Annotated in this window: 224 protein-coding genes, 3 tRNA genes and 3 pseudogenes (1 of these 230 running past the window's edge); 78 read left to right on the forward strand and 152 right to left on the reverse strand. The window is 74.5% G+C overall.

Annotated elements, in window-relative coordinates; all coding sequences use genetic code 11:
- Nucleotides 1-479, reverse strand: partial view of a 5-(carboxyamino)imidazole ribonucleotide mutase gene (purE, locus tag WHI96_RS14745; protein WP_073576360.1) — the 5' portion only. The gene continues 34 nt to the left of window position 1, outside the view; 479 of the gene's 513 nt are visible here — the first part of the coding sequence; it begins with the start codon at nt 477-479; the stop codon falls past the left edge of the window.
- Entirely contained in the window at nt 476-1,720 is a 1,245-nt protein-coding gene (locus WHI96_RS14750) for a 5-(carboxyamino)imidazole ribonucleotide synthase (RefSeq protein WP_345646699.1), read from the reverse strand. Before WHI96_RS14750 ends, purE begins: the two co-directional genes overlap by 4 nt.
- A 34-nt stretch (nt 1,721-1,754) precedes the next feature.
- Here WHI96_RS14750 and WHI96_RS14755 point away from each other — a divergent pair, with 34 nt between their 5' ends.
- Nucleotides 1,755-2,282, forward strand: coding sequence for a GtrA family protein (locus WHI96_RS14755; RefSeq protein ID WP_345646702.1), 528 nt, complete (start codon nt 1,755-1,757; stop codon nt 2,280-2,282).
- A gap of 16 nt (nt 2,283-2,298) precedes the next feature.
- On the opposite strand, the gene WHI96_RS14760 is transcribed toward WHI96_RS14755, so the two are convergent.
- Together WHI96_RS14760 and WHI96_RS14765 are read right to left on the reverse strand one after the other, a co-directional pair.
- Nucleotides 2,299-3,573, reverse strand: a complete 1,275-nt coding sequence (locus WHI96_RS14760; RefSeq protein WP_226349941.1) for a sensor histidine kinase — start codon at nt 3,571-3,573, stop codon at nt 2,299-2,301.
- A gap of 7 nt (nt 3,574-3,580) precedes the next feature.
- Entirely contained in the window at nt 3,581-4,237 is a 657-nt protein-coding gene (locus tag WHI96_RS14765) for a response regulator transcription factor (RefSeq protein WP_345646707.1), read from the reverse strand.
- Between the two features lie 65 nt (nt 4,238-4,302).
- Between WHI96_RS14765 and WHI96_RS14770 the strand changes: the two genes are divergently transcribed.
- Nucleotides 4,303-5,121 carry an inositol monophosphatase family protein gene (locus tag WHI96_RS14770; RefSeq protein WP_345646710.1) on the forward strand — a complete coding sequence of 273 codons (819 nt, stop codon included), beginning with the start codon at nt 4,303-4,305 and terminating at the stop codon, nt 5,119-5,121.
- The gene (locus tag WHI96_RS14775) at nt 5,114-5,569 is read left to right on the forward strand and encodes a MaoC/PaaZ C-terminal domain-containing protein (protein WP_345646712.1); all 456 of its coding nucleotides are present in this window, start codon (nt 5,114-5,116) and stop codon (nt 5,567-5,569) included. The genes WHI96_RS14770 and WHI96_RS14775 overlap by 8 nt, the downstream gene beginning before the upstream one ends.
- Here the strand turns inward: WHI96_RS14775 and WHI96_RS14780 are convergent.
- From WHI96_RS14780 to WHI96_RS14790, 3 genes are all read right to left on the reverse strand, one after another.
- Nucleotides 5,550-6,482: a hydroxymethylglutaryl-CoA lyase gene (locus tag WHI96_RS14780; RefSeq protein WP_345646715.1), complete on the reverse strand. Its 933-nt coding sequence runs from the start codon at nt 6,480-6,482 to the stop codon at nt 5,550-5,552. The genes WHI96_RS14775 and WHI96_RS14780 overlap by 20 nt on opposite strands.
- On the reverse strand, nt 6,479-7,114 hold the full coding sequence (locus WHI96_RS14785) for a PH domain-containing protein (RefSeq protein WP_345646717.1): 636 nt from the start codon (nt 7,112-7,114) through the stop codon (nt 6,479-6,481). Before WHI96_RS14785 ends, WHI96_RS14780 begins: the two co-directional genes overlap by 4 nt.
- Before the next feature lie 79 nt (nt 7,115-7,193).
- A complete protein-coding gene (locus WHI96_RS14790) occupies nt 7,194-8,042 on the reverse strand; it encodes a biotin--[acetyl-CoA-carboxylase] ligase (protein ID WP_345646720.1) in 849 nt (282 codons plus the stop codon).
- A 146-nt stretch (nt 8,043-8,188) separates the two neighbouring features.
- Between WHI96_RS14790 and WHI96_RS14795 the strand changes: the two genes are divergently transcribed.
- The 17 genes and pseudogenes from WHI96_RS14795 to WHI96_RS14875 all read left to right on the forward strand — a co-directional run bounded on the left by WHI96_RS14795 (nt 8,189) and on the right by WHI96_RS14875 (nt 23,570).
- Complete coding sequence (locus tag WHI96_RS14795; RefSeq protein WP_345646723.1) at nt 8,189-9,838, forward strand: acyl-CoA carboxylase subunit beta; 1,650 nt, start codon at nt 8,189-8,191, stop codon at nt 9,836-9,838.
- On the forward strand, nt 9,835-10,074 hold the full coding sequence (locus WHI96_RS14800; RefSeq protein WP_179761867.1) for an acyl-CoA carboxylase epsilon subunit: 240 nt from the start codon (nt 9,835-9,837) through the stop codon (nt 10,072-10,074). The genes WHI96_RS14795 and WHI96_RS14800 overlap by 4 nt, the downstream gene beginning before the upstream one ends.
- Nucleotides 10,075-10,250: 176 nt before the next feature.
- Complete coding sequence (locus WHI96_RS14805; protein WP_345646730.1) at nt 10,251-10,748, forward strand: hypothetical protein; 498 nt, start codon at nt 10,251-10,253, stop codon at nt 10,746-10,748.
- Nucleotides 10,749-10,787: 39 nt separating this feature from the next.
- Nucleotides 10,788-11,969 carry a sensor histidine kinase gene (locus WHI96_RS14810; protein WP_345646733.1) on the forward strand — a complete coding sequence of 394 codons (1,182 nt, stop codon included), beginning with the start codon at nt 10,788-10,790 and terminating at the stop codon, nt 11,967-11,969.
- On the forward strand, nt 11,966-12,616 hold the full coding sequence (locus tag WHI96_RS14815; protein WP_226349932.1) for a response regulator: 651 nt from the start codon (nt 11,966-11,968) through the stop codon (nt 12,614-12,616). Before WHI96_RS14810 ends, WHI96_RS14815 begins: the two co-directional genes overlap by 4 nt.
- A 270-nt stretch (nt 12,617-12,886) precedes the next feature.
- Nucleotides 12,887-13,504 carry a Maf family protein gene (locus WHI96_RS14820; protein WP_345646739.1) on the forward strand — a complete coding sequence of 206 codons (618 nt, stop codon included), beginning with the start codon at nt 12,887-12,889 and terminating at the stop codon, nt 13,502-13,504.
- A 40-nt stretch (nt 13,505-13,544) separates the two neighbouring features.
- Nucleotides 13,545-14,436 (forward strand): annotated as a pseudogene (locus tag WHI96_RS14825) (sulfurtransferase).
- Nucleotides 14,437-14,486: 50 nt separating this feature from the next.
- Nucleotides 14,487-14,885, forward strand: a pseudogene (locus WHI96_RS14830) (SufE family protein); the annotation flags it as partial.
- Nucleotides 14,886-15,051: 166 nt separating this feature from the next.
- Nucleotides 15,052-15,999, forward strand: a complete 948-nt coding sequence (locus WHI96_RS14835; RefSeq protein WP_345646742.1) for a TIGR04222 domain-containing membrane protein — start codon at nt 15,052-15,054, stop codon at nt 15,997-15,999.
- Nucleotides 16,000-16,091: 92 nt separating this feature from the next.
- A complete protein-coding gene (locus WHI96_RS14840) occupies nt 16,092-16,979 on the forward strand; it encodes an MbnB/TglH/ChrH family RiPP precursor modification enzyme (protein WP_345646745.1) in 888 nt (295 codons plus the stop codon).
- Complete coding sequence (locus WHI96_RS14845) at nt 16,976-17,410, forward strand: SCO6045 C-terminal-like domain-containing protein (RefSeq protein WP_345646748.1); 435 nt, start codon at nt 16,976-16,978, stop codon at nt 17,408-17,410. Before WHI96_RS14840 ends, WHI96_RS14845 begins: the two co-directional genes overlap by 4 nt.
- A gap of 114 nt (nt 17,411-17,524) precedes the next feature.
- Nucleotides 17,525-19,303 carry an acetyl/propionyl/methylcrotonyl-CoA carboxylase subunit alpha gene (locus tag WHI96_RS14850; RefSeq protein WP_345646751.1) on the forward strand — a complete coding sequence of 593 codons (1,779 nt, stop codon included), beginning with the start codon at nt 17,525-17,527 and terminating at the stop codon, nt 19,301-19,303.
- A gap of 4 nt (nt 19,304-19,307) precedes the next feature.
- Nucleotides 19,308-19,880, forward strand: a complete 573-nt coding sequence (locus tag WHI96_RS14855) for a GNAT family N-acetyltransferase (RefSeq protein WP_345646754.1) — start codon at nt 19,308-19,310, stop codon at nt 19,878-19,880.
- A gap of 300 nt (nt 19,881-20,180) precedes the next feature.
- Nucleotides 20,181-20,687, forward strand: coding sequence for a hypothetical protein (locus WHI96_RS14860; RefSeq protein WP_345646757.1), 507 nt, complete (start codon nt 20,181-20,183; stop codon nt 20,685-20,687).
- A 138-nt stretch (nt 20,688-20,825) separates the two neighbouring features.
- The gene (locus WHI96_RS14865) at nt 20,826-21,191 is read left to right on the forward strand and encodes a hypothetical protein (protein WP_345646759.1); all 366 of its coding nucleotides are present in this window, start codon (nt 20,826-20,828) and stop codon (nt 21,189-21,191) included.
- Entirely contained in the window at nt 21,188-22,792 is a 1,605-nt protein-coding gene (locus WHI96_RS14870; RefSeq protein WP_345646762.1) for a PPE domain-containing protein, read from the forward strand. The genes WHI96_RS14865 and WHI96_RS14870 overlap by 4 nt, the downstream gene beginning before the upstream one ends.
- A complete protein-coding gene (locus WHI96_RS14875) occupies nt 22,785-23,570 on the forward strand; it encodes an ESX secretion-associated protein EspG (protein WP_345646765.1) in 786 nt (261 codons plus the stop codon). The genes WHI96_RS14870 and WHI96_RS14875 overlap by 8 nt, the downstream gene beginning before the upstream one ends.
- Here the strand turns inward: WHI96_RS14875 and WHI96_RS14880 are convergent.
- The gene (locus WHI96_RS14880; protein ID WP_345646768.1) at nt 23,545-24,948 is read right to left on the reverse strand and encodes an NAD(P)H-quinone dehydrogenase; all 1,404 of its coding nucleotides are present in this window, start codon (nt 24,946-24,948) and stop codon (nt 23,545-23,547) included. The genes WHI96_RS14875 and WHI96_RS14880 overlap by 26 nt on opposite strands.
- A gap of 143 nt (nt 24,949-25,091) precedes the next feature.
- Here WHI96_RS14880 and WHI96_RS14885 point away from each other — a divergent pair, with 143 nt between their 5' ends.
- Entirely contained in the window at nt 25,092-25,556 is a 465-nt protein-coding gene (locus WHI96_RS14885; protein ID WP_062397641.1) for a gamma-glutamylcyclotransferase family protein, read from the forward strand.
- A gap of 79 nt (nt 25,557-25,635) precedes the next feature.
- Here WHI96_RS14885 and WHI96_RS14890 read toward each other — a convergent pair whose 3' ends face one another.
- Entirely contained in the window at nt 25,636-26,925 is a 1,290-nt protein-coding gene (locus WHI96_RS14890) for an amidohydrolase (protein ID WP_345646792.1), read from the reverse strand.
- Between the two features lie 440 nt (nt 26,926-27,365).
- Here WHI96_RS14890 and WHI96_RS14895 point away from each other — a divergent pair, with 440 nt between their 5' ends.
- The 4 genes from WHI96_RS14895 to WHI96_RS14910 are packed head-to-tail and all read left to right on the forward strand — an operon-like array spanning nt 27,366 to nt 31,978.
- Nucleotides 27,366-29,060 (forward strand): serine/threonine-protein kinase, encoded by a 1,695-nt coding sequence (locus tag WHI96_RS14895; protein WP_349302392.1) that lies wholly within the window; start codon nt 27,366-27,368, stop codon nt 29,058-29,060.
- Nucleotides 29,061-29,097: 37 nt separating this feature from the next.
- Nucleotides 29,098-29,901, forward strand: a complete 804-nt coding sequence (locus tag WHI96_RS14900; protein ID WP_073576387.1) for a purine-nucleoside phosphorylase — start codon at nt 29,098-29,100, stop codon at nt 29,899-29,901.
- On the forward strand, nt 29,901-31,520 hold the full coding sequence (locus WHI96_RS14905; RefSeq protein WP_345643478.1) for a phospho-sugar mutase: 1,620 nt from the start codon (nt 29,901-29,903) through the stop codon (nt 31,518-31,520). The genes WHI96_RS14900 and WHI96_RS14905 overlap by 1 nt, the downstream gene beginning before the upstream one ends.
- Nucleotides 31,517-31,978: a flavodoxin family protein gene (locus WHI96_RS14910; protein WP_345643481.1), complete on the forward strand. Its 462-nt coding sequence runs from the start codon at nt 31,517-31,519 to the stop codon at nt 31,976-31,978. Before WHI96_RS14905 ends, WHI96_RS14910 begins: the two co-directional genes overlap by 4 nt.
- A 3-nt stretch (nt 31,979-31,981) precedes the next feature.
- Here the strand turns inward: WHI96_RS14910 and WHI96_RS14915 are convergent, their stop codons facing one another.
- The gene (locus WHI96_RS14915) at nt 31,982-32,731 is read right to left on the reverse strand and encodes a GDSL-type esterase/lipase family protein (RefSeq protein WP_345643483.1); all 750 of its coding nucleotides are present in this window, start codon (nt 32,729-32,731) and stop codon (nt 31,982-31,984) included.
- Nucleotides 32,732-32,738: 7 nt separating this feature from the next.
- A complete protein-coding gene (gene upp / locus WHI96_RS14920) occupies nt 32,739-33,362 on the reverse strand; it encodes a uracil phosphoribosyltransferase (RefSeq protein WP_345643485.1) in 624 nt (207 codons plus the stop codon).
- 524 nt (nt 33,363-33,886) lie between these two features.
- Here upp and WHI96_RS14925 point away from each other — a divergent pair.
- Nucleotides 33,887-34,123 (forward strand): hypothetical protein, encoded by a 237-nt coding sequence (locus tag WHI96_RS14925; RefSeq protein WP_010230125.1) that lies wholly within the window; start codon nt 33,887-33,889, stop codon nt 34,121-34,123.
- Between the two features lie 85 nt (nt 34,124-34,208).
- Entirely contained in the window at nt 34,209-35,480 is a 1,272-nt protein-coding gene (locus WHI96_RS14930) for a SatS C-terminal domain-containing protein (RefSeq protein WP_345643488.1), read from the forward strand.
- Here WHI96_RS14930 and WHI96_RS14935 read toward each other — a convergent pair.
- On the reverse strand, nt 35,477-36,577 hold the full coding sequence (locus tag WHI96_RS14935; protein WP_345643491.1) for an adenosine deaminase: 1,101 nt from the start codon (nt 36,575-36,577) through the stop codon (nt 35,477-35,479). The genes WHI96_RS14930 and WHI96_RS14935 overlap by 4 nt on opposite strands.
- 184 nt (nt 36,578-36,761) lie before the next feature.
- Between WHI96_RS14935 and WHI96_RS14940 the strand changes: the two genes are divergently transcribed.
- A complete protein-coding gene (locus tag WHI96_RS14940; protein WP_345643494.1) occupies nt 36,762-38,087 on the forward strand; it encodes a coiled-coil domain-containing protein in 1,326 nt (441 codons plus the stop codon).
- Between the two features lie 230 nt (nt 38,088-38,317).
- On the opposite strand, the gene murJ is transcribed toward WHI96_RS14940, so the two are convergent.
- The 7 genes from murJ to WHI96_RS14975 all read right to left on the reverse strand — a co-directional run bounded on the left by murJ (nt 38,318) and on the right by WHI96_RS14975 (nt 47,218).
- Nucleotides 38,318-40,162: a murein biosynthesis integral membrane protein MurJ gene (murJ, locus tag WHI96_RS14945; RefSeq protein WP_345643497.1), complete on the reverse strand. Its 1,845-nt coding sequence runs from the start codon at nt 40,160-40,162 to the stop codon at nt 38,318-38,320.
- Between the two features lie 313 nt (nt 40,163-40,475).
- The gene (locus tag WHI96_RS14950; protein ID WP_345643500.1) at nt 40,476-41,804 is read right to left on the reverse strand and encodes a thymidine phosphorylase; all 1,329 of its coding nucleotides are present in this window, start codon (nt 41,802-41,804) and stop codon (nt 40,476-40,478) included.
- Complete coding sequence (locus WHI96_RS14955) at nt 41,801-42,217, reverse strand: cytidine deaminase (protein WP_345643675.1); 417 nt, start codon at nt 42,215-42,217, stop codon at nt 41,801-41,803. The genes WHI96_RS14950 and WHI96_RS14955 overlap by 4 nt, the downstream gene beginning before the upstream one ends.
- Nucleotides 42,218-42,253: 36 nt before the next feature.
- Nucleotides 42,254-43,489 carry an ABC transporter permease gene (locus WHI96_RS14960; RefSeq protein ID WP_345643502.1) on the reverse strand — a complete coding sequence of 412 codons (1,236 nt, stop codon included), beginning with the start codon at nt 43,487-43,489 and terminating at the stop codon, nt 42,254-42,256.
- Entirely contained in the window at nt 43,486-44,565 is a 1,080-nt protein-coding gene (locus WHI96_RS14965; protein ID WP_062397669.1) for an ABC transporter permease, read from the reverse strand. The genes WHI96_RS14960 and WHI96_RS14965 overlap by 4 nt, the downstream gene beginning before the upstream one ends.
- Nucleotides 44,562-46,073, reverse strand: a complete 1,512-nt coding sequence (locus tag WHI96_RS14970; protein WP_345643506.1) for an ABC transporter ATP-binding protein — start codon at nt 46,071-46,073, stop codon at nt 44,562-44,564. Before WHI96_RS14970 ends, WHI96_RS14965 begins: the two co-directional genes overlap by 4 nt.
- Nucleotides 46,070-47,218: a BMP family lipoprotein gene (locus WHI96_RS14975; protein WP_345643508.1), complete on the reverse strand. Its 1,149-nt coding sequence runs from the start codon at nt 47,216-47,218 to the stop codon at nt 46,070-46,072. The genes WHI96_RS14970 and WHI96_RS14975 overlap by 4 nt, the downstream gene beginning before the upstream one ends.
- 194 nt (nt 47,219-47,412) lie before the next feature.
- On the opposite strand from WHI96_RS14975, the gene WHI96_RS14980 reads away from it, so the two are divergent.
- Together WHI96_RS14980 and WHI96_RS14985 are read left to right on the forward strand one after the other, a co-directional pair.
- Entirely contained in the window at nt 47,413-47,862 is a 450-nt protein-coding gene (locus WHI96_RS14980; RefSeq protein ID WP_345643510.1) for an SRPBCC family protein, read from the forward strand.
- 89 nt (nt 47,863-47,951) lie between these two features.
- On the forward strand, nt 47,952-49,298 hold the full coding sequence (locus tag WHI96_RS14985; RefSeq protein ID WP_345643512.1) for a D-alanyl-D-alanine carboxypeptidase family protein: 1,347 nt from the start codon (nt 47,952-47,954) through the stop codon (nt 49,296-49,298).
- A 617-nt stretch (nt 49,299-49,915) separates the two neighbouring features.
- On the opposite strand, the gene yhjD is transcribed toward WHI96_RS14985, so the two are convergent.
- The 9 genes from yhjD to WHI96_RS15030 all read right to left on the reverse strand — a co-directional run bounded on the left by yhjD (nt 49,916) and on the right by WHI96_RS15030 (nt 58,303).
- Nucleotides 49,916-50,980 carry an inner membrane protein YhjD gene (gene yhjD, locus WHI96_RS14990; protein ID WP_425571569.1) on the reverse strand — a complete coding sequence of 355 codons (1,065 nt, stop codon included), beginning with the start codon at nt 50,978-50,980 and terminating at the stop codon, nt 49,916-49,918.
- A gap of 43 nt (nt 50,981-51,023) precedes the next feature.
- On the reverse strand, nt 51,024-52,037 hold the full coding sequence (gene trpS, locus WHI96_RS14995) for a tryptophan--tRNA ligase (RefSeq protein ID WP_345643518.1): 1,014 nt from the start codon (nt 52,035-52,037) through the stop codon (nt 51,024-51,026).
- A gap of 15 nt (nt 52,038-52,052) precedes the next feature.
- Nucleotides 52,053-52,955, reverse strand: coding sequence for a winged helix-turn-helix transcriptional regulator (locus WHI96_RS15000; RefSeq protein ID WP_345643521.1), 903 nt, complete (start codon nt 52,953-52,955; stop codon nt 52,053-52,055).
- 197 nt (nt 52,956-53,152) lie between these two features.
- Nucleotides 53,153-53,329, reverse strand: a complete 177-nt coding sequence (locus tag WHI96_RS15005) for a hypothetical protein (protein ID WP_345643524.1) — start codon at nt 53,327-53,329, stop codon at nt 53,153-53,155.
- Nucleotides 53,330-53,400: 71 nt separating this feature from the next.
- Complete coding sequence (locus WHI96_RS15010) at nt 53,401-56,055, reverse strand: bifunctional FO biosynthesis protein CofGH (RefSeq protein ID WP_345643527.1); 2,655 nt, start codon at nt 56,053-56,055, stop codon at nt 53,401-53,403.
- Between the two features lie 82 nt (nt 56,056-56,137).
- Nucleotides 56,138-56,641 carry a YbaK/EbsC family protein gene (locus WHI96_RS15015; protein WP_425571566.1) on the reverse strand — a complete coding sequence of 168 codons (504 nt, stop codon included), beginning with the start codon at nt 56,639-56,641 and terminating at the stop codon, nt 56,138-56,140.
- 60 nt (nt 56,642-56,701) lie between these two features.
- Nucleotides 56,702-57,514 carry a protein kinase domain-containing protein gene (locus WHI96_RS15020; protein WP_345643537.1) on the reverse strand — a complete coding sequence of 271 codons (813 nt, stop codon included), beginning with the start codon at nt 57,512-57,514 and terminating at the stop codon, nt 56,702-56,704.
- A complete protein-coding gene (locus WHI96_RS27870) occupies nt 57,511-57,930 on the reverse strand; it encodes an exonuclease/endonuclease/phosphatase family protein (protein ID WP_425571567.1) in 420 nt (139 codons plus the stop codon). The genes WHI96_RS15020 and WHI96_RS27870 overlap by 4 nt, the downstream gene beginning before the upstream one ends.
- 43 nt (nt 57,931-57,973) lie before the next feature.
- Nucleotides 57,974-58,303 carry a hypothetical protein gene (locus WHI96_RS15030; RefSeq protein ID WP_345643539.1) on the reverse strand — a complete coding sequence of 110 codons (330 nt, stop codon included), beginning with the start codon at nt 58,301-58,303 and terminating at the stop codon, nt 57,974-57,976.
- Between the two features lie 257 nt (nt 58,304-58,560).
- Here WHI96_RS15030 and WHI96_RS15035 point away from each other — a divergent pair, with 257 nt between their 5' ends.
- Nucleotides 58,561-60,789, forward strand: coding sequence for an NADP-dependent isocitrate dehydrogenase (locus WHI96_RS15035; RefSeq protein WP_345643541.1), 2,229 nt, complete (start codon nt 58,561-58,563; stop codon nt 60,787-60,789).
- Between the two features lie 54 nt (nt 60,790-60,843).
- On the opposite strand, the gene WHI96_RS15040 is transcribed toward WHI96_RS15035, so the two are convergent.
- The 3 genes from WHI96_RS15040 to WHI96_RS15050 all read right to left on the reverse strand — a co-directional run bounded on the left by WHI96_RS15040 (nt 60,844) and on the right by WHI96_RS15050 (nt 65,281).
- Entirely contained in the window at nt 60,844-62,145 is a 1,302-nt protein-coding gene (locus WHI96_RS15040) for a DUF2252 domain-containing protein (RefSeq protein ID WP_345643544.1), read from the reverse strand.
- Nucleotides 62,146-62,534: 389 nt separating this feature from the next.
- Nucleotides 62,535-63,200: a response regulator gene (locus WHI96_RS15045; protein WP_345643547.1), complete on the reverse strand. Its 666-nt coding sequence runs from the start codon at nt 63,198-63,200 to the stop codon at nt 62,535-62,537.
- A gap of 8 nt (nt 63,201-63,208) precedes the next feature.
- Complete coding sequence (locus tag WHI96_RS15050) at nt 63,209-65,281, reverse strand: sensor histidine kinase (protein ID WP_345643550.1); 2,073 nt, start codon at nt 65,279-65,281, stop codon at nt 63,209-63,211.
- A gap of 246 nt (nt 65,282-65,527) precedes the next feature.
- On the opposite strand from WHI96_RS15050, the gene WHI96_RS15055 reads away from it, so the two are divergent.
- Both WHI96_RS15055 and WHI96_RS15060 read left to right on the forward strand, forming a co-directional pair.
- Nucleotides 65,528-66,151, forward strand: a complete 624-nt coding sequence (locus WHI96_RS15055; protein WP_345643553.1) for a hypothetical protein — start codon at nt 65,528-65,530, stop codon at nt 66,149-66,151.
- A gap of 45 nt (nt 66,152-66,196) precedes the next feature.
- Complete coding sequence (locus tag WHI96_RS15060; RefSeq protein WP_345643556.1) at nt 66,197-66,841, forward strand: hypothetical protein; 645 nt, start codon at nt 66,197-66,199, stop codon at nt 66,839-66,841.
- Between the two features lie 51 nt (nt 66,842-66,892).
- Here WHI96_RS15060 and WHI96_RS15065 read toward each other — a convergent pair whose 3' ends face one another.
- Both WHI96_RS15065 and WHI96_RS15070 read right to left on the reverse strand, forming a co-directional pair.
- Entirely contained in the window at nt 66,893-67,201 is a 309-nt protein-coding gene (locus WHI96_RS15065; RefSeq protein ID WP_345643559.1) for a DUF3017 domain-containing protein, read from the reverse strand.
- Nucleotides 67,202-67,281: 80 nt separating this feature from the next.
- Nucleotides 67,282-68,121: a bifunctional methylenetetrahydrofolate dehydrogenase/methenyltetrahydrofolate cyclohydrolase gene (locus WHI96_RS15070; RefSeq protein WP_425571570.1), complete on the reverse strand. Its 840-nt coding sequence runs from the start codon at nt 68,119-68,121 to the stop codon at nt 67,282-67,284.
- A 244-nt stretch (nt 68,122-68,365) separates the two neighbouring features.
- Between WHI96_RS15070 and WHI96_RS15075 the strand changes: the two genes are divergently transcribed.
- Nucleotides 68,366-69,034, forward strand: coding sequence for a GPR1/FUN34/YaaH family transporter (locus WHI96_RS15075; RefSeq protein WP_345643565.1), 669 nt, complete (start codon nt 68,366-68,368; stop codon nt 69,032-69,034).
- A 119-nt stretch (nt 69,035-69,153) separates the two neighbouring features.
- Here the strand turns inward: WHI96_RS15075 and WHI96_RS15080 are convergent, their stop codons facing one another.
- Nucleotides 69,154-72,495 carry an error-prone DNA polymerase gene (locus WHI96_RS15080; protein ID WP_345643568.1) on the reverse strand — a complete coding sequence of 1,114 codons (3,342 nt, stop codon included), beginning with the start codon at nt 72,493-72,495 and terminating at the stop codon, nt 69,154-69,156.
- Nucleotides 72,496-72,981: 486 nt separating this feature from the next.
- On the opposite strand from WHI96_RS15080, the gene WHI96_RS15085 reads away from it, so the two are divergent.
- Entirely contained in the window at nt 72,982-74,493 is a 1,512-nt protein-coding gene (locus WHI96_RS15085) for a M28 family metallopeptidase (protein ID WP_345643570.1), read from the forward strand.
- Nucleotides 74,494-75,232: 739 nt separating this feature from the next.
- Here WHI96_RS15085 and WHI96_RS15090 read toward each other — a convergent pair.
- The 8 genes and pseudogenes from WHI96_RS15090 to sucC all read right to left on the reverse strand — a co-directional run.
- Nucleotides 75,233-76,414: pseudogene (locus WHI96_RS15090) on the reverse strand (DNA polymerase Y family protein); the annotation flags it as partial.
- Nucleotides 76,415-76,580: 166 nt separating this feature from the next.
- On the reverse strand, nt 76,581-77,672 hold the full coding sequence (gene imuA', locus WHI96_RS15095) for a DnaE2-dependent mutagenesis accessory factor ImuA' (RefSeq protein ID WP_345643573.1): 1,092 nt from the start codon (nt 77,670-77,672) through the stop codon (nt 76,581-76,583).
- A 272-nt stretch (nt 77,673-77,944) separates the two neighbouring features.
- Entirely contained in the window at nt 77,945-79,504 is a 1,560-nt protein-coding gene (gene purH, locus WHI96_RS15100; protein ID WP_345643576.1) for a bifunctional phosphoribosylaminoimidazolecarboxamide formyltransferase/IMP cyclohydrolase, read from the reverse strand.
- On the reverse strand, nt 79,497-80,105 hold the full coding sequence (gene purN / locus WHI96_RS15105; protein ID WP_345643579.1) for a phosphoribosylglycinamide formyltransferase: 609 nt from the start codon (nt 80,103-80,105) through the stop codon (nt 79,497-79,499). The genes purH and purN overlap by 8 nt, the downstream gene beginning before the upstream one ends.
- A gap of 123 nt (nt 80,106-80,228) precedes the next feature.
- Nucleotides 80,229-81,974, reverse strand: a complete 1,746-nt coding sequence (locus WHI96_RS15110; protein ID WP_345643582.1) for a cell division protein PerM — start codon at nt 81,972-81,974, stop codon at nt 80,229-80,231.
- 77 nt (nt 81,975-82,051) lie between these two features.
- Nucleotides 82,052-83,347, reverse strand: coding sequence for a DUF5336 domain-containing protein (locus tag WHI96_RS15115; RefSeq protein ID WP_345643585.1), 1,296 nt, complete (start codon nt 83,345-83,347; stop codon nt 82,052-82,054).
- Nucleotides 83,348-83,506: 159 nt separating this feature from the next.
- Nucleotides 83,507-84,391 carry a succinate--CoA ligase subunit alpha gene (sucD, locus tag WHI96_RS15120; RefSeq protein ID WP_073576419.1) on the reverse strand — a complete coding sequence of 295 codons (885 nt, stop codon included), beginning with the start codon at nt 84,389-84,391 and terminating at the stop codon, nt 83,507-83,509.
- Between the two features lie 3 nt (nt 84,392-84,394).
- Entirely contained in the window at nt 84,395-85,585 is a 1,191-nt protein-coding gene (sucC, locus tag WHI96_RS15125; protein ID WP_345643589.1) for an ADP-forming succinate--CoA ligase subunit beta, read from the reverse strand.
- A 261-nt stretch (nt 85,586-85,846) separates the two neighbouring features.
- Between sucC and WHI96_RS15130 the strand changes: the two genes are divergently transcribed.
- The 3 genes from WHI96_RS15130 to WHI96_RS15140 all read left to right on the forward strand — a co-directional run bounded on the left by WHI96_RS15130 (nt 85,847) and on the right by WHI96_RS15140 (nt 88,808).
- Complete coding sequence (locus WHI96_RS15130; protein WP_345643591.1) at nt 85,847-86,821, forward strand: esterase/lipase family protein; 975 nt, start codon at nt 85,847-85,849, stop codon at nt 86,819-86,821.
- Between the two features lie 522 nt (nt 86,822-87,343).
- Nucleotides 87,344-88,132 (forward strand): M23 family metallopeptidase, encoded by a 789-nt coding sequence (locus WHI96_RS15135; RefSeq protein WP_345643593.1) that lies wholly within the window; start codon nt 87,344-87,346, stop codon nt 88,130-88,132.
- Nucleotides 88,133-88,181: 49 nt separating this feature from the next.
- Entirely contained in the window at nt 88,182-88,808 is a 627-nt protein-coding gene (locus WHI96_RS15140; protein ID WP_345643595.1) for a DUF1707 SHOCT-like domain-containing protein, read from the forward strand.
- A 3-nt stretch (nt 88,809-88,811) separates the two neighbouring features.
- Here WHI96_RS15140 and WHI96_RS15145 read toward each other — a convergent pair whose 3' ends face one another.
- Nucleotides 88,812-91,277 carry a UvrD-helicase domain-containing protein gene (locus WHI96_RS15145; protein WP_345643598.1) on the reverse strand — a complete coding sequence of 822 codons (2,466 nt, stop codon included), beginning with the start codon at nt 91,275-91,277 and terminating at the stop codon, nt 88,812-88,814.
- 315 nt (nt 91,278-91,592) lie between these two features.
- Here WHI96_RS15145 and WHI96_RS15150 point away from each other — a divergent pair, with 315 nt between their 5' ends.
- Both WHI96_RS15150 and WHI96_RS15155 read left to right on the forward strand, forming a co-directional pair.
- Entirely contained in the window at nt 91,593-91,853 is a 261-nt protein-coding gene (locus WHI96_RS15150; protein WP_149663792.1) for a chorismate mutase, read from the forward strand.
- A 302-nt stretch (nt 91,854-92,155) separates the two neighbouring features.
- Nucleotides 92,156-93,568, forward strand: a complete 1,413-nt coding sequence (locus WHI96_RS15155) for a hypothetical protein (RefSeq protein WP_345643601.1) — start codon at nt 92,156-92,158, stop codon at nt 93,566-93,568.
- A gap of 141 nt (nt 93,569-93,709) precedes the next feature.
- Here the strand turns inward: WHI96_RS15155 and WHI96_RS15160 are convergent, their stop codons facing one another.
- Together WHI96_RS15160 and WHI96_RS15165 are read right to left on the reverse strand one after the other, a co-directional pair.
- Nucleotides 93,710-94,414 carry a LuxR C-terminal-related transcriptional regulator gene (locus tag WHI96_RS15160; RefSeq protein ID WP_345643604.1) on the reverse strand — a complete coding sequence of 235 codons (705 nt, stop codon included), beginning with the start codon at nt 94,412-94,414 and terminating at the stop codon, nt 93,710-93,712.
- Nucleotides 94,411-95,730, reverse strand: coding sequence for an ATP-binding protein (locus WHI96_RS15165; protein WP_425571571.1), 1,320 nt, complete (start codon nt 95,728-95,730; stop codon nt 94,411-94,413). Before WHI96_RS15165 ends, WHI96_RS15160 begins: the two co-directional genes overlap by 4 nt.
- A gap of 289 nt (nt 95,731-96,019) precedes the next feature.
- On the opposite strand from WHI96_RS15165, the gene WHI96_RS15170 reads away from it, so the two are divergent.
- Nucleotides 96,020-97,261, forward strand: coding sequence for a PspC domain-containing protein (locus tag WHI96_RS15170; RefSeq protein ID WP_345643607.1), 1,242 nt, complete (start codon nt 96,020-96,022; stop codon nt 97,259-97,261).
- Nucleotides 97,254-97,460 (forward strand): hypothetical protein, encoded by a 207-nt coding sequence (locus WHI96_RS15175; protein WP_073576424.1) that lies wholly within the window; start codon nt 97,254-97,256, stop codon nt 97,458-97,460. The genes WHI96_RS15170 and WHI96_RS15175 overlap by 8 nt, the downstream gene beginning before the upstream one ends.
- 155 nt (nt 97,461-97,615) lie before the next feature.
- On the opposite strand, the gene guaA is transcribed toward WHI96_RS15175, so the two are convergent.
- Nucleotides 97,616-99,166: a glutamine-hydrolyzing GMP synthase gene (guaA, locus tag WHI96_RS15180; RefSeq protein WP_345643610.1), complete on the reverse strand. Its 1,551-nt coding sequence runs from the start codon at nt 99,164-99,166 to the stop codon at nt 97,616-97,618.
- A gap of 54 nt (nt 99,167-99,220) precedes the next feature.
- Between guaA and WHI96_RS15185 the strand changes: the two genes are divergently transcribed.
- Entirely contained in the window at nt 99,221-100,300 is a 1,080-nt protein-coding gene (locus WHI96_RS15185) for a hypothetical protein (RefSeq protein WP_345643613.1), read from the forward strand.
- A gap of 99 nt (nt 100,301-100,399) precedes the next feature.
- Entirely contained in the window at nt 100,400-101,365 is a 966-nt protein-coding gene (locus WHI96_RS15190) for a hypothetical protein (RefSeq protein WP_345643616.1), read from the forward strand.
- Nucleotides 101,366-101,368: 3 nt separating this feature from the next.
- Here WHI96_RS15190 and WHI96_RS15195 read toward each other — a convergent pair whose 3' ends face one another.
- Complete coding sequence (locus tag WHI96_RS15195) at nt 101,369-101,803, reverse strand: TroA family protein (RefSeq protein ID WP_345643619.1); 435 nt, start codon at nt 101,801-101,803, stop codon at nt 101,369-101,371.
- A gap of 98 nt (nt 101,804-101,901) precedes the next feature.
- On the opposite strand from WHI96_RS15195, the gene WHI96_RS15200 reads away from it, so the two are divergent.
- Entirely contained in the window at nt 101,902-102,396 is a 495-nt protein-coding gene (locus tag WHI96_RS15200) for an FBP domain-containing protein (RefSeq protein WP_345643622.1), read from the forward strand.
- A 1-nt stretch (nt 102,397) separates the two neighbouring features.
- Here the strand turns inward: WHI96_RS15200 and WHI96_RS15205 are convergent, their stop codons facing one another.
- Nucleotides 102,398-103,522 carry a GuaB3 family IMP dehydrogenase-related protein gene (locus WHI96_RS15205; protein WP_345643625.1) on the reverse strand — a complete coding sequence of 375 codons (1,125 nt, stop codon included), beginning with the start codon at nt 103,520-103,522 and terminating at the stop codon, nt 102,398-102,400.
- A gap of 177 nt (nt 103,523-103,699) precedes the next feature.
- Nucleotides 103,700-105,211, reverse strand: a complete 1,512-nt coding sequence (gene guaB, locus WHI96_RS15210; protein WP_345643628.1) for an IMP dehydrogenase — start codon at nt 105,209-105,211, stop codon at nt 103,700-103,702.
- A 164-nt stretch (nt 105,212-105,375) separates the two neighbouring features.
- Between guaB and WHI96_RS15215 the strand changes: the two genes are divergently transcribed.
- Nucleotides 105,376-105,783: a DUF5319 domain-containing protein gene (locus WHI96_RS15215; protein ID WP_345643631.1), complete on the forward strand. Its 408-nt coding sequence runs from the start codon at nt 105,376-105,378 to the stop codon at nt 105,781-105,783.
- Nucleotides 105,784-105,863: 80 nt separating this feature from the next.
- Here WHI96_RS15215 and WHI96_RS15220 read toward each other — a convergent pair whose 3' ends face one another.
- The 4 genes from WHI96_RS15220 to WHI96_RS15235 all read right to left on the reverse strand — a co-directional run bounded on the left by WHI96_RS15220 (nt 105,864) and on the right by WHI96_RS15235 (nt 110,212).
- Nucleotides 105,864-107,060 carry an anti-sigma-D factor RsdA gene (locus WHI96_RS15220; RefSeq protein WP_345643634.1) on the reverse strand — a complete coding sequence of 399 codons (1,197 nt, stop codon included), beginning with the start codon at nt 107,058-107,060 and terminating at the stop codon, nt 105,864-105,866.
- Complete coding sequence (locus WHI96_RS15225) at nt 107,053-107,628, reverse strand: sigma-70 family RNA polymerase sigma factor (RefSeq protein WP_345643637.1); 576 nt, start codon at nt 107,626-107,628, stop codon at nt 107,053-107,055. The genes WHI96_RS15220 and WHI96_RS15225 overlap by 8 nt, the downstream gene beginning before the upstream one ends.
- Before the next feature lie 801 nt (nt 107,629-108,429).
- Entirely contained in the window at nt 108,430-109,026 is a 597-nt protein-coding gene (locus WHI96_RS15230; protein WP_010225624.1) for a response regulator transcription factor, read from the reverse strand.
- 40 nt (nt 109,027-109,066) lie between these two features.
- Complete coding sequence (locus WHI96_RS15235; RefSeq protein ID WP_349302393.1) at nt 109,067-110,212, reverse strand: serine/threonine-protein kinase; 1,146 nt, start codon at nt 110,210-110,212, stop codon at nt 109,067-109,069.
- Nucleotides 110,213-110,368: 156 nt separating this feature from the next.
- On the opposite strand from WHI96_RS15235, the gene WHI96_RS15240 reads away from it, so the two are divergent.
- Nucleotides 110,369-110,710: a WhiB family transcriptional regulator gene (locus WHI96_RS15240; protein ID WP_073576856.1), complete on the forward strand. Its 342-nt coding sequence runs from the start codon at nt 110,369-110,371 to the stop codon at nt 110,708-110,710.
- Nucleotides 110,711-110,829: 119 nt separating this feature from the next.
- On the opposite strand, the gene groL is transcribed toward WHI96_RS15240, so the two are convergent.
- Nucleotides 110,830-112,446, reverse strand: coding sequence for a chaperonin GroEL (gene groL, locus WHI96_RS15245; protein ID WP_345643645.1), 1,617 nt, complete (start codon nt 112,444-112,446; stop codon nt 110,830-110,832).
- Nucleotides 112,447-112,565: 119 nt separating this feature from the next.
- Nucleotides 112,566-112,856, reverse strand: coding sequence for a co-chaperone GroES (gene groES / locus WHI96_RS15250; RefSeq protein ID WP_020623960.1), 291 nt, complete (start codon nt 112,854-112,856; stop codon nt 112,566-112,568).
- A 280-nt stretch (nt 112,857-113,136) separates the two neighbouring features.
- On the opposite strand from groES, the gene WHI96_RS15255 reads away from it, so the two are divergent.
- Entirely contained in the window at nt 113,137-114,729 is a 1,593-nt protein-coding gene (locus tag WHI96_RS15255) for an alkaline phosphatase D family protein (protein ID WP_345643647.1), read from the forward strand.
- Nucleotides 114,730-114,747: 18 nt separating this feature from the next.
- Nucleotides 114,748-115,659, forward strand: a complete 912-nt coding sequence (locus tag WHI96_RS15260) for an aldo/keto reductase (RefSeq protein ID WP_345643650.1) — start codon at nt 114,748-114,750, stop codon at nt 115,657-115,659.
- On the opposite strand, the gene rimI is transcribed toward WHI96_RS15260, so the two are convergent.
- The 8 genes from rimI to glmS form a co-directional block, all read right to left on the reverse strand.
- Nucleotides 115,638-116,129, reverse strand: coding sequence for a ribosomal protein S18-alanine N-acetyltransferase (gene rimI, locus WHI96_RS15265; protein ID WP_345643653.1), 492 nt, complete (start codon nt 116,127-116,129; stop codon nt 115,638-115,640). The two genes, WHI96_RS15260 and rimI, sit on opposite strands and share 22 nt — an antisense overlap.
- A complete protein-coding gene (gene tsaB / locus WHI96_RS15270; protein ID WP_345643656.1) occupies nt 116,126-116,815 on the reverse strand; it encodes a tRNA (adenosine(37)-N6)-threonylcarbamoyltransferase complex dimerization subunit type 1 TsaB in 690 nt (229 codons plus the stop codon). Before tsaB ends, rimI begins: the two co-directional genes overlap by 4 nt.
- A 10-nt stretch (nt 116,816-116,825) precedes the next feature.
- Nucleotides 116,826-117,302 (reverse strand): tRNA (adenosine(37)-N6)-threonylcarbamoyltransferase complex ATPase subunit type 1 TsaE, encoded by a 477-nt coding sequence (gene tsaE, locus WHI96_RS15275; RefSeq protein WP_226353797.1) that lies wholly within the window; start codon nt 117,300-117,302, stop codon nt 116,826-116,828.
- The gene (locus WHI96_RS15280; RefSeq protein WP_345643662.1) at nt 117,299-118,552 is read right to left on the reverse strand and encodes an alpha/beta fold hydrolase; all 1,254 of its coding nucleotides are present in this window, start codon (nt 118,550-118,552) and stop codon (nt 117,299-117,301) included. Before WHI96_RS15280 ends, tsaE begins: the two co-directional genes overlap by 4 nt.
- Nucleotides 118,549-119,745 (reverse strand): alanine racemase, encoded by a 1,197-nt coding sequence (alr, locus tag WHI96_RS15285; RefSeq protein WP_345643665.1) that lies wholly within the window; start codon nt 119,743-119,745, stop codon nt 118,549-118,551. Before alr ends, WHI96_RS15280 begins: the two co-directional genes overlap by 4 nt.
- Nucleotides 119,746-119,795: 50 nt before the next feature.
- Nucleotides 119,796-121,220, reverse strand: a complete 1,425-nt coding sequence (argG, locus tag WHI96_RS15290) for an argininosuccinate synthase (protein WP_345643669.1) — start codon at nt 121,218-121,220, stop codon at nt 119,796-119,798.
- A gap of 218 nt (nt 121,221-121,438) precedes the next feature.
- Nucleotides 121,439-123,022 carry an NAD(P)H-hydrate dehydratase gene (locus tag WHI96_RS15295; protein ID WP_349302394.1) on the reverse strand — a complete coding sequence of 528 codons (1,584 nt, stop codon included), beginning with the start codon at nt 123,020-123,022 and terminating at the stop codon, nt 121,439-121,441.
- Between the two features lie 87 nt (nt 123,023-123,109).
- Nucleotides 123,110-124,969 carry a glutamine--fructose-6-phosphate transaminase (isomerizing) gene (gene glmS / locus WHI96_RS15300; RefSeq protein ID WP_345643972.1) on the reverse strand — a complete coding sequence of 620 codons (1,860 nt, stop codon included), beginning with the start codon at nt 124,967-124,969 and terminating at the stop codon, nt 123,110-123,112.
- A gap of 117 nt (nt 124,970-125,086) precedes the next feature.
- On the opposite strand from glmS, the gene WHI96_RS15305 reads away from it, so the two are divergent.
- Nucleotides 125,087-125,980 carry a dienelactone hydrolase family protein gene (locus tag WHI96_RS15305; RefSeq protein ID WP_345643969.1) on the forward strand — a complete coding sequence of 298 codons (894 nt, stop codon included), beginning with the start codon at nt 125,087-125,089 and terminating at the stop codon, nt 125,978-125,980.
- A 248-nt stretch (nt 125,981-126,228) separates the two neighbouring features.
- Here WHI96_RS15305 and WHI96_RS15310 read toward each other — a convergent pair whose 3' ends face one another.
- From WHI96_RS15310 to eccCa, 9 genes are all read right to left on the reverse strand, one after another.
- The gene (locus WHI96_RS15310; protein WP_345643966.1) at nt 126,229-126,747 is read right to left on the reverse strand and encodes a hypothetical protein; all 519 of its coding nucleotides are present in this window, start codon (nt 126,745-126,747) and stop codon (nt 126,229-126,231) included.
- Nucleotides 126,741-127,025, reverse strand: a complete 285-nt coding sequence (locus WHI96_RS15315) for a hypothetical protein (protein WP_345643963.1) — start codon at nt 127,023-127,025, stop codon at nt 126,741-126,743. The genes WHI96_RS15310 and WHI96_RS15315 overlap by 7 nt, the downstream gene beginning before the upstream one ends.
- A 245-nt stretch (nt 127,026-127,270) precedes the next feature.
- The gene (gene glmM / locus WHI96_RS15320) at nt 127,271-128,608 is read right to left on the reverse strand and encodes a phosphoglucosamine mutase (protein ID WP_345643960.1); all 1,338 of its coding nucleotides are present in this window, start codon (nt 128,606-128,608) and stop codon (nt 127,271-127,273) included.
- A gap of 11 nt (nt 128,609-128,619) precedes the next feature.
- Nucleotides 128,620-129,228 carry a 30S ribosomal protein S9 gene (rpsI, locus tag WHI96_RS15325; RefSeq protein ID WP_425571576.1) on the reverse strand — a complete coding sequence of 203 codons (609 nt, stop codon included), beginning with the start codon at nt 129,226-129,228 and terminating at the stop codon, nt 128,620-128,622.
- Nucleotides 129,225-129,668, reverse strand: coding sequence for a 50S ribosomal protein L13 (rplM, locus tag WHI96_RS15330; RefSeq protein ID WP_345643954.1), 444 nt, complete (start codon nt 129,666-129,668; stop codon nt 129,225-129,227). The genes rpsI and rplM overlap by 4 nt, the downstream gene beginning before the upstream one ends.
- 234 nt (nt 129,669-129,902) lie before the next feature.
- Nucleotides 129,903-130,193 (reverse strand): WXG100 family type VII secretion target, encoded by a 291-nt coding sequence (locus WHI96_RS15335; protein WP_345643952.1) that lies wholly within the window; start codon nt 130,191-130,193, stop codon nt 129,903-129,905.
- Between the two features lie 14 nt (nt 130,194-130,207).
- Nucleotides 130,208-130,510 (reverse strand): WXG100 family type VII secretion target, encoded by a 303-nt coding sequence (locus WHI96_RS15340; protein ID WP_345643950.1) that lies wholly within the window; start codon nt 130,508-130,510, stop codon nt 130,208-130,210.
- Nucleotides 130,511-130,667: 157 nt separating this feature from the next.
- Nucleotides 130,668-131,900 carry a type VII secretion-associated protein gene (locus tag WHI96_RS15345; RefSeq protein ID WP_345643948.1) on the reverse strand — a complete coding sequence of 411 codons (1,233 nt, stop codon included), beginning with the start codon at nt 131,898-131,900 and terminating at the stop codon, nt 130,668-130,670.
- Entirely contained in the window at nt 131,897-135,763 is a 3,867-nt protein-coding gene (gene eccCa / locus WHI96_RS15350; protein ID WP_349302395.1) for a type VII secretion protein EccCa, read from the reverse strand. Before eccCa ends, WHI96_RS15345 begins: the two co-directional genes overlap by 4 nt.
- A gap of 123 nt (nt 135,764-135,886) precedes the next feature.
- Here eccCa and eccD point away from each other — a divergent pair, with 123 nt between their 5' ends.
- Both eccD and mycP read left to right on the forward strand, forming a co-directional pair.
- Nucleotides 135,887-137,281, forward strand: a complete 1,395-nt coding sequence (gene eccD, locus WHI96_RS15355; protein WP_349302396.1) for a type VII secretion integral membrane protein EccD — start codon at nt 135,887-135,889, stop codon at nt 137,279-137,281.
- Between the two features lie 215 nt (nt 137,282-137,496).
- Nucleotides 137,497-138,684 carry a type VII secretion-associated serine protease mycosin gene (gene mycP, locus WHI96_RS15360; RefSeq protein WP_349302397.1) on the forward strand — a complete coding sequence of 396 codons (1,188 nt, stop codon included), beginning with the start codon at nt 137,497-137,499 and terminating at the stop codon, nt 138,682-138,684.
- Between the two features lie 146 nt (nt 138,685-138,830).
- Here mycP and eccB read toward each other — a convergent pair whose 3' ends face one another.
- Nucleotides 138,831-140,252 (reverse strand): type VII secretion protein EccB, encoded by a 1,422-nt coding sequence (eccB, locus tag WHI96_RS15365; protein ID WP_345651865.1) that lies wholly within the window; start codon nt 140,250-140,252, stop codon nt 138,831-138,833.
- Nucleotides 140,253-140,404: 152 nt separating this feature from the next.
- Between eccB and WHI96_RS15370 the strand changes: the two genes are divergently transcribed.
- From WHI96_RS15370 to WHI96_RS15390, 5 genes are read left to right on the forward strand one after another with little or no spacing between them, the layout of a single operon-like run.
- Nucleotides 140,405-142,000: an ABC transporter substrate-binding protein gene (locus WHI96_RS15370; RefSeq protein ID WP_345651862.1), complete on the forward strand. Its 1,596-nt coding sequence runs from the start codon at nt 140,405-140,407 to the stop codon at nt 141,998-142,000.
- Nucleotides 141,997-142,998 carry an ABC transporter permease gene (locus WHI96_RS15375; RefSeq protein ID WP_062397797.1) on the forward strand — a complete coding sequence of 334 codons (1,002 nt, stop codon included), beginning with the start codon at nt 141,997-141,999 and terminating at the stop codon, nt 142,996-142,998. The genes WHI96_RS15370 and WHI96_RS15375 overlap by 4 nt, the downstream gene beginning before the upstream one ends.
- Nucleotides 142,991-143,893, forward strand: a complete 903-nt coding sequence (locus WHI96_RS15380) for an ABC transporter permease (RefSeq protein ID WP_345651858.1) — start codon at nt 142,991-142,993, stop codon at nt 143,891-143,893. Before WHI96_RS15375 ends, WHI96_RS15380 begins: the two co-directional genes overlap by 8 nt.
- Nucleotides 143,890-144,909, forward strand: a complete 1,020-nt coding sequence (locus WHI96_RS15385) for an oligopeptide/dipeptide ABC transporter ATP-binding protein (protein WP_345651856.1) — start codon at nt 143,890-143,892, stop codon at nt 144,907-144,909. Before WHI96_RS15380 ends, WHI96_RS15385 begins: the two co-directional genes overlap by 4 nt.
- Nucleotides 144,906-145,553: an ABC transporter ATP-binding protein gene (locus tag WHI96_RS15390; RefSeq protein WP_345651853.1), complete on the forward strand. Its 648-nt coding sequence runs from the start codon at nt 144,906-144,908 to the stop codon at nt 145,551-145,553. Before WHI96_RS15385 ends, WHI96_RS15390 begins: the two co-directional genes overlap by 4 nt.
- 1 nt (nt 145,554) lies before the next feature.
- Here the strand turns inward: WHI96_RS15390 and WHI96_RS15395 are convergent, their stop codons facing one another.
- Nucleotides 145,555-146,472 carry a metal-dependent hydrolase gene (locus tag WHI96_RS15395; RefSeq protein WP_345651850.1) on the reverse strand — a complete coding sequence of 306 codons (918 nt, stop codon included), beginning with the start codon at nt 146,470-146,472 and terminating at the stop codon, nt 145,555-145,557.
- A 134-nt stretch (nt 146,473-146,606) separates the two neighbouring features.
- Between WHI96_RS15395 and WHI96_RS15400 the strand changes: the two genes are divergently transcribed.
- Nucleotides 146,607-147,260, forward strand: a complete 654-nt coding sequence (locus WHI96_RS15400) for a TetR/AcrR family transcriptional regulator (RefSeq protein ID WP_345651847.1) — start codon at nt 146,607-146,609, stop codon at nt 147,258-147,260.
- Nucleotides 147,261-147,263: 3 nt separating this feature from the next.
- On the opposite strand, the gene WHI96_RS15405 is transcribed toward WHI96_RS15400, so the two are convergent.
- Nucleotides 147,264-147,707 carry a nucleoside deaminase gene (locus WHI96_RS15405; RefSeq protein WP_345651845.1) on the reverse strand — a complete coding sequence of 148 codons (444 nt, stop codon included), beginning with the start codon at nt 147,705-147,707 and terminating at the stop codon, nt 147,264-147,266.
- Between the two features lie 200 nt (nt 147,708-147,907).
- On the opposite strand from WHI96_RS15405, the gene WHI96_RS15410 reads away from it, so the two are divergent.
- Nucleotides 147,908-148,378, forward strand: coding sequence for a hypothetical protein (locus WHI96_RS15410; protein WP_345651842.1), 471 nt, complete (start codon nt 147,908-147,910; stop codon nt 148,376-148,378).
- Nucleotides 148,379-148,576: 198 nt separating this feature from the next.
- On the opposite strand, the gene truA is transcribed toward WHI96_RS15410, so the two are convergent.
- The 36 genes from truA to rpsL form a co-directional block, all read right to left on the reverse strand.
- Nucleotides 148,577-149,383: a tRNA pseudouridine(38-40) synthase TruA gene (truA, locus tag WHI96_RS15415; RefSeq protein WP_345651871.1), complete on the reverse strand. Its 807-nt coding sequence runs from the start codon at nt 149,381-149,383 to the stop codon at nt 148,577-148,579.
- A gap of 92 nt (nt 149,384-149,475) precedes the next feature.
- Entirely contained in the window at nt 149,476-150,144 is a 669-nt protein-coding gene (rplQ, locus tag WHI96_RS15420) for a 50S ribosomal protein L17 (RefSeq protein ID WP_345651839.1), read from the reverse strand.
- A 2-nt stretch (nt 150,145-150,146) separates the two neighbouring features.
- The gene (locus tag WHI96_RS15425; RefSeq protein WP_062397812.1) at nt 150,147-151,199 is read right to left on the reverse strand and encodes a DNA-directed RNA polymerase subunit alpha; all 1,053 of its coding nucleotides are present in this window, start codon (nt 151,197-151,199) and stop codon (nt 150,147-150,149) included.
- Between the two features lie 91 nt (nt 151,200-151,290).
- Nucleotides 151,291-151,896 carry a 30S ribosomal protein S4 gene (gene rpsD, locus WHI96_RS15430; protein ID WP_060710555.1) on the reverse strand — a complete coding sequence of 202 codons (606 nt, stop codon included), beginning with the start codon at nt 151,894-151,896 and terminating at the stop codon, nt 151,291-151,293.
- A gap of 17 nt (nt 151,897-151,913) precedes the next feature.
- A complete protein-coding gene (gene rpsK, locus WHI96_RS15435) occupies nt 151,914-152,321 on the reverse strand; it encodes a 30S ribosomal protein S11 (RefSeq protein WP_020622915.1) in 408 nt (135 codons plus the stop codon).
- The gene (gene rpsM, locus WHI96_RS15440) at nt 152,321-152,701 is read right to left on the reverse strand and encodes a 30S ribosomal protein S13 (RefSeq protein ID WP_345651834.1); all 381 of its coding nucleotides are present in this window, start codon (nt 152,699-152,701) and stop codon (nt 152,321-152,323) included. The genes rpsK and rpsM overlap by 1 nt, the downstream gene beginning before the upstream one ends.
- Before the next feature lie 174 nt (nt 152,702-152,875).
- Complete coding sequence (rpmJ, locus tag WHI96_RS15445; RefSeq protein WP_020622917.1) at nt 152,876-152,989, reverse strand: 50S ribosomal protein L36; 114 nt, start codon at nt 152,987-152,989, stop codon at nt 152,876-152,878.
- Between the two features lie 61 nt (nt 152,990-153,050).
- Nucleotides 153,051-153,272: a translation initiation factor IF-1 gene (gene infA / locus WHI96_RS15450; RefSeq protein ID WP_010228514.1), complete on the reverse strand. Its 222-nt coding sequence runs from the start codon at nt 153,270-153,272 to the stop codon at nt 153,051-153,053.
- A 321-nt stretch (nt 153,273-153,593) separates the two neighbouring features.
- Complete coding sequence (gene map / locus WHI96_RS15455) at nt 153,594-154,439, reverse strand: type I methionyl aminopeptidase (RefSeq protein ID WP_345651831.1); 846 nt, start codon at nt 154,437-154,439, stop codon at nt 153,594-153,596.
- 56 nt (nt 154,440-154,495) lie between these two features.
- Nucleotides 154,496-155,083 (reverse strand): adenylate kinase, encoded by a 588-nt coding sequence (locus WHI96_RS15460; protein WP_345651828.1) that lies wholly within the window; start codon nt 155,081-155,083, stop codon nt 154,496-154,498.
- A gap of 94 nt (nt 155,084-155,177) precedes the next feature.
- Entirely contained in the window at nt 155,178-156,488 is a 1,311-nt protein-coding gene (gene secY, locus WHI96_RS15465) for a preprotein translocase subunit SecY (protein WP_073576464.1), read from the reverse strand.
- A 281-nt stretch (nt 156,489-156,769) separates the two neighbouring features.
- Complete coding sequence (gene rplO / locus WHI96_RS15470; RefSeq protein WP_345651825.1) at nt 156,770-157,231, reverse strand: 50S ribosomal protein L15; 462 nt, start codon at nt 157,229-157,231, stop codon at nt 156,770-156,772.
- A complete protein-coding gene (rpmD, locus tag WHI96_RS15475; protein WP_062403786.1) occupies nt 157,228-157,413 on the reverse strand; it encodes a 50S ribosomal protein L30 in 186 nt (61 codons plus the stop codon). The genes rplO and rpmD overlap by 4 nt, the downstream gene beginning before the upstream one ends.
- 5 nt (nt 157,414-157,418) lie before the next feature.
- On the reverse strand, nt 157,419-158,054 hold the full coding sequence (rpsE, locus tag WHI96_RS15480) for a 30S ribosomal protein S5 (protein WP_062397823.1): 636 nt from the start codon (nt 158,052-158,054) through the stop codon (nt 157,419-157,421).
- 43 nt (nt 158,055-158,097) lie between these two features.
- The gene (gene rplR / locus WHI96_RS15485; RefSeq protein ID WP_280118285.1) at nt 158,098-158,511 is read right to left on the reverse strand and encodes a 50S ribosomal protein L18; all 414 of its coding nucleotides are present in this window, start codon (nt 158,509-158,511) and stop codon (nt 158,098-158,100) included.
- Nucleotides 158,511-159,050, reverse strand: a complete 540-nt coding sequence (rplF, locus tag WHI96_RS15490; protein ID WP_226353825.1) for a 50S ribosomal protein L6 — start codon at nt 159,048-159,050, stop codon at nt 158,511-158,513. The genes rplR and rplF overlap by 1 nt, the downstream gene beginning before the upstream one ends.
- A gap of 17 nt (nt 159,051-159,067) precedes the next feature.
- Nucleotides 159,068-159,466: a 30S ribosomal protein S8 gene (gene rpsH, locus WHI96_RS15495; RefSeq protein ID WP_062397829.1), complete on the reverse strand. Its 399-nt coding sequence runs from the start codon at nt 159,464-159,466 to the stop codon at nt 159,068-159,070.
- A gap of 121 nt (nt 159,467-159,587) precedes the next feature.
- A complete protein-coding gene (locus WHI96_RS15500; protein WP_020622927.1) occupies nt 159,588-159,773 on the reverse strand; it encodes a type Z 30S ribosomal protein S14 in 186 nt (61 codons plus the stop codon).
- 4 nt (nt 159,774-159,777) lie between these two features.
- On the reverse strand, nt 159,778-160,341 hold the full coding sequence (gene rplE, locus WHI96_RS15505) for a 50S ribosomal protein L5 (RefSeq protein ID WP_062397831.1): 564 nt from the start codon (nt 160,339-160,341) through the stop codon (nt 159,778-159,780).
- A gap of 1 nt (nt 160,342) precedes the next feature.
- Entirely contained in the window at nt 160,343-160,669 is a 327-nt protein-coding gene (rplX, locus tag WHI96_RS15510; RefSeq protein ID WP_345651868.1) for a 50S ribosomal protein L24, read from the reverse strand.
- 13 nt (nt 160,670-160,682) lie between these two features.
- A complete protein-coding gene (gene rplN / locus WHI96_RS15515; protein WP_010228481.1) occupies nt 160,683-161,051 on the reverse strand; it encodes a 50S ribosomal protein L14 in 369 nt (122 codons plus the stop codon).
- 8 nt (nt 161,052-161,059) lie between these two features.
- On the reverse strand, nt 161,060-161,356 hold the full coding sequence (rpsQ, locus tag WHI96_RS15520; protein WP_345651813.1) for a 30S ribosomal protein S17: 297 nt from the start codon (nt 161,354-161,356) through the stop codon (nt 161,060-161,062).
- Nucleotides 161,353-161,598, reverse strand: coding sequence for a 50S ribosomal protein L29 (gene rpmC, locus WHI96_RS15525; RefSeq protein ID WP_020622931.1), 246 nt, complete (start codon nt 161,596-161,598; stop codon nt 161,353-161,355). Before rpmC ends, rpsQ begins: the two co-directional genes overlap by 4 nt.
- Nucleotides 161,598-162,017, reverse strand: a complete 420-nt coding sequence (gene rplP / locus WHI96_RS15530) for a 50S ribosomal protein L16 (RefSeq protein ID WP_020622932.1) — start codon at nt 162,015-162,017, stop codon at nt 161,598-161,600. The genes rpmC and rplP overlap by 1 nt, the downstream gene beginning before the upstream one ends.
- A 3-nt stretch (nt 162,018-162,020) precedes the next feature.
- Nucleotides 162,021-162,866, reverse strand: a complete 846-nt coding sequence (gene rpsC, locus WHI96_RS15535; protein ID WP_020622933.1) for a 30S ribosomal protein S3 — start codon at nt 162,864-162,866, stop codon at nt 162,021-162,023.
- Entirely contained in the window at nt 162,866-163,294 is a 429-nt protein-coding gene (rplV, locus tag WHI96_RS15540) for a 50S ribosomal protein L22 (protein WP_345651809.1), read from the reverse strand. Before rplV ends, rpsC begins: the two co-directional genes overlap by 1 nt.
- A gap of 36 nt (nt 163,295-163,330) precedes the next feature.
- On the reverse strand, nt 163,331-163,612 hold the full coding sequence (gene rpsS / locus WHI96_RS15545) for a 30S ribosomal protein S19 (RefSeq protein ID WP_062397841.1): 282 nt from the start codon (nt 163,610-163,612) through the stop codon (nt 163,331-163,333).
- 15 nt (nt 163,613-163,627) lie between these two features.
- Nucleotides 163,628-164,461, reverse strand: coding sequence for a 50S ribosomal protein L2 (gene rplB, locus WHI96_RS15550; RefSeq protein WP_062397843.1), 834 nt, complete (start codon nt 164,459-164,461; stop codon nt 163,628-163,630).
- Nucleotides 164,462-164,477: 16 nt separating this feature from the next.
- Nucleotides 164,478-164,777 carry a 50S ribosomal protein L23 gene (gene rplW / locus WHI96_RS15555; RefSeq protein WP_062397845.1) on the reverse strand — a complete coding sequence of 100 codons (300 nt, stop codon included), beginning with the start codon at nt 164,775-164,777 and terminating at the stop codon, nt 164,478-164,480.
- Nucleotides 164,774-165,448 (reverse strand): 50S ribosomal protein L4, encoded by a 675-nt coding sequence (gene rplD, locus WHI96_RS15560; RefSeq protein ID WP_226353828.1) that lies wholly within the window; start codon nt 165,446-165,448, stop codon nt 164,774-164,776. The genes rplW and rplD overlap by 4 nt, the downstream gene beginning before the upstream one ends.
- A complete protein-coding gene (rplC, locus tag WHI96_RS15565; protein ID WP_051050086.1) occupies nt 165,445-166,131 on the reverse strand; it encodes a 50S ribosomal protein L3 in 687 nt (228 codons plus the stop codon). Before rplC ends, rplD begins: the two co-directional genes overlap by 4 nt.
- A 16-nt stretch (nt 166,132-166,147) precedes the next feature.
- Entirely contained in the window at nt 166,148-166,453 is a 306-nt protein-coding gene (gene rpsJ / locus WHI96_RS15570; RefSeq protein ID WP_003938093.1) for a 30S ribosomal protein S10, read from the reverse strand.
- 489 nt (nt 166,454-166,942) lie between these two features.
- Nucleotides 166,943-168,136: an elongation factor Tu gene (gene tuf, locus WHI96_RS15575; RefSeq protein ID WP_226367635.1), complete on the reverse strand. Its 1,194-nt coding sequence runs from the start codon at nt 168,134-168,136 to the stop codon at nt 166,943-166,945.
- Nucleotides 168,137-168,282: 146 nt separating this feature from the next.
- Nucleotides 168,283-170,385, reverse strand: a complete 2,103-nt coding sequence (gene fusA, locus WHI96_RS15580) for an elongation factor G (protein ID WP_345651797.1) — start codon at nt 170,383-170,385, stop codon at nt 168,283-168,285.
- Nucleotides 170,386-170,432: 47 nt separating this feature from the next.
- A complete protein-coding gene (gene rpsG / locus WHI96_RS15585; protein WP_020622942.1) occupies nt 170,433-170,903 on the reverse strand; it encodes a 30S ribosomal protein S7 in 471 nt (156 codons plus the stop codon).
- Entirely contained in the window at nt 170,903-171,277 is a 375-nt protein-coding gene (rpsL, locus tag WHI96_RS15590; RefSeq protein WP_020622943.1) for a 30S ribosomal protein S12, read from the reverse strand. Before rpsL ends, rpsG begins: the two co-directional genes overlap by 1 nt.
- Nucleotides 171,278-171,917: 640 nt before the next feature.
- Between rpsL and WHI96_RS15595 the strand changes: the two genes are divergently transcribed.
- Nucleotides 171,918-172,814: an alpha/beta hydrolase gene (locus tag WHI96_RS15595; RefSeq protein ID WP_345651792.1), complete on the forward strand. Its 897-nt coding sequence runs from the start codon at nt 171,918-171,920 to the stop codon at nt 172,812-172,814.
- 137 nt (nt 172,815-172,951) lie between these two features.
- On the opposite strand, the gene WHI96_RS15600 is transcribed toward WHI96_RS15595, so the two are convergent.
- Entirely contained in the window at nt 172,952-176,863 is a 3,912-nt protein-coding gene (locus WHI96_RS15600) for a DNA-directed RNA polymerase subunit beta' (protein ID WP_345651789.1), read from the reverse strand.
- Nucleotides 176,864-176,910: 47 nt separating this feature from the next.
- Nucleotides 176,911-180,420, reverse strand: coding sequence for a DNA-directed RNA polymerase subunit beta (gene rpoB, locus WHI96_RS15605; protein WP_345651786.1), 3,510 nt, complete (start codon nt 180,418-180,420; stop codon nt 176,911-176,913).
- Nucleotides 180,421-180,982: 562 nt separating this feature from the next.
- Between rpoB and WHI96_RS15610 the strand changes: the two genes are divergently transcribed.
- Nucleotides 180,983-181,294 (forward strand): hypothetical protein, encoded by a 312-nt coding sequence (locus WHI96_RS15610; RefSeq protein ID WP_345651783.1) that lies wholly within the window; start codon nt 180,983-180,985, stop codon nt 181,292-181,294.
- Between the two features lie 65 nt (nt 181,295-181,359).
- Here WHI96_RS15610 and rplL read toward each other — a convergent pair whose 3' ends face one another.
- From rplL to WHI96_RS15685, 15 genes are all read right to left on the reverse strand, one after another.
- Nucleotides 181,360-181,749: a 50S ribosomal protein L7/L12 gene (rplL, locus tag WHI96_RS15615; protein ID WP_345651781.1), complete on the reverse strand. Its 390-nt coding sequence runs from the start codon at nt 181,747-181,749 to the stop codon at nt 181,360-181,362.
- Between the two features lie 42 nt (nt 181,750-181,791).
- Complete coding sequence (gene rplJ, locus WHI96_RS15620) at nt 181,792-182,358, reverse strand: 50S ribosomal protein L10 (RefSeq protein ID WP_226353833.1); 567 nt, start codon at nt 182,356-182,358, stop codon at nt 181,792-181,794.
- Nucleotides 182,359-182,668: 310 nt separating this feature from the next.
- Entirely contained in the window at nt 182,669-183,451 is a 783-nt protein-coding gene (locus WHI96_RS15625; RefSeq protein ID WP_345651778.1) for a hypothetical protein, read from the reverse strand.
- 79 nt (nt 183,452-183,530) lie between these two features.
- On the reverse strand, nt 183,531-184,151 hold the full coding sequence (locus WHI96_RS15630) for an Rv1363c family protein (RefSeq protein WP_345651777.1): 621 nt from the start codon (nt 184,149-184,151) through the stop codon (nt 183,531-183,533).
- 190 nt (nt 184,152-184,341) lie between these two features.
- On the reverse strand, nt 184,342-185,634 hold the full coding sequence (locus tag WHI96_RS15635) for an MCE family protein (RefSeq protein WP_345651774.1): 1,293 nt from the start codon (nt 185,632-185,634) through the stop codon (nt 184,342-184,344).
- Entirely contained in the window at nt 185,631-186,944 is a 1,314-nt protein-coding gene (locus WHI96_RS15640; protein ID WP_345651772.1) for an MCE family protein, read from the reverse strand. Before WHI96_RS15640 ends, WHI96_RS15635 begins: the two co-directional genes overlap by 4 nt.
- A complete protein-coding gene (locus WHI96_RS15645) occupies nt 186,941-188,344 on the reverse strand; it encodes an MCE family protein (protein ID WP_345651769.1) in 1,404 nt (467 codons plus the stop codon). The genes WHI96_RS15640 and WHI96_RS15645 overlap by 4 nt, the downstream gene beginning before the upstream one ends.
- Nucleotides 188,344-189,309: an MCE family protein gene (locus WHI96_RS15650; RefSeq protein ID WP_345651766.1), complete on the reverse strand. Its 966-nt coding sequence runs from the start codon at nt 189,307-189,309 to the stop codon at nt 188,344-188,346. The genes WHI96_RS15645 and WHI96_RS15650 overlap by 1 nt, the downstream gene beginning before the upstream one ends.
- Nucleotides 189,309-190,559, reverse strand: coding sequence for an MCE family protein (locus WHI96_RS15655; protein ID WP_425571698.1), 1,251 nt, complete (start codon nt 190,557-190,559; stop codon nt 189,309-189,311). The genes WHI96_RS15650 and WHI96_RS15655 overlap by 1 nt, the downstream gene beginning before the upstream one ends.
- Nucleotides 190,556-192,007 (reverse strand): MCE family protein, encoded by a 1,452-nt coding sequence (locus tag WHI96_RS15660; protein ID WP_345651763.1) that lies wholly within the window; start codon nt 192,005-192,007, stop codon nt 190,556-190,558. Before WHI96_RS15660 ends, WHI96_RS15655 begins: the two co-directional genes overlap by 4 nt.
- The gene (locus WHI96_RS15665) at nt 192,004-192,846 is read right to left on the reverse strand and encodes an MlaE family ABC transporter permease (protein ID WP_226353840.1); all 843 of its coding nucleotides are present in this window, start codon (nt 192,844-192,846) and stop codon (nt 192,004-192,006) included. Before WHI96_RS15665 ends, WHI96_RS15660 begins: the two co-directional genes overlap by 4 nt.
- 3 nt (nt 192,847-192,849) lie before the next feature.
- Nucleotides 192,850-193,629 carry an MlaE family ABC transporter permease gene (locus tag WHI96_RS15670; protein ID WP_226353841.1) on the reverse strand — a complete coding sequence of 260 codons (780 nt, stop codon included), beginning with the start codon at nt 193,627-193,629 and terminating at the stop codon, nt 192,850-192,852.
- Complete coding sequence (locus WHI96_RS15675) at nt 193,626-194,750, reverse strand: ABC transporter ATP-binding protein (protein ID WP_345651758.1); 1,125 nt, start codon at nt 194,748-194,750, stop codon at nt 193,626-193,628. The genes WHI96_RS15670 and WHI96_RS15675 overlap by 4 nt, the downstream gene beginning before the upstream one ends.
- Before the next feature lie 324 nt (nt 194,751-195,074).
- Entirely contained in the window at nt 195,075-195,632 is a 558-nt protein-coding gene (locus WHI96_RS15680; protein WP_345651755.1) for a TetR/AcrR family transcriptional regulator, read from the reverse strand.
- A gap of 64 nt (nt 195,633-195,696) precedes the next feature.
- Nucleotides 195,697-196,227 carry a hypothetical protein gene (locus WHI96_RS15685; RefSeq protein ID WP_345651752.1) on the reverse strand — a complete coding sequence of 177 codons (531 nt, stop codon included), beginning with the start codon at nt 196,225-196,227 and terminating at the stop codon, nt 195,697-195,699.
- Nucleotides 196,228-196,318: 91 nt separating this feature from the next.
- Here WHI96_RS15685 and WHI96_RS15690 point away from each other — a divergent pair, with 91 nt between their 5' ends.
- From WHI96_RS15690 to WHI96_RS15700, 3 genes are all read left to right on the forward strand, one after another.
- Nucleotides 196,319-196,735 (forward strand): SCP2 sterol-binding domain-containing protein, encoded by a 417-nt coding sequence (locus WHI96_RS15690; RefSeq protein ID WP_345651747.1) that lies wholly within the window; start codon nt 196,319-196,321, stop codon nt 196,733-196,735.
- A gap of 232 nt (nt 196,736-196,967) precedes the next feature.
- Complete coding sequence (locus WHI96_RS15695) at nt 196,968-198,242, forward strand: cytochrome P450 (RefSeq protein WP_345651744.1); 1,275 nt, start codon at nt 196,968-196,970, stop codon at nt 198,240-198,242.
- A complete protein-coding gene (locus tag WHI96_RS15700; RefSeq protein ID WP_345651741.1) occupies nt 198,239-198,361 on the forward strand; it encodes a hypothetical protein in 123 nt (40 codons plus the stop codon). Before WHI96_RS15695 ends, WHI96_RS15700 begins: the two co-directional genes overlap by 4 nt.
- Here the strand turns inward: WHI96_RS15700 and WHI96_RS15705 are convergent.
- Nucleotides 198,355-199,461, reverse strand: coding sequence for an NDMA-dependent alcohol dehydrogenase (locus WHI96_RS15705; protein WP_345651739.1), 1,107 nt, complete (start codon nt 199,459-199,461; stop codon nt 198,355-198,357). The two genes, WHI96_RS15700 and WHI96_RS15705, sit on opposite strands and share 7 nt — an antisense overlap.
- A gap of 83 nt (nt 199,462-199,544) precedes the next feature.
- On the reverse strand, nt 199,545-200,828 hold the full coding sequence (locus WHI96_RS15710; protein ID WP_349302398.1) for a sensor histidine kinase: 1,284 nt from the start codon (nt 200,826-200,828) through the stop codon (nt 199,545-199,547).
- A gap of 64 nt (nt 200,829-200,892) precedes the next feature.
- On the opposite strand from WHI96_RS15710, the gene WHI96_RS15715 reads away from it, so the two are divergent.
- Complete coding sequence (locus WHI96_RS15715; RefSeq protein WP_345651733.1) at nt 200,893-201,558, forward strand: response regulator; 666 nt, start codon at nt 200,893-200,895, stop codon at nt 201,556-201,558.
- A gap of 7 nt (nt 201,559-201,565) precedes the next feature.
- Here the strand turns inward: WHI96_RS15715 and WHI96_RS15720 are convergent, their stop codons facing one another.
- Complete coding sequence (locus WHI96_RS15720) at nt 201,566-202,174, reverse strand: TetR/AcrR family transcriptional regulator (protein ID WP_345651731.1); 609 nt, start codon at nt 202,172-202,174, stop codon at nt 201,566-201,568.
- A 73-nt stretch (nt 202,175-202,247) separates the two neighbouring features.
- Here WHI96_RS15720 and WHI96_RS15725 point away from each other — a divergent pair, with 73 nt between their 5' ends.
- From WHI96_RS15725 to WHI96_RS15740, 4 genes are all read left to right on the forward strand, one after another.
- A complete protein-coding gene (locus tag WHI96_RS15725) occupies nt 202,248-203,195 on the forward strand; it encodes a zinc-binding dehydrogenase (RefSeq protein ID WP_345651728.1) in 948 nt (315 codons plus the stop codon).
- 89 nt (nt 203,196-203,284) lie between these two features.
- Entirely contained in the window at nt 203,285-203,695 is a 411-nt protein-coding gene (locus WHI96_RS15730) for a sterol carrier protein (RefSeq protein ID WP_345651726.1), read from the forward strand.
- A gap of 93 nt (nt 203,696-203,788) precedes the next feature.
- Complete coding sequence (locus WHI96_RS15735; protein ID WP_345651723.1) at nt 203,789-204,073, forward strand: hypothetical protein; 285 nt, start codon at nt 203,789-203,791, stop codon at nt 204,071-204,073.
- Between the two features lie 59 nt (nt 204,074-204,132).
- Nucleotides 204,133-205,233, forward strand: coding sequence for a CaiB/BaiF CoA transferase family protein (locus WHI96_RS15740; protein WP_345651720.1), 1,101 nt, complete (start codon nt 204,133-204,135; stop codon nt 205,231-205,233).
- 73 nt (nt 205,234-205,306) lie between these two features.
- Here WHI96_RS15740 and rplA read toward each other — a convergent pair whose 3' ends face one another.
- The 14 genes from rplA to rpmG (WHI96_RS15810) form a co-directional block, all read right to left on the reverse strand.
- Complete coding sequence (gene rplA / locus WHI96_RS15745; RefSeq protein WP_345651717.1) at nt 205,307-206,029, reverse strand: 50S ribosomal protein L1; 723 nt, start codon at nt 206,027-206,029, stop codon at nt 205,307-205,309.
- A gap of 84 nt (nt 206,030-206,113) precedes the next feature.
- Entirely contained in the window at nt 206,114-206,548 is a 435-nt protein-coding gene (rplK, locus tag WHI96_RS15750; protein WP_345651714.1) for a 50S ribosomal protein L11, read from the reverse strand.
- Nucleotides 206,549-206,619: 71 nt separating this feature from the next.
- Nucleotides 206,620-207,711 carry a transcription termination/antitermination protein NusG gene (nusG, locus tag WHI96_RS15755; protein ID WP_345651711.1) on the reverse strand — a complete coding sequence of 364 codons (1,092 nt, stop codon included), beginning with the start codon at nt 207,709-207,711 and terminating at the stop codon, nt 206,620-206,622.
- Nucleotides 207,712-207,769: 58 nt separating this feature from the next.
- On the reverse strand, nt 207,770-208,117 hold the full coding sequence (gene secE, locus WHI96_RS15760; protein ID WP_345651708.1) for a preprotein translocase subunit SecE: 348 nt from the start codon (nt 208,115-208,117) through the stop codon (nt 207,770-207,772).
- A gap of 132 nt (nt 208,118-208,249) precedes the next feature.
- Nucleotides 208,250-208,325: transfer RNA gene (locus WHI96_RS15765), tRNA-Trp, on the reverse strand.
- A gap of 109 nt (nt 208,326-208,434) precedes the next feature.
- Complete coding sequence (locus WHI96_RS15770) at nt 208,435-208,884, reverse strand: MaoC/PaaZ C-terminal domain-containing protein (RefSeq protein WP_345651705.1); 450 nt, start codon at nt 208,882-208,884, stop codon at nt 208,435-208,437.
- Nucleotides 208,881-209,348, reverse strand: coding sequence for an FAS1-like dehydratase domain-containing protein (locus WHI96_RS15775; protein WP_345651702.1), 468 nt, complete (start codon nt 209,346-209,348; stop codon nt 208,881-208,883). Before WHI96_RS15775 ends, WHI96_RS15770 begins: the two co-directional genes overlap by 4 nt.
- Before the next feature lie 26 nt (nt 209,349-209,374).
- Entirely contained in the window at nt 209,375-209,542 is a 168-nt protein-coding gene (gene rpmG / locus WHI96_RS15780) for a 50S ribosomal protein L33 (RefSeq protein WP_020623293.1), read from the reverse strand.
- Nucleotides 209,543-209,584: 42 nt separating this feature from the next.
- A tRNA-Met gene (locus tag WHI96_RS15785) sits at nt 209,585-209,660 on the reverse strand.
- Nucleotides 209,661-209,700: 40 nt separating this feature from the next.
- Nucleotides 209,701-209,773: transfer RNA gene (locus WHI96_RS15790), tRNA-Thr, on the reverse strand.
- Nucleotides 209,774-209,899: 126 nt separating this feature from the next.
- The gene (gene rpsN / locus WHI96_RS15795; protein WP_345651698.1) at nt 209,900-210,205 is read right to left on the reverse strand and encodes a 30S ribosomal protein S14; all 306 of its coding nucleotides are present in this window, start codon (nt 210,203-210,205) and stop codon (nt 209,900-209,902) included.
- Nucleotides 210,205-210,441, reverse strand: a complete 237-nt coding sequence (rpmB, locus tag WHI96_RS15800; protein ID WP_345651695.1) for a 50S ribosomal protein L28 — start codon at nt 210,439-210,441, stop codon at nt 210,205-210,207. The genes rpsN and rpmB overlap by 1 nt, the downstream gene beginning before the upstream one ends.
- Nucleotides 210,442-210,444: 3 nt before the next feature.
- Nucleotides 210,445-210,687: a 30S ribosomal protein S18 gene (gene rpsR, locus WHI96_RS15805; RefSeq protein ID WP_226353859.1), complete on the reverse strand. Its 243-nt coding sequence runs from the start codon at nt 210,685-210,687 to the stop codon at nt 210,445-210,447.
- Nucleotides 210,687-210,854 carry a 50S ribosomal protein L33 gene (gene rpmG / locus WHI96_RS15810; RefSeq protein WP_020623297.1) on the reverse strand — a complete coding sequence of 56 codons (168 nt, stop codon included), beginning with the start codon at nt 210,852-210,854 and terminating at the stop codon, nt 210,687-210,689. Before rpmG (WHI96_RS15810) ends, rpsR begins: the two co-directional genes overlap by 1 nt.
- An 81-nt stretch (nt 210,855-210,935) precedes the next feature.
- On the opposite strand from rpmG (WHI96_RS15810), the gene mrf reads away from it, so the two are divergent.
- From mrf to WHI96_RS15835, 5 genes are all read left to right on the forward strand, one after another.
- Complete coding sequence (mrf, locus tag WHI96_RS15815; RefSeq protein ID WP_345651691.1) at nt 210,936-212,189, forward strand: ribosome hibernation factor-recruiting GTPase MRF; 1,254 nt, start codon at nt 210,936-210,938, stop codon at nt 212,187-212,189.
- On the forward strand, nt 212,189-212,368 hold the full coding sequence (gene rpmF / locus WHI96_RS15820) for a 50S ribosomal protein L32 (protein ID WP_345651688.1): 180 nt from the start codon (nt 212,189-212,191) through the stop codon (nt 212,366-212,368). The genes mrf and rpmF overlap by 1 nt, the downstream gene beginning before the upstream one ends.
- Before the next feature lie 91 nt (nt 212,369-212,459).
- Nucleotides 212,460-212,678: a hypothetical protein gene (locus tag WHI96_RS15825; RefSeq protein ID WP_345651685.1), complete on the forward strand. Its 219-nt coding sequence runs from the start codon at nt 212,460-212,462 to the stop codon at nt 212,676-212,678.
- A gap of 70 nt (nt 212,679-212,748) precedes the next feature.
- Entirely contained in the window at nt 212,749-215,790 is a 3,042-nt protein-coding gene (locus WHI96_RS15830) for a helix-turn-helix transcriptional regulator (protein ID WP_349302399.1), read from the forward strand.
- A 181-nt stretch (nt 215,791-215,971) separates the two neighbouring features.
- Nucleotides 215,972-217,693, forward strand: a complete 1,722-nt coding sequence (locus WHI96_RS15835; RefSeq protein ID WP_345651904.1) for a class I adenylate-forming enzyme family protein — start codon at nt 215,972-215,974, stop codon at nt 217,691-217,693.
- A 765-nt stretch (nt 217,694-218,458) separates the two neighbouring features.
- Here the strand turns inward: WHI96_RS15835 and WHI96_RS15840 are convergent.
- On the reverse strand, nt 218,459-218,689 hold the full coding sequence (locus WHI96_RS15840) for a hypothetical protein (RefSeq protein WP_345651898.1): 231 nt from the start codon (nt 218,687-218,689) through the stop codon (nt 218,459-218,461).
- A gap of 212 nt (nt 218,690-218,901) precedes the next feature.
- Between WHI96_RS15840 and tenA the strand changes: the two genes are divergently transcribed.
- Nucleotides 218,902-219,570, forward strand: a complete 669-nt coding sequence (tenA, locus tag WHI96_RS15845) for a thiaminase II (RefSeq protein ID WP_345651895.1) — start codon at nt 218,902-218,904, stop codon at nt 219,568-219,570.
- Between the two features lie 16 nt (nt 219,571-219,586).
- Here tenA and WHI96_RS15850 read toward each other — a convergent pair whose 3' ends face one another.
- From WHI96_RS15850 to WHI96_RS15860, 3 genes are all read right to left on the reverse strand, one after another.
- A complete protein-coding gene (locus WHI96_RS15850; protein ID WP_226353867.1) occupies nt 219,587-219,991 on the reverse strand; it encodes a phage holin family protein in 405 nt (134 codons plus the stop codon).
- Complete coding sequence (locus WHI96_RS15855) at nt 219,988-221,238, reverse strand: serine hydrolase domain-containing protein (RefSeq protein WP_345651890.1); 1,251 nt, start codon at nt 221,236-221,238, stop codon at nt 219,988-219,990. Before WHI96_RS15855 ends, WHI96_RS15850 begins: the two co-directional genes overlap by 4 nt.
- A gap of 217 nt (nt 221,239-221,455) precedes the next feature.
- On the reverse strand, nt 221,456-222,256 hold the full coding sequence (locus WHI96_RS15860) for a class I SAM-dependent methyltransferase (RefSeq protein ID WP_345651887.1): 801 nt from the start codon (nt 222,254-222,256) through the stop codon (nt 221,456-221,458).
- Between the two features lie 191 nt (nt 222,257-222,447).
- Here WHI96_RS15860 and WHI96_RS15865 point away from each other — a divergent pair, with 191 nt between their 5' ends.
- Both WHI96_RS15865 and WHI96_RS15870 read left to right on the forward strand, forming a co-directional pair.
- Nucleotides 222,448-223,434, forward strand: coding sequence for a patatin-like phospholipase family protein (locus WHI96_RS15865; protein WP_345651885.1), 987 nt, complete (start codon nt 222,448-222,450; stop codon nt 223,432-223,434).
- A 97-nt stretch (nt 223,435-223,531) separates the two neighbouring features.
- Nucleotides 223,532-223,795: a hypothetical protein gene (locus WHI96_RS15870; protein WP_345651883.1), complete on the forward strand. Its 264-nt coding sequence runs from the start codon at nt 223,532-223,534 to the stop codon at nt 223,793-223,795.
- A gap of 65 nt (nt 223,796-223,860) precedes the next feature.
- On the opposite strand, the gene WHI96_RS15875 is transcribed toward WHI96_RS15870, so the two are convergent.
- Nucleotides 223,861-224,070 carry an FDXHR family putative zinc-binding protein gene (locus WHI96_RS15875; protein WP_202417011.1) on the reverse strand — a complete coding sequence of 70 codons (210 nt, stop codon included), beginning with the start codon at nt 224,068-224,070 and terminating at the stop codon, nt 223,861-223,863.
- 19 nt (nt 224,071-224,089) lie between these two features.
- Nucleotides 224,090-225,256 (reverse strand): GNAT family N-acetyltransferase, encoded by a 1,167-nt coding sequence (locus tag WHI96_RS15880; protein WP_345651880.1) that lies wholly within the window; start codon nt 225,254-225,256, stop codon nt 224,090-224,092.
- Between the two features lie 91 nt (nt 225,257-225,347).
- Here WHI96_RS15880 and WHI96_RS15885 point away from each other — a divergent pair, with 91 nt between their 5' ends.
- On the forward strand, nt 225,348-226,985 hold the full coding sequence (locus WHI96_RS15885) for a CocE/NonD family hydrolase (protein ID WP_345651877.1): 1,638 nt from the start codon (nt 225,348-225,350) through the stop codon (nt 226,983-226,985).
- A 57-nt stretch (nt 226,986-227,042) separates the two neighbouring features.
- On the opposite strand, the gene WHI96_RS15890 is transcribed toward WHI96_RS15885, so the two are convergent.
- A partial coding sequence (locus tag WHI96_RS15890; protein WP_349302400.1) for an ISL3 family transposase occupies nt 227,043-227,752 on the reverse strand: 710 nt, incomplete at its 5' end.

The raw sequence follows: 227,752 nt of genomic DNA on the forward strand, positions 1-227,752 counted from the left end.
TCCTTGTCCAGGACACTGCGCTCGAGGTCGGCCTGGAACTCCACCATGGCCTGCCGGAGCCGCTCGTCGCCGGCGCCGAGGATGCGCACCGCGAGCAGTCCGGCGTTGCGGGCGTTGCCGACCGCGACGGTCGCCACCGGCACGCCGGCGGGCATCTGCACGATCGACAGCAGCGAGTCCAGGCCGTCGAGGTACTTCAGCGGCACGGGCACGCCGATGACCGGCAGCGGCGTCGCGGCGGCGACCATGCCGGGCAGGTGCGCGGCGCCACCGGCCCCGGCGACGATCGCCTGCAGGCCGCGGTCGGCGGCCGAGGCGGCGTAGTCGAGCATCCGCTGCGGGGTGCGGTGGGCGGAGTAGACGCCCACCTCCCACGGCACGCCGAACTCGTCGAGCGCGGCGCCCGCGGCGCCCATCACCGGCCAGTCGGAGTCGCTGCCCATGATCACGCCCACGCGCGGGGAGCCGGTCTGCGTCATCGAGGTCCTTCCGGGGAGTGCGGGGAGCGGGGATCGCCGGTGTGGGCGGACCAGCCGTCCGCCCAGGCCGCGGTGGCCAGCCAGCCCGCGGCGAGCTCCGCGCGGGTGCGCACGTCGGCCTCGTCGCGGCCGAGGACGGTCACATGACCGATCTTGCGGGCCGGACGGCCGTCCTTGGCGTAGAGGTGCACCTTCGCCTCGGGGAAGCGCGCGAAACAGTGGTGCAGCCGCTCGTCCATGCCCATCGCGGGCTCCTGCGCCGCACCGAGCACGTTCGCCATCACCGCGACCGGGGCGACCGGGGCGGTGGAGCCGAGCGGGTAGTCCAGCACCGCGCGCAGGTGCTGCTCGAACTGCGAGGTGACCGAGCCCTCGATCGTCCAGTGCCCGGAGTTGTGCGGACGCATCGCCAGCTCGTTCACGACGACCTCGCCGGGCGCGGTCTCGAACAGCTCGACCGTCATCAGCCCGACGACGCCGAGCTCGGCCGCGATCCGCAGCGCCAGCTCCTGGATCCGGGCGGCGTGGTCCGGGTCGAGCCCGGGCGCGGGCGAGGTGACCCGGGCGCACTGGCCGTCGACCTGCAGGGTCTCGACGACCGGCCACGCGGCGACCTGGCCGAACGGTGAGCGGGCGACGCTCGCGGCCAGCTCGCGGGTCATCGGGACCGCGGACTCGACGAGCAGCGGGGTGCCGGCGTCGAGCAGGTCGGCGACCAGCCGGTCGGTGTCGTCGCCGCCGGCGCGCAGGAACCAGACGCCGCGGCCGTCGTAGCCGCCGCGGGTGGCCTTGAGCACGACCGGCCAGCCGTGCCCGGCCCCGAAGGCGGCGACGTCGCCGGGCGCGGACACCTCGGCGAACGCGGGCACCGGCAGGCCCATCTCCGACAGCCGTCGCCGCATCACCAGCTTGTCCTGCGCGTGCACGAGCGCCGAGGGCGGCGGCCGCAGCGGCAGCCCGGCCTCGGCGAGCGGGACCAGCACCTCCTGCGGGACGCCCTCGTGGTCGAACGTGACGGCCGAGCAGCCCGTCGCAAGCTCCCGCAGCGCGGCGGCGTCGTCGGGATCGCCGATGACGACGTCCGGCGTCACCCGGGCCGCCGGGTCGTCCGGCGACGCGGCCAGCACCCGCAGGGTCTGACCCAGCGCGACGGCGGCCTGGGCGGTCATCCGGGCCAGCTGGCCGCCGCCGACCATGCCGACGACGGGCAAGGCGGCCCTGTGCGCGTCAACCCTCTCCACGAGACCGGGAGCCTAATCTGGCACGATCGATCCCGTGACGGTGGTGGAGGCGACGCTCGCCAGGATCCCCCAGCCGTACCGCGACAAGGCGATCAAACACCGCGAGCTGATCAAGTTCCTGATGGTCGGTGGCAGCACCTGGGTCATCGACACGGTGGTGTTCCTGGTACTGAAGGCCACGGTACTGGCCGACAAGCCGGTGACCGCCAAGGTGATCGCGGTGCTGGTGGCGACGATGGTGTCCTACGTGCTGAACCGCGAGTGGTCCTTCCGGACCCGCGGCGGGCGCGAGCGGCACCACGAGGCCCTCCTGTTCTTCGTGATCAGCGGGGTCGGGGTCGCCGTGTACTCGGCGCCGCTGTGGGTCTCGCGCTACGTCTTCGAGCTGCAGGTGCCGTTCGTCTCGCTGGTCGCCCAGGAGTCCGCGGACTTCGTGGCCGGGCAGATCGTCGGCACCCTGGTCGGGATGGCCTTCCGCTGGTGGGCGTTCCGCCGGTTCGTGTGGCCGGACCAGTTCGTGCGACGCCAGCCGCCGCCGGTCACCCCCGCCCCGACGGACTGAGCGACAGGGCCACCGGCTATCGCGGGCCGGTGCGGTCGGGCACCGGGGCCGTCGCGGCGACGTCGTCGGTGCGGGCCGCGGGCAGGTACAGCCGGAACACCGGCGGCCGGGCCCGGGACAGCTCCAGCCTGCCGCCGTCGGCCTCGACCAGCGTCCGGGCCAGCGCCAGCCCCAGCCCGGTCGAGGACTGCGCCGAGATGCCCCGGTCGAACACGTGCGGCACCAGGTCCTCCGGCACGCCGGGCCCGGTGTCGGACACCTCCACCAGCAGCGCGTTCTCCCCGGTGCGGGCGGAGATCGTGACCGGGCCGTCGCCGTGCTGCAGCGCGTTGTCGACGAGCACCCCGATCGCCTCCCGCAGCCGCGCCGCGGTCACCCGGGCGAGCAGCCCCTCGGGCACCCGCACCTTGAGCGACCGGCCGGCCGCGGTGAGCGGGCCGCGCCACTCCCGCTCGGCGTCGGCGACGGCCTCGGCCAGGTCGACCGGTTCGGCCCCGACCGCCCGCGCGGCGCGCGCGGACTCCAGCAGGTCGTCGAGGACGGCGGTGAGCCGCTCGGTCTGCTCCAGCGCCGCGTTCGCCTCGCGGCGGGCGTCCGGATCGGGGTGGCAGGCCAGCTCGTCCAGACGCAGCTGCAACGCGGTGATCCGGCTGCGCAGCTGGTGGGACACGTCCCCGACCAGTGACCGCTCGCGGTGCAGCAGCTGGGACAGCGCCGTCGCCGAGGAGTCCAGGACCTCCGAGACGCGGTCGAGCTCGGCGATGTCGTAGCGGGCCGGGGACCGGCGGAAGTCGCCCGCGCCGAGGCGGGCGGCGCGGGCCGCGAGGTCGCGCAGCGGGTCCGACAGCCGGCGCGCGGTGTACACCGCGACCCCGGTGCCGACGGTGACGGAGAACCCCACCAGCAGCACGACGACGGCCACCACCTGGGTCTGCTGGGAGCGCATCACCGAGGTCGGCTGGGACAGCTCCATGATCCCGCCGGGCCCGAACGGCAGCGACTCGGTGACCGGGTCGTCGACCCGGTCCACGCCGTAGACGATCGGGTCCGAGTCCGGCGGCACGACGACCAGCCGGGAGTTCGGCGGGATCGCCGCCTCCACCAGCCGTTGCGACTGCGGCCCGGTGCCGTACTCCTCGACGGTCTCGGTGACCTGCTCGAGGCGCTGGGTCAGCTCGGCACGGGTGAAGTCCTCGACGAGCTGCCAGGTCGCGAGCGCGAGCGGGCCGCCCAGGAACAGCGCGGTCAGCGCCACCGTCAGCAGGGTGGAGATCAGGATCCGGCGGCGCACGGCGACCTCAGTCCGAGTTGTACCGGAAGCCGACGCCGCGGACGGTGGCGATCCGCTTCTCGCCGCCGATCTTGCGGCGCAGCCACGACATGTGCATGTCCAACGTCTTCGACGACTTCATGTCCGCGTCGCCCCAGACCGCGTGCAGGATCTCCTCGCGCGTCACGACCTGGCCGGCGTGGATCATCAGCACCCGCAGCAGCTCGAACTCCTTGTTGGCCAGGGAGACCTCGTCGCCGTCGAGCAGGACGCGGCGGCCGGACAGCTCCATCCGCAGGCCGTCCACCTCGACGACGTCCTGGGTGCGGCGGCGCAGCAGCGCCCGCACCCGGGCCAGCAGCTCGGCCAGCCGGAACGGCTTGGACACGTAGTCGTCGGCGCCGGCGTCGAGCCCCACGACGAAGTCGACCTCGTCGGTGCGGGCGGTGAGCATGAGGACGGGCAGGTCCGGCAGGGTCGCGCGGACCCGCCGGCAGACCTCCAGGCCGTCCATGCCGGGCAGCCCCAGGTCGAGCACGAGCAGGTCGACCTGCGCACGGGTGACCCGGTCGACGGCGCCGACGCCGTCGGCGACGACGTCGACGTCGTACCCCTCGCGCTGCAGGGCCCGCGACAGCGGCTCGGCGATGGCCGCGTCGTCCTCGGCCAGAACCACGGTGGTCATCTCACCGAGCATAGGGCTCCGGGCCCCGGGCACGGTGGCGGTGCGAGCTGGCATGCTCGCCCAACGTGAACCCCGAGCGATGCGTGCCCGCCGAACCCGGTGATCTGGATCTCGCCCTACGTCTGGCGGACCTCGCCGACGCGATCACGCTGCCCCGTTTCCGGGCCGCCGACCTGCGGGTGGAGCGCAAGCCGGACCGCACCCCGGTGACCGACGCCGACACCGCCGCCGAGGACGCCGTCCGCGCCGCGCTGGGCCACGAGCGCCCCGGCGACGCCATCCTCGGGGAGGAGCGCGGCGGGTCCACCGACACCGCGCACGGCCGCGGCTGGGTGATCGACCCGATCGACGGGACGAAGAACTTCTCCCGCGGGGTGCCCGCGTGGGCGACGCTGATCGCGCTCGTCGTCGACGGCGTGCCGACGGTGGGTGTAGTGAGCGCGCCGGCGCTGCACCGCCGCTGGTGGGGCTCGGCGGGGGCCGGGGCCTGGGCGCGTGACCTGCCGTCGGGGACGCCGAAGCGGATCGCGGTGTCGGGGGTGGCCGACGTCGCCGACGCCTACGTCTCGACCACCAACACCGAGACCTTCCGCACCGACCCGTCCCCGGCGTCGCGGGAGGGCTGGATCGCGCTGACCGAGGCCTGCTGGGAGTCCCGCGCGTTCGGCGACTTCTGGCAGCACGTGCTCGTCGCCGAGGGGGTCGTCGACGTCGCGGTGGAGCCCGCCGCGAACCCGTGGGACCTGGCCGCGCCGGCCGCCGTCGTCGCGGAGGCGGGCGGGCGGCTGACCGACCTGGCCGGGAACCCGACCTGGTCCGGTGGGCACGGCCTGACCAGCAACGGGCTGCTGCACGACGCCGTGCTGGGGGTGCTGCGTGGCTGAGCTGTACTTCGACGACCTGACCCCGGGCACCGTCGTCGACCTCGGTACGACCGTGGTCGACCGCGACGAGATGGTCGCGTTCTCGGCCCGGTTCGACCCGCAGCCGTTCCACCTGGACGAGGCCGAGGGCGAGCGGGTGTTCGGCGGCCTGGCCGCGTCCGGCTGGTTCACCGCGGGCCTGTGGATGCGCGCCTACGTCGACGCCGTGCTGTCCCGCGCGGCGTCGCTCGGCTCCCCCGGCGGCGACGAGATCGCCTGGCCGGCGCCGGTGTTCGCGGGCGACGAGCTGCACGCGGAGACGGAGGTCCTCGGGGCCCGCGTCTCGCGCAGCCGCCCGTCGATGGGCCTGATCACGCTGCGCGGGACGCTGACCCGCACCGGCGACGGCGCGCTCGTGTACCGGTCCCGGTTCACCGGCATGTTCGAGGTCAGGCCGACAGCGCCGTGACCACCCGCGACGGCGACGGCCGTCCCAGGTGCCCGGCCATCCACACGCTCGTGTCGACCAGCGTGCGCAGGTCGGCGCCGTGGTCGATGCCGAGCCCGTCGAGCATCCACACCAGGTCCTCGGTGGCGAGGTTGCCGGTCGCGGACCCGGCGTAGGGGCAGCCGCCCAGGCCGCCCGCGCTGGCGTCGACGGTGGTCACGCCGTACCGCAGCGCGGCCAGGGTGTTGGCCAGCGCCTGGCCGTAGGTGTCGTGGAAGTGCACCGCGAGCCGCTCGACGCCGACCCCGCGGGCGACGCAGGCGTCGAGCACCGCGCCGACGTGCGCCGGGGTGGCGACGCCGATCGTGTCGCCGAGGGAGAGCTGGTCGCAGCCCATCTCCATCAGCCGCGCCCCGACGGCGGCGGCCCGGTCCGGGTCGACGCCGCCCTCCCACGGGTCGCCGAAGACCATCGACACGTAGGCCCGCACCCGCAGGCCCTCGGACACCGCGCGGGTCACGGTGGGCTCGAACATCGCGAACTGCTCGTCGAGCGTGCGGTTGAGGTTGCGCTTCGCGAACGTCTCGGTGGCCGAGGCGAACACCGCGACGTGGTCGCAGCCGGCGTCGATCGCCCGCTGCAGGCCCCGCTCGTTCGGGGTGAGGACGGGGTAGTCGAGCCCGGCGCGACGGTCGAGCACGGCGAGCAGGTCGGCGGCGTCGGCGAGCTGGGGCACCCATGTCGGGTGCACGAAGCTGGTCGCCTCCAGCGTGCGCAGGCCCGCGTCGGCGAGCCGGTCGAGGAACTCGGCCTTCACCGCGACCGGGACGACGGTCTGCTCGTTCTGCAGCCCGTCACGGGGGCCGACCTCGTAGATCTCGACGCGCTCCGGGAGCGCGGGGTCGCGCACCGTCGTGGGAAGACCGTTGCTCACAGGGACGCCCTCTCTCGCTGCGGTGCGGGAGCCTCCATCCTGCCCCGCACGGCCGCGTCGGCGTGACCACGGCGGGCCGTGTGCTCGCTCTCCCTCTCGTTGCTGCGACGCCGCTCGGCGAGCAGGCCGATCTCCCGGTGCAGCCGGGCCTGGACCCGTTCCACGCCCGCGACGCCGGTGAACCGCAGCCGCTCCCCGGCGACGTCGAGCAGCAGGGTGCCGCAGCCGAACAGCCGTCCCCCGGCGCCGGTCCGGACGCGGACCGCGTCGATCCGGTCGATCGGCACGTCGAGGCCGTCGCGGACGAGCAGGCCCTCCCGGACGAGGAACCGCCGGTCGGTGACGACCAGCAGGGTGGCGCGCCAGCGCGCGATCGGCAGCAGCGTGAACCGCACCGCGACGAGCGCGGCGAGCACCCCGAGCACGAGCCAGGCCCACGGCGCCCACGGCTGCAGACGGACGACGGCCGCCCCGAACCCGGCGACGGCGCTCACCGCGACGAGCACCGCGGCCGGGCGCAGACCCAGCCGCCAGTGCGGGTGCCCGAGCAGCACGACGTGCTCGCCCTCGTCGAGAACCCGGTCCAGAGCCCGGTCCGGAGCCCGGTCCGGAGCGCTGTCGGGGAACGCCATGCCCCCACGGTAGGGCGCAGGGCGCCCACCGCCCGCGCGACGCGCGGGGGCTGCGTCGCAGGTCAGCGCAGCGGGTGACTCAGGACTGGTCGGCCGCGCGCAGATGGACGATGTCCCCGGCCGCCACCGCGACGCGGGCTCCGTCGTCCGGGTGGAGCAGCAGCCGGCCCTGCGGGTCGACGTCCTCGGCCGTCCCGACGAGGTGGTCCCCGGCCGGGCGCTCCACCCGCACCCGCGAGCCGAGGCTGGCGCAGGCCGAGCGGTAGTCGCGGCGCAGGCCACAGGCGTCGGCGTCGCCGTGGGCGTCGCGCCACTGCGCCTCGCGCCGGTACAGGTGCCCCAGCAGCACGGTCGCGGTCTCGGCGCGGGTCGCGGCGAACCCGTGCGCGGCCAGCGAGGTCGCGCCCCACGGCAGGTCGGTGGCCGGGGTGGAGATGTTGAGCCCGATGCCCAGGACGATCCCCGGTCCGCCGCCGGAGACCGCGGTCATCTCGGCGAGGATCCCCGCGGCCTTGCCCCGCGCCGGCCCGACGAGCAGGTCGTTGGGCCATTTCAGGGCGACCGGCACGTGCGGGGCGAGCTCGGTGATCGCGTCGGCCAGCGCGACGCCCGCGAGCATCGGCAGCCAGCCCAGCCGGTCGGCGGGCACGCCCTCGGGGCGCCACAGCACCGACATCGTCAGCGCCGCCCCGGGCCGCGAGATCCAGGTACGGTCGAGGCGGCCGCGGCCGCGCACCTGGTCCTCGGCGATCAGCACCGAGCGGTCCGGGGCACCGCGCCCGGCCTCGGCCAGCAGGTCGGCGTTCGTGGATCCGGTGGAGCCGACGACGTCGAGCGTCGTCCAGCCCCCCGCGGGACGGAGCACGGCCGTCCGCAGGGCGTACGGGTCCAGCGGAGTCCCGTCACCGTGATTCGTCCCGGTCGTCATCACCGCGCACCGTAACGGCACCGCGACGCGCCGGGGGCCGCGGAGGGTGAACGGATCGGTAACGGTGTCGCCGGGACGGCCACCCGGTCGGCTGCGTCGGACGTCACGCCCGGGCCGGGCCTACTTGCGGGTTAAGCTCCGACCTCATGAGCGCCGCAACGGAGCCGATGGCGACCCCGGACGATGGTGATTCTCCCCGCCCGGAGCCGGACATCCACACCACGGCGGGCAAGCTCGCCGATCTCTACCAGCGATTCGAGGACGCGGTCCACGCCGGTTCGGCGTCCGCGGTCGAGAAGCAGCACGCGAAGGGGCGCCAGACCGCCCGTGAGCGGATCGACCAGCTGCTCGACCCGGGCTCGTTCGTCGAGCTGGACGCGCTGACCCGGCACCGGTCGACGAACTTCGGGATGGAGGCCAAGCGCCCGTTCGGCGACGGCGTCGTGACCGGCACCGGCACGATCGACGGCCGCCCGGTCGCCGTGTTCTCCCAGGACGCGACCGTCTTCGGCGGCGCGCTCGGCGAGGTCTACGGCGAGAAGATCGTCAAGGTCATGGACGTGGCCGCGAAGATCGGCTGCCCGGTCGTCGGCATCAACGACGGCGGCGGCGCCCGCATCCAGGAGGGCGTGGTCGCCCTCGGCCTCTACGGCGAGATCTTCACCCGTAACGTGGCGAGCTCCGGCGTGATCCCGCAGATCTCGCTGATCATGGGCCCGTGCGCGGGCGGCGCCGTCTACTCCCCCGCGATCACCGACTTCACCGTGATGGTCGACGAGACCAGCCACATGTTCATCACCGGCCCGGACGTCATCAAGACCGTCACCGGCGAGGACGTCGACATGGAGGAGCTCGGCGGCGGCCGGGCCCACAACACCAAGTCCGGTGTGGCGCACTACCTGGCGGGCGACGAGGCCGACGCGCTCGACTACGTCAAGCAGCTGCTGAGCTTCCTGCCGTCGAACAACCTGTCCGAGGCGCCGTCGTTCCCGGCCACCGAGCCCGTCGAGGGGTCGATCGAGGACGGGATCATCGACTCCGACCGCGAGCTCGACACCCTGATCCCGGACTCGGCGAACACCCCCTACGACATCCGCGAGGTCATCAACCGGGTCGTCGACGACGAGGACTTCCTCGAGGTCCAGGAGCTCTGGGCGCCGAACATCGTGATCGGTTACGCCCGCGTCGAGGGCCGCAGCGTCGGCATCGTCGCGAACCAGCCGACCCAGTTCGCCGGCTGCCTGGACATCGACGCCTCGGAGAAGGCCGCCCGCTTCGTGCGGACCTGCGACGCGTTCAACATCCCGGTGCTGACCTTCGTCGACGTCCCGGGCTTCCTGCCCGGCACCGAGCAGGAGTGGAACGGCATCATCCGCCGCGGCGCGAAGCTGATCTACGCCTACGCCGAGGCGACCGTACCGAAGGTCACCGTCATCACCCGCAAGGCCTACGGCGGCGCCTACGACGTCATGGGCTCCAAGCACCTCGGCGCCGACGTCAACATCGCCTGGCCGACCGCGCAGATCGCGGTCACCGGCGCGCAGGGCGCGGTGTCGATCCTGTACCGCAAGGAGCTCAAGGGCCTGGAGGGCGACGAGCTCGCCGCCCGGCGGGCGGAGCTGCAGCAGGACTACGAGGACACCCTCTGCAACCCCTACATCGCCGCCGACCGGGGCTACATCGACGCGGTCGTGCCGCCGTCGCACACCCGCGGCTACGTCGGCCGGGCGCTGCGGATGCTGTCCACCAAGCGGGAGCAGGGCCCGACCCGCAAGCACGGGAACATCCCGCTGTGAGCGGCGACGCCGAGGCCACCCCGGAGGAGCGCCGCGCGCTGTTCCGGGTCGTGCGGGGCACCCCGGACGACCACGAGCTCGCCGCGCTGACCGCCGTGGTCGCCGCGGCGGCGAGCGCCGGTGGGCCGCCCGCCCCGCCGCGGACGCCGGACCTGTGGTCGCACCCCGCGGCCCAGCTCCGCGCCCCGCTGCACGCGGGCCCGGGCGCCTGGCGCGCCTCCGGCCTCCCCCGCTGACCTCGTAGGCACCACCGACCGACGCCCGGTCCCCCGCACACCACGTGCCCGGGGCCGGGCGTCGTCGCGTCCGGCCCCGGGGGTGGCGGTCCACCCGGGGGTGGAGGGGGTGGTCCACCCGGGATCGACCCCGGCGCCGACGCGACGGCCGGGGCCGCGGGGAGATCGTTCTCCCCATGGACGCCACCTCACTCGTCATCACGGTCGCGATCGTCGGCCTGGTCCTCTACAGGCAGTTCCGCGGGCAGTTCGTCGGCGGGCGACGCGACGTGACGCTCCCGTTCGTCGTGATCGGCATCGGGGTGCTCACCCTCGCCCAGGCCCGTCCGGAGGTCACCGCGGCCGGGGTGGCGCTGCTCGCCGCCGAGCTGGTGCTGGCGGCCGGGCTCGGGGTGGTGCGCGGCTACGCCTTCCGCCTCGGCACCCGCGAGGGGTGGGCGTACCGCAGCGGCTCGGCCGCGCTGCTGGTCGCCTGGGTGCTGACCATCGGTGTGCGGGTCGGCGCCGGGGCCCTCGGCGGGGCCGTCGGTGCCGGGCTGCTGCTGTCGACGTCGTCGGCGCTGGTCTTCGGCGGCAGCCTGCTGGTCCAGAGCCTGGTCCTGCGACGCCGGGTGGCCGCGGCCGGGCTGCCGGTCCGGCCGGACGAGGCGCGCCGTGCCCGCGCGGCGGCCTGAGCGTCCCGCCCGGCCCGGCCGCTGTGTCAGAGTGAAACGGTGAGCACGCCCGCCGCCCGCACGGCCCGCCGCGTCGAGCCGGACCGGTCGCCGCTGCTCGGGGTGCCCCGGCGGCTGGTGTCGCTGCTGTGGCTGCCGATCGTGCTGTTCCTGCTGTTCTGGTCGCCGGCCCAGCAGGTCTCCCCGACCTGGCTCTACGCCGGGCTCGTCCCGGCCGTCGCCGGGTGGGTGGTGTTCGCCCTCCACCGGACGATGCCGCCGGTCGCGACGGTGCTGACCAGCGTCGCGCTCGCCGGGGGCGGGATCGCCCTGCTGGCCGGGTCCGACGGCTGGACCACCTCGGCGGCCTTCCCGATGATGGCGGTGTTCGTGGCCGCGCTGCGGCTGCCCTACCGGACCGCGCTGTTCGTCGACGTGCCGGTCATCGCGGCCACCACGGTCGTCGTCGGGCCCTACACCTCGCTGTGGGACGCGCTGCTGGTGGTCGCCGCGCTGACCGCGATGGTGCTGTTCGGGATCGGCCGTCGCGACTCCGCCCGCCGCGTCGAGGAGCACGAGCGGACCCTCGTCGCCGACGCCAGGGCCCGCGAGGAGCACGCCCGCGCCGAGGCCATCGCCGACCGCGCCCGGGTCGCCCGCGACGTGCACGACGTGCTCGCCCACTCGCTGTCCGCGCTGGCCGTCCAGCTGCAGGGTGCCCGGCTGCTGGCGCTGCGCGACGGGGCCGCGCCGGACACCGTCGCCCAGATCGAGCGGGCCCAGCGGCTCGCCTCCGACGGGATCACCGAGGCCCGCCGCGCCGTGCGGGCGCTGCGCGAGGGACCGGTGCCGGTCGACGTCGCCGAGGAGCTGCGCGAGCTCGGCCGGGCGCACCCGGACGCGACCGTCGAGGTGGCCGACGGGCTGCGGCTCGGCGCGCGGGAGGGCGAGACCGTGCTGCGCACCGCGCAGGAGGCGCTGTCCAACGCCCGCAAGCACGCCCCCGGCGCCCCCGTGACGGTGCACCTGCGCCGCGACGGCGACGGCGCCGAGCTGGAGGTGGTCGACGTCGCCGGGGCACCGCCGCCGCCGGGCGACGGCGAGGGCTCCGGCCTGGCCGGGATGGCCGAGCGGGCGGCTCTCGTCGGCGCCGAGCTGCAGACCGGCCCCACCCCCGACGGCTGGCGGGTCCGGCTCCGGCTGCCCGCCCGCTCCACGGACCGCGAGAGGATCACGACGTGAGCGACCTGCGGGTGGTACTGGCCGACGACCAGCGGATCGTGCGCGACGGCCTCGCCACCGTCCTGGGCCTGCTCGACGGCATCGAGGTCGTCGGCACCGCGTCCGGCGGCGACGAGGCGGTCGCCCGGGTCGCCGAGCTGGCCCCGGACGTGCTGCTCACCGACCTGCGGATGCCCGCGGGCGACGGCGTCTCGGCGACCCGCCGGGTCCGCGACGGGCACCCCGGCACCGCCGTCGTCGTGCTCACCACCTACGTCGACGACGACGCCGTGGTCGACGCGATCGCCGCGGGCGCCTCGGGCTGGCTGTCCAAGGACGCCGACGCCGAGGCCATCGGCCGGGCCCTGCGCTCGGCCGCCGACGGCGTGTCCACCGTGGACGCCGGCGTGCTGTCCCGGCTGGTCGCCGCCCGCGCGTCGACCGCCCCGGCGGCACCGGTCGACCCGCCGGACGGGCTGACCCCGCGCGAGGTCGAGGTGCTCGGGCTGATCGCCGAGGGGCTGTCCAACACCGAGATCGCGCGACGGCTCGTGGTCGGCGAGGCGACGGTGAAGACCCACGTCAACCACCTGTTCGCCAAGACCGGGCTGCGCGACCGCGCCCAGGCCGTCGGCTACGCCTACCGCCACGGCCTGGCCGGCCGCTGACGGCGTCCCCCGCAGCAGCCGGCGCGGACGCGGCACGGCGTCCACACCCCCTGGCGTGCCCCCACACCTGTTGCGACGGGTGTGGGGACCGGCCAGGGGGTGTGGATCCGGCGGGTCAGTCGGTGGTGGTGCCGGTGGCGGGGGGTGTCGGTGCGGGTTCGCGCTCGGCGGCCCGGCGCTGCGCCTGCACCGCGTCGCCGGGCCGGACCGGGCCGCCGACCCGGCGGCGGACCACGGCTCCGCGGTGGCGGGCCGGTAGCGTCTGCCGTCGTGCGTCTGGTTCTGGCCTCCGCCTCCCCCGCCCGCCTGTCGGTCCTGCGCGCCGCCGGGGCCGACCCCGCCGTGGAGGTCTCCGACGTCGACGAGGACGCCCTGCTCGCCGCGCACCCCGACGCCGACCCCGCGCGCAAGGTGACGCTGCTGGCCGCGGCCAAGGCGGCCGCCGTCGCCGGCCGGCTGACCGGTGACTGCGTGGTCGTGGGCTGCGACTCCATGCTGCTCGTCGACGGCGAGCTGGTCGGCAAGCCGCACGACGCGGAGACCGCGCGGCGCCGCTGGAAGGCCATGGCCGGGCGCACCGGCGAGCTGCTGACCGGGCACGCCGTGCTGCGCCTGGCCGGCGGCGCGGTCGCGCAGGAGGCCGAGGGCCACGCCGGGACCGGGGTGCGCTTCGCCGAGCCGACCGACGCCGAGCTCGACGCCTACCTCGCCACCGGCGAGCCGCTGGAGGTCGCGGGCGCGTTCACCCTGGACGGGCTGGGCGGCTGGTTCGTCGAGGGCATCGACGGCGACCCGTCCAACGTGATCGGGATCAGCCTGCCGCTGCTGCGCCGTCTGCTGGGCGCGGTCGGGGTGTCGGTGGTCGATCTGTGGACGCCACGGTCCTGACCGCCGTGTGGGTGTCGGGGTACGCGGTTACCCTGCGGCCATGACTGTCGGACACGACCCCGACCCGAAGCTCGCCGAGTACGCGCACCCCGAGCGCCTGGTCACCACCGAGTGGCTGGCCGAGCACCTCACCGACCCCGGCCTCGTCGTCGTGGAGTCCGACGAGGACGTGCTGCTCTACGAGACCGGGCACATCCCCGGCGCGGTGAAGGTCGACTGGCACACCGAGCTGAACGACCCCGTCACCCGTGACTACGTCGACGGCACCCGCTTCGCCGAGATCATGTCCGAGCGCGGCGTCGGCCGGGACACCACGATCGTCGTCTACGGGGACCGGAACAACTGGTGGGCCGCCTACGCGCTGTGGGTGTTCTCCCTGTTCGGCCACGCCGACGTGCGGCTGCTCGACGGCGGCCGGTCCAAGTGGGTCGCCGAAGGCCGCGAGATGGTCACCGACGCCCCCACCCCGACCCAGGCCGACTACCCGGTCGTCGAGCGCGACGACTCCGGCATCCGCGCCTTCAAGGACGACGTGCTCGCCCACCTCGGCAGGCCGCTGGTCGACGTGCGGTCCCCGCAGGAGTACACCGGCGAGAAGCTGCACATGCCGGACTACCCGCAGGAGGGCGCGGTCCGCGGCGGGCACATCCCGGGCGCCGCGAGCGTCCCGTGGGCCCGCGCCGCCGCCGAGGACGGCTCGTTCCGGAGCCGTGCCGAGCTGTCCGCGATCTACGAGCAGGAGCAGGGGCTGTCGGCCTCGGACGACGTCGTCGCCTACTGCCGGATCGGCGAGCGCTCCAGCCAACACCTGGTTCGTGCTGACGTACCTGCTGGGCTTCGACCGGGTCCGCAACTACGACGGCAGCTGGACCGAGTGGGGCAACGCCGTGCGCGTGCCGATCGCGCAGGGCGAGGAGCGCGGTTCCGCGTGAGCTCCGCCGACCCGGGCACCCTGCCCCCCGATCTCGCCGAGCTGGTCGACGACTTCTCCGCGGTCGGCCCGAAGGACCGTCTCCAGCTGCTGCTGGAGCTGTCCCGGGAGCTGCCGGACCTGCCCGAGCGCTACGCCGACACCGCGGACACGATGGAGCAGGTCCACGAGTGCCAGTCGCCGCTGTTCCTCGCCGTCGAGGTGGAGGACGGCGGTGAGCGGCCGGTGCACCTGTTCTTCTCCGCGCCGAAGGAGGCGCCGACCACCCGCGGGTTCGCCTCGATCATGGTGACCGGGCTCGACGGGCAGCCCGCCGCGACGGTGCTGGCCGTGCCGGACGACTTCTACACCGACCTCGGCCTCGCCGAGGCCGTCAGCCCGCTGCGGCTGCGCGGCATCGCGGCGATGCTGGCGCGCATCAAGAACCAGGTGCGGGCCGCGACCGCCTGAGCCCGCACACTCACTCCCACGACAGCCGGGGTCACCGTCGGTGACCCCGGCTGTCGTCGTCCGCGCTCCTTCCTCAAGTCCACCTCAAATCGGTCACCCGGCCGGGGTGAGCGGGCGCACACTGCTTCCCACGACGAAGTGTCGCTCACCGCAGGGGGTGGTGGAGATGGGCACGAACCTCACCGGGGACACCTGGGGCATCCCGGGTCAGACCTTCCTGGTCCTCTACGTCGTCGCGCTGGTCCTGGTCTCCGGGATCGTGCTGCGCCGGCGGCGGACGATCGCGCAGGGGGATCCGCGCGGCGCCCGCACCCTCGACAGCAGGCCCGAGGACGTCGCGTACCTCAACGGCGGCCCCGAGCTGGCCGTGTACGCGGCCCTGTCGGCCATGCACGTCGACGGCAGCCTGGTCACCTCCGGCCGCACCACGGGCCAGGTGCGGGCGGGCCGGATACCCGGGTACGGCGCGTCGGCGCTGCAGCGGGCGATCCACCGCTCCGCGCAGCGTCTGACCCCGGGCCGGATGCTGGGCACCCACGAGCCGGTCCGCACCGAGCTGGCCCGGGCCGCGCAGCGGCTGGAGACCGCGGGATTGCTGCTGTCCCCGGCCGACCGGATCCGCTACCGGGCGACCGCCTGGCCGGTCGGGGTGCTCGCCCTCGCCGGTGCGGTACGGATCGCCGCCGGTCTGGGCGGTGGGCGCCCGGTCGGGTTCCTGTTCGCGCTCGTCGCCGCCACCGCGGTGTTCGCCACGGTGCTCGCGACGCGGGTGCCCGACCGGACCCGGGCCGGGGACGCCGCGCTCACCGTCGTCCGGTCCCGGAACGACGCGCTGTCGCCGTCGATGCGCCCGGACTGGACGGCCGTCGGGCCGGCCGCGGCCGCGCTGTCGGTCGGGGCGTTCGGGGTCGGCGCGATGCTGGCCGCCGAACCCGCCTTCGCCGAGGAGCTCGCCGCGCAGAAGCTCGCCACGCTCGGCGGGGCGCCCGCCGCGACCGGGGGCGGCTCCTCCGACGGCGGTGGCGTCGGCGGCTGGTCCGGCGGTGACGGCGGCGGGAGCAGCTGCGGCGGAGGCGGCGGGGGCTGTGGCGGCGGAGGGGGCTGCGGCGGCTGAGCCCGCGCCGGGGAACCGGATCTGCCGTCCCCGCAGCTGCACCGTGGGGGGTGTGAAGCTGCGGGGACGGCTCGTACGCCGGAGGTGGCGACATGACGGGTGTCCCGGGCGGGACCGGGGTCGGCTGGCGCAGCGGCATCGCCGCCGTCCTCGACGACGTCGACGGTCTCGCGTTCCACGAGGTCATCGCCGAGTCGCTGCGTCCGGACGCGGTGCCGGCGTCGCTGCTGCGCAGGCCGGTCGTCGTGCACGGCGTGCGGCTGTCGCCCGGCTCCCCCGAGGGGGTCGACCCGGGGCGGGTCGCCCACCTCGCGGCCTGCGCCGCGGCGACGGGTGCGGCGCTGGTCAGCGAGCACATCGCGTTCACCCGGGGCGGCGGGGTCGAGGCGGGGCACCTGCTCCCGCTCCCCCGCACCCGTGAGGCGCTCGACGTGCTCGTCGCCAACGTGACGGCGACCCGCGCGGAGCTGGACGTCCCGTTGGCGCTGGAGCCGATCGCGGCCCTGTTCGACTGGCCCGACGACGAGTTCGACGAGGCGGGCTTCCTGCACCGGCTGCACGACCGGACCGGGGCGCCGCTGCTGCTCGACGTCGCGAACACCTACGTCAACGCCCGCAACCGGGGTCGTGACCCGCGGGCGGACCTCGACGCGCTGCTCGCCGGGCTGCCGCCCGGGGCGGTGGCCTACTGCCATGTCGCCGGGCACGCGGCCGACGCGGCGGGGCTGCTGCACGACACCCACACCGACCCCGTCCCGGACGCGGTGCTGGCACTGCTGACCCACACGGTCGCGCAGCTGCCCGTGCCGCCGCCGGTGATGCTGGAACGCGACGGCCGCTACCCGCCCGCCGCGGTGCTGCGCGCGGAGCTGGACGCCGTCGCGGCCGCGGCCGGGCACGCGGCGCGGTGCCGGGTGGGTACGCGGCGGGGGGCCGGTCCGGCGACGGCGCCCGTCGCGGACGGGACGGACCCGACGTGAGCGACGGGCTCGCGCGGCGGCAGTCCGAGCTGGTGGCGGCACTCGTCGCGGGCGGGCCGGACCCGGCCGGGTTCGACGCGGTGCGCCTGGCCGCGACCCGGGCGGCGCTGCTGCGCAAGCGGGCCGGGCTCGTCGCCGCGGCGTGGCCGCTGCTCGCCGTCGACGCCGGGGCGGACTGGCAGGCCCGGTTCGACGCCCGCTTCGACGGCGTCGCCCCCTACGGCCCGGAGCGGGAGGGCTGGGACCTGGCCCGCGAGCTCGCGGCCGCCGGGCGGCTCGGCGTGGGCGCGCGGCGCGAGCTGGCCGCACGCGAGGCGGCGCTGTACTACGACGGCCGCACCGCCCCGCGCCCCCGGAACCGTCTGTCCCGATGGTGGCGCCGGTCACGACCGGAACGATCCGCGGCGAGGTCGGAGCCCTCGGACGGGTGACGACGTTGCCATCGCCACATTCCCCCCCGGTAACTTCCGGCGGCTCTGCTCTTACACTCCGCCTAACCCTGCGCCGGAGCATCGGGCCGGCGCCGTGACCGGAGGAGTTCGACCGTGCCCGCACTGCGCAAAGTGCTCGTCGCCAACCGGGGAGAGATCGCCGTCCGCGTGATCCGAGCAGCGAAGGACGCGGGGCTTCAGAGCGTCGCCGTCTACGCCGACCCGGACCGGGACGCGATGTTCGTGCGGCTCGCCGACGAGGCCTTCGCGCTGGGTGGCTCCACCGCCGCCGAGTCCTACCTCGACATCGAGAAGGTCATCGGTGCCGCGAAGCAGGCCGGTGCCGACGCGATCCACCCCGGCTACGGCTTCCTGTCGGAGAACGCCGACTTCGCCCAGGCCGTGATCGACGCCGACCTCACCTGGATCGGCCCGTCGCCGCAGTCGATCCGCGACCTCGGCGACAAGGTGACCGCGCGTCACATCGCCCTGAAGGCCGGCGCCCCGCTGGTTCCCGGCACCAAGGACCCGGTGAAGGACGCGGACGAGGTCATCGCCTTCGCCGACGAGCACGGCCTGCCGGTCGCGATCAAGGCCGCCTTCGGCGGTGGCGGACGCGGCATGAAGGTCGCCCGTGAGCGCTCCGAGATCGCCGAGCTGTACGAGTCCGCGGTCCGTGAGGCCACCGCGGCGTTCGGCCGCGGCGAGTGCTTCGTCGAGCGCTACCTGGACAAGCCGCGCCACGTCGAGACCCAGGTGCTGGCCGACCAGCACGGGAACGTCGTCGTCGTCGGGACGCGGGACTGCTCGCTGCAGCGCCGCTTCCAGAAGCTGGTCGAGGAGGCGCCCGCGCCGTTCCTGAGCGACGAGCAGAAGAAGACCCTGTACGACGCCTCGAAGGCGATCTGCAAGGAGGCCGGCTACTACGGTGCCGGCACCGTCGAGTTCCTGATCGGCCAGGACGGCATGATCACCTTCCTCGAGGTGAACACCCGCCTGCAGGTCGAGCACCCGGTCTCGGAGGAGACCACCGGGATCGACCTGGTCCGCCAGATGTTCCGGATCGCCGAGGGCCAGGAGCTGGACTTCGACGACGACCCGACCCCGCGCGGACACGCCATCGAGTTCCGCATCAACGGCGAGGACGCCGGGCGCAACTTCCTGCCGGCGCCGGGCACCGTCGAGCGGATCTGGTACCCGGCCGGGCCGGGCGTCCGGATGGACGCGGGCGTCGAGGACGGCTCGGTCATCGGCGGCCAGTTCGACTCGCTGCTGGCGAAGCTGATCGTGTGGGGCAGCGACCGGCAGCAGGCGCTGCAGCGGGCCCGTCGCGCGCTCGGCGAGTTCAGGGTCGAGGGCATGGCGACCGTGCTCGAGTTCCACCGACTCGTCGTCGAGGACCCGGCCTACGCCGCCGAGACCCTCGAGGACTTCACCGTGCACACCCGCTGGATCGAGACCGAGTGGGACAACACCGTCCCGCCGTTCGAGGGCGGCGCGGGTGCCGAGGACACCTCCGGCGAGCGGCAGACCGTCGTCGTCGAGGTCGGCGGGCGACGCCTGGAGGTCTCGCTGCCCGGTGACCTCGCCCTCGGCGGGGGCGGCAACGGCGGCGGCGCGGCCAAGGCGGCCCCGCGCAAGCGCGGCGGCAAGGGCGGCGGCGGGGCGAAGGCCTCCGGCGACGCCGTCACCGCGCCGATGCAGGGCACGATCATCAAGGTCGCGGTCTCCGAGGGCGACACCGTCGAGGTGGGTGACCTGATCGTCGTCCTCGAGGCGATGAAGATGGAGAACCCGGTCACCGCGACCAAGGCCGGCACCGTGACCGGCCTGGACGCCGAGCAGGGCGCCTCGGTCACCCAGGGCACCGTCATCTGCGAGATCAAGGACTGACCGGGTGCCCGCCCCGGTGCTCGACCCGGTCGAGATCAACGCCGGGGCGTGGTACCTGCGCGGACTGCGGCACGACGGCCGGGTGGACGACCGCCCGGCCGTCGTCGCGTCCTGCCGGGATCCGGAGATCCGGCGCTGGCGCAACCGTCCGGACCCGGCCGCCCCGGACTTCGACGAGCAGGTGACCGCGCACGTCGCGGACCGGATCGACGGCTGGGCCCGCGGCACCCGCTGTGCCTGGGCCGTCGCCGAGCCGACGACCGGGGAGATGCTCGGCGAGATCACCCTGGAGCACCTGGACCTCGCCCACGGCACCGCCGAGCTGCGCTGCTGGACACTGCCCGGCGCCCGCGGACGCGGCCTGGCCCGCACCGCGGCCGGGGCCGTCGTGCGCTTCGCCTTCGGCGGGCTCGGGCTGCACCGCGTCACCTGGATGCACGCCGAGCCGAACCGGGCCTCCGCCGCCGTCGCCGCGGTGCTGGGGTTCGTGCCGGAGGGGCGGCTGAGGGAGGCGTGGACCGTCGACGGCGAGCGGGTCGACGTCGTCGTGCTGGGGCGGTTGGTGGGCGAGGGCTGAGGCGGTCCGCCCGGTCCCGTCGCCCGCGCGCCGACAGCCGCGTTCCGCGGAACGCGCTGTGCCGACCGGGTCACCGCCCGTTGACCGGCCGGTCGCGCCGTTCTAGCGTTCCCGGCGTGTCACGCACGCCGTCCGGCGCCCGCGACACGCACGTCACAACTCCACAGCCGACCCGTGTGCCCGATCCACGGGGCCCGGAACTACCGCCACGCGGAGTACCGCGCCGCGGATCCGCTCACCACGCAGGCCCTGCCGCGCCGTGAGCCGTCCCAGTTCGACCGAGACGTCACAGGATCCGTCATGCCCCCAGAGTTCGACATCGCGCCGACGACGTTCCACGTCACGACGCACGTCCACACCGACGGCCCGATCCCGGGCCCGCACTCCCTGCTCACCCTGACCTCCTCCGCGTACGGCGCGGACGGGGTCCTGATCGGCACCTTCACCGCCAACCTCCGGGAGCTCCCGGGGGCCACCCTGCACCCGACCGCGCTGGCGACCTGGCGCACCCGGGCGGAGGACTGGCTCGTGACCCGGCGGGCATCGCGCCCACCGGGGCAGGTGGCGAACGACTACGCGGCCTGGGTCACCGACCTGGGCGGGCGTGCGTCGTTCGTCGCCGACCCGGAGGAACCGGACCACCTGTTCGTCTACTGGTACCTGCAGCGTTTCGCAGGCCGGTGGCCGTTCACGGGGACCGTTCCCGCCCACGGCGGGACGCCCCGGCCCTGGGCCCCACCACCGTGCCCGCTGCGCGGGTGCGCCCCGGTCGAGGTCCCGGAACCGACCGAGGTGACGGCGGCCTGACCGCGACGCACACCCCCGTCCGCGCCGGTGACCACCGGTGCGGACGGGGGTGTCGTCGTGTGCGGGCTTCGCGATCGCGACCGTTCCGTGGCGAACCCCCGCGGCGACGGCCGGTGCGGGCCTACCGTGCGCCCGTCCGTGATCCGCCCGTCCGCACCGGAGGCCGACGTGCCCGACATCCACCCGGACCTGCGTGTCGACCCGGCCGCCCCGGCCGGGGCGGCGGCGGCGCTCGACCGGGCCGCGTCCCGGCTGGCCGTCGCGCTGCGCACCCTCGACGCCGACGCCCGCCGGGTCGAGCCGTGGCTGGGGGACCCGGCCAGCGCCGAGGCCGCCGCCCGCTACGCCGTCCACGCCGCGGACGGCCCGGACGCCGCGATCGGCCGGCTGCGCACGCTGCACGCGGAGCTGCTGCGGGCCCGCGACGCCGCCGGTGCCACCGGGCGTGCCTACACCCGCACCGAGGAGTCGGCGACGGACGCGCTGAACGGGGGCACCCGGTGACCGCGCCCCGTTGGGCGGGACTGAGCCACGCCGAGATCGTCGCGATGGTGGCGGCCGGTCCGGGGCCCTCGGCGTCGGCCGGGGCGGAGCGGGCGTGGCGCGACGCCGCCGCCGCGCTCACCGACGTCCACCGCGAGCTGTCCGGCCAGGTCCGCGACCTGCCCGGGGGATGGTCCGGCGGCGCCGCGGAGGGCGTCACCGTGGCGTTCGGGTCGCTGGACGGCTGGGTCGTCTCCGCCGCCGTCGACGCGGGCCGCACCGCCGACGCGCTCGCCGCCCAGGCCGGGCTCGCCGCGGACCTCCGGGCCCGGATGCCGGCCGCCGCGGCCCCGACGCCGCCCGAGACCGCACCCACCGGCCCGGCCCTGCTCGACGACTGGGCGACCGCCGACCTCGCCGCGGGCAACTCGGCCGGCCGGGCGGCGGAGCTGATGGTCCGCTACGGCGACGACACCCGCGTCACCGGCGCCCCGTGGACCGGGTGGGGCGCGTCCCCGGTCGTCATCCACGACGGCACCGCACCCGCCTCCCCCGCCGTCCCGGCCCCGTCGCCCGGCGGGACCCCGCCCGTCCCCGGCGGCGACGCGGACCCGTCCCCGGCGGACGGCGCTGCGTCGGGGACGACGATGTTCGCGGGGATCGGCTTCGGCGGGATCACCGCGGCGGTGCTGACCGGGAACGGACGGGCCGGGGTGCCCGGGGCGCGGCCGATCGACGTCGGCGGGACCTCCGCCGGGCCGGATCCCACGGACGCCTCCGCGACCGACGCCCCCCGCACCGGCGCGCCCGGCACGCCCGGCACCGACACCGGCCCCGGCACCGGCACCGGCGACCTCGGGGCCGGTCCGGCGTCCCCCGCGGGCGACGCCGGCGGCGCGGAGGCCGGCGGAGGCGGCACCGCGGTGACGGCCGCGGTGCTCGCGGGCGGGGCGCTCGGCGGCGCCGGGATCCTGGTCGGCGCCACGATCCGCCGGGAGCGGCAGATCCGGGACGGGCGCAGACCCTCCGACGACGGCACGCCGACCGGACACCCGCGCCCCGGCGGCGACCCGACCCCGGGGCGCGACGCACACCCCGGCGGCGACCTGCCGTCGGAGCACAGGTCGCGGGCCGGCGACGCGACGACCAGCGGCACCCGCGCCCCCAGCGGCACCCCGGCCGCCGACGGTGGGGCGCCGTCGACACCCGGTGGCTCCGCTCCCGGCGACCCCACGAGCGACCGCCCGTCCCCGGACGGAACCGCCGGCGGTACCGCCCCGCACCGCCCCGCTCCCGGAGACCCCGGCGGCCCCCGGAGCCCGGCCCACCACTGCGTCACCACCGGCGACGTCGCCGCGCCACACGGCGCCGTCACGCACTCCCAGCACGCCCCGCCGCCGATGCCGACACCGGGCGACCCGGCCGTCACCCCCGCCGCAGTACCCGTGGGCGCGGTCCCGGCTGTTCCACACCCGGTCGGGGCGACCGCCGACCACCGCACCCCGGCCTGGCGCCTCGTCGCCGACGAGCACGCCGCCCCCGACGACCCCCCGGAGCAGCCCGATGCCCGACCCGACCCCGGCGTCCTGCGCCCCGACGCCCGCTGGAGGGGCCGTGGCTGAGCCCGCGCCCTGGACCCCGTCGGTGCCGTTCGTGCTCACCGGTGCCGAGTTCGACGTCGTCTGGGAGCTCCTGGGGCTCGGCGCCACCCCGGTGGCGCTGCGGCTGCCCTCCCCCGGGCGCACCCGCGAGGAGCGACACCGGGTCGTGGCGGCCGGCGTCGGCGGGCTGCGCGCCCGCGGCCTCGCCGGTCCGGCCGGACCCGACCCCGCGCTGGTACGGCTGCTGGCCCTGCTCGCCCGCCCCGACCGACACCTGGAGGTGCGCGGCCGGTTCGACGACGGCCCGCTGCGCGCGGTCGCCGCCGAGCGCGACGGCGACGGCGTCCTCGCCGTCCACACCGGCGGAGCCGTCACCGTCACCGCGGCGGGCTCACCGGCGTTCGCCGCGGTGGCGGCGCTGCCCCGGCGCGCGCCGGGGCCCGGGCCCGCCGTGACCCTGCCCACCACCGAGCTGGCCCGCCTGCTCGACGCGGACGCGCGCACCGACCCCGGCGCGGACGGGGACCCGGACGGGGAGCAGCGGGCCCGGCCCGCGGTGCTGCTCGCCGGACCCGCACACCGTGCGCAGATCTGTGCCGTCCGGTACGACCGCTGGGGCAGCCCGGCGCGGCTGCCGGGGCACGTCGCCGTCGTCGACACCCCGCGGGGGCGCTACCGGCTGAGCCGCGGGACCGGCGGGCACGGCGGACCGGAGTGGTCCACCCTCGCCCCCGCCGGCGACGGCGAGCTGCGCGCGGTGCTCGCGGAGCTGTTCAGTCCAGGTCGGAGTGCTGCATGAGCTGACGGCCCGCCTCGGTGATCGACCCGGACAGCGACGGGTACACCGAGAAGGTGTGGGCCAGGTCGTCCACGCCGAGCCCGTTCTGGACCGCCATCGCGATCGGCAGGATCAGCTCGCTCGCGACCGGGGCGACCACGACGCCCCCGATGACCACACCGGACGCCGGGCGGCAGAACAGCTTCACGAAGCCGCGGCGCAGCCCGCGCATCTTGGCGCGCGGGTTGGTCGACAGCGGCAGCATCACGGTGCGGGCCGGGACCTCGCCGGAGTCGATCGCGTTCTGGCTGATCCCGACGGTCGCGATCTCGGGGCGGGTGAACACGTTCGCCGCGACGGTCCGCAGCCGGATCGGGGAGACGCCCTCACCCAGCGCGTGCCACATCGCGATCCGGCCCTGCATGGCCGCGACCGAGGCGAGCATGAGCACGCCGGTGCAGTCGCCGGCCGCGTAGACGCCCGGCTCGGAGGTGCGCGAGACCTTGTCGACGGGGACGAACCCGCCGCGGTCGGTCTCGATGCCGATCTTCTCCAGGCCGAGGTCGGCGGTGTTCGGGATCGACCCGACCGTCATCAGGGCGTGCGAGCCGGAGACCACGCGGCCGTCGGACAGCGTGACGCGGACGCCGTCGCCGGTGTTCTCGACGGAGTCCGCGCGGGCGTGGGCGAGGATCTCGACGCCGCGCTCGGCGAAGACCTCCTCGAGCACGGCGGCGGCGTCGGCGTCCTCGTGCGGGAGGACCCGGTCGCGGCTGGAGACCAGGCTGACCCGGCAGCCGAGCTCGACGTAGGCGGAGCAGAACTCCGCGCCGGTCACGCCCGACCCGATCACGATCAGGTGCTCGGGCAGCTCGTCGAGGTCGTAGAGCTGGCGCCAGTCGAGGATCCGGTCGCCGTCGGGGCGGGCGGAGTCCAGCACCCGCGGGGTGGCCCCGGTCGCGACGAGGACGACGTCGGCGACGAGCTCCTCGACCGTCCCGTCGGCGTGGGTGGCGGTCACCTCGTGCGCGGCGCGGGCCGCGGCGGGCCCGGCGAACTGCGCGGTGCCGGCGATGATCCGGACGCCCTCGTTCTCCAGCCGGGCCCGCACGTCGGCGGACTGGGCGAGAGCGAGGGACTTGACCCGCTCGTTGACCGCGGGCAGGTCGACCGCGGAGGTGCCGCGGTCCACCAGCACGCCGAGGTCCTCGGCACGGTGCAGGTCGACCCGGACGGCCGCGGAGGAGATGAAGGTCTTCGAGGGGACGCAGTCGTAGACGACGCAGGCGCCGCCCATCCCGTCCCGCTCGACGACGGTCACCTCGCTGCCGTGCTGTGCCGCGACGAGTGCGGCCTCGTACCCGGCCGGTCCGCCGCCCATGATGACGATGCGGGTCACGGGAGATCCCCCTGGAGAAGTCGGTGGTGGTGGACCGGCAGGCGGTCCCGCCCGCCGGCGTCGACGGGGCTCACAGTACGCGCGTCCCATCGTTACGACCGGGCGGGTCGAGGCCCCGTCGGGCTCCCCATTACCCTGCACGCGTGCCGCTGTATGCCGCGTACGGGTCGAACATGGACCCCGAGCAGATGAAGGAGCGCGCCCCGCACTCGCCGATGGCCGGGACCGGGTGGCTCCAGGGCTGGCGGCTGACGTTCGGCGGCGAGGACTACACCTGGGAGGGCGCGCTCTCCACCGTGGTGGAGGAGCCGGGCTCGCAGGTGTTCGTCGTGCTCTACGACGTCCCCGAGCACGACGAACGCCAGCTCGACCGCTGGGAGGGCGGCGAGCTGGGCATGCACAAGAAGCTCCGGCTGCGCGTCGCCACCCTCGACGGCAGCGTCCTCGCGTTCATCTACGTGCTGAACGCCTACGAGGGCGGGGACCCGTCCGCCCGCTACCTGGGCGTGATCGCCGACGCCGCGGAGACCGCGGGCGCCCCGGACGACTACGTCAACGAGCTGCGCAGCAGGCCCAGCCGCAAGTCCTCCCCCGGCAACCAGTCCTGACCGGCCGCACCGGCTGACGACCACGGCCCGGCCCCGCGAGGGGACCGGGCCGTCGTCGTGCACCGCGGGAGACGGTGGTTCAGGAGGCCGCCTGCGCCAGCGCGGACAGCGCGGCCTGCACCAGCACGCGCGAGCCGAACGGCAGGGCCCGCTCGTCGAGGTCGAAGGTCGGCTGGTGGATGTCGCGCTTCTTGCCGGTGCCCGGCCACACCCCGAGCCGCGCCATGGCGCCCGCGGAGTGCTCCAGGTACCAGGCGAAGTCCTCGCCGCCGGAGGACTGCTCGGTGGCTGCGTCGGCGACCTCGCCACCGACGGTCACCGCGGCGTCGCGCAGCATCCCGGTGGACACCGCGTCGTTGACGACGGGCGGGACACCGCGGACGTGGTCGAGCACGTAGCCGACACCGGTCGGGGCCAGCACGGACGCGACGAGCGCCCGCAGCTTCTCCTCGAGCTCGGTCCAGGTGGCGTGGTCGGCGGTGCGCAGGGTGCCGCGCAGCAGCCCGGACTGCGGGATCGCGTTCGCCGCGTCCCCGGCGTGCACCGCGCCCCAGGTCAGGACGGTGCCCGAACGCGGGTCGACGTGGCGGGTCAGCAGCAGCGGAACCTGGGTGGCGAGCAGCCCGAGCGCCTGCACGAGGTCGGCGGTCAGGTGCGGGCGCGAGGTGTGCCCGCCCGGGGAGGTCAGCCGGACCTCGATGAGGTCGCAGGCCGAGGTGATCGGCCCGACCCGGGTGCCGAGCCGTCCGACCTCCAGGCGCGGGTCGCAGTGCAGCGCGAAGATCCGCTGCACGCCCTCCATCACGCCCTGCTCGACGGCGTCGAGCGCGCCGCCCGGCTGCACCTCCTCGGCCGGCTGGAACACCAGCCGGACCCGGCCGGGCAGCGACGGCGCGGACTGCAGCGCCAGCGCCGCGCCGAGCAGCATCGCGGTGTGCGCGTCGTGCCCGCAGGCGTGCATCACGCCGGGCACCTCGGAGGCGAACGGGAGACCGGTCTGCTCCTGCAGGGGCAGCGCGTCCATGTCCGCGCGCAGGGCGACGAGCGGCTCGCCGTGCCCCACCTCGCAGACGACGCCGGTGCCGCCGCGCAGCGTGCGCGGCTCCAGACCGGCCCGCAGCAGGGTCTCCGCGACCCGCGCGGTCGTGAGGTGCTCGCGACGGGCCAGCTCGGGCTGGGCGTGGATCGCGCGGCGCCAGCCGACGATCTCGCCCTTGTGCGCCCGCATCCACGATTCCAGCCAGGCCGGACCCGTGCCGGAGCCGAGATCGTCGACCGCGGGATCGGTGATCTCCGGGAGCTCGGTGCGGGTCTGCAGCGCAGTCACCTTGTCCTCCTCGTACTGGCACTCGGCGGGAACGGCCCGCATGTCGGCGGTCGACGCGGACGGCGTTCGGTCGTGTCCCACCACCCATGATGGTGCTCACCCGTCCGGCGGTGTTCCAGTCGAAATCGTCCGTTCACGCCTCGGGGCGGCAAGGGGTCGGCGAGCTGCTGCCAGCGGGTTCACCGCTCCAGGTGAACGGCCGCGTGCGACCGCTCCTCCCGTCGGCGAACGGCCGTCCTCGCCGTTCACCGGCGGTTCGGACGCCCGTCACGGGGAACCCCCCGGACGACGACACCGACCCGCGGCCGGAACGCCACCGGACCGTGACCGTCCACGCGCCCGGCCCGCCGCGGCGGCCGTCCGGCGTCCCGGACCGACCAGTGCCGTCACGCACCGTCACCATCGCGCACCGGCGGTGACGGTCTCGGCCGGGAACGGTGTGCGGGGACGGGCCGCGCGGGCACGATGGAACAATCGGCGGCGTGTCCGTTCCCGAGGGCGAGGTCCAGCGCCGACAGTTCGCCGGGCGGTACCGCGTCGACGGTCCGCTCGGGAGCGGCGCGATGGGCACCGTCTGGTCGGGTTTCGACGAGGTCCTGCACCGTCGCGTCGCGCTCAAGGAGCTGAAGATCCCCGACGGCATCCCGGCCGGGGAGAAGCTGGAGCTGCGGGAACGCATCATGCGGGAGGCCCGGGCCCTGGCCGGGCTGTCGCACCCCAACGTCGTGACCGTGTTCGACGTGCTCGACTCCGGCGGCGACGAGCCACTGGTGGTCATGGAGCTGGTGCCGTCGAAGAACCTGGCCGCGGCGATCACCGAGCTGGGCAGGCTCGACGCCGCGCAGGCCGGCGTCGTCGGGCACGGCACCGCGGCGGCGCTGCGGGCCGCGCACCGGGCCGGGATCACCCACCGCGACGTGAAGCCCGGCAACGTCCTGATCTCCGACGACGGCCGGATCAAGCTCACCGACTTCGGCATCGCCCGCAACGAGTCCGACGCGCCGATGACCTCCGCGGGCCTCGTGCTCGGCTCGCCCGCCTACATCGCCCCCGAGGTCGCCGCGGGCCAGCCGGTCACCCCGGCCGCGGACCTGTGGGGCCTCGGCGCGACGCTCTGGGCCGCCGTCGAGGGCCGCCCGCCCTACGACGTCGACGGCGACCCGGTCCGCACCATCACCGAGGTCGTCGACGGCCCCGTCCCCGCGCCGACGGTCACCGGCCCGGTCGCCGAGGTCATCGCCGGGCTGATGGTCAAGGAGCCGTCGGGCCGGATGCCGCTCGAGGAGGTCCGGGCCCGGCTGCGCCCGCTGCTCGCCGACCCGGACGACCCGATCTTCCCCGGCTCGCCGGACGTGCCGACCGTGATGGCGCGGGTCCCCGCACCGACCGGCTCGGCCCCGCCCCCGGCACCGGCACCGCCGCGGGTCGCCGCACCGCCCCCGCCCGGCAAGGTCGGCCCCACCGGCACCGGCACCTACGGCCGCGTCCCGGTCGCCGACCCCGTGCCCGCGCCGGCACCGCCGCCCGCCGAGCCGCCGCGCCCGCGCCGGGCCCGGCCGTCGTCGCGGGGGGCGGCGCCCGCCCGCACCGCGGCGGCCGGCCCGAGCACCGTGCTCGGCGCCGTCCCGCTGGTCCTCGGCGGCGCCCTGGTCGTGCTGCTCGGCGCGCTCGCCGGGTTCGCCGGGGTCCGCGCGCTGGCCGGCCAGGAGCCGCTGTCGACGGTCACCGTCGCCACCGACCGGTCGCTGCGCACCACCTACCCGGACCCGCTCGGCTTCACCGTGCCGGTACCCGACGGCTGGACGCAGTTCCGCTCGCCCGCCCCCGACGGCTCGGTCGTCGTCCGCTTCGTCAGCCCGGACGGCCGTCAGGAGCTGTCGGTCCGGGCGGCGACCTCGGTGCAGGCCGTCACCGACGCGCTGACCCCGCAGGCGCTGGGCGTCGACCCGGTCGACGCCGGGCCGGTCGAGCAGCTGCCCGACGGCTCCAGCCGGGTCGCGCTCACCACCGGCAGCGGCAGCGCGCAGCACAGCACGCTCATGCGCATCCTCCCCGGCCGCGACCAGCTCGGCGGGGTCTGGGTACTGCAGCTGACCTCCCCCGCCGGCCGCGCCGAGGACGCCGTCGCGGGCCTGTTCGACGCCGTCGCCTCGGGCTTCCGCGCCACCCCGGGCTGAGCAGGCCGGGGCGCCGACGCCCCCTAGGCTGGCGGCCATGGCCGACACCGCCGACCCCACCGCTCGCGCCCACGCCGCCGCCGCCGAGCTCGCCCGCCGCACCGGCACCGACACCCACGACGTGGCGGTGGTCCTGGGCTCCGGCTGGCGCCCGGCGGCCGACGTCCTCGGCACCCCGGACACCGAGGTCCCGATGGCCGAGCTGCCCGGGTTCGTCGCGCCGTCCGCGGTCGGCCACGGCGGCACCGCCCGCTCGCTGCGCATCGGCGACACCCGGGTGCTGGTCCTGCTCGGGCGCACCCACCTCTACGAGGGCCACGGGATGGACCCGGTCGTGCACGGCGTCCGCACCGCCGCGGCGGCCGGTGTCCGCACGGTCGTGCTGACCAACGCGGCGGGCGGCATCACCGAGGGCCTGTCGGTCGGGCAGCCGGTGCTGATCTCCGACCACCTCAACCTGCTGGCGCGCTCGCCGCTGCACGGCGCGCACTTCGTCGACCTCACCGACGCCTACTCCCCGCGGCTGCGCGCCGCCGCCCGCGAGCTGGACCCGTCGCTGGTCGACGGCGTCTACGCCGGGCTGCCCGGCCCGCACTTCGAGACCCCGGCCGAGATCCGGATGCTGCGCACGCTGGGCGCGGACCTGGTCGGGATGTCCACCGTCGCCGAGACGATCGCCGCCCGCGCCGCCGGGCTGGAGGTCGCCGGCATCTCGCTGGTCACCAACCTGGCCGCGGGCCTGTCCGGGCAGCCGCTGAACCACCAGGAGGTCCTCGACGCCGGCGCCGCCGCGGCGACCCGGATGGGCTCGCTGCTGCGCGACCTCGTCGGCCGCATCTGATGGTGCTCACGGGGCCGCTGCGCGACGCGGCGCTGCGCTGGATCGCCGACGACCCCGACCCGGGTACCCGAGCCGAGCTCCAGCGCGTGCTGGCCACCGCGATGGCCGGCGGCGACGGCGCCGCGGCGGCCGCCGACGAGCTGGCCGACCGCCTGTCCGGGCCGCTGCGCTTCGGCACCGCCGGGCTGCGCGGACCGGTGCGGGCCGGGCCGTCGGGGATGAACGTCGCCGTCGTGACCCGGGCGACCGCCGGGCTGGCCGCCCACCTGGCCCGGACCACGGGCACCGGCCGGGTCGTCGTCGGCCGGGACGCCCGGCACGGGTCGGCGGCGTTCGCCGGGGCGACCGCCCGGGTGCTGACCGGCGCCGGGTTCACCGTGACCCTGCTCGACGGCCCCGTCCCCACCCCGCTGGTGGCCTTCGCCGTGCGGCACCTCGGCGCGGTCGCCGGGATCGCCGTCACCGCCTCGCACAACCCGCCCGCCGACAACGGCTACAAGGTCTACCTCGCCGACGGCGCGCAGCTCGTGGGCCCCGACGACGCCGCCATCGAGGACGCGATCACCGCCGCCCCGCCCGCGGTGTCGGTGCCGCTCGGGCCGCTGCCGGAACCGGTGGAGGTGACCGGCGCCTACCTGGACCGGGTCGCGACGCTGTCGGGGAACACCGGGGTCCCCGCGCCGCGGATCGCGCTCACCCCGATGCACGGCGTCGGCGGCGCGACCGCGGTCGCCGCGCTCGCCCGGGCCGGGGTGCACGACGTCGCCGTCGTCGCGAGCCAGGCCGTGCCCGACCCCGACTTCCCGACGGTCGCCTTCCCGAACCCGGAGGAGCCCGGCGCGACCGACGCACTGCTCGCGCTGGCCGCGGAGAGCGGCGCGGACCTCGCCGTCGCGCTGGACCCGGACGCCGACCGGTGCGCGCTCGGCGTCGCCTTCCCCGACGGCTGGCGGATGCTCTCCGGCGACGAGACCGGCGTGCTGCTCGGCGACCACGTCCTGCGGACCGGGACCGCGGCGGACCCGCTGGTCGCGACGACCGTGGTGTCGTCGTCGATGCTCGCCCGGGTGGCCCGCGCCCGCGGGGCCCGCTCCGCCGAGACCCTCACCGGGTTCAAGTGGATCGTGCGGGCCGGCGACGGGCTCGTCTTCGGCTACGAGGAGGCGATCGGGCTCTGCGTCGACCCCGACGGCGTCCGGGACAAGGACGGCGTCTCGGCCGCCGTCGTCGCCGCGGACCTGGTGCGCGGGCTCGCCGCGGCCGGGTCGTCGGTGCCGCGGCGGCTCGACGAGCTCGCCGCGGAGTTCGGCGTGCACGCCACCCGGGGCGTGTCGATCCGGATGGCCCCCGCCGAGCGCGACGCCGCCGTCGCCCGGCTGCGCGACGCGCCCCCGGCCGGCTGGGAGGCCGACCGCCCGGCCCCCGACGTGCTGCGGCTGCGGCGGCCCGGGACCCGCGTGGTGGTCCGCCCGTCGGGGACCGAGCCGAAGCTCAAGGCCTACCTGGAGGTCGTGGAGGACCCCACCGGCGACGTGGCCGCGGTGCCGGCGTCGCGGGCCGTCGCCGCGGAGCGCCTGGACGCGCTGCGCACCGAGGTCGACGGGATGCTCGCCGGATGAGCGCGCGCCTGCTCCTGGTCCACCACACGCCGTCCCCCGCCACCGCGGAGCTGCTCGCCGAGGTCCGCGCGGGGGCGGCCGACCCGGACATCACCGGGGTGGAGGTCGTCGCCCGCGCCGCCCTGGCCGCGACGGCGAGCGACCTGCTCGCCGCGGACGCCGTCGTCCTCGGGACGCCGGCGAACATCGGCTACATGTCCGGCGCGCTCAAGCACTTCCTCGACCAGGTCTTCTACGTCTGCGCCGACGACACCCGCGGCCTGCCCTACGGGCTGTGGGTGCACGGCGGCTCCGACACCTCCGGCGCGACCCGCTCGGTGACGACGATCGCCGGGGCGATGGGCTGGACGGCGGCGGCGGCGCCGGTCGAGGTCGCGGGTGCCCCGGACGCCGCCGCCCGGGCCGCGTGCCGCGAGCTGGGCGCGATCGTGGCCGCGACCGTCATGCCGGAGGACTGAGCGCTACCGGCGCCCGGTGGCGGGCCGGACCCCGAGGTGCACCTCGATCCGGTCGGCCCACACCGACGCGATCGTGCGGTAGGCGCCCGGTCCGGCGTGCAGGCCGTCCGCGGTCCGCCCGGCGGGGAACAGGGTGGCGGTGTCCACGAACTCCACCGAGTGCCCGGCCGCCCGGTGCGCCGCGGCGACCCGGGGCAGGTACTCGGCCAGCCGAGACCGCTCGGCCCGCTGCTTCGGCAGCGGCGCCCACACCCCGGCCATGATCACGTGGGTGTGCGGTGCGGCCGCGAACACGCGGTCCAGCAGCCGGTCCAGGCTCGCCGCCGTCGCCCGCGCGCTCGCGCCCTGCAGCAGGTCGTTGGTGCCGGCGTGCAGCAGCACGACGTCCGGCTGCGCGGCCAGCACCCAGCCGCCCGTCATCGGCACCATCCGGGCCGCCGTCCAGCCGGAACGGCCCTCGTGGTCGGTGTCGGGCAGCGCGTCCGGCCCGGTGCTGCGGGAGCCGACGTAGTCGATGCGGACGCCGTCGGCGGCCAGGCGCTGCCACAGCGGGAGGCGGTAGCCGGCCGTCGCCGGGCTCCCCACCCCGACCGTCGACGACGCGCCCAGCGGCATCACCCGCACCACCCCGGGCTCGTCGACGGCGGCGGGCACCTCGGCGTCCTCCGGCCGGTCCGCCGCGGGCAGCGCCGACAGCGCGACCGCGACCACCGTCGCCACGACCCCGGTGAGGATGCGGCGGGAGGGCCTCACGGCGGGCTCAGACCGCGCCGAACTGGCGGTCCCCGGCGTCGCCGAGGCCGGGGACGATGAACGCGGAGTCGTTGAGCCGCTCGTCGATGCTGGCGGTCACCATCCGGACCGGCAGCCCGGACACGCGCAGCCGCTCCACGCCCTCCGGCGCGGACAGCGCGCAGAGGACCGTCACGTCGTCGGCGCCGCGGCGGGTCAGCAGCCCGACGGTGTGCACCATCGAGCCGCCGGTGGCCAGCATCGGGTCGAGCACGAACACCGGCCGCCCGACGAGGCTGTCGGGCAGCGACTCCATGTAGGGCACCGGCTCGTGGGTCGTCTCGTCGCGGGCCATGCCGACGAAGCCCATCTGCGAGTCGGGGATCAGGTTCAGCGCGGCCTCGGCCATCCCCAGCCCGGCCCGCAGCACGGGGACGAGCACCGGCGGGTTCGCGAGCCGGTGGCCGACCGTCCGCGAGACCGGGGTGTGGATCCGGTCCTCGGCCAGCGGCGCCGAGCGGGTGGCCTCGTAGACCAGCATCAGGGTGAGCTCGCGCAGCGCCGCCCGGAAGGTGGCGTTGTCGGTGCGGGCGTCCCGCATGGTGCTGAGCCGGGCCCGCGCGAGCGGGTGGTCGACGACGATCGTGTCCACGGGCGCACAGCCTACGGCGGCCGGGCCGCGAGGAGATCCCCCGTGAGAAGGCGCCCGGCCCACCGATCCGGTGCCGTCCCCCCGCCGGCCGGCGGGACCCGCCGGCCGGACGCGCGCCGTGTCCTGCGACGATGCCGTCCCGTGACCGGACGGACACCGGGACTTCACCCCCGGACGTTGACACGGATGCGTGTCACGGTTCACGAAGCGTGAGAAGCACGCGCTCACCGACGAGTGACGCCGGGACCGGCCGGACGTACCCCCTCGTCCTCCCGGGTGAGGCCGCGGGCACCCTCGCAGACCTTGCGTGACAGCCGATCCCCGACCGGAATCGTGATCACCAACGGTGTCCGGTCGGACGCGTCCGGTTCGCCGGATCGCGTGACCGACCGCGTGGAGTGCCACGATCGGCACGCGCGGTCGCCGATCTCGCGATTCACCTGACCCGAACGGGTGGTATGGCCGAAACGGTGTCACATCGAGGGCACCGCCGACGCTGTACTAGACGACAAGGAGGTGATCCGATGCCGGAGAACACGACTTCCGAGGAGCAGACGTTGATCGCTGCTGCGGAAAAGCTCACGCAGTGCGACGGATACGTTGTTCTGGCGGTGGACCCGCAGACCGGGGAGGTGGACGCGCACGGCCCGTTCGACGGGATGACGGCGACCATCAAGGCCGACCAGCTGCGACGCGACTTCGACCGGGGTGGGCTCGAGGACGTGTCCATCGGAGTGGTCCGACTGCACTCCCAGGCCTGACCCCGCACGACCGTGATCCGCCGGGCCGGCGACACCCGAGGTGGTGGGACCGGCCGGCGGGAGGACGCGACGATAGGCTCGCCCCGTGGCAAGCGACATCGTCCCGATCCGGCTCGCTCTCACCCGGGGCGACGTGGTCACCCTGTGGGCTCCCCCCTGGCGCGAGGACGGCGAGGAGTGGGAAGCCTTCCTCGGCGACGACGAGCACGTGTTCGTCTTCGACGAGGTGGCCGGTCTCGCCGCGTTCGTGCGGACCGCACCCGAGCACGACCTGACCGACCATCCCGCGTGGTCGGCGGTCCCCGGGCTCGCCGTCGCCGAGCTGACCCCCGACGCCGTCCACCGGTACGACCTGGTCGGTCTGCCGGAGCTGGCCGCCGCCGACCCGGACGCGCTGACCGTGCAGGAGCTGCACGAGACCGTCTCCATCGTCCGGTCGCTGGCCGACGTCTGCGACCTCACCGACGTGATCGCCGCGCTCGACGGCGAGCCCACGTTCGCGCTGCTGCGCGAGGGCGAGCAGGCCTTCGCCGGCCGTGACGGCGCCAAGCGCTGGACCGCGCTGTCCGAGGTGATCGCGACGCACTGGGACGGGATCGTCGACACCGTCGACGACCTCGTCGCCACCCCGGAGGTCGACGCCGGGGCGCTGGACAAGGCGCGCGCCGAGGAGCAGGAGCTGCGCGACCGTCTCGCCGAGCAGCCCCTCGACGACGACGAGGCCCTCGAGGCCGCCGCGCTCGCCGCGGGCACCGAGGACGCCGAGACCGCCGAGACCGCCGAGGAGGAGCCGACCGGCTTCTGGGCCGAGGTCGGCATCGACCCGATCCGCATCGAGGTCGGTGACCGCTCCGTGGTCAGCCTGCGCTGCTACCTCGACGACAAGCCGGTCTTCCTCGGCTCCGACGGCCGGATCGACGTGTTCGGCTCCGAGCGCGCCCTGTTCCGGGCGCTGGCCGACCGGGAGCACCCCGCCGTCGCCGGGACCGACCTGACCGCCGCCGTCACCTTCGCCGAGGTGCTCGACGCGGCCGCCGTCGGCGGGCTCGACGGCGGCGTCGAGGACATGAACACCTACGTCCTGACCGGGATCGGCCCTGACCTCGCCGAGGGGGTGCTCGACCTGGACCCGGTCCAGCTCGACCTGGCCTCGGAGCTGCTGACCGACGTCGGCGAGTGGGCCGGGGACCCCGAGCCCGCCGAGGCCCTCGCCGAGTCCGACAGCCTGGGCTGGCTCGTGTCGTTCGTCGTGCGGCCGGACCCGACGCGGATGGCGCCCAGCCCGCCGTTCACCCGGGAGGCGCAGTCCTGGGGCGAGCTCGTCGCCGGGCTCGAGGCCCGGCTGCGCGAGCACTAGCGCGACAGGGCCTCGTACTCGGGCTTGATGACGTCCTCGATCAGGGCCAGGCGCTCGTCGAACCCGATGAACGCCGACTTCATCGCGTTGACGGTGAACCAGCGCAGGGTGTCCCAGCCGTAGCCGAAGGTCTCGGCCAGGTCGTACATCTCGCTGGTCATGGTGCAGCCGGACATCAGCCGGTTGTCGGTGTTGACCGTGACGCGGAACCGCAGCTCGGTGAGCAGCCCGATGGGGTGCTCGGCCAGCGACGACGCGGCGCCGGTGTGCACGTTCGAGGTCGGGCACATCTCCAGCGGGATACGGCTGTCGCGGACCCAGGCGGCGAGCCGGCCCAGGTGCGGGCCGTCGTCGGTGGCGGTGATGTCGTCGACGATCCGGACGCCGTGTCCGAGCCGGTCGGCGCCGCACCACTGCACCGCCTCCCAGATCGACGGCAGCCCGAACGCCTCGCCGGCGTGGATGGTGACGTGGGCGTTCTGTTGGCGGACGTACTCGAACGCGTCGAGGTGACGGGTGGGCGGGAACCCCTTCTCCGCACCGGCGATGTCGAACCCGACCACCCCGGCGTCACGGTGGCGCACGGCCAGCTCGGCGATCTCCCGCGACCGCGCGGCGTGCCGCATCGCGGTGAGCAGGGTGCCGATCCGGATCGTGCTGCCGCCCGCCGCCGCGCGGGCGGTGCCGATCCGGAACCCGTCGAGGACGGCGGCGATGACGGCGTCGAGGTCGAGCCCGCCCTCCACGTGCAGCTCGGGGGCGAAGCGCACCTCGGCGTAGACGACGCCGTCGGCGGCCAGGTCCTCGGCGGCCTCGGCGGCGACCCGGGTCAGCGCCTCGCGGGTCTGCAGCACGGCGACGGTGTGGCCGAAGGTCTCGAGGTAGCGGACCAGCGAGCCGGAGTGCGCCGCGCCGAGGAACCAGGCGGCGAGCTCGCCGGGGTCGGTGGTGGGGAGCTTGTCGTAGCCGTGCTCACGGGCCAGCTCGACGACGGTCCCGACGCGCAGGCCGCCGTCGAGGTGGTCGTGCAGCAGCACCTTGGGCGCGCGGCGGACGGTGTCGGGGGTGACCGGGACGGGAGCGGTGGGATCTGCCACGCGGGCACGGTACCGAGCGGCGTGGCGCGCGACTCCCGGCGCCCGGACCTGCCATGATCGACCCGATCCGGGTGCGGAGACATGCCCCGGACGGCTCAACACAACACCGTCCGTCGACCCTCGTCCGGCGGTCGCTACCCTCTGGGCACTCCCCACTTGGCTCAGAGGAAGCGCAGCAGGTGCCATGAGCGACACTTCGAACCTCTCGTTCGACCGGATGCGCGGCATGCTCATGCGAGCGGCCGAGATCCGTGACAGCGAACAGCAGCAGATCTTCGACTCCCTCGACGAGATCCACGCCCGGCTGGCGGCCCTGGACGCCATCGGCACCGTGCGCAAGAAGCTCACCGAACTCCCCGACCGGACCGAGCTGAACGTCCTCGCCGAGCGCCTCGACGAGACCGTGTCCAAGCTGGACAACACCGAGATCGTGCTCGGCGCGATCACCCGGGCCATCGAGTCGCTGCCGGACAAGCTGGCCAAGCCGATCGCCCAGCTCGACGGCCGCCTCGACGGCATGGGCGGGCGTCTGGAGGGCGTCTCGGGCCGGATGGACGGCCTCGACGACCGCCTGGGCGGCCTGCACAAGCGCCTCGACGACCTCGACAACCGGCTCGACCGGCACGAGATGCGGCTCGACGCGATGCCGAACGCCGTCGCCTCCCCGATCAAGGAGCGCGTCGACGGCGTCGAGCGTCAGGTGCGCGAGCAGCTCGACGCGGCCGTGCACTCCTTCGAGGAGACCGGCGAGGGCCTGCGCAACCTGCTGGGCGACACCTCGGTGGGCCTGCACCGCCGCCTGGAGGACCTGGCCCAGCGCCCGGCCGTCGACCCGACCCCGGCGTTCGACGCCCTCACCGAGCGGCTGGAGGCCCTCTCCGCCCGCCTGGAGGAGGTCGGCACCCGGCTCGACTCGGTCGAGTCCGGGCTCGACGGCAGGCTCACCGATCTCGACGGGTCGGTGAAGGAGCGGGTCGGCAAGCTCGGCGGCTCCCTCAAGGACCGACTGGGTGAGCTCGACGGCTCGGTCACCGAGCGGCTGTCGTCGCTGTCGGAGACCGTGGACGGCCGGTTCGACACCCTGTCCGAGAGCGTCGACGGCAGGCTCGACAAGCTCACCGGCGACGTCGACGGCCGCCTCGACAGGCTGACCGGGGAGGTCGACACCCGCCTGGAGAAGCTGGCCGGCGACGTCTCCACGCTGTCCACCGGCGTCGACGACCGGCTCTCCGGTCTCGACACCGTGCTGCGCGACCGTCCGGACACCGGTTCGGTCACCGACCTGGTCACCAAGGCCAACGCCGAGTCCGAGCGCCGCAACGCCAGCCAGCTCGACGAGGCCATGGCGACCTTCGCGGAGCTGATCATGGGCCGGGGCGGGCAGTACGCCCAGCAGGCCCCGCCGCCCCCGCCCCGCCCGGCCCAGCGCCGCGGGCGGGCCAAGGTCGCGGTGAAGAGCCAGAACGGTGCCTCCGCGGCCGACCTGGTCGGCGACGACCCGGACGACTGAGTCCCCGGTTCTCCTGACGGACGCCGCGCCCCGCACGCCGGGGGCGCGGCGTCCGTGCGTTCCGGGCCGTGTACCGGCCGGTCGGCGGCGCCGCTCCGGTGCAGATCGAGGGCGCGGCCACGGGACTGCTGCCCGTCGGCGGGCCGAGCCGTCTCGGGTTCGCGTTCTCCCGGCGTGCCGCCCGGACACCGGGTGCCGGGCCCGGGGCGCCGCCGTCGTGCGCGCCGGGGTCAGCGGCGGGCGAAGCGCCGGAACACGGCGTCGAGCTCGCGGACCCTCAGCACGCGCATCGCGACCACGGCCAGCGGCAGCGCGATCAGCGAGCCCCCGACCAGCAGCGTCCAGGCGCGGGCGACGTCCGGCCAGTCCGCGAGCGCCGGGTCCACGAGCCGGGTGATCCCCCAGGCGACGGCGGCCGAGGCGGCCGAGGCGAGTGCCACCCTGGCCAGGCAGGCGAGCACCTCACCGGAACGGGCCCGGCCGAGGCGGCGACGCAGCAGCCACTGCCCGAGCACCGCGCCCCCGACGAACGAGACCCCGTTCGCCGCGGCGAGGCCGAGCACGACCTGCTCCGGCGGGAGCAGCAGCGGGCACGCCAGCAGCAGCGGGATCTTGACCCCGACCATGCCGACCTGGATCAGCGTCGGGGTGCGGGAGTCGGTCATCGCGTAGAACACGCGCATCTGCAGCATCGTGACCGCGTAGGGCAGGAGCCCGAACGCCGACCACGCGACGGCCTGGCCGAGGCGCTCGGCCCCGGTCCCGCTGCCCGCGCCGACGGAGAACAGCGCGGTGCCCAGGGACGGGCCGAACGCCGTCATCACGGCCGCGATCGGCACGAGCCCGACGGTGGACAGGCGCGCGCCGAGCGAGAGGTCGGTGACGACCTGGTCGACGTCGCCCTTCGCCGCGGCCCGGCTCATCCGCGGCATCAGCGCGGTCAGCAGCGACACCCCGAGCACCCCGTACGGGACCTGGAGCAGCAGCCACGCGTTCATGTAGGTCGCGACCGACCCCTCGGACGCCGACGCGGCGACCCGGGTGGTGACGATGTAGCCGGCCTGCCCGACGAGGACGTAGGCCACGATCCACAGCGCCATCCCCCCGGCCAGCGACAGCCGCGGGTCCCAGCCCCACACCGGGCGGTAGCGGAACCCGATGCTGCGCATGAACGGGATCAGCACCAGTGCCTGGACGACGATGCCGAGCGTCGTCCCGACCCCCAGCACCAGCAGCTTCGGGTCGCCCATCCGGACCGGGTCGACCGAGATCTCCCCCGGCACGAGCACGTAGCCGACGAGCACTCCCAGCAGGACCAGGTTGTTGAGCACCGGCGCCCAGGCGAACGGCCCGAACACCTGTTTCGAGTTCAGGACCGCGCCGAGCAGCGCACCGATGCCGTAGAAGAAGATCTGCGGGAGCAGCAGCCAGGCGAACGCCGTGGCCAGGGCCGGGTTGGCCTGTCCGGTGTCCCCCGAGCCGAGGTAGAGCCTGGTCAGCAGCGGGGCGGCGGCCATCGCGATCAGGGTCGCGACCAGCAACGCGGCCCCGACGACGGTGAGCAGACGCCGGGTGAAGCGTTCGCCGCCGTCGGCGTCCTCGGCCTGGGCGCGGACCAGCACCGGGATCATCACGCTGGTCAGGACCCCGCCGAGCAGCAGCTCGTAGACGATGTTCGGCAGCGTGTTCGAGACGGTGTAGGAGTCGTTGACGACCGCGAAGCCCAGCACCGCGACCAGCGCGAGGTTCCGGACGAAGCCGGTGAGCCTGCTGACCAGGCTGGCGATCGCGATCATGCCGGAGGAGCGGACGAGCGACCCGGTGCGCTCCGCGCCGCCGGACGGCGTCGTCCCGGTGGGGCCGTCCCCGGACGTCCCCGGGGCCGGTGCTCCGCCGTCCCCGGGCGTGTCCCCGGCCGGCGCGGTGCCGTTCGACGGGGTCCCCGGACCCCCGGCGGGACCGTCCGGGCGCGTCGGGGGTGCCGGACGGCCGGACGACGGGTCGGCCACCGGGCCCAGTGGGGTCGTCGGCTCGCCCGGGTCGGGGACCCGGCCGGACCCGAGCGGACGGGTCACCTCGGCGGCTCCCTCCGGGGGCGTCCGCGGGGTCCGACGGGGGTCGGTGCCCATCACCGGTCGGGGCAGCGGCGGGTGCCGCACCACCGCGGGGTGGGGCGCCCGCTCCGCCGCTCGTCGGTCCTCACGCATCGTGGTCCATCGTGCCGGATCGGAATCGTCGTGCCGACGCCCGCCCGGCACCGCGCCGTCACCCACCGGTGGGCGCACCGGCCCGGCGTCACGGCGCAGCGGCGGGCGTGTCGCGGACCCGACCGTCCCGGCGGTGCCCGCGCACGGCCCGACGCCGGCCGGCGGCACCGGCCGGGCCGGGTCAGCCGCCCCGGCGGACGTCCAGGACGAGGTCCCGTTCGGGCGGCGGGTCCGCGGTGATCAGCAGCGCCGCCCCGGCGAGCAGCCGCCGGGCCGCGGGGAGCCGGTCGGCGTCGTCGGTGTGCAGCTCGGCCAGCGGCGTACCGGCGCGGACCTCGTCACCCGGGCCGGCCAGCAGCCGGACCCCGGCTCCGGCCTGCACCGGGTCCTCCTTGCGGGCGCGCCCGGCGCCGAGCTTCCAGGCCGCGGTGCCGACGGCGAGCGCGTCGGCCCCGGAGAAGATCCCGGACCGCTCGGCGACGACCGTCTCGACGTGCGCGGCCACCGGCAGCGGCGCGGACGGGTCCCCGCCCTGCGCGGCGATCATCCGCTCCCACACGTCGTACGCGGCGCCGGAGGCGAGCACCGCGGCCGGGTCGGCGTCGGGCAGATCGGCGAGGGCGAGCATCTCCGTGGCCAGCGCGACGGTGAGCGCCACCAGGTCGGCCGGTCCCCCACCACGCAGCACCTCGACCGACTCGGCGACCTCCAGGGCGTTGCCGACGCAGCGGCCCAGCGGACGGGACATGTCGGTGAGCAGCGCGGTGGTCGGGAGGCCGTGCGCGGCGCCGATCGCGGTCATCGCGTCGGCGAGCTCCCCGGCGCGCGGCAGGGTCTTCATGAACGCGCCGGACCCGACCTTCACGTCGAGGACCAGCCCGCCGGTGCCCTCGGCGAGCTTCTTGCTCATGATCGAGCTGGCGATCAGCGGGACGGACTCGACGGTGCCGGTGACGTCGCGCAGCGCGTAGAGCCGCTTGTCGGCGGGGGCGAGCGTGGGCGTCGTCGCGCAGACGACCGCGCCGACCTCGCGCAGCTGCGCGGTGATCTCGTCGGTGGTCAGCGAGGCGCGCCAGCCCGGGATCGCCTCCAGCTTGTCGAGGGTGCCGCCGGTGTGGCCGAGCCCGCGCCCGGACAGCTGCGGCACCGCCGCCCCGCACGCCGCGACGAGCGGCGCCAGCGGCAGCGTGATCTTGTCCCCGACGCCGCCGGTGGAGTGCTTGTCGACCAGCGGGCGTCCGACGTCGCCGAAGTCCAGAACCTCACCGGAGTCGATCATCGCCTGGGTCCAGTGCGCGATCTCGCCGGGCTCCATGCCGTTGAGCAGGATCGCCATGGCCAGCGCGGCCATCTGCTCGTCGGCGACCTCCCCGCGGGTGTAGGCGTCGACCACCCAGTCGATCTGGGTCTTCGACAGCGTGCGGCAGTCGCGCTTGGCCGCGATGACCTCGACGGCGCTGAACGGGGACGGCGGCGGCGCGCCGTCGGCCCACCCGACGCCCCGGATCACGGCGCGCCCCCGGGCAGGTGCTCGGGACCGAACGCGTCGGGCAGCACCTCGGTGAACGGCAGCACCCCGCGCGGGGTGTCGCAGAGCAGGGCGGCGCCGCCGAACTCGTGGAGCACCTGGCGGCAGCGTCCGCACGGCATGAGCAGGTCGCCGTCGCCGGATCGGCAGGCGACCGCGAGCAGCCGTCCGCCGCCGGAGAGGCGCAGCTGCCCGGCGAGGGTCACCTCGGCGCAGACGCCGAGGCCGTAGGAGGCGTTCTCGACGTTGCAGCCGGTGACCACCCGCCCGTCGCCGACGAGTGCGGCCGCGCCGACGTGCAGCCGGGAGTACGGCGCGTACGCCCAGGCCGCGGCCTGCACCGCGGCGGCCCGCAGGGCGTCCCAGTCCGGGACGGGTGCGTCGGGCCGCACCATGTCCGCGCCCGCTCCGGACGGTCCCCCGCCTGCCATCTAGCGTCCCTCCCCGCGCCGGTACGGCTCGCCGAGCCGGGCCGGTGGTCGTAGTCGTTGCGAGGCCGCCGCGAGCACGATCAGCGTGACCAGCTGCGGGGCGTAGGAGGCGAACTCGCTGGGCACGGTGTCGACCGACCAGTAGACCGCGTACACCAGCAGCCCCGCGACGAGCGCGACGGCGGCGGCGGTCCACATCCGGCGGATCGCCCACAGCACCGCGACGACGACCGCGACCAGCGTCGCGCCGTAGAGCAGCGCGTGCACCGCCTCACCGCCGGCGCGCAGCTGCAGGCCGTCGACGTAGCCGAACAGCGCCGAGCCGACGAGCAGCCCGGCGGGCCGCCAGTTGCCGAAGATCATCGCGGCGAGGCCGATGTACCCGCGGCCGCCGACCTGGTTCTCCAGGTAGCCGAGCTGGCCGGGGTTGAGGACCAGCGCCGCACCGCCGAGCCCGGCGAGCGCGCCGGAGATCGTGACCGCGACGTACTTGTGCAGCACCACGTTCACGCCGAGCGACTCCGCCGCGACCGGGGACTCCCCCGCGCTGCGCAGCCGCAGCCCGAACGCCGTCCGCCACAGCACGAGGTAGCTCACGGGGACCAGCGCGATCCCGATGACCAGGATCGGCGTCAGGCCGGTGACCAGCCCGGACAGCAGCCCGGCGAGGTCGGAGACGAACACCCGTTGCTGGGCCTCCAGCGCCGCGAGGCCCTCGGCGACCCCGGGGATCGAGAACTCGGTGAAGCCCTCCAGCCGCGGGGACTGGCGCGGGTTCTGCGAGACCGGGGTGAACACCAGCGTCGCCAGGTACTTCGTCAGCCCCGTCCCGAGCAGGGTGATCGCGACGCCGGAGACGATGTGGTTGACGTTGAACGTCACCGTCGCGACGGCGTGCAGCAGCCCGCCGAGCGCGCCGAACACGAGCCCGCCGAGCATCGCCGCCCACGGGCCCCACTGGTAGCCGGCCCACGCCGCGCCCCAGGTGCCGAGCACCATCATGCCCTCGAGGCCGATGTTGATGATCCCGGCGCGTTCGGCCCAGAGGCCGCCCAGACCGGCGAGCAGGATCGGCAGCCCGAGCCGCACCGCGGCGGACGCGGTGCCGCCGGAGGTCAGCTGGGTCTGGCCGGTCAGCGTCACCGTGACCGACAGGACGGCGACGAGCGCGGCCGCGATCAGCGCCGACCGGGCCCAGCCGGGCAGGGTCCGCGCACGGTCCAGCACCGCGGTCACGACGACACCTCCGCGGGTTGCGGTGCGGGGGCCGCGGCGGCGACCCGCCGTTGCTCGGCCCGGCGCTCGACCCGGCGGACGACCTCGTAGGCGACGACCACCGACAGCACGATCAGGCCCTGCATGATCAGTACGATCTCCCGCGGGATGCCGACGACGTCGAGCGCCACCGCGGACTTGTCCAGGAACGCCCACAGCAGCGCGCCCAGCGCGATGCCGACGGGGTGGTTGCGGCCCAGCAGCGCGATCGCGATGCCGGTGAAGCCGTAGCCCTGCGGCGAGGACAGCGTGTAGGCGTGGTCGCGCCCGAGCAGCTCGGGCAGCCCGACCAGCCCGGCGACCGCACCGGAGAGCAGCAGCGCGACGACGATCGTGCGGCGCGCGTTCACCCCGCCGGTCGCGGCGGCCGTCGCCGACTCGCCGGAGGCGCGCAGCTCGAAGCCGAACCGGGTGCGTCCGAGCAGGAACCAGTAGCCGATGCCCAGCGCGGCCGCGACGAACACCATCCCGAAGATCGCGCCGTTGCCGACCGGGATCCCGGGGAACCAGCCCGACTCGGGGATCGGCGGGGTGGTGATGTTGTTGCCGCGCAGCTCGCCGAAGGTCTCGGCGCGGATCAGGTAGGCGATCAGCCCGGTGGCGATCGCGTTCAGCATGATCGTCGAGATGACCTCCGAGACACCGCGGTAGGCCTTGAGCAGCGCCGGGATCGCGACCCAGGCGGCGCCGGTCAGCAGCGCCACCACCATGATCAGCACGGTGTGCAGGACCGGCGGGAGCGCCACCGTCCCGCCGACGATCGCGGCGACGCAGGCGGCGACCCGGAACTGGCCCTCGACGCCGATGTTGAACAGCCGCATCTGGAAGCCGATCGCGACGGCCAGCGCGGCGAGGTAGTAGACGGCGGCGGAGTTCACGGTGTCCACGACGACCGTGCCCGACCCGACCTGCGCGAGGATGGTGGTGACCGCCGTCCACGGCGACGCCCCGCTGATCACCAGCGCGACCCCGCAGAGCAGGGCGGCGACCGCGATCGCCAGGACGGGCGCGACGACGGCGCCCCGCAGCCGGCTCACGTGGCGGCTCCGGTCATCTTGGTACCCAGCTCCTCGGGGGTCACGGTCGCGGGATCGGCGGTGCCGACCAGCCGCCCGCCGGAGATGACGGCGAGGGTGTCGGACAGGCCGATCAGCTCGTCGAGGTCGGCCGAGACCAGCAGCACCGCGAGCCCGGCGGCGCGGGCGCGGCGCAGCTCGGCCCAGATACCGGCCTGCGCGCCGACGTCGACGCCGCGGGTCGGGTGGGCCGCGATGAGCAGCACCGGGTCGCCGGACAGCTCCCGCCCGACGACGAGCTTCTGCTGGTTGCCGCCGGACAGCGCGGCGGCCATGACGTCGATGCCGGGGGTGCGGACGTCGAAGTCGCGCACGATCCGCTCGGTGTCGGTGCGCGCGGCGGCGGTGTCCAGCAGCCCGCGCCGGGCGATCGGCGGCCGGGACTGGAACCCGAGGATCCGGTTCGCCCACAGCGGCTGCTCGCCGAGCAGGGCGTGGCGGGACCGGTCCTCGGGGACGTAGCCGATGCCGGCCTCGCGGCGGGCCATCGTCGACGCGGCCGAGATGTCGGTGCCGTTCAGGAGCACCCGCCCACGGGCGTGCCTGCGCATCCCCATGACCGTCTCGACGAGCTCGGTCTGGCCGTTGCCCTCGACGCCGGCGATGCCCAGCACCTCACCGGCGTGCACGACGAGGTCGACGCCGTCGAGCAGGTCACGGCCGCCGTCCGGGCTCGCCAGCCCGAGGCCCTCGACGCGCAGCACCTGGCGGTCGGTCACGGTCGACTCGCGGGTCTCCGGCGAGGGCAGCTCCGAGCCGACCATCATCTCCGCCAGCTCGCGGTTGGTGACGGTCCGCGGGTCCGCGGTGCCGACCGTGCGGCCGCGGCGGATCACCGTGATCCGGTCCGCGACGGCGCGGACCTCGTCGAGCTTGTGCGAGATGAACAGGAACGTGTAGCCGTCGCCCTGCATCGTGCGCACGGTCGCGAACAGCTCGTCGACCTCCTGCGGGACCAGCACCGCGGTCGGCTCGTCGAGGATCACCGTGCGGGCGCCGCGGTAGAGCACCTTGAGGATCTCGATGCGCTGCCGGTCGGCGACGCCGAGGTGCTCGACGAGCACGTCCTGCCGCGCGGCGAGCCCGACGGTCGCGGACAGCTCGGTGATCCGCGCGCGGGCGGCCCTCCCGATGCCGTGCAGGCGCTCGGCGCCGAGCAGCACGTTCTCCGCGACCGTCAGGTTGTCGGCCAGCATGAAGTGCTGGTGGACCATCCCGATCCCCGCGGCGATGGCGTCGGCGGGGCTGCGGAAGTGCGTGTCCGCCCCGTCGACGACGATCGTGCCCTCGTCGGGCGTCTGCATCCCGTAGAGGATCTTCATCAGGGTCGACTTGCCGGCCCCGTTCTCGCCGCAGAGGGCGTGGACCTCACCGTGGGTGACGGTGAGGTCCACGCCGTCGTTCGCGACGACGCCGGGGAACCGCTTGGTGATCCCGCGCAGTTCGACCGCGTGGCGCTCGTCGGTCACTTCGTGGACTTGACGTCGATCTGTCCGGCGATGATCGCGGCCTTGTACGCCTCGAGCTGCGGGACGATGTCGTCGACCTGGCCACCGGAGGTGGAGTAGCCGACACCGTTGTTGGCGAGGTCGAACCGCGCCGGGAGCTGCGCGACGGTGTCGCCCGCGACCGCGTTGATGTACTCGTAGACCGCCACGTCGACCCGCTTGATCATCGACGTCATGATCGTGTCGCGGACCTGGGTCAGCTGCGGCGAGTTGTACTGGTCGGAGTCGACGCCGACGGCCTTCTTCTGCGCGGTCTGCGCGGCCGCGAAGACACCCTGGTTCGACTGGCCCGCCGCGGCGAAGGCGATGTCGGCGCCGCCGTCGTACTGGCCGGACGCGATCTCGGTGGCGCGGGTGGCGTCGTTGAAGCCGGTGAAGTCGCCGGCCGGGGAGATGTAGGCCGACTCGACGTCGATCTGCGGCGCGACGGTCGTGGCGCCCTGCTCGTAGCCGGCGTCGAATTTCTGGATCAGCGGGTTGTCGACGCCGCCGATGAACCCGACCTTGCAGGTCGAGGTCTTCAGCGCGGCCGCGGCGCCGACCAGGAACGAGCCCTGCTCCTCGGCGAAGACCAGCGGCTTGACGTTGGGCAGGTCGACCGTGTCGTCGTCGACGATCGCGAACTGGATGTTCGGGAACTCGGTCGCGACGGTCTTCACGCCGGTGGCGTAGTTGAAGCCGACCGCGACGATCGGGTTGAACCCGCCCTGGGCGAGCTGGCGCAGGCGGTTGGTGCCCGCGTCCTCGCTCTCCCCCGCCTGGGCGGTCGCCTCGCGCGTGTTGGCCTTCTGCAGCCCCAGCTCGGCGACGGCGCGGTCGAGGCCGGCGGCCGCCGCGTCGTTGAACGAGGCGTCGCCACGGCCGCCGATGTCGTAGGCCAGCCCGACCTTGAGCCCGCTCGCGTCCGCCTTCGGGGCCTCCGGCGCCGGTCGGGCCGACGCGGCAGGGACCGACGGCGGCGCGACGCGCTCGCACTCCCCGGCCTGGGCGCCGCCGCCTCCGCCGGTGTCGCGGGCACAGCCCGCGAGCGTGAGTGCCGCCGCGGCCACGAGCGCGATCGCGGTCGCGTGCCGGCGCCTGCCTCCGATGCGCTGGTTGATCCGCACGAGGTGACCTCCCCCTCCGGCGCCACCGCTCGGCGGCGCGTGTCCGGACGGGACGGTAACCGCTGGACAACGGTTTTGGCAGAAGTCGAAACAGGGCCGTGACGCGGAATCGTCGAGCGGTTGACGGACGGTACCGTCCGCGCACCCGGACGATCTTGTACCGGGAGGTGACGGCAGTCGTCGGAGGAGGATCGATGGATCGCGCGGAACGTACGGTGCAGGCCCCACCGGAGCGGGTGTGGGAGCTGGTCTCGGACATCACCCGGGCCGGTGAGTGGAGCCCGGAGGCCACCGGGGGACGGTGGCGCGGCGACGCGACCGGGCCCGCCGTCGGCGCGAGGTTCACCGGCGGCAACCGGCACGGCCGGATCCGCTGGTCGACGCACTGCCGGGTCACCGAGTGCGAGCCGGCCCGCCGGTTCACCTTCGTCGTGACCGAGTCGCGCACCGCCTGGGGCTGGGTCCTGGAGCCGGCCGGCGACGGGGCGACGACCGTCGTCGCCTGGCGGGAGAAGACCGGCGAGGCGGCGCTGCCGGTACGGCTGCTGCAGCGCAGCGGGATCCTGGGCCGGGACCGCGAGACCCTGATGCGCGACGGGCTGGAGCGCAGCCTGGACCGGGTCAAGGAGATCGTCGAGCGCTGACCGTGATCGCCGGAAGTGGGGCGCGGTCCGTGGTGCCGGGTCCGGAGCGGGCGGCCCGGATCCGCCGGGCGGTGGGTCATGCTGCAACGGTGACGACCCCCGCCGGCCCGGGCTCCCCGCGCCGACCCGCCGCCCGGCTGCTCGTTCCCGTCGTCGTGGCGCTCGCGCTGGTCGGGCCGGCGGGTACCGCACCGGTCGCCTCCGCCGCTCCGGCCGCGGCCGCCGCTCCGGCCGCGGCCGCCGCTCCGGTCCCGGCCGCCGCGGGGTGCCCGGGGCAGGAGGTCCCGCCCGGCCCGCCCGCGCGGGAGGAGACGGTGCCGGTCGCCCCGCTGCCGGTGCCGTCGCCGCCGGTCGGTGGGCTCGACGGCTGCGGTGACACCCACGCCGGGCCGGTGCCGCCCCCGCCGGTCGGGGTCGCGTCGTACGTCGTCGCCGACCTCGACTCCGGTGCGGTGCTCGCCGCCCGGGCCCCGCACGCGCGGCAGCGTCCGGCGTCGACGATCAAGCTGCTGCTCGCGCTGGTCGTGGACGAGCGGCTGCCGATGGACCGGGTGGCCGTGGGCACCGCCGAGGACGCGAACGTCGACGGCAGCCGGGCCGGGATCGGTCCCGGCGGGCGCTACACGGTCGACCAGCTGCTGCACGGGCTGCTGCTGTCCTCGGGCAACGACGCCGCGAACGCGCTGGCCCGCGAGCTCGGCGGGGTCCCCGCGACGCTGGCCGCGATGCGCGACGAGGCCCGCCGCCTCGGGGCCCTGGACACCCGCCCCGCGACGCCCGCCGGTCTCGACGGCCCGGGGATGTCCGCCTCGGCCTACGACCTGGGCCTGCTGCTGCGCGCCGCACTGGAGCGCCCGCGGATCGCGGCCGCGCTGACCACCCGGAGCATGCCGTTCCCCGGGTTCGCCGACAAGCCCGGCTTCCTGCTCGGCAACGACGACCGGCTCCTCGGCGCCCCCGGCTTCCTCGGCGGGAAGAACGGGTTCACCGACGCCGCCCGGCACACCTTCGTCGGCGCGATGGAGCGCGACGGGCGACGGCTGGTCGTCGCCGTCGTGCGCGGCGAGCCGCGGCCGGTGCCGATGGTCGACCAGGCCCGCGCCCTGCTGGACTGGGGCTTCGGCGCCCCGGCCACCGGGATCGGGACGCTGGTCGAGCCCGGCACCACCGGGTCCCCCGACGGCTCGGACACGCCCCCGGGCGCCGCGGCCCCCGCAGGCGGCACGGACGGCGCAGGCGGCGCAGGCGGCGCGGACGGCGCGACGGCGACCGGAGGCGGGGACGGGGCGACGGGGAGCACCGACGGGGCGACGGCGACCGGCGCCCCGGATCCCGCGGGTGCTGCGTCGGTTCCCGCCGCGGTGCTGGTCGGCGGGGTCGCCGCGCTCGCCGGTGTCGGGGCGCTGGTCGCCGCGCGGCTGCGCCGGCGTCGTTGACCTGCGGCAGACGCCCGGGACCGTCCCGGCGCCCCGCATCCCGGAACTCTCCTCCCGCGCAATCGTCCACCGGGTGAACGAGTCGTCGGGGCCCTTCCGGGAAACCCTGCCGAGTCGGCGCCGGCTCGCCCCGGTGCTCGAGGGCCGGGGTGCACCCTTCTATGAGTTCGCTTACCGGGTAAGCGAATTCGTCGCGGCCGCTCCCTGGAGACCCTGCCGGGACGGCACCGGCTCACCCCCGCGCCCGCAGGCCGGGCCACACCCTCCTGCGAACTCGCTTACCGGGTAAGCGAACTCGTCGGGGTCACGTCCCTGGAGCTCGGGCCCGCGGAAGCGTTCACCGGGCGAACGAGTTCTTCGGGGCCGCTCCCTGGAGACCCTGCCGGGACGGCACCGGCTCACCCCCGCGCCCGAGGGCCGGGCGGCCACACCCTCCTGCGAATTCGCTTACCGGGTAAGCGAACTTGTCGGGATCAGGTCCTTCGGGATCGGGGCGGGACGGCGTCGCGGGTACCCCGGTGACCACGAGCCGCCGGCACCTCGCCGCAGCGCGGCAGCCCCGGACCGCGCGCACACCTGTCCGAACGCGTACGCCGGGGACCGGACGGCGATCCGGGTCAGCGCCGCCGGCGCCCCAGGGCCCGCAGGCCGAGCGCTCCACCGATCAGCCCCGCGGTGACCAGCCCCGCCGACGCGAGCGCGCCCGGCCCGTCGCGGACGACGTACTGCGGCCGGATGATCGCCGGGGCGGGCAGGTCGCGGTAGCCCAGGTCGTTCTCCTCGGCGCTCGCGGCCCAGGCCGTCACGAACAGCAGGAACCGCGAGGTGAAGAAGATGAAGATCAGCAGACCGAGGATCGAGCCGAACGCGGCACCGGCCGGGGACGCACCGATGGTCGCGAGGTAGACGACCATCACGCGTTGCAGGATCGCGAACCCGATCGCACCGAGCAGGGCGGCCTTCGCCGCGCTGCGCAACGTCACGGGCTCCCGCGGCAGGCGCGCGATCACCCAGAGGAAGACCAGCCAGTTCCCGCCGATGCCGACCAGGAACGACACGACGCTGAGCAGGAACATCGCCCAGCCGACGCCGCCGAGTCCGACCAGGCCGAGCAGGAACCCGCCGAGCGCACCGGTGACCGAGGCGATCGCGAACGACGCCACCAGCGCCAGGCCGAGCCCGAGCAGCGCCAGCAGGTCGAACGCCAGCCGCTTGATCATCGGCGGGGCGTCGTCACGCTGGCCCCACTGTTCGGTCAGCGCCTCGCGCAGGTTGCTCATCCAGCCGATGCCGGAGTACAGGGCGCCGATCAGACCGACCGCACCGATCGCGCCCGCCCGGTTGATCGCCGTGTCGACGACCTGGCCGAGCGTCTGGCCGAGGTCGCCCGGAGCGGCGGAGGTGATGCCGTCCCGCAGCTGCATCACCAGGTCCGGGTTCCCGCGCAGCACGAACCCGGCGATCGCGAACCCGACCATCAGCAGCGGCACCAGCGCCAGGATGGAGAAGTAGGTGATCGCCGCGGCGTAGTGGTCGCCGTGGTTCTCGGTGTAGCGCTCCCCCGCCCGGACCAGGTGGTCCAGCCACGGATGCTTCTCCCGCTGGCGGTCGAGGAAGGTCTCCGTCTCCTCCTCGTCGGTCTCCAGCCGGTGCGCGATCGTGGCGGCGCGGTTCTCGGCCATCATTCCCCCGGTTCGGTGGTACTCCCCGCCCCGGGCGCGTGGCTCAGGCGGGCGGGAGGAACCCGATCCTCTCGTGAACCGCGGCCAGTGTCGCGCCGGAGACCTCACGCGCACGGGTGGCACCGCGCGCGAGCACCCGGTCGAGTTCGGCCGGATCGGCCAGGTAGCCGTTCACCTTCTCCGCGAACGGCTCCGCGAACGCGGCGACGATCTCGCCCAGGTCCTTCTTCAGGTCGCCGTAGCCGCGGCCGACGTACTCGGCCTCGACCTCGGCGACCTTCCGGTCGGTCATCGCCGCGTTGACGGTGAGCAGGTTCGCGATGCCCGGCTTGTTCTCCGGGTCGAAGCGGATCTCACGCTCGTTGTCGGTCACCGCGGAGCGGATCTTCTTGGCCGAGGTGCGCGGCGGGTCGAGGAGCTCCACGATCCCGCTGGGCGACGACGCCGACTTGCTCATCTTCGCCGTCGGGTCCTGCAGGTCGTAGATCTTCGCCGTGGCCTGCGGGATGTGCGGCTCGGGCACCCGGAACGTCTCGCCGAAGCGGTGGTTGAACCGCTGCGCGAGGTTGCGGGTCAGCTCCAGGTGCTGGCGCTGGTCCTCGCCGACCGGGACGCGGTCGGCCTGGTAGAGCAGGATGTCCGCGGCCTGCAGGATCGGGTACGTGAACAGCCCGACCGTCGCCCGGTCGGTGCCCTGCCTGGCGGACTTGTCCTTGAACTGGGTCATCCGGCCGGCCTCGCCGAAGCCGGTGATGCACTCCAGGATCCAGGACAGCCGCGCGTGCTCCGGGACGTGCGACTGCACGAACAGCGTGCAGCGGTCCGGGTCGAGCCCCAGCCCGAGCAGCTGCGCGGCCGCGACCCGGGTACGCCGAGCCAGCTCGGCCGGGTCGTGCTCCACCGTGATCGCGTGCAGGTCCACGACGCAGTAGAACGCCTCGTGGTCGTCCTGCAGGGCCACCCACTGCCGCAGCGCACCCAGGTAGTTGCCGAGGTGGAACGAGTCGGCCGTGGGCTGGATCCCGGACAGCACGCGGGGACGGTGGGCGTCGTTCATGGCCGTCATCGTTCCTCACCCCGACGGTGGCGGGGTCACCGAGTCCCGTGCGAACGCCCGCCCGCACTGCTCGCAGTCCAGCCGCACGCAGAGCGGCTGCCCGCAGGCCCGGTGGCGGATCGTGAGGTCGATGGGGGCGCCGTCCCCGCCGCACCAGCGGTGCGACCACTCGACCAGGCAGGCGTGGATCGGGAAGCTGGCCCGCCCCTTGTCGGTGAGGCGGTACTCGCCGTCGCCGCTGCGGCTGAGCACCCCGAGCGCGACGAAGCGACGCAGCCGGTCCGACAGCACCTCCGGGGAGATCCCCAGCTCGTGGGCGAAGCAGGTGAACGCCCGGATCCCGGCGAGCGCGGCGCCGAGGACGGCGGCGCCCCACCGGTCGCCGATGATCTCCATCGCGCCGGGCAGGAACGAGAGCGGGTCGACGGGCAGCGTGCCGCGGGTACGCCGCGGGTGCCTGCGGGCCAGCAGGTCCAGCCCCGGCGCCCCGGGCTCGCGCTCGACCTCGGTGTCCCGTGGGCCGACCGCGCGGCCACAGGCCGCGCAGCACACCCGTACCCGGGTGGGGCGGCCGCAGTCGCGGTGCACGATCTCGGGGAGCGGGACCTCCCGCGGCACCCAGGTCTTCTCCCAGTCCCAGGTGCAGATCAGCAGCTTCCAGATGTCGCCGCCGCGCTCGGTGAGGGCGTAGCCGCGGCGCTCGCGGCCACCGTCGGCGTAGCTGCGGGGCTCGAGCAGACCCGCGTCGACGAGCCCGCGCAGCCGCGCCGACAACGTCGCGTCGGAGATGTTGAGGGTCTCCCGCCACCCCGCGTACCGGCTGACGCCGAGGAACGCGCGCTGCAGGATCAGCAGCGTCCAGGTGTCGGCGAGCAGGCCGAGACCGCGCCCGACGGCGCCCAGCTCCTGCGGCCGCACCCGCTCGCCTCCCTTGACCCCGGACTACTCAAGATCGTACCGTGGGCCTCACTCTGCCGATCGAAGCCGCGCCCGGGCGCGTGGCCGGCGGCGGGGTGGGCCGGATCGGGGGGTCGGTCCACCGGCCGGGGCGGACGTCCTGCGGCAGCGCGGTGAGGGGGCTGCGGCAGCCGCGGGGCGTCGTCCCGGTCAGTACCTCACCCGTTCTCCCGGTCCCTCTCGTGCTCCGCGTCCTCGGGCTGCGGGGCGGCCTCGACCGTCACCACGCCCTTGTCGAGGTCGATCGGGCCCAGCCGCCACTGCTGCCCGCCCTGCGCGGCGTCCGAGTCCTCGTGCATCCGCTTCCGCGGGAACATCTCTCCGAGCACACCCATACCGCCACCGTACGGCGATCGGCGGCCGGTCCGGTCCCGCGCGGCCCGGGGCGGCGCGGGACCGGCCGGGATCAGGCCGGGGTCAGCGGCAGCGCCCGCGGCCCGGTGCCCGACGCCGGGGTGAGCACGCGGGGCTCGCCGCGGTAGGTCGTCGTCCGCTGCCGGACCGGGCGACCGGCGGCCGCGGCGATCGCGGTGAGCTCGGCGACCGAGCGCTCGGAGCCGTTCTCCGAGCCGGCCATCCGGGAGATCGTCTCCTCCATCAGCGTGCCGCCCATGTCGTCGGCGCCCCCGGCCAGGATGTCCGCGGCGAGGTCGTCGCCGAGCTTCACCCAGGAGCACTGGACGTGGTCGATCCGCCCGTGCAGCGCGAGCCGGGCGAACGCGTGCACCGCCCGGTTGTCGCGCTCGGTCGGCCCCGGCCGGGCGATCCCGGCCAGGTAGATCGGGGCGTTGTGGTGCACGAACGGCAGGGGAACGAATTCGGTGAACCCCACTGCACCGATCCCTCGGGCGCGGTCCTGGATCCGCGCCAGCGTGCGCAGGTGCCCGAGCCAGTGCCGGGGCTCGTCGACGTGGCCGTACATCATCGTCGAGCTGCTGGGGATCCCCAGCTCGTGCGCGGTCGAGACGACCTCGATCCACTGCGACGCCGGCAGCTTGCCCTTGGTCAGCACCCAGCGGACCTCGTCGTCGAGGATCTCGGCGGCGGTGCCCGGGATCGAGCCGAGCCCGGCGGCCTTCAGCTCGGTCAGCCACTCCCGGATCGACACCCCGGCCTTGGCCGCCGCGGAGACGATCTCCATCGGGGAGAACGCGTGCACGTGCATCCCGGGCACCGCCGCGGTGACCGCGCGGACCAGGTCGGCGTAGAACGACACCGGCAGCTGCGGGTCGATCCCACCCTGCACGCAGACCTCGGTGGCGCCGTCGCGGGCGGCCTCCGCGGCACGCTGGGCGACCTCGTCGAGCGAGAGCCGGAAGGCGTCGGCGTCGCGCTCGCGCTGGGCGAAGGCGCAGAACCGGCAGCCGACGTAGCAGACGTTCGAGAAGTTGATGTTCCGGTTGACCACGTAGGTGACGTCGTCCCCGTCGACCTGCCTGCGCACGTCGTCGGCGAGGTCGAGCAGGGTGCCCAGGGCGGGCCCGTCGGCGGTCAGCACGGCCATCGCCGCGTCGGCGTGCGCCGGGTCGAGCAGCGCCGCCGGGTCGGACGCGGCCAGGTCCAGCCCGGCCCGGACGTCGGAGTCGAGCCGCTCGGGGGCCGCCCCGTGCCCGGCGCGCTGCTGCTCCAGCTCGGCGGCCACCTCGTCCCAGTCGCCGTAGACGTCGCCGAAGTCGCTGCGCCGGTCCTCGGTGCGCCCGGTCGTGTCGATCGTGGAGTTCAGGTCGGTGCGCCCGGTCGAGGCGAACCCGCCGTCGGGCTCCTGCCACGCCCGCCCCTCCACGACGGCGTCGGGCCGGGCGAGCCCGTCCGGCCCGGACAGCGCGGCGACGTGGCCGTGCAGCCGCGCGTCGATCCACGGCGACCCGGCCCGCACGTACTTCGGGTAGGCGGTGAGCCGCTCCCGCAGCGTGAAGCCCTCGGCCTCGGTGATCGCGGCCAGCTCGTCGACGGCGGGCCACGGCATCTCCGGGGACACGTGGTCCACCGTCACCGGGGAGACGCCGCCCCAGTCGTCGATCCCGGCGCGCAGCATCAGCGCCTGCTCGTCGCCGACCAGGTTCGGCGGCGCCTGCAGCCGCACCTTCGGACCCAGCACCAGCCGGGCGACGGCGATCGTCGCGGCCAGGTCGTGCAGGTCGGCGTCGGGGTCGTTCGCCATCGCGGTGTCCGGCTTCGCCCGGAAGTTCTGGACGATCACCTCCTGCACGTGCCCGTGCGCGCGGGCGGCGGAGCGGATCGCGAACAGCGACTCGGCCCGCTCGGTGCGGTTCTCACCGATGCCGATGAGGATGCCGGTGGTGAACGGGACGCCGACGCGGCCCGCGTCGGTGAGCACGCGCAGCCGGACCGCGGGCTCCTTGTCGGGGCTGCCGAAGTGCGGGCCGCCCTTCTCGAACAGCCGCTGCGACGTCGTCTCCAGCATCATCCCCATGCTGGCCGCGACCGGCTTGAGCCGCGTCAGCTCCTCCCAGTCCATGACGCCCGGGTTGAGGTGCGGCAGCAGCCCGGTCTCCTCCAGGACGGCGATCGCGCAGGCCCGGACGTAGTCGAGGGTGGAGTCGTAGCCGCGCGCCTCGAGCCACTCGCGGGCCTGCGGCCAGCGGTCCTCGGGGCGGTCGCCGAGGGTGAACAGGGCCTCCTTGCAGCCCTGCGCGGCGCCCCGGCGGGCGATCTCGACGACCTCGTCGCGCTCCAGGAACATGTCGTCGAGCTTGTGCGGGACGGTCGCGAACGTGCAGTAGTGGCAGCGGTCGCGGCAGAGCCGGGTCAGCGGGATGAAGACGTTGCGGGAGTAGGTGACGACGCCCGGGCGGCCCTCCTCGACGAGTCCGGCGTCGCGGACCCGGCCGGCGTGGCCGAGCAGCTCGTCGAGGTGCTCACCGCGGGCGGCGAGCAGGACGGCGGCCTCGGTGACGTCGAGGGTGGACCCGTCCCGGACCCGGCGCAGGGCCCGGCGGAACGCCGAGGTCGACGGGGCCGGTTCGGCGGGTGCGGGGGTCGGAAGGGGGACCGGCGGTACGGCCTCGGCCGGGACGGGTGCGGCAGGAGTATCGGCCATGCCACCCACACTAGGTTTCGCGGATCACCGCAGCGACCGTCCGCTTCCCGGCGATGGATCACGGCCGGTGCGGGAATACGGCTCAGGCGACCTCGGCCGGCGTCCCACCGGTGACGGCGACGAGCTCGTCGAAGGTCGTCGGGAACACCGAGCGGGCCACCCCGCCGGCCGCCCAGACCCGGTCGTACCCGCCCAGGGCGACGTCGACCAGGGTGCGGACCGGCGCCGGGTGCCCGACCGGGGCGACCCCGCCGATGACCTGCCCGGTCGCCGTCAGCACGAGCTCCTTGGACGCCCGGCCGACCTGCTGCGCGCCGACCAGGGCGGCGACCCTGTCGGTGTCGACCCGGTGCGCACCGGAGGTGAGCACGAGCAGCGGGGCGCCGTCGGCGTCGAAGACCAGCGAGTTCGCGATCTGGCCGACCTCCACCTCCAGCGCGGCGGCCGCCGCGGTCGCGGTGGTCACCGCGTCGGGCAGCAGCACCAGGCCCGCGATCGACGCGGGATCGGCGCCGGCCCGGCGCAACGCCTCCTTCACGGCGGCGACGCGGGGGTGGTCGGCGGGGTGTTCGACGCTCCGGCTCACCCGGCCCATCCTGCCTCCGTCGCGTCGCGGGCGCCGCCGGGTTTCCGCCGCCGGGTGCGCTCAGAGGACGGCGAGGACCAGCAGCACGACGACGACCACGGCCAGCACCCCGGCCACGCCCAGCAGGATCCAGCGGTTACGGCCGAGGTCCACGCCCGGGGACCGGGGCCGGGCGCCGCGTTCGAGCAGCTCGGCGGCCCGGTCGTGGGTCGGGCGCTCGGCCGGGTCGTCGGCGGTGAGGCCGTCCAGGACCGTCGCGAGCGCGCTGCCCGCCGACAGGCGCGGGTCCGCCGCCTCGCGCAGGACGGCACCCAGGCACCACAGGTCCGCGGCCGGGGTGTCGGCGCCTTCGGGGGCGGCGGGCGCACCGTTCCCGCCGGGGCGCGGGCCGACCGCGCGGGCGAGGCCGACGTCGGTGAGCAGGGCGCGGCCGTCGGCGGTGACCAGCACCGCGTCGGCGTCGAGGCCGCCGTGGGTGCCGCCGTCGGCGTGCACCGCGCGCAGTGCGGCCAGCACGTCCCGGCCGACGAGCGCGACCTGCCGGGGGGAGGGCGGCGCCTTCTCGACGACCGCACCCAGCGGGCGCGCCTCCGGGTGCTCGGTGACCAGGTACTCGCGCATGTCCCCGGCCGAGGACCGGTCGGTGACCAGGTCCAGCACCCCGACGACCGACGGGTGGCGCAGCCGCCCGGCCGCCCGGACCTCGGTCAGCAGCCGCTCCCGGACCCCCGCGACCGCGGGCAGCGCGATCTCGGTGACGGCGACGGAGCGGCCGGTGATGCGGTCCTCGGCACGGTGGGTGGGCCCGAAACCGCGCCGGCCCAGCTCGTCGAGCAGCAGGTAGCGGCCGCCGACCATCCGGCCGGCGATCACACGGCCCCCAGCCGGACGACGACGGGGGCGTGGTCGGAGAAGCGCCGGTCGTGCGCAGGCGCCCGGTCCACCACGGCCTCGTCCGCGGCGTCCGCGAGCCCGGGCGTGGTGAGCAGGCGCTCGTGCGGCAGGAACCCGGAGCGGCGCCGGTTCCCGCGCCGGTTGCGCAGGTCCAGCTCGGTGAGCCCGCCGGGCAGGTCCACCTCGAGGTAGCGGCCGTCGAGGCCGGTGGTGGGGTCGGCGCCGTCGCTCGCTCCGCGGGCTCCGCTCGGGACGGCGGCCGGCAGCTCGTCGGGCCGGGCCCGGACCTCCTGCAGGCAGACCGCCCGCGCGTCGGTCGCGGCCAGCCACTCCAGCAGTCCCTTGGTGGCGGCGGCACGGACCCCGTTGACGTTGACCGTGGCGAGCGCGTTCACACCGCCTACTGTGCCGCACCCCTGATCACGCTGCGCGACGGGTTCAGCACCGGCTGCCCGAGGTCGCCGCGACGGAGTCCACCGGGACCCACTGGTTCTGCTCGGTGAGCTTGCGGAAGCCGCCGTCGACGATCGTCTCGGCCGCGACCTCGGTCCCGACCGGGAGCGTGCGGACCGGCGCCGCCGCGTTGCCGGGCGCCGAGCGCACCGTCACCTGCTCGCCCTGCACGACGACACGGCACCCGGTGGTCTCCAGGTCCCCGGTGACACCGCCGTAGGCGAGTGCGACGACCGTCAGGCCGACACCGATGAGCCCGACCAGCGGCCAGCCCCTCAGGAGCGACTTCCGGGTGAGCCCGAAGACCTTCGCCACCGTGGTTCCCCTCCCGCCGAGCGCTGCCACGACCACGGTAGCCGGTCCGCGGCCGTGGGCTCGACCACCACGGGGGTGTCGGGCCGGTTACTCCTGCGGGCGTGCGGGGGCGGTGAACAGATAGCGTGTGGCCCAGTCAGCGGGTCGCCGCGCCGGGGACCCGCCCGGTCGTCCCGGGCCCGTCCGCCGGCGCCGTCGCGGCCCGCTCGCTGGACACGGCAGCACACACGACGAGCCGAGGCAGGCCTGAGGACGCGATGAAGCTCATCTACACGTACACCGACGAGGCGCCGGCACTGGCGACCCACTCCTTCCTGCCGGTCATCGAGGCCTTCGCCGGCCAGGCCGGGGTCGACGTGGAGACCCGCGACATCTCCCTGGCCGCCCGCATCCTGGCGAAGTTCCCGGACCGGCTGACCGACGCCCAGCGCGTCCCGGACTCGCTGTCCGAGCTGGGCGAGCTGGCGAAGACCCCGGACGCCAACATCATCAAGCTGCCGAACATCTCGGCGTCGATCCCGCAGCTCAAGGCGGCGATCACCGAGCTCCAGGGCGCCGGCTACGACGTACCGGACTACCCGGAGAACCCGCAGACCGAGCAGGAGAAGGCCGCCCGCGCCGCCTACGACTCGGTCAAGGGCTCCGCGGTCAACCCGGTGCTGCGCGAGGGCAACTCCGACCGCCGCGCCCCGCAGTCGGTGAAGAACTTCGCCCGCAAGCACCCGCACTCGATGGGCGCGTGGAGCTCCGACTCCACCAGCCACGTCGCCACCATGGACGACGGCGACTTCCGCCACTCCGAGACCTCGTTCACCGCCGCCGGCGACGGCGCGGTCCGCATCGAGCACGTCGCCGCCGACGGCACCGTCACGGTGCTGAAGGAGAAGGTCGCGCTGCTGGACGGCGAGGTGTTCGACGGCGCGGTCATGCGTCGCGAGCCGCTGCAGGCCTTCCTCGCCGAGCAGGTCGCCGCCGCCAAGGCCGAGGGCGTGCTGTTCTCGGTGCACCTCAAGGCCACGATGATGAAGGTCTCCGACCCGATCATCTTCGGCCACGCCGTCCGCGCCTACTTCGCCGACGTGTTCGCCTCCTTCGCCGACGACCTCGCCTCCGTGGGCGCCGACCCCGACGACGGTCTCGCCTCGATCCTGACCGCGCTGGAGAAGCTGCCCGCCGACAAGCGCGACGCCGTCGAGAAGGCCATCACCGCCGCCTACGAGACCGGCCCGGCACTCGCCCAGGTCGACTCCGCGCGCGGGATCACCAACCTGCACGTCCCGAGCGACGTCATCATCGACGCCTCGATGCCGGCCGCGATCCGCACCTCCGGCCAGATGTGGAACGCCGACGACGCGCTGCAGGACACGAAGTTCGTCATCCCGGACTCGTCCTACGCCCCGCTCTACGACGAGACCGTCAAGCACTGCCAGGCCAACGGCGCCTTCGACCCGACGACGATGGGCACCGTCCCGAACGTCGGCCTGATGGCGCAGAAGGCCGAGGAGTACGGCAGCCACGACAAGACCTTCGAGATCGCCTCCGCGGGCACCGTGCGCGTCGTCGACGCGGCGTCGGGCGAGGAGAAGCTCGCGCACGAGGTCGCCGAGGGCGACATCTGGCGCGGCTGCCAGACCAAGGACGCCCCGATCCGCAACTGGGTGGGCCTGGCCGTCGAGCGGGCCCGGGCCACCGGCTCCCCCGCCGTCTTCTGGCTGGACTCGGCGCGCGCCCACGACGCGCAGCTGATCGCGAAGGTCGAGAAGTACCTGGGCGAGCACGACACCGACGGCCTGACCATCGAGATCCTCCCGGTCGCCGAGGCGACCCGCTACACCCTGGAGCGGGCCCGCAAGGGCGAGGACACCATCTCGGTCACCGGCAACGTGCTGCGCGACTACCTCACCGACCTGTTCCCGATCATGGAGCTGGGCACGTCGGCGAAGATGCTGTCGATCGTCCCGCTGATGAACGGCGGCGGCCTGTTCGAGACCGGCGCCGGCGGGTCCGCACCGAAGCACGTGCAGCAGCTGCAGAAGGAGAACCACCTGCGGTGGGACTCCCTCGGCGAGTTCCTCGCGCTGGCCGTCTCGCTGGAGATGCTGGCGTCGAAGACCGAGGAGCCGCTGCGGGCCAAGCTGCTCGGCCAGACCCTCGACGAGGCCACCGGCACGCTGCTGGAGAACGGGAAGTCGCCGTCGCGCAAGGTCGGGGAGCTCGACAACCGCGGCAGCCACTTCTACATCGCGCTGTACTGGGCGCAGGCCCTCGCCGCGCAGACCGAGGACACCGAGCTGGCCGCGATCTTCGCCCCGCTCGCCGAGAAGCTCGCCGCCGCCGAGGACACGGTCGTCGGCGAGCTGAACGCGGTCCAGGGCGACCCGGTCGACCTGGGCGGCTACTACTACGTCGACCGCGCGAAGACCGACGCGGTCATGCGGCCGAGCGCCACGTTCAACGCGGCGATCGACGCCTTCGCCGGCAGGTAGCCCCACCGACGACGGCCCGTCCTCCCGCTGCCGGGAGGGCGGGCCGTCGTCGTGTCAGGCCGAGCTGACGCCGGGGATGCGCCCGGAGCGGAACGCCTCCACGAACAGCGCGTGGTCCGCGCGCACGGTCCGGGCGTAGTCGTGGGCGAACTCCACGACCCACTCCACGAACGCGTCCTCCGCGCCCGCGGTGCGCGCCGCGACCGCCTCCTCGACCCGGAAGTCGACGAGTGCGTGGTCGGCGTCGGCGTCGGCCACGCAGTGGATCTTCGCCGTGGCCCGGCCCAGGTCCGCGACGACCGGCGCGATCTCGTCGGGCTCGGTCAGCTCCGACCAGTCCAGGTCCGCCTCGTAGGGCGAGACCTCGGCGACGACGAACCCGACGCCGCCGAGCTCGGTCCAGCCGAGCATCGGGTCGGCGTGCGCCTGCAGCGCGCGCTGCGACACGGCCGTCCGGTGCCCGTGGTGGCGGAACGCCGCGGCCACCCGCTCGTCGGTGACCACCCGCGACGGCGCGGCCACGTTGCCCTGCTTCATCGACACGACGATGTCGTTGTCCAGCGCCTGGTTCAGCCCCTCGACCAGCACCGTGTACGTCGGCAGCCCGGCGCTGCCGATGCCCACACCGGAACGCCCGGCGACGTCCTTGACCGTGTAGGCGACGCCGCGGTGGCGCCGGGACTCCGGGATCGTGGCCACGTAGGCCTCGAACGCCGCGGTGACCGCGGCCCTCTCGTCGTCGTCGAGGGTGCGGACACCGGGGCCGGCCCGCAGGATCCGGTCGAAGCCCTCGGTCTCGGTGATCGCGTCGAGCAGCCCGACCCGGGTCCGGGTGCGCGCGGTCTGGAGGACCTGGTGCACCGGGCCGTCGGTGGTGTCCAGGCGCAGCGAGAACGCGTCGTCGTCGCGGTCGGCGAAGTGCCGTACCTGGGCCAGGTAGCTGCGGCAGTAGCGCTCGACGAGCTCGGACAGCGACCGGTCCGAGAGCGCCTTGCGCCAGCCGAGCAGGCACAGGCTGGCCGCGAACCGGGTGACGTCCCAGGTCCAGTGGCCGAGGTAGGCCTCGTCGAAGTCGTTGACGTCGAAGACGAGTACGCCGTCGCCGTCCATGTAGGTGCCGAAGTTCTCGGCGTGCAGGTCGCCCTGGATCCAGACCCGTCCGGTGCGGTCGTCGACCCAGGGGTCCTCGCGGCGGGCGACGTCGTCGTAGAACAGGCAGGCGCTGCCCCGGTAGAACGCGAACGGGTCGGCGGCCATCTTCCGGAACTTGGTCCGGAACGCCGACGGGTCGGCCGCCACCAGGTCGTCGAAGGCGGTCACGAGGGTGTCGACGATGTGGCCGCTGCGGTCGGTCATGGCGGCGATCATGCTCGCAGGCGGTGGCGGGGACCACCTCCGTCCGTGGGGCGCCGCCGGACCGGGCACCGCCGACCGGGTGGCGGATCGATCTTCGTTGCGATCAACGGGTGATCAGCAGAACCACCGTGGGCGACATCACGCAACCCGTCCGGAGCAACCCCCGTCCCGGAGCGGGTGTACCCACCGGTAGAATCTCGTTAGCGATGATCATTATCAGGCCGTCCCGCAGCGCACCGACCGGGGATCTCCCCGCCCGGCCGGGCCGGGTCGTGCGCGCGACCAGCACCGGCCCCGGGCGTCCGGGGAGCAAGCGTCCCGCCGGCCCGCGCCGGCCCCCGACCCGGCGCCCGGCGGGCCCTGAGACGACCGGCGGCTCGCGCAGCCGGTCAGGCCCGGCCCAGGCCGGCGTCGCGCGCCCGGACGATCGCCTCCGCACGGTCGGCGACGTGCAGCTTCGCGAAGATGTTCGACACGTTGTTGCGCACCGTCTTCGGTGAGAGGAACAACGCCGCGGCGATCCGGTCGTTGGACCGGCCCGCCGCGACCAGGTCGAGGATCTCCCGCTCCCGCGCCGTCAGCTCCGGGAACGCACCCGCGTTGACCGGCCCGGCCGACGGCGGCGCCGCGAAGAAGTCCGCGATCCGGGCGGCCAGCGCCGGGCCGAACACCACGTCGCCCCGGGCGACCCCGGTGACCGCGCGGACGATCTCCGCCTGGTTCGCGCCCTTGAGCAGGTAGCCGCGCGCGCCGGCCCGCATCGCCGCGAACACCGTCGCGTCCTCCTCGCTCATCGTCAGTACCACCACCCCGGTCGACGGCGCCGCCGTCGTGATCTCCCGGGTGGCGGCGATGCCGTCGAGGCCCGGCATCCGTACGTCCATCACGACGACGTCCGGGGCGGTGTCGGCCGCCCGGGCGACCGCCTCGGCGCCGTCCGCGGCGACGCCGACGACCTCGATCCCCGGCACCGAGGCCAGCAGCACGGCCAGCCCGTCCCGGTACACCGGGTGGTCGTCGGCCAGCAGCACCCGGACCGGTTCGTCATCGGTCACGTCCACACTCATCCCTCTCCCAGCGGCAACCGGGCCCGCACGACGGTCCCGCCGCCGTCCGGGGCCGACACCGCACACGTCCCACCCAGCTCGGCGGCCCGTTCGCGCACCGAGAGCGTCCCGACTCCCGCGACGACGTCGGGGGCGATCCCGATGCCGTCGTCCACGACCTCCACCACGAGCTCGTCCGGGCCGCGGGCGAGCCGGACCCGGACGGTCCGGGCCCCGGCGTGCCGGACCACGTTCGTCAGTGCCTCGGCCGCGATCCGGTACGCGGCCACCTCCACCGCGGCGGGCAGGGTCGGGCCGCCACCCTCCTCCACCACGGTCACGTCGAGATCGGCGGGCGCCGTACGCCGGGCCAGCTCCCGCAGCGCACCCGCCGGGCCGAGCTCGTCGAGCGCGGGTGGTCGCAGGTCGTGCACCAGTCTGCGCATGTCCGTCAGCACCGCGGCGACGTCGACGGTCGCGGCCTCCAGCATCCGGTCCGCCGCCGCCGGGTCCGACGCGGCCAGGTTGCGGGCGGTCTCGATCCGCAGTGTGACCGCGCCCAGCGCGGGGCCCAGACCGTCGTGCAGATCGCGGCGCAGCCGCCGACGCTCCTCCTCGCGGGCGGTCACCAGCGCGGTCCGGTGCGACAGCAGCCGTGCCGACAGCTCGTCGGCCCGGGCCGCCGTCGCGGCCTGCCGGACCAGGTCGCCGAGCAGGCGCTGGTCGCGCTCGGACAGCGCCGACCCGGCCGAGCACAGCTCGACCCGGCCGATCCGCGCGCCCCGCCACGCCACCGGCAGCGCGGTGACCGGCCCGCTCGGTCGGCCGTGCTCGGCGACGGCGGTGTCGCCGTCCGGCCGGGTCGTGACCACACGGACGTAGGGCAGCCTGAAGGCCTGCGCGACGGACCCGGCCAGCGCGGCGAGCTGCCGGTCGCCCTCCGCGGCCTCCAGCCGGGCCGCGAGCGTCGACAGGGCGCCGTAGGGGTCGTCCCGCCCGCCGCGGACGAGGCGGCGCGCCGCGGACCACAGCCGGGTCCGCAGCGGCGTGTACAGCACCGCGACGACGGCGACCGCGAGGAACGTCGCGTCCCGCCCGCCCAGCAGATTCCCGGCCAGGGCGAGCAGCAGCAGGTCGACCGCGCCGACCGCGACCAGCAGCAGCACCGACACCAGCGTGCCGGACAGCAGCCGGTCGACGTCGTAGAGCCGGTGCCGGGTGACCGCCACGACCACCGCGCCCGAGGTCGCCGCGATCGCCAGACCGAGCAGCAGGGTCGGCCACGGACCGGGGAGCACCCACATCGGCACCGTCAGCACCGCACTCACCAGCCCGGCCCAGGCCAGCCACCGCAGCTGCAGGCGCCGTTCCCCGCGCGCGGCCCGGTACCGGGCGACGACGACGGCGGCCGGCACCAGCAGACCGGCCGGGACCAGCGGGTAGGCCACGGCCAGCACCTGCGGCCAGAACGGCATCGGCACGCTGAGCAGGTCCGGGTCGACCAGCGCCTGCGACGGCGGCGCCGCGACCCCGCTGTACCGCTCGACCTCCACGGCCGGGACCAGGACCAGGGCCAGCGGGAGCAGCGCCGTCGAGGTCAGGCTCGCCACGGACAGCGGCCGCCACACCCGCCCGGCGGGCAACCGGCCGTCCGGGAACAGCAGCAACAGCAGCGGCAGCCCGAGCAGCAGCACCGCACCGAAGCGGGTCCAGAACCACCAGGCCGGTGACAGCAGCGGCAGATCGGGGTCCGCGACGACGTAGAGGCCGTAGCGGGTCCACGCCGCGGCCACGGTGTCGAGCGCCCAGACCAGGCCCGACCCGGCGAGGACCCAGGCCACCGGGTGCCGCGGCAGCCGCGCGACCAGCAGCAGCCCGGTCACCAGCAGCACCACGGCGATCGCCCCGGTGACCGCCACGACCTCGGCCGGTTCGTCGGGCGGCAGCACCGCCGCCGGCACACGCAGCTCGACCCCCGCCGCGGTCACGAGCGCCACGGCCGAGGGCACCGCGACGAGGAGCACGGGCAGCAGAGCAGGGCGGGCCGCGGGGGTTCCCTCACGGACCACGGTCGTCGCGGTGGCGGTCATGCGCAGTCCCCCTACGACGTCGGCGCCCGCGACGGAGTACTCGCCGGCGGGCCCATCCTCGCTACACGGGGCGTCCCGTGTCCCGGGACCGCGGTCCCGGCCCGGCGGGACATCGACACGGGACCGCGGCCGGGAACCGCGCCCCTGCCCGCCCGGGACTCCCGCACCGCACCGTGGTCCCCGTCGCCGGACCGACCGCCGACGCAGACCGACACCCACGCAGACCGATACCGACAGGGGACCGCCATGACCGCCGAACCGGCCATCAGCCCGACCGCCACCATCCACCCGGGCGCCACCGTGCCCCGGCGGGGACCGTCCCTGACCCCGGTCGGATACGGGCTGTCCGCCGGGGCCGTCGCCTTCGCCTGCGGGCTGGTCGGGAGCCTCGTCCTCGACGTGGGCCCGATGTACAGCCACGTCGGCGGGCTGCTGTTCCAGGCAGGCCTGTGGGGCCTGCTGTCGGCGCTGTTCGCGACCCGCGCCACCGGCGACGGCCGGTTCGGCCGGGGTCTGCTCTGGACGGTGGCGGCGCTGCTCGCCGCGGCGACGCTGTCGTCCGTCCTGGCGATCACCACCCCGGTGGCGGTGCACGGGAGCACGTGGTTCCTGCTGCTCGACGCCTGCTGGCCGCTGTCGATGGTCGGCATGGCCGTGACCGGCGTGACGATCGCGGTCGTCGGGCGCTACCGCGGGCTGCTGCGGTACTGGCCGATGCTCGCCGAGAGCTGGGCGCTGGTCACCGTGCCGACGGTCGGACTGGCCGGGCCGGTCGTCGGCGGCACCGTCGGGGCCGTGCACGTACTGCTCGGCTACGGCGTGCTCGGCCTGCTGCTCGCCCACCGTCCCGAGCAGACCCGCGCCGTGTGACCACCGCCCACGTCCACCGCCCACGTCCACCGTCAGGAGCCCACCGTGCACGAGACCACCTCCGTCCCCGCCCGCACCGACGTCGACGACCTGGCCCACCCGGCCGTCGTCGCCCCGCCCACGCTGACCGTCACGACCGCCCGGCGGATCGGCGTCGCCCTGGCCCTGGGCGCCGTCGCCTTCGGGGCGACCTTCCTGTTCGGCGACCCGCAGGACCCCGGCGCCGCCGGGGACCTCACCGACGCGGCGGGCCTGCTGTTCCAGCTCGGGCTGTTCGGGCTGCTGTACGCGATGCGCCGCACCCGCGCCACCGGCGACGGCCGGTTCGGCCGGGGTCTGCTGTGGACGGTCACGGCGCTGCTCGTCCCGGCGACGGTCTGGTCCGCGCTCGCGGTCGTCGTGCCCCTCGGGTGGCAGGGGACCTGGTTCGTCGTGCTCGACGTGTTCTGGCCGCTGTCGATGCTCGGGATGGCCGTGATCGGCGTGACGGTCGCGGTCGTCGGACGCTACCGGGGCCCGCTGCGCTGGTGGCCCGCCCTCGCCGAGACCTGGGCGGTCGTCACCGTGCCCACCATGGCCGTGCTCGGGACGGCGACCGGCAACGTCGTCGGTGGGGTGCACATGCTGCTCGGCTACGCGGTCCTCGGACTGCTGATCGCCGTCCGGCCGGACCGGGTCGGAGCCCGCTGACCAGCACGGACACGCCCGGGCCCGGCGGCCGGTGGCCGCCGGGCCCGGGCGTCAGCTGATGGTCAGCGAACCCTGGGTGATCGTCAACGCCAGCACCAGGACGACGACCCCGAACCCGCCGTACACCAGCGCGTCGGCGTAGCGGCCGCGGATCGCGAGCAGCCCGACCCGGTCCGGCGGCAGCACCACCCGCAGCACCGCGGCGACGAGCATCGCCACCGCCAGCGCCGCGGACCCCTCGCGCCAGTGCTCGGTGACCACCCGCTGCAGACCGACCAGGGCCACGCCGAGGACGACGAGCAGCGGCCAGTGCGCCCGTAGCCGGGCCCGCAGGCCGTGCCCGGAGCGGGTCGCCACCATCACCGCCCCCTGCCGCCCGTCACGCCGGGATGCGTTCGGTATCGATGCTCACTCCGACAAGCTCCGTTCGGTACCGATGCTCACTCCGACAAGCTCCGTTCGGCTGCCTCGACCACGTTCGTCAGCAGCATCCCGCGGGTCATCGGTCCCACGCCACCGGGCATCGGCGCCAGCAGCCCGGCGACCTCGGCGACCTCGGGCGCCACGTCGCCGACCAGGCCCAGGTCGGTACGGGTGACGCCGACGTCGAGCACCGCGGCGCCCGGCTTGATCTGGTCGGCGGTGATGAGCCCGGCCCTGCCCGCCGCCGCGACGACGACGTCGGCCTCCCGCAGGTGCGCCGTCAGGTCCCGGGTGCCGGTGTGGCACAGGGTGACGGTCGCGTTCTCCGAGCGGCGGGTCAGCAGCAGCCCCAGCGGGCGGCCGACCGTCACCCCACGGCCCACGACGACGACCCGCGCCCCGTCCAGCTCGACGCCGAACCGGCGGCACAGCTCGACGATGCCGCGCGGGGTGCACGGCAACGGTCCCGGCTCGCCGAGGACCAGACGGCCCAGGTTGGTCGGGTGCAGACCGTCGGCGTCCTTGCCCGGGTCGACCCGTTCCAGCGCGGCGCCGGCGTCGAGACCGTCCGGCAGCGGGAGCTGCACGATGAAACCGGTGCAGGTCGGGTCGGCGTTCAGCTCGTCGATCGTGTCCTCGACCCGGGCCTGGCTCGCGTCGGCGGGGAGCTCGCGCTGCAGCGAGGTCATGCCGACCTTGGCGCAGTCGCGGTGCTTGCCACGCACGTAGGCCTGCGATCCGGGGTCGTCACCGACCAGCACCGTGCCCAGCCCGGGGTTCACCCCGACGGCGGTCAGCTTCTCGACACGGCCCCGCAGGTCCTCGAGCAGCTCCGCCAACGTCGCCTTGCCGTCCATCACGCGTGCGGTCACCCGGGCATCCTCTCAGGTTACGCCCGGGCCGGTCGAACCTGACCGAAGGAGGCGTACGTGCCGGGAAGGTAGGGGACGCCGCCCCCGCGAGCTGCGACGACGGTCCGATTGCGTGCGACCGGGGTACAGGTCGGGGTCTGGTCGTACGGAGGGGCGAAAAACGATCTCCGCGAGAGCAGAATCACACCGCCGGTGTACGACCGGTCACGAACTCGACGAGGAGTTTTCCATGAGCGTGGAGAGCGACACCGCGGGGGCGCAGGCCGCTGCTGCCCCGCCCGCCCCGGCAGCAGCCGCCCCGGCTGCCAACCCGGCCCTGATGGGCCTCATCTGCTTCCTGCCGTCCGGCATCACGCTGGGCCTGTGGTTCGTGGGCTACCTGGACACCACCGCGCTGCCCGGCGGGATGATCCCGATCGTGACCTTCTCGGCGGGTCTGTTCCTGCTGCTGTCGGCCATGGTCGCGCTGCGCGTCGGGGACAGCGTCACTGCGGCGATCTTCGGTGTCTTCTCCGCGTTCTGGACCAGCTTCGGCGTGCTGCTCATGGCGCTGAACAACGGCTGGATCATCGACGCCGGCACCGGAGAGGCCCTGTCCACCGAGCAGATCGGGTCGATCCAGTCGACCTACCTGCTCTCCTTCACCCTGGTGTTCGTCCTGCTGACGCTGGCGACGCTGCGGCTGCCGCTGATGTTCACGATCGGCTTCGTGCTCGTCGACATCACCTTCGTGCTGGCCTACATCGGTGTGACCGCGGGCAACGCGGGCCTGTTCCCGATCGCCGGGATCACGACGTTCGCGTTCTGCATCGTGTTCGCCTACATCCTGTTCGACGCGTTCGGCCAGACCCTGGGCGGACGCGCGATGTCGATGGGCGGGCCGCTCGTCAAGTCCTGACCCCGTCGCGACCGCCCGCAGGCCCCGCCGGTTCTCCGGTGGGGCCTGCGGCGTACCCGGGTTCCGAACATCCGCGGGGTCCGGGGGTCCCGGCGCGGCGCCGGCCGCGGGCGGGACGGTCAGCGGAAGTCCCGGGACGCCACCGTCACCGCCAGCGGCATCCGCTGCAGCCGGTCGGCCAGCAGGTTCAGCACGCCCTCCGGGCTGCGTTCGAGCCGGCCCCGGACCAGCAGTCCCGCGCTCCCCAGCGCCACCGACCGGTAGCGCGCCCACAAGCCCTCCGAGCAGGTCACGTTCAGCATCCCGGACTCGTCCTCGAGGTTCACGAACGTCACCCCGCGCGCGGTCGCCGGGCGCTGGCGGTGGGTGACCAGTCCCCCGACCAGCACCCGGGCCGGGGTGTCCGGGCCGGCGCGGCGGCCCACCTCGTCGAGCCGGTCGATCCGGACCGCGCCGAGCGCGTCGAGGTCCGCGCGCAGGTGCTGCACCGGGTGGCTGTCCGGGGATACGCCGGTGGCCCAGACGTCGGAGACGGTCAGCTCCGCCTCGGTCATCCCCGGCAGCGCCGGAGCGTCGAACCCGACGGTGGTGCCCGGCAGGTGCCCGGGCCGCACCCCCGCGACGACGCCCGCCGCCCACAGCGCCTCCCGCCGCTCCACACCGAAGCAGCCGAACGCCCCGGCCGTCGCCAGCGCCTCGGCCTGCGGGCCGGTCAGCCGGACCCGGCGGGCCAGGTCGGGCAGGTCCGCGAACGGCCCGCCCGCGTCGCGTTCGGCGTCGATGACCCCGGCGAGGTCCGCGCCGACGGTGCGGACACCCGCCAGGCCGAGCCGGACCGCCCGGCCGCCGGTGCTGTCGTCGTCGGGTTCGAGGACGGCGTCGGCCCGCCCGGTGTTGACGTCCGGTCGGTGCACCCGCACGCCGTGCCTGCGGGCGTCGGCCACCAGCGACTGCGGCGAGTAGAAGCCCATCGGCTGGGCGTTGAGCAGGCCCGCGCAGAACGCCGCCGGGTGGTAGAGCTTGAACCACGCCGAGTAGTAGACGAGCGCGGCGAAGCTGATCGAGTGGCTCTCCGGGAACCCGAAGTTCGCGAAGGCCAGCATCTTGGCGAAGATCCGTTCGGCGAGCTCACCGGTGATCCCGTTCGCGGCCATCCCGTCGTAGAACCGCCCGCGCAGCCGTTCCATCCGCTCGGTGGACCGCTTGGAGCCCATCGCCCGGCGCAGCTCGTCGGCCTCGGCCGCGGTGAACCCCGCGACGTCGACGGCGATCTGCATCATCTGTTCCTGGAACAGCGGGATGCCCAGCGTCTTGTGCAGCGCCGGTTTCAGCAGGTGGTGGTCGTGCTCCCACGTCTCCAGCTCGTTGCGCCGCCGGATGTAGGGGTGCACCGAGCCGCCCTGGATCGGGCCGGGCCGGATCAGCGCGACCTCGACGACGAGGTCGTAGAACTCGCGCGGGCGCAGCCGCGGCAGGGTGGCCATCTGGGCGCGGGACTCCACCTGGAACACCCCGACCGAGTCCGCGCGCGACAGCATCGCGTAGACCTCCGGGTCGGACTCGCCGATCGCGTGCAGCTCGATCCGCTCACCGGTGACGGTCGTGACCAGGTCCACCATCAGGTGCAGCGCGGTGAGCATGCCCAGCCCGAGCAGGTCGAACTTCACCAGCCCGGCCGCGGCGCAGTCCTCCTTGTCCCACTGCACGACGGTCCGGTCGGCCATCCGCGCCCACTCCACCGGCACGACCTCGGACACCGGCCGGTCGCAGATGACCATGCCGCCGGAGTGGATGCCCAGGTGCCGGGGCGCACCCATCAGCTGCCCCGCGAGGTCCAGCAGCAGCGGCGGCATCTCCTGCGGGAGCTCGCTCGCCTCCAGGGCGTGCCAGCGTTCGACGCGCCTGCTCCAGGCGTCCTGCTGGCCGGGTGAGAACCCGAGCGCGCGGGCGGTGTCGCGGATCGCCGACCGCGGCCGGTAGGTGATGACGTTCGCGACCTGCGCGGCGAACAGCCGGCCGTAGCGGCGGTAGACGTACTGGATCGCCTCCTCGCGGCGGCCGGACTCGATGTCGAGGTCGATGTCGGGGTAGCCGTCGCGGTCCGGGGACAGGAACCGTTCGAACAGCAGCCCGTGCCGGACGGCGTCGACGTTGGTGATGCCCAGCGCGTAGCAGACCGCCGAGTTCGCGGCCGATCCCCGGCCCTGGCAGAAGATGTTCGACCGGCGGCAGAAGTCGACGATGTCGTGGACGATCAGGAAGTAGCCGGGGAAGTTCTTCGCCTCGATGATCTCCAGCTCGCGCTGCACGGTGTGCGCCGCGAACGGGTTCTCGTCACAGCTGCCATAACGCTCCATCCGGCCGCGTTCGGTCAGCACCCGCAGCCAGGTCGTCTCGGTGTGCCCGGGCGGGACGTCGAACGGCGGCAGGTCCGGCGCCACCAGGTGCAGCTCGAACGCCAGCTCCCGGCCCAGCTCCGCCGCGCGCTCCACCGCGCCGGGGTGGCGCTCGTCGAACCGCAGGGCCATCTCCCGCCCGGACCGCAGGTGCGCGGTGCCCGCCGCGGGCAGCCAGGGGTCGATCTCGTCGAGGCTGCGGCGGGCCCGGACCGCGGCGACGGTCGCGGCCAGCGGGGCGCGGTCGGGGGTGGCGTAGTGCGCCCCGGTCGTCGCCACCGTCGCGACGCCGGCCCGCTCGGCCAGCGCGGCCAGCGCGTCGTTGCGCTCGGTGTCGCCGGGCTCGCCGTACACGGTCAGCTCGACCCGCACGTTCCCCGCGCCGAAGCGCGCGACCAGCCGGTCCAGCTCCGCCGCGGCGGCCACCGGGCCCGAACGGTCCAGGGCGCGGCGCACCGCGCCCTTGCGGCAGCCGGTGAGCACGACGACCTTCCCCGCGGTGTCGGCGACGACCTCGTCCGGGTCGTAGACCGGCCGCCCCTTCTCCCCGCCCCGCATCTGCGCGGTGGAGATGGTGCGGCACAGCGCGCGGTACCCGTCGGGGCCGCGGGCCAGCAGCAGCAGGTGCTCGCCCTCGGGGTCGGCGACGCCGTTCTGCGGGGCGGTCAGCCCGGTGCTCAGCTCGGCGCCGAACACCGTGCGCACCCCGAGCGCGCGGGCCGCCTCGGCGAACCGCACGACCCCGTACATGCCGTCGTGGTCGGTGAGCGCGACCGCCTCCAGCCCCAGCTCGGCGGCGCGCTCGACCAGCTCCTCCGGGGCGCTCGCGCCGTCGAGGAAGCTGAAGTGGGAGTGGCAGTGCAGCTCCGCGTACGGCACGACGCCGGGCCCCGCCGGGTGCAGGTCCTCGGGCGGCTCGTAGGGGCCGCGGTGGGCGGACCAGGCCGGCGCGTCCCCGCCGTCGGCCTCCGGGCCACCGCGCAGGCTCGCGCCGTCGCGCACGGAACGACCCGACAGCGCGCTCTCCAGCTCCGTCCAGGGGACGTCCGGGTTCTGCCAGCCCACCCGTGGAGCGTACTCGAACAGAAGTTCGATCGTCGAGTGCCGGGTTCCGCGGACGGGCGTCGCCGTGCGGGCCGGCCGGCTGCTCCCCAGCGCCGGTCGGCCCCGCACGGCGGGTCCGGGCTCCGGCGCGGCACACCGGCCGCTCCCCAGCGCCGGCCCGCGGGCCACCCGGACGTACCCATCCGGTGCCGGCAGGTGGTTCGTGGACCGCCCCGCCGACATCTCCGAGTTCACCAGCCGAACCTGTGGAACGACTGAGACCCCGGTATGGATCGACCGAGGATCACCGCGGCCCCGGGGTGCGCCGGGTCGTACCGTCGTGTTCGTGACGCCGTGTCGTGATCGTCGGTTCACCGCACGACCACGCCCGATGGCGGATGCTGGTCCGACGCCGCGGCGCCCGACCGGTACCGCGCACGCACGAGGAGCGCCGGACACCCGGCGCGGACGAGGCCCGGCACCGGGCCGGACGGCAGGGGTGGCTCCATGGGACGGGCGAGCACGACGGGTGGCCGGCACCGGCCACGCCTCGGGAACCGGCTGGTCAGGGTCGCGGCGGCCGGGGTGGCCGTCGTCGCGCTCGCGGCCTGCGCGGACGTCCCCGCGGCGCCGGGCACCGCGACGATCGGCACCACCGGCGGCGGGAGCCAGGGGGCCGCGCAGGGCGACCCCGGCCTGCCGCAGCGGCTCGCGGCCGCGGTCGGCGGCGACGGCGCCCACGCCCACCTGCAGCAGTTCGAGAAGCTCGCCGACGCGAACGACGGCAACCGCGCGGTGGGCACCCCCGGGTACGACGCGGCCGTCGACCACGTCGTCGGGACGCTGCGGGCGAGCGGGTTCGAGGTGTCGACCCCGTCGTTCGAGGTGCGCACCTTCTCCGCGGGCGACGCACGGCTGACCGTGGCCGGCGCACCGGTGACGACCGAGGTGCTCGGCTTCTCCCCCGCCACCCCGCCCGGCGGGCTGACCGCGCCGCTGTCGCTGCGCCCGCGCACCCCGCAGGACCCGACACCGGGCTGCGACGCCGCCGACTACACCGGGATGCCGGCCGGGGCCATCGCCGTCGTCGAGCGCGGGACCTGCGAGTTCGGCCAGAAGTCCCGGCTCGCGGGGGCGGCGGGCGCGGCGGCGGTGATCGTGGTCAACACCGAGGACGCGGCCCTGCCCGCCACCCTCGGCGACACCCCGGGGGTCGTCCCGACGGCGGCCGTGACGAAGACCGCCGGAGCCGCCCTGCGCGACAGCCAGCAGGCGTCGCTGGTGCTCGACACCACGATCCGGCAGCAGACCTCGCGGAACGTGATCGCCGAGACCACCACCGGCGACCCGGGCCGGGTCGTGGTCGCCGGGGCCCACCTCGACAGCGTGCCCGAGGGCGCAGGCATCAACGACAACGGCAGCGGCAGCGCCGCCCTGCTCGAGATCGCGCAGAAGCTCGGCGGCTCCCCGCCGGTCGGCCAGAAGGTGCGCTTCGCGTGGTGGGGCGCCGAGGAGATCGGCCTGGTCGGCTCGACGAAGTACGTCGAGGGACTGTCCGAGGCCGACCGCGCGCGGATCGCGCTGTACCTCAACTTCGACATGGTCGGCTCGCCGAACCCCGGCTACCTCGTCTACGACGGCGACAACTCCGACGACCTCGGCGGCGAGGCGGGCCCGCCCGGTTCCGACACCGCGGAGCGCGTCCTGACCGAGGCGCTGGTCGGGGCGGGCGTGAACGGCCCCGAGGGCACCGCGTTCGACGGGCGCTCGGACTACGGCCCGTTCATCGAGGCCGGCATCCCGGCCGGTGGCCTGTTCACCGGCGCCGAGGAGCAGAAGACCCCGGAGCAGGCGCAGAAGTGGGGCGGCACGGCGGGACAGTCCTACGACCCCTGCTACCACACGGCCTGCGACCGCCTGACCAACATCGACCGGACCGCGCTGGACCGGAACGTGACGGCGATGGCCTCGGCGATCGGCCGGTTCGCCGTCGACCTCACCGGGGTCCCGCAGCGCTGACCCGCCCGCGGCGGCCGGTGGCTCAGTCGTAGACACCGGTCACCTCCCACCGGCCGCCGCGGTGCACGAGCAGCAGGGCCGTGCCGTCGGCGAGCAGGACCTGCAGCCGGACCGCGGGCCCGGGGCCGTCGGGGGCCCACCAGCGGGTGTGCACCGGCCAGGGGCCGGCCCAGGCGGTGACCTCCCGGTCGGGGCCACCGCCCGCGATCCGGCGTGGGACGCGGTCGAGCAGGTCCGGCGCGGCCGGGTGCACCTCGGCACCGTCCGCGGCGAGCAACCGGACCGGGACCGGGTCCGGGGGCACCGTCGCCGGGGACGGTGCCGGGAGCCGGCCGGGCCAGGTCGCCGGGGGGTCGACGGGTGGACGACGGCCGGGGGCACGGCGGGGGTGTGCGGTCCCGGCCCTCCCCCCGTCCGGGGGCGCTCCTCCCCGCCGGCCCTCGGTCCGCTCCTTCTGCTCGGCACCGTCCTTCTGCTCGGCACCGTCCTTCTGCTCGGCACCGGCGCCGTCCGTGGCCCGGGCGCCGTCCGCGCTCCGGGTGCCGCACCCGGTCGGGCCCGTTCCGGGAGACACCGTTCCGGGTAGCGCGTCTCCGGCCCGGGTCACCACCCACCGCCCCGGGACCGGCGCGTGCGCGGCAGGGTCCGTCCGCCCCGCACTTCCGCCGGGTGCCTCGGGGCCGTCCGCCAGGGGGACCGTGGCCCCCGGCCGGGCGGGGACCGCCGTGTCCTCGACGACCCGCTCGTCGCCCCACGGCACCAGCCGCACCCGGTCGCCCGGGTCCCGGCCGCCCGTCGGGACCGCGGTGAGCACCGCCTCCGGCCCGAGCAGCGCCTGCACCCGGACCAGGGCCCGCCCGGCCCGCTCGTCGCCCTCGCCGACGTCGCCCCACAGCCCGCGCTGCAGCGCCCCGGCGACCACGGTGTCCTCCGGGGTGAGCCGCAGCGCGACCAGCGTCCCGGAGCCGCCGCGACCGAGCCACGAGTCGAGCTGCCAGCGCACCCGGTCCACCGTCCCGGACGGCGTCAGCGGCTCGGCGCACCGCCAGACCCGCAGCAGCTCCTCCCCGCTCTCCGTGCGCGCGTGCACACCCAGCCGGGTGCAGGCCAGGCCGTGCCCGGCGAGCGCGGTGTGCAGCCGGGTCGCGAGTGCCCGCGCGGCGAAGGCGGCCGCGTCGACCCGGTCCACCGGCGGGTCCAGCTCGACCGCCGCGGACAGCTCCTCCGGCGGGACCCGGCGCGCGGGCGGACGGGGGTCGAGCCCACGGGCGAGCCGGTGCGCGGCCACCGCGTCGGCGCCGAAGCGCGAGGCCACGTCGGCCTCCGACAGCGACGCGAACGCCCCCAGCGACCGCAGCCCCAGCCGGCGCAGCAGGTCCACCAGCGCGGCCCGGTCGACATCGGGGTCCCGGTCCAGCTCGGCGACCTCCAGCGGTGCGAGGAACTCCGCCGACCGTCCCGGCGGCACCCCGCGCCCCCGGCGGGCGGCGAGCGCGGCGGCGAACATCCCGTCCGCGACGCCGATCTGGCACTCGGTCCCGGCGTGCAGCGCGACCTGGTCGATCAGCCGCTCCACCGCGGCGCGCTCCCCGCCGAACCAGCCGACCGGACCGCGTGCGGGCAGCACCAGCAGCCCCGGCCGCACCACCTCGACGCCGGGGGCGAGCGCCTCCACCGCGGCGGCGACCGGCTCGAACAGCCGGGCGTCGCGCCCCGGGTCGGGGGCGAGCACCACGAGCTCCGGGCACCGGGCCTGCGCCTCCCGGCGCCGCAGCCCCCGACGGACGCCGTGCCGGCGGGCCGTCGCCGAGCAGGCCAGGACCCGGTTGGCGTGCAGGACCGCGGCCGGCCGGTCCGCCGGGACGTGCGCGGCGCGGGCGGCGGCGGTGACCGGCCAGTCCGGGGACCAGACCGCCAGCACCCGCGGGTCGGGCTCCGCCCGCCCACCGCCGCCGCCCGTGTTCGCTCCGTCGTGCGGGCTCGTCCTGACACCCGCGCTCCCGCCGACGCCCGCGTCCGCTCCGCTGCCCGTCCCCGCCCTGACGCCCGTGCCCGTCACGCTGCCGCCTCCGTCGTACCGGGCGTGCTCATCCGGCCGCCCGGGCCACGGGTCGCGCGACCGGGACCTCGCCCACCGCGGCCGCGGAGACCGCGGGCACCGACGGCGCCGAGGCGATCGCGGGCACCGACGGGACCACGGGGACCGGGGGCGCCGCCGGGGCGGGGACGACCGTCCCGCCGGGGCCCGGGAGGAGCACCTCCACCCCCCACCCGGCCGGGCCGATCCCGCGCCCTTCCGCCCGGACCTCGACCCGCCGGGACCGCAGCCGCCCCGTCCCGCGGCCGACGCCCTCCCAGCGCGGACGGGTGCAGCACAGCCGCAGGTCGGCACCCGGCCACCCACCGAGCGCCAGCAGCACCGCGCCCCGCTGCCGGGCCCGCGCGGCGAGCCGCTGCCGGTCCCCGGCCCGCAGCCCGGCCCGTTCCGGACCGGCCACGACCACGAGGTCCAGTCCGTCCAGCAGCGCCGCGGTCACCCCGACCAGGTCCGCACCGGGGTCGGGGACCAGCGCCAGCCGGTCCAGCCGCACGCCCGCCTCGGCCGCGGCCGTCGCGCCGAGGCCGGGGCGGCCGACCACGCCCGCCCACGCGCCCTCCGCGGACGCGGCGGCCAGCAGCGCGAACAGCAGCGACCCCGCGCCGGACCCCACGCCCACCGCCACGGTGGACCCCCGCCGCAGGCCCCCGCCGGGCAGCAGACCGGCCAGCGGCCCCGGCACCGGCAGCAGGTCGGCCTCGGTCACCGGACGCGCCTCGACCGTCCCGGCGCTGCGGGCCGGGGGCTCCGGCTCCGGGCAGGGCCCCACGGGCCCCGGCCGGGACCGCTCCAGGCCCGCCCGGGTCTCCGTGCGACGCAGGACGTGCCGGGCCCGGGCGAGCCGCTCGGCGGCCGAGCCCGCCGGGGACCCCGGCCCCCCGGCCGGGCCCCGCGCCCCGGGCAGCGGCTCCCGCCCGCCCCCGGGGACACGCGACCCGGCCCCGACCACCGGCCCGGACCCCTCCGGACCGGTGTCGTCCCCGACGTCGACGCCGGCTCCCCCACCGGCACCGCCGACCACCCGGCCGACCGCCACCGCTCCCCCGACGACGACCGGCCCCTCGCCCGCACCGACGCGCACCGCAGTACCTCCCCGCCACACACCGCGCCACGACCGAACGGCCGCGACCTCGCCCGGCGCGCCGCGGGGAAGGCGACGCGTGCTCGAACTGACGTTCGAAGCATAGGGCCTGTGCCGCCGCTCCGCATCCCCCGGGTGGGGTGGTGACGACGACGGGGAGGACCGTCGCACGCACCCCCGACATTCTCGGCCGGAACACCCTCTGAGCTGCCCGAACGCCGACGGCCCGGGCCGCGCGAGGCGGTCCCGGGCCGTCGGGGTGGGGCGGTGGGTCAGTGGGCGAAGTGCCGTGTCCCGGTCAGGTACATCGGCACGCCCGCCTTCGCGCAGGCCGCGACGACCTCGTCGTCGCGGACCGAGCCGCCGGGCTGCACGACGGCGGCGACACCGGCGTCGAGCAGCACCTCCAGCCCGTCGGGGAAGGGGAAGAACGCGTCGGAGGCGGCGACCGAGCCGCGGGCGCGGTCCCCGGCCCGGGTCACGGCGAGCTTCGCCGCGTCGACCCGGTTGACCTGGCCCATGCCGACACCGACCGCGGCGCCGTCGCGGGCGAGCAGGATCGCGTTGGACTTCACCGCGCGGCAGGCGCGCCAGGCGAACGCGAGGTCGTCGAGCACCTCGGGGGCGACGGCGTCGCCGGTGACGAGCTTCCAGGCGGCCGGGTCGTCGCCGTCGGCGTCGACGAGGTCGCGCTGCTGCACCAGCAGCCCGCCGGAGATCGGACGGAGCTCGGTACCGGTGCGGGCGGCGCCGTCGGGGATACGCAGGACGCGGACGTTCTTCTTGCGCTGGAGCACCTCGAGGGCGCCGTCGGCGTAGCCGGGGGCCACGACGACCTCGGTGAAGATCTCGGCGACCTGCTCGGCCATCGCGACCGAGACCTCGCCGTTGACCGCGATGACCCCGCCGAACGCCGACACCGGGTCGGTGGCGTGCGCCTTGCGGTGGGCCTCGGCGACGTCGGCGCCGACCGCGATCCCGCACGGGTTGGCGTGCTTGATCACCGCGACCGTGGGGCGGTCGCCGTGGTCGTGCGCGGCGCGCCAGGCGGCGTCGGCGTCGACGTAGTTGTTGTAGGACATCTCCTTGCCGTGCAGCTGCTCGGCGCCGGCGAGGCCGGAACCGGTGCCGTCGGTGTAGAGCGCGGCGGCCTGGTGCGGGTTCTCGCCGTAGCGCAGCGGGCGCTCGCGGGTCCAGGTGGCGCCGACCCACTCGGCGGACACGTCGTCGTCGCCCGTGGGGAACTGCTCGCCCATCCAGGTCGCGACCGAGACGTCGTAGGCGGCGGTGTGCCGGTAGGCGTCGGCGGCCAGCCTGCGACGGTCCTCCACGACGAACCCGCCCGCGCCGACCTGTTCGAGCACCCAGGCGTAGCGCGACGGGTCGACGACGACCGCGACGCTCTCGTGGTTCTTCGCCGAGGCCCGCACCATCGCCGGGCCGCCGATGTCGATCTGCTCGACGGCCTCGTCGCGGCTCGCGCCGGACGCGACGGTCTCGCGGAACGGGTAGAGGTTGGACACCAGCAGGTCGAACGGCGCGATGTTCAGCTGCTCGAGCTGCGCGAGGTGCTCGGACTTGCGGGTGTCGGCGAGCAGCCCGGCGTGCACCCGCGGGTGCAGGGTCTTGACCCGGCCGTCGAAGCACTCGGGGAACCCGGTGACCTCCTCGACGGGGGTGACCGGGACGCCGGCGGCGGCGATCCGCTGTGCGGTGGAGCCGGTCGAGACGATCTCCACCCCGGCGGCGTGCAGCCCGGTGGCCAGGTCGAGGAGACCGGCCTTGTCGTAGACGCTGATCAGGGCCCGGCGTACCGGCCTGCGCTCACTCACTGTTCACCTCGTGGGGTTGGGCGGCGGCGGCGAACCGTCGCACGGTCGCGACCAGCAGCCGTCGTTCCTCGGTCTTGATGCGCTCGTGCAGGGAGGTCTCGTCGTCACCCGGGAGCACGGGGACCTCCGCCTGCGCGAGCACCGGTCCGGTGTCGAGCCCGGCGTCGACCTCGTGGACGGTCGCGCCGGTGACGGGCACCCGGGCGGCCAGCGCGTCCCGGACGGCGTGCGCGCCGGGGAACGCCGGCAGCAGCGCCGGGTGCGTGTTCAGCATCGGGCATCCGAGCGCGTCCAGGAAGGTGGGGGAGACGAGCTTCATGAACCCCGCCCCGACGACGAGGCCCGGCCGGTGCGCGAGGACGGCCGCGGCGAGCGCGGTGTTCCAGGCGTCGCGGTCGGGGTGGTCGGCGACCCGCTCGACGAAGGTGGGGACACCCGCGGTGCGGGCCCGGTCGAGAGCGGTGGCACCCGCGCGGTCGGCCCCGACGGCGACGACGGTGAACCCGGCGCCCGCGGTGTCGAGCAGTGCCTGCAGCAGGGTGCCGCTCCCGGAGACGAGGACGACCACCCGCAGCGCCCCGTGCCGCTCCTGCGCGCCCACCGTGTCCCTTCCTCGCCGGTCCGGGCCGCTCCACGGCCCCTGGCCAGGGTAGACGCGCCCTCCGACGACGACGGCGCCCGGTGCGGTGGCCCGGGTCACCCGGCCGGGGGCCGGGTCGTCGGGTCAGTCGTCCCGGGAGCGGTCGCGGGCGCGCGTGATGCGGTCGGCCCGGTCCTCGGCACGCCGGCCGGACGGGTGGGCCGCCCGACGGTCCCCGTCGTCCCCGTCGTCCCCGTGGTCCCCGTCGTCGCCGTGGTCCCCGTCGTCGCCGTGGTCCCCGTCGTCGCCGTGGTCCCCGTCGTCGCCGTGGTCATGGTCGGTGGCGTGGTCACGGTCGGTGGCGTCCTCGGCGGCGCGGCGTGCGGCCGGGCGACCGTCGGGCTCGGCGTCGGGGTAGGGGTAGAAGGTGTCGTGGTCCCCGTCGTCGTCCCACGCGGCGTCGGCACGGCGGGCGGGCGCCCCGGCGGTGCGACGGCGTTCGACCAGCTCCCCCACCGTCGACGCGCGACGGCGGGCCCGGGCGGCCCGGGCCCGGTCGACCGCGGTCCGCGACCGGTCGGTCCCGCCCATCGGGACGTGCCGGGCGAGCTCGGTCCCGGCGCAGGTCAGCACGGCCGGGATCCCGACCAGCAGCAGCGCGCAACCGAGGACCGCCCACGGGTGGAACGACACCGGGTCGTAGGGCCCGCCCGCGAGCGCACCCCCGGCGAGCGCCGCCGGCACGGCCGCCCCGACCGCGACGACCACGGCCGCCAGCGCCGGTGCCGCGACCCGGTCCACGACCGGCGCGTCCTCCCCCAGTGCCCGCCGGCAGGCGATCCCGCCGAGCACCCCCGCGGCGACGGGAAGCAGCACGACCAGCACCACGACCGTCGGGACGGTGGTGACGGGCAGGACCACCGCGGGCGGGAACGGCGGCAGCGGACCCGGCTCGACGCCGAACGGACCGGACCGGGCGATGCCGACCGACACCCCCGCGCCCAGCGCCCAGGACAGCGCCCCGATCAGTGCGTTCGGCAGGTACCCGATGCTCAGCACCAGCACCCCGACGCCCGCCCAGGCGCCGGGGGCGATGCGCTCGGCGGTGTCGGCGACGTCCGAGGCGCTCGCGAGCAGAGCCACGGTCAGGACGAGGGCGGCGACCAGCAGCAGCGCGGCGGCGGCGACCCGGGCCCCGGCCAGCGCCGCGCCGGGCCAACCCGCCAGCACCCGCTTCCAGGCCGCCGGCGCCCCGCAGGCGTGGACGACGCCGATCCCGGCGGCTGCCCCGGCCACCAGCCCGGCCCCGATCATCGACGCCCAGGGGGCGGTGACGGCCATGTCCCGCGGCAGCAGCGCCCCGGCGAGCACGGCGACCGCGGCGGCGGCCCCGGCCTGGGACGCGACGACGGCGCCCGCGTCGTGCCGGACCCGCCCGCCCAGGCGGAGCACCGCCCAGCGCGAGCAGAAGGCGACCAGCGCGACGACCACCAGCGTCGGCAGCAGCGGCAGCACCCCGAACGGGTGCCCGTCCACGGCGACCGGGATGAGGTGCGCGGCCAGCCACAGCGGGACGGCGGTGGCCAGGGCCCCGTCCGCGGTGACCGCGACGCCGCCGGTGCCGGTCAGCAGCGCCGCCACCGGGACGAGCATCGTGTACCCGGCGAGGACGGCGCCCATCGTGGCCACGAGCAGGATCCGCAGCCGGTCCAGCCCGGTGCCGGTCCCGGTACCGCGCGTCGGGGTCCGGGCGGGGCGGCGGCGGCGCCCCCGCTCCCGGTCCGCGACGGCGGTCGCGCGCCCACCGCGGGACCGCTCCGGTGCGGACCCGGTGGACCGGGCCCGGGAGGCCGGGCGACCGCGGGCGGGACGGGGCGGGGTGGTGCTCACCCGGTCAGCGTCGCAGCGAACGCGGCCCGGGAGGGGCAGGCACGCCGCGACGTGCCGGGGCCCACCGTTCCGGCCGGTCAGGCGGAGCCGTCACCGCCGGGCCGGAAGGTGCGGGTGGCCTCGTCCTCACCGGGCGCCGGGGACGCGGGGCGCTCGGCCTGCTCGCCGGGCGCCGGGGCGGAGCCGGGGATCGCGGAGGGGCGGGTGACACCCGCGTCGTCCCCGGTACCGCCCGCGCCCGCCGTGTAGGGGGTGGTCGCGGGCGGGGCCTGCTCGGCCCCCGGCGCGCCGGTCACCGCGGCGGCGCGGTCGCCGTAGGACACCCCGGAGAAGGCGCCGCCCGCGCCGGACGGCGTGTGCGGTGCCGCGTCGGCCTGCGGGGTGCGGCCGCCGACCGCGTGGCGGCCCGCGTCGTCGCCGGTCCGGTCCTGTGCACCGGGCACCTCGTGCGCGCCGTGGGCCCCGGACTGCCCCGGGAACTGCCCGGCGGCGGGCTGCGACGCGGCGGGCACCGCACCGGGGGCGCCGTACACGGCGGCTCCGGCGTGGTCCGCACCGGGCTGCACCGCACCGGACTGCGCCACGGACTGCGCCGCACCGTGGGCGGCGCCGTACTGGCCCGCTCCGTACTGACCGGCGCCGTACTGGCCGGCGTTCGGCTGGGCGACACCGTGCTGCCCCGCGCCGTGCTGCCCCGCGACGTGCTGTCCCGCGCCGTACTGGCCCGCGCCCGGCTGGCCGGGGGCGTACGGGGCCGCGCCGGGCTGGGCGGCGTAGGGGCTCGCGCCGTACTGGCCCGAGGCGTAGGGGTCCGCACCGTAGGGCGCCGCACCGGAGGCCGCGCCGTACGGGGCCGCGGCACCCGGCTGGCCCGCGCCGTAGGGCTGCGGCGGCATCCAGTGCGGCTGCTGGCCCGGCGCGACCTGGCCGGGGCCCCAGCCGGGCTGCCCGACGTGCGACGGGCGCTGTGCCCGCGGCGCGGGGGCGGAGACGACGCCGGACAGGAGGAGCTGGGCGTAGAGCAGCGCGGCGGCGGCGAACAGCGCGACCACGAAGACGACCCAGCCGAGCGTGCCGCCGACCGACCCGGTGCCGGTGCCGGCCAGGAGCAGCAGCATCGTCAGCGCGCCCGTCGTCGACAGGACCACACCCGCGACCAGAATGCGCCCGGTGCCGGGCAGCAGGGTGAGGGCACCCGCGACGCCACCGGCGAGGACCATCGCGACCGGGAACAGCCCGGTCGTGACGTCGAAGAAGGTCAGGACCAGCGCCAGCAGGGCCAGCACCGCCCCCGCCAGGACGGCGATCCGCACCGTCGGAGCGGGCGCGGCCTGCTCCGGAGCCGGGACGGCCCCGGGCTCGTTGCTCGACATGACGACCACTCCCGTGCGACGGATGGACTCGCTGCACCGCACGCTAGCCGATGCCCCCGACAGGGCCGGGTGAGGCGCACCTGGTGCACACAGCACGACGCGCGGGCACCCGGAGAAGTTCCCGGGGCCCGCGCGTCGGACGTGCGACCCGCGCTCCGATCAGGCGGAGAGGATCTCCTTCATCAGCGCGGCGGTCTCGGACGGCGTCTTGCCGACCTTGACACCGGCGGCCTCGAGGGCCTCCTTCTTGGCCTGCGCGGTACCGGCCGAGCCGGACACGATCGCGCCGGCGTGGCCCATCGTCTTGCCCTCGGGGGCGGTGAAGCCCGCGACGTAGCCGACGACCGGCTTGGTGACGTTGGCCTTGATGAAGTCCGCGGCGCGCTCCTCGGCGTCGCCACCGATCTCACCGATCATCACGATGGCCTCGGTCTCGGGGTCCGCCTCGAACGCCTCGAGGGCGTCGATGTGGGTGGTGCCGATGACCGGGTCGCCGCCGATGCCGATGGCGGTGGAGAAGCCGAACTCACGCAGCTCGTACATCATCTGGTAGGTCAGCGTGCCGGACTTCGACACCAGACCGATCCTGCCGGCGCCGGCGATGTTCGCCGGGATGATGCCCGCGTTGGACTTGCCGGGCGAGATGATGCCGGGGCAGTTCGGGCCGATGATCCGGGTCTTGTTGCCGGTGGCGACCGCGTGCGCCCAGAAGTAGGCCGAGTCGTGCACCGGGATGCCCTCGGTGATGACGACGGCCAGCGGGATCTCGGCGTCGATGGCCTCGATCACGGCGTCCTTGGCGAACTTCGGCGGGACGAAGATGACCGACACGTCGGCGCCGGTCTCCTTGATCGCCTCCTCCACCGTGCCGTACACGGTGACGTCCTTGTCGCCGATGGTGTGCGTGGTCCCGGCCTTGCGGGCGTTCACACCACCCACGATGTTCGTCCCGGCGGCGAGCATCTTGGTGGCGTGCTTGGTGCCCTCGCCGCCCGTGATGCCCTGGACGATGACCTTGCTGTTCTCGTTGAGGAAGATCGACATGTCTCAGGCTCCAGCGTTCGCGAGCTCGGCGGCCTTGGCGGCCGCGTCGTCCATCGTGCCCACCACGGTGACGAGCGGGTGGTTCGCGTCGGCGAGGATCTGACGACCCTCCTCGACGTTGTTGCCGTCCAGGCGGACGACCAGCGGCTTGGTCGCGTCGTCGCCGAGGATCTTGAGGGCCTCGACGATGCCGTTGGCGACCGCGTCGCACGCGGTGATGCCGCCGAAGACGTTGACGAAGACGCTCTTGACCTCGTCGTCGCCCAGGATGACGTCCAGGCCGTCGGCCATGACCTGCGCCGAGGCGCCGCCGCCGATGTCGAGGAAGTTGGCGGGCTTGACCCCGCCGTGCGCCTCGCCGGCGTAGGCGACGACGTCGAGGGTGCTCATGACGAGCCCCGCGCCGTTGCCGATGATGCCGACCTGGCCGCCGTCGAGCTTGACGTAGTTGAGGCCCTTGGCCTTCGCCTTCGCCTCGAGCGGGTTCTCGGTGCGCTCGTCGACCAGCTCCGCGTGCTGCGGGTGCCGGAAGTCGGCGTTGGTGTCGAGGGTGACCTTGCCGTCGAGGGCGATCACCTTGTCCTGCGGGTCACGGACCAGCGGGTTGACCTCGACCAGCGTCGCGTCCTCCGAGACGAAGGTCTCCCAGAGCTTCACGATCACGTTCGCGGCCTCGTCGGCGACGGCGGCCGGGATCTTGCCCGCGGCGACGATCTCGTCGGCCTTGGCCTTGTCGACACCGGCGATCGGGTCGATGGCGATCCGGGCCAGCGCGTCCGGGCGCTCGACGGCCAGCTGCTCGATCTCCATGCCGCCCTCGGCCGAGCACATGGCCAGGAAGGTGCGGTTGGACCGGTCGAGCAGGAAGGAGAAGTAGTACTCCTCGGCGATGTCGCTGGCCTCGGTGACCAGGACCTGGTGCACGGTGTGGCCCTTGATGTCGAGGCCCAGGATGGCCTCGGCCTTCTCCTTGGCCTCGTCGGCGTTCTCGGCCAGCTTCACGCCGCCGGCCTTGCCCCGACCACCGGTCTTGACCTGTGCCTTGACCACGACGGCGGTGCCCAGCTCGGCCGCCGCGGCCGCCGCGTCGGCGGCGTTGTCCACGGTCCGGCCCGGCAGCACCGGGACTCCGTGCGCGGCGAAGAGGTCCTTCGCCTGGTACTCGTAGAGGTCCACTCGGCTCTCCCGCTCCACTTCGCTCTCGCCGCGACCGGCGCGTTCCCGGCTCGTTCTCCGGGCGCGCCCCGCACAGGTGGCGGGCGGCAGCGGTCGCGGACGTCGGTGATGCTGCGTCGAGGAGCCTAGCCACGCCGCGCGCACCGGTCCTGACCTGGGCCGGTGACCGCTGTCACCCTGTCGGCGCAGTGCTCGATTCAGATCGACCGACCGAGTGATCGGGGCCACCGATCGTTCGGCGACACAGCGGAATCCTGTGACCTGCCTTACCTTTCGGATATGGCGACGTCGCTACCCGGAGGCGCTCGCCTGCGCGCGATCGCCGACGGGGCGCTGTCGACAGTGACGGCCGCGACGTCCGATCTCGGGCAGGCGGCGGGCTACGCCGCGCGGACCTTCACCTCGCGTGCGGGGCTGCGCGGGCTGGCGCTGGAGGGCGCCTGGCTGGCCGCACACCTCGCGCTGTACCCGATCGGGCTGGCCGAGGAGACCGTCCGGCCGCAGGGCCACTGGCGCACCGACAGCCTGCCGCCGGTCAAACGCAGCCTGGTCGTCGCCGACCCCACCGCCGCCGGGACGCCGATCCTGCTGGTCCACGGGATCATGGACAACCGCTCGGTGTTCACCGTGTTCGCCCACGAGCTGCGCCGGCGCGGCTTCGGGGTGGTGCACGCCATCAACTACAGCCTGTTCACCGACGACGTCCGCACCGCCGCGCACGAGCTGCGCGGCCACGTCGAACGGCTGCGCGAGGCCACCGGGTCGGACCGGGTGCACATCGTGGGGCACTCCCTCGGCGGGGTGATCGCCCGCTACTACGTGCAGCGGATGGGGGGCGACGCCGTCGTCGACACCCTGGCGACGCTCGGCAGCCCGCACTCGGGCAGCAACCTGGCCCGGGTCGCGCCGCTGCCGCTGTGCCGCCAGCTCCGCCCCGGCTCGGCGATCCTGCGCGAGCTGGACGAACCGGCCCCCGGCTGTCGTACCCGGTTCCTGGTGGTCTGGTCGCGGATGGACGAGATCATCGTCCCGCAGCGGAACTCCCGGCTGCGCCACCCGGACCTGGACGTCACCGAGCTGGAGCTCGACGACGTGGGCCACCTGGCGCTGCCGGTGGACCGGCGCACCGTGCACTTCGTGGCGAGCACGCTGGCCCGCGGGGAGGCGGAGCGCCGCGAGCACGACCGGGTGCGCGACCGGCGGCTGCGCGGGTCGCTGCGGCTGGTCGGCCGGCACACAGCCGAAGGCGCATGAACACAGCCGACGGCGCATGAACACAGCCGACGGCGCGTGAACACAGCCGACGGCGCATGAGCGCCGCCGACGGCGCGTGAACACAGCCGACGGCGCATGAGCGCCGCCGAGCGCGCCCGGACGTCCGGGCCGGGCGGGGGAACGGGATCCTCCGTTCGCCGTCGCGGCGCCGACCGCCCGACCGGTCGTCGATGATCCACGACCGTCCGCAACCGCACGGCGGGCCGCCGTTGCCGCTCGGCGGGGCCCGGGTTACCGTCGCGTCGTCCACGTCACGGACCGGTCACGGTGATCGGTGTCGCCCCGAACGACGCCATCCCCCGACGGAGCCCCCACTCCGACGATCACCGCCGAACGGCCCGTGGCGCCCTGAACACCAGAAGGGCAGTCTTGTCGCGCCACCGCTTCCCCAGCGGCGCCACGCGACCGGAGGCCCGGCCCGGCACGCTCCCCCCTGTGCCGCCGGCCGGTCACCGGCCCCCGGCGCTCCCGGCTCCCCCGCCGATGGTCTCGCGTACCCGTGTGACCGTCGCCGCGGCGGCCGGTGGCGCCCTGGTCGCGGCCGGTCAGACGGTCGCCGGGGCCCTCGGGGTGCCCGGCTGGGGCGGTGAGGCCTCGGTCGAGGAGGCCTACGCCCGGCTCGCCGCCTCGGCGATGCTGCCGGTGTCCGGCGACACCCGCCCGGCCGACACGACCGCCCCGATCGACACCTCCGCGATCGGCGGCGAGCAGCTCAGCGCGCAGGCCGCGTCGCTGCCCGACCTGGACTCCACCTCGAAGGTCGACGTCGCCAACCTGACGAAGGCCGCCCGGATGGGCCGCGAGGCCGCCAAGCTGGAGCGGGCCGTGACGACCGCGATGTCGCACGGCGCCCCGAAGGCGGTCATGTACAACGGCGAGGCCCTGGTCATGCCGACGGCCGGCCGGTTCACCTCCGGTTTCGGCGCCCGCTGGGGCGTGCAGCACAAGGGCATCGACCTCGCCGCCCCGATCGGCACACCGATCTTCGCCCTGACCGACGGCGTCGTGGAGAAGTCCGGCCCCGCCAGCGGCTTCGGGATGTGGGTGGTGCTCAAGCACCCCGACGGCACCAGCACCGTCTACGGCCACATCAACCGGTCGTTCGTGCAGGAGGGCCAGCAGGTCAAGGCGGGCGACGAGATCGCCGAGGTCGGCAACCGCGGTCAGTCCACCGGCCCGCACCTGCACCTCGAGGTGTGGGAGTCGGACGGCACCAAGATCGACCCGCTGCCGTGGTTGGCCGCGCGCGGCCTCGACGTCACCGCCGCGACGGGCTCGCGCGACGCCTGATCGGCGGGCACCGCTCCCCCGGTCCGCCCGGACGGTCCAGAATGGCCGGGTGGCGGACGAGTCGGCGTACCGGGTGGGGGACGGCGAGCGAGGGGCGGTCGACGCGCGGCTGCAGCGCGCGCACGGCGAGGGACGGCTGTCCCTGCCCGAGTACGAGGAACGGTCGGCGAAGGCCTGGGCGGCCCGTACCCGCGCCGACCTGGAGCCGTTGACCCGTGACCTCCCGGCCGACACCGCCGGGGCGCCCACGGCCGCCGTCGAGCAGGCGGCGACCACGGCTCTCCCGGCACCGGCCGGGGAGTTCGCCGCAGCTGCCGGGCGGCGCGCCGGCGGGATCCTCGCCACGGCCGCGCTGGTCGTCGCCGCCGTCTGGGGCGGGTCGCAGGTCCTCCCGGTGGCCGACGGCGTGACGGTGTTCGGGTCCCGCACCGTCGGGGTCCAGGCCGACATGCCTCGGGTGGGCGGGGTGCTGCTGTTCGGGTCGGTCGAGGTCGTGGTGCCCGAGGGCACCCGGGCGGACGTCTCCGGCTTCACCGTGTTCGGCTCGACCGACTGTCCGACGGCGTGCGCCGCGCCCGGTGACCGGACGGTGGACGTGCACGTCGTCGGGGCGTTCGGGTCGGTGAAGGTGCTGACCCCCGCCGAGGCCGCGACACAGGACCGCGACGACGACTGAGGTCTACAGCTTCTGCATCGGGACGCCGCCGATCAGCATCAGCCGGACCGTCCCGCCCGAGCCGAAGTCGATCGTCACGGTCGCGCGCGGGCCGATGCCGTCGGCCGCGACGACGGTGCCCAGGCCGTACTTGTCGTGGTTGACCCGGTCCCCGACGTCGAGGTGCAGCGACTGGTTGTTCAGCGACCGCTCCGGGACCTTCCAGCTCCCGCGGTCGGTCGCCTGCGGACGCTTCCCGAACCCGAACCGCCCCACCGGCGCCGACGGCCGCTGCGCGGCGAGCTGCTCCTCGGTGCGCCGCCAGTCGAGCAGCGACGGGGGCACCTCGTCGAGGAAGCGCGACGCCGGGTTGGTGCTGGGCTGCCCGAACGCGGACCGGACGATCGCCCGGGACAGGTAGAGACGCTTCTCCGCGCGGGTGATCCCGACGTAGGCCAGCCGGCGCTCCTCGGCGAGCTCCTTCGGGTCCCCGAGGGTGCGCAGGTGCGGGAAGATCCCGTCCTCCCAGCCGGTCAGGAAGACCACCGGGAACTCCAGGCCCTTCGCCGTGTGCAGGGTCATCATCGTGACCACGCCGGAGTCGTCGTCGGGGATGGAGTCCGCGTCCGCGACGAGCGCGACGCGCTCCAGGAACGCGGCCAGCGAGCCGGGCTCCGGGACACCGTCGGGGGTGTCGTCGTAGGTGTCGGCCTCGCCCTCGGGGGCCGCACCGCCGGGTGCCTCGCCGGACCCGATCGCGGCCCCGCCGTCCGACGCCAGGTCCGCGACGGCGGCGTCCCCCGCGAACTCCCGCGCCACCGTGACGAACTCGGCGAGGTTGTCCATCCGGGTGCCGTCCTGCGGGTCCTCCGACGCCTGGAGCTCCTCCAGGTAGCCGGTGCGCGCGTAGACGGCCTCGAGGACCTCGGCGGTGTCGTCACCCCGCTCCACGAGCTCGCGCAGCTCGTCCAGCATCCGCACGAACGCGGCGATGTTCTTCTGCGAGCGGGTCGCCAGGGCGGGGAGCCGCTGCGGCTCCTCGGCGGCGGCCCGCAGCGCGCGGGCGAACGAGGTGCGCTCGCGCTCGGCGTACTCGGCGACGACGGCCTCGGCCCGGTCCCCGATGCCGCGCTTGGGCACGTTGAGGATCCGGCGCAGGCTGACCGTGTCCTCCGGGTTGGACAGCACCCGCAGGTAGGCCAGCGCGTCGCGGATCTCGCGGCGCTCGTAGAACCGCACCCCGCCGACGACCTTGTAGGGCAGCCCGACCCGCAGGAACACGTCCTCGAAGACGCGGGACTGGTTGTTGGTCCTGTAGAACACCGCGATGTCGGAGTAACGGAACTCGGCCTGCTCGACGCCGGACTCGTCCCTCGTCCGGGTGTCGACGAGCCGGTCGATCTCGCGGGCGACGAACGACGCCTCGTCGTGCTCGTTGTCCGCGACGTAGCCGACGACGCGCTCGCCGTCGCCCGAGTCCGACCACAGCCGCTTGTCCCGCCGCTCCGGGTTGCGGGCGATCACCGCGTTCGCCGCGGACAGGATCGTCTGGGTCGAGCGGTAGTTCTGCTCCAGCAGGATGGTCCGCGCGTCCGGGAAGTCCTGCTCGAACTCGATGATGTTGCGGATGTTCGCGCCGCGGAAGGCGTAGATCGACTGGTCCGAGTCGCCGACGACGCACAGCTCGCCGGGGCGCCCGTTCGCCGTGGCCGGGGCGACGAGCTGGCGGACCAGCTCGTACTGGGCGTGGTTGGTGTCCTGGTACTCGTCGACCATGACGTGCCGGAAACGGCGCCGGTAGTACTCGGCGACGGCCGGCAGCCGGTCCAGCAGCGAGACCGTCTCCATGATCAGGTCGTCGAAGTCGAACGCGTTCGCCTGGCGCAGCCGCGACTGGTAGACGCCGTAGACCTCGGCGATGCGCCGCTCGTGGTCGGTGGCGGCGCGCTCGGCGGCCTCGTCCGGCGAGACCAGCTCGTTCTTCAGGTTGGAGATCTGGGCGGCCAGGGCGCGCGGGGCGAACTTCTTCGGGTCCAGCTCCAGGTCGCGCCCGACGATGCCGACGAGGCGGCGGGTGTCGTCGGCGTCGTAGACGGAGAAGGCACTGCGCACGCCGAGGTGCTTGGCCTCGCGCCGCAGGATCCGCACGCACATGGAGTGGAAGGTGGACACCCACATCGGCCCGGAGCGGCGCCCGACGAGGGCGTCGACGCGCTCCTTCATCTCGGCCGCGGCCTTGTTGGTGAAGGTGATCGCCATGACCTCGCCGGGGTGCACCCCGCGCTCGGCGAGCAGCCAGCCGATCCGGTGGGTGAGCACCCGGGTCTTCCCCGACCCCGCGCCGGCGACGATCAGCAGCGGCGATCCCGCATGGGTCACGGCCTCCCGCTGGCGGTCGTTGAGGCCTTCCAGCAGACGGCGGCCCTGGGCCGTCGTCGGCTCGGCAGCGGCGGCGGGGCCCGTCCCGGGGAGTTCGAACAGCGCACTCATCGTGTCGAACACGGTACGCCGGGGGTCCGACGACCCCGCTCCGGCGTCGCCGGTCCCCGCAACCGCGGCGGCCCGGTGCGCCGGGTGGTCTACACTCGCCGCGTGGCACACGACGGGCGATTTCGCCACGGGTACCGGACCCCGGTTCCCGCTGCGCCGCCCGTCTGAGCCCAGACGCCACCCGCACGCCCCGGAGTCCGACGGACCCGGGGCGTTCGCACGTCCTCGGTCCCGACGGCCCGTGACCGAGACGAGGAGATCATGACCGTGACCGACCCCGCAGCCCCGCAGCCGAGCTCCGGCACGAGCACCGAGGTGCGCACCGGAGCCGACCCCGAGATCGAGCAGCTGCGCCGGGAGATCGACCGGCTCGACGCCGAGATCCTCGACGCGATCCTCCGCCGCACCGAGGTCTCGAAGCGGATCGGCGCCGCCCGCATGGCGGCGGGCGGACCGCGCATCGTCTACAGCCGGGAGATGGCGGTGCTGGACCGGTTCGCCGACCTCGGCCCCGAGGGCCGTGAGCTGGCCATGATGCTGCTGCGACTGGGCCGCGGACGCCTCGGCGGCCGCTGATCCCCGTGCGACACCCGGTCGCGTCCGGCGACCGGTGTCGACGTCACGACCGTTCGGCGATTCACGCGCAGTACACAGGGCGACACGCCCACACGGGCTCCACCTGGGGTTCAGGCCGGCGCACCCTCGCGTAGCGGTTGCCTTGCGAGGCAACGAGCAGGTCGAGCGGTCGGATACGGCCGATGAACGGGAACCACCCGATCGGGTTATCTGCGACGAGCGGAGGGTGATCACTTGGGGATCACGGGCTCTTTCCGGTACATCTTCCCGGGTCGAAATGACCCGAAGGAGGACGTGCGGCCGTGACCGACACACCTGCCGGAGCCCCGCTCCCCGGCGCCCCCGGCGCCACCGGGCCCCGCGACGTGGTGAGCGTCGCCGAACTGCTGGCGCGTCACTCGCGCGCATCCCACGCCTCCACCGACGGTGCGGGTCCGCTGACCGGGCCCGTCCTGTCCGTCGGTGACCTGCTGCGCCGCGAGGGGCGTCCCCCGGTGGCCGAGGGGGCGTCCGCCGACGCCGCCTCGGCCGGTGACATCGCCGCCGCGGGTGCCCCGGGCGGCTGGCCGGACATCGACCTCCCGCAGCCCCGCGCCGCGGCCGGCGCCGACGGCTGGACCGGCCGTCAGGTGTCCGGGCGTCGTCGCGCCGGTGTGGTCGCCGGCGCGCTGCTCGCCGCGGGCTCCGTGCTCGGCGCGGCCCTCTACAACGGCGTCGGCACCGAGAACTCCGACGCGCGCGCCGCCGCCGACGGGCTGTTCCCCGGCTTCGGCCTGCCCACCGCGGGCGGCACCCCGGACACGCTGCCCGCCCAGTACCTCCCGGCGAACGTGGCGCTGAGCTCGCCGCTGCCGGACGCGCCCGCCACCGCCCCCGGCGCCGGCGACTGGATGGCCGTCGCCTTCGGTCCGCAGCAGCCGGCGCAGGCGGTCGCAGCGGGCCGCACCCCGGGCACCGCCGCCGGGCCCGCCGTCGCGGTCCCCGCGCCCCGCACGCCCACCCCGCCCTCGACCGGGAACCCGGGAACCGGGTCCCCGTCGTCGCCGACGGTCCCGGCGCCGCGCGGCTCCGGGGGGACGGGCTCGCCGCTCGCCCCGGTCGTCGCCCCGATCAACAACCCGGACCGGCCGTCCGCGGGCAACATCCTCGAGCCCGTGACCGGCACGTCGCCGACGCGCGGCGGGACCAGCAGCGGCCCGATCCAGGACGTCACCGAGAACGTCCGCCCGGTCGGCGACGCCGTCGGCGGCGTCGTCGCCCCGGTCGCGCGGGCCGCGGCACCGGTCGGGACGACCCTCGGCGGTGCCGTGTCCCCCGTGACCGAGGCCGTCCGCCCGGTGACGAACGCGGTCAAGCCCGTCACCCGGCCCCTCACCGACACCCTCGAGCCGGTGACGACGCCGGTGCTCGGCGCGCTGTCGCCGGTCACCGAGCCCGTCCTCACGGGTACCGAGCCGCTCACCGGCCCGGTCCTGAAGGCCGCCGAGCCGGTCACCGGGCTCCTCGACACCTCCGCGAAGAAGGACACCGAGGAGGACACCGGCTCCTCGGCCTCGGAGGCCACCCAGCCGCTGCAGACCGTCACGAAGCCCGTGGGGCAGGTGGTCGGCACGGTGACCGAGCCGGTCGGGGGCGCCCTGTCCGGCGTGACCGAGCCGGTCGGCGGGGTGCTCGGCGGCGTCACGAAGGGCGCGGGCGGGCTGCTGGGCGGCTGACGCCCCTCCCACCACGACGACGGCCCCGGTCCCCGCACCCGCGGAGACCGGGGCCGTGTCGGTGCCGGCGCCCGTGCCGTGTCGGACCGGCCGACGGTCCGTGCCGACGCTCCGTCCGGCACGCACCGGTCGCCGCGCGACCTACACGAGCCTCCTGTCGGAAGCCCAGCGGGACAGCTCGTGCCGGTTCGACGTCTGCGTCTTGCGCAGCACGCTCGACACGTGGGTCTCCACCGTCTTCACCGAGATGAACAGCTCCTTCGCGATCTCCTTGTAGGCGTAGCCGCGGGCCAGCAGCCGCAGCACGTCCCGCTCCCGCTTGGTCAGCTGGTCGATCTCCGGGTCCACCGGCGGTGCCGCACCCGGCCGGTCGGAGAACGCGTCCAGCACGAACCCGGCCAGCCGTGGTGAGAAGACCGCGTCGCCGGCCCGCACCCGTCGCACGGCGTCGGCGAGGTCCCGGCCCGAGATCGTCTTCGTGACGTAGCCGCGGGCGCCGGACCGGATCACCGAGATGACGTCCTCGGCGGCGTCGGACACCGACAGCGCCAGGAACACCGACTCCGTGCCCGCCGCGCGCGCCCGGCGCAGGATCTCCGCGCCCCCGCCGCCGGGCATGTGCACGTCGAGCAGCACCACGTCCGGCGCGAGGTGCCCGACGCCGGCCACCGCCTCGTCGACGGAGCCCGCCTCACCGACCACCTCCAGCACGGGGCTGCGCCCGTCGCCGCGGTCGAGCTCGGCGCGCACGCCGGAGCGGAACAACGCGTGGTCGTCGACCAGGTAGACCCGGATGCCGGTGCCGTCCGGACCGTCCGGGGTTCCGTGCTCGTCGGCGGTGGTCATGCCGTCTCCCTCTCCGTCAGCGGCATCGACAGCCGCACCTCCGTACCCTCGCCGGCCCCGGTGCGGATCCGGACCGTGCCGCCGTGGCGGCGCATCCGGGCGTGCACCGAGTCCGCGAGGCCGTGCCGGTCGTCGGAGACCGCGTCCGGGTCGAAACCGGTGCCGCGGTCGCGCACGAACACCTCCGCCGCGCCCGGGCCCTCGTCCGAGGCGGGCTCGACCTCCACGTACACGTCGACCTCGGACGTGCCCGAGTGCTTCGCCGCGTTCACCATCGCCTCGCGCGCCGCCAGCACCAGGGCGCGCAGGTCGTCGTCGAGTTCGGTGTCGCCGACCAGCACCGGGCCGACGGCCACCGCGTAGGTGTCCTCCACCTCCCCGGCGACGCGGGTGATCGCCGCCGACAGCAGCGTCTCCACCGCGTCCGGACTGCCGCTGCCGCCGCGGGCGCGCCCACCCGGCCCGTAGAGCCAGGCGCGCAGCTCCCGTTCCTGGCCGCGGGCCAGCCGCTGCACCTCGCGCGGATCGCCGGACTGGCGCTGGATCAGCGCGAGGGTCTGCAGCACCGAGTCGTGCAGGTGCGCGGCGATCTCGGCGCGCTCGGCGGCGACCGCGCGGGCCCTGCGCTCCTCGCCGAGGTCGCGCACCAGCCGCACCCACCAGGGGACGGTGAGGACCGCGACGCCCAGCAGCGTCGCCAGCGCCGCGAGGATCCCGAACCGCACCTGGCTCAGGTCCAGGTTGCCGAGCAGGAACACCGCCAGCCCGGTCAGGACGAGCGCGGCGCCGAGCACGGTGCGGGCCAGCGCCGCACGACCGCCCGTGACGCGGCTGCGGGCGTCGCGCGCCCACCGCCGTCGCTGCGCCTCGTCGGCCTCCCGCCACACGACGGCCGCGCCGACCGTCGCCAGCCCCAGCGGGCCGGCGATCCAGCCGAGGACGGCCGAACCCGAGGTCGCCGCGACCAGCGACAACCCCAGTCCCAGCGTCACCAGCCCGGCGGCCTGCAGGCGTTCGGACCGGGTGACGGTCCGCTCGACGACGGCGGCCTCCTGCCGCAGGAACACCCACAGCAGGCCGTAGGCCAGCACCCCCGCCCAGCCGAGCAGGGTCAGCGCGACGAAGGCCGCCCGGATCCACCGGACGTCGACGCCGAGGTGGTCGGCCACCCCGCCCGCGACGCCGCCGACCATCCGCCCGGAGCGGCGCCGGGTCAGCGGGACACGGGCACCGGGGCCCGACGGTACGGGGCCGCCCGGCCGCGGGGAGGCGGTGCCGCCGGGCGGCGGGGGCACCGGGCCGGCGGGGACGGGCACCGTCGGCCCCGGTCCCCCGTCGGCCCCGGGCTCGACCGCTCCGGTCACGGTCGCACCGGGTGCGGCGGTGCCGGGCAGCGCGGCGCCGTGCGACGGGGCCGCCCACGGAGCGACGGCGGGCCGCGTCGGCGCGTCCGCCGACCCCGGTGCGGCGCCGGTCGAGGGGTCCGAGCTGTTCACGACCCCATCGTCACACGACCCGCGCCGGATCCCCTCCGGATCGGGACCGGGGTCGTCTCGGGGTTGTCCCCGAGACGCCGGGGCCCGCCCGGACGGCAGTCTCGACGTCATGAACCAGACGCAGCTGCCCGGGAGCGGCCGACCACCGTCGGCGTCGTCGACGGCCCGGAACACCATGCGCGACATGTGGGACTCCCGGCCCCTGCGTCCGCGCGACGACCGCAAGCTCGCCGGGGTCTCCGCCGCGATCGCGCGCCGCTACGAGATCGACCCGACGCTGGTCCGGGTCGGGTTCGTCGTCGCCGCGATCGTCGGCCCCGGCATCCCGCTCTACCTGGCGGGCTGCGCGGTCCTGCCGGACGCCGGTCCGCCCGGCAGCCCGGTCCCGCCACGCACCGGACCGTCGTCCGCGCTGTCGGTGACGCTGCTGGTCCTGGCCGCGCTGCTGGCCGTCCCGCTGGTGCTGTCCACCGACCGCGTCGTCCCCGCCGTCGTCACCGTCGCACTGCTCGTCGCGCTGCACGTGACCCGGGGGAACCGGCCCGGCGCCCGGGAGGCCGCCGCGTCGCCGACGCCCGTGGTGCCGTGGGTCGCGGACCCGCACGCCCCCACCGTGGCGCAGGTGACGCCACCGGCCTGGGACCCGCTCGGCGCCGCGCCGTTCGCCTGGGACCTGCCCGAACCGGGCCCGGAGCCGGGTCCGCCCCCGGCGCCCCGCTCGAAGCTCACACCGATCACGCTGGCCGTGTCACTCGTCGTCGCCGGGATGGTCGGGGTGCTCGCCCTGGCCGCACCGGGTGCGGTGCCGGCCTCGGCCGTCCCGGGTGCGGCGCTCGCCGTCGTCGGGATCGGGCTGGTCGTCGGCGCGCTGCGGCGCGCCGGACGCTGGCTGGTGCCGTTCGCGGTGCTGCTCGCACTCGTCACGGCGGCCACCATCCCGCTCAACGACGCCGTCGGCCCCGACGGATGGGCGGTGCGCGGGGGCATCGGGGAGACCGTCGAGGCCCCCGCGACCGTCGCCGAGCTGGCCCCGGAGTACCGGCGCGGAACCGGCGCGGTCCAGCTCGACCTGACCCGCCTCGACCTCGCCGCGACACCCGGTGCGACCGGGCCCGTCCGCACCCGGGCCGAGGTCGGCGCGGGGGCGGTGGAGATCCGGGTCCCGCGTGACGCCGACCTGCTCGTCCGCAGCTCGGTGGGCACCGGTGACCTGACCGTCGACGGGCAGACACGCTCCGGGCAGGACGTGGACCTGACCGTGGACGACCCCGGCCCGGACGGACCCGGTGGCCGGGTGCTGGAGCTCGACCTGCGGGCCGAGCTGGGAACCGTGGAGGTCACCCGTGGATAGCTCGCTCGCCCGTCGCGCCGACCCGTTCGCCCTCGTCGCCGGGGTCCTGTCGCTGCTGGTCGCGGTGTGCGGGGTCCTCGGGATCGCCCCGTGGGAGGTCGTCGACCTGCGCTGGGTGCTCGCCGGGACCGCCGTTGTGGCGGGGATCGCGTTCCTGATGGCGAGTGTGCGTAACTCCCGAGCCACATCGGACGACTAAAGGGTCATCACGGGAGCCGGCGGGCTGGGGAGCACCGCCGGGCCCGCCGCCGCCCGCGTGGCAGCGGAGTCCGACGGGGGTCGGACACCGCGAGGCCCGGGCTGGCCGGGGCGGGGCCGAGACATCGGCCCCGCCCCTGTTACGTCAGGCCCCGGTCACTCCCACTCGATGGTGCCCGGGGGCTTGCTCGTCACGTCGACGACGACCCGGTTGACATCGGACACCTCGTTGGTGATCCGGGTCGAGATCCGCTCGACGACGTCGTAGGGCAGCCGGGTCCAGTCCGCGGTCATCGCGTCCTCGCTGGACACCGGGCGCAGGACGATCGGGTGGCCGTAGGTGCGGCCGTCACCCTGGACACCGACACTGCGGACGTCGGCCAGCAGCACCACCGGGCACTGCCAGATCTCGCGGTCCAGCCCGGCGGCGGTCAGCTCCTCGCGGGCGATCGCGTCCGCGGCCCGCAGCGTCTCCAGCCGGTCGCGGGTGACCTCCCCGATGATGCGGATGCCCAGGCCGGGGCCGGGGAACGGCTGCCGGGCGACGATCACCTCGGGCAGCCCCAGCTCGGCGCCGACCATCCGGACCTCGTCCTTGAACAGCGCGCGCAGCGGCTCGACCAGGTCGAACTCGATGTCGTCGGGCAGACCGCCGACGTTGTGGTGGCTCTTGATCACCGCGGTGCCGTCGCCGCCGCCGGACTCGACGACGTCCGGGTAGAGCGTCCCCTGGACCAGGAACCCGACGTGGTGGTCGGCGACCACCTCCGCCGTGGCCGTCTCGAAGACCCGGATGAACTCCCGGCCGATGATCTTGCGCTTCTGCTCGGGCTCGGTGACCCCGGCGAGCGCGTCGAGGAACCGGTCGGCGGCCTCGGCGACGTGCAGCGTCGCACCGGTGGCGGCGACGAAGTCCTTCTCGACCTGCTCGCGCTCCCCCGACCGCATCAGCCCGTGGTCGACGAACACGCAGGTCAGCCGGTCACCGATGGCGCGCTGGACGAGCGCGGCGGCGACGGCGGAGTCGACCCCGCCGGACAGCCCGCAGATCGCGCGGCCGTCGCCGACCTGGGCGCGGATCGCCTCGACCGTGTCGTCGATGATCGACGCCGTCGTCCAGGACGGGCGGATGCCCGCGACGTCGTGCAGGAACCGGCGCAGCACCTCCTGGCCGTGCGGCGAGTGCCCGACCTCGGGGTGGTACTGGACGCCGGCGAGCCGCCGGCCGGTGTCCTCGAACGCGGCGACGGCGACCCGGTCGGTCGACGCGGTGACGGTGAAGCCCGCCGGCGCCGCGGTCACCGAGTCGCCGTGGCTCATCCACACCGGGTGCGTCCGGGGCAGGCCCTCGTGCAGCGTGCCGGGGGTGCCGGTCAGCGCGACCTCGGTGCGGCCGTACTCGCGGGTGCCGTCGTGGGCGACCTCGCCGCCCAGCGCCCGGGCCATCGCCTGGAAGCCGTAGCACATGCCGAACACCGGGATGCCTGCCTCGAACAGCGCCGGGTCGACCGCGGGGGCGCCGTCGGCGTACACGCTCGCGGGACCGCCGGAGAGGATCACTGCGGCGGGCTCGCGGGCCACGATCTCGGCGACGGGCAGGGAGGCGGGCACGATCTCGGAGTAGACGTCCGCCTCGCGCACGCGACGGGCGATGAGCTGCGCGTACTGGGCGCCGTAGTCCACGACGAGGACGGTCGGGGTCTGCACGCGACCAGGGTAATCGGGCGACGCAGGTCACCCGCCGTCCGTACCGTGTCCCGGATGTCGATCACGGTGGACGACCTGCTCGCCGGTCCGCGCGGGCGGCGCCTGTGCTGGGCGCACGCGCGGTACTGCGCCCACGACGCGGGGCGCGGGCGCTTCCTCGACCTGGCCGCCGCCGCCGCGTGGCCCTGGGACCAGGCCCAGCTCGTCTCGACGCACACGGCACCCGGACCGGTCCCGCCGACCGCCGAGGTCGCGACCGCCCTGGACGACGTCCCGGCGACCGTACCGGACGACGAGGCCCTGCTCGACCTGCTGGACACGGCGGTGCTCACCGCGCGGTACTGGCAGCCGCCCGACGGCGACGACGTCGTGGCCGCCGAGCCCGCGCTGCGGCCCGGGCTCGCCCGGTTCGCCGCCGCCGTCGCCGCAGCGCCCGGGACCGCCTGGTGGTCGACGGGGCTCGACACCGACCGCCAGCGCGTCGTCCGGTGGCACGACGAGACGGGCCCCCCACCGGCCCGGGGGTCCGTCGACCCGCCCGGGGCGCTCGCCGCGCAGCGCGTGGCGACCGTGGACGACGAGGCCCGCTCCGCGCGCGAGCTCCCCGACGACCCGGCCGCGCCCTACAGCGGCCCGTGGTGGTCGTGCCCGGCGTACGAGCTGGTGGCGAGCACCCGGGACCTCGGCGCCCGGGGCCCGGTCGGGCTGTGGTTCGTCGAGGACGGGCACGGCTGGACGCGCGCCGGGGTGAGCCCGGTGACGGTGTCCCCGGGGGCTCGGGTGACCGAGATCGACGGCCCCGACGACTGGGCGGACCTGTGCCGCCGCCACCCGCTGGAGGTCACCGCGGCGCGCCGCCACGACTGGTACCGCACGACCGGCCGGGCCGGGAGGTGGGTGCTCCCGGACTGGACCCGGGTGGCGGAGGGGACCGACGCCGTGCACCTGACGGTGCGGGGCTGGCTGACCACGGCGGGACGCGCCGTGGAGGTGGCCGACGGCGTCGCGTCCGTACTCGCCGGGTGGGACCCGGACCAGGCGTACTGGCTCACCGCGACCGCGTGGCCCGACGGCCCGGAGACCCCCTGGCGCCGCGACGGCACCGACGGCTGGATGCCCGATCGTCGATCCTGATGATCCCCGCCCGGGGGGTGGGCGGTGCGGCGTAACGGCGAGGGCCGGTTGCTCCGATGGGGGGATGACGGCACCGTACGACCTGGAGGCACACCCCCGATGGCCACCACCCCGACCGGCCACACCACCGGCACCGGCGACACCCCCGCCGACCCGGCCGTCGACCGCGCCACCACCACGACCGCCGCGTCGCTCGTCCCCGCCCAGCGCTCCGCGCCGGAGCAGGAGACCCGCCCGGCCGCCGGCGCGCTCGGCACCGGCGCGCTCGGGGTGGACGCCCTGGGCCTCGGGGCGCTCGGCACCACCGGGCTGCTCGGCGGGAACCCGGCCCCGGTCGCTCCGGCGCCCCCGGTGCCGGCACCCCCGGCGCCGGCACCCGCCGCGTCCCCCGTCGACGAGCCCGCGGTCGCGGAGCCGGTCCGGGAATCCGCGGAGCCGGTTCCCGGGGCCGCGGTCGTCCCCCGGGCCCGCGCGTTCCGGACCCGGATCCTGCCGGTGTTCCTGTGCGCCGCCGCCACCGGCACCGCGGCGATCGCCGCCGCCGGCCTGATCACGACCCCGTCGGCGACCTCGCCGCTGCCCACCCCGCAGACCGTGACCGCCTCCGGCGCGACGGTGCCGCAGGGCCCGCCGCTGCCGCAGGCCGTCGCGGCGTCGCTGGTCGGGTCCGCCGCCGGGACCGGGCTGTGGGCCGGTGACCCGGTCGTCGCGATGACCGCCTGGCGCGACAACGGCGGCCTCACCCACCTCACCGCGATCGGCGACGGCTTCACCCGCGTCGCCGACGCCGCGGGCCGTCAGGACGCGGTGGCGCTCGCCGTCGCCTGTGGACGGCTGCAGGCCGCCATCGACGCCGCACGGGCCTACGACGCCCTGCCCGACGCCGTCGCGCAGACGTCCTGGACAGCGCTGCTCGACCACGGCGGCGCGGCCGCCACCGCGGGGACCTCCGGGGCCCTCGCGCTGGACCCGTCGCAGCTGTCGGTGTTCACCGCACAGGCGAACCTGGTGCGCGACGACCTGACGGCCGTCACCGACCGCGTCCGTGCCGTCCTGGCGGGCTGAGCCTCAGTCCTCGTGCCGCCCGCGGGAGCGCAGCGGCGGCGGCTGCACCGACCCGAGCAGCGCCCGCAGGTCCGCGGCGCTCGCGGCGCGGCGTCCCAGGTCGACGGCGACCGTCGGCGCGATGTCGCGCAGCCGTCCGAGCAGCGCCGGGTCGGCCAGGTCGTAGCGGCCGTCGGCGGTCCCGGTGACGATCGCGTCCGGGCGCAGTGCCCGCACCGCCCGCGGGTCCGGGCTGCGGTCGTCGCCGACCGGGTCGACGCCGTCGAGCGTCCCCGCGCAGCCGACCAGCTGCGCGCCCAGCTCCAGCAGCAGCTCCCCCACCCGGGGGTCGGTCGCCACCACCCGCACGACCGGTCCGCGCAGCGGCACCGGGGTCCCGGTCGCGTCGACAAAGGCCCGTCCGCCGCCCATGGCGGCTCCGGCGGTGGGGCGGCTCATCGGCGGGCTCCTCCTGGCGGACGACGGCGTCGCCGTCGAACCTACCGCGCCGAAACCCGCTCGACCCCCGCCGCGACAGGCGCCTAGCGTGGCCCGCCGTGACCAGCCCGACCGAGACCCGGATCCGCCGCGCCCTCACCAACTGTTCCAAGGGGGAGGCGACGCGGATGGTCCTGCCCGCGTGGGTCCGCGACCTGGACCCCGACCGGCTCGACGACGTCCACGGCTGGCGCGACCCGAAGGCCCCCGACCGCGGGGTGCTGCTGGTGCCCACCGACGACGGCCCGGCCGGTGTCGTGCTGCGCGCCGCCACCGGCGCCGCCCGCGCGGCGGCGATGTGCGCGCTGTGCCGGACCACCCACACCGTCGGCGGGGTCGCGCTGTTCGCCGCCCCGCGCCGCGGCGCGAAGGGGCGCCAGGGCGACACCGTCGGCACCTACATCTGCGCCGACCTGGCCTGCGCCGAGCACGTCCGCGTCGAGACGGCGACCGCCGCGCTCAAGCCCACCCCCGGCACGACCGTCGACGAGCGGCGGGCCGGGCTGCGGGAGCGGGCGGCGGAGTTCGTGGCGGCCGTGACCGCCGAGGGGTGACTCAGGTCCGCAGGTTCAGCCCGACCCGCTGGAACTCCTTGAGGTCGGAGTAGCCGGTCTTCGCCATCGCCCGGCGCAGCGCGCCGAACAGGTTCGTCGTGCCGAACGGGCTGTCGGTCGGCCCGAACAGCACCTGCTCCAGGGTCCGCCCGGACCGCGCGAGGCCGGTGACCTCCGAGCGCGGCAGCGACGGGTGCGCCGCGGACGAGGTCCAGTACAGCCCGCCGGCGGGGGCCTCCGCGGCCTCGGCGAGCTGCTCGCCGAGCATGACCGCGTCGGCGCCGCAGGCCACGGCGCGGGCGATGTCACCGGAGGTGCCGATGCCGCCGTCGGCGATCACGTGCACGTACCGGCCGCCGGTCTCGTCGAGGTAGTCGCGGCGGGCGGCCGCGGCGTCGACGATCGCGGTCGCCATCGGGACCCCGACCCCCAGCACCTCGTCGGTGGTGGTGGAGGTGGACTGTCCGTACCCGACGATGACGCCGGCGGCGCCGGTGCGCATCAGGTGCAGCGCGGTGCGGTAGTCGCCCACCCCGCCGGCGACGACCGGGACGTCCAGCTCGGCGATGAAGTCCTTGAGGTTGAGGGGCTCGCCGTCCGAGACGTGCTCGGCGGAGATGATCGTGCCCTGCACGATGAGGATCTCGACGCCCGCGGCGAGCAGCGCCGGGGTCAGCTCACGGGCGCGCTGCGGGCTGACCCGCGCCGCCACCGTGTGCGAGCCGTCGCGCAGCGGACGCAGCGCCTCGGTGATCAGGTCCTGCTGGATGGGGGCCTGGTGCAGCTCCTGCAGCAGCGCCACCGCGGAGTCCGGCTCGTCCCCCGTCGCCGCCGCGACGACACGCTCCAACGCGCCCTTCGGGTCGGCGTGCCGGGCCCACAGGCCCTCCGCGTTCAGCACCCCCAGCCCGCCGAGCTCGCTGATCCGCACCGCCGAGTCCGGCGACACCACCGCGTCGGTGGGATGGGTCATCAGCGGGATGTCGAAGCGGTAGGCATCGAGCTGCCAGGCCGTCGAGACGGCCTTCGAGCTGCGGGTACGCCGCGACGGGACGATCTCGATCTGGTCGAGGTCGTAGGCACGACGGGCCTCCCGGCCCATCCCGATCTCCACGAGGTCACGCACGCCGCACACCCTAGGTGGCGCGCCGCGGCCGCACCCCCGCGGGGCGCCGCGACCTGCCTCCCCGCGCCCCGCGCTCCCGCCCCAGCGCCGCCCCACCGCCGCCGCCCCAGCGCCGCACTCATGGAGCTTTGGTCCGGTGGCACCGGACCAAAGCTCCATGAGTGCCGAGGGGTGGGGTCAGCGGGCGGCGTAGTTCGGGGCCTCGACGGTCATCGTGATGTCGTGCGGGTGGCTCTCCTTGAGACCCGCCGCGGTGATCCGCACCAGGCGCGCCTGCTGCAGGTCCGGGATGGTCTGCGCGCCGACGTAGCCCATACCCGAGCGCAGCCCGCCGCCGAGCTGGTGCACGACCGAGGACAGCGGCCCGCGGAACGGGATCCGGCCCTCGATGCCCTCGGGGACGAGCTTGTCCTCGCTGAGCACGTCGTCCTGGGCGTAGCGGTCCTTGGAGTAGGACCGGCCCGCGGCACCGGCACGGCCCTGCATGGCGCCGAGCGAGCCCATCCCGCGGTAGGTCTTGAACTGCTTGCCCCCGACGAGCACGACCTCGCCGGGCGACTCCGCGGTGCCGGCCAGCAGCGAGCCCAGCATGACCGTCGACGCGCCGGCCGCGATGGCCTTGGCGACGTCGCCGGAGTACTGGATGCCGCCGTCGCCGATGACCGGGACGCCGGCCGGGGCGCACGCCCGGGTGGCCTCGTAGATCGCGGTGATCTGCGGGGCGCCGACCCCGGCGACGACGCGGGTGGTGCAGATCGAGCCCGGCCCGACGCCGACCTTCACCGCGTCCGCGCCCGCCTCGACGAGCGCCTTGGCGCCCTCGTAGGTGGCGACGTTGCCGCCGACGACGTCGACGTGGTCGCCGACCTCGGCGCGCAGCTTCGCCACGGTCTCCAGCACCCGGCGCGAGTGGCCGTGCGCGGTGTCGACCATCAGGACGTCCACACCGGCGTCGACGAGCTGCATCGAGCGGGCGTAGGCGTCGTCGCCGACCCCGACCGCGGCGGCGACGACGAGCCGCCCGTCCGGGTCCTTGGTCGCCAGCGGGTACTGCTCGGTCTTGTTGAAGTCCTTGATCGTGATGAGGCCGCGCAGCATGTCGTCGCCGTCGACGATCGGCAGCTTCTCCAGCTTGTGCCGGCGCAGCAGGCCCAGCGCCGCCTCCGCGGTGACGCCGACCTTGGCCGTCACCAGGGGCGCGCGGGTCATGACCTCCGACACGGGCCGGTCGGTGTCGACCTCGTAGCGCATGTCGCGGTTGGTGATGATCCCCACCAGCCGGCCGGTCTCGTCGGTCACCGGCACACCGGAGATCCGGAACTTGGCGCACAGGGCGTCGACGTCGGCCAGCGTCGCGTCGGGGCTGCAGGTCACCGGGTCGGTGACCATGCCGGCCTCGGACCGCTTCACGACCTCGGCCTGGGCCGCCTGGGCGTCCGGGGAGAGGTTGCGGTGCAGCACGCCGAGACCGCCGGCGCGGGCCATCGCGATGGCCATCCGGGACTCGGTGACGGTGTCCATCGGGGACGACACCAGCGGAACCTGGACCCGCACCCGGCGGGTCACCTGGCTCGACGTGTCGGCCGAGCTGGGGATCACGTCCGACTCGGCGGGCAGCAGCAGCACGTCGTCGAAGGTCAGTCCGAGCATCGCGAACTTGTCCGGCAGGCCGCCCATCTCGCTCGTCATCTCTCCGGGGCTCCTCTTGCGGTCGAAGCGGTGTTGTCGAACCGGTGTTGTCGAGGCGGTGCGGTCGACGCTGACGGCGGGCTCCCGCCGCAGGCCGCCATCGTACGTCCACCAACCCTGGGTGGGCCGGGGCCCGACTCTCCTGCACCGGTACCGTGTACGCCGTGTCACCAGAGGCGCTGCCACCGGACCCGTTCGCCGGAGACCCGGATGACCCTGCGCTCTCGATGCAGGCCCACGACGACCGTGGTGACGGCCCGTGGCCGGGTTCCGGTGACTCCGAGGTACCCCCGTTGAACGAGACCGACCGCGGCGAGATCCTCGCCGACCTGGCCGACCTGGCCGTGTACCAGGCGCTGCTGGCGGACCGGGGCGTCCGCGGGATCGTCGTCGACTGCGCGGACTGCGGCGAGCAGCACTTCCACGAGTGGAACCTGCTGCGCGCGAGCCTGCAGCAGCTCCTCGACGAGGGCCGGATGCGGCCGCACGAGCCGGCCTACGACCCGGACCCGGCGCACTACGTCACGTGGGAGTACTGCCGCGGGTACGCCGACGCGACCCTCGCCGACTGAGCGCGGCACCCCCGACCCACGCGGAAGGGCCCCGGAGGAGATCCTCCGGGGCCCTTCGCCGTACTGCGTGCCGGACCGCGTCAGTTCGGCGTGCTGCTCACCGCGCCGGTCGACGTCGACGACGGGGGCGGGGTCGTGGTGTCGTCCGACGGGTCGCTCTGCCCCTCCCCGGCCGCGGTGGGGCGGGTCGTGGGCGACGTCGTCGGGGTCGTCGGGTCCGCCTGTCCCTCCGTCGTCGGCGAGGTCTCCGACGGCGACGGCGACGTCGTGGGCGAGGTCTCACCCGGCCCGTTCAGCACGGACGGGTCGGTGGTGGCCTCCGGCGAGGTCGGGCCGCCCGGGGTGGTCGACCCCTCCGACGGCTGCGGGGCCGGCGTCGGGGTGTCCTCGCCGCCCTCGGAGACCGGGGGCGGCGGGGCCGGGGTCCCGTCGCGCAGCGGCGACCGTGGGTCGGTCGGCGTGCCCGGCGGGGTCTCGGCGACCTTCTGGTTCAGGAACCGGCTCTGCTGCTCGAAGTCGTTGCGCAGGTCCGGCGCGGTGCGGTCCACCAGCGGGCCGAGCGCGGCGAGCTCCTGCTGCGCACCGACGGTGTCCCCGGCGGCGAGCTTGGCGTTGACCCGCTCGATGCCCTCGCGCAGCGTGGTCGCGGCCTGCACCTGGTCGGCGCGCTCGCTGTAGAGCACCCGGGAGACACCCCACAGGGCGTCGCCCGGCTGGGCCTCGTGCGCGCTGATCGAGACGACGGCCAGCGCACACGCCGCGACCGCCGCGGCGGCGACGAGCGGGCGCAGGAAGGAGACCTTCCGCGACGGCTTCGCCGGCTGCAGGATCTGCACGGCCTCGTCGGCGTCGAGCAGCTGCGGGATCGGGTCGCGGTCGACCTCGTCCTTCCAGGACGAGAGCATCGCGGCCAGGTGGTCGTCGACGTCGTAGCCGCGCCGGCCGGGGCCGGACACCCCGAGCCCGGAGGACAGGGCGTTGATCAGCTCGTCGTCGGCCTGGAGCTCGACGAGGTCGATCGGGCCGTCGTCCTCGAAGCCGTCGAGGTCGTCCCACTCGTCGGCGCGGGCGGCGTGCCGCTGCACCACCGGCTGCGGGGCGGTGCGCCCGTCGAGCGGCACCGGGTGACCCTGATGGCCGAGCGGGTGGGAGTGGCCGTTCGTACGGGGCGGGCGGGGCTCGCCGAAGCGGCCACGCGTCACCGGTGCGGGCGGACGCTCCCAGCCCTCACCGGGCGGTGGGGGGAAGTCCGGACCGTGCGGACCCTGGTCACGCATCCCGGACCACCTCCTCACTCATCATCTTCCTCAGCCGGGCCAGCGCCCGGTGCTGGGCGACGCGGACGGCACCCGGGGTGGAGCCGACGGCTGCCGCGGTCTCCTCCGCGGACAGACCCACGACCACGCGCAACACGATGATCTCCCGATGCTTGTCCGGAAGGATCTCCAGGAGCTTGGACATCTCCTCCGACAGTTCCACCTGCAGGGCCCGGGACTCCGGGCCGTCGGACGACTCCACGCGGTCCGGCACGTCGGCCATCGGTTCGGAGCGGTTCCGGGACGCAGCCCGGTGCGCGTCGATGACCTTGTGGGACGCGATGCCGTAGACGAAGGCGAGGAACGGGCGACCCTGCACCCGGTACCCCGGCAACGCCGTGAGCACGGCCACGCAGACCTCCTGGGCGACATCGTCCGCCGAGACGGACCCTCGGTCGGTCCCCAGACGGGCGCGGCAGTAGCGCACGACGAGGGGCCGAATCATGGCGAGAACGCGCTCGACCGCGGACCGATCGCCGGCCATGGCCGCTTCGATCCACTCGTCGGGAACGTCTCTTGATTCACTCATCGTGGGGAACCGCCCAGGCGTTACGAGCATCCAGCAGTGTCATCCGATCGTGGAGGCGACCCGCGTTCGCGCAGGTGAGATCGGCTCGGATCCACCGTATCCGAGCGGGGCTCGCCGACGGGAGTCGCTCCATGCCAGATCAGACGATCGTGCACGGTTCCGGGTTGCGTGGTGCCGCACCGCAACACGTCCACGGGGCGGCCACGGTCGGCGAGCGGTTCGTCACCCACCGCAGAATGCGGTCACCGGACGCAGTGAAGATCGTCCGCGCCCGATCACCGGCCGTGGACCGCCCGGCGCGGGTCGCATCCGGTTCGGCGCGGAATCCGGACGGGTCGCGGCCGGGGCCGCGGGACTGCGGTGACGCGTGTGATTCCGGGGACGCGGGGGACGCCGGGTGACGATTCCCGGCGTCCCGCCGACCGCTCGTCGGACGAGGGCCGATCGGAGGCGGACGATGACGACATCCGGCGGATCCGTGGTCGGCCTCGGCCGGGCCGGCCGCGGACCCCGGCGGGGGTCCGGTCGCGGGGAGCACGACCGGCGTCCCGTCACCGGGGCGCCGGACCGGCCGGAGCCGGTCGGAGCGATGTCCCGGGCGTGGTGTCCCGGGTGCGGGCCGCGGTAGCTGCAGCGGCCCGGGTACGTGGGCCGGACACGGGGGTGTCCGGGGGCGTGGAGCCGGACCGCGGGGGTCGGTCCGGCTCACGATGCCCACCCGCGTACGGGTGGGGTGGAGCGGCCGGTTCGGGGTCGGTCGCTCGGCGGTGCGTGGTCGTGCCGTTCCGGGTGGGGACCCGGTCAGGACACCAGGCCGCGCCGGAAGCCGTGGGCCACCGCCTGTGCGCGGTCGCGGACGCCGAGCTTGCGGAACAGCCGGCGGGCGTGGGTCTTCACGGTGTCCTCGGACAGGTAGAGCTCGCGGCCGATCTGGCCGTTGCTCTTGCCCTGGCTCATCCCGCGCAACACCTGGAGCTCGCGCTCGGTGAGCTGGACCCCCGGGTCGGTGGGGACGCGCGGGGTCGGCACCGAGGTGCTGGCCAGGGTGTGTGCCAGCGCGGCGACCAGCTCGGGACGGGAGGCGTCCCAGCGCAGGTAGCCGCGTGCTCCCCCGGCGATGGCGGCGGCGATGCTGCCGGCGTCGTCCGGGGCTCCGAAGACGATGACGTTGGCCTGCGGGTGGGCGGCCACCAGTCGTCGGGTGGCCTCCACCCCGGTGGGAACAGCACGCTGCGTCCCGACCAGGACGACGTCGACGGACTGGCGGGCGTAGCGGGCGAGGAGCTCGTCCCCGTGGGCGACGCAGTCGATGCGCTGGACCCCCGGGACCGCGGACATGACGCGAGTCAGTCCCTCGCGGACGCTGCGACGATCGTCGCAGATGAGTACCGTCGTCACGACGATTCCTTCCTGCAGCTTCCTGCAGCCGGGTGATTCTTCACCCTCCGAATCGGCGGGTGACACTCTCACCTTGACACGGTCGGGGCGATTTTGTGCCCTCCGTTCGGCGCTCTGACCCACGTGCATCAGCGTCATGTGGGTGAAGCGTCGCCGAATGGAGTAGTCCGTACGGTACATCGTCCGGGCCGGACTCCGGGCACTGCTCCCGCAGCAGCTCTCGCCCGCTACGGTCACTTCGCGTATAGAGGACGCTCACCGTGTGCAACGGCGCATGTCGGCGACCCTCCGCATCCGCTCGGCGACTGCGCGTATCGAATGGTGACGCTCCGGCGTGTCGCGCTCCGGCGACCGGTCCGGAACCGGCCTCCGGCGTCGCCCGATCGGCCCCCGTGAGCCCGCGGTGCGGCCGAGCGGGTACGGCATCCGGGCCACCTCCGGCCGGATCCGGTTCCCCGTCCGGCCCCGGGCCCGGCCCGGTGAGGTCGGCCCGGGCGAGCAGCGCCGGGCGGTGCAGCGGGGGCAGTCCGTGCACGAGCGCGTCCGCGGCCACCGCGTCGAGCTCGGCGACGACGCCCGCCCGGTCGTGCCCCGCCACCCCGGCGGCGACCGCCCGGACCAGGCGGCTCTTGAGCACGTGCCGAGTGGACCCGAGCGCCTGCGCACCGGTCAGTGCCTCGTCGGCGGCGGCGAGCGCCGCGGCCGGGTCCCCCGCGACCAGCGCGGTCTCCGCGGCCACCCAGCCGTGGCGGACCCGGGTGCGGTGACCGTGCGGGCCGCACCACGGCCCGGCCCGGCGCAGCAGCACGGCGGCGGTCGCGGCGTCGAGACGGCCGAGGGCGTCGGCGGCGAGCCCGGTCAGCGCGTCGGCGACGGCCGCGGCGCGGTCGAGACCCCACGGCCCGGGGGCACCCGGGGTCCCCGCGCCCGGCAGCACCAGCCGGAGCGCGGCGCCGTCGAGCGCGGCCGCGGCGCGGTGCCCGCCGAGCTGGCGCAGGTGAGAGGCCCGGGTGAGGGTCGCGTGCGCCCGCAGCACGACCCCGGCCACCGGGTCGCGGCGCACCCCGTCGAGCAGCGCGGCCGCGGCCGCGTAGTGCCCGGAGGCGCCCCGGGCGACCGCGGCCGCCCACCGCAGCTCCGCCGGCCCGTCCGGGCGCGCCGCCGCGGCCACCTCCCGGTCCGTCACCGCCCCGGTGAGCAGGGCCCGGACCCCCGCCGACGGCGCTCGCCGTGCACCACCCGGTCGGCCGTGCACCATCGTTCACCTCGAATCAGGTTTGCGGCCGCCCTGGCCAGGGAATCTGAGCGACGTCAGGTTCGATAGCGAAGGCAGGTGACGAACATGGCGGACATCCGGAGGCTTCCCGGCCCGGTCGCCGACATCTACGACTGGCAGATGGAGGGAGCCTGCCGGGGGATGGACAGCGCGTTCTTCTTCCATCCCGAGGGTGAGCGCGGTCCCGCCCGGGCCCGTCGTGAGACCCGAGCGAAGCAGGTCTGTTCCGAGTGCCCCGTGGTGCAGCAGTGCCGCGAGCACGCCCTGAAGGTGCACGAGCCCTACGGCATCTGGGGCGGCCTGTCCGAGTCCGAGCGGGACGCGATCATCCGCGGTCCGCGCCGCACGCTCAAGGTCGCCGCCGAGGCGACCGTCCAGCCGGTGGAGATTCCCGTTCACACCGCCTGAGAGCGCCCCGACCGTCGGGGGCTCCCATCTCCCGTCGGACGGCACATCCACTTCCTGCCCCGCAACGCACAACGGCGGGCGACCCGAGGGTCGCCCGCCGTCGTCGTGCTCGGACCGGGTCAGTGACCGTGCCCGTGGCCACCGGCCGGGGCCGGGTCGGCCTTCTCCGGCTTGTCCACCACGGCGCTCTCGGTGGTCAGCACCATGCGCGCGATGGACGCGGCGTTCTCCACGGCCGACCGGGTCACCTTGACCGGGTCGATGACGCCGTCGGCGATCAGGTCGCCGTAGGAGCGGGTGGCCGAGTTGTACCCGGTCCCCCAGCCGCCCTCGGCGACCTTGGACACGACGATCGCGCCCTCGTCGCCGCCGTTCTCGGCGATCCAGTACAGCGGCGCCGAGAGCGCCTTGCGGACGATCGCGACACCGGTCGCGGCGTCACCGGTCAGGCCCAGGCCGTCGGCGAGCTCGGCCGCGGCGTGCACCAGCGCGGAACCGCCGCCGGGGACGATGCCCTCCTCGACCGCCGCACGGGTCGCCGCGACGGCGTCCTCGATGCGGTGCTTGCGCTCCTTGAGCGCGGTCTCGGTCGCCGCACCGGCCTTGATCACCGCGACGCCGCCGGAGAGCTTGGCCAGGCGCTCCTGGAGCTTCTCCTTGTCCCAGTCGGAGTCGGACTCCTCGATCTCGCGCTTGAGCTGCGCGACACGGCCCTCGACGTCGGTCTTGGACCCGGCGCCCTCGACGATCGTGGTCGCGTCCTTGGTGACGACGACGCGCCGCGCGCGGCCGAGCAGCTCGAGTCCGGCCTCGTTCAGCTTCAGGCCGACCTCGGGGTTGATGACCTGACCGCCGGTGGCGACCGCGAGGTCGTCCATGAACGCCTTGCGGCGGTCACCGAAGAACGGCGACTTGACCGCGGCGACCTTGACGGTCTTGCGGATCGAGTTGACGACCAGGGTCGACAGGGCCTCGCCCTCGACGTCCTCGGCGATGATCAGCAGGGGCTTGCCCTCGCCGAGCACCTTCTCCAGCAGCGGCAGCAGGTCCTGGATGGACCCGATCTTGTCGCGGTGCAGCAGGATGTACGGGTCGTCGAGCGCCGCCTCCATGGACTCGGAGTCGGTGACGAAGTACGGCGACAGGTAGCCCTTGTCGAACTGCAGGCCCTCGGTGATCTCCAGCTCGGTCGAGAGGGTCGAGCCCTCCTCGACGGTGATCACGCCGTCCTTGCCGACGGTGTTGATCGCCTGGGCGATCAGGTCGCCGATCTCCTGCTCGCGCGAGGCGATGGCGCCGACCTGCGCGATGTGGCTCTTGGCGTCGACCGGGGTGGCCTTCGCCAGCAGCACCTCGGAGACCTTGGCCGAGGCCGCGGCGATGCCCTGGCCCAGCGCGAACGGCGCGGCGCCCGCGGCGACGTTGCGCAGGCCCTCCTTCACCAGCGCCTGGGCGAGCACGGTGGCGGTGGTGGTGCCGTCACCCGCGACGTCGTTGGTCTTGGTGGCGACGGTCTTCGCCAGCTGCGCGCCGAGGTTCTCGAACGGGTCCTCGAGGTCGACCTCGCGGGCGATGGTGACGCCGTCGTTGGTGACGGTCGGGCCGCCGAACTTCTTGTCGATGACGACGTGCCGGCCGCGCGGGCCGAGCGTCACCTTCACCGCGTCGGCGAGCTGGTTCACGCCGCGCTCGAGCGCGCGACGGGTCTCCTCGTCGAAGCTGATCTGCTTCGCCATGTCGTGTTCTCGCTGCCTCTCGGATACTCGGGTTCTCGGGGGGAGAGACGCGACCGCCCCGGTGCGGGCCACCCTTGGGGGTGGACCACCCGGGGCGGTACGTCAGGTGGTGCCTCGCGTCAGTTGACGACGGCCAGCACGTCGCGCGCGGAGAGGATCAGGTACTCCTCGCCGTTGTACTTGACCTCGGTGCCGCCGTACTTCGAGTAGATGACGACGTCGCCGACGGCCACGTCGAGCGGGACGCGGTTGCCGTTGTCGTCCACCCGGCCCGGGCCGACGGCCAGGACCTTGCCCTCCTGGGGCTTCTCCTTGGCGGTGTCCGGGATGACGATGCCGGAGGCGGTGGTGGTCTCCGCCTCGCTGGCCTGGACGACGAGCTTGTCCTCGAGCGGCTTGATGTTCGCCACGACGATGACCTCCCCTTCCTGGGGTGAATCCGGTGTCACGGGTTCTCTAGCGGTGTCACACAGCGCGCACGTGGCGACTCCCGCCCCGCCGTCGCGGGTGCCGGGGCGGATGTCGTCCGCCGCGCGCATTGGCACTCTATCCATGAGAGTGCCAGAAGCCGAGCGGGGGCTCAACCGCGCCGTTCGGGCGTGTCGGGAGTTCCCGGTCGTCGCCCGTTGTTCACCTACTCGCCGCCCGGCCGCCGGGCGTCACTCGATCGGGAGCGTTGCACTGCACATCGTGGTCACCTCCCGCCGTTCGCTGCTGCGCGCCGGACTCACCGCCGCCGCCGTCACCGCCGCCGCACCCCTGCTGCCCGGCGCCGCCGCCGCGGCGCCCGGACCCGCCCCGGCCCGACCGCCGGGCGACCCGTTCGGGCTCGGCGTCGCCTCCGGGGAACCCGATCCGACCTCGGTCGTGCTGTGGACCCGGCTCGCCACCGACCCCGTCGCCGAGGACGGCCTGGGCGGGCTCGGGAACCGGGCCACCGACGTCGAGTGGGAGATCGCCGACGACGAGCGCTTCACCCGCGTCGTGCGCCGCGGCCGGGTCCGGACCGGCCCGGAGGCGGGCCACAGCGTGCACGTCGAGGTGCCCGGCCTGCGGCCCGGCCGCGACTACCACTACCGCTTCCGCGTGGGCCGCACCGTCTCCGACGCCGGCCGCACCCGCACCGCGCCCCCGCCCGCGGCGATGACACCGGTGCACATGGCCTTCACCTCGTGCTCCCAGTTCGAGCACGGGTGGTTCACCGCCTACCGGCGGATGGCCGAGGAGCGCCCGGACGTGCTGCTGCACCTGGGCGACTACATCTACGAGTACCCGGCGCAGGACTACGTCGCGCCCGGCGGGAACGTCCGCGACCACGCCGGCCCGGAGACGACGACGCTGGCCGGCTACCGACAGCGGCACGCCCAGTACCGGGCCGACGCCGACCTGCAGGCCGCGCACGCGGCCGCGCCCTGGCTCGTCGTGTTCGACGACCACGAGGTCGAGAACAACTGGGCCGCCGACGTCCGGGAGCTCCCGCTCGACCCGCCCGGCGACTTCACCGCGCGGCGGACCGCGGCGTTCCGGGCGTACTGGGAGAACCTGCCGCTGCGCGCCGCCCAGCGCCCCCGCGGCGCGGCCATGCGGCTGTACCGCCGCGTCGGCTGGGGCGGCCTGGTCACCTTCCACATGCTCGACACCCGCCAGTACCGCGGCGACCAGCCCTGCGGCGACGAGTTCCGCAGCGACTGCGCGGAGCGCACCGACCCCGCCCGCTCGCTGCCCGGCTCCGCGCAGGAGCGCTGGATCGCCGACGGCTTCGCCCGCTCCCGCGCCCGCTGGGACGTGCTGGGCCAGCAGGTGTTCTTCTCCCAGGTCGACTTCACCCCGGGCGCCGGGCGCGGCTTCAACCCCGACGCGTGGGACGGCTACCCCGGCTCGCGCGACCGCGTCGTCGACTCCTGGATCGCGGCCACGCGGCGCGGCCGCGCCCGCAACCTCGTCGTGCTCACCGGCGACGTGCACGCGCACTGGGGCGCCGACGTGAAGCGCCGCTTCGACGACCCCGCCTCGCCGGTGATCGGCACCGAGCTGGTGTCCAGCTCGATCACCTCCGGCGGCGACGGCTCGGAGAAGCAGAACGGCTCCGACGCCGTCCTCGCCGAGAACCCGCACATCCGGTTCCACGACAACCGCCGCGGCTACGTCAGCACCCGGTTCACCGCGGACCGGATGGAGGCGGAGTTCAAGGTGGTGCCGTTCGTGACGCAGCCGGGCGCCCCGGTGCAGACCCGTGGGCGGTTCGTCACCACCGACCGGCGCCCGGGGCTGCGCGCGCTGTAGCGGGGTAGGTTCGCGTCCGTGGCTGACCTGGTTCTCGGCGCGAACGTGTTCGGCTGGACGGCGGACAGGGACACCTCGTTCGCCGTCCTCGACGCGTTCGTCGCCGCCGGCGGACGGATGATCGACACCGCGGACTCCTACACGTGGCGCGCCCCGGGGAATTCCGGCGGCGAGTCCGAGACGATCCTCGGCGAGTGGATGGCCGCCCGCGGCAACCGCGACGCGCTGCACCTCGCGACGAAGGTCGGCGCCCTGCCCGGCCGCGAGGGCCTGTCGGCGGAGAACGTCGCCGCCGCCGCGCGGGACTCCCTGCGTCGCCTGGGCACCGACCGGATCGACCTCTACTACGCCCACCGCGACGACGAGGCGACCGCGCAGGAGGAGACCCTCGACGCGTTCGACGCCCTGGTCCGCGAGGGCCTGGTCCGGGAGACCGGCGCGTCGAACTTCTCCCCGGAGCGGGTGCGGTCGGCGCTGGAGATCTCCGCGCGCGACGGGCTGACCGCGTTCACCGCGGTCCAGCCGCACTACAACCTCATGGAGCGCGACGACTTCGAGGCGGGCCTCGCCCCGCTCGCCGAGTCCGAGAAGCTGGCCGTCCACCCGTACTTCGGGCTGGCGAAGGGCTTCCTGACCGGCAAGTACCGGCCCGACTCCCCCGTACCGCACGGCCCGCGGGCCGAGGGCGCGGCGGCCTACCTGGACTCCCGCGGCCGTGCCGTGCTGGCCGGGCTCGACGAGATCTCCGCCGGCTACGGCGTCCCGGTCCCGGCGATCGCCCTGACCTGGCTGGCCGCGCAGCCCGCGGTGACCGCGCCGATCGCGAGCGCCCGCACCGTCGGGCAGCTGGAGCAGCTGCTTCCGATGCTCACCCTGGAGCTCACCGACGACGAGCTGCGCCTGCTGTCCTACCTGTCCGCGACGTCCTGAGCGGCCTTCCGCACGCGGTCGCGGCGCATCGTGTGGGCGTCGGCCATCGACGGCCGGTAGTAGCGCTTGCGCAGCCCGACCACGGTGAACCCGTGGCTCTCGTACAGCGTGCGGGCCGGGACGTTGTCGGTGCGGACCTCCAGGAACACCGTCGCCGCCAGCTCGTCGGCGACGGCGAGCAGGCCCCGCAGCAGCGCACGGCCGATGCCGTGGCCCTGCCAGGCCGGATCGACACCGATCGTGTGCACCTCCGCCTCGGCCATCGGCGGCCCGGCGACGACGGCGAGCCCCGCGTAGCCGACCAGCTCGTCAGCGGCGCGGGCGGCGAGGTAGAGCTGGCCGGAGGAGACGGCGTCGCGGAAGGCCTGCGCGCTCCACGGGTCGTCCCCGGGGAACAGGATCGCCTCCAGCTCCGCGCAGCGCGCCGCGTCGGCCCGGTACAGGGGGCCCAGGGAGACCGTGGCGTTCACGCGGTGACGCGCTTGCGCCCGGTCGGCGGGGCGGCGTCGGGGCGGCGCAGGTAGAGCGGCTCGACCGGTGCGGGGGCCCGGCCGGCGAGCAGGTCCGCCGCGGCGACGCCGACCAGCCCGTCGACGGTCGGGGCGCCGGGGCCGCCGATGTCGCGGCCGAGCCGCTCGGCGAACGCCGGGTCACCGGCCACGGTGCCGATCGCCAGCTCGTCCAGCCGCGCGGCCAGCACCTCCGGGGCCTCGACGGCCGGGCCGGTCAGCCGGCGGACCGAGTGGGCGTCGGCGGGGTCGGAGGCGTCGTAGGCGGCCCAGTACACCTCCTTGCGCCGGGCGTCGGTGACGACCAGCAGGTTCCCGCCGGTGTGCAGCCCCCAGGCGAGGGCGTCGTGGGTGACGACGCCGTGCACCGGCACGTCGAGGGCGTGGCCGAGCGCCGCGGCCGAGGCGATCCCGACCCGCAGCCCGGTGAACGGGCCCGGACCGGCGCCGACGACCACCGCCCCGACCTCGGCGAGCGCGTGGCCCGCCTCGGCGCACGACGCCCGGACCGCGGGCATCAGCAGCTCGCCGTGGCGGCGGCCGTCGTGCGCGCGGGCGGCGAGGGTCCGCGGCCCGCCGTCGGGGCCGAGGTCGACGAGACCGGCGGTGACGACGGTCGTCGCGGTGTCGAGGGCCAGTACCAGCACGCCCGCGAGCCTACGGACGCGCGGTGCGGCGCAGCGTCGCGACCCGGGTGTCGTCGTCGCGGCGCTCCAGCGCGATCGTCACCGCGGACCCGGCGAGCCGCTCCGCGACCCCGACCCCCCACTCGACGGCGACGACCGCCCGGTCCAGCTCGGTGTCGAGGTCGAGGTCGTCCAGCTCGGCCGCGACGTCCACGTTCCCGTCGGGGCCGCCCAGCCGGTAGGCGTCGACGTGCACCAGGGCCGGGCCGTCGCCCGCGGAGGGGTGCTCGCGGGCGATCACGAACGTCGGCGAGGCCACCGTGCCGGTCACCCCGAGCCCGCGGGCCAGGCCGCGGACCAGGGCGGTCTTGCCCGCGCCGAGCGGCCCGGCCAGGAGCACGACGTCACCGGCGACCAGCTCGCGCCCGACCGTCTCGCCGAAAGACTCGGTGTCGGCGACGGTCGGCAGCTCCGTGACGACGGCGTCCGCGCCGGGAGCGGGGATCACGGCCGGTCCTTCTTCCGGGACCGGCCGGCCCGGGCCGGGGCGCGGCTGCCGCGGCGGACCCGGCCCGCGCTGCGCAGCAGCCCCTGCAACGCGCCGCCGCCCGCGTCGGCCTGCTCGTCGTCGGTCGTGTCGGTGAGCTGCGGCGGGCGCTTGGCCCGGAGCCCGCCACCCGCGGTGCGCTCGGTGGTGCGTGCGATCAGCGCGTCGAGCTCGGCGTCGACGACCTCGGGCTGCTCCAGCATCGGCATGTGCCCGACCCCGGGCAGGCGCACCAGCCGGGCGGTCGGGATCGCCTCGGCGATGACCTCGCTGTGCCGCCACGGGATGATCCGGTCGCCGTCGCCGGCCAGGACGAGCACCTCGCAGCCGGACAGGCCGGGCAGCGCCGCGAGCCGGTCGTGGGTGCCGAGGGTGTCGACGAAGTCGGTGAGCGCGCCGACGGCGTTCGAGTCGATCATCGTGTCGACGAGGTCGACCATCCGCGGGTCGACCTGGCGGTCGCCGTAGGCGAAGCGCTTGGTGAACACCCAGATGATGTCGCCCAGCGCGCGCCGGCCGGTCTCGACCAGGCCGGGCTGCCACGCGGCGAGCCCGCCGAGGGTCCGGATGATCGGGTTGCGCCGGGACAGGAACGTGCCCTGCAGCCCCGAGGACGCCATCTCCCCCGCCGAGGTCGACACCAGCGCCACCCCGGCGACGCGCTCGTGGAACAGCTCCGGGTGCTGCTCGGCCAGCGCCATCACGGTCATGCCGCCCATCGAGTGCGACACCAGCACCAGGGGACCCTCGGGGGCCAGCGCGCGGATGACGGCGTCGAGGTCGCGGCCGAGCTGGTCGATCGTGCAGGAGTCCGCGGGCGCCCGCTCGGAGCGGCCGTGGCTGCGCTGGTCGTAGAGCACCATCCGCACCGACGGGCCGGTCAGCCCGGCCAGGTGCGGCCGCTGCTCCTGCCAGGTGCGCCGGTCCAAGGCGAAACCGTGTACCAGCACCACCGTCAGCGCGGGCTCGGAGCCGTCGGCCGGCGCGACCACCTCGCAGGCCATGCGGACGCCGTCGTCGGCCATCACCGACATCTCCTCGCCGACGGTGCCCGGCGGCGTCCCGGCGTGCGAGGACATCTCGGTGGCCAGGCTGCGACGGGTGGCGGCGATCTTGCGTCGCTGCGCGGCGACGCCGACCCCGGCCGCGGCGCCCGCCGCGCCGACCACACCGCCCGCGATCCCGGCGACGGTCCATCCCCTGCGGCTCATGCGACTCCCCCGCGGCCGTCGGTCACCGTGCGACGCACCCGCCCCCGGACGCCCGTGACGATCTCGTAGTGGATGGTGCCCAGCTCGTCGGCCCACTCGCGGGCCGTCGGTCCGCCGTCGGCGCCGGTGCCGAACAGCTCGACCGGGTCGCCGATCGCGACCGGCAGCGCCCCCGGCCGCCCGCAGTCGACGACGAACTGGTCCATGCAGACCCTCCCGGCGACCGGCCGGACGGTGCCGCCGATCCGCACGCGCATCCGGCCGCCGTTGTTGAGGCGGCGGGGGACGCCGTCGGCGTAGCCCAGCGGCACCAGGGCGAGGGTGCGCGGTTCGCGGGCGACCCACTCGTGGCCGTAGGACACGCCCTCGCCCGCCTCGACGGTCTTGGTGAGCGCGACCCGGCCGCGCAGCGTCATCGCCGGGCGCAGCGGGCTGTCGGCGGGGCGGGCGATCGGGTCGAGCCCGTAGACGGCGATCCCCGGCCGGACGACGTCGAGGTGCAGGTCGGGGCGGGTCATCAGGCCCGCCGAGTTGCACAGGTGCAGCTGCGGGGTGAACCCGCGGTCCCGGGCGAGCGCGGCGGCGGCGTGCAGCCGCGCGGCCTGGCTGTCGACGGCGGGCTGGCCCGGCTCGTCGGCGGCGGCCAGGTGCGACCACACGGCCGCGACCTCGCAGGTGCCGTCGGCGACGCCGTCGGCGACGTCGTCGAGCAGGGCGGGCCACTCGCCGGGCGGGCAGCCGTTGCGGGACAGCCCGGTGTCGGCCTTGAGGTGCAGCCGGACCGGACGGCCCGCGGCGCGGGCACCGGCCAGCACCGCGGCGAGGTGCTCGCGGCCGGACACCGACAGCTCCACCCCGGCGGCGACGGCGGCGGCGAAGTCGGAGTCGGCAAGGTGCAGCCAGGACAGCAGCGGCGCGTCGACACCCGCGGCCCGCAGCGCGAGCGCCTCGTCCAGGGTGGTGACGCCGAGCCGGGTCGCCCCGGCCGAGAGCGCCGCCCGCGCGACGGCGGCGGCGCCGTGGCCGTAGCCGTCGGCCTTGACCACGACCATCGTCTCGGCCCCGGACGCGAGACCGGCCAGGTAACGGGTGTTGTGCCGGACGGCGTCGAGATCGACCACCGCCTCGGCCGCCGGTGCACCCGATCCGGGCCGGGGCCGCGGACCGGATGCGGGGTCGGTCGTGGGTAGCACGGCCCCGATCATCGCATCCCGGTCCGTCGCGGCCCGGCCCCGAGCCCGGCTCAGTCGTTCCCGGCCTCCATCGCGGCGCGGTCGAGGGACTCCTCGGCCTGCTCGGCGTCGGGGTCCGACGGCGTCGCGGTGATCTCCGCCGCACGCCCGGCCTCGATCTCGCCGACGAAGGTGCCGAACTCGCCGCCGAGCATCCCGGTGGCCGAGTACTGCTCCAGCTTGGCGCGGGAGTCGGCCAGGTCCAGGTTGCGCAGGGTGAGCTGGCCGATACGGTCGCCCGGGGTGAACGGGGCGTCCTCGACGCGCTCCATCGAGAGCCGGTCCTCGGCGTAGGCCAGGGCGGGGCCGCGGGTGTCGAGCACCGACCAGTCGTTGCCGCGGCGCAGCCGCAGCGTGACCGACCCGGTGACCGCGTTGCCGACCCAGCGGGTCAGGGACTCGCGCAGCATCAGCGACTGCGGCTCCAGCCAGCGGCCCTCGTAGAGGAGCCTGCCGAGCCGGCGGCCCTGCTCCTCGTAGGCCGACAGCGAGTCGTGGTTGTGGATCGCCGAGACGAGCCGCTCGTAGGTGACGAACAGCAGCGCCATCGCCGGGGCCTCGTAGATGCCGCGGCTCTTGGCCTCGATGATCCGGTTCTCGATCTGGTCGGTCATGCCCAGGCCGTGCCGGCCACCGATCCGGTTGGCCTCGGCGACCAGCGCGACCGGGTCGTCGTAGCGGGTGCCGTTGATCGCGACGGGGCGACCGGACTCCCACTCGACGGTGACGTCCTCGGTCTCGACCGCGACGGCCGGGTCCCAGAACCGCACGCCCATGATCGGCTCGACGATCTCGATCGAGGTGTCGAGGTGCTCGAGCCTCTTGGCCTCGTGGGTGGCGCCCCAGATGTTGGCGTCGGTCGAGTACGCCTTCTCCGCGGAGTCCCGGTAGGGCAGCTCCCGCTCGCCCAGCCAGGCGCTCATCTCCGCGCGGCCGCCGAGCTGGTCGACGAACGCCTCGTCCAGCCACGGCTTGTAGATCCGCAGGGCCGGGTTGGCGAGCAGGCCGTAGCGGTAGAACCGCTCGATGTCGTTGCCCTTGAAGGTCGAGCCGTCGCCCCAGATGGAGACGCCGTCGTCGGCCATGGCGCGGACCAGCAGCGTGCCGGTGACGGCGCGGCCGATCGGGGTGGTGTTGAAGTAGGGCATCCCGCCGGCGCGGATGTGGAAGGCACCGCAGGCGATCGCGGCGATGCCCTCGTCGACCAGTGCGCGACGGCAGTCGACGACGCGGGCGGCCTCGGCGCCGTACTCCAGCGCGCGCTGGCGGACGGCGACGAGGTCGGGCTCGTCGGGCTGTCCGAGGTCGGCGGTGTAGGCGTAGGGGACCGCGCCGTTCTCGCGCATCCAGGCGACCGCGACGGAGGTGTCGAGGCCACCGGAGAAGGCGATGCCGACGCGCTCGCCGACGGGGAGGCTGGTCAGGATCTTCGGCACGCGCGGAACGCTAACAACCCGCTCCCGGCGCAGGTCCGCCGGTGTGCCGCTTCGTCCCCTCGTCGCCGCATCCTGCCGCCCGGCGGAGCGTGTCGGTGCCGTTCCGGAGCCGCCCGGTGCCGTTCCGGAGCCGCCCGGGCCCGGTCGGATGCCGCTCGCGCTCCGCCCGCGCCGACGACGGCACTGCGGCGCCGTCCGGTCACCCCCTCGCCCGGTCACTACGGGGAGGCCGCGGCCCGTACCGCCCGCAGCGCGACCGGGATCGCCGCCTGCATCGCCGACGCCGGCGCCGGGACCGGCGGCAGCCCGTGCCCGCGGGCGGCCGCCGTCGCGGCGCGGGCGTGCACCAGCGTCGCGCAGCCCGCCGCCCACCACGGGTCCAGCCCGGCGGCCAGCAGCGCGCCGATCATGCCGGTGAGCACGTCGCCGGAGCCCGCGGTCGCGGCCCAGGAGTCCGCGGCCGGGTCGACCAGCACCCGTCCGTCCGGGGCGGCGACGACGGTCGCGTTCCCCTTCAGCAGCACCGTCACCCCGAGGTCGGCGGCGGCGCGGCGGGCGGCGCCGATCCGGTCGGGCCCGACCTCGCCCGCGATCCGGGCGAACTCCCCCGCGTGCGGGGTGAGCACGACGGGCTCGCCGTGGATGCGCATCCGCAGGTGGGCGTGCTGTGCGAGCAGGGTGATCGCGTCGGCGTCGAGGCAGAGCGGCACCTCGCGGTCCAGTGCCTCCTCCAGCACCGCCCGGCCCTGCCCGCCGGTGCCCAGCCCCGGCCCGACCGCCCAGGCCTGGGTGCGGCCCGCGTCGGTGATGTCGCCGGTGGCGACGATCTCCGGCCAGTGCCTGCGGACCTCGTCGGCGGCGGACCCGGCGAAGCGGACCATCCCGGAGGTGGCCAGGGCCGCGGCCCCCGCGGCGAGGACGGCGGCGCCGGGGTAGGTGGCCGACCCGGCGGCGATCCCGACGACGCCCTGGCTGTACTTGTCGTCGTCGGGGCCGGGGACCGGCCAGCGGGCGCCGACGTCGCCGTCGGACAGCACCCGGGAGTGCGGCTCGGTCCCCCCGAGGAAGGGCCCGAGCCCGAAGTCCACCAGCCGCACCGGGCCGCAGAGCGGGGCGGCGAGGGCATGCACCGGCTTGCGGCAGCCGAAGGTGACCGTCAGCGCGGCGCGGACGTGCGGCCCGTCGGTCGCCCCGGTGTCGCAGTCGACGCCCGAGGGCAGGTCGCAGGCCACGATCGGCACACCCGCCCCGTCGGCGGCGGCGACCAGCTCCGGGGCCGGGTCGCGCAGCGCGCCGCGCCCGGAGATGCCGACGATCCCGTCGACGACGACGTCCGCCCCCACCACCAGCGCCCGCGCCGCGTCCAGCCCGCCGGCGGCCGGGGTGCCGGTGCCGGTCCTGCCGCCGGTGCTGCGCCCGGGGTCGCTGCCGCTGGCGGGGTCGCCGCCCGCGGCGGGGCCGGAGCCGGCGGCCGGACCGGGCGGGTGCAGGGCCAGCACCCGCCCGCGTGCGGCGCGCAGCGCGGCGAGGCCCGCCGGGTGCGCACGGTCCGGCGCCAGCAGCACCGCGGTGACGTGCGCGCCCCGGCGGCGCAGCTCGGCACCGGCCCACAGGGCGTCGCCGCCGTTGTCGCCCGCCCCGACGAGCAGCACCACCCGGCGGCCGTAGGTCGCGCCGAGGAACTCCCGCACGTGGTGCGCGAGCCCCGCCGCGGCCCGGCGCATCAGCATCTCGTCGCCGACGGTGCGCATCATGGCCGCCTCGGCCGCCCGTACCTGGTCCGCGGTGTGGAGCCCGTGCATGGCCGCGAGGCTAGCGCCGGGCGACCATGATCGACGGTTGTGGAGCGGGACGCCCGCGTCGCGCACGCTCCGCTCCACGACCGGTGATCACTCGACGGTGACCGACTTCGCCAGGTTGCGGGGCTTGTCGACGTCGTAGCCGCGGGCCCGGGCGATCTCGGCCGCGATCACCTGCAGCGGGATCGTCGCGACCAGCGGCTGCAGCAGCGTCGGCACCGCGGGCAGCTCGAAGAGGTGGTCGGCGAACGGGCGCACCGTCTCGTCGCCGGTCTCGGCGAGGACCACGGTCCGCGCCCCGCGCGCCTTGATCTCCTGGATGTTGGACAGCAGCTTGGAGTGCAGGACCGCGCGCCCCTTCGGCGACGGCATCACCACCACGACCGGCAGCCCGTCCTCGATCAGCGCGATCGGGCCGTGCTTGAGCTCGCCGGCGGCGAACGCCTCGGCGTGCATGTAGGCGAGCTCCTTGAGCTTGAGCGCACCCTCCAGCGCCACCGGGTAGCCGACGTGGCGGCCCAGGAACAGCACCGCCTTCGACGGCGCCAGCTCCTGCCCGAGGGCGCGGGCCTCGCCGAGCGACTCCAGGACGTGGGCGACGGCGGCCGGGATGGCCTCCAGCTCCTCGAACTCGCGGACCACCTCGTCCGGGTACTTGGTGCCGCGCGCCTGGGCCAGGGCCAGGCCGACCAGGTAGTTCGCCGCGACCTGGGCGGTGAACGTCTTCGTCGCGGCGACGCCGATCTCCGGGCCCGCGTGGGTGTAGATGACCGCGTCGGACTCGCGTGGGATCTGTGCCCCGTTGGTGTTGCAGATGGCCAGCACCCGGGCCTTCTGGTCCTTCGCGTGGCGCAACGCCTCCAGGGTGTCGGCGGTCTCGCCGGACTGGGAGATCGCGACGACCAGCGTCGAGCGGTCCAGCACCGGGTCGCGGTAGCGGAACTCGCTGGCCAGCTCGATCTCGACCGGGATCCGGGTCCAGTGCTCGATCGCGTACTTCGCGAGCAGCCCGGAGTGGTAGGCGGTGCCGCAGGCGACGACGAAGACCTTGTCGACGTCGCGCAGGTCCTGGTCGGTCAGGCGCTGCTCGTCGAGGACGATCCGGCCGTCGACGAGGTGCCCGCGCAGGGTGTCGGCGATCGCGGTCGGCTGCTCCTCGATCTCCTTGAGCATGAAGTAGTCGTGGCCGCCCTTCTCGGCGGCGGCGAGGTCCCAGGTCACCTCGAACGGGTTGACCCCGACCGGCTCCCCGTGGAAGTCGGTGACGTCGTAGCCGTCGCGGGTGATCGTCACGACCTGGTCCTGGCCGAGCTCGACGGCGTCGCGGGTGAACTCGATGAACGCCGCGACGTCGGAGGCCAGGAACGTCTCGCCCTCGCCGATGCCGAGCACCAGCGGGGAGTTGCGACGGGCGGCGACGATCCGCTCCGGCTCGTCGGCGTGCGTCACCACCAGGGTGAACGCGCCCTCCAGCCGGCGGGCGACGGCGCGGACCGACGCCGGCAGGTCGCCCTTCGTCGGGCCGTCGGCGTGGGCCAGCGCCACCAGGTGCGCGGCGGTCTCGGTGTCGGTGTCGGACTCCGCCCAGATGCCCTGCGCCTCCAGCTCGGCGCGCAGCTCCAGGAAGTTCTCGATGATGCCGTTGTGGACGACCGCGACCTTGCCGTCGCTGCTGCGGTGCGGGTGGGCGTTGCGGTCGGTGGGCGGGCCGTGCGTCGCCCACCGCGTGTGCCCGATGCCCGAGGTCCCGGTGAACCGGTCGCGACCGATCTCCTCGAGACGTGCCTCCAGGTTGACCAGGGCCCCGGCCTTGCGCTCGACCAGCAGCTCACCGCCGTCCGGCAGCGCGACGCCGGCGGAGTCGTAACCGCGGTACTCCAGTCGTCGCAGGCCGCCGAGGACGACGTCGAGTGCGGACCGATGACCGACGTAACCGACGATGCCACACATACGGATGAGCGTATCGACGCCCGGTTGCCGATCTTCCGGCGACGGGTCGGTCCGGCGCCACGCCGGGCGTCCGTGCGAGGCGGGCACGCGGTGACCTGCACCGGTACGGTGCCGTCCGTGGCCCGGACCAGCGTGACCCGCCCCCCGTCGACGAAGGGGGCCAAGGACGCCCTCGGTGTGCTGTCGCGTCCGGGGCCGAACCCGGTGAAGTACGGCGACCTGGGCCTGATCGGGCTGCCGGGCATCGTCTACACCCCCGCGGAGGGCTACCAGCTGCCCGCCGTGGTCCTCGGGCACGCGTGGCTGCAGCCCGCGCACCGCTACCACGAGCTGCTGCGCCACCTCGCGACCTGGGGTTTCGTCGCCGCCGCGCCGAACACCCAGCGCGGCCCGGTCCCGAGCGTCGCCCGGTTCGCCTCGGACCTGAACACCGTCCTCGACGTGTGCGTCGGCGTCCGGCTCGGCGACGGCCACGTCAGCGTCGACGCCCGCAAGACCGCGCTGGTCGGGCACGGCACCGGGGGCGGCGCCGCCGTCCTCGCCGCGGCCCGGCGCGAACGCCTCGGCGCGCTGGTGACCCTCGCCGCGTCGGAGGTGAAGCCGTCCGCGATCGAGGCGGCCGCCGCGGTGACCGTCCCGACGCTGCACCTTGCCGCCGCCGTCGACTCGCTGGCCCCCATGGAGGGACACGCGCAGCGCATCGCCGCCGCCCAGCACGAGGCCGGCACCGACGTGACGCTCCGCGAGATCGAGAAGGCCGGGCACCTCGGGTTCTGCGAGGGCAGGCACTGGACGAGCTTCCTGCTGCAGAACCGTCCGCAGCACCGGACCCGGAAGATCACCCGGGCGCTGGTGACGGCGTTCCTCATGCAGGAGCTGCAGAACGAGAAGCGGGTGTCCTCGCTGACCTCGGGGAACGTCCCCGGGGCGCCGGTGGTGGACCTCACGCCGGAGCCCGACGACGAGCAGGACCAGCAGTCGTCGTCGGGGCTGTTGGGCATCGGCGGCTGACCCCACGCGGTGTCCCGGTGATCCGCGGCCCGCGACGTGATCCGCGGCACCATGGTGACCCATTGCTCGCGCGGTGACCCATTGCTCGCCGTGATCCGCCGCCCGCGCGGTGATCCGCCGCCCGCGCGGTGATCCGCCGCCCGCGCGGTGATCCGCCGCCCGCGCGGACGGGGGGCTGGAGACCGCCGCCGGGAGCGAGGCGGGCCTGGTGCCTCGGGGAGCCGGGGGACGGGCCGCGGCGGCCCGGTTCAGCGCTCGGGCGGGACCGCGAGCGACGGGGCCACGGGGCCACGGCGGTCGGTGACGCGCGTCCCGGTGAGGCCGGGCAGGCGCATGCCGGGGACGTCCGCGGGTACGGGGCCCGCGACGTCGGACCCCGTCGCACCCGACCGAGACGGGCACCCGTACGCCGCCGGATCGTGCCGCGCCGCCGGGTCGTGCCGCGCCGCCGGGTCGTGCCGCGCCGCCGGGTCGTGCCGCGCCGCCGGGTCGTGCCGCGCCGCCGGGTCGTGCCGCGCCGGCTCGGCCGGGTCGGTGTCCTCCGCCCGGGCCGCGTCCCGCGCGGCCTCGTCGGCCAGCCGGTGCACCTCGCGCCCGACGAGATCGAGCCGGGCCGTCACCGCGTGCCCGGCCGGGTCGTCCCACGCGTCGGCGACGGCGTCGCGGATCCCGGCGAGCAGCCCGGCGGTGTCGTCGAGCCGGCCCACCAGCGCCCGCAGGGCCCCGACCTGGTCCGCGACGCCGGCATCCGTTCCGTCGATCAGCACGTTTCCGCCCCGTCGAGGGCGGACAGGTGCCGATCGACGCCCGGGACGGCCCGGAACGCCGTGGCCGCGGCGGCGTCCACCGCCCGGGCCGAGGCCGCGGCGCGCCGGGTCGCGTCGGCCAGCGCCGTCAGCTCGTCCGTGACCCGCCGCAGCCGGACCACGCGGTCCCCGTCGCCGGGCCCGGTCGCGGGGGTCGCGCTCAGCCCGGCGGCCAGCTCCTCCAGCCCGCGCGCGGCACGGTCCAGCGCCTCGGGGTCCCGCCGCACGTCCGGTCGCATCGGACCAGCCTGCGCCCGGTCCCACCCGGACCGCCCCCGAACCGCCGATCCCGTTCGCGACCGCGAACGCGTGTCCCACCGCGCCGGGCCGTAGCCACGCCCGGAACGACGTCCGCGGCCCCGACAGAGCTGCGCGTCCCCGACAGGGCTCCGCGGCCCGACAGAGCTTCGCGGCCCGACAGAGCCGGGAACGGCGTCGGGGCCGCCACCCGGTGTGGGTGACGGCCCCGATCGGCGTGTGCGGGTCAGCGCGCGGCGGCGACGACCTCGGCCAGCCGGCCCGCGACGGCGTCGGCCTCGCCCTCGCTGGGCGCCTCGACCATCACGCGGACGAGCTGCTCGGTGCCCGACGGGCGCAGCAGCACCCGTCCGGTGTCCCCCAGCTCGACCTCGGCCTTCGCGACGGCCTCGGCCACGTCCGCCGACGCGGCGACCGCGTCCTTGTCCGCGACGGCCACGTTGCGCAGCACCTGCGGCAGCACGGTGACCACCGAGGCGAGCTCGGCCAACGACGTGCCGGTCTGCGCGACCCGCGACATGAGCCGCAGGGCGGTGAGCAGGCCGTCGCCGGTGGTGGCGTGGCCCGGCAGCACCACGTGCCCGGACTGCTCACCACCGAGGGTGAACCCGCCCTCGCGCAGCCGCTCCAGCACGTAGCGGTCCCCGACCTTGGTGGTGTCCAGGGTGATCCCGGCCTCGCGCATGGCGATGTGCAGGCCCAGGTTGCTCATCACCGTGGCGACGAGCGTGTCGTGGGCGAGCTCACCGGCGTCGCGCATGGCGAGCGCCAGCACGGCCATGATCCGGTCACCGTCGACGACGGCGCCCGTCCCGTCCACGGCCAGGCAGCGGTCGGCGTCGCCGTCGTGGGCGATGCCGAGGTCGGCGCCGTGCTCGAGGACCGCGGCCCGCAGCAGCTCCAGGTGGGTGGACCCGACGCCGTCGTTGATGTTGAGACCGTCCGGCTCGGCGTGCAGCGCGATCACGTCGGCGCCCGCCTGCCGGTAGGCCTCCGGCGCGGCCAGCGCCGCGGCGCCGTGCGCGCAGTCCACGACCACGCGCAGCCCGGACAGCGAGCCGGGCGCGGCGGAGAGCAGGTGCGCGACGTAGACGTCGGTGGCGTCCGGGGCGTCCCACACGCGGCCGATGCCCTCCCCGGTGGGGCGGGCGCCGAGCCCGGCGGCCAGCTGCTGCTCGATCGCGTCCTCGACGTCGTCGGGCAGCTTGTGGCCGCCCGCGGCGAAGAGCTTGATGCCGTTGTCGGGCATCGGGTTGTGCGACGCGGAGATCATCACGCCGAGGTCGGCGCCGGTCTCGGCGACCAGGTGCGCGACACCCGGTGTCGGCAGCACACCGACCCGGATCGCGTCCGCACCGGCCGAGGTGAGCCCGGCGACGACCGCGGCCTCGAGCATCTCGCCGCTCGCGCGGGGGTCGCGTCCGACGACCGCGAGGGGCCGGCGGCCGGAGCCGTTCGAGAGCGTGCGGGCGGCCGAGGCACAGACGCCAACGGCGAACTCCGGAGTGAGGAGTTCGCCGTTGGCCAGGCCCCGGACGCCGTCGGTTCCGAAGAGACGAGGCATCCGGTGTGCGATCAGCGCTTGGAGTACTGGGGCGCCTTGCGGGCCTTCTTGAGGCCGTACTTCTTGCGCTCGACGGCGCGGGCGTCACGGGTCAGCCAGCCGGCCTTCTTCAGCGGCGGGCGGTCCTCGGAGTCCAGCTCGACCAGCGCACGGGCGATGGCCAGGCGCAGCGCGCCGGCCTGACCCGCGGTGCCGCCACCCTTGAGGTTGGCGAAGATGTCGAAGCGCTCGGTCTTCTCGACGAGGACCAGCGGCTCCTTCACGATCTGCTGGTGCAGCTTGTTCGGGAAGTACACCTCGAGCGGCTTGCCGTTGAGGGTGAACCCACCGGTGCCCGGCAGCAGCCGGACGCGGACGACGGCCTCCTTGCGGCGGCCGACGGTCTGGACCGGGCGGTCGCCCAGCACGGGGGCCTCGGCGGCGAACCCGTCGGCGTCGAAGTCGGCGGCGTCGCCGATGGTGTAGTCGACGTCGGCGACCTCGGTCTCGGCGGTCTCGGTCGCCTCGGTCTCGGTCGCCTCGGCGGCCGCACCCTCGGTCTCGACCGCGTCGACGACCTCGTCGGGTCCGTTCTCGGGGCTGGTCACGGGCTGTCCCTCTTCGTTGCTCGGGGTGGTCACTGGCTGACCTGCTTGATCTCGAACGGCTGCGGCTTCTGGGCCTCGTGCGGGTGCGCCGGGCCGGCGTAGACCTTCAGCTTCTTGGCCATCGCGCGGCCGAGACGGTTCTTCGGCAGCATGCCCTTGATCGCCGTCTCGACGAGGCGGTCGGGCTGGCTGTCGATCATCTCGCCGACGGAGCGCTGACGGAGGCCACCCGGGAAGCCGGAGTGGCGGTAGATGAACTTGTCGGCACGCTTGTTGCCGGACACCGAGATCTTCTCCGCGTTCACGATGACCACGAAGTCGCCGTTGTCGACGTGCGGGGCGTAGGTCGGCTTGTGCTTCCCGCGCAGCAGCGTGGCGGCGTGGGTGGCGAGCCGACCGAGGCGCACGTCCTCGGCGTCGATCACGTGCCAGGCGTGCTGGATGTCGCCGGGCTTGGGGCTGTACGTGGGCACGGATCTACCTCGTCGTCGTTCTCGGCTGGTGGGCCGTCCGCACGGGTTCCGGCCCACTCTCTAGTCTCTGGTTCCTCAGCGTGCTGCTGGTGGACGCCGGAGGGACGCTCGATCCCGCCGCTGTCGCCGGAGGACGGCGCCCGCGGGTCTCCACCGCTGCACAACGAGAGCCAAGGGTACCCGCCGGTTCCGGGGGCGGACGCAAGGGGGTCGTCCGGGCCCCCGGACCGGGTGTCAGGCGAACCGGGCCCGGTTCGCCTGCTCGGTGGCCCGGTAGTTCTGACCGGCCTGACCGACGAGCTTCCCGATGGTGCCCAGGGTGGCGGTCAGCTCGGCCGCCGAGGTGTCCCACTTCTGCTGCGACGCCCGGTAGGTGGCCGCCGCGTCGCCGGTCCAGGCCGCGACCATCGGGGCCAGGTGGCGCCGGAGGTCCTCGAGCTGGGAGTTGATGCGCGCGGTCGTCGCGACGGTGTCGGCCGACGCCGTCTCGAGCGCACTGAAGGTGACCTTGATCTCGGATCCCATGGTGTGGCTCCCCCTCACCCGAGCACCGACGTGATGGCGGTGCGGTTCTGGTCCTCCTGCTGCTGGTACGTCGTCGCCGTGCCGCCGAGCTGCTCACCGATCGCGCCCAGCGCCTCGTTCAGCCGCCGCGCCTCGGTGTCCCACTTGGCCATCAGCTGGGCGAACGCCGTCGCCGCGGTGCCGGACCACTGGCCCTGCAGCGGTCCCAGCTGGCTGCGCAGGCGGCCGAGCTCGCCGTTGACGGCGTCGCTCACCGCCCGCACCCGGCCCGCCGCGCGGACCATCTCCTCGGTCGTCGTGCCGAACCCGTCGGCCATACGTCCCACCTCGTCCCCTGATCGGACCCCGGCGCGGCCGTGTCGACGGCTCCCGGGCCCGGGGGCGCGGTGCCCCCGGCCCGCGCACAGTGGCAGGGAGGCCCGGTCCGCCGTGGCCGAACGGCGCGGACCGTTCGCGACCGGGAACGCCGACGGCTCAGGGCACCCGGTGCAGCGACGCGACGACCTCGGCGCAGGCCGCGGCGACCGGGGCGCCCACCGGCCGCCGGCACCCGGCGACGAGCTCGTCGGTGCCGGAGAACACGGCGTGCCAGTCGACGACGGTCCCGTCGCCCGGTGTCTCGGTCCAGCGCAGGACCGCGCGGCCGCCGACCGTCGCAGGCACCGGCCCGGGGTCACCGACGAGCGCGGCGAGCTCGCGGCGGGCCCGGTCGGGCTCGCGTCCGGCGTCGTAGCCGAGCGGGCTGCGCTCCAGCACGAGGAGGTCGGCCCCGCCCGGGCCGCCGGCGGGGGTGAGCAGCACCCGTCGGCGCTGCGGGTCGCCGCCGGTGTGCTCCCAGCCGGTGGGCAGCGTGGCGGCGTAGCCGTACTGGACGACCGTGGTCCCGGCCGGGGTCGCCGGGCGCGGGCCGCCGAGCAGCAGCCCGGTGCCGAGGAGGACCGCTCCCAGCACCCCGGCGACGACGATCGCCGCCCGGGCGCGGTCCGGGCCGTCGGCGGGTGGGGTGACGGGGCCGGGCGCGCCGGGCCAGGCCGGTTCCTCCGCCGCCTCGCCCGCGCCGGGGTCGTCGGGCGGCGGGACGACCGTGTCGGGGCCGGGATCGGTGAGCACTCCGGCGCCGAGCACGGCCGCTCCGACCACCGCCGCCGCCTCCGGGCCCCAGGGCTCGCCGCCGTCGGGCCGCAGCCCGGCGACGCGCACCGGGCACGGGAGCCGGGACCCCACCGGGCCGCCGGGCTGGGCCGCGGCCCGGGTATCCGCAGCCCGAGTGCCCGCGGCAGTGTCCTCCCCGGGGAGGAGCGGGCCGGACGTCCCGGCGACCACGACCAGCTCCGCACCGGTCGCCCGCACGAGCGACGCGAGGTCGGAGCCCCGCTCCCCCACCCGCTCGGGCACCCCGTCGCGGACCAGCACCACGTCGTCGTCGACGACCAGGACCGGCCCGTCCGGCAGCTCCGGTTCCGCCGCGAGCACCGCGACCGCGGCCGGGACCACCAGCACCCGCGGGCCTCCGGGAAAGGCGCCGCCCGCCGTCGTCCCGACCCGGACGACGACCCCGGGCGGCCCGTCGCCGAAGAAGTCCGCGACGGCCGTCGCCGGGGGTGTGCCGGGCGGGGCCGCGGCGAGCAGGCGCAGCCCACCGGCGTCCACGGCGGCGAGCAGTACCGCGTCGCGGCGGTCGTGCACGGCGACCGCGAACCCGCTCACCCCGGCTCGGTCCAGGCCAGCTGCACCCGTCGCGCCCCGGCCCGCCGGTCGACGAGCACTCCGCGGCCGGGTGGCATCGGCCCGGGGCGGACCTTCTCCAGCAGCGCGCCCTCGTCGGGACTGCCGGAGCCGACCAGGCCGGGGGCGCCGAGCTCGCGCAGCCGCCCGAGGACCGGGTCGAACAGCGCCCGCCCGGCGCCGCCGGCGCGCCGCGCGAGGACGACGTGCAGCCCGACGTCGCGGGCCTGCGGCAGGTACTCGGCGAGCGCGAGCAGCGGGTGCGTGCCGGTCGAGCCGGCGGCGGGGACGACGAGGTCGTAGTCGTCGACGAGCAGCCACACGTCCGGCCCGCTCCACCACGACCGTTCCCGCAGCTGGGCCGGGGTGACGTCCGGGCCGGGCAGCCGCCGTCCGAGCGAGCCCGCGATCTCGGCGCAGGTCTCGGTGGTGGCCTGCGCGGTCGAGGTGTGGGCGAGCAGGTGGCTTTGCGGGATCCCGCCCAGCAGCGTCCGCCGGTGGTCGACGACGACGATCCGCGCCTGCTCGGGCGTCCACCGCGCGGCGATGCCGTGGGCGAGGGTCCGCAGCAGGGTCGTCTTGCCGCCGCCGGAGTCGGCGAAGCAGAGCAGGTGCGGCTCGTCCGGGTCGAGCTCGACGGTGGCGAGCCGGTCCTCGTCGACGCCGAGCGCGGGCCCGCGGCCCGGACCGGGCGGGAGCTCGGCGACCTCGATCCGGGTGGGCAGCAGCCGGACCGGGCCGACCGACGGGCCGTCCCAGGCGTCGTCGATCTCCCGGGCCGGGTCGGTGCCGGGGACCAGGCAGGGCGCGGCGAGGACGGTGGCCTCGCCGTCGGCGGACAGGCCGTGCCCCGGCAGCGCGGGCACCGCGGCGGCGCGACGCCGGTCCACCTCGGAGTCCGACGGGTCGCCCAGCCGCAGCTCGACCCGGCTGCCGAGCTGGTCCTTGAGCGCGGGGCGGATCTCGGCCCAGCGGGCGGCGGACAGCGCGAGGTGCACGCCGTAGGCGAGCCCGCGGGCGGCGAGCGCGGTCAGCTTCTCGTCGAGGTCGGAGAAACCCGCGCGCAGCGCCGCGTAGCCGTCGACGACCAGCAGCAGGTCGGTGGCGGTCACCTCGGCGAACCCGCCCGCGGCGCGCCGGGCCCGGAACTCCTCGATCCCGGCGACGCCGTGCGCGGCGAACAGCTGCTCGCGCTCGTCGACGGCGGCGACGGTCTCGGCCACCACCCGTCGCACCAGGTCGCCGGCGCGGCGGTCGGCGACGGTCCCGACGTGCGGCAGCCCGGCCAGCGGGGCGAGCGTGCCGCCGCCGAGGTCGAGCACGTGCACGCCCAGCTCGGCCGGGGTGTGGGTGAGCGCGAGCGCGGTGACGACGGTGCGCAGCGCGGTCGACTTCCCCGACCGCGGCCCCCCGACGACGGCGAGGTGCCCGGCCGCGCCGGACAGGTCCAGCACCAGCGGGTCGCGCCGCTGGGCGTAGGGCCGGTCGACGAGCCCGACCGGCGCGGCGAGCCGTCCGCCCGGTCCCGGTGCGCACAGCCCGCGCCCGGCCCGGACCAGCGGATCGCCGAGGACCACCGGCAGCGGCGGCGGCTCCGCCAGCGGCGGCAGCCACACCCGGTGCGCGCGCGGACCGGGCCCGGACACCGCGTCGGCGATGCGGTCGAGCACGGTGCCGGTGGGCGCGGGCCCGGGGTCCGGCGCCGGGAGCTGCGCCGAGGCGGGCGGCGCGACCGGGCCCGCGCGGAACGGCAGTGCGACCCGCGGCGCCCCGGGTGCGCGGCGGCGGGCGGCCCGCGGGGTGTCCGGGCCGGAGACGTAGGCGGCCCGGAAGCGCACCAGCTCGTCGGTGCCCGCGGACAGGTACGCGGCGCCGGGCGTCGGCGGGAGCAGGTGCGCGTCGGGCACGCCCAGCACCGCGCGGGACTCCGCGGCGGAGAAGGTGCGCAGCGCGATCCGGTAGGACAGGTGCGACTCCAGGCCGCGCAGCCGTCCCTCCTCCAGTCGCTGCGAGGCCAGCAGCAGGTGGATGCCGAGCGAGCGGCCGAGCCGCCCGATGGTCACCATCAGGTCGATCATCTCCGGACGCTGGGCGAGCAGCTCGGAGAACTCGTCGACGACGACCAGCAGCGACGGCAGCGCCGCCAGCGGTGCCCCGTCCCGGCGCAGCGCGTCGTGCTCGGCCAGCGACGACAGGTTCCCCGCGGCGCGCAGCACCTCCTGGCGGCGGGTGATCTCCCCGGCGAGCGCGTCGGCCATCCGGTCGACCAGGGTCAGCTCCTCGGCCAGATTGGTGATCACCGCCGAGGTGTGCGGCAGCCCGGCGAGCCCGAGGAACGTCGCGCCGCCCTTGAAGTCGACGAGCACCAGGTTGAGCTCCTCGGCGGTGTGCGTCGCGACCAGCCCGAGGACGAGCGTGCGCAGCAGCTCGCTCTTGCCGGAGCCGGTCGCGCCGATGCACAGCCCGTGCGGCCCCGCACCGCCCTGCGCGGACTCCTTGAGGTCGAGCAGCACCGGCCTGCCACCGCCGTCGGTGCCCAGCGGGACCCGCAGCCGCTCCCCCGGCCCGCGCCGCCCGCGCAGCGCGGCGACCCCGCCCGGGTCCGTCGTGGACAGTCCGAGCAGCGATGGCAGCCCGGTCGCCGCAACGTCCACACCGGACGCGACGACGTCGGCGGTGCCGTCCGGGCGGTAGCGCGCGAGCCGGCGCGCGAGCGCCAGCGCCTCGGCGACGACGAGCCCGTCGGGGACGCCGACCTCCCGGCCGCCGGGCCCGCCCCGGCGCAGCGTGCGCACGCCGTCGGGCCCGGTCCCGGCGGCCAGGCGCAGCACCGACGCCGCGGGCCTGCGCCCGCCCGCGGGCCCCAGCCGCAGCACGGTGACGCCGGGCAGCCCGGCCCACGCGCCCGGGGTGTCGGCCGCCCCGTCGAGCACGACGAGCAGGTGCCGCTGGGCCGCGGACGGCTCGTCGACCCACCAGCGCCGCACCCGGTCCGGGTCGTCGGTGATCATCCGGACCGGCCCGACGGCGTCGGAGAGCCGCGGGTGGGCGACGTGCGGCAGCCACTTCGCCCACTCCCAGCGCGCGGCCGCACCCCCCGGCGCGACGACGGCGAGTCGCGCGTCGTCGGGACCGTGCCAGGTGACGTACTGGGCGACCAGGGCCCGGGCGAGGTCGAGCACCGGGGCGGCGTCCGGGTCCGGTTCGAGCCAGATCGTCGCCGACGCACGGGTGTCGACGGCGACCGGCAGATCGTCCACGGTGGACCAGCGGCGCAGGAACCGGCGCAGCGCCAGCGCGGACAGCGGTTCGAGTGTCTCCATCGGACCGGTGTGCGGGGCGGTGAGCCGGGTGGCGAGGCGCTGGGTGCCGCGCCCGGCGCGCAGGCGGCCGAAGTCGTCGTCGCCGGGGCGGCGCTCCCACAGCCGGTCCGCGGCGAGCACGTCCGGCCAGGCGGCCGGGTCGGGGTACACGGTCTCCAGCGCGTGCCGCTGCTCGGCGGCGATCGCACGGGCCCGCCCGCCCAGGACGTCGAGGTAGCGCAGGTAGTCGCGGCGGTCCTCGTCCATCGTCGCGGTGCGCGCACCGGCGCCGCGGCCGCCACCGGCGAGCATGCCCAGCGCCGACAGCGCGAACATGCCGCCGAACAGCCAGGTGCTCGTGTCCCCGCGGCCCAGGACGACGAACAGCAGCGCCCCGCCGACCATCGCCAGCGGCAGCAGCCGCTGTACGAGGCCGCCGGGGACCGGACGCTCCGGCTCGGGCGGCGGTTCGAGCACCAGCTCGCCGCCGGGCAGCTCGGGCACCGAGCGCCGCGGACGTCGCATCCCGACGGTCCCCGCCATCGCCACGCGCCTCCCGTTCACGGTTCTCCCGAAACGCCCACGGCGGTCACCGGGGCCGCCGGATACTCGCAGCCGCCCCGGGCCCGCCGGGGCCGTTCGGGGAGATCTGCCAGGGAGCCGCCCGTGACCTCCGTCCTGCCCGCACCGGCCGCGACCGGCCCCGGCGACGCGGCGTCCGCCGCCACGTCCGGGCCGGTGCCCGGCCGCTGGACGCGGGTCGGGGTGCACACCCCGCGCGGGCGCCTCGACGTGGCACTGCCGGCCGACGTCGCCGTCGCCGAGCTGGTCCCGATGGTGCGCGAGCTGCTGGGCCGCGCGACCACGGACACCCCGCAGGCCTGGCGGTTCACCGGCCCCGCGGGCGGCCCGCTGCCCGCCGACGCCACCCTCGACGAGCTCGGCGTCCGGGAGGGCGAGCTGCTGCACCTGGGCCCGCCGCGCCCGGCGCCCGCGCCGCCCGTCCTCGACGACGCCGCCGAGACCGTCGCCGGTGCGGTGCGCGGTGCGGCCGACGCCGCCGGGACGGCGCGCTGGTCCGGGACGGCCGCGGCCGTGCTCGCGACGGCCGCCGCGGGCGCCGTGCTGTCCACCGTGGACGGTCCGTGGCGGCCGTGGGCGTGCGCGCTCGCCGCCGCGGGCGCCGTCGGGGCGCTGCTGGTCGCCCACCGCGGCCGCGACGACGACCGGCTCACGACCGCCGCCGCACTCTGCGCGGTCCCCGCCGCGGCGACGGCCGGGCTCACCGCACTGCCCGCACCGGCCGGGGCGGGGGCCCTGCTGCTCGCCGCCGCCGGGGCCGGGCTGGCCGCCGCCGCGGGTCAGGCGATCGCGCGGGCGGTGTCCCCGGTCCTGCTCGCGGTGGCCCTCGCCGCGTCCGGGGCCGCCGCCGCGGCGCTGGCCCGGCTGCTGCTGGAGGCCCCGGTGACGGCCGTCGCCGCCGGGCTCGCGGCGCCCGCCCTGGCCGCCGGGCCCCTGCTGCCCCGGCTGGCGCTGCGTCTGGCCGGGATCCCGGCCCCGGCCGTCCCGACCGACGCCGGGTCCGTCGCGGACGCCGAGCAGGTGCTGCCCGGCGCGGAGCTGACCGCCCGGGCCGGGCTGGCCCGCGGTCTGCACACCGGGACGCTGGCCGGCACCGCGGTCGCGGCCGCCGGGGCCGCCGCCGTCGCCGCGACCGGGGGCTGGACCGGTGGCCTGCTGCTGGTGGTGACGGCGGCGGTGCTGCTCCTGCGGGCCCGTGCGCTCGTCGAGCCCGCGGCGGCCCGCATCCTGACCGGGGCCGCGGTGGTCGCGGTCGCCACCGCCGCCGTCCCGGCCGCGCTCGCGCTGGACCCCGCGCCGCGGCTCGCCGTCGCGGCCGGGCTGCTGCTCGCCGTCGGCGCGGGTGCCGCGGCCGCGCGGGCGACGCCGTCGCCGCCGGCCCGCCGGGCACTCGACGTCTGCGAGCTCGTCCTCACCGCCGCCGCCGTGCCCGCCGCGCTGGCCGCGATGGGCCTGTTCGCCCTGGTCCGCACCCTGTGACCGCCCCGGCCCGCCGGCCGGCCGGCCCACCGACGGCGCCGCGGACCGCGCCGCCACGGCGGGCGGTCCCGCTGCTGGCCGCGACGTTGCTCGCGCTCCCCCTCCCCACCCCGCCCGCTGTTCCCCCCTCCGTCACCCCCGCCGCGTCGTGCGCCGTCCACACCCCCTGTGGGGTCGCCACACCCCCTGCACCGGGTGTGGGAGCAGGCGGCGGGATGTGGACGTGGCGGGTCGTCGCGGCGGCCGAGCCCGGGCCGCCGGGACCGGCCGACGGGTTGCGGCAGACCCGCGCCTGCACCCCGCCCGGCGACGACGGCCCGGGCGCCGTCCGCGGTGCGGTCCCGCAGCCGCCCCCGGATCTCGCGACCGGTGCGGGGCAGCTCGTCGCCGTCGTCGACACCGGGGTGGCGCCGCTGCCCCGGCTGGCCGGACGGCTCAGCGGCGGCGGGGACTACCTCACCGGCGGCGACGGTCTCACCGACTGCGACGGCCACGGCTCCGACGTCGCGCTGCTCCTCGCCGGAGCCGCCGACCCCGCCACCGGGCTCGGCGCGGGCATGGCGCCGGGCGCGCGGATCCTGTCGCTGCGCCAGTCCTCGGGGCGCTTCGCCGTCCGCGGCACCGACGGCGCCGAGCGGCCCGCCGGGGAGATCCGCACCCTGGCCGCGGCGATCGACCGGGCCGTCGCACTCGGCGCGAGCGTCGTCAACGTGTCCGAGGTGGTGTGCGTGCCGTCCGCGCAGGTCGACTCCGCAGGGGCCGCGCTGCGCGACGCCGTCGACGGCGCCGAGCGCGCCGGGGTGCTGGTCGTCGCCGCGGCCGGGAACATCGACGGGAGCGGCACCTGCACCGGCGACCCGGACCTGCGGCCGCTGCCCGCGTCCTACGACACGGTCGTCGCCGTCGGGGCGGTCGACGGCGACGACGTCCCCGGCGACTTCTCCGTGCCGGGCCCCTGGGTGGACCTGGCCGCCCCCGGGCTGGACCTGCCCCGTCCGTCCGGACCGGACGGTGCGGTGGTCCGCGGCACCTCGTACTCGGCGCCGCTGGTCGCGGGGACCGCGGCGCTGCTGCGCGAACGGTTCCCGATGCTCACCCCGCGCCAGGTCGCCGACCGGCTGCGCGCCACGGCCCGCCCCACCGCGGGCGACAGCCGCACCGGCCACGGCGTGCTCGACCCGGGGTCCGCGCTGACCGCGGAGCCGCTGCTCCTGACCCCGGACGACCCCGCCGGGACCCGGGGCCGCGCCGGCCCGCCCGGGGCGGGCCGGGCGCCGCTGCCGCTCGCGTCGGCCCCGCCGCCGGACCTGCCGGCGGTGGCCGGGGTCGGGGCGGTCGCGGCGGTGGGCGGGGCGCTCGTCGCGGCGCTGGCGGGGCTGCGGCGCCGGCCCCGTCGGCCCTGAACCCGCGGACCGGCACACCCGGCCGACCCCACGCCTGCCGCATCGGCGCGTCCTGTGCGGGGGCATCGTCCGGGCGTCGGCCCCCGTCCGGAACGCAGCCGGTGCGGGCCCGGCGAGCGCCGCCGTGCCCGGCGGCGCGGATGCGGTCAGCCCGGCAGGTCCGCCACCTCCCGCGCCGCCGCGACGCTCAGCACCCCCGCCCGCGGCAGCAGCCGCACCATCTCCGCCGGTGCGTCGCCCGCCTCCCCGATCCCCAGCGCCCGCCCGGTCCCGGCGTCCGCGACACCGTGCACCGCACCGGAGGCGGCGAGCAGCCGGCGCGTCCCGCCGTCGCCGCCGCCGGTGTCGGCCGGCCCGGTCCGCAGCGGCCCCGGGCCGGTCCCCGGCAGCACCACGGTGTCCAGGGCGGGCCCGGCGTCGTCGGCACCGGTGAGGCGCACCCGCACCGCGCCGGGCGCGACCGGCTCCTCCGTCCCCGCGACGAGTGCGCGCCGCCCCTCGCGCCAGGTCCCGCACAGCACCGGGGGCACCTCGGCGACCTCGGCCCGGGCGGCGGGCCAGGCCTCGGCGCCGGGCACCCGGGTCTGCGGGACGTCGTCGACCAGGCCGGGCGGCAGCGTCGCCGGTTCGGCCTGCCCGGTCCGGGAGCGGACGGCGTCGGCGAGGGTGACCGGGATCCGGGCGAGCCCGTCGTCGACGACCAGGAAGTACGTCGAGCCGGCCCCGAGCGACTGGCTGCGCACGACGTCCCCGTTCCGCCCCAGCCCCGCGACGGGTGTCGGCCCGGGGGCGGGGACCCGCAGCGGCGCGCCCTCCGGGATCGCGGAGAGCAGGCCGTCGCCGACCCGGCGGACGGGCGCACCGAGCAGGCCGAGCCCGTCGAGGGCGTTCCGGTCGGACGGGTCGAGCCGGTGCCGGGCGCCGTCGTGGACCAGGTAGGTGGCGCCGCCCTCGGCGGTCAGCAGGACCACCGGTTCCGGTCCGGCCGGGACGGGTCCGAGCGACCCCGCGAGCACCGTCGTGGTCCCGGCGCCGGTGCCCTCGCCGCGGGTGTCGCAGACCGCCCACGCGGGTGGGACCGGGACCCCGTCGAGCGGGACGCCGACGGTGCCGGGCACGGCCGCCGGCGCGGTGCGCGGCGCGGCGGCCAGGGCGTCGTCGGGCACCGGGACGGGCACGGCGGTGGCGCCGTCGTCGCGACCGTGCGCGGCGAGGACCAGCCGTCCCGCGACCGGGTCGGGCACCGGCACGAGCAGCGCGGACCGGTCGGGGTCGCGGACCACGGCGTAGAGCACGCCGCTGCGCTGCCCCTGGACCAGCGCCCGGGAGCGCCAGTCGGTGGCCGGGTCGACCCGCGCCAGCAACGCCGCCACCCCGAGCGCGAGCAGCCCCACCAGCACCCCGGCGAACACGGCGCGGCGCTGCGAGCGGATCTGCTCGTGCAGCGGCACCGGGTCGGCGCGCACCAGCGCGGCCTCCATCCGGCGCACACCGAACCGGTGGGCGTCGACCTGGTCGCGGGTCGCCGGGGCGCGCTGCACGCGCGCGGGGGTGGGATCGGTGCGCACCGCCCGGACGGTAGGACGGCCGCGATCCCGGCGGACCCGATCCGCGGCTGCTGCGTAGAAGTACGCCCCCTGACCTGCGGAGAAGTATGCCACCTGACCGATCGGTCCGGTTCGTTGCCACGGTCACGCTGTTGCCCATAATGTGCCGTTGTGTGATCACCCTCCGGAACATCGTCGTCCCGTTGGTGGCTGCCGTCGTCGTGGCCGGGTGCTCCGCGCCCACCGCCGCCCCGGGCGAGGCGGGCCCGGCCGGGGACGGCACCACCATGACCCTCGCCGACGGCTACGAGCCCGACGACCTCAACCCGCTGCTCGGCTACGGGGCGGAGGGCGCGAGCAAGTTCTACGACGGTCTCTACGCCCGCGACGCGCAGCGCACCCTGCAGCCCGCGCTCGCCTCCGGCCCGGCGACGTCGTCACCGGACCGCCTGTCCTGGACGGTGCCGCTGCGCCCCGGCGTCACCTTCCACGACGGGTCGGCCTTCGGGCCCGAGGACGTCGTCGCCACCTACGCGGCGATCCTCGACCCGGCCCGCGCCGCGACGATCCGGTCGAGCGTGCCGATGCTCGCCGGGGTCGAGGCCGTCGGCGACGACGCCGTGCGGTTCCGGCTGTCCTACCCCTACGGCGCGTTCCCGGCCCGGCTCACCTCCGGGATCCTGCCGTCGGAGGTCCTCGAGGGCGGCGGCCCCGTCTCCGACCTGCCGGTGAACACCCGGGCCGTCGGCACCGGCCCGTACCGGCTCGCCGAGTGGCGGCGCGGCGACACGATGGTCATGGAGTCGAACCCCGGCTACTGGGGCGGTGCACCCTCGGTGACCCGGGTGACCGTCGTGTTCGCCACCGACGACAACACCCGTGCCCAGCGCACCGCCGCCGGTGAGTTCGACGGGACCGTGCTGCCGCCGGCGCTGGCCCGCGCGGTCGCGCAGCAGAGCGGGCTGGCGCTGCGCGAGCACGCCAGCGCCGACTACCGCACCGTCGCGCTGCCGTTCGCGAACCCGGTCACCGCGGACCCGGCGATCCGCGCGGCGCTCAACCGCTCGGTGAACCGCCAGGGCATGATCGACGCGTTCCTCGCGGGCCAGGGCGAACCGGCCCACCACCCGATCCCGGGCGTGCTGCCCGAGCAGGTCGAGCCCTCGGCGACGTTCACCTTCGACCCCGCGGAGGCGGGCCGGATCCTGGAGCGGGCCGGCTGGGTCCCCGGGCCCGACGGGGTGCGCGTCCGCGGCGGGCAGGCCGCGCGCTTCACGCTGATGTACCCGGCCACCGACACCGTGCGCCGCGACCTGGCCCAGGCGTTCGCCTCCGACGTGCGCGCGGCCGGGATCGACGTCCGGCTGGAGGGACTCGGCTGGGAGGCGATCGAGCCGCGGATGGGCGCCGACGCGCTCGTGCTCGGCGGCGGCGACCCGTTCGACCCGGGGTTCAAGGCGTGGCAGCTGCTGCACTCGTCGAACGCCGCCGACGGGTTCAACAACCCCGGCTCCTACCGCAACGCCGCCGTCGACGCGGCGCTGGACACCGCGCTGCGGGCGCCCGACGAGGCCGCCCGCACCGCGGCGGTGAAGGAGTTCCAGCGGGCCTACGTCGCCGACCCCGGCATGGTCTTCCTGGCCTTCCTCGGCCACAGCTACGTCACCCGCGACGCCTGGGACGGCTACACCCCCGTCGTCGAGCCGCACACCCACGGCACCACCTGGGGCCCGTGGTGGAACCTGCAGGACTGGACGCCCCGCTCGTGACGGCCGTGCTCCCGGGCCGGCACCGCGGCCGCGCGGTGGCCCGGCTGGCCGGGCTGCGGCTGCTGCTCGGCGTCCCGACGGTGCTGCTGGTCGCGGTCGGGGTGTTCCTGCTGGCGGCAGCGTCGCCGTTCCGGCCGGTGTACCAGTACTTCGGGGTCGGGATCTTCTCCGCGAGCGACGCCGACATCGCCGCCGCCGAACGTTCGCTCGGGCTGGACGCGAGCGTGGGCGAACAGCTGCTCCGGTGGCTGGGCGGGCTGCTGACCGGCGACCTCGGGCAGAGCCTGTCGATGCGGCAGCCGGTGGCCCAGGTGGTCGCCGAGCGGCTCCCGTGGACGTTGCTGCTGGTCACCCTGGCCCTGCTCGTGTCGCTGGTGCTGGCCCTGGCCGCCGGGACCGTCGCGGCGTGGCGGCAGGGCGGCTGGTTCGACCGGGCCGTCACCGCGGTCGGGCACACCCTGGAGGGGCTGCCGCCGTTCGTGCTGGCCCTGGGTGCGATCGCGGTGTTCGCCGTGGCCTGGCCGGTGCTGCCGGTCGCCGGGCTCACCGATGCCGGGGCCGCACCCACGTTCGGCCAGGTGAGCAGGCACCTGGTGCTGCCTGCGCTGGTGCTGGGGGTCTCCCAGACGCCGTGGCTGGTGCTGCACGTGCGGGCCTCGCTGCTGGCCTCCCTCGACGACGACCACGTCGCCGGCGCCCGGGCCCGCGGGCTGCCCGAGCGCCTCGTCGTGCTCCGCCACGCCCTGCCGACCGCGCTGCTGCCGTTCGTGACGGTGCTGGGCAACCGGCTGCCGGAGCTCGTCACCGGCGCCGTGCTGGTGGAGACGGTGTTCTCCTGGCCGGGGATCGCGGCGGCCGTGGTCACCGCGGCACTGGCCGTGGACTTCCCGCTGCTCGCCGCGCTGACCCTGCTCTCGGCGGTCGCGGTACTGGCCGGGTCGCTCGTCGCCGACCTGACCGTGCTGCTGCTGGACCCGCGGGTGGACGCCGATGTCTGAGACCGCCGTCGCCACCCGCCCGTGGCTCCCGGCCGGCCGGCCGCGCCCCGGCTCGCCCCGCGGCCGTCGCCGGTCCGGGCGGGCCCGGCTGGTCGTCGGCGCCGGCGGGCTGGTCCTGCTCGTCGCGGCCGCCATGGGAGTGCCGTGGCTCGGCGGGCTCGACGAGGGTGCCGTGGACTACACCGCGATCCGGCTGCCGCCCTCGCCCGCGCACCCGTTCGGCACCGACTCCGTGGGCCGTGACGTACTGCTGCGCAGCTTCGCCGGGCTGGGGGTGTCGCTGCAGGTCGCCGCGGCCTGCGCCGTGCTATCGACGGTGATCGGCACCCTGTTCGGGGCGCTGTCCGGGCTGCTCGGCGGCTGGTGGGACCGGGTCGCGATGCGCCTGGTCGACGCCGTCAACGCCGTCCCGCACCTGCTGCTCGGCATCGTGATCGTCGCGCTCTACCGGGGCAGCGTGCTCGCGGTGATCGCCTCGATCGGGCTGACCCACTGGACGACGGTGGCCCGCGTCGTGCGCGCGGAGATCCTGACCCTGCGCACCCGCCCGTTCGTCGACGCGGCCATCTCCGGCGGCGCGTCGCGGCGCCGGGTCCTGCGCCGGCACCTGCTGCCCGCGGTCGCCCCGCAGGCGGTGCTCTCGGCGGTGCTGATCCTGCCGCACGCGGTGTGGCACGAGACCGCACTGAGCTTCCTCGGCCTCGGCCTGCCACCACACCTGGCGAGCCTGGGCACCATCCTCGGCGAGGGGAGACAGGCCGTGCTGCTCGGCTCCTGGTGGATCGTGGTGTTCCCGAGTGTGCTGCTGGCCGCGACGACGCTGTGCGTCGCCGGCATCGCAGCCTGGTGGCGGGACCGCACGCTCCCGCGCCGACGGTCGGAGCAGGCGCTGTGACCGGCCCCGGCGCACCCGCGCCCGGCACGGTGCTCGCGGTGCGCGGCCTCGACGTCGCCTTCCGGGTCGGACGCGGGCGTCGCGCCCGCACGGTCCGCGCGGTCACCGGTGCCGACCTGGACCTGCGTGCGGGTCGGCTGACCGCGCTCGTCGGGGAGTCCGGCTGCGGCAAGTCGGTGCTCACCGAGGCCCTGACCGGGCTGCTGCCGGGCACCGCCTCGGTCCGTGGGTCGGCCGTCCTGACCCCGCCCGAGCACTCCGCCCGACGCGAGCCGGTGGAGCTGCTGACCGCCCCCGAGGAGGCCCTGCGCGACCGGGTCCGCGGACGGCTGGTCGGGCTGGTCCCCCAGTCCGCCGCCACCCACTTCACCCCCACCCGCACCGTCGGCGCCCAGCTGCGCGAGACCCTGGCCCGGCTCGGTGCGACGGCCACCGTCGCCGACCTGCTCGACCGCGCCGCGCTGCCCCGCCACGTCGCCGCGCTGCACCCGCACGAGCTGTCCGGCGGGCAGGCCCAGCGCGCCGGGCTCGCCGCCGCACTCGCCGGGGACCCACCGGTGCTGCTCGCCGACGAGCCGACCGCCGGGCTCGACCGGCCGCTGGTCGACCACGTCACGGCGCTGCTGGCCGGGCTCGCCGCGGAGGGCCGCGCCGTCCTGCTGATCACCCACGACCTGCGGGCCGCCCGCGCCGTCGCCGACGACGTCGCCGTCATGTACGCCTCGCGGCTGGTCGAGACGGGCCCGGCCGACGAGATGTTCGCGGCCCCCTGGCACCCCTACACCGCGGGCCTGCTCGGAGCGCTGCCCGACGCCGGGTTCACCCCGGTGCCCGGGCACCCGCCGGAGCTGTCCGCGCTGCCCGACGGCTGCGCGTTCGCCCCGCGCTGCCCGGTCACCGGCGACTGCTCCGGCGACCCCGTCCCGGTCCGCCGGGGCGGGCGGAGCGTGTCCTGCCATCCGCCGACCGCCCCCGCGCTCCCCGCGGCGGCCCGGTCCGGGGCGGGGTCGCGGTGAGCCTGCGCGCGGAGGAGGTGCGGGCCGGGTGGCGGGCCGGGCACGCCGTCGTCGACGGCGTGGACCTGGCCGTGGAACGGGGGTCGGTGCTCGGGCTGGCCGGGCCGTCGGGGTGCGGGAAGTCGACGCTGACCCGGGTGCTGGCCCTGCTGCACACACCGTGGTCGGGCCGGGTGACCGTCGACGACGAGCCGGTCCGCCGGTTCCGCTTCGACGCGCCCGCGCCGCTGCGGCGCCGGATCGGGGTGGTGTTCCAGTCCCCGCGGGCCTCGACCGACCCGCGGCTGACCTGCGAGGAGATCGTGGCCGAGCCGCTGCGCGCCGCCCGGGCGCCCGGGGTCGCGGCACGCGTCGAGGAGGTGTGCGCGCAGGTCGGGCTGACCGCCGAGCTGCGCGGACGCCGGCCGCACGAGGTGTCCGACGGCCAGCTCCAGCGCGCCTGCCTGGCCCGTGCGCTCGCGCCCCGGCCGGACTACCTGCTGTGCGACGAGATGACCGCGATGCTCGACGCGTCGAGCACCGCGGCCCTGGTCTCGGTCGTCGCCGCCGAGGTCGACGGCCGCGGGCTCGGCGTCCTCGCCGTCAGCCACGACGAGGCGCTGCTCGCGGCGTGGGCCGGGCGGGTGCTGCGGCCGTGGAGCTGAGTCAGGCCTCGCGGACGGGACGGCGCAGCTGCTCGGCCAGGGCGCCGTCGTCGCCGAAGAGGGTGTCGCGCCAGCGCTGCTCCAGCGCACGGGTGTCGTGCCGGTCGGGGTGGAAGCGCGGGTGCCCGAAGACGGGCATCCGGCCCAGCACGCGGCGCAGGAACTGGCCCCGCCCGAACAGCAGCCGGTAGCCCTCGCGCAGGTCCCGCGGCCGCCGCCAGACGCCCTGCTGCACGAGCAGGTACGCCCACCCGAACACGACCGCGGGCAGCACGGTGGCGACCACCAGCGGTGCCGCCCGGCCGCGCTCGGGGCCGTCGGTGCCGATGAGCTCGTAGACGTCCCAGGTCACGGACTTGTGCTCGAGCTCCTCGAGCGCGTGCCAGTGCCACAGCTCGCGGATGTCGGCGTGCACGCGCCCGGCGAACTCGTCGCTGCCGAGGATGTCCTCGGCCATCACCGCGGTGAAGTGCTCCATCAGCGCGGTGCAGGCGAGCTGCTGCCGCGGCGAGGTGCGGTCGAGGACCTTCAGCGCGAGCGCGACCGCGGACTCCGGTATGTGCACCGGGAAGCCGCGGGAGCGGAACGCCTCGTTGAGCCGGTCGTGCTCGCGGCTGTGGATGACCTCCTGCGCGGTGAACCCGGCGACCCGGGCACGCAGCTCCGGGTCGGTCACCCGGTCCCGGAAGTGGATCACCGAGCGGACGAAGAAGTCCTCCCCCGGCGGGAAGATCGCCGAGAGCATCGCGAGGAACAGCGTCGCGGTCGCGTTGTCGGCGTAGGCCCAGCGGACCATCTCCTGCGGGAGGCGGAAGTCGAGGTGGCGCGGCGGGATGCCGACGTCGCCCCCGGTCAGCCTGCGCGGGCGCGGCCCGGTCCCGGTCTCACCGGTCGCCCTCTCGGTGCGGGGCACGGTCACGGTCGGTCCTCCGGTCGTCGTCGACGGTCGGGCCGCACCGTGAACAGCAAGTATCCCGTACAGCACGTACCCCTTATCGCGAGATCATGGGTGGCGACGGGCGCGGTGTCAACCAGGCGCGGGATGATGGCCCGGTGAAGGCATCCGCGACCCCCGGCGACGGGCGCGCCCGCCGCTGGGCCGGGCAGCGGGCCGCCCGCCGCGCCGAGGTCGTCGAGGCGGCGATGGCCGCGATCGCCGAGCACGGACCGGAGGCCACGACCGAACAGATCGCCGGCCGCGCCGGGGTGCCCCGGCCCGCGCTCTACCGGCACTTCGACGGCCTGGAGGACCTGCAGGGCGCGATCGCCGAGGCCGCGCTGGGGCTGTACTCCGAGTCGCTCGCGCCGGTGTGGAGCCCGCGCGGGACCCCGCGGGAGATGCTCGTCGCCGCCATCGCGGCGCACGTCCGGTGGCTCGCCGGGCACACCGACCTCTACCGCTACGTGCTGCGTGCCGCGGGAGTGACCACCGCCGTCACCGACATCCGGCACCGCATCGCCGACCGGATGACCGGGCTGCTGACCGGCGGCTACCCGCGGCTGCCCGCGGCCGTCGCGGCGCCGCTGGCGGCGGGCGCGGTCGGGCTCGTCGACGCGGCGACCGAGCGCTGGCTCTCCTCGGAGGACCCGCTGCCGCTCGACGAACTCGCCGAGCACCTGGCCCGGTGGGTCTGGTCGGCGCTCGACGCCGCACTGCGCGACGTCGCGATCGAGCTCGACCCGGACGTCCCGCTCACGGCGGGCTGAGCGCTACTCCGCGACGCCGATGTCCTCGTTCCACAGATCGGGGCGCCGCGCGACGAACGCGGTCATCATGTCCACGCAGCGCGCGTCGTCGAGGACCTCCACACGCACGCCGTGCTCGGCCAGCCAGTCGTGCCCGCCGTGGAAGGTCCGGGCCTCCCCCACGAGCACCGCGCCGATCCCGAACTGACGGATCAGCCCCGAGCAGTACCAGCAGGGCGAGAGCGTGGTGACCATCGTCGTGGACCGGTAGTCGCGGCGGCGGCCCGCGTCGCGGAACGCCGCGGTCTCGCCGTGCGCCGTCGGGTCGCCGTCCTGCACGCGACGGTTGTGCCCGCGCCCGAGCACCTCCCCGTCCGGTCCCACGAGTGCGGCGCCGATCGGGATGCCGCCCGAGCCCAGCCCGGCCCGGGCCTGCTCCACCGCGACGTCCAACCACCTCGGATCCATGCACGCGAACCTATACCGGGATCGCGTCCCCTCCCCGCGGTCCGCGGCCGCGCCGACGGTGTTCCCGGTGGTCACCGCGGCACGGCGACCCGCGGACGCGGGGCCGGGACCTCGGTCACCGGCCGCCGATGCGGCGTGGGGCGATCGGCCCGTAGTCCTGCGGATTCCGCGGCCGGGCCCGGTCCGCCAGGCTCGTCGGCATGCGGACGAACCTGAACGTGGCCCTGCAGGCCGGCGCCCTCCTGGCCTTCGCGGCCCTGCGGTTCACCGCGCCGGGGTGGTTCCTGATCATCCTGATCGTGACCCTGGTCGGCCCGGCCCTCCTGACGGTCCCGACGGTGCTGTCGCTGACCGTGCTGCGACGCCGCGTGCTCACCCCGGCGGTCACCGCCCCGTTCGTCGCCTGCGCCGGGTTCCTGCTCGCCGGCGGGCTGCTGATGCCCGACTTCGGCGACACCGAGGACTCGGTGCGCGCCCCGCTGGCGGTGCTGCTGGAGTCCGCCGGACTGTCCGCCGGGCCGACCGAGCCGCTGTACGTCCTCGGCTCGCTGGCCCTGGCCGGCTGGTCGGTCTCGCTGGTCTGGCTGGGCGTGGCCCTGGCGCTCGACGCCCGCCGGACGCACCGGGTCCCCGGGCCGCCGCACCCGGCCTGGGTGCGGCCGGTCTCCTGAGGCCGCTCGCCCCAGTCCGCGGCATCCGGACCGGTCACACCGGGGCCCGCTCAGCCGCGTCCGGACCGGTGGCACAGGGGCGGCTCGGCCGCGTCCGGACCGGTCACGCCGGGGCGGCTCCACCTCGTGCGGACCGGTCACGCCGGAGCGGCTCGGCCGCACCCCGCCGGCCGCGTCCGGAGCGGCGCCCGGGTCTGCTCAGCCCTCGCCCGGTACCCGGATCCGCCGGGTCCGCTCGGCGCGGGCGGCCAGCTCGTCGTCGGCGGGGTAGTCGACGCCGGTCAGCGACAGGCCGTGCGGCGGCGCGACGGTGACCTCGGAGGCGCGCAGCTCGCGGCGCAGCAGTCCCGCGGGCCACTCGGCGGGCCTGCGCCCACGGCCGACCTCGAACACCGCGCCGACCAGACTGCGGACCATCGAGTGGCAGAACGCGTCCGCCGAGACCGCCGCGACCAGCACGTCCGGCTCTCCCGGCGCGGGCGCCCAGTCGAAGCGCTGCAGCGCGCGCACGGTCGTCGCGCCCTCGCGGCGCTTGCAGAACGCGGCGAAGTCGTGCTCACCCAGCAGCAGTGCCGAGGCGGCGTTCATCGGCTCCGGGTCCAGCGGGTACGGCCAGGCGACGGTCTCCCGCGCCCGCAGCGGTTCGGCCCCGGACGGGGCCGTCGTGACCCGGTAGCGGTAGTGCCTGCGCAGCGCGGAGAAGCGGGCGTCGAAGGCGTCGGGCACCCGCCCGAGGTCGTGCACCCGCACGTCGGGCGGAAGCAGCCGGTTCAGCCGCCGCAGCAGGCCGTCGACCTGCGGTGCGAGCGTCTCCGGGAGGTCGACGTGGCAGACCTGGCCGGAGGCGTGCACCCCGGCGTCGGTGCGCCCGGCGACGGTCAGTCGCAGCGGGGTGCGCAGCACGGTCGACAGGGCCCCGGTGAGCACGCCCTGCACGGTGCGCCGGGTCGGCTGCTGGGCCCATCCGGAGAAGTCGGTGCCGTCGTAGGCGACGTCGAGCCGCAGCCGCACGGTGCCGGCCCCCGGGTCGGGGGCACCGGAAACGCCGACGAGCCCGCCGTCGGTGACGGCGGGCTCGTCGGTGTGGTGCGGTCGGCTCAGGAGCCGGACTCCTTCTTGCCCGTGGAGTCCTCGGCGGCCTCGGACGCCTCGTCGGCGGCCTCCTCCGCGGCGGCAGCGGCGTCGACGGCCTTGTCGGCGGCCTCGGAACCCGGGGCCACCTCCTCGGCCTCGACCGCGGCGTCGACCGCCTTCTCGGCGGCCTCCTGTGCCTGGTCGGCGGCGGTGACCTCGGCCTCGGTGGCCTCGGTCGACTCGACCGTGGTGTCCTCGTCCGCGGCGGCCGGCGCAGCGACCGCGGCCTGGGACGCGGCCGAACGACGGGCACGGTTCGCCTCGTCGGTGACCGTCTTCTGCTGGACCAGCTCGATGACCGCCATCGGGGCGTTGTCGCCCTTGCGCGGCATCGTCTTGGTGATCCGGGTGTAGCCACCGTTGCGGTCCGCGAAGAACGGGCCGATCTCGGTGACGAGGCGGTGCACGACCGACTTGTCGCGGATCACCTTCATGATCTCGCGCCGGTTGTGCAGGTCGCCGGCCTTGGCCTTGGTGATCAGCCGCTCCGCGTACGGACGCAGCCGCCGGGCCTTGGCCTCGGTGGTGGTGATCCGGCCGTGTTCGAACAGCGAGGTCGCCAGGTTGGCCAGGATCAGCCGCTGGTGCGCGGGCGACCCGCCGAGGCGGGCACCCTTGGTGGGCTGGGGCATGGCTACAACTGCTCCGTTTCTGCGTAGTCCTGACCGTCGTCACCGAAGGTGTCCGGGTCGAACCCGCTCCCACCGTCGACGCCGTAGTCGCTCGCCGCCGCCGACGGGTCGAACCCGGGCGGGCTGTCCTTGAGGGCCAGGCCGAGACCGACGAGCTTCATCTTGACCTCGTCGATCGACTTGGCGCCGAAGTTGCGGATGTCGAGCAGGTCCGCCTCGCTGCGGCCGACGAGTTCGCCGACCGTGTGGATGCCCTCGCGCTTGAGGCAGTTGTAGGACCGGACCGTGAGGTCCAGCTCCTCGATCGGCATCGCGAACGCCGCGATGGTGTCCGCCTCCTGCGGGGAGGGGCCGATCTCGATGCCCTCGGCGTCCACGTTCAGCTCGCGGGCCAGGCCGAACAGCTCGACCAGGGTCTTGCCGGCCGAGGCCAGCGCGTCCCGCGGGGTGATGGACGGCTTCGACTCGACGTCGAGGATGAGCTTGTCGAAGTCGGTGCGCTGCTCGACTCGCGTGGCCTCGACCTTGTAGGTCACCTTCAGCACCGGCGAGTAGATCGAGTCGACCGGGATACGGCCGATCTCGGCACCGGTGGCCTTGTTCTGCATCGCCGGGACGTACCCGCGACCGCGCTCGACGACGAGCTCGACCTCGAGCCGGCCCTTGTCGTTGAGCGAGGCGATGTGCAGGTCCGGGTTGTGCACGGTGACACCCGCGGGCGGGACGATGTCCCCCGCGGTGACCGCACCCGGGCCCTGCTTGCGCAGGTACATCGTCACCGGCTCGTCCTCCTCGGAGCTCACCACGAGCTCCTTGAGGTTGAGGATGATGTCGGTGACGTCCTCCTTGACCCCCGGCACGGTGGTGAACTCGTGCAGGACGCCGTCGATCCGGATGGACGTGACGGCGGCACCGGGGATCGACGACAGCAGCGTCCGGCGCAGGGAGTTACCGAGGGTGTAACCGAAGCCCGGCTCCAGCGGCTCGATGACGAACCGCGACCGGGTCTCGGTGACGACGTCCTCGGCCAGTGAGGGTCGCTGAGAGATCAGCATGGGTGTGTGCCTCCTTCGCACCTGCGACAACCGCTATTTGATGTCGCAGTGAGAACCGCCGCCCCTCCCTGCGGGGCGACGGCGTGTCGAGCTACTTCGAGTAGAACTCGACGATGAGCTGCTCGGTGACCTGGGTGTCGATCTGAGCGCGCTCGGGCAGCTGGTGGACCAGGATCCGCAGGGTCGACGGGACGACCTGCAGCCACGCCGGGACCGGGCGGTCGCCCTGGGTCTCCTTGGCGATGACGAACGGGTCGGTGTTCCGCGACTTGTCCTTGACGTCGATGATGTCGTAGCGCGACACCCGGTAGCTGGGGATGTCGACCTTCTTCCCGTTGACCAGGAAGTGGCCGTGGTTCACCAGCTGACGGGCCATGCGCCGGGTGCGGGCGAGGCCCGCGCGGTACACGACGTTGTCGAGGCGCGACTCGAGGATCTGCAGCAGCTCGTCGCCGGTCTTGCCCTCCCGGCGGTGCGCCTCCTCGTAGTAGGCGCGGAGCTGCTTCTCCTGCAGGCCGTAGCCGAAGCGGGCCTTCTGCTTCTCCTGCAGCTGCAGGAGGTACTCGGTCTCCTTGATCCGGATCCGGCCGTGCTGGCCGGGCGGGTAGGGACGACGCTCGAACGCCTGGTCGCCGCCGACGAGGTCGGTCTTCAGTCGGCGGGACTTGCGGGTCATGGGGCCGGTGTAGCGAGCCATGGTGGTTCTCCCTTCCCCTAGACCCGGCGCCGCTTGGGCGGACGGCAGCCGTTGTGCGGCTGCGGGGTCACGTCGGAAATGGTGCCGACCTCGAGGCCGGCTGCCTGCAGCGAGCGGATCGCCGTCTCGCGGCCCGAGCCCGGGCCCTTGACGAAGACGTCGCACTTCTTCATGCCGTGGTCCATCGCCTTGCGGGCGGCGTTCTCGGCGGCCAGCTGCGCGGCGAACGGCGTCGACTTGCGCGAACCCTTGAGGCCGACGTGCCCGGACGAGGCCCAGGCGATGACGGCACCGGTCGGGTCGGTGATCGACACGATCGTGTTGTTGAACGTGGACTTGATGTGGGCGTGACCGTGCGCGACGTTCTTCTTCTCGCGACGGCGGACCTTCTTGGGTCCGGCACCCTGACGTGCGCGGGGCGGCATTACTTCTTACCTGCCTTCTTCTTACCGGCGACGGTCTTCTTCGGGCCCTTGCGGCCGCGCGCGTTGGTCTTCGTGCGCTGGCCGCGGACCGGAAGGCCGCGACGGTGACGGATGCCCTGGTACGAACCGATCTCGATCTTCCGGCGGATGTCCGCCTGGATCTCACGGCGCAGGTCGCCCTCGACCTGCAGGTTCGCCTCGATGTACTCGCGGAGCTTGCTGACGTCCTCGTCGGTCAGGTCCTTCGACCGGAGGTCGGGGCTCAGCGCCGTGGCCTCGAGGATCTCCTTGGACCGGGTCCGTCCGACCCCGAAGATGTAGGTGAGCGCGATCTCCAACCGCTTGTCGCGGGGGAGGTCGACGCCGGCAACACGTGCCATGCGGCGTTGTCTCCTTGTTGTCGTCCCAGGTCTTCCCGATGCCCGTCCCGTTCCGCCGCTGAGCTGAACGGGCCCCGGCCTGGTTCCGGGGGTACTACCGGGCCCGTGTGGCCCGGCAGGTGCATCGGGGGCTTCTGCTGCGCGATCAGAGGATCGCGACCGGTACCGCTCTGCTCAGCCCTGGCGCTGCTTGTGGCGCAGGTTCGAGCAGATCACGATGATCCGGCCGTGACGGCGGATCACCTGGCACTTGTCGCAGATCTTCTTGACGCTCGGCTTGACCTTCACGTCGTCTGCCTCTGTGTGTCGTTCTTGTGGGTCTCGCGACCGACCGTGGTGGAGCTGGTCGTCACTTGTAGCGGTAGACGATGCGGCCGCGGCTGAGGTCGTAGGGCGACAGCTCGACGACCACCCGGTCCTCCGGAAGGATCCGGATGTAGTGCTGGCGCATCTTCCCGCTGATGTGCGCGAGAACCCGGTGGCCGTTCTCCAGCTCCACCCGGAACATCGCGTTCGGCAGGGGTTCGACGACCCGGCCCTCGACCTCGATCGCCCCGTCCTTCTTGGCCATGTCCTCCGCTATCCGTGACAGGTGTCGGTTGCCCCGGTCGACAGCGGTGCCGACGACCGGTTCGGCGCGCGGACGGAGCCGGACCGGGAACACTGTGGGATACACGGGGCACACGGAGCGGACGTCACAGGACGCGCCGAGGGTCCAGTGTACGGAGGCCGTGCCGGGCCGGTGCAGGCGGGGGTGACGGGCGTGATACCACGCCCGCCTCCGACGGTAACGGAACGACCCGCCCACGGACCAGCACCGGCCGCGACGAGTCGTGCGCGGCACCCGGGAGGCGGGCACCGCGCACGACGGGGCAGGAGCGGACGGCGCGGGTCAGGCCCCGGGCCGGTCCGGCGCGCCGGCGGGCGCGGTGAGCAGCCACGGTCCGTCCTCGGTGACGGCGACGGTGTGCTCCCAGTGCACGGCCCGGCCGCCCGCCGCGGTGACGACCGTCCAGCCGTCCTCCAGCTCGAGGGTGTCCGGGTCCCCCGCGACGAGCATCGGCTCGACGGCCAGGGCCATGCCCGGGCGCAGCCGCGGACCCTTGCCCGGCTCACCGTGGTTGGGCAGGAACGGGTCCATGTGCATCGAGGTGCCGATGCCGTGGCCGCCGTACTCGGCGACGATCCCGTAGTCGGCGCGGTCGGCCAGCGCGGCGGACCGGCACGCCTCCTGGATAGCGTAGGAGACGTCGGTCAGCCGCGCCCCGTCGCGGACGGCGAGGATCCCCGCCTCCATCGCGCCGCGGCAGGCGGCCGACAGGGCGAGGCCCTCCGGCGACACGTCCCCGACGGCGATGGTCACCGCGGAGTCGCCGTGCCAGCCCTCGACGATCGCGCCGCAGTCCACCGAGATCAGGTCACCCTCGGCGAGCACCTGCTTCGGCGACGGGATGCCGTGCACGATCTGCTCGTTCACCGAGGCGCAGATGCTCGCCGGGAAGCCGTGGTAACCGAGGAACGAGGGCACGCCGTTGCCGTCGCGGATCGTCTGCTCGGCGAGCGCGTCGAGCTCCGCCGTGCTGACACCGGGCTTCGCGTGCTCGGTGACCGCGGCCAGCGTGGCCGCGACCAGCGCTCCCGCCACCCGCATCGCCTCGAGCTGACCACGGGTCTTGAGCTCGATGTCCCGACCCCGGTAGCGGGCGATGGCCCCGCGGATGCCGCCGCGACCGTTCATGTGTCCGTCCCTCGGTTCCCCGCCGTGACGCCGGCAGTGCCGGCGCCGACCGGGTCTCAGCCGTTGCGGTCGTGCAGCGCCGAGAAGACCCGGTCGGTGATCTCGTCGATCTCGCCGACGGCGTCGATCGTGACCAGCCGGTCACGGTAGTGGTCCAGCAGCGGAGCGGTCTCCTCGCGGTAGACCCGCTGCCGGTTGCGGATGGTGTCCTCGTTGTCGTCGCTGCGGCCGCGGCCGAGCAGCCGCTGCACGACGACCTCGTCGTCGACGTCGAGCTGGACGACGGCATCGAGCTCCAGGCCCTTCTCGGCCAGGATCTCGGAGAGGGAGCCCGCCTGGGCCACGTTGCGCGGGAAGCCGTCGAGGATGAAGCCGCCTCCCGTGTCGGCGTCGCCGAGCCGGTCGCGCACCATCCCGACGGTCACCTCGTCGGGGACGAGGTCCCCGGCGTCCATGTAGCGCTTCGCCTCGCGACCGAGATCGGTCTCGTCCCGCAGGTTCGCCCGGAACAGATCCCCGGTCGAGATGTGCGGGACGTCGAGCCGCTTGGCCATCAGCTCAGCCTGGGTCCCCTTGCCGGCACCGGGCGGTCCCACCAGAACGAGTCGCACGAGAACCCGACCTCCTGAAGTCTTGTCGTCCATGGCGCCGGCGTCCTCGCCGGCACACGATGCCCGAGGCACCACGATCGGGGTTGGGCCCCGCACCGGGTTCCGTCTCGGCCACGTTGCGGCGAGCCTAACGCAGGAAACCCTCGTAGTTCCGCTGCATGAGCTGGCTCTCGATCTGCTTCAGGGTGTCGAGGCCCACGGTGACCATGATCAGCACGGCTGTGCCGCCGAACGGGAAGTTCTGGTTCTGGCCACTGCCGGTGATCCCGAGGAAGAAGTTCGGGAGCACCGCGATGAGGCCGAGGTAGAGCGATCCCGGCAGCGTGATGCGGCTGAGCACGAAGTTCAGGTACTCCGCGGTGGGCCGACCCGGGCGGATGCCCGGGATGAAGCCGCCGTACTTCTTCATGTCCTCGGCACGCTCGTCGGGGTTGAACGTGATGCCGACGTAGAAGTACGTGAAGAAGATGATCAGTGCTACGTACAACACGATGTGCACGGGATTGGACTGATCGACGAGATAGGTTTGGACGAACTGCTGGAACCAGCCGCCGTCGTTCCCGGCGAGCCGGGCGACGAGGTCGGGCAGGTAGAGCAGCGAGCTACCGAAGATGACCGGCACGACACCGGCCTGGTTGACCTTGAGCGGCAGGTAGGTCGAGGTGCCGCCGTACATCCGGCGTCCGACCATGCGCTTGGCGTACTGCACCGGGATGCGGCGCTGCCCGTTCTCCACGAAAACGACGCTGGCGATGATCGCGAGACCGAAGACGCAGACGCCGGCGAAGACCAGGCCGCCGGAGTTCTCCAGGATCAGCCGGCCCTCGGCGGGGATGCGGTGCGCGATCGAGGCGAAGATCAGCAGCGACATGCCGTTGCCGATGCCGCGCTCGGTGACCTGCTCGCCCAGCCACATCACCAGCGTGGTCCCGGCGACCATGACGATCACGATGACGATCAGGGTGAAGACCGACGAGTCCGGGATGATCGGCAGCGCGCAGCCCTGGAACAGCTGACCGCGCTCGGCCAGCGCCACGAAGCCGGTGGCCTGCAGCACCGCGATGCCGATCGTCAGGTACCGCGTGTACTGCGTGAGCTTGGCCTGGCCGGACTGGCCTTCCTTCTTCAGCTGCTCGAACCGCGGGATGACGACCTGCAGCAGCTGCACGATGATGCTCGCGGTGATGTAGGGCATGATGCCCAGCGCGAAGATCGACAGCTGGAGCAGTGCCCCACCGGAGAACAGGTTGATCAGGGAGTAGACGCTGGCGTTGTCGCCACCCTCGACCTGACGGACACATTCCTGGATGTTGGGGTACGACACCCCCGGCGAGGGGATGTTCGCCCCGAGCCGGTACACCGCCACGATCGCCAGCGTGAAGAGGATCTTCTTGCGGAGATCCGGCGTGGTCAGGGCCGCCCGGACTGCGCTGAGCACTCGGTGATCCTCCTACGACGTCGGCGGCCCGACACCGCCTGCGCCGGCCCCTGAGGGGTCGGCCGGGTTGGTCGACGCGCGTTCCGCGCCTCGCGGGACACCCGGGCCGGTGTGTACCGGCGGGGGCTGCGCGCCTCGAGGCGCGCCAGGTAATCGGTGGACACTCGGTCCGGACGTGACTGTAACAGCGGCCCGGAAACGCCTCAGCGCCGCCCACGGGCCCGGTCCACCTGGGGTGGAGCGGGCGCCACGGACGGCGCCGGGGGGACGTGCGGTGGGGCCTACAGCTCGGAGACCGAGCCGCCGGCCGCCGAGATCTTCTCGCGCGCGGACGCGGAGAACTTGTGGGCCTTCACGGTCAGGGCGACGCCCGAGAGCTCGCCCTCGCCGAGGACCTTCACGAGCTGGTTCTTGCGAACCGCGCCCGCCTCGACCAGCTCGGCCGGGCCGACCTCGCCACCCTTCGGGAACAGGGCGGCCAGCTCACCGACGTTGACGACCTGGTACTCGACCTTGAAGCGGTTCTTGAAGCCCTTGAGCTTCGGGAGCCGCATGTGCAGCGGCATCTGCCCGCCCTCGAAGCGCGGGGACACCGTCTTGCGGGCCTTGGTGCCCTTGGTACCGCGACCGGCGGTCTTGCCCTTGGAGCCCTCACCGCGACCCACACGGGTCCGCGCCTTCTTCGAGCCCGGGGCCGGCCGCAGGTCGTGGAGCTTGATGACGGAGTTCTCGTTCTCGCTCACGACTGCACCTCCTCCACGGTCACGAGGTGGCGCACGGTGTGGACGTAACCGCGGGTCTGCGGGTCCGCCTCACGCACCACCGACTGCCGGATCTTGCGCAGGCCGAGCGAGCGCAGCGTGTCGCGCTGGTTCTGCTTGCAGCCGATCCGGCTCTTCACCTGGGTGATCTTCCACGTGGCCATGTCGCTCACACCTTCGCCGCGTCGGCCTCGGCGCGCTGGCGCATCATGCTCGCCGGGGCGACGTCCTCCAGCGGCAGGCCGCGGCGGGCCGCGACCTCCTCCGGACGCTGCACCGACTTCAGCGCCGCCACCGTGGCGTGCACGATGTTGATGGCGTTGTCGGAGCCGAGGGACTTGGACAGGATGTCCGAGATCCCCGCGCACTCCAGCACCGCGCGGACCGGGCCGCCGGCGATGACACCGGTACCCGGGGAGGCCGGGCGCAGCATGACGACGCCGGCGGCGGCCTCACCCTGCACGCGGTGCACGATCGTGCCGCCGATGCGGGGGACGCGGAAGAAGTTCTTCTTCGCCTCCTCCACGCCCTTGGCGATCGCGGCCGGCACCTCCTTGGCCTTGCCGTAGCCGACGCCCACCAGGCCGTCACCGTCGCCGACGATCATCAGCGCGGTGAAGCTGAACCGGCGGCCGCCCTTGACGACCTTGGCCACGCGGTTGATCGTGACCAGCCGCTCGATGTACGGGGTCTTGTCCTGGGCCGCCCCGCCACGGCCACCGTCCCGGCGGTCCCGGTTGTTGCGGTTGTCGTTCCCACCGCTGCCGCCCGGGGCTCCGCCGTCACGCCGCGTACGTCCCGGCATCAGACAGTCCCTCCTGTTTCACAGCTCTTCTTCGACCGGATCATCAGAACTCCAGGCCCCCCTCGCGGGCGGCGTCGGCCAGGGCGGCGATGCGGCCGTGGTAGGCCAGCCCGCCGCGGTCGAACACGACCGTGGAGATGCCCGCCTCCTTGGCCCGGGCGGCGATGAGCTCGCCGACCTTGGCCGCCTTGGCCTTCTTGTCGCCCTCGACGCCACGCACCTCGGCGTCCAGCGAGGAGGCGAAGGCCAGCGTGTGGCCCGCCAGGTCGTCGATCAGCTGGACGGTGATGTGCCGCGAGGAGCGGTTGACCGCCAGCCGCGGACGCACCGGCGTCCCGGAGATCTTCTTCCGGAGCCGGGCGTGCCGGCGGATGCGCGAGTCGCGGCGCTTGCGCGCCACCTGGGACGCCATCCGGCGGCGGGCGGAACCCGACACCGTCTCGTTCGTCTCGGCCATCACTTACCCGTCTTTCCGACCTTGCGGCGGACCTGCTCGCCGGCGTACCGCACACCCTTGCCCTTGTACGGGTCGGGGCGGCGCAGCTTCCGGATGTTGGCAGCGGTCTCGCCGACCAGCTGCTTGTCGATGCCGGAGACCGAGAACCGGGTCGGCGACTCGACCGCGAAGGTGATGCCCTCCGCCGGCTCGATGACGACCGGGTGCGAGAAGCCCAGGGCGAACTCGAGGTTCTGCCCCTTCAGCTGCACGCGGTAACCCACGCCGTGGATCTCCAGCTTCTTCTCGTAGCCGGCGCTGACGCCGACCACGATGTTGTTGACGAGGGAGCGGGTCAGGCCGTGGTAGGCCCGCACCTCACGCTCCTCGTTCGGGCGCTTCACCAGCACCGTGCCGTCGTCGTCACGCTCGATCGTGATCGGCTCGACAGCGGTGTGCGACAGGGTGCCCTTGGGGCCCTTCGCGGTGACCGTGCGGCCGTCGATGGTGATCTCCACGCCCGACGGGACGGTGATGGGCAGCTTTCCGATGCGCGACATCGTTCGTTACCCCTCTCTCACCAGACGTAGGCGAGGACTTCCCCGCCCACGCCGCTCCGGTAGGCCTGCTGGTCGGTCATCAGACCCTGAGAGGTCGAGATGATCGCGATGCCGAGGCCACCCAGGACCCGCGGCAGGTTCGTCGACTTCGCGTACACACGCAGACCGGGCTTGGACACCCGGCGCAGACCGGCGACGCTGCGCTCGCGGTTGCGGCCGTACTTCAGCTCGACGACCAGGGACTTGCCGACCTCGGCGTCCTCGGTGTGGTGCGCCGCGATGTAGCCCTCCTTCTGAAGGATCTCCGCAATGGCGACCTTCAGCTTCGAGTGGGGCATCACGACGCGGTCGTGGTAGGCCGAGTTCGCGTTCCGCAGACGGGTCAACATGTCTGCGATCGGATCGGTCATCGTCATGGTGTCTGTCTCTTTCCCGCCGTGGTTCCTCGTACCGGCGCGGCGCCCCTGTGCGGGGCGCCGCACCGGTGCGGGCCTGCGGCGATCGGATCCGCTGCCCCACGGATGCGGGGCGGTCGGATCACCAGCTGGACTTGCTCACACCCGGCAGCTCGCCGGCGTGCGCCATGTCTCGCAGGCACACGCGGCAGAGGCCGAACTTGCGGAACACGGCACGCGGCCGGCCGCACTTGTTGCAGCGGGTGTACCCCCGCACGGCGAACTTCGGCTTCGCGTTCGCCTTGTTGATGAGCGCCTTCTTCGCCATTCGCTCAGCTCTCCTTGAACGGGAAGCCCAGGTGGCGCAGCAGCGCCCGGCCCTCGGCGTTCGTGGTCGCGGTGGTCACGACCGTGATGTCCATGCCCCGCGGCCGGTCGATGGAGTCCGGGTCGATCTCGTGGAACATCGACTGCTCGTTCAGGCCGAACGTGTAGTTGCCACGCCCGTCGAACTGGTTGCCCTCGAGGCCGCGGAAGTCGCGGATACGGGGCAGCGCGATGGTCAGCAGCCGGTCGAGGAACTCCCACATCCGGTCGTTGCGGAGGGTCACCTTCGCACCGATCGGCATGCCCTCGCGCAGCTTGAACTGCGCGATGGACTTGGTGGCGCGACGCAGCTGCGGCTTCTGGCCGGTGATGGTGGCCAGGTCCCGCAGCGCACCGTCGATCAGCTTCGAGTCGCGGGCGGCGTCACCGACACCCATGTTCACCACGACCTTGGTCAGGCCGGGGATCTGCATGACGTTGGTGTAGCCGAACTCCTCGCGGAGCTTGTCGAGCATCTCGTCGCGGTACCGCTGCTTGAGCCTCGGCACGGTCTTCTCAGCCGTGGTCATCTCAGATCTCCTTCCCGTTGCGCCTGGAGATCCGGACGCGACGGCTGGTGCCGTCCTCGCCCTCGACGGTCTTCTTGCCGATGCGGGTCGGCTTGCCGTCGGAGTCGCACACCATCACGTTCGAGACGTGGATGGCGGCCTCCTGCGTGACGATCCCGCCGCTCTCGGCCCCGCGCTGGTTCTGGCTGATCCGGGTGTGCTTCTTGATCCGGTTCACGCCCTCGACCAGCACGCGCTGACGCTCCGGGTAGGCCGCGATGACCTTGCCCCGGGCACCCTTGTCCTTGCCGGCGATCACCAGAACGGTGTCGCCCTTCTTGACCTTCATCTTCGCCTTCATGTCAGAGCACCTCCGGGGCCAGGGAGATGATCCTCATGAACTTGCGGTCGCGCAGCTCGCGCCCGACCGGGCCGAAGATACGGGTCCCCCGAGGTCCGTTGTCCGCCTTGATCAGCACGGCGGCGTTCTCGTCGAAACGGATGTAGCTGCCGTCGGGACGGCGCTTCTCCTTCTTGGTGCGCACGATGACCGCCTTGACGACGTCACCACGCTTCACGCCGGCGCCGGGGATGGCCTCCTTGACCGTGGCGACGATGACGTCGCCGATCCCGGCGTAGCGCCGCGCGGAGCCGCCCAGCACCCGGATGCACAGGATCTCCTTGGCACCGGTGTTGTCGGCGACGCGCAGCCGCGACTCCTGCTGGATCACTTCGACTCCTACTTGGCCTTCTCGAGGATCTCCACCAGCCGCCAGCGCTTGGTCGCCGACAGCGGACGGGTCTCCATGAGGCGGACACGGTCGCCGATGCCGGCGGTGTTCCCCTCGTCGTGCGCCTTGACCTTGCTGGTCCGGCGGATGACCTTGCCGTACAGGGGGTGCTTCACCCGGTCCTCGAGGGAGACGACGATCGTCTTCTCCATCTTGTCGGACACGACCAGGCCCTCGCGGACCTTGCGCTCCCCGCGCTCTGCGTTGTCACTGCTCTTCTGCGCCGTGCTGTCGTCACTGCTCACGCCGCGCCCTCGCTCTCGGTCGGGGCGGCGGACAGGCCGAGCTCACGCTCACGCATCACGGTGTAGCAGCGCGCGATGTCGTGGCGGACGGCCCGCAGCCGCCGGTTGTTGTCCAGCTGCCCGGTGGCCATCTGGAAGCGGAGGTTGAACAGCTCCTCCTTGGCCTCCCGGACACGCACGACCAGCTCCTCGTCGGAGAGCTCGCGCAGCTCGGCGGCCTTGGTGTTGCCACTGCTCGCCATCAGATGTCACCACCCTCACGGGACACGATCCGGCACTTCATGGGCAGCTTGTGGATCGCACGGGTCAGGGCCTCGTGCGCCACCTCGCGGTTCGGGAAGCTCATCTCGAAGAGCACCCGGCCCGGCTTGACGTTCGTGACCCACTTCTCGGGCGAACCCTTACCGGAACCCATGCGGACCTCGGCCGGCTTCTTGGTCATCGGGATGTCCGGGAAGACGTTGATCCAGATCTTCCCGCCACGACGGATGTGCCGGTTGATCGCGATACGCGCCGACTCGATCTGCCGGTTGGACACGTAGGCCGGCTCCAGCGCCTGGATGCCCCAGTCGCCGAAGGTGACCGCGGTACCACCGCTGGCCATGCCCTTGCGCTTGGGCCGGTGCTGCTTGCGGTGCTTGACCTTGCGTGGGATCAGCATCGGTCAGCTCTCCCCACCGTTGCTCTGGTTCTCACCGGAGGCCGGGGCCTCGGCGGTCGCCGTCGCGGCGCCGCCGGCCTGGCCCGCGCTCTGCGCGGCACGCCCGGCCTCGGTGCTGGTCGCAGTGGTGCCCGAGGCACCGGAACGGCGCCGGGCCGGACGCTCGCGGCGCGGGCCGCGGCCCGGGGCCTCGGCGGCGGCCGGGACGCCCTCACGGCGGCCGCCGACGACGTCGCCCTTGTAGATCCAGACCTTCACGCCGATGCGGCCGAAGGAGGTCCGGGCCTCGAACAGGCCGTAGTCGATGTCGGCACGCAGCGTGTGCAGCGGGACCCGACCCTCGCGGTAGAACTCCGACCGCGACATCTCGGCACCGCCGAGGCGACCCGAGCACTGGACCCGGATGCCCTTGACCTGCGGGCTGCGCATGGCCGACTGGATGGCCTTGCGCATCGCACGCCGGAAGGCGACCCGGTTCGACAGCTGCTCGGCGACACCCTGGGCGACGAGCTGCGCGTCGGACTCGGAGTTCTTGACCTCGAGGATGTTCAGCTGGACCTGCTTCTTGGTCAGCTTCTCGAGGTTGCCCCGGATCCGGTCGGCCTCCGCGCCACGACGGCCGATCACGATGCCCGGACGCGCGGTGTGGATGTCCACCCGCACGCGGTCCCGGGTGCGCTCGATCTCGACCTTGGAGATGCCGGCCCGCTCCATGCCCTTGGAGAGCATGCGGCGGATCTCGACGTCCTCCTTGACGTACTCGGAGTACTGCTTGTCGGCGTACCAGCGCGACTTCCAGTCCGTGGTGATGCCCAGGCGGAAGCCGTGCGGGTTGATCTTCTGCCCCATCAGCGGGCCCTCCCCTTCGCACCACGACGGCCGGCCTGCTGGGTCCTCTTCGGAACCGACTCGACCTCGATGGTGATGTGGCTCGTCCGCTTGCGGATGCGGTACGCACGCCCCTGGGCGCGCGGCCGGATCCGCTTCAGCGTCGGGCCCTCGTCGACCATCGCCACGGCGACCACGAGGGTCTCCGGGTCCAGGTCCAGGTTGTTCTCGGCGTTGGCCGCGGCGCTCGCCACGACCTTCGCGACGGGCTCCGCCGCGGCCTGCGGCGAGAACCGCAGGATCGCCAGCGCCTCGTCGACCGGCAGGCCGCGGACCAGGTCCACGACACGACGGGTCTTCGTCGGCGAGCTGCGGACGAACCGCGCCACGGCGCGCGCACGAGTCGGCTCGAGCGCAGCGCCGGTGGTCTCGGCAGTGGTCTCTGCCATTTCTCCACCTCTCCTAGTCGCTACTCGGGCCGGCTACTAGCGCCGACGCGCCTTGCGGTCGTCCTTGATGTGGCCCCGGAAGGTCCGGGTGGGGGCGAACTCGCCCAGCTTGTGACCGACCATCGAGTCGGACACGAACACCGGGACGTGCTTGCGGCCGTCGTGCACGGCGATGGTGTGACCGATCATGTCCGGGATGATCGTGGACCGACGGGACCACGTGCGGATGACGGTCTTCTTGCCGGACTCGTTGAGGACGTCCACCTTCTTGAGCAGGTGGTCGTCCACGAAGGGGCCCTTCTTCAGGCTGCGCGGCATGTCTTACCTCCCTGCTCAGCGCTTCTTGCCGGTACGACGCCGGCGGACGATCAACTTGTCGGACGGCTTGCTCTTGCGGGTACGGCCCTCGGGCTTGCCCGCCGGGTTCACCGGGTGGCGACCACCGGAGGTCTTGCCCTCACCACCACCGTGCGGGTGGTCCACCGGGTTCATGACGACACCACGGACGGTCGGGCGCTTGCCCTTCCACCGCATACGGCCGGCCTTACCCCAGTTGATGTTGGCGTGCTCCGAGTTACCCACCTCGCCGACGGTGGCGCGGCAGCGCACGTCGACGTAGCGGATCTCGCCGGAGGGCATCCGCAGCTGCGCGTAGGGCCCGTCCTTGGCGACCAGCTGGACGCCGACACCGGCCGAGCGCGCAATCTTGGCGCCGCCACCGGGGCGGAGCTCGATCGCGTGCACCACGGTGCCCGTCGGGATGTTGCGCAGCGGCAGGTTGTTACCCACCTTGATGTCGGCCCGGGGACCGTTCTCGATCTTGTCGCCCTGCTTGAGCTTCGCCGGCGCGATGATGTAGCGCTTCTCGCCGTCGGCGTAGTGCAGCAGTGCGATCCGCGAGGTGCGGTTCGGGTCGTACTCGATGTGCGCGACCTTCGCCGGCACGCCGTCCTTGTCGTTACGACGGAAGTCGATCAGACGGTAGGCGCGCTTGTGTCCGCCACCCTGGTGACGGGTGGTGATCCGCCCGTGCGCGTTGCGGCCGCCCTTGTTGTGCAGCGGGCGCAGCAGCGACTTCTCGGGGGTGTCCCGGGTGATCTCGGCGAAGTCCGACACGCTCGAGCCACGACGGCCCGGGGTGGTCGGCTTGTACTTACGAATGGCCATGGGTCAGCTCGCTCCCTCAGCTCGCCGGGCCACCGAAGACGTCGATCGACTTGCTCTCCTCGGAGAGCGTGACGATCGCGCGCTTGGTGTCCTTGCGCTTGCCGTAGCCGGTGCGGGAGCGCTTGCGCTTGCCCGGGCGGTTCAGCGTGTTCACGCTGGTCACCTTGACCCCGAACACCTTCTCCACGGCGATCTTGATCTGGGTCTTGTTCGCGTCCGGTGCCACGACGAAGGTGTACTGGCGCTCGTCGAGCAGCCCGTAGCTCTTCTCCGAGACGACCGGCGCGAGCAGCACGTCCCGCGGGTCCGTGATCACTTGTCGGCCTCCTCAGCGCGGCGGCCGGCAGCCTTCGGCTTCGCGATCGGGCCGGCCAGGAACTCGTCCAGCGCCGCCTGCGTGAACAGCACGACGTCGTTGACGAGCACGTCGTGGGTGTTCAGCTGGTCGGGCGCGATCAGGTGGACCTGCGGCAGGTTGCGCAGGCTCAGCAGGGCGTTCTCCGCGGAACGCTCGACGACCGCGAGCACCCGGCGGGCGTCGGGCACGACGGCCTCGATCGCCTTGCGGGCGGCCTTGGTCGACGGCGCGTCACCCTCGGAGAAGGCGGACACGACGTGCACGGCGCCGGCGCGGGCCCGGTCGGAGAGGGCGCCACGCAGGGCGGCGGCCTTCATCTTCTTCGGGGTCCGCTGCGAGTAGTCGCGGGGCGTCGGGCCGTGGACGATGCCACCACCGGCGAACTGCGGCGCGCGGATCGAGCCCTGACGGGCGCGACCGGTGCCCTTCTGCCGGTACGGCTTCTTGCCACCGCCGCGGACCTCGCCGCGACCCTTCACGTCGTGCGTGCCCTGACGCGCGGCGTTGAGCTGCGCGGTCACCACCTGGTGCATGAGGGCGATGTTCGCCGTCACGTCGAAGACGTGGTCCGGCAGCTCGACGCTGCCGCCGGCGGAACCCTCGGGGGTCTTGATCTGCACGGTGCTCACTTGCCATCACCCTTCGCGGGGGTCTTCACCACGACGAGGCCACCGCGCGGACCGGGGACGGCGCCCTTGACGAGCAGCAGCCCGCGCTCGGCGTCCACCCGGTGGACCTTCAGGTTCTGCGTGGTCTGGCGGTCGGAACCCATCCGGCCGGCCATCCGCACACCCTTGAACACGCGGCCCGGGGTGGCGCAGCCGCCGATGGAGCCCGGCGAACGGTGCTTGCGCTGCGTGCCGTGCGAGGCGCCCAGGCCCTTGAACCCGTGGCGCTTCATGACACCGGCGAAGCCCTTGCCCTTGGTCACGCCCACCACGTCGACCTCGGCCACCTCGGCGAACGCCTCGACGGTGACCTCCTGGCCGGTGGTGTACTCGGCGGCGTCGGAGGTGCGGAGCTCCAGGACGTGGCGACGGGGGGTGACACCGGCCTTGGCGAAGTGGCCGGACTCCGGCTTGTTCACCTTGCGCGGGTCGATGGCCCCGTAGGCCAGCTGGACGGCGGTGTAGCCGTCGGTCTCCTGCGAGCGCACCTGCGTCACGACGTTCGGTCCGAGCTGGACCACGGTGACCGGCACGATGCGGTTGTTCTCGTCGAACAACTGGGTCATCCCGAGCTTGGTGCCCAGGAGGCCGGTGACCTTCTTCGTCTGCTTGGTGGCAGTCGTCTTCTTGAATGCAGCAGTCATCGTCTCCACCCCGCCGTCACTGAATGTTGACGTCGACGCTCGCCGGCAGGTCGATGCGCATGAGCGCGTCGACCGTCTTGGGCGTCGGGTCGAGGATGTCGATGAGTCGCTTGTGCGTGCGCATCTCGAAGTGCTCGCGCGAGTCCTTGTACTTGTGCGGCGAGCGGATGACGCAGTACACGTTCTTCTCGGTAGGCAGCGGCACGGGGCCGACGACCCGGGCACCGGTACGCGTCACGGTCTCCACGATCTTGCGAGCAGACGCGTCGATTGCCTCGTGGTCATAGGCCTTGAGCCTGATGCGGATCTTCTGTCCCGCCATGGTCGTCGGTCGTCCTCTTCTTCCTGCCGCGGGGGTGTCGCGGTTCGGCCCCGTAAGAACTCGCGCCGTGCTGCCACCGGATGTCCGGCGGGCCGGCTGCGGCCCGTGCTCTGTTCAGGTCTCTGTCGGCCCGGAGTCGCGCGTCCAGTTCCCTGGAGCACTCGTCCTGCCGGGGCTCTCCGGTCCACGAGGTCGGGCGTGTCGCGCCCTACCCGCATGGTTGTGCCCGGGTCACCGCGTCCCACCCCCATCTGGGGCGGGCATGTCGCTCGGAATCTCCCCGGTTTCGCGGCGGACCGCGGAACCGGGGCTGACAACGAACATGGCGCGTGGTACGCGACCCCTGGACTACCGGAGACCGGGAACAGAGGCGGCGCTCTCACGCGCCATGCTCATCGTGCAACCCGTCAAGGATGACACACCGCTGTGCGACACCCTCGACCGGGGGGTGGGTAACGGGGCCGCCCCCGGGGGGACGGTCCCGTCACGTCACGCGTTGATCTTGGTGACCTGGCCGGCGCCCACGGTGCGGCCACCCTCACGGATGGCGAACTGCAGGCCCTCCTCCATGGCGATCGGCTGGATCAGCTGAACGCTCATGGTGGTGTTGTCACCCGGCATGACCATCTCGGTGCCCTGCGGGAGGGTCACGACGCCGGTCACGTCGGTCGTCCGGAAGTAGAACTGCGGACGGTAGTTGTTGAAGAACGGGGTGTGACGGCCACCCTCGTCCTTGCCCAGGATGTACACCTGGCCCTCGAACTCGGTGTGCGGGGTGATCGAACCCGGCTTCACGACGACCTGGCCGCGCTCCACGTCCTCACGCTTGATACCGCGCAGGAGCAGACCGACGTTCTCGCCGGCACGACCCTCGTCGAGGATCTTGCGGAACATCTCGACACCGGTGACGGTGGTCGAGGTCTTGTTCGGCCGGATGCCGACGATGTCGACGGTCTCGTTGACCTTGACGATGCCGCGCTCGATACGGCCGGTGACGACCGTGCCGCGACCGGTGATCGTGAAGACGTCCTCGACGGGCATGAGGAACGGCTTCTCGATGTCGCGCTCGGGCTCGGGGATGGCCTCGTCGACCGCGTCCATGAGCTCGACGATGGCCTCGGCCCACTTGTCGTCGCCCTCGAGCGCCTTCAGCGCCGAGACGCGCACGATCGGGAGGTCGTCGCCCGGGTAGTCCTGAGCCGACAGCAGCTCGCGGACCTCCATCTCGACGAGCTCCATGATCTCCTCGTCGTCGACCATGTCCGCCTTGTTCAGGGCGACGACGATGTAGGGCACGCCGACCTGACGCGCGAGCAGCACGTGCTCACGGGTCTGGGGCATCGGGCCGTCGGTCGCGGCGACCACCAGGATCGCGCCGTCCATCTGGGCGGCACCGGTGATCATGTTCTTCACGTAGTCGGCGTGCCCGGGGCAGTCGACGTGCGCGTAGTGCCGCTTCTCGGTCTGGTACTCGACGTGCGCGATCGAGATCGTGATACCGCGCTGACGCTCTTCCGGCGCCTTGTCGATCATGTCGAACGCCGACGCCTCGTTGAGGGTCGGGAACTTGTCGTGCAGAACCTTGGTGATGGCCGCCGTCAGCGTGGTCTTGCCGTGGTCGATGTGACCGATGGTGCCGATGTTGACGTGCGGCTTGGTCCGCTCGAACTTCGCCTTCGCCACTGCTGGGTCCTCCTGGACTCGTGTCTGTACTCCGCCGTGCTGACGGCAGGTCTGTGGGTGTCGGGTGGTGCGGGCCGCGGACCTTACCGATCCGCGGACCGCACCCTCCGAGCAGGTCGGGCACTGGGGCCCGCCCCGGGGAGCTCTTACTCGCCCGTGGCCTTCGCGATGATCTCCTTCGCCACGTTCGCCGGAACCTCGGCGTAGGAGTCGAAGACCATCGTGTAGTTCGCCCGGCCCTGGGTCCGCGACCGCAGGTCGCCGACGTAGCCGAACATCTCGGACAGCGGCACGGTCGCCTTCACGACACGGGCACCGGCCCGCTCCTCCATGGCCTGGATCTGGCCGCGGCGGGAGTTCAGGTCCCCGATGACGTCACCCATGTAGTCCTCGGGCGTCATCACCTCGACGGCCATCATCGGCTCGAGGATGGCGGGGCTCGCCTTGCGGGCCGCCTCCTTGAACGCCATCGAACCGGCGACCTTGAAGGCCATCTCCGAGGAGTCGACCTCGTGGTACTGACCGTCCAGCAGCGTGAGCTTCACACCGACGACGGGGTAGCCGGCCTGGATGCCGTACTGCATGGCGTCCTGGGCACCGGCGTCGACCGACGGGATGTACTCCCGCGGGACACGGCCACCGGTGACCTTGTTCTCGAACTCGTACAGCGCACCGTCACCGCTGGTGAGCGGCTCGAGCTTGATGATGACGCGGGCGAACTGGCCCGAACCACCGGTCTGCTTCTTGTGCGTGTACTCGAACTTCTCGACGGCCTTCTTGATGGTCTCCCGGTAGGCCACCTGCGGCTTACCGATGTTGGCCTCGACCTTGTAGTCGGACTTCATCCGGTTGACCAGCACCTCGAGGTGCAGCTCGCCCATACCGGCGATGATGGTCTGGCCGGTCTCGTCGTCCAGGGAGACCTGGAACGTCGGGTCCTCCTCCGCCAGCTTCTGGATCGCCAGCGAGAGCTTCTCCTGGTCCGCCTTCGACTTGGGCTCGACGGCGACCTGGATGACCGGGTCCGGGAAGGTCATCGACTCGAGGACGATCGGATTCTGCGGGTCGCAGAGCGTGTCGCCGGTGGTCGTGTCCTTCAGACCGATGACCGCGTAGATGTGGCCGGCCACGGCCTCGTCGACCGGGTTCTCCTTGTTGGAGTGCATCTGGAAGAGCTTCCCGATGCGCTCCTTCCGGTCCTTGGTCGAGTTGATGACCTGGGCGCCGGCGGCGACCTGACCCGAGTACACCCGGATGTAGGTCAGCTTGCCGAAGAACGGGTGCGCGGCGATCTTGAAGGCGAGGGCCGAGAACGGCTCGTCCTTCGACGGCTTGCGGCTCGCCGGCGTCTCACCGTCGGTGAGGAAACCCTCGACCGGCGGCACGTCGTACGGCGACGGCAGGTAGTCGATCACTGCGTCCAGCATCGGCTGGACACCCTTGTTCTTGAAGGCCGAGCCGCAGAGGACCGGGTAGGCGGCGCGGTTGGTCACCAGCGCGCGGACACCGGTCTTGATCTGCTCGGTCGTCAGGTCCTCGCCACCGAGGTAGAGCTCCATGAGCTCGTCGTCGGTCTCGGCGACGGCCTCGACGAGCGCCGTGCGGTACTCCTCGGCCTTGGCCTGGAGGTCCGCCGGGATCTCCTCGACGGTGTAGTCCTCGCCCTTGGCGACCTCGCCGCGCCAGGTGAGCGCGCGCATCTCGACCAGGTCGATGACGCCGATGAAGTCGTTCTCGGAGCCGATCGGGATCTGCAGCGGCAGCGGGGTCGCGTTCAGGCGGTCCTTGATCGTCTGAACGGTGAAGTAGAAGTCCGCGCCCAGCTTGTCCATCTTGTTGACGAAGCAGATGCGGGGGACGTCGTACTTGGTGGCCTGCCGCCAGACCTGCTCGGACTGCGGCTCGACCCCCTCCTTGCCGTCGAAGACCGCGACCGCGCCGTCGAGCACCCGCAGGGACCGCTCCACCTCGACGGTGAAGTCGACGTGCCCGGGGGTGTCGATGATGTTGATCTGGTGGTTCTTCCAGAAGCAGGTCGTCGCGGCCGACGTGATCGTGATGCCGCGCTTCTGCTCCTCCTCCATCCAGTCCATGGTGGCGGCGCCGTCGTGCACCTCGCCGAGCTTGTAGTTGATCCCCGTGTAGTACAGGATCCGCTCGGTCGTGGTCGTCTTACCGGCGTCGATGTGGGCCATGATGCCGATGTTGCGGACCTTGGTGAGGTCCGTCAGCACGTCCTGTGCTGCCACTGCTCAGCTCTCCCTGGATCGCGAGTTGGCGCCCGACGGTCGGCCGGTCACCAGCGGTAGTGGGCGAAGGCGCGGTTCGACTCCGCCATCTTGTGCATGTCCTCGCGCCGCTTGACGCTGGCGCCGAGGCCGTTGCTGGCGTCGAGCAGCTCGTTCATGAGGCGCTCGACCATGGTCTTCTCACGGCGCTGGCCGGAGTAGGTGACCAGCCAACGCAGCCCCAGGGTGGTCTGCCGGACGGCACGGACCTCGACGGGGACCTGGTAGGTCGCGCCACCGACGCGGCGGCTGCGGACCTCGAGGGCCGGCTTCACGTTGTCGAGAGCGCGCTTCAGCGTGACGACCGGGTCGGTGCCGGTCTTGTCACGGGTGCCCTCGAGGGCGGCGTAGACGATGCGCTCGGCGAGCGACCGCTTTCCGTCCTTGAGGACCTTGTTCACCAGCTGGGTGACCAGCGGCGAGCCGTAGACCGGGTCCGAGACCAGCGGACGCTTCGGGGCGGGGCCCTTGCGGGGCATCAGCTCTTCTCCTTCTTCGCGCCGTAGCGGCTGCGGGACTGCTTGCGGTTCTTCACGCCCTGGGTGTCCAGCGACCCACGGATGACCTTGTAGCGCACGCCGGGGAGGTCCTTCACACGACCACCGCGCACGAGCACGATGCTGTGCTCCTGCAGGTTGTGGCCCTCACCGGGGATGTACGCGGTGACCTCGATGCCGCTGGACAGGCGCACACGGGCGACCTTGCGCAGCGCCGAGTTCGGCTTCTTGGGCGTGGTGGTGTACACGCGGGTGCAGACCCCGCGGCGCTGGGGGCTTCCCTTCAGCGCGGCGGTCTTGGTCTTGGAGACCTTGTCCTCGCGGCCCTTGCGGACCAGCTGCTGGATCGTGGGCATGAACCGTCTACTTCTTCCCGTCGACGTGGCTCGACTGTCTCGCTCGCCGTGACACTGGTGATCGTGGTTCGGTGTCCCGGGCTCCGGGCGCCGGCGTGGCTGCCGGCTCTCACCGGACTCCGCCACCGTCGCGCCGGACCCCGAGGTCGGGCGTGTCGTCCCGGGCACGCTCGGGGCCGGAAGGGCCCCGCGGAGGCTGTCGGGACGTCCGGCGTGCCCTGCTCCGGGCGCAACCACAGATCTGAGGGTCGGAACCAACGGATCGGTGCACACCACGGGACACGCGGACCTGCCCGACCGGAGCCGAGCACAAGACATGAGAATACCCGGCCCTCTTCGACACGGTCAAAGCGGGTCCGTTCCGGGCGTTCGCCTCGGACCTGCCTTCGGGGTCATCGGGGGCTTCGATGATCCTCGGATCCCCCGGGACGACGCCCCGGAGGAGACCTGTGGTGACCCGACGATGCCGCACGACGCCGTCACTGGCAAGCGGACTCACCCGCTCGTCGCAGATCGACGGCCGCTCGTCGCGGTCGGATCGGTGGTGGGCGATGACTGCGCCCCAGTGGGATCCGCCGTGTCGATCACGGTGCGGATCGCCCTGCGGACGGTGGCGACGGAGGTACGGTTACGGTCCGGTATGCACCTGCCGACGGCCGTCAACCGCCTCGCCACGCGCGCGCTCATCGCGCCCTTGCTCTCCCCGACACTACCCGTCGCCCTACGGCGGCGTGGACTCGACCTCGTCGGGGCGTCGCTCCCGCTCCCCCGCGGCACCCGCCGGGACCTCGGGACGCTCGGCGGGGTGCCCACCGCGGTCGTCGCACCGTCCGGACCGCTGGCCCCGCACCGGGTGCTCTACCTGCACGGCGGCGGGTATCTCGTGGGGTCCTCGTCGTCGCACCGGCCGCTGCTCGCCGGGCTCGCGCACGCCACCGGCAGCGCGGTCCTCGCGCCGCACTACCGGCTCGCTCCGGAGCACCCGTTCCCGGCCGCCCTCGACGACGCCCACGCCGCCTGGACCGCCCTGCGGGCCGTGGGGATCCCGGCCCGGCACATCGCGGTGGCCGGCGACTCCGCGGGCGGCGGACTGACCATGTCGCTGCTGCTGCGGCTGCGCGCGGCCGGCGAGGACCTCCCGGGATCGATCGGGCTGATCTCGCCCTGGCTGGACCTGTCCTGCACCGCGGACTCGCTCACCCGCAACGTCGCCTCCGACGCGATGCTGGACCCGTCGTGGCTGCCCGACGCCGTCGCCGACTACGCCGGCCCGCACACCGGTGCCCCCGAGCTCCTGCCGCTCGACGCGGACCTGGCCGGGCTGCCGCCGATGCACGTCGTCGCCGGTGCCGACGAGATCCTGGTCGACGACGCCGACGCGCTCGTCCAGCGCGCCCGCGCGGCCGGGACACCGGTCACCTACGAACGCGCGCCCGGGATGTGGCACGCCTTCCCGACGCTGGCCGGGCTGCTGGCGGAGGCCGACGCCTCGCTGCGCACCCTGGGCCCGGCCCTGCGGGCGGACTGCCTGCGCTGAGGCCCGCTCCCCCGGGCGGCCCCGGAACGCACGAACAGGGCCGGGCACCGCCACGGGAGAGCGGTGTCCGGCCCCGTCCGGGACCTGTCCGGTCACGGTCCGGACCCACCGTCGTGGGTCCGGACCGGACGGCTACCTCAGCGGTAGTCGCGACCGAAGTCGTAGTCGTCCAGCGGCACCGCGGCACCGGTGCCCGTGCCGAAGACGTCCGGGCTGTAGTAGCCGTCGTCGTAGCTCGGCAGCGCGTAGGCGGCCGCGCGGGCCTCCTCGGTCGGCTGGACCTGGATGTTGCGGTACCGGTTGATGCCGGTACCGGCCGGGATCAGCTTACCGATGATCACGTTCTCCTTGAGCCCGACGAGCTTGTCGCGCTTCCCGTTGATCGCGGCATCGGTGAGGATGCGGGTGGTCTCCTGGAACGAGGCCGCGGACAGCCACGACTCCGTCGCCAGCGAGGCCTTGGTGATCCCCATCAGGACCGGGCGGCCGGACGCGGGCTCGAGGCCCTCGGCGACGACCCGGCGGTTCTCGGACTCGAACTCGCCCCGCTCGGCCAGTGCGCCGGGCAGGAACTCGGTCGCACCCGAGTCGATGATCGTGACCCGGCGCAGCATCTGCCGGACGATGACCTCGATGTGCTTGTCGTGGATGTCCACGCTCTGCGTGCGGTACACCTTCTGCACCTCACGCACGAGGTGCAGCTGCACCTCACGCGGGCCCATGACACGCAGCACCTCGTGCGGGTCCGCCATGCCCTCGAGGAGCAGCTGGCCGACCGTCACGTGGTCGCCGTCGGAGAGCGGACGCTCGGTGCCGTCGACGGTGGTCATCCCGAGCCACTGCCGCTTGGACAGCTTCTCGTAGACGATCTCCTCGCCGCCGTCGTCCGGGATCAGCGTGATCTTCCAGAACCGGTCGCCGTCCTCGATGCGGATGCGGCCGTCGACGTCGGCGATCGGCGCCTTACCGCGCGGGACCCGGGCCTCGAACAGCTCGGTGACACGCGGCAGACCGGTCGTGATGTCGTCACCCGCGACGCCACCCTGCTTGAACGTACGCATCGTCAGCTGGGTGCCGGGCTCACCGATGGACTGCGCGGCGACGATGCCGACCGCCTCGCCGACGTCCACCAGCTTGCCGGTGGCCATCGAGCGGCCGTAGCACATGCCGCAGATACCGGTGGCCGAGGCGCAGGTCAGCGCGGAGCGGACCCGGACCGTCTTGACGCCGGCCGCGACGAGCGCGTCGAGCACGGCGTCGCCGAGGTCGTCGCCCTTGCGGACCAGCACGGTGCCGTCCGCCGCGGTGATCTCCTCGCCGGAGGTCCGGGCGTACACCGAGGTGCGCAGGTAACGGTGCGGGATGAACCGACCGTCGCTCGTCTCCTCGGTGACCGCCATCGGGATGGCGCGCTCGGTGCCGCAGTCGACCTCGCGGACGATGACGTCCTGCGACACGTCGACCAGACGACGGGTCAGGTACCCGGAGTCCGCGGTCCGCAGCGCGGTGTCCGCCAGACCCTTACGGGTGCCGTGCGTGGAGATGAAGTACTCCAGCACCGACAGTCCCTCGCGGTACGAGGCCTTGATCGGACGCGGGATGAACTCGCCCTTGGGGTTCGCGACCAGACCCTTCATGCCCGCCAGCTGGCGGATCTGGGTCATGTTGCCCGCGGCCCCGGACTGCACGATCGTCGGGATCGGGTTGTCCTCGGGGAAGTTCTGCTCCATCGCCTTGGCGACCTCCTCGGTCGCCCGGCTCCAGATCTTGACCATCTCGTCGTTGCGCTCCTGGTGCGACAGGGCACCACGCTGGTAGCGCTTGTTGATCTGGTCGGCCTTCGCCTCGTACTCCTCGAGGATGCCCGCCTTGGCCGGCGGGACCAGCACGTCCGCGATCGAGATCGTGACGCCGGAGCGCGTGGCCCAGTAGAAGCCCGCGTCCTTCAGCCGGTCCAGGACCTGCGCGACCTCGGTCATCGAGTAGCGCTCGGCCAGCTCGTTGACGATCGTGGCCTGGCGCTTCTTCGGCAGCGGCTCGTTGACGAACGGGTAGTCCGCCGGCAGGAGCTCGTTGAACAGCACCCGCCCGAGCGTGGTCTCCGCGGTCCAGACGCCCTCCTCGGTCACGGTCTCGGCGTCCGTGCCCGGGGTCGGGGTGACCTGCGGGAGCCGGATCTTGATCGGCGCCTGCAGGTGGAGGACCTTGCGGTCGTAGGCCATGATCGCCTCGGCCGCGGAGCCGTAGTGGTTCCCGGCGCCGTGGGCCTCCTCGCGGAGACGGGTCAGGTGGTACAGACCCGTGACCATGTCCAGACGCGGCATCGCCAGCGGGCGACCCGACGCCGGGGACAGGATGTTGTTCGACGACAGCATCAGCACGCGGGCCTCGGACTGCGCCTCGGCCGACAGCGGCAGGTGCACCGCCATCTGGTCACCGTCGAAGTCCGCGTTGAACGCCTCGCAGACCAGCGGGTGCAGCTGGATGGCCTTGCCCTCCACCAGCTGCGGCTCGAAGGCCTGGATGCCGAGACGGTGCAGCGTGGGCGCACGGTTCAGCAGCACGGGGTGCTCGGAGATGACCTCCTCGAGCACGTCCCACACCTGCGAGCGGCCGCGCTCGACCATCCGCTTGGCGGACTTGATGTTCTGCGCGTGGTTGAGGTCCACCAGGCGCTTCATCACGAACGGCTTGAACAGCTCCAGCGCCATCTGCTTGGGCAGACCGCACTGGTGCAGCTTCAGCTGCGGGCCGACGACGATGACCGAACGGCCCGAGTAGTCGACGCGCTTGCCGAGCAGGTTCTGGCGGAACCGGCCCTGCTTGCCCTTCAGCAGGTCCGACAGCGACTTGAGCGGGCGGTTGCCCGGCCCGGTCACCGGCCGGCCGCGACGGCCGTTGTCGAACAGCGCGTCGACGGACTCCTGGAGCATCCGCTTCTCGTTGTTGACGATGATCTCGGGAGCGCCGAGGTCGATCAGTCGCTTGAGGCGGTTGTTCCGGTTGATGACCCGGCGGTACAGGTCGTTCAGGTCCGAGGTCGCGAAGCGGCCACCGTCGAGCTGCACCATCGGGCGCAGGTCCGGCGGGATGACCGGGACGCAGTCGAGCACCATGCCCATCGGCGAGTTGCCGGTGGTCTGGAACGCCGCGACGACCTTCAGGCGCTTGAGCGCACGCAGCTTCTTCTGGCCCTTGCCGGACCGGATGATCTCGCGCAGCTTCTCGGCCTCGGCCGGGATGTCGAAGTTCTCCAGCAGCTTCTGGATCGCCTCGGCACCCATGGCGCCGGTGAAGTAGTCGCCGTAGCGGTCGTAGAGCTCGCGGTAGATGGACTCGTCCGCGATGAGCTGCTGGACGTCGAGCTTGGTGAACGTCGTCCAGATCTCGTCGAGCCGGTCCAGCTCGCGCTGGGCACGGTCGCGCAGCTGGCGCATCTCGCGCTCGCCGCCGTCCTTGACCTTGCGGCGGACGTCGCCCTTGGCGCCCTCGGCCTCGAGCTCGGCGATGTCGGCCTCGAGCTTCTGGGCGCGGGCCTCGAGGTCGGCGTCGCGGGTCTGCTCGACCCGGCGGCGCTCCACGCTCATCTCGTTCTCGAGCGTGGACATGTCGTTGTGCCGCAGCTCGGTGTTCACCGAGGTGATCACGTACGCCGCGAAGTAGATGATCTTCTCGAGGTCCTTGGGGGCCAGGTCGAGCAGGTAGCCCAGCCGGCTCGGGACGCCCTTGAAGTACCAGATGTGCGTGACCGGGGCGGCCAGCTCGATGTGGCCCATCCGCTCACGACGCACCTTGGCGCGCGTGACCTCCACGCCGCAGCGCTCGCAGATGATGCCCTTGAACCGGACGCGCTTGTACTTGCCGCAGTAGCACTCCCAGTCCCGGGTCGGACCGAAGATCTTCTCGCAGAAGAGCCCGTCCTTCTCCGGCTTCAGGGTGCGGTAGTTGATGGTCTCGGGCTTCTTGACCTCACCGTGCGACCACTGGCGGATGCCCTCGGCGGTGGCCAGGCCGATGCGCAGTTCGTCGAAGAAGTTGACGTCGAGCACGTATGTCCTCTGTTTCTTCGTTTAAAGGGCGGCTGGTCGGACGGGGGTCAGTTGACGACGTCGTCGACGGTCATCGACTCCGAGCCCGGGCGGCTGGACAGGTTGATGCCCAGGTTCGCCGCGGCACGCTCGAGGTCCTCGTCGTCGGCGTCCCGCATCTCGATCGCCGCACCGTCGCTGGAGAGCACCTCGACGTTCAGGCAGAGCGACTGCAGCTCCTTGAGGAGCACCTTGAACGACTCGGGGATCCCCGGCTCCGGGATGTTCTCGCCCTTGACGATCGCCTCGTAGACCTTCACGCGGCCCACGACGTCGTCGGACTTGATCGTCAGCAGCTCCTGCAGGGTGTAGGCCGCGCCGTACGCCTGCATCGCCCAGCACTCCATCTCACCGAAGCGCTGGCCACCGAACTGCGCCTTACCGCCCAGCGGCTGCTGGGTGATCATCGAGTAGGGGCCGGTCGACCGGGCGTGGATCTTGTCGTCCACCAGGTGGGCCAGCTTCAGGATGTACATGTAGCCGACCGCGACCGGGAACGGGTACGGCTCACCGGAGCGGCCGTCGAGCAGCTGCGCCTTGCCGTCCGGACCGACCATCCGCTCGCCGTCCCGGTTGGGACGGGTCGAGCCCAGCAGGCCCGTGATCTCGTGCTCGCGCGCACCGTCGAACACCGGCGTCGCGGTGTTCGTGTCGGCGGGCACCGAGTAGAGCTCCTCGGGCATCTGCGCCGCCCACTCGGGCGTGCCCTCGATCTCCCAGCCGGACTTGGCGATCCACCCGAGGTGGGTCTCCAGGATCTGGCCGATGTTCATACGACGCGGCACACCGTGGGTGTTCAGGATGATGTCGACCGGCGTGCCGTCCGGGAGGAACGGCATGTCCTCCTGCGGGAGGATCTTGCCGATGACGCCCTTGTTGCCGTGCCGGCCGGCGAGCTTGTCGCCGTCGGAGATCTTGCGCTTCTGGGCCACGTAGACGCGGACCAGCTCGTTGACGCCCGGGGCCAGCTCGTCGTCGTCGTCGCGGGAGAAGACCCGGATGCCGATGACCTTGCCGTTCTCGCCGTGCGGGACCTTCAGCGAGGTGTCGCGGACCTCGCGCGCCTTCTCACCGAAGATCGCGCGGAGCAGGCGCTCCTCCGGGGTCAGCTCGGTCTCGCCCTTGGGGGTGACCTTGCCGACCAGGATGTCGCCGGGCTGGACCTCGGCGCCGATCCGGATGATGCCGCGCTCGTCGAGGTCGGCCAGCACGTCCTCGGAGACGTTCGGGATGTCCCGGGTGATCTCCTCGGCGCCCAGCTTCGTGTCGCGCGCGTCGATCTCGTGCTCCTCGATGTGGATCGAGGTGAGCACGTCGTCCTGCACGAGGCGCTGCGACAGGATGATCGCGTCCTCGTAGTTGTGGCCCTCCCACGGCATGATCGCCACGAGCAGGTTCTTGCCCAGCGCCATCTCACCGTTCTCGGTGCAGGGACCGTCGGCGAGCACCTGGCCCACCTCGACCCGCTGCCCCTCGTCCACGATGGGCTTCTGGTTGTTGCAGGTGCCCTGGTTCGAGCGGCGGAACTTGTTCAGACGGTAGGTCTGACGCTGCCCCTCGTCGTCCATGACGGTGATGTAGTCGGCGCACAGCTCCTCGACGACACCGGCGGACTCGGCGGTGACGACGTCACCGGCGTCGACGGCGGCACGCAGCTCCATGCCGGTACCGACTAGCGGCGACTCCGAGCGCAGCAGCGGCACCGACTGGCGCTGCATGTTCGCGCCCATCAGCGCGCGGTTCGCGTCGTCGTGCTCGAGGAACGGGATCATCGCCGTCGCGACCGACACCATCTGGCGCGGCGAGACGTCGATGTACTCGACGCCCGAGGGCGAGATCAGGTCGACCTCGCCGCCCTTGCGGCGGACCAGGATCCGGTCCTCGGCGAACGAGCCGTCGGAGTTGAGGCGGGCGTTCGCCTGGGCGACGACGAAGCGGTCCTCCTCGTCGGCGGTCAGGTAGTCGATCTGGGAGGTGACGACACCCTCGACGACCTTGCGGTACGGCGTCTCGATGAAGCCGAACGGGTTGACCCGCGCGAAGGACGCCAGCGAGCCGATCAGACCGATGTTCGGCCCCTCGGGGGTCTCGATCGGGCACATGCGGCCGTAGTGCGACGGGTGGACGTCGCGGACCTCCATGCCGGCACGCTCACGGGACAGACCGCCCGGGCCGAGCGCCGACAGGCGGCGCTTGTGGGTCAGTCCGGCCAGCGGGTTGTGCTGGTCCATGAACTGCGACAGCTGCGAGGTGCCGAAGAACTCCCGGATCGCGGCCGTGATCGGCCGGGTGTTGATCAGGGTCTGCGGCGTGATGGCCTCGACGTCCTGGGTGGTCATCCGCTCGCGGACGACCCGCTCGGTGCGGGACAGACCGACCCGGACCTGGTTCTGGATCAGCTCGCCGACGGTGCGCAGGCGCCGGTTGCCGAAGTGGTCGATGTCGTCGGTCTCGACCGGGATCTCCCGCGCGGAGTCACCGGAGCCCACGGCCATCGTGGTCTCGCCGGCGTGCAGCCGGACGAGGTACTCGATGGTGGTGGCGACATCCTCCTCGGTCAGCGTGCCGACCGAGTTCTCGATGTCGAGGCCGAGCTTCTTGTTGGCCTTGTAGCGACCGACCTTGGCCATATCGTAGCGCTTGTCCTTGAAGAACAGGTTCTCCAGGAGCGCCTGGGCCGACTCGCGCGTCGGCGGCTCGCCGGGGCGCAGCTTGCGGTAGATGTCGAGCAGCGCCTCGTCCTGGCCCGCGGTGTTGTCCTTCTCGAGCGTCGTCATGATCGTCTCGGAGAACCCGAAACGCTCACCGATCTGCTCGGCGGTCCACCCCAGGGCCTTCAGCAGCACGGTGACCGGCTGACGGCGCTTGCGGTCGATGCGGACACCGACGGTGTCGCGCTTGTCGACGTCGAACTCCAGCCACGCACCCCGGCTCGGGATGATCTTGACCGAGTAGACGTCCTTCTCGGTCGTCTTGTCGATCGCGTGGTCGAAGTAGACACCCGGCGAACGGACGAGCTGCGACACGACGACGCGCTCGGTGCCGTTGATGATGAAGGTGCCCTTGTCGGTCATGACGGGGAACTCGCCCATGAAGACCGTCTGGGACTTGATCTCACCGGTGGTGTTGTTCGTGAACTCCGCCGTCACGAACAGCGGGGCACCGTAGGTCATGTCCTTGTCCCGGCACTCCTCGACGGAGGCCTTGACCTCGTCGAAGCGGGGGTCGGAGAAGGACAGCGACATCGAGCCCGAGAAGTCCTCGATCGGCGAGATCTCGGTGAGGATCTCCTCCAGACCGCTCACCGGGAGATCGTCACCGGCCTCGATCCGGCGCTGGAACCAGGCCTCGCTGCCGACCAGCCACTCGTAGGACTGGATCTGCAGGTCGAGGAGGTCGGGGACCTCCAGCGGCTGGGCGATCTTCGCGAAGGTGACCCGGGTGGGTGCGCCGGGGTAGTTCGGGTTCGCCGAAGCGGAGAGGGTCGAGGTGGTCGCGGCGGCGCGGGAGACAGCCAAGATGCGTCCTTCCGAGAACTGCGCTTCTCGTCTGGCGTGCGCCGGTGGCGGGCGCTACCGTCTCCCTCGATCCGATCGGGGTCCCCCCGGATCGAGAAGCCGGTAGCCGGCCACGTCGCACGCCGTCTGTTGTCGGGCACTGACGGACGAACGAACCCCCGCACCCACATCCGCCGAACCCTCTCCGGCGGCCGACGGATCGGTCCGGAAGTCTTCCCCGGTCATGAGCGCGTGAGCCTGGACGCAGACAGCGCAAAGAATGACTATAGACGCTGCGAGCGCAGCTGTCGAGACCGGTCGCCGATTCCAGCATTCAGGCAACCACCGTTGCCCAAGAGTGACCTGCACGCCGCACCGAGTCAAGTCCCACTTCGTCGACGAGCGGTCATCCTGCCGGGACGACCGGTCCACCGACGCCCGTTCGGGTCGCTCCGCGTGACGGTTGCCATGGTGTCGTCGGGTCGCCGACGATCGGTCACGGGTCGGTCACGGCCGACGCGACGACAGGACGACGACGTCCGACGGCCGTCACCGAGCCCGGCCCACCTGCTCCCGCGAGCTCGTGGAGTGGTTCCAGCGCAAGGAGATCCCGACCAGCGAGCCGCACACCGGCGTCGCGCTCCCGCTGCACTGCGCGCTGATGCGCGACCTCGGCGTCGCCCTCACCGAGATCACCTGGCCCGACGAGCTCACCGGCGCCTTCGCCGCCGGGCTGCTCGCCGGCGGGTTCACCGCGGACGAGCGGGTCGCGACGTACCCGCGGAACGTGCCGCAGCTCGTCCTCGGCCTGGTCGGCACGTGGAAGGCGGGAGGACACGATCGACGCGGGCGCCTACACGGAGTGGCCGCGCGAGGTGGACGACGTCCTCCCTGACCCCGGAACGACGACGGGGCGCCGACCCGGTGGGTCGGCGCCCCGTCGTGCGAGCGGTGCTCAGGTCACTTGAGCGAGACCTTGGCGCCGGCCTCCTCGAGCTTCGTCTTGGCGGCCTCGGCGGCCTCCTTGGCGACACCCTCGAGCAGCGGCTTCGGCGCGGACTCGACGAGGTCCTTCGCCTCCTTCAGGCCCAGGCCCGAGACGACCTCACGGACGACCTTGATGACCTGGATCTTCTTCTCACCGGCGGCCTCGAGGACGACGTCGAACTCGTCCTTCTCCTCCTCGGCGGGGGCGGCACCGGCGGCGGGGGCACCCGCGGCGGCGACGGCGACCGGGGCGGCCGCGGTGACCTCGAAGGTCTCCTCGAACTTCTTCACGAAGTCCGAGAGCTCGAGCAGGGTGAGCTCCTTGAAGGCGTCGAGCAGCTCGTCGGTGGACAGCTTCGCCATGGTGGCGGTCCTTTCTCTACGAAAGACAGATGGGGGTGGTGATCAGCTCTCGGCGGAGTCGCCGTCGGCCTCGGCCGGAGCGGCGGACTCGCCGGACTCGGCCTTCTTGTCGGCCAGCGCCTGTGCGAGGCGGGCGACCTGCGACGCCGGGGCGTTGAACAGCCCGGCGGCCTTGGACAGGTTGGCCTTCATCGCGCCGGCCAGCTTGGCCAGCAGGACCTCGCGGGTCTCGAGGTCCGCCAGCTGCTCGACCTCGGCGGTGGACAGGGCGCGCCCGTCCATGTACCCGCCCTTGATCGTCAGACCGGGGTTGTCCTTCGCGAACTGCTTGATCGCCTTCGCGGCCTCGACGGGCTCACCCTTGATGAAGGTGATGGCCGTCGGGCCGGCGAGCAGGTCGTCCAGGCCCTGGACCCCGGCCTCCGCCGCCGCGCGCTTGACCAGGGTGTTCTTCGCGACGCGGAAGTTCGCGCCCGCACCCAGGTCCCGGCGCAGCTGGGTCAGCTTGGCGACGCTGAGCCCGCGGTACTCGGTCACGACCGAGGCGTCCGACTCGCGGAAGCGGTTGGTGATCTCCTCGACCGCTGCGACCTTCTCAGGTGCTGCCATCGCTGCCCTCCTCTCGGGGGTCGGTCTCGTGCACGTGGGACGTGCTTGGGGGTGCCACCGACGCAGTTCCCACTCCGACCCCGGAGACGACGAACGCCCCGTGCGCAGCAGCACGGGGCGTCGGAAGTTCGTTGGGGCGCTCGCGCGCCCGGTGTCGCCTCGTCCTCCTGCGCGGGCCGTCCGGACGTTCCCGGAACCTTCGTACGCCCTTCGGGAAGGACGCGGACCTGCGGTCTTCGGTGGATCGGCTATGACCATACTCCTCGCCGTACCCCCGGTTCACCCGGGGGTACGGCGAGCCGGGGCCTGCTCAGGCCGGCGTCATCGCGGAGATCTTCCAGCGGCCGTCGACGAACTGGGCGTCGACCCGCAGCCGGGCCGCCGCGGCGCCCTCCTGCGGGGCGCCGCCGTCGGCCTGGCGGCGGATGACCTGGTTGACGAAGGCGTAGACGGTCGCGCGGTCGCCGTCGATGCTCGCCACGGCGAGCTTCGGGATCGTCGCGGTGACCACGGCCTTCTGCTGCGGGGCGAGGTCCTTCACGCTGCCGAAGATCTTGTCGAACTCCGGCTGGAAGCCCGGGGTGATGACGCCGCGGGCGTCGTCCTCGGCCTGCTGGAGGCGGGCGTAGTCGAAGGAGTAGACCTTCGTGATCGCCTCGCCGACCTGCTCGCTGACCTGCGCGGTGGTGCCGACGTCGGTGAGCGCGGTGTTCGACGACGACCCGGTGGCGCTCGTGCGGTACCACTCGGCGCCGAAGAACGCGGCGGCCGCGACGAGCAGCACCGTGACGGCGAGCAGCAGCCCGGTCGCGCGGCGGGTCGTCGGGGCGGACAGGAACGACCGGCGGCGCGGGGTGCCGTCGGTCTCGGCCGGGGCGCCGTCGTCGTCGGCCGTACCGGGGGCGTCGGTGCGCCGGGCGTCGCCGGAGCGGACCGGTGCGGCGGCCGGGACCGCGTCGGCGGAGCGCTCGTCGAGGGCGACACCGCCGGTGCCGGTCTCCTCCTCGTCGGGCTCGTCGGCGCGGGTGCGCGGGCGGCCCGCGACCTGGGGCCTGCGGATGCCGCCCGCGGGGCGGCGGCGGGGGGTGGACATGCGGTGACCTCCTGGGGTGGTCGACCTGGGAGCGGGGCGGTGCGGGGCACCGCCGGGGGCCGGGGGTCGGGCCGGAGGGTCAGCCCGTACCCGGGGTGACCAGCGGTTCCAGTGCGTCGACCTTCCAGCCGTCGTCGGTGCGGACCATGCCGAGCTCGATGCGCTGGCGGGTCACGGCGGGCTGACCGCCCTCGGGCGTGACGGTCACGTCGACGCCGGCGAGCACCCGGGCGGTCCCGGCGCGCGGGTCGACCTCGGTCACCGCGGCGTCGGTGACGGTCGCGGCGGTGGTGCGCTTCTGGTCGGTGACCAGCTTGGCGTAGGCGTCGCGGTTGGACACGAACTCGTCGCGGACCGACCCGGTCGAGGACTGGATCCACAGATCCAGGCCCTTCTGGGCGTCCTCGTGGTCCAGGGTGTTCAGGTTGATCACGGCCTGGCGGGCGTCACGGAGCGCCTCGTCGCGGGCCTGGGCGACCTGGGTGGCGTCGCTGTTCAGCGCGAACAGCCACAGGACGCCCAGCACGAGCGCGAGCACCGCCGCGACGACGGCGGCCACGGGCAGCGCCCTGGCGAGCGGTCCGGGCGGGGCCTGGCCGTCCGGGCCGGTGGCAGGCTCCGCGGGCGCGGCACCGTCGGGGGTGTCGGCCGTCGGGTCGGCCTTCGTGTCGGCGTCGGAGCCGGCAACGTCGGTGTTCATCGGGGAGCGTTCCTCCTCCCGGCTGCGGGGGCACAGCCGCTCGGCGACCGCACCGGGCGGCCGTGGGCCGGCCGTGGGGGTCCGCGCCGTCCGGCGGACGGCGGTCCCCCGCGGTCGTCGTGCCGGCCGGGCCCGGGTGTGGCCCGGCCGTCGGGCCGGTCGCGCCCCGGACGGGGCGCGGCCGTCGTGCTCAACCGCCCAGGATCTGGGCGAAGCTCGTCACCAGGCCCGGCGTCGCGACCCGCTCGGCGCGGTCGTCGCCGAGCGACCCGGCGTTGGGCCGCGGGGCCGGTCCGTCGGCGGTGTCGCCGCCGTGGTGACCGTCACCGTGGCCGCCGAACCCCGAGTCGCCGGAGTAGTCCGGCACCTCGAGCGGCTGGGGCCTCGGCACATTCTGCATTCCGCGCACGTTGGTGGGGCTTCCGGGGGGCTCGGTGCAGCGGGCGTCCTCGTTCACCGGTCGCTCGGAGACGTCCAGGCCACCGCGGTTGGGCGTGCCCTCGTAGCCGCGGGTGCAGACCGGCGGGTCGGCGATGTTGACGACCAGGCCGAGGTGCGCCGTCCCGTCACCGGGCACGACCTTCGGCGCGACGGCCACCAGACCGGGGTAGGTCACGAGCAGCTGGCGCAGGCCCGCCTGGCGCGGGGCCAGCAGCTCGGTCACCGTCCGGAGGTTCGCGACCGACTCGCCGAGCCCGGGGCCGCTCTCCCGGAGCAGGCCGCTGACCTGGTCGCCCAGGCGCGGGCCGTCGTCGACGATCCGGCGCAGGTCCGGGTCGGACTCCTTGAGCTGCTCGGTGACCTCGCGCAGGCCGCGGCTGAACTCCCGGAACTGCGGGGCCACCTCGTTCTGCGTGGTGAGCACCGGCCGGGCGTCGCGGATCAGCGCGGTCGTCTGCGGCAGCGCGTCGGTGGCGGCCCGGGTGAACTCCCCGGTGGTGTCGAGCAGCTGCTGCAGCGGCTGCGCGGTGCCCTCGAAGCCCTGGCCGAGCTCGCGGACGACGGTCTGCAGCGAGTCCTTCGGCACCGTCGAGACGAGCTGGTCCAGCTCGGTCAGGAAGGTGTTGATCTGGACCGGGGTCCGGGTGCGGTCCTGGGGGATGACCGAGCCGGAGGCGAGCGCCTCGCCGCCGTCGGCCACCGGCTGGAGGTCGACGTACTGCTCACCGATCGGCGAGAGATTCCCGACGACGGCCCGGGCGTCGGCCGGGATGGACGGCGCGGAGTTCTCGATGTCGAGCTGGACGTCGACGCCGCGGGCGGTCAGCGACAGCTGCCCGACCCGGCCGACGCTCACGCCGCGGTAGGTGACGTCGGCGCCGCTGAAGATCCCGCCGGAGTCGGCGAGCTCCACCGTGACCGGGTAGGTCGTCGCCCCGAAGATGCGGTCGAGGCCCGCGTAGCGGAAGCCCGCGTAGCCGACCGCCACGACGGTGACGAGCACCAACGCGGTCAGCTGCCAGCGGACGGTCTTGGTGATCACGATCCGCCTCCGAAGAGTCCGCCGAGCAGGCCGCCGCCACCGGAGCCCTGCTCCGGCGTCGGGCTCGGTGCCGGCGTCGCCGACGGTGCCGGGGTGGCCGGTGCGGTGCCCGAGGCCGGCGGCGCCGGCGCGGTGGTGGGCTGCTCGGTCCCGAGCAGCGGCAGCGCGGGCGCACCCGGGACCGCCGGGTCCGGCTGCCGCGGCGTCGCGCCGAGCAGCGGCGTCAGCAGCTGCGCGGTGGGCGGCAGCTGGGCCAGCTGCGTCGGGTCGAGCGGCAGCCCGAGCTGGTTGGAGTTGAGGATGTTGCGCAGGATCGAACCGAGGTCCAGGTCCACATTGACGTAGAGGTTGGCGTAGTCGCCGGCGACGGCGTCGGTGGCCGCGTCGGTGAACGGGATCGACAGCAGCAGCTGCAGCGAGTCCGGCAGGTTCTGGCCGGAGTCGGCCAGGTTCCGCAGCACCGGGCGCAGCGCCTCCAGGTCGGCGAGCAGGTCGTCACGGGACCGGTTGACGACGTTCGTCGCGACACCGGACAGTCGGTCGAGCGCCTGCAGCATGCCGACCAGCTGGGTGCGCTGGGACTCGAGCTCGCGCAGGCCGGGGCTGATGTTCTGCAGGGCGTTCTCGATCTGCGGGCGACGCTCGGCGAGCGTGGCCGACAGGCGGTTGAGCCCGTCGAGCGCCCGGTTGATGTCGTCCTTGGAGCTGTCGAGCGAGCCGACGAGCCGGTCGAGGTTGTCCAGCAGCGCCCGCACCTGCGGCTCGCGCCCGGACAGCGCGTTGTTCAGCTCGGTGGAGATGGTCCGGATCTGGGCCACGCCGCCGCCGTTGAGCAGCAGCGACAGGGCCCCGAGGACCTCCTCGACCTCGGCCGCACGCCCGCTGGCCTGCAGCCCGATCCTCCCGCTCCGCGCGAGGTCGCCCTCGGCGGGAACGGTCGGCCGGGACAGCTCGACGAACTTCTCACCGAGCAGCGAGGTCGTGCGGACCCGCGCGGTGGCGTTGGCCGGGAGCGTGACGTCGCGGTTCACCGCGACGGTGACCAGCGCGTTCCACGACCCCGGCTCGACGGCGACGGTCTCGACCGCGCCGACCGGCACGTCACCGACGCGCACGATCGACTGCGGGACGAGGTCGACGACGTCGGCGAACTCGATCTGCACCGAGTACGGGTCGTCCCCCAGGTTCGCGCCACCGGGCAGCGGGATGCCCCGGAGGCCGCCGTCCACCGCGCCGCAGCCGCCCGCGACCAGGGCCACGGCCGTCAGCAGCGCCGACACCCGGCCGACACGGCCGCTGGAGCCGATCACGATCCACCTCCGAACAGGCCGAACAGTCCGCCGCCCCCGCGCTCCTCGGTCTCGGGGACCGGGGTGGGAGTGGCCTGCGGGGCCGTCGTGGTCGACGGCGCCGGGGTGGCCGGGGTGGCCGGGGTGGCGGTGGCACCCGGTGCGGGCCGCCCACCGGGGGCGGGAGCCTGCGGGTCGGCCGGGGCGCGCAGCTGCGAGCCCGGGTCGGTCAGCGACAGCGGCGAGCCCGGCATCAGCTGGGGCACCGCCGGGTTGACCCCGGAGCCGCCGGCCTGGAGCTGCTCGAGCACCTGCTGCGGGGTCGGCAGCGGCACGGCGCCGTCGAGGATCGGGGCCAGGCCGTCGCACAGCGCGGCGGTGGGCTGGTCCAGGCCGCCCGGGATCCGGTCCGCGCCGCGGCGGAGGATCTCGCAGATCGCGACCGGCAGCGGGTAGGCCAGCTCGTTGATGTTGGCCCGGGTGTCGAGGGTCTCCGAGGAGCCGTTGTAGATGTTGGTGAGGTTGCCCAGCGCCGCCGGGGCGACGTCGGCGATCTCGGACAGCGCCCGCTGGTGGTCGACGACCTCCTGCGAGACGCTCGCGAGCTCGTCCACGTTCGACCGGAGCGTCGACCGGTTGTCCTGCACGAAGTCCGCGACCTCGCCGAGCGCGTGGGACAGCTGGTTGAGCGCCCCGCCGAGCTCGCCGCGCTGGCTCGCGAGGAAGCCGGTCACGTCGGCCAGCTTCCCGTTGAGCTCGCGGATGCCGGGGTCGTTCTCCCGCAGCGTCCCGACGAACTTCTGCAGCTCGGTGATGGTGCCGAACAGGTCACCGCTGGACCCGTTCAGCGTCGCCGAGAGTCCGCCGAGGTTGCGGATGGTGTCGCCCAGCGCGCGGCCGTTGCCGTCGAGGTTCTTCGCGGTGACGTCCAGGACGTCGCCCAGCGCGCCGTCGGAGTTCGCCCCCTGCGGGCCGAGCGCCCGGGAGAGCTCGGTCGCGGTCCGGGTGAGGTCGTCGACGCCGAGCGGGAACGCGGTGCGCTCCAGCGGGATCGGCTCGCCGTTCCACTCCGGGCCGCCGGTCCACACCGGGGTCAGCTGCACGTAGCGGCCGGTGACCAGGCTCGGCGAGACGACGGCGGCCTTGACGTCGGCGGGCAGGCGCACCTCGTCGTCGGTGATGGTCATGTCGACCCGCACCCGGTCGCCCTCCGGCGTGATCCGGTCGATCTTGCCGACCGGGACGCCGAGCACCCGCACGTCGTTGTCCCGGAACAGCGCGGCGGAGCTGGTGAAGTAGGCGGTGACCTGACGGCCGCCACCGGAGGTGATCAGCCAGATCGCGCTCGCCACCAGGACGGCGACGACGGCGATCAGGGCACCGAACTGGATCTGGCGCCGGTCGTTGGCCCAGGACCCCATCAGCAGTCACCCCCGAGCGGCACGACCGGCGGCAGCAGGCCGCACAGGTAGTTGTCGAACCAACGGCCGTTGCCGAGGGCGTTGCCGAACACGCGGACGAACACCGCTTCCTTGTCGAGGACCTCGCCGAGGTTGTCGCGGTTCTCCTCGAGCACCGCCAGCACGCGGTCGAGGGTCTCCAGGGCCGGGCGCAGCTGCGCCTGGTTGTCGGCGACGAGGCCGCGCAGCTGGATCGACAGGCGCTGCACGCCGTCGAGCAGGTTCGCGATCGCGTCCTTGCGACGCTGCAGCTCACCGAGCAGCAGGTTGCCGTCGTTCACCAGCTTCACGACGTCGCCGCGGCGGTCGGCCAGCGTGGTCGACAGCTGCCGGGTGTTGGCGAGCAGCTTCTTCAGCTCGCCGTCACGGCTCGAGATCGTGTTCGACAGGCGGGACAGCCCGTCCAGGGCTCCGCGGATCTCCGGCGGGGTGTCGCGGAAGGTGTCCGAGAGCGTGGTGAGGCTCGACGCGAGCTGCGTGGTGTCGAGCTGGTCGATCGTGCCGGAGAGGCCGTTGAAGGCGTCGACGACGTCGAACGGGGACTTGGTCCGGTCCCGGCCGATCGGCTCGTCGGGGTTCTGCTCGCCGTCGCCGCGCGGGTCGAGGGCGAGGAACTTGGAGCCGAGCAGCGTCGCGATCTCGATCGACGCCGTGGTCCGGTTGCCGACCCAGGCGTCCTCGACGGTGAACTCGACCTTCACGTGGTCGCCGTCGAGGGAGACCTTCTGCACCCGGCCCGCCTCGACGCCGGCCACGGTGACGCGGTCGTCGGCCTGCAGGCCCGCCGCCTCGGGGAACTCCGCGGTGTAGCGGGTGGCCCCGGAGAAGATCGCCTCGTAGTTGAACGCGGCCAGTGTCAGCGCCGCGATCAGCACGAGTCCGATCACCGCCGTCAGGACGGGGCGCTTCTGCCCTGCCTGTGCCATCAGTTGCCTCCCGGCTGCAGCGCTGCGGTCGGGTCGCTGCTGGAGTCGACCGGGCCGCGGCCGGCCGCCTGGTCCAGCAGGCCGCCGACCGACTCGGTGGTCGGCTCACGCATCAACGGGTTGTCCTGGGCGCGGTTGTCCGCGGGGTCGCCGGGCTGCGAGCCGTCGGTCGGGACGGTGTTGCCCGCCCCGATCCCGGACGGGTCCGCGCCGCAGCGCCGCTCGGGGTTGCGGATCGGGCCGAGGCCCAGGTCCTGCAGCGAGGTCGGCTGCAGGATCGGCGAGATGCCGATCTGGCCGTCGAGGCCGCAGAGGTAGAAGTTGAACCAGCTGCCGTAGGAGCCGACGCGGGCGATCCGGTTCAGCTTGAACGGCGTGTACTGCAGGAACCGCTCGATCGCGGGGCGGCCCTGGTCGAGCTGGGTCGCGAGGTCGCCGAGGTTGCGGATGTCGTCGCGCAGCGGCGGGCGGGCGTCCTCCAGGAACGACCCGGTGACCTGGGTCAGCTCGCCGATGGACTGGATCGCGTTGCCGATCGGCTCGCGGTCCTGGGCCAGCCCGGACACCAGCGCCTGCAGCGAGCTGATCAGCTCGTTGAGGCCCTCGTCGTTGCGGTTGACGGTGTCGAGGGTCAGGTTCAGGTTGTCGATGACCTGGCCGATGACCTGGTCGCGGTCGGCGATCGAGTTGGTCAGCGACGACGTCGAGGCCAGCAGGCTCTGCACCGTGCCGCCCTCGCCCTGCAGGACCTGGACGATCTCCATCGACAGCTTGTTGATCTGGTCCGGGTCCAGGCCCTGGAACAGCGGCTGGAAGCCGTTGAACAGCACGGTCAGGTTGACCGCGGGGCGGGTCCGGTCGATCGGGATCTGACCGCCGGCGGGGAGGTCCTCCCCGGTCGGGCCCGCGCCCTGGTCCAGCGCCATGTACCGCTGGCCGATGAGGTTCTTGTACTTCAGGGTCGCGCTGACCGTCGCCGGCAGCGGGGTGGACGAGTCGACGTCGAACGCCACCTCGGCGACCCGCCGGTCGACGATGCGGACGTCCTTGATCGACCCGACGACGACGCCGGCGATGCGGACGTCGTCGCCGGCCAGCAGGCCGGTCGCGTCGGTGAACCGGGCGGTGTACTCGGTGACCTGGCCGCCGCGGGCGTTCGCGATGGTCAGGCCGAGCAGCGTGGTGCCCATCGCCGTGATCAGCGCGAAGACCAGGAACTTGACCAGCGCCGAGATCGGGAGCCTGCTCACGTCAGCGTCACCTCCGTGCCGCGCAGGAGCGGGCCGACCATCGTGCTGCTCCAGGCCGGCACGGCCTGCGGGGACCCGCCCTGGTGGGCGGCCAGCAGCTGCGCGACGACCTCCTGCTCGCCGGCGGAGTTCGCGACGCCCATGTCGACCGAGCCGCTCCGGTGCGCCCCGTCGTAGGACGACGGCTGGATGCCCGCCTGGCCGAGCGCGGTGGTCAGCGGGGGCAGCACGCCCGCGCCGTTCTGCGCGCTCTGGTCCTGGATCAGGTCGAAGCTGGTCGTGCCGTCGTAGGTGCCGAAGGTGTCGACCCCGAATTCCTCGGGGTCGCCCATCGGCTGTCCGGCCGGGGCCGGGCCGGGGACGGAACCGTCGCGGAACGGACCGTCCGGCGGGTACTGGGTGCCGGTCGGCACCGGGATCGGGTAGCAGCGCGGCCCGCGGTCGTCGCCGTAGCGCGGCTCGTCCTGGTCGGGCAGGTACTTGCCCTTGCTCGCCACGATCTCGAGGGTGATGTTGACGCCCACCCGGTCGGTGCCCGGCCGGATCGCGTCGTTGATCTTCGGGATCAGTTCGACGAGCTGGCGGGTCAGGCAGGGGAACTCGGGCGAGTAGCGCGCGAGCGTCTCCAGCGTCGGCCGGCTGGCCGCCGACAGCCCGATGATGTTCTCGCCGTTCGCGTCGAGGAAGGCCCGCAGGTCGTCCGACGCACCGGTGACGGAGCGGTAGAGGTTCCGCAGCCCCTCGCGCTTCTCGACGACGGTGCGGCTGGTGACCGTCAGGTTGTCGAGCGCGTCGAGCAGGTCCGGCGCCGCCTGGTTCAGGTTGTCGGAGAACGTCGCCAGCTGGCGGATGTCCTCCTGCAGGTCGGGCACGGCCGGGTTGAGGCCCTCGACCAGCGTGTTGAGTCGGGTGAGGGTCTCGCCGAGCTGGTTGCCGCGGCCCTGCAGGGCCTGGGAGAGCGAGCCGAGGGTGGTCGCGAGGTCCTGCGGGCGGACGGTCTGCAGCAGCGGCAGGAGCTCGTCGAGCACGCGCTCGACCTCCAGCGCGGCCTGGCTGCGGTCCTCGGGGATGACGTCGCCCGCGGCGAGCCGGGCCGTCGACGGCGCGGTCGGCGGGACGAGCGACACGAACTTCTCACCGAACAGCGTCTTGGGCAGCAGCTGCGCCGTGACGTTCTCGGGGATCTGGTCGAGGTACTGCGGGTCCATCGACATGTCGATGCTGGTGTCGGTGCCGTTCGAGACGACCTTGTCGACCTGCCCGACGATCAGACCGTTGATCTTGACGTCGGAGCGCTCCTGCATCTGGGTGCCGACCCGGGCCACGCTGAGCGTGACCGGGACGCCGGAGGAGAACACCCCTGCGTACTGGGCGACGGCCAGGCCGAGCAGGACGACGATGACCGTGACGAAGGCCAGGCCCTGCAGCACACGCTTGGTGGACCTCATCCGGCCACCCGCACCGAGGTCGAGGTGCCGAACATGACCAGGGTGAGGAAGAAGTCGAGGACCGCGGTGCTGACGATCGACAGCCGCACCGCGCGTCCGACCGCGACGCCGACGCCGGCCGGGCCGCCCTTGGCGGAGTAGCCGTAGTGGCAGTGGATCAGGATGATCACCGTCGCGAACACGATCACCTTGAGATAGGACAGCAGTACGTCACTGACCGGCAGGAACAGGTCGAAGTAGTGGTCGTACGTGCCGCCCGGCAGCCCGTTGATCAGCGTGACGTTGATCCGCGAGGCGGCGTAGCTGGCGAGCAGGCCGAGCGTGTAGATCGGGATGATCGCGACGATGCCGGCGACCACCCGGGTGGTGACCAGGTAGGGCACCGAGGGCACGGCCATGACCTCGAGGGCGTCGATCTCCTCGGAGATCCGCATCGCGCCGAGCTGGGCGGTGAAACCCGCGCCGAGGGTCGCGGTCAGCGCCGAGGCGGCGACCAGCGGTGCGATCGAGCGGGTGTTGAAGTAGGCGGTGATGAAGCCGGTCAGCGCCTCGACGCCGAGCGCGTCGAGGGCCCGGAAGCCCTGCAGGCCGACCAGCGAGCCGACGAACAGCGACAGCGACGCCATGACGCCGACCGTGCCGAGGATGACGATCAGCGCGCCGGACCCGAAGGACACCTCGGCGAGCAGCCGGGCGACCTCCTTCTTGTAGCGGGTCAGCGTCTTCGGGATCCAGAGGATCGACCGGATGTAGAGCGAGAGCTGGTCGCCCAGCTCCTCGAGCTGGTTCAGCGGCGCCTGCGCGGCGCGCCTGGCACGTGTTCCCAGTGGGGTCGCCATGGATCAGAACCCCTTCGGCGGGACGAGCTCGAGGTACAGGGCGGTGAGCACGAGGTTGATCAGGAAGACCAGGACGAAGGAGATGACGACGGCCTGGTTCACCGCATCGCCGACGCCCTTGGCACCGGGGGGCGGGTTCAGCCCGCGGAAGGCGGCGACGACGCCGGCGACGATGCCGAACAGGAAGGCCTTCATCTCCGACACGACGATGTCGCTGACCTGCGCGATCGCCGAGAAGCTCGAGATGTAGGCGCCGGGCGAGCCGCCCTGGATGATCACGTTGAAGAAGTACCCGCCGGCGACGCCGACGCAGGTGGCGAGACCGTTCAGGACGACGGCGGTGATGCCCATCGCGAGCACCCGCGGGACGACGAGGCGCTGGATCGGCGAGATGCCGAGCACCTCCATCGCCGCGATCTCCTCGCGGATGGTCCGCGCGCCCAGATCCGCACAGACGGCGCTTCCGCCCGCCCCGGAGATCAGCAGTGCGGTGACGATCGGGGCGGCCTGCTGCACGATCGCGAGGACCGCGCCGGCACCGGTCTGGGACTGGGCGCCGAACTGGCGGGTCAGCTCACCGAGCAGCAGCGCGATCGTCGCGCCGAACGGGATGGTGAACAGGGCGGTCGGCAGCGCCGAGACCTTGGTGACGAACCAGGTCTGCTCGACGAGCTCGCGCCACTGGAACGGCCGGCGCAGGCCCTGGCGGCCGATCTCGGCGAACAGGCCGAAGAACTTGCCGACCGGGGTGAGTGCCCGCGTGACGGGGCTGGGGGTGCTCACCGCTCACCACCGGAGAGCTGGTGCCGGCCGCCCGGGTCGGGGGTGTCGTCGGTGATGCGCGGGTGGATGTCGGTGGGCCGGTCGTCGCTCACCGTCGCGCCGCTGCGGGCCGTCTGCCGGGTGGTGCCGTCCTGGGACGGGCCGCCGGCCTGCGCGTCGCTGTCGGCGTACTGCTCCGTGATCGCCTCCTGCGCCGACTCGGGCAGCTCGTGCAGCATGGCCTGGACCCGCTCACGGCGGCGGTGCACGGCCTGCCGGTCGGGCATCCCGGTCGAGGCGACGAGCTGGGGCTTCATCGGCGGGCGGCCCTCGAGCTCGCCGGCCTCCTCCATCTCGCGGGCGGCCTGGGCGGCGTCCTTCTCCTCGGACATGCCGATCGGCCCCTCGCGACGCCCGTTCAGGAACTGCGCGACGACGGGCTCGTCGGAGGTCAGCAGGACCTCGCGGGGGCCGAACATGGCCAGGTGCTTGCGGTAGAGCAGGCCGATGTTGTCCGGCACCGTCTGCGCGGAGTTGATGTCGTGGGTGACGATCAGGAACGTCGAGTCCGTCATCGCGTTCAGGTCGATGATCAGCTGGTTCAGATACGCCGTGCGCACCGGGTCCAGACCGGAGTCCGGCTCGTCGAACAGAATGATCTTCGGATCCAGGACCAACGCCCGTGCCAGCCCCGCCCGCTTGCGCATACCGCCCGAGATCTCACCCGGCAGCTTGCCCTCGGCACCGACCAGACCGACCATGTCGATCTTCTCCATGACGATGTCCCGGATCGCCGACTCCGACTTGCGCGTGTGCTCCCGCAACGGGAACGCGATGTTGTCGAAGAGGTTCATCGACCCGAACAGCGCACCGTCCTGGAACAGCACCCCGAACAGCTTCCGGATCTCGTACAGCTCGGACTCCGAGCACTTGCACAGGTCGACGCCCTCGATCACGATCGACCCCCGCTCGGGCTTGAGCAGCCCGATCAGGGACTTCAGGAACACCGACTTACCGGTACCCGACGGCCCGAGCAGCACCGACACCTCGCCCGCCGGCAGCGTCAGGGTCACGTCCGACCAGATGTTGGCCCGACCGAAGGACTTCGTCAGTCCCTCGACCTTCACCTCGACACCGGTCACGTGTCGCCTCCTCGCGCAATAGACCGACGAACCGCACCGGGGCCCGGAAACGCCGGGGAGCGGGGGCCAGCCGTCGGTGCTGAACGGAACAACGAGTCTGCGCGTCCGGGGTTACTGACCGGTCGGCGAGGGCACCGATCGGTGATCATGCCGTAATCTACGTTACGGTTACCGAGGGTTACAGATTACCGCGCAATGTTGCGGACCGTGGGTAACAGTGCTCCCGGCCGGGTAGCAAGGCTGGTCCGAACGGCCCGACGGTCGTTGTACGACCGCGTCGGCGACCACGTCCCACCCGCTCGGAGTATCACCCGATCGGCGGCATCACGGGGCGTGCGACAGGATGAGTCGCTGGTAGTCGTCGAACAGGGCACGCAGGAGATCGCGGTCGCGGGGGTCGCAGGTCTGCTGGTATCCGGCCATCAGCGAGATGCCGAAGACGGCGAGCCTGCGGGCGTCGTCCGGGTCGGGTACGACGTCGGCCACGACCTGCTCCAGCGCGATCCGGCGCTGCACGTCCACCCGCGCCTGGGCGCGACCGACCTCGGGGTCGATCTGGGCCCACGCCCGGATCGCGGCCTCGGCGTCGTGCCGCAGTGCCACGGTGAGCTGCTTGACCACGTCGATCCGCTCGACCGGGTCCACGGTCGCCCGGGCCAGCTCGACGATCCGGTCGGTCTGCTCGGCCTCCCAGTAGCGCAGGAGGCCACGGACGAAGCCCGCCCAGCCTCCGAAGTGGTGGTAGAACGACCCGCTGGTCACGCCGAGCGACCGGCACAACGGACCGATCTTGAGCCCGGCCGCGCCCTCGCGCGCGAGGATCGACATCGCGGCGTCGTAGTACTGCTCGGCAGCGACCTGCCGACCCGCTCTCCTGGCCACCCCGCCCGCTCCCTCTCCACGACCCGTGCGACCCACCAGGGTGCCACGCCGGACGCGTGGCCGATCAGAAGATCCTGCGCAGCAGGCGGTCGGTCCGCGCGTCGCAGGGCGGGTGGACGATGCCGGGGTCGGGCCGGGAGGGCTTGCGCAGCACCGCCCGCCGGTGCGAGAAGGTCTCGGACCCGAACCGCCCGTGGTGGGCCCCGGAGCCGCTGCGTCCCACTCCCCCGAAGGGCAGCTGGGGCACCAGTACGTGGACCGTCAGATGGCCGACCACGGCCGCCGAGGCGGTGACCTCGCGGGTGATCCCCTTCGCGGTGCGCGACGAGCCGGTGGACGCGTCGGCGGCCAGGGGTGTCGGACCGGCGTCGACGCGGGGACGGCCGGGGTCGGCGGCGGGTGCCGCGGCGAACTCGTCCTCGGCCTCGGTGACCATCCGCTCGAGACCGCCCAGCCGGCGCAGCCGCCTGCTCCGGTCGCGGGTACGGCCACCACGGAACGTGTCGCGCAGGCGGGCGACCTGCTCACGGACGCCCGCCCCGGCGGCGGTGTCGTCGGCGGCCCCGGTGGCCTCCCCGGTCCTGGTCACGGTCATCGCCTGCACTCCCGCGTCGTCGGGGTCGGACGCTTCCGCAGTAACGTAATCTACGTTACGTTCGGACCACACCCGACGACGAGGAGGAACCGTGCCCGGATTCGCCGACGAGGACGAGCTGTACCGCTACATCGGTGGCATCTTCGAGACCGCACTGGCCGACCCCGAGCTGGAGCCCAGGCTCCGCGGCACCGGCCTGGTCCTGCGCCAGCAGTGCACCGACCCCGACTCCGCGCTGATCATCGACCTGCCCGGGGCCACGGTCTGGAAGGGCTCCGACGTCGGTGCTCCCGAGCCGCAGGCCACGATGACCATGTCCACCGAGACCGCGAACGCCTACTGGCAGGGCACGGTCAACCTGACCTTCGCGATGGCCAAGGGCACGGTGAGGGTCGACGGCACGGTCACCAGGCTCCTGCAGCTCGCACCGCTGTCCAAGCGCCTGTTCCCGACCTACGTCGAGCGCCTCGAGGCCGACGGTCGCGAGGACCTCCTGGTCACCAGGTGAGCCGCCGGGTACCGGTGGCCGGTGCCGCGGTCGTCGTTCGGATCCGCCCCGGTGGCGCGATCGGGAACGCCGCCTCCATCGCCTGCTACGGCCGGGCCGACCGGCTGCCGCGTTCCTCGGCAGGCACGCGGCCCCCGCCGACGGCGGCATCAGCCGTGCCGTGCCGACGGGCACGGTCCCCCCACCCGCGAACGGATCCGGTTCCGACGACGCAACCGCGAGGAGGCACCCCGTGACCACGACGGAGAAGCGCCCGTACGACCCGCTCGACATCTCCACCCAGGCGTTCTGGGCGCAGACCCCGGACGCCCGCGAGGAGCGGTTCGCCGAGCTGCGCCGCGAGCGCCCGCTGTCCTGGCACCCGCCGGCCGAGACCGACCTGCTGCCCGACCCGGACGCCCCCGGGTTCTGGGCGCTGGTCACCCACGCCGACATCCAGGCCGTCAGCCGCGACGCCGAGACCTTCGCCTCCGGCCAGCAGTACGGCGGCGTGATGCTGGAGGACGTGCCCGAGGACGTGCTGGAGGCCGCGCACTCCATCCTCGCGATGGACGCGCCGCGCCACCACCGCCAGCGCAAGGTGATCAGCTCGGTGTTCACCCCGCGCCGGGTCCGCCGGATCGAGGAGCAGATCGCCGAGCAGGCCCGGATCGTCGTCGACGAGCTGCTGGAGCAGCCCGGCTCGGCCGACTTCGCGACGGCCGTCGCGGCCCGCCTGCCGATGTGGACGATCTCGGAGATGATCGGCATCCCGCAGGACAGGCGGCAGGAGGTCGCCGACGCCGCGAACGCGCTGGTCGGCTGGAACGACCCCGACCACATCGGCGACGGCGACCCGATGGCGGTGCTGCTCGACGGGCTGATGACCCTGCACACCGCGTCGTTCGAGCTGTCCGCGCTGCGTCGCGAGCAGCCCGCCGACGACCTGATGACCGCCCTGGTGCAGGCCGAGGTGGACGGCCACGCGCTCACCGACGAGGAGATCGCGGCGTTCTTCGTGCTGCTGTGCGTCGCGGGCAACGACACCACCCGCCAGACCTCCAGCCACGCGATCCTCGCGCTGGACCGCAACCCGGCCCAGAAGCGGCTGCTGACCGAGGAGTTCGACGACCGGATCAAGCCCGCCGTCGAGGAGTTCGTCCGCTGGGCCAGCCCGGTGCTGACCTTCCGGCGGACCGCGACCCGCGACACCGAGATCCGCGGGCAGCGGATCGCCGAGGGCGAGCGGGTGGTGCTCTTCTACCACTCCGGCAACCGCGACGACGCCGTGTTCACCGACCCGCACGTCTTCGACATCACCCGCGCCGAGAACCCGCACGTCGGCTTCGGCGGCGGCGGCCCGCACTTCTGCCTGGGCCACCACCTCGCGAAGACGCAGCTGCGGGCCCTGTTCCACGAGCTGCTCACCCGGGTGCCGGACCTGTCGGTCGGCGAGCCGGAGTGGCTGACCGGGAACTTCATCAACGGCATCAAGCACCTGCCGGTGACCTTCGGGACCGGCTCGTGAAGCTCGGTCCGGCGCCGGGCCACCGGGGAGCCGGGCCGCAGGTCGTCGAGATCGCGACGGTCGAGCAGGTCGCCCTGCGCGGGACGGGGCCGTCGGTACGCGCCGGGGGCGGTCAGTAGCGGATCAGGCCGCGGATGTTGCGTCCGGAACGCATGTCCTCGTAGCCCTCGTTGACCTGGTCGAGGGTGTACTCCTTGGTGATCAGCTCACGGAGCTTGAGGTGGCCGAGGTTGTGCATCTCCAGCAGGCGCGGGATGTCGAACTGCGCCGCGGAGCTGCCGAACAGCGCGCCGCGGATCTGCTTCTCGTAGAGCGTGAGGTCGAGCAGCGACAGCGACGCCGTCTCCTCCTCGGCCCGGGCCAGCGCGGTGACGACGACCCGGCCGCGCTTGCCGACCAGCTGCAGCGCGGGCTGCAGGTCGTCGCCCATCGCGACGCCGGTGCACAGGATCGCCGCCTCGGCCATCTGCCCGCGGGTCACCTCGCTCACGATCTCCCAGGCCTCGTCGATGCTGGCGGCGACGTGCGTGGCGCCCAGCTCGCGGGAGCGCTCCCGCTTGTGCTCGACCGGGTCGACGGCCACGACGTACCGGCAGCCCGCCGCCCGGGCGCCCTGCACCGCGTTCGCGCCGATGCCGCCGACCCCGATGACGACGGCGGTGTCCCCGGCCCGCAGGTCGGCGGTGCGCACCGAGGAGCCGAAGCCGGTGGTGACGCCGCAGCCGACCAGCGCGGCCAGGTCGAGCGGGAAGCCCTCGTCGATCTTCACGACGGACTTCACGGGGACGACGGTGTGCCGGGCGAACGTGCCGAGCAGGCACATCTGGCCCAGGTCCTCGCCGCGGGCGTGGAACCGGTAGGTGCCGTCGAGCTGCGGGCCGAGGGTGGCTCCGGCGCCGTCGTCGCAGAGGTTCGGCCGGCCCTTCGAGCAGTACGGGCAGCGCCCGCAGGAGGGCAGGAAGGTCATCACGACCGGGTCGCCGACCTCGAGGTCGGTGACGCCCGGGCCGACCTCGACGACCCGGCCCGCGCCCTCGTGGCCGCCGACCATCGGCAGGACCGCGGGCAGGTCACCGGTCACCAGGTGCTCGTCGGAGTGGCACAGTCCCGACGCGGTCAGCTCGACCATCACCTCCCCGGCGTTCGGGGAGTCGAGCTCGACCTCCTCGATCTCCCACTTGCCACCGGGTTCCCACAGCACCGCTGCCGTCGTACGCATGGCGGTCGATCCTGGCCGGGCGGAGGCCTCCGGCACAGCCGTCGCCCGCGCCAGCGCTGGCCCCGGGGTGCCAGACCGGTCCCTCAGTCGCCGGCGAGCGGCAGGGTGAGCCGGGCGACGAGGCCGCCGCCCTCGCGCGGGAGCAGGGTCAGCTCACCGTCCATCGCGGACGCGAGCGCCTCGGCGATCCACAGGCCCAGCCCGGCCGTGCCGCGGCGCTCCCCCAGCGCGACGCCCTTGGCCGTCACGACGCCCTCCTGACCCGCGGGCAGGCCGGGACCGCGGTCGCGGACCTCGGCGGTGAGCACGGCTCCGTCGTGGGCCAGGTACAGCTCCACGAGCTCGTCACCGGAGTGCCGGGCGGCGTTCTCGGCCAGGTTGGTGAGCATCCGGCGCAGCCGCTGCGGGTCGCAGTGGACCGCGGCCCCGGCCGGTTCGACGACCGGGTGCCGCCGGTGCGCGGCGATCCCGGCGGCGTCGAGCACGGCGTCGGCCAGCTCGGCGAGCGCGACGCGGCGGGGCCGGTCGCGCCCGAGCGGGCTGCCGTCGGCGACGGCCAGGTCGGCCAGCCCGTCGAGCATCTCCTGGAGGTGGGCGGCGTGGTCGGCGAGCAGCCGCGACGCCCGCCGGGCGGCGTCCCCGCCCAGCCTGCCGGCGGCCAGGTCGGCCGACAGCGCCGTCAGCGAGGCGACCGGGGTCCGGAACTCGTGCAGCACGACGCGGGCCCCGTCGAGCCGGGCCCGGCTCTGGGACACGATCCGGTCCCGTAGCGCGCGCTCGGACAGGTAGCGCTCGTGCTCGCTCTCGGCCCGGGCCCGGGTGGTGGCGATGTCGGCGAGCTGGCGTTCCAGCAGGCGCACGAGCACCCCGGTGAGCACCGCCGTCGCGAGCAGGAAGCCGGTCCACCACAGCCCGGCGAGCAGCGCGTCGGCGAGCGTGACACCCGGCCCCGAGCCGAGCAGCACGGCCACGGTGTAGCCGGCCCCCAGGACGAGCGCGGCCAGCCGGCCGACCCGGTGCCCCCCGCGCAGCGCGATCGCGATCACGACCAGCGGCAGCGCCGCGACCATGGGGCTGGCGACCCCGCCGGTGAGCCCGCAGGCGAGCAGGCTGAGCACGCCGTCGAGTCCGGTGATCACGGCGGGCGGGACGGGCAGCGTGCCCCGCAGCAGCGACGTCAGCCCGAGCGCCGCCGCGTAGACCGCGCTCAGTCCGATGAGGACCGACGCGACCAGCGGGCGCTCCCCCACCAGGTCCGGGCGGACCAGCATCAGCACGACGGCGGCGAGCACCACGCACAGCCGCAGCACGACGGCCTGGCGCTCCTCCCGGGTGCGTTCGGGCAGTTCACCGGCGTGCGCGGTCACGGTCGGGGCCTCTCGGGAGCGGACGGCGTCGGCGGCCACACTAGGCTCACCGACCATGCCGCCCGTGCCGACAGCGCCGCACGTGGTCGTCATCGTCGACGACCACGCCCTGTTCGCACAGGGCCTCGCCCTGCTGCTGGAGTCCCGCGCCGGGGACACCTTCCGGGTCGCGGGCTCGACCACCGCCGGGGAGGACGCCGTCGCGCTGGTCGGGAAGCACCGGGCCGGGATCGCGATCGTCGATCTCGCGCTGCCGCCGCTGGGCGGGGTGGAGACGATCCGCCGGGTCAAGGCCGCCTACCCCGCCACCCGGGTACTCGCGCTGTCGGGCACCGAGGACCTGGACCTCGCCGCGGCCGCGATGCGCGCCGGCGCCGACGGTTACCTGGGCAAGTCCGCCGACCCGGAGGTGCTGGTCGCGCCGCTGCTGTCGATCGCGGCCGGGGTGCGGGTGCTGCGCGCCGAGCTGCTCGACGCGCTGCTCGTCGCCGCCGACCGCACCGCAGACGGCCTGCTCGACCGGCTCGGTGAACGCGACATCGAGCTGTGGACGCTGCTGGCGCGGGGCCTGGAGACCGCCGACATCGCCCGGCCGATGCTGGTCAGCGAGCGCACCGCCAAGCGCATGATCGCCTCGCTGCTGCACAAGCTGGGTGCGGCCAACCGGATCGAGGCGGCCGCGCTGGCGGGGCGCTGCGGGCTGCTCGACGAGCACCCGGCCGGTCGCTGAGGGCCGCTCAGCCGGCCCGGACCCCGGGCAGCGCGGCGACGGCGTCGCAGTTGCGCCGCACCAGGGCGGGCAGCCCGGCGGGGGTGCGCGACGGGGTGGCCAGCCACTCGGCGCGGGCGAGCCGCCAGGCCGAGACGACGGCGTCGAGCGCGAGCCCGAGCAGGTGCTCGGGCAGCACGTCCGGTGCCGCGACCGCCCGCACCTGTCCCCGCAGCCGGTCGGTCGTCGTCGCGCACAGCCGCAGCGCGGCCGTCGCGACGGCCGGTTCGGTGTCGATGATCGCCGCGGACGTGGTGAACCGCTCGAACCACGGCGGGTCGCGCTCGTCCAGGGCGCCGCACAGGGCGTCCCGCAGGGTCGCGAGCAACGGCCCGTCGCCCGGCACGGTCCGGTCGACGAACCCGTCGAACAGCACCCGCTCGTCGGCCAGGACCACATCCTCCTTGGACGCGAAGAACCGGAAGAACGTCCGCGGCGAGACCTCCGCGCCCGCCGCGATGGCCTCCACCGTCGTCGCCGGGAAGCCGTCGGCCCCGATCAGCCGTACCGCCGCGGCGACGAGCTCCGCCTCGGTCCGTCGCCGCTTGCGTTCCCGCAGCCCGGGTGTCTCGCCCACGACCGCAGCCTAGCCGCTCCGGCCGTGAATCGACACTTGCTGCCATGTGGCAGTGGATGCCACTTTTATGGGCATGGATGCTCTCGTCGTCGACCACGCCGCACCCGGCCTGCTCCGGCTCGCCCCGGTGCCCGACCCCTCCCCCGCACCGCACGAGGCACTCGTCCGCGTCGCCGCCGCCTCCGTCAACCCCGGCGAGGTGCGGGCGCTCGGCGGCGCACCGGCCGGGTCGGTGCACGGCTGGGAGGCCTCCGGGACGGTCGTGGCCCCGGCCGCGGACGGCAGCGGCCCCGCCGCCGGGTCACCGGTCGTCACCGTCGGGGCGGGCGGCGGCTGGGCGGAGCTGCGGGCGGTGCCGACCTCGCTGCTCGGGGCGGTCCCGGCGGGACTCCCCGTCGACCACGCGGCGCTCGCGACCCTGCCCGTCGCCGGTGGGTCGGCGCTGCGGGCGCTGCGTGACTCCGGGCCGCTGCTCGGCCGCCGGGTGCTGGTCACCGGCGCCACCGGCGGGGTGGGCCGGTACGCGGTGCAGCTCGCCGCCCTGGGCGGGGCCGAGGTCGTCGCCACCGCCCGCGACGCCGCCGCGGCCGACGAGCTGCGCCGCCTCGGGGCGACGGCGGTGCTGAACGACCCGTCCGAGCTGGACGGTCCGGTGGACGCCGTCGTGGACACGGTCGGCGGGCCCGTACTGGTGGAGGCCTTCGCCGCGCTCGGCAGCGACGGCACCCTGGTCTCGGTGGGCCGTGCCTCCGGCCGGGACGCGGTGCTCCCCGCCGACGCGCTGCTCGGGGACCGGTCGCGGCACGGCCGGACGATCCGGACGTTCTTCCTGCTCGACGGGCGTCCGGGACTGGACCGCGACCTCGGCCGGCTGGCCGCGCTGCTCGGCCGGGGGGAGCTGCGGGCCGCCGTCGACCACGTGGTGACCTTCGCCGACGCACCGGCCGCGCTGGCCGCGCCGCGGCCCGGCAAGCTCGTCCTGCTGGCGCACGGCCCGGACGGGCCAAGCCTGGCCCGGTGATCGGCTGCGCTCCCCGGACGGCGCGGGACAGACTCGCCGCGACGTGCCGGGCGGCACCCTGCCCGGCCACATCTCGCGAGGAGGCGCTGGTGGCCGTGTTCGCCGACGAGGCCGAGGTCGACGAGTACCTGGGCGGGGTGTTCCGGATCGGGATGGCCGACCCGGACCTGGTGGCGAAGCTGCAGCCGTCCGGGGTCGTCCTGCGGATCACCTACACGAACCCGGACGCGGTCCTCACCGTGGACATGCCGAACTCCGAGATCCACACCGGCGCCGGGCAGGGCCCCGACCCGAACATCGAGCTGTTCATGTCCGCCGACACCGGCAACCGGTTCTGGCTGGGCAAGGTCATCCTCCCGGTCGCGCTGGCCAAGGGCGACGTCCGCGCCAAGGGCCCGGTCTCGAAGGTCCTCACGCTGCTGCCGATCGCCAAACAGCTCTTCGGCCCGTACAGGGCGAAGCTCGAGGCCGAGGGCCGCGAGGACCTGCTGAAGACCTGACCACGATCGGGTGAAGACTCCCCCGCCGTCCGGCCCGCCACGACGGCGCCCGGCGAGACTGGGGGTCGACCCCACCCGACGGAGGCGCCGGCGATGGACGACATCTGGCTGGACGTGCACGCCTGGCAGCCGCTGCGGGGTGTGCTACACCGGATGACCGAGGTCGAGTGCGACGCACCCGACCCGCCGCCCCGCGACTTCGACGAGTGGCACGGCTGGGCCGAGGCCTGCCTGCTGGAGGTCGCGACGCGCGACGGCTGGCAGCACGGCCGCTACGCCTACACGATCCAGGAGCGGGACGCGACCGGCCATCCCGTCCGTGAGATCGGCAAGGACATCTGGGACTACGAGGAGCCGGCTCGCGAGTCGACCGGCTGAGCACCGGCGCCGGGTCGCTACCGTCGCCGGGAACCGTTCGCGCGACGAGGAGGTCCACGGTGACACGGGGCAAGGGTCCGCTGGCCGGACTGAAGGTCATCGAGCTGGCCGGGATCGGGCCGGGGCCGCACGCGGCGATGATCCTGGGTGACCTCGGGGCGGACGTCGTCCGCGTCGACCGGCCGTCGGGCGGGCTGAAGCTCGGGTCCGACTCGGTGCCCGACCCGACGGCGCGCGGCCGTCGCTCGGTCACCGCGGACCTGAAGGACCCGGCGGGCAGGGAGACCGTGCTGCGGCTGGTCGAGTCCGCCGACGTCCTCCTGGAGGGCTACCGGCCGGGCGTCACCGAACGCCTCGGCGTCGGCCCCGAGGACTGCCACGCCCGCAACCCGCGGCTGGTCTACGGGCGGATGACCGGCTGGGGCCAGGACGGCCCGTTGGCGCCGCGCGCCGGGCACGACCTGAACTACATCTCGCTGACCGGTGCGCTGCACGCGATCGGCCGCGCCGGGGAGCGCCCGGTCCCGCCGCTGAACCTGGTCGGCGACTTCGGTGGCGGCTCGATGCTGCTCGTCGTCGGCGTGCTGGCCGCGAGCTGGGAGGCCAGGGCCTCCGGGCAGGGCCAGGTCGTCGACGCCGCCATGGTCGACGGCGTCAGCGTGCTGAACCAGATGTTCTGGGGCTTCCTGTCCCAGGACGCCTGGGTCGACGAGCGCGACTCGAACCTGCTCGACGGGCACGCCCCGTTCTACGACACCTACACCTGCGCCGACGGCGGGCACATGGCCGTCGGGGCGCTGGAGCCGCAGTTCTACGCCCAGCTGATTGCCGGGCTGGGGCTCACCGAGGACGAGCTCGGCCCGCAGTACGACCGCGGCGGCTGGCCGGCCATGCGGGCCCGGTTCACCGAGGTGTTCGTCTCCGAGCCCCGCGACGAGTGGGCCGCGGTCTTCGAGGGCACCGACGCCTGCACCACCCCGGTGCTGTCGTTCGCCGAGGCCCGCGAGAACGCGCACCTCACCGCACGCGGCACCCTCGTCACCTCCGACGGCGTGCCCCAGGCCGCCCCGGCACCGCGCTTCTCCCGCACGGTCACCGAGACCGCCGGTCGCGGTACCGGCCCGGAGAGCGTCGAGGACGTCCTGCGCGACTGGGCCTGACCTCCGCGCACGACGACGCCCCCGGTTCCGCAGGGAACCGGGGGCGTCGTCGTGTCAGGCGCTGATCGGTCGATCAGTCGGTCTCCTCGTCCGCGACCAGCAGGTTGCGGGTGCGGTTCGGGTCCACCGGGATGCCCGGCCCGGTGGTGGTGGAGACGGTGATCTTCTTGACGTAGCGGCCCTTGGCGGCCGACGGCTTGAGCCGCAGGATCTCGTCGTAGGCGGCGCCGTAGTTCTCCACCAGCTTCTCGGTGTCGAACGAGGCCTTGCCGATGACGAGGTGCAGGTTGGCCTGCTTGTCGACGCGGAAGTTGACCTTGCCGCCCTTGATCTCGGTGATGGCCTTCGTGACGTCCGGCGTCACGGTGCCCGTCTTCGGGTTCGGCATCAGGCCACGCGGGCCGAGGATGCGGGCGATGCGGCCGACCTTGGCCATCTGGTCCGGGGTCGCGATGGCGGCGTCGAAGTCGAGCCACCCGCCCTGGATCCGCTCGATGAGGTCCTCGGCGCCCACGGCGTCGGCGCCGGCGGCCTCGGCCTCGGTGGCCTTGTCGCCGGTGGCGAACACGATGACCCGGGCGGTCTTGCCGGTACCGTGCGGCAGGTTCACGGTGCCGCGGACCATCTGGTCCGCCTTACGGGGGTCGACGCCCAGCCGCATCGCGACCTCGACGGTCGCGTCGGTGTTCCTGCTGGACGTGTCCTGGGCCAGCTTCGCCGCGGCGAGCGGCGAGTAGAGGCGGTCCGCGTCGATCTTCGCGGAGGCCTCACGGTAGGCCTTGCTGCGCTGTGCCATCTGTCCTCGTCTCCTTCAGAGGTCAGGTCGTGGTAGGAGCCGCGCCCGGCTCTCCCACGCGTACGGGTGGTGTGGGGGGCTCGCTCAGCCGTCGACCGTGATGCCCATCGACCGGGCGGTGCCGGCGATGATCTTGGCGGCCTGGTCGAGGTCGTTCGCGTTCAGGTCGTTCATCTTGACCTGGGCGATCTCCCGGACCTGGGCCATGGTCACGCTGGCGACCTTGGTCTTGTGCGGCTCGCCGGAGCCCTTCTCGACACCGGCCGCCTTGAGCAGGAGCCGCGCCGCGGGCGGGGTCTTCAGCTCGAAGGAGAACGACCGGTCCTCGAAGACCGAGATCTCGACCGGCACGATGTTGCCGCGCTGGGCGTCGGTCGCCGCGTTGTAGGCCTTGCAGAACTCCATGATGTTGACGCCGTGCTGGCCCAGGGCGGGGCCGACCGGCGGGGCCGGCGTCGCTGCGCCTGCCTGGATCTGGAGCTTGATGATCGCGGAGAGCTTCCGCTTCTTGGGGGGCATGTCCGTTCCTCAGTGATCGATGTGCACGCCACGCGGCCCTGCCATGCCGCGGACGTTCCTCACGGGTGCGGTCAGATCTTGGAGACCTGGTTGAACCCGAGCTCGACCGGGGTCTCCCGGCCGAAGATCGAGACCAGCACCTTGAGCTTCTGGGCGTCGACGTTGACCTCGGAGATGCTCGCGGGGAGCGTGGCGAACGGGCCGTCCATGACGGTGACCGACTCGCCGACCTCGAAGTCGACCTCGATGGTGGGGGCGCCGCCGGACGAGCCGGAGCCGCCGGACGCGGTCCTGCCGGCCTCGGCCTCCTTCTTGGGGGCCTCGACCTTCGGCAGCAGGAACTTCACGACCTCGTTGATCGTCAGCGGCGACGGCTTGGACGTCGCGCCGACGAAACCGGTGACGCCCGGCGTGTTCCGCACCGCGCCCCAGGACTGGTCGTTGAGCTCCATCCGCACCAGGATGTAGCCGGGCAGCACCTTGCGCTGGACCTTCTTGCGCTGCCCGTTCTTGATCTCGGTGACCTCCTCGGTGGGCACCTCGACCTGGAAGATGTAGTCCTCGACGTCCAGGGTCTGCGCCCGGGTCTCGAGGTTCGACTTCACCTTGTTCTCGTAGCCCGCGTAGGAGTGGACGACGTACCAGTCGCCGGGCGCGCGACGCAGTGCGGCACGCAGCTCCTCCTCCGGGTCCACGTCCTCGGCCGGCTCCTCCGCGTCGGCATCGGCACCGTGGGTGTCGGCGTCCCCGGGGCCGGTGTCGTCCGCGGCGGTGCCATCAGCATCGGTGCCATCAGCGTCGGTGCCATCAGCGTCGGTGTCGTCCGCGTCGGTGTCGTCCGCGTCGGTGTCGTCCGCGTCGGTGTCGTCCGCGTCGGTGTCGTCCGCGTCGGTGTCGTCCGCGTCGGTGTCGTCCGCGTCGGTGTCGCCGGCGGTCGGGACCGTCTCACCCTCGCCGTCCAGCGTCTCCGCCTCGGCGCCGGGGGTGCTGTCGTCGTCGGCCTCGGTGTAGTCACCGGAGACGGCGTCCTCACCGTGCGCCGCCTCGACGTCGGCGTCCTGGACGGACTGCTCGGGCAGCGTCTCGTCGGCCGCGTTCTCGGCGACGGCGTCGATCGCGGCCTCGTCGGCCGCCTCGTCGTACGCCTTGCTGTCGGAGGTCACGTCCTACTCGCTTCCATTGTTCGGTGTCGGTCGGAGCCGGTCGGCGTTCGTACTCGCGTCAGTTGCCGAACAGCAGGGCGACGCCCTCGGCGAACGCCGAGTCCAGCACGAACACCAGCGCCACCATGATCGACACGAAGATCAGGACCGCGATGGTGTACTTCACCATCTGGCCGCGGTCGGGCCAGATGACCTTGCGGAGCTCGGCGACGACCTCGCGCAGGAACCGGGCGAGCCGGGCGAGGAGCGAAGGCTTCTTCTCCTTCGTCGCCGCGGCGGCGCGGGTCGGGGTGGCACGGCCCTTGCCGGGGGTGCTCGCGGAGCCGGAGGCCCGCCGCCCACGACGGTCGGCGGCGTTGCTCGGGCGCTCCCGCCCGGGCCGCTCCGACTCGTGCTCGTCGCTCACGCGTGTCGCCCTCCGCACGTGGCGGGCGTCCGCCCGCCCTCGGTCACGTCCTCCGCTTCGGGAGAACCCTCGTCGCTTCGCCGTCCGTGCCGTCGGCCGCGCCGCCGTGATCTCCGGCGGCCTGCGGCTTCGTGGCAGGGGTGACAGGACTTGAACCTGCAACCTGCGGTTTTGGAGACCGCTGCTCTGCCAATTGAGCTACACCCCTTTGCCCCGATCCGCCACGTGGCGGCGGGGCGGACGCAACGGATCGTCCGGTGCGTCCGGCTGGAACGAGTGTACGCACCCGCTTGCGCGGGCCCGTACCCCGGGTCGCCTCACCCCGGGAGGACGACCTCGGCGCGGGCCCGGCCGAGCACCGTCTTACCCTCGAAGGCCGCCTTGAGATCGACGACGGCGATCCGCTCCCCGCCCTCCTCGCGCACCTCGGCGACCGTGCCGGAGAGCTCGACTGTGGCGCCGGTGTCGTCGTCCGGGACGACGACGGGACGGGTGAAGCGGGTGCCGTAGCTGCGGATCGCGGCCGGGTCCCCGGTCCACGCGGTCAGCACGCGGCCGGCGAGGGCCATCGAGAGCATCCCGTGCGCGATGACGCCGGGCAGCCCGGCGACCGAGGCGACGCGGTCGCTCCAGTGGATCGGGTTCAGATCGCCGGAGGCGCCGGCGTAGCGCACCAGGTCGGCACGGGTGACCTGGACGCTCAGCGACGGCAGGGCGTCGCCCTTGGCCAGGCCGGCGGCGGCCTGCGGGGTCAGCGGTGCACTCACGCGTCCCCCTCGCCGCCCGCGTCCTCACCGGCGGGGCTGACCAGCATCGAGTGCGTGGTCGCCACCGGCTCGCCCGCCGCGTCGGTGACCTCGCAGCGCAGCGTCAGCATGTGGTTGCCGGCCCGGGTGCGCAGCTCGTCGACGTGCAGCACCGTGGTGAGCTCGTCGCCGGCGACGACCGGCCTGCGGAACGTGATCCGCTGGTCGCCGTGGACCATGCGGGTGTAGTCCCATCCGAATGCGGGCTCCCGGAGGAAGCCCTCGATGACCGGCATCGTGAAGCAGGTCGGGAACGTCGGCGGGGCCACCAGGTCGGCGTGGCCCGCGGCACGCGCCGCGTCCACGTCACGGAAGAGCGGATCGACGTCACCGATGGCGACGGCGAACTCGCGGATCTTCTCGCGACCGACCTGGTACGGCCCGACCGGGTCCGAGCTGTGCCCGACCCAGGACTGGTCGACCACCGTCAGCTCCGGGACTCGCTACGCACTCAGCGGGTCTCGCGGTGCGCCCGGTGGGTGCCGCAGTTCGGGCAGAACTTCTTGATCTCGAGCCGGTCGGGGTCGTTCCGCCGGTTCTTCTTGGTGATGTAGTTGCGGTGCTTGCACTCCTCGCAGGCCAGAGTGATCTTCGGCCGCACGTCCGTGGCCTTGGCCATCGCGGGTGCCTCCCAGCATGTCTCGTGAATGATGCGCCAACGTGGTGACGATGGCCGGACTTGAACCGGCGACACAGCGATTATGAGCCGCTTGCTCTACCAACTGAGCTACACCGTCATGCAAGAAGCCCCGCCGCATGCGGCGAGGCCCCTTGTAGAGCCCCCTTACGGAATCGAACCGTAGACCTTCTCCTTACCATGGAGACGCTCTGCCGACTGAGCTAAGGGGGCGGCAGCACCGGTGTCCCGCGGGCCCGAGGGCCTCGCTCTCACCGACGGGAAGAACTTTACACCGGGGTTCCGGGCCCCCGAACGGGGGGTCCCGGAACCCGGTTCCCACAGGTCAACCGCTGTTCGTCACCAGCTCGACTTGCGGACACCCGGCAGTGCGCCGTCGTGTGCGAGCTCGCGCAGCCGGACCCGGGACACCCCGAACTTGCGGAGGTGCCCGCGGGGGCGTCCGTCGACCGAGTCGCGGTTGCGCACCCGCGTCGCGCTGGCGTCGCGCGGCTGGCGGCGCAGCTCGGCGACCGCGGCGGCCCGCTCCGGCTCCGGCGTCGACGGGCGGGCGATGAGCGCCTTGAGCTCGGCCCGCCGCTCGGCGTAGCGGGCGACGACCCGCTTCCGCCGCTCGTTCTTCGCGATCTGCCCGGTCGTGGCCATCAGACCTTCACCCCGTTCGCCCGGACCTTCGCCACCGCGGCGGAGACGCCGATCCGGTCCACCGTCCTGATCCCCTTCACCGAGAGCGTGAGCCGCACCCAGCGGTTCTCCTCGGCCAGCCAGTAGCGGCGGGTCTGCACGTTGGGGTCCCAGCGCCGGCTGGTGCGCCGGTGGGAGTGCGAGACCGACTTGCCGAAGCCCGGCTCGCGGCCGGTCAGGTCACAGCGCTTGGCCATCGCTCACCGTCCCGCGTGCGGGTAGGGCAGCAGGGCCATCTCCCGCGCGTTGCGGATCGCGGTGGCCACCTGCCGCTGCTGCTGGCCGGTGAGTCCGGTCACCCGGCGGGCGCGGATCTTGCCGCGGTCGGAGATGAACGTGCGCAGCAGCGCTGCGTCCTTCCAGTCCACGTGCTCGATCCCCCGCTGCTTCAGCGGGTTGGGCTTGCGGCGCGGCGCGCGCACCGGCTTGGCGCGTGCGGGCATCAGCGCTCCTCCTTGAACTCGACGTGCCTGCGCACCTTCGGGTCGTACTTGCGCAGGACCAGGCGGTCCGGGTCGTTGCGGCGGTTCTTGCGGGTCACGTAGGTCGTGCCCGTCCCCGCCGTCGAGCGCAGCTTCACGATCGGCCGGACGTCGGTCGACTTGGCCATCGCGCCCCTCCTCTCAACATGGGAATCGTTTTCGTTTACGCTACACCGGACCGTGACCACGTCCGACTCCGGGAGGAAGACATGACCGAGCTGGTGGTCCTGTGCGGGACCGAGCCCGACGGGGTGGAGCGGACCATCACGCGGATGCGCGAGCTGGACCCGGGTGTCGTCGTGCTCCACCACGACCTGCGCGACCTGGGCCGCGGTGTGGTGCACCGGCGGCTGCGCGACGCGGGCCGCGACGAGCGCACCGTGCTGGAGCTCGCCCACGGCTGTGTGAGCTGCACCATCCGCGAGGACGTGCTGCCGACCCTGGCCGCGCTGGCCGGGACGGTGGACCGGGTGGTGCTGCACCTGGACCCGCGCCTGGAGCCGGAGCCGGTGTGCTGGGCGCTGGGAGCGGTGGTGTTCGAGCCGCCGGGTGGCGGCGAGGCCTGCACCGCGACCGACCTCGTCGACCTGCGCGGGGTGGTGGCCGTGCTCGACCCGGACCGCTGGCTGGACGACGCCACCGGGGACGCGACCCTGCCCGAGCGCGGGCTGTCCACCCTGCCCGACGACGAGCGGACCGTCGCCCAGCTCGCCGTCGGGCAGGCCGAGTTCGCCGACGTCCTGGTGCTGACCCGCGCGGTCGGGCCCGGGGGCGCGGACCGGACCGCCGCCGTCCTGGACCGGCTGTGCCCGACCGCACCCCGGCTGCTCGCCGGGCGTGCCGACCACCGGGTCTTCTGCGACGGTCTCGGCCCCGGGTCCCGCCGTGGCGTCCCGGGCGGGGTGCACGACCCGCTGCTGCGCGGGGCACCCCCGCTGGACGCCGACAGCGGCGTCCGCACCCTGCTGTTCTCCGCCCGTCGCCCGTTCCACCCGGACCGGCTGCACGAGGCGATCGACAGCCTGCTCGACGGCGTCGTGCGGGCCCGCGGCCGCGTCTGGCTCGCCACCCGTCCCGACGCGGTGCTGTGGGTGGAGAGCGCGGGCGGCGGCATGCGGATCGGCCACGCCGGTGACTGGCTGGCCGGCGCCGACGAGCAGGCGTGGACCGAGGCCGGCGACCAGCGCCGGGCGATGGCCGCGCTGGCCTGGCACCCGCGCTGGGGCGACCGCGCCCAGGACCTCGTCGCGATCTGCCACGACGCCGACCCCGACGAGATCGACGCCGCCCTGCGCTCCGCGCTGCTCACCGACGCCGAGATCGACGCGGGCGAGGACGCCTGGGCCGCCCTGCCCGACCCGTTCGGCTGGGCCCACGACGAGCCCTGCGCCGAGTCCGAGCCCGTGGGGCCCGCCGCCCTGGACGACCCCACCGTCCGTTCCGACCGAGAAGGAGACCTCTGATGGCCGTTCCCAAGCGACGGACGTCGCGATCGAACACCCGGCACCGCCGGTCGCAGTGGAAGGCGACCACGCCCGATCTGGTGCCGGTCACCCTGGAGGGGCGCCGGCACCTGGTGCCGCGCGCCCTCGTCCCGGCCTACCGCCGGGGCCTGCTGTCCCCGCCCGCCGGGCGGGACTGAGGGGACCCCTTACCCGCGGGCCCCGGGCGGCCCGCGGGACGGCGTGATCGCCCGATGCCCGGCCGGTCCCCTCAGCCGCAGTGTCGTCACCATGCTGATGACACACATCCCGATGGACCACCTCGTCGCCCTCGCCGAGCAGCGGCGGGCTCGGCTGCGGGAGGAGGCGGACCGGTACCGCACCGAGCGGCTGCTGCGCGGCGCGGCCGGCCCGTCGGCGGTGGGACGGCTGTGGCTGCGGCTGCGTGCCCGGCTCACCACCGCCCGGCGGCCGGTCCCCGGGCGGGTCCCGGCCCGGCCACGTGCCTGAGCCGCGCGGCCGGGCGGGTGCCGCCGTCGCACCCCCGGGAGTGTCGGTGTCCCGTGCCACGATGCGCTCCATGACGGCGGGAGCGACCCACGGGGGCGGCGCGGCCGGCCCGGAGACGGACGAGCTGGTGGGCCGCGCGGACGAGCTCGCCGGCCTGCTCCGCGACCTCGACGCGGCCCGGGCCGGGCGGGCCCGTGCCGTGCTGCTCGCCGGGGAGGCGGGGATCGGCAAGTCCCGGCTCGCCGCCGCACTGGGCCGGGCCGCCGCGGGGGCGGGCACCCGGGTCGTCGTCGGGCGGTGTCTCGACGCGGGCGGCGCGGTACTCCCCTACCTGCCCTTCTCCGAGGTGCTCGACGCGCTGGCCCGGGCGGGCACCGCGCTGCGGCCGGTGCTGCACGGGCTGCTGCCCGGCGCGGCGGAGGCACCCCGTCCCGCGGCGGGCGACGGGGACTCCGGGCGTCTGCAGGTGTTCGACGCGGTGGCCGGTGCCGTGCGCGACGCGGCCGCGGCGGCGCCGCTGCTGGTCGTGCTGGAGGACCTGCACTGGGCGGACCGCTCCACCCGCGAGCTGCTCGCGTTCCTGCTCGCCCGGCTGGGCTCGCAGCGGCTGCTGGTGCTGGGCACCTACCGCTCCGACGACCTGCACCGCAGGCACCCGCTGCGCGCGTCGCTGGCCGAGCTCGTCCGGCTGCCCGCCGTCCGCCGGGTCGAGCTCGGCCCGCTCACGCCCGACGCCGTGCTGGACCTTGTCCGGGCCAGGGCGGCCACCGGGGGTGTCGACGAGGCCACCCTGCGCCGGATCGCCGCCCGCAGCGAGGGCAACGCCTTCTACGCCGAGGAGCTCGTCGCGGCGGGGTCCGACGGCCTGCCGGGTGGCCTGGCCGACGTGCTGCTCACCCGGCTGGACCGGCTCGGCGGACCGGCGCGCGAGGTGCTGCGGGTGGCCTCGCTGGCCGAGCGGAGCATCGCCCACGACCTGCTGCGCGACGCCTCCGAACTGTCCGCGGCCGAGCTGGAGGCGGGACTGCGGGAGGCGGTGTCGCACCACCTGCTCGTCCCGGACCCGGCGCCCGGTTCGGAGTCCTACGCCTTCCGGCACGCCCTGCTCCGCGAGGCCGTGCACGACGACCTGCTCCCGGGCGAGCGGGTACGGCTGCACGCCCGGCTCACCGCGCTGCTCGCCCGCCGGGACGACGCCCCCGGGGTGGCCGCCGCGCTCGCCCGGCACGCGCTGGCCGCCCACGACCTGCCGCGGGCGCTCGCGGCGTCGGTGCGCGCCGCCGAGGAGGCCCACCGGCGGCACGGCCCGGCCGAGATGCTGGCCCACGCCGAGCGGGCACTGGAGCTGTGGTCCGCCGTGGAGGACCCCGAGCGGCTCACCGGGGTCACCGAGAGCGCGCTGACCCGGGAGGCGGCCTGGGCGGCGAGCGCCTCGGGCGACCCGGAACGGGGCACCGCCCTCGGCGCCCGCGCGGTCCGGGTCGCCGACCTCGGCGAGGATCCGCGGGCCAGGGCCGGGGCGCGCCGGCACTACGCGATGCGGCTGCTCGACAGCGGGGCCCGGGTGGACGCGGCGGTGGCCGCGGCCACCGAGGCGGTCGAGCTGCTCGCCGGGGGCCCACCCGGCACGGAGCCGGCCTGGGCGCACGCCGTGCTCGCGCGGGCACACCTCAACGCCGACCACGCCGAGCCCGCCTGGTCGCACGCCCGCGCGTCGCTGGCGGTGGCCCGGGCCGTCCACGACACCGCACCGCCCGCGGAGGGGTCGGCCGCGTACCGCGACCTCAGCGCGGTCTGCGCGGACGCCCTCATCACCCTGGCCTTCTGCGCCCGGATGGAGGGGGACCCGCAGGCGGCCCGGGACCGGCTCGCCGGGGCGGCCTCGCTGGCCGCCGCGTCCGGGAACCGGGTCGTCGAGCTGCGGACGGTGTGGAACCGCGGGGTGTCGTTCATCGAGGACGGCCTGCTCGACGCCGCCGCGGACGAGCTCGCCGAGGGGGCCCGGCGGGCCGCCGCGTACGGCCTGCTCTGGGGCGGGTACGGCCTGGAGTTCCGGATCGCGCAGGTCCGCGTCAACGTCCAGCGCGGCGAGTGGGACGCCGCCGTCCGGACCGCCGCGGACGTCGACCCCGCGCTGCCGCTGCGCGTCACCGGACTGCTGGCGGTGGCGGGGGCGCTGGTCGGCGTGGCCCGCGGCGACCTCGACGGCGTCGAGGAGCTGCTCTCCGCGCTGGCCACCGAGCCACCGGCGCACGACCAGGCCGCGCTGCTGCAGGGCGTCGTCGGGGCCGAGTCGGCGCGCTGGCGGGGCGACCCGGCCCTGGCCGTGGACCGGGTCGCCGCCGCGCTCGGGGTGCTGCGGGCGGAGTACCCGCACCACCTCGGCGAGCTGGCGCTGTGCGCGCTGGGCGCGGCGGCCCGTGCCGACCTGGCGGAAACCGCCCGCACCGCGGGCGACCCGGCCGGGGCCGAGGCGCACGCCGCGGCGGCGGTCGGCCTCGCCGACGAGGCCGCGCGCACCGCCGAGCGCGGCCTGCCCCGCGGGACCGCGGTCGGGCCGGAGGGCCGGGCGTGGCTGGCCCGGGCCCGCGCCGAGGCCGCCCGGGCCCGGGGCGAGGCGGCACCGCAGGTCTGGGACGCCGTCGTGGAGACCTTCGCCGGGTACGGCGACGGCTACCGCGCGGCGGAGGCCCGGTGGCGGCGGGCCGAGGCCCTGCTCGGACGGGCGCACCGCGGTGGCCCCGGCAACGGCGAGGACGACCGCCGCGCCGCCGCCGAGGACCTGGCCGCCACCGCGACCGCGGCCGACCGGCTCGGGGCACGTCCGCTCGCCGAGGCCGTCGCCGCGCTGCGGCTGCGGGCCGGCGACGGCGGTCCCCGGCCCGCTCCGCCGTCCGGCGCCGGTGGCTCCCCGCTCACCCCGCGCGAGCACGCGGTGCTGGAGCTGGTCGCGCACGGGCTGACCAACCGGGCCGTCGGCGAGCGGCTGTTCATCTCCGAGAAGACCGTGAGCGTGCACCTGTCCCGGGTGATGGCGAAGCTCGGCGCCTCCGGCCGCGCCGAGGCGGTCGCGCTCGGGCACTCCCGCGGCCTGCTCGCCCCGCGGGACTGAGCCCCGGGCCCGCCGGCTGTCCCCCCCGGACCGGACCGGGCCCGTGCGGGCCGTGACGGTCGCCACCCGCCGTGCCTAGGGTCGATCGGGCCGCACGTCACCGGCAGACCGATGGAGGTCGCATGGTCGTCCACGGGGTCGTCCCGTCGTCCCGGAGCGGTAGCGGGGCGGGGGTGACCGCATGATCGCCCGTTCGCCCGCCCCGGCCCTGGACGTGCCCGCCCTGCCCGCCTCCGCGACGCTCCGCGGCGCGGCCGAACGGTTCGGTGACGCGACGGTCCTGCACCAGGCCGGGCACGAGATCACCTTCGGCGGGCTGCTGGCCCGCGCCTCGGCGTTCGCGCACGCGCTGCACGCCGACGGGGTCGGCCGCGGCGACGTCGTCGCGCTGCACCTGCCGAACTGCCCGCAGTACGCGATCGGCTACTGGGGGACGCTGCTGGCCGGGGCGACCGTCACCCCGGCGAACCCGCTGCTCGCCCCGGACGACCTGGGCGCGCAGCTCGCCGACGCGGGGGCGGCCGTCGTCGTCAGCTGGGAGGCGGCGCTGCCCGCGGTGCTCGCCGCGCGGCCGGCGACGTCGCTGAAGCGTGTGCTCGTCACCGGCGCCCACGGCGACCCGGAGCAGCTGCCCCCGGAGGTGACCGGGCTCTCCGCGCACCTCGACGGACGGCCGGCCACCCCGCCGGGCACCGACCTCGAGGTGGACCCGGACCGCGACCTCGCCCACCTGGCCTACACCGGCGGCACCACCGGCCGGTCCAAGGGTGTGCGGGTCACCCACCGGCACGTGCTCACCAACGCGCTGCAGGCCGCCTGCTGGGGCACCGGCGCCCGGCCGGACGTGACCGCCACGGCGCACGGGCCCGGCGTCGTCCTGGCCGACCCCGGCCCGGCGTCGGAGTTCCCGACCCCGATCGGCACCGGGCGGGCGATCGGGATCGCCCCCTGGTTCCACGCGATGGGCACGATCGGCGGGCTCAACGTCCCGCTGCTCACCGGGACGACGACGATCGCGCACGCCCGCTTCGACCCGCGCGCCTACCTGGCCGACGCCACCCGGTTCGCCGTCACCTCGCTGTCCGGCGCGCCACCGGTGTACGAGGCGCTGCTCGCCCACCGCGAGGCCGCCGGGGACCTGTCCTCGGTGCGGTCGCTGACCTCGGGCGCGGCACCGCTGCCGGTCGAGATCATCCGGGCGCTGCGCGACTGGTTCGGCGAGGACCTGGTCATCTCCGAGGGCTACGGCCTGACCGAGGTCACGATGGCCGCCACCCTCGGCCCCGCCGCCCGGTCCGCGGACCGGCGCCCGGGCACCGTCGGGCAGCCGATCGCGGGCACCGAGATCCGCATCTCCGGACCGGACGGCGACGAGCTCGACGCAGGCGCCGAGGGCGAGGTGTGGATCCGCGGGCCGCAGGTCACCGGCGGCTACCACCGGCGCCCGGCCGAGACCGCGGCCGCCTTCGACGGCGACGGGTGGCTGCACACCGGCGACGTCGGCGCCCTCGACGGCGACGGCTACCTGCGCATCGTGGACCGGCTCAAGGACATGCTGCTCCACAAGGGCTACAACGTGTATCCGCGCGACCTGGAGGAGCGGCTGCTGGCGCTGCCGGGCGTGACCGGTGCGGCCGTCGTCGGGCGCCCGGTAGGGGTCGACGGCGAGCACCCGGTCGCGTTCCTGACCACCGCGCCCGGCGCCGACGGGACCGCCGTCCGCGCCGCCCGTCGACGGGCTGAACGAGCGCCTGCTGCCGCACCAGCGGCTGCGGGAGGTGCACCTGGTCGGGGCGATCCCGGTCTCGGCGGCGGGGAAGGTGCTCAAGCGGGACCTCCGCGAGCAGCTGCCGGCCCTGTCCCCGGACGTGGCGAAGGAGTGACGGACAGCCACCCTGCGTGAGTGAACGGGAGCTGCGCGGGTGGGCCGGTACGTCCGATGGGTGGAGTAGTCACTCCGACGGTTGGCGTAGGGGATGACCGGATAACAGGCTGGTCGTACGACACGACAGACGGGTGGAAGCAGGAGCCGGCGGCGCGCACCGGATCCCGAAGAACCCCGTATCGACTCCCCGAGATCGTGGTGATCGTCATGTCCGCGCCCGCCGTCCACATCCCCAGCCCGCGTCGCCCCCCGGGCGCCGTCCCCGCCACCCCGCCGGTCCCCGCACCGCGGGCCGGTGGGACCGGGCGTGCGGACCGGGTCGAGGGACGGCACCGCCGTCGCGAGGACCACGTCGACCTGCCGGCGCCGCGCCGGGAGCGTCCGCGGTCGACCTCGCCGCAGGCACCCGGCATCCCCGCACCGCGGCCCGCGTCACCGGGTTCGTCGGCTTCGCGTCCGCCCCGCCGCACCGGCACCCCCGCCCGGCCGCTCGGCGACACCCCGGCGCCCACCGGCACCGTTCGCCACGGGGTCCGGCCCGGCTCCGTGCAGCCGCGGCCGCACGCCGGCGCCGTCGGCACGGACCGGGACGGCGCCGGGCGCGGCCGCGCCGGTGGGCCGTAGGCCGTCGCACGCACCCTGGACGTCCTGGGCCGGGTCGGAAGCATCACCACGATCGCGGCCATGCTGGTCCTGTCCGCCGCGCTGGCAGGGCTCGCCGACGGCACCCCGCCGACCGGTGCGGCCGCCGAGGTCGCCGTGACGACCCTGCGCTGAGCGGGGTCAGGCCGCGTCGGAGCGCGCCGCCCGGTCCGGCGGCACCGCCTTCATGACGTGGTCGACCAGGTCTTGGACCATGCGGTGCCCGCCGAGGCGGTAGCCGAAGTCCTCCCAGCCGAGCAGCTCGCGCGAGATCAGCTCGCCGACCGGCCCGGGGTAGATCCGGGTCGCCCGGAACGCGGCCGCGCGGATCCGCATCTTCTCGTGGTGATCCATGGGTTGCGGGTCGGTCATACCCTCACCTCCACGTCAGGGGGACTGGACGTGGCGCGTCCTCCACACTGAGTGGCTCGCCTGCGTTCCATGGTGACACCCCCACGCCGGAGCGCCAGGACGACGTGCGCAGGATCTCAGGCGCCGAGTCACCGGGCTGTTCCCCGCCGGTCACACCGACGTTGCGCGGTCGATCACACGACCGGCCCGGTCCCGGTGGATACCGTGGCCGTATGGCCGACCGCACCCGGGACCTGCTCTGGTCCGACGTCGACACCCTGTACGGGGCGATCCTCGCCCACCCGTTCGTCACCGGGCTGACCGACGGCTCGCTGCCGCACGAGACGTTCCGGCACTACATCGTGCAGGACGCGCACTACCTGCGCGGCTACGCCACGGCGCTCGCCGTGTGCGCGGCGAAGGCCCCGACCGACGACGACACCCTCATGTTCGCCGAGCACGCCGCCGGCGCGATCGCCGCCGAGCGGGAGCTGCACGCCGACCTGCTCGGCGCGCTCGGCCTCACCTCGGAGCAGGCCCGCGAGCTGCCGGTCGCCCCGGCCACCCGCGCCTACGTCAGCTACCTGCTCGCCGTCGCGTACGGCGGGTCCTACGCCGAGGGCGTCGCCGCGGTGCTGCCCTGCTACTGGATCTACGGCCGGGTCGGCGAGCACCTGGTCGGCGCCGGCTCCCCCGACCCGGTCTACCAGCGCTGGATCGACATGTACGCGGGCGAGGAGTACCACGCCGTCGTCGAGGCCGTACTGGACGCGACCGACCGGGTCGGCGCCGCCGCGTCGCCGGCGGAGCTCGCCCGCATGCGCGAGCACTTCACGACGACCTCGCGCTACGAGTGGATGTTCTGGGACGGCGCGTACCGCCGGGAGACCTGGCCGGTCTGAGCCCGGCCGGATCACCTCAGCGGTTGTCGAGCCGGTCCGGGATCACCAGGTGCAGGAAGAACGACACGATCCCGACCACGATCGCGCCCCAGAACGCCGCCCAGAACCCGTCGACGGTGAACGGCAGGTTCAGCACCGACGACAGCCAGCCCGTCAGCAGGAACATGAGCGCGTTCACCACGAGCGCGAACAGGCCCAGCGTGAGGATGTAGAGCGGGCAGCCCAGCGTCGCCACGATCGGCTTGACCACGGCGTTGACCAGGCCGAACACCAGGGCCACGCCGATCAGCGTGAGGATCGAGGTGGAGGTTCCGGCGCTCTCCAGCCGGATGCCGCCGACCAACACCGTCGCCACCCACAGCGAGGCGGCGACGACGAGCGTGCGGATGGTGAAGGTGAGTACGGGGCTCGGTGGGGTCATCGGTCGGTCACCGCCTGCTGGACCAGCGTCTGGAGCTGGGATCGGATCGGGTAGGTGCTGGAGGGGACGAGCTGGGTCATGAAGACGACCACGAGGTCGTCGACGGGGTCCACCCAGAACGCGGTGGAGGCCAGCCCGCCCCAGGCGAAGGTGCCCTCGTTGGCGAAGCCCTTCGTCGCCGCCCCGTCGACGACGACGGAAAATCCGAGCCCGAACCCGACACCGGCGAACGCCGACTCGGAGAAGATGGGCCGGCCGACGGTGTCGAGGTCGGCGCCGCCGGGCAGGTGGTTGCGGGTGGCCCTGGCCAGGGTGCGCGGGCCGAGGATGCGGGCGCCGTCGAGCTCGCCGCCGCGGGCGAGCATCCGGGCGAACCGCAGGTAGTCGCCGGTGGTGGACAGCAGCCCCCCGCCGCCGGAGAGGAAGGTGGGCTCGCGGGTCGCGGACCGGGCGAGCGCCTTGTTCTCGACCAGGCCGCCGCCGGGGCGGGCGTTGTAGAGCGTCGCGAGCCTGCCGGCCTGCGCGGACCCCTCCGGCACCCAGAACGCGGTGTCGGTCATCCCGAGCGGGCCGGTGATCTCCTCGCGGAGGAACTCGTCGAGCCGGCGCCCGGATGCGACCTCGACGACCCGGCCGAGCACGTCGGTGGCCACCGAGTAGTTCCACTCCGTGCCCGGCTGGAACAGCAGCGGGAACGACGCGAAGTGCTCGCTCGCGGCCGCGAGGTCCATCCCGGACGGGGCGCCGAACTCGAAGCCCTTGGAGCGGTACATCTCGTCGACGGGGTGGGCGTGGTGGAAGCCGTAGGTCAGGCCCGCGGTGTGGGTCAGCAGGTGGTGCACCCGCACCGGCTCGACGGCCGCGTCGGTCCCCGGGTTGAGCGCCGAGCCGCCGCGGTAGACGCGCTGCTCGGCGAACGCCGGGACGTAACGCGACACCGGGTCGGTGAGCTCCAGTGCGCCCCGCTCGGCCAGCATCAGCACCGCGACGGAGGTGATCGGCTTGGTCATCGAGTAGATGCGCCACAGCGTGTCGTCGGCGACCGGGGCCGCGGAGTCGAGGTCGCGGACGCCGAGGTGGGTCAGGTGCGCGAGCCGGTCGTGCCGGGCGACGGCGATCGTCGCGCCGGCGAGGCGGCCGTCGTCGACGTAGCGGCGGAAGTGGCTGTCGATCCGGGCCAGCCGGACGGGGTCGAGGCCGACCTCCGCCGGGTCCGCCTCGAGCGTGCCGAAGGTCGGGGAGGTCACGGTGACGACCCTACCCGCGGGCCACGTCCACAGTTCTGACGATCCTGCGGCCCGGCGCGTCACCCGGCGGGCGTCCGCTCGTACTACCGGGAGTGCCCTGCGGGGCACGCGGACGCCGGCGGGGGCCGGTGCCCGCCCACGCGTCGTGGCCGGTCCGAACGGGGAGCCCGGGCGGGCCACGGCGCGGCCGGGCCGGAGCGGCCCGGATGCGAGCGGCTCAGACCGGCACGATCTCGTAGCGGGCCAGGCGTTCGCCGCGCAGCGCGGTCGCCCGCAGCGCCGCCGCCAGTGCCCGCGACGCCCGCGGCAGCCGGGCCGCGACCTCGGCGGGCGGGGACGCCGCGTCGCAGGAGGTGGCCAGGCGCAGCCCCCACGGCTCCAGCTCACGCGGGTCCTCGCAGGTCCAGTCGACCTCCAGCTCGCGCAGCGGGCCCGCGGCGAGCCGCCCGGCCGCGCCCCGGGACAGCAGGTCGGTGACGAGCTCGGCGCCGGGGAGCATCCGCGCGGCGGTGAACACGATCCGCTGCACGCCCTGCTCGGGCAGCAGCGTCAGCACCCGGTCGGAGACGACCAGGTGCGGGCCGGGCAGGTCGCGGGCCAGCTCCAGCCAGTCCTCGTCGAGCGCGGACCCGGCCACCAGGTGCGCCGTGCCCGCCAGCAGCTCGCGGCGCAGCTCGGCCACCCCGGGCAGCTCGACGTCGACCCAGTGCGCCGGGCCGTCGTCGCCGAGCCGTCCCGCGCGGTCACCCAGCCCCGGCCCCAGCTCGACGACGGTCCCGCCCGGGTGTCGGCGCGCGAACCCGCGCACCCACTCGTCGAGGACGGCGACCCGCAGCAGCGTGGCGAGCGTGTCGGCACGCCCGGGCGCCGAGCCCAGGTCGAGGTCGTCCGCGACGACGGCGGCGGCGCGGTCCCCGACCACCGGACGGCGGCGACGTGCGTCGCGGGCCCGGGCGTGTGCCGCGGGCAGTGACGTCGCCTCGAGCGCCTGCAACCGCGGACGGCGTCGTTGCGTCACGGTGTCCTTCCCCCCTCCAGCGGGCCTCCGCCGAGGGGTCGGCGCTGGTCGCGCGAACGTACTAGTTGCGCGGCGAGATGCCCGAGCCGGGAGGCGCCGGGCGGTGGACGGCCCGCGGTCGGTGGCCCGTGAGCGGTCCCCGGCCACCGGGGCGCCGACGCAGCGGGGCCGCGGACCTCCATGATGGGGGCGTGCCCCCCACCCTCCTGACCTCCGCCGCGCACGGCGACGCCGAGGTCCTGCGCCTGCTCGAGCGCCGCCGCGACACCGGGCGCCGCCCCGGCCGGCACGCCGACGGGGCACGGATCGCGCTGGTCGTCGGCGGGGGCGGGATGCGCGGCTCCTACGCGGCCGGGATGGTGCACGCGCTGTCCGACCTCGGGCTCGCCGCCGGCGTCGACGAGGTGTGGGGCAGCTCGGCCGGGGCGTTCGTCGGGACGGCGCTGGTCATGGGGCACGGAGCCGAGGTGTCCCGGGTGTTCGAACGGGACATGGCCCGCCGCGAGTTCATCGACCCGCGCCGGTTCGGCACCCGTCGCCCGGTGGTGTCGCTGGACCACCTGTTCGACCGGATCCTCGTCGACTCCCTCCCCACCGACTGGTCGCGGCTGGTGGACCCGCCGGTCCCGCTGAACGTCGTGGTCACCGGGGCGGTCGACCTGCGCCCGCGGGTGCTGACGGCGCTGCCCGACGGCGCCACGTGGAGGGCCGCGATGCGGGCGACGGCGGCGATCCCGCTGCTGGCGGGCCCCCCGGTACGGGTCGGCACGGGCGAGGACGCCGAGGACTTCATCGACGGCTCGGTCGGCGACCCGCTCCCGGTGGCGCGGGCCCTGCGCGACGGCGCCACGCACGTCCTGGCCCTGCTCACGCGCACCGCAGACGACCTCGCCGGCACCCCGCCGGACGCCCGCACCCCGCTGTGGGCCCGCTCGCTGGACCGCCTCGCACCGGGCCTGGGCCGGATGGCGCAGGACGCCGCCCGGCACGGCGAGTGCCTGCCGCTGCTCGCCGACGCCGCGCACCCGGACCGGGCCGGGGTGCACCTGCTGACGCTGAGCCCGCACTCCCCCGCCGGCGTCCACGGCCTGTCCACCGACCCCGGGCGGGTCGCCGCCGCGGCCCGGATCGGCTACGAGACCGTGCTGTCCGCGACGGCCCCGGCCGCCGCGGCCTGAGACCCCTCCCGCCCGTGCGCCGATGACTTCGGCGCGGCCGGACGGTCGGAGCTGGTGTGGGCACCGTGCCCCGCACCGGACCCGGGGGAGGTGGCCCATGCGCGACGACGCGCCGTCGCGGGCGCGGACCCGCACCGTCGTGCTCGCCCCCGGTGAGGTCCGCCCGCACGTGGAGGACGAGTGGCGGGGCGCCGTCGTCGTGGTCGACGCCGGGCAGATCGAGCTGTGCTGCGCCGCGGGCGGGAGCCGGACCTTCGGTGCCGGTTCGGTGCTGTGGTTCACCGGGCTGAACCTCGTCCGGGTCCGCAACCCCGGCCGGGACGAGGCGGTGTTCCGCGGCATCACCCGCGGGCGGCCCTGACCCCCGGTCCCTCCCCGGCCGCCGTGTCGAGCCGGCCCGCCGCGTCGAGCGCCGCGTGTGTCGGGTCAGCCCGCCGCGTCGAGCGCCCGCTGCCAGATCCCGTTGCGCGTGGCGACGAGGCCGAGCTCGCGCGGGTCGGTCACGCACACCCCACGGGGGCGGTGGGTGTCCCACAGCTGCGCGTCGTCGAAGACGGCCCCGCAGCCCCCGAACCGGCGGCAGCAGTGCGCCCGGTCCGGTCCCACCCACTCGGTACCGCAACAGGACATCCGCATGATCCGCACGGCGGGCAGGCTACGGGGCACCCCCGACAGTTCTGGTGGGCGGCGGGAGCGGGTCGGTGGCGAGCAGGTCGTACCAGACCCCGTCGTCGACGATCTCGTTCTCCGTGCCGTGCACACCGTCGGCCCGCGGGCGGCCCCACAGCCGGAACCCGGCGCGCTCGGCGACGCGGCGGCTGGCGGTGTTGTCCGCCGCGGCGCCGAGCTGCAGCCGGTGCCGCCCCATCCCGCCGTCGGCGACCGGGGCGAACGCGTGCCGCACGACCCGGCGGACCGCGGCGGACACCGCGCCGCGGCCGCGGGCGTCGGGGTGGGCGCGGTAGCCGACCTCGCCACCGGTCGGGGTGTACGGCCGGTCGGTGCCGAACACCGAGACGGTGCCGAGGTAGCGGTCGTCGTCGGGGTCGGCGATCACCCAGCCGACGCCGGACCCCAGGGAGCGCTCCAGCGGGTGGTCGCGCAGCCAGCGACGGGCGTCGTCGTCGGTGTAGGGCACCGGGAGGGTGGCGCTCCACCAGCGGGCGACGGGGTCGTTGCACGCCTCGACGTGGCGGACGAGGTCGGCCCCGGTGGGCGGGCGGAGCCGGACGCCGTCGCCGTCGAGCACCGGGTGCGGCCACCACGTCGTCGCCGGGGGCCGGTCGGCGACGGGCGTGCCGGGCAGCAGCACGGCGGTCCAGGCGTCGACGAGGTCGTCACCGGCCCGCAGCGCGCGGGTGCGGACACCCTCGAACCGGAACCCGCAGGCGTGTGCCACCCGCCAGGACGCGACGTGCCCGGCCCTGCAGTCCCAGTGCAGCGCGGCGAACCCGGCGACGTCGAAGCCCCGGTCGGCGGCCAGCCGCAGCGCTCGGCTCGCGTACCCCCGGCCGCGCGCCCACGGCGCGAGCAGGTAGCCGACCGACGGCACCGGGTCGCGGCGCAGGTCGATCGAGCCCGCGTACCGGGGCCGCCCGTCGCACGCGGCCTCCACCGCCCACACGTACTGCCGGCCGGTGGCCCACTGCCGCCGGGTGAGGTCGATCCACTCGCGCGCCCGACGTTCCCCGCAGGTCGGGTCGAGCGAGGTCCAGCGGTGCACGACGGGATCGCGGTACACCTCGAGCATGCCGGGCACATCGGATCCGGTGTGCGCGCGCAGGGTCACGACCCCGTCGGTGAGTACGGGAGGGACGGTCACGGCGACACCGTCACCGGCCACGCCCGGTCGGGGCAACCGGGTTCTCCTACGATCGGACCGGTCCGCAGGGGGCGGACGAGGGGGAGGTGTCATGGCCGCGCTCACGGAGCGACTGGTCGACCGCAGGCTGGGCTTCGGTGCCGACGAGCCGTACGTGCGCGAGCGTGACCTGCGGGTCCCGCTCTCCGACGGTGTCGTCCTGCTCGCCGACCTCTACCGGGCCCCCGGCCCGCTCCGGTCGCGTCCGACGGTGCTGATGCGCACCCCCTACGGCCGCGACGGCCTCGGGTCGATCATCGGTTCACTGCTGGCGCGCCGCGGGTTCCAGGTGCTGGTGCAGTCCACCCGGGGCACCTTCGGTTCGGGCGGGCAGTTCCGCCCGTTCCTGCACGAGAGCTCCGACGGTCTGGACACGCTCGCCTGGGTGCGCGGGCAGGCATGGTGCGACGGCCGCGTCTCGATGGTCGGCCCCAGCTACGTCGGGCACACCCAGTGGGCGGTCGCCCCCTACGCCGACCCGGGGCTGTGCTCGATGAACGCCGACATCACCGCGTCGGAGTTCACCAGCACCTTCTACCCGGGCGGCGCGCCCGGCCTGCTGAACCTCGCGTCCTGGGTGAACCAGATCGGCCGCCAGGAGCGCATCGGCGCGGTCACCGGCTTCCTCGCGACGCCGGTGCTCAGCCGTCGCAAACGCCGCGCGGTGACCTCCCAGCCGCTGCAGGCCGCGGACGTCGCGCTGACCGGGGCGCCGGTGGTGTTCTGGCGCGACTTCGTCGAGCACGCCGAGCAGCCGCGCGAGTTCTGGGCGCCCGCCGAGCACGACGGTTTCGACGCCGCCGCGATGCCGCCGGTCTGCATGGTGACCGGCTGGTGGGACCTGTTCCTGGACCGTCAGCTGGTGGACTTCACCGCACTGCAGCGGGGCGGGGCGACGGCGCGGATCACGATCGGCCCGTGGACCCACGGCGACCGCGGCTCGCTGTCGACCATCGCCCACGAGATGGTCCACTGGCTGGGCGTGCACCTGCACGGCGGCGAGCACGACGAGCGCGCGCCGGTCCGGGTGTACGTGCAGCACGCCGACCGCTGGACCGACCTGCCGTGCTGGCCGCCGCCGGAGGCCCGCCCGACCGAGTGGTACCTCGACGCCGACGGCGGGCTGGGCCCGGACCGGCCGGCCGGGACGCCCCCGCCGTCACGGTTCGTCTACGACCCCGCCGACCCGACACCGACGGTCGGGGGCCCGATGCTCCAGCCGCCGTCCAAGCAGCGGGACAACCGCGCCGTCGAGATCCGCGACGACGTGCGCGTCTGGACCGGCCCGCCGCTGGAGTCCGACCTGGACCTGCTCGGTCCGGTGTCGGCCGTGGTCTACGTGCGGACCGGGACCGGGATCGGCGACGTGTTCGTACGCCTGTGCGACGTCGGCCCCGACGGGACCTCGATGAACGTCACCGACGCGATGCACCGGCTGGTGCCCGACCGCGAGGCCACCGCCCCGGACGGCACGACGGTCGTCCGGATGACGCTGAGCCCGACCGGGTACCGCGTGCGGGCCGGGCACCGGCTCCGGGTGCAGGTCGCCGGGGCGGCGTTCCCGCGCTTCGCCCGCAACCCGGGAACCGGTGAGCGGACGTCGACCGCGGTCGACGGGGAACGGATCTCCTACGAGATCCTGCACGATTCCGAGCACCCCTCGCACGTGGTGTTGCCGCACCACCCCTGATCTCCGGGGCCACCATTCGCCTTTCCGGCTGCCCCCGGAAATGCGGCTCTTCCGGATTTAGAGTGCGAGCGCTCCGCAGTGCAGTAGCGACCGGATCCGATAATTGATCAGGTTGCGGAAGCCCATGGCGTTGCGGCGGAGGGCTTCGAGTCGGCCGTTGATGGCCTCGGTGGGGCCGTTCGAGGCGCGATGGGAGAAGTAGGCCAGGATGTCGACGCGGCGCCGGTGCAAGGTTCGGCCGAGTGTGGTGAGCTCGTCGAGCCCGGGCGGTAGCCCGGTGCGTAGCCGGTCGATCACGCCGCTGAGCAATGCTTTGCCGCGTCGGCGGTCCTGGTCGGCGTAGGCGGCGATGATCTGCTGGTAGGCCCACCAGGTGACCTCGACCGCGACGTGCTCGTCGGCGGCGAAGACCGCCTCAAGCCGGGTGCGTTGGCGGTCGGTGAGCAGTCCGAGGCGGGTCCGCAGGGTCCGCCGTGCCCGGTAGAGCGGGTCACCGGTGCGGCCTCGGTGGCCGAGGGTGTCGTGCTGGACACGTTGGCGACACAGGTCGAGCTTGTGCCCGGCCAGGGCGACGACGTGGAACGGGTCCATCACCGTGACCGCATCGGGCAACGCGTCGGTGGCGGCGTTCTTGTAGCCGCCGAAACCGTCCATCGCCACGACCCGGACCCCGTCGCGGAAGGCCGGGTCGCGGGCGTCGAGCCAGGTCTTCAGGGCCGCCGCCGAGCGGCCCGGGACCAGGTCGAGCAGCCGCGCACGGCCGTGGC

Source organism: Pseudonocardia tropica (assembly GCF_040105315.1).
Taxonomy (GTDB): Bacteria; Actinomycetota; Actinomycetes; order Mycobacteriales; family Pseudonocardiaceae; genus Pseudonocardia; species Pseudonocardia alni.

Coding starts and splice junctions, on each gene's coding strand:
- WHI96_RS15335 (WP_345643952.1), bottom strand. CDS start 130,193: ATGGGATCCGAGATCAAGGTCACCTTCAGTGCGCTCGAGACGGCGTCG.
- WHI96_RS15685 (WP_345651752.1), bottom strand. CDS start 196,227: ATGACCGTGACCAGGACCGGGGAGGCCACCGGGGCCGCCGACGACACC.
- WHI96_RS14785 (WP_345646717.1), bottom strand. CDS start 7,114: ATGGCGTTCCCCGACAGCGCTCCGGACCGGGCTCCGGACCGGGCTCTG.
- glmM (WP_345643960.1), bottom strand. CDS start 128,608: ATGCCTCGTCTCTTCGGAACCGACGGCGTCCGGGGCCTGGCCAACGGC.
- WHI96_RS15040 (WP_345643544.1), bottom strand. CDS start 62,145: ATGACCGACCGCAGCGGCCACATCGTCGACACCCTCGTGACCGCCTTC.
- rplV (WP_345651809.1), bottom strand. CDS start 163,294: ATGGCAGAGACCACTGCCGAGACCACCGGCGCTGCGCTCGAGCCGACT.
- rpsR (WP_226353859.1), bottom strand. CDS start 210,687: ATGCCCGCACGCGCCAAGCCGGTGCGCGCGCCGCGCCGCAAGCCCAAC.
- rpsE (WP_062397823.1), bottom strand. CDS start 158,054: ATGCCGGGACGTACGCGGCGTGACGGCGGAGCCCCGGGCGGCAGCGGT.
- eccCa (WP_349302395.1), bottom strand. CDS start 135,763: ATGGCGGGGACCGTCGGGATGCGACGTCCGCGGCGCTCGGTGCCCGAG.
- tenA (WP_345651895.1), top strand. CDS start 218,902: ATGGCCGACCGCACCCGGGACCTGCTCTGGTCCGACGTCGACACCCTG.
- WHI96_RS14910 (WP_345643481.1), top strand. CDS start 31,517: ATGAGCGCGCGCCTGCTCCTGGTCCACCACACGCCGTCCCCCGCCACC.
- WHI96_RS14790 (WP_345646720.1), bottom strand. CDS start 8,042: ATGACGACCGGGACGAATCACGGTGACGGGACTCCGCTGGACCCGTAC.
- mycP (WP_349302397.1), top strand. CDS start 137,497: ATGTGGACGTGGCGGGTCGTCGCGGCGGCCGAGCCCGGGCCGCCGGGA.
- rplC (WP_051050086.1), bottom strand. CDS start 166,131: ATGACTGCTGCATTCAAGAAGACGACTGCCACCAAGCAGACGAAGAAG.
- WHI96_RS15660 (WP_345651763.1), bottom strand. CDS start 192,007: ATGAGGTCCACCAAGCGTGTGCTGCAGGGCCTGGCCTTCGTCACGGTC.
- WHI96_RS15870 (WP_345651883.1), top strand. CDS start 223,532: ATGCGCGACGACGCGCCGTCGCGGGCGCGGACCCGCACCGTCGTGCTC.
- WHI96_RS15500 (WP_020622927.1), bottom strand. CDS start 159,773: ATGGCGAAGAAGGCGCTCATCAACAAGGCGAACGCGAAGCCGAAGTTC.
- map (WP_345651831.1), bottom strand. CDS start 154,439: ATGAACGGTCGCGGCGGCATCCGCGGGGCCATCGCCCGCTACCGGGGT.
- rpsM (WP_345651834.1), bottom strand. CDS start 152,701: ATGGCACGTGTTGCCGGCGTCGACCTCCCCCGCGACAAGCGGTTGGAG.
- WHI96_RS15295 (WP_349302394.1), bottom strand. CDS start 123,022: ATGCACGGGCTCCACACCGCGGACCAGGTACGGGCGGCCGAGGCGGCC.
- WHI96_RS15055 (WP_345643553.1), top strand. CDS start 65,528: ATGACCGCCGAACCGGCCATCAGCCCGACCGCCACCATCCACCCGGGC.
- WHI96_RS14835 (WP_345646742.1), top strand. CDS start 15,052: ATGGGCACGAACCTCACCGGGGACACCTGGGGCATCCCGGGTCAGACC.
- WHI96_RS14955 (WP_345643675.1), bottom strand. CDS start 42,217: ATGGTGCGGCCCGACGCACCCGTCCCGGACTGGGACGCCCTGCGGGCC.
- rpmG (WP_020623297.1), bottom strand. CDS start 210,854: ATGGCCAAGTCGACCGACGTCCGGCCGATCGTGAAGCTGCGCTCGACG.
- WHI96_RS15195 (WP_345643619.1), bottom strand. CDS start 101,803: ATGAGCCGCCCCACCGCCGGAGCCGCCATGGGCGGCGGACGGGCCTTT.
- WHI96_RS15115 (WP_345643585.1), bottom strand. CDS start 83,347: ATGTCGAGCAACGAGCCCGGGGCCGTCCCGGCTCCGGAGCAGGCCGCG.
- mrf (WP_345651691.1), top strand. CDS start 210,936: ATGACCGAGCTGGTGGTCCTGTGCGGGACCGAGCCCGACGGGGTGGAG.
- WHI96_RS15240 (WP_073576856.1), top strand. CDS start 110,369: ATGGCGGACATCCGGAGGCTTCCCGGCCCGGTCGCCGACATCTACGAC.
- rpmC (WP_020622931.1), bottom strand. CDS start 161,598: ATGGCGAGCAGTGGCAACACCAAGGCCGCCGAGCTGCGCGAGCTCTCC.
- WHI96_RS15595 (WP_345651792.1), top strand. CDS start 171,918: ATGCACCTGCCGACGGCCGTCAACCGCCTCGCCACGCGCGCGCTCATC.
- WHI96_RS14940 (WP_345643494.1), top strand. CDS start 36,762: ATGAGCGACACTTCGAACCTCTCGTTCGACCGGATGCGCGGCATGCTC.
- WHI96_RS15225 (WP_345643637.1), bottom strand. CDS start 107,628: ATGAGTGAATCAAGAGACGTTCCCGACGAGTGGATCGAAGCGGCCATG.
- WHI96_RS15425 (WP_062397812.1), bottom strand. CDS start 151,199: ATGCTGATCTCTCAGCGACCCTCACTGGCCGAGGACGTCGTCACCGAG.
- rplB (WP_062397843.1), bottom strand. CDS start 164,461: ATGGCCATTCGTAAGTACAAGCCGACCACCCCGGGCCGTCGTGGCTCG.
- WHI96_RS15830 (WP_349302399.1), top strand. CDS start 212,749: ATGACGGCGGGAGCGACCCACGGGGGCGGCGCGGCCGGCCCGGAGACG.
- rpsD (WP_060710555.1), bottom strand. CDS start 151,896: ATGGCTCGCTACACCGGCCCCATGACCCGCAAGTCCCGCCGACTGAAG.
- rpsJ (WP_003938093.1), bottom strand. CDS start 166,453: ATGGCGGGACAGAAGATCCGCATCAGGCTCAAGGCCTATGACCACGAG.
- WHI96_RS14890 (WP_345646792.1), bottom strand. CDS start 26,925: ATGCGGGCCGTTCCCGCCGAGTGCCAGTACGAGGAGGACAAGGTGACT.
- yhjD (WP_425571569.1), bottom strand. CDS start 50,980: ATGGCCGAGAACCGCGCCGCCACGATCGCGCACCGGCTGGAGACCGAC.
- guaB (WP_345643628.1), bottom strand. CDS start 105,211: ATGACGAGCGAGATGGGCGGCCTGCCGGACAAGTTCGCGATGCTCGGA.
- WHI96_RS15460 (WP_345651828.1), bottom strand. CDS start 155,083: ATGGACGACAAGACTTCAGGAGGTCGGGTTCTCGTGCGACTCGTTCTG.
- rplA (WP_345651717.1), bottom strand. CDS start 206,029: ATGGCACAGCGCAGCAAGGCCTACCGTGAGGCCTCCGCGAAGATCGAC.
- rplL (WP_345651781.1), bottom strand. CDS start 181,749: ATGGCGAAGCTGTCCACCGACGAGCTGCTCGACGCCTTCAAGGAGCTC.
- infA (WP_010228514.1), bottom strand. CDS start 153,272: ATGGCCAAGAAGGACGGGGCGATCGAGGTCGAGGGCCGGGTCGTCGAA.
- WHI96_RS15170 (WP_345643607.1), top strand. CDS start 96,020: ATGAACCAGACGCAGCTGCCCGGGAGCGGCCGACCACCGTCGGCGTCG.
- WHI96_RS14840 (WP_345646745.1), top strand. CDS start 16,092: ATGACGGGTGTCCCGGGCGGGACCGGGGTCGGCTGGCGCAGCGGCATC.
- WHI96_RS15190 (WP_345643616.1), top strand. CDS start 100,400: ATGGCCACCACCCCGACCGGCCACACCACCGGCACCGGCGACACCCCC.
- rplR (WP_280118285.1), bottom strand. CDS start 158,511: ATGGCCGAGACGAACGAGACGGTGTCGGGTTCCGCCCGCCGCCGGATG.
- WHI96_RS15280 (WP_345643662.1), bottom strand. CDS start 118,552: ATGAGCCGCAGGGGATGGACCGTCGCCGGGATCGCGGGCGGTGTGGTC.
- WHI96_RS15315 (WP_345643963.1), bottom strand. CDS start 127,025: ATGCGACCGGACGTGCGGCGGGACCCCGAGGCGCTGGACCGTGCCGCG.
- rplJ (WP_226353833.1), bottom strand. CDS start 182,358: ATGGCAGCACCTGAGAAGGTCGCAGCGGTCGAGGAGATCACCAACCGC.
- WHI96_RS15185 (WP_345643613.1), top strand. CDS start 99,221: ATGTCGATCACGGTGGACGACCTGCTCGCCGGTCCGCGCGGGCGGCGC.
- rpmB (WP_345651695.1), bottom strand. CDS start 210,441: ATGGCCAAGCGCTGTGACCTGACCGGCCGCGAGCCGGGCTTCGGCAAG.
- rpmG (WP_020623293.1), bottom strand. CDS start 209,542: ATGGCCAAGGCCACGGACGTGCGGCCGAAGATCACTCTGGCCTGCGAG.
- rpmF (WP_345651688.1), top strand. CDS start 212,189: ATGGCCGTTCCCAAGCGACGGACGTCGCGATCGAACACCCGGCACCGC.
- WHI96_RS15340 (WP_345643950.1), bottom strand. CDS start 130,510: ATGGCCGACGGGTTCGGCACGACGACCGAGGAGATGGTCCGCGCGGCG.
- WHI96_RS15885 (WP_345651877.1), top strand. CDS start 225,348: ATGGCCGCGCTCACGGAGCGACTGGTCGACCGCAGGCTGGGCTTCGGT.
- WHI96_RS15010 (WP_345643527.1), bottom strand. CDS start 56,055: ATGGCCGATACTCCTGCCGCACCCGTCCCGGCCGAGGCCGTACCGCCG.
- WHI96_RS15070 (WP_425571570.1), bottom strand. CDS start 68,121: ATGGACGGCAAGGCGACGTTGGCGGAGCTGCTCGAGGACCTGCGGGGC.
- groL (WP_345643645.1), bottom strand. CDS start 112,446: ATGGCGAAGCAGATCAGCTTCGACGAGGAGACCCGTCGCGCGCTCGAG.
- WHI96_RS15145 (WP_345643598.1), bottom strand. CDS start 91,277: ATGAGTGCGCTGTTCGAACTCCCCGGGACGGGCCCCGCCGCCGCTGCC.
- WHI96_RS15005 (WP_345643524.1), bottom strand. CDS start 53,329: ATGGGTGTGCTCGGAGAGATGTTCCCGCGGAAGCGGATGCACGAGGAC.
- rpsG (WP_020622942.1), bottom strand. CDS start 170,903: ATGCCCCGCAAGGGCCCCGCCCCGAAGCGTCCGCTGGTCTCGGACCCG.
- WHI96_RS14765 (WP_345646707.1), bottom strand. CDS start 4,237: ATGACCACCGTGGTTCTGGCCGAGGACGACGCGGCCATCGCCGAGCCG.
- trpS (WP_345643518.1), bottom strand. CDS start 52,037: ATGAACGACGCCCACCGTCCCCGCGTGCTGTCCGGGATCCAGCCCACG.
- rplP (WP_020622932.1), bottom strand. CDS start 162,017: ATGCTGATCCCACGCAAGGTCAAGCACCGCAAGCAGCACCGGCCCAAG.
- rpsH (WP_062397829.1), bottom strand. CDS start 159,466: ATGACGATGACCGATCCGATCGCAGACATGTTGACCCGTCTGCGGAAC.
- WHI96_RS15625 (WP_345651778.1), bottom strand. CDS start 183,451: ATGTCCACCCCCCGCCGCCGCCCCGCGGGCGGCATCCGCAGGCCCCAG.
- WHI96_RS14905 (WP_345643478.1), top strand. CDS start 29,901: ATGGTGCTCACGGGGCCGCTGCGCGACGCGGCGCTGCGCTGGATCGCC.
- rpmD (WP_062403786.1), bottom strand. CDS start 157,413: ATGGCCACGTGGAAGATCACCCAGGTGAAGAGCCGGATCGGCTGCAAG.
- rpsK (WP_020622915.1), bottom strand. CDS start 152,321: ATGCCGCCCCGCGCACGTCAGGGTGCCGGACCCAAGAAGGTCCGCCGT.
- WHI96_RS15735 (WP_345651723.1), top strand. CDS start 203,789: ATGGACGACATCTGGCTGGACGTGCACGCCTGGCAGCCGCTGCGGGGT.
- rplQ (WP_345651839.1), bottom strand. CDS start 150,144: ATGCCCCAGCCCACCAAGGGTGCCCGCCTCGGCGGGTCGCCCGCGCAC.
- rpsC (WP_020622933.1), bottom strand. CDS start 162,866: ATGGGGCAGAAGATCAACCCGCACGGCTTCCGCCTGGGCATCACCACG.
- WHI96_RS15725 (WP_345651728.1), top strand. CDS start 202,248: ATGGATGCTCTCGTCGTCGACCACGCCGCACCCGGCCTGCTCCGGCTC.
- WHI96_RS14805 (WP_345646730.1), top strand. CDS start 10,251: ATGGACGCCACCTCACTCGTCATCACGGTCGCGATCGTCGGCCTGGTC.
- WHI96_RS15840 (WP_345651898.1), bottom strand. CDS start 218,689: ATGACCGACCCGCAACCCATGGATCACCACGAGAAGATGCGGATCCGC.
- WHI96_RS15075 (WP_345643565.1), top strand. CDS start 68,366: ATGAGCGTGGAGAGCGACACCGCGGGGGCGCAGGCCGCTGCTGCCCCG.
- WHI96_RS15130 (WP_345643591.1), top strand. CDS start 85,847: ATGGCGACGTCGCTACCCGGAGGCGCTCGCCTGCGCGCGATCGCCGAC.
- WHI96_RS15875 (WP_202417011.1), bottom strand. CDS start 224,070: ATGCGGATGTCCTGTTGCGGTACCGAGTGGGTGGGACCGGACCGGGCG.
- WHI96_RS14795 (WP_345646723.1), top strand. CDS start 8,189: ATGAGCGCCGCAACGGAGCCGATGGCGACCCCGGACGATGGTGATTCT.
- WHI96_RS15665 (WP_226353840.1), bottom strand. CDS start 192,846: ATGGCGACCCCACTGGGAACACGTGCCAGGCGCGCCGCGCAGGCGCCG.
- WHI96_RS14860 (WP_345646757.1), top strand. CDS start 20,181: ATGCCCCCAGAGTTCGACATCGCGCCGACGACGTTCCACGTCACGACG.
- rpsS (WP_062397841.1), bottom strand. CDS start 163,612: ATGCCGCGCAGCCTGAAGAAGGGCCCCTTCGTGGACGACCACCTGCTC.
- sucD (WP_073576419.1), bottom strand. CDS start 84,391: ATGTCGATCTTCCTCAACGAGAACAGCAAGGTCATCGTCCAGGGCATC.
- WHI96_RS15405 (WP_345651845.1), bottom strand. CDS start 147,707: ATGGATCCGAGGTGGTTGGACGTCGCGGTGGAGCAGGCCCGGGCCGGG.
- WHI96_RS15085 (WP_345643570.1), top strand. CDS start 72,982: ATGGGACGGGCGAGCACGACGGGTGGCCGGCACCGGCCACGCCTCGGG.
- WHI96_RS14925 (WP_010230125.1), top strand. CDS start 33,887: ATGCCGGAGAACACGACTTCCGAGGAGCAGACGTTGATCGCTGCTGCG.
- rplK (WP_345651714.1), bottom strand. CDS start 206,548: ATGCCCCCCAAGAAGCGGAAGCTCTCCGCGATCATCAAGCTCCAGATC.
- WHI96_RS15410 (WP_345651842.1), top strand. CDS start 147,908: ATGCGGACGAACCTGAACGTGGCCCTGCAGGCCGGCGCCCTCCTGGCC.
- WHI96_RS15160 (WP_345643604.1), bottom strand. CDS start 94,414: ATGACCACCGCCGACGAGCACGGAACCCCGGACGGTCCGGACGGCACC.
- WHI96_RS15050 (WP_345643550.1), bottom strand. CDS start 65,281: ATGACCGCCACCGCGACGACCGTGGTCCGTGAGGGAACCCCCGCGGCC.
- WHI96_RS15645 (WP_345651769.1), bottom strand. CDS start 188,344: ATGGGGTCCTGGGCCAACGACCGGCGCCAGATCCAGTTCGGTGCCCTG.
- rpsN (WP_345651698.1), bottom strand. CDS start 210,205: ATGGCCACGACCGGGCAGATCGCGAAGAACGAGCGGCGGAAGCGGGTC.
- rplF (WP_226353825.1), bottom strand. CDS start 159,050: ATGTCGCGCATCGGAAAGCTGCCCATCACCGTCCCGTCGGGCGTGGAG.
- WHI96_RS15035 (WP_345643541.1), top strand. CDS start 58,561: ATGAAGCTCATCTACACGTACACCGACGAGGCGCCGGCACTGGCGACC.
- glmS (WP_345643972.1), bottom strand. CDS start 124,969: ATGTGTGGCATCGTCGGTTACGTCGGTCATCGGTCCGCACTCGACGTC.
- WHI96_RS15850 (WP_226353867.1), bottom strand. CDS start 219,991: ATGACCCCACCGAGCCCCGTACTCACCTTCACCATCCGCACGCTCGTC.
- WHI96_RS15630 (WP_345651777.1), bottom strand. CDS start 184,151: ATGAACACCGACGTTGCCGGCTCCGACGCCGACACGAAGGCCGACCCG.
- WHI96_RS15220 (WP_345643634.1), bottom strand. CDS start 107,060: ATGCGTGACCAGGGTCCGCACGGTCCGGACTTCCCCCCACCGCCCGGT.
- rplX (WP_345651868.1), bottom strand. CDS start 160,669: ATGAAGGTCAAGAAGGGCGACACCGTTCTGGTGATCGCCGGCAAGGAC.
- WHI96_RS15835 (WP_345651904.1), top strand. CDS start 215,972: ATGATCGCCCGTTCGCCCGCCCCGGCCCTGGACGTGCCCGCCCTGCCC.
- rpsL (WP_020622943.1), bottom strand. CDS start 171,277: ATGCCCACGATCCAGCAGCTGGTCCGCAAGGGCCGCGAGGACAAGGTC.
- WHI96_RS15825 (WP_345651685.1), top strand. CDS start 212,460: ATGCTGATGACACACATCCCGATGGACCACCTCGTCGCCCTCGCCGAG.
- WHI96_RS15380 (WP_345651858.1), top strand. CDS start 142,991: ATGTCTGAGACCGCCGTCGCCACCCGCCCGTGGCTCCCGGCCGGCCGG.
- WHI96_RS14980 (WP_345643510.1), top strand. CDS start 47,413: ATGGATCGCGCGGAACGTACGGTGCAGGCCCCACCGGAGCGGGTGTGG.
- rplE (WP_062397831.1), bottom strand. CDS start 160,341: ATGACCACGGCTGAGAAGACCGTGCCGAGGCTCAAGCAGCGGTACCGC.
- WHI96_RS15065 (WP_345643559.1), bottom strand. CDS start 67,201: ATGGTGGCGACCCGCTCCGGGCACGGCCTGCGGGCCCGGCTACGGGCG.
- WHI96_RS14900 (WP_073576387.1), top strand. CDS start 29,098: ATGGCCGACACCGCCGACCCCACCGCTCGCGCCCACGCCGCCGCCGCC.
- WHI96_RS15705 (WP_345651739.1), bottom strand. CDS start 199,461: ATGCGTACGACGGCAGCGGTGCTGTGGGAACCCGGTGGCAAGTGGGAG.
- WHI96_RS15650 (WP_345651766.1), bottom strand. CDS start 189,309: ATGGCACAGGCAGGGCAGAAGCGCCCCGTCCTGACGGCGGTGATCGGA.